We start from the raw sequence: 230117 nt of genomic DNA, 5'->3' as shown, positions 1-230117 counted from the left end.
TGCATGCGGCGGTGAAGCAGGCGATCCAGCTTGGCGCCATTGGCTTTGACGCCGTCAAGCATCTGATCCTGTGCCGGGTGGAACGCCGGCCGCCCAGACTGGACCTGTCCATCTACCCGTATTTGCCGAGGGCGACGGTCGAGACGACATCGGCGAAGGCGTATATGCGTCTCCTGTCGTCGGATGCGGGAGAAGTCGCATGAACACCCAAGCACCCGAGATCCTTCTCACCCATTATCTCAAAACCCTGAAGCTGCCGAGTTTCCAGCGCGAGTACCAGAAGCTGGCCCGGCTGTGCGCCACCGAAGGCGTCGATCATGTCGGATACCTCACCCGGCTTGCCGAGCGGGAGATGATCGAACGGGACCGTCGCAAGGTCGAGCGTCGCATCAAGGCGGCCAGGTTCCCGGTCGTCAAAAGCCTCGACAGTTTCGACTTCGCCGCCATCCCAAAGCTGAACAGGATGCAGGTGCTGGAACTGGCGCGCTGCGAATGGATCGAGCGCAGGGAGAACGTTATCGCTCTCGGCCCCAGCGGCACGGGCAAGACCCATGTGGCGCTCGGCCTCGGCCTGGCCGCCTGCCAGAAGGGCCTGTCCGTTGGGTTCACGACAGCGGCCGCACTGGTCAGCGAGATGATGGAGGCGCGCGACGAGCGGCGTCTCATCCGGTTCCAGAAGCAGATGGCCGCCTACCAGCTGTTGATCATCGATGAACTGGGCTTCGTGCCGCTGTCAAAGACCGGCGCGGAATTGCTGTTCGAGCTGATCTCGCAACGATACGAGCGAGGCGCGACCCTGATCACCAGCAACCTTCCTTTTGACGAATGGACGGAAACCTTGGGGTCCGAGCGCCTGACCGGCGCTTTGCTCGACCGCATCACCCATCACGTCAGCATCCTCGAGATGAACGGCGACAGCTATCGTCTCGCCCAAAGCCGCGCCCGAAAGGCCGGCTGACGCCCTTCGAAAATCGCAACGCGCGCATGAGACCCCCGCTCGGGCCTAAGCCCTCCCGGCGGTCTCATGCGCGCGCCACAAGTGGCCGACTTTTGCGCCGCCGCGTGGCAGGATTTTACTCCGCCGTTGACACGTGGTGATGTTCTTGTTCGTGATCGGACTGGAACTGCGCCCCCTCAAACTATGGGCGATGCGCGGCCAGATCTTCGGGCTTGGATTGACGCATGTCGCGCTTGCAATCGCAAGTCTTGCGCTGACGGGAATGCTGGTTTTCGGCCTGTCCGGCCCGGTGGCTTTCATTGCCGGCGCGGGCTTCGTTCTCTCATCGACCGCGGTCATCATGTCGGTTCTCCAGGACCGGGGCGAGACGACAAGCGCCGAGGGTCAGAAATCCGTCTCCATTCTTCTTTTCGAAGATCTTATGATCGTGCCGCTTTTGGCGAAGGGTTGCGCACTTTAGGTTATGCCGAACTGGATGTGGAGAAGGCAGCAGAAGATGTGCGTCAGCGTGGCAATGAACGGCTGTCCGAGCAGGTACAGGGCAACGCCATGTCCGGCCGCGACTGGTTGCACCTTCAACCTGTTCCGGAGCCCTTCGGCAAAGCATCCAAGGGTGAATAACCGTGAAAGTGAATGCACATGCGAACGGTAAGAGTTGCGATTGCCGGGTTCGGAGGCGTGGGCCGTGCCACGGCGAGCCTTCTCCTGTTGCGACGCGCGCGTTATCGCGAGGTCTATGGTACCGACATCCGGCTGGTCGCGGTCTGCGGGTCACGGGCCGGCCTTTTCGACGATCGTGGCCTCGAAGAATATCAGCTCGGCGCGCTCGAGGACGGCCTCTCCGGCCCCTCCTTCATCCAGGCGAGCGACGCAGATCTTGTCGTCGAAGCCGGACCGAGCGACTTCCGCACCGGCGGCCCTGGGCTTGGCTACATCCGGTCAGCCTTGTCTGCCGGACGTGACGTGATCGTCATATCGAAGGGCGCGCTCGTCCACAGCGGAAAAGAACTTCGTCAACTTGCAAACCGATCGGGCGCCCTCATGAAGCTCAGCGGCGCGGCGGCGGCCGCCCTACCGACAATCGATCTTGTGGATCACAGCCTCAAGGGCTGCACGGTGCTTGAGGTCGAAGGCATCCTTAATGCCACGACCAACTACCTGCTCGATGCCATGATGACGCGTGGGATTGGCTTCGATGCCGCGTTGCGCGAAGCGCAACTCGGCGGCTTTGCCGAAGCCGATCCGCGTAACGACACGGAAGGGTGGGATACCGCATGCAAGCTGCTGATCCTTGCCAATTTCGGCCTCGACGCCGACCTGACGATGGATGACGTGACCGTCGAGGGTATTCAGTCGGTAACCGGCGAGCGCATCGAGGCGTGGCGCAGGCAGGGGCTTGTTCCGAAACTGGTCGGCAGCCTTGCACAGGCTGACGGTACATTCCGCGCATCGGTCGGCATCAAAACCTATCCGCTTGCCGATCCTTTCGCCAACATACGCGGAAAGGACAAGGCGATCCGTATCGTCACCGACGCAATGGGCGAAACGATCGCTATCGGATCCGGCAAGGAGCCGCTCGCGACGGCAGCCGCTGCGTTGAAGGATCTCGAGCACATTCTGACGGTGCGGGCCGCATCACACCTGTCGGAGTAGAGGGTTTCACAATGACAAAACTCGGCTTGCAGGCCATTCGCCATGTCGGGTTCGAGGATCTCGGCAGCTTCGAACCTCTCTTGTGCAAAGCCGTGTGACATCGAGTATGTCGATGTCGCAGAGCACGATCTGGCGCGGCTCGATCCGCTGGGTGCCGACCGTTTCGTGGTTCTGGGTGGCCCGATCGGCGTCAACGATCATGCCACCTATCGTGTCGCCACACAGGAGATCGAATTGCTCGAAACGCGGCTGGCCGCCGACCGGCCGGAATCCAGGGCGAAAAATAGACTTCGCGGAATGCCCAAGACTGTTCATACAGACAGTCCTGGGCAGTTCTCTGCAGAGAGCCCGCGTCTTTAGCAGTTCGCGCGGGGAATTTGGAACCATAGATCGTCGGAGACGCCGCAGTGATGTCTCCTCCTGCCCCACGATCGTCTTGCGTTCGTGGACCCCAAGGGTCGGATCGATGCGCGATTGCCAGGACAATGCATCAATCTGGTTGGCCGAAGCTTTGTCCACTGAGGACCGACACCCCCCGTTGAATGACGTTGCATCGTGCTTTCTTAACCTGCTTCTGGTTGCTGCCTATGCAAGCGCTCCGCCATCGACGTTTAAGATCGTTCCCGTAATGTGGCGGGCGGCAGGGCTCGCCAGGAACGCGACCATAGCCGCGACATCCTCAGGTTGACCAAAACGGCCAAGCGGTATCAGGCTGCGCTGAAAGTCGGAAAATTCTCCCGTTTCAGGATTGCTCTCGGTGTTTGTCGAACCCGGCTGAACGAGATTGACGGTTACGTCTCGGGATCCAAGTTCTCGCGCCAAGCCGCGTGTATAGGCCTGCAGCGCGGCCTTTGTCATGTAATAGACCGTGCTGCCCTCACCAACGCTGCGGTCGGCCCCTGCCGAACCGATGGTTATGATCCGGCCGCCTGCTTTCAGATGCGGAATAGCGGCCTTTGCCGCAAGCACCGGCGCACGCACGTTAACCGCGAACAGCGCATCGAAGTCTTCAACGTTGAAATCCGCGATGGCGTTATAGCGCGCGATAGCGGCATTGTTAACCAGAATGTCGATACCATCCAGCGCGCGGACAGCATCGTCGACGGATCGTTGTATCGCTTCCGGATCTGCGCTGTCAGCCTGGATCGAGACAGCTCTGCGCCCCTTTGCCTCTACCAACCCGACGAGATGTTGCGCGCTATCGGCCGACCGTCCATAGGTCATCGCGACATTCGCACCCTTGTCCGCCAGCGCAAGCACGATCGCCGCCCCGATGCCACGAGACCCGCCTGTGATCAGCGCGTTCTTCCCAGCAAGTTCCAGCATGATTTGCATCCTTTCGTCGTGATGCCGCCCCGGCCTGCAGTCTGGTGTGATCCACTCGATGAAGGTGATCAGGGCATTTCATTCTTGGACTTTGAGATAGGTGAACACGCGCGCGGCTGCATTCCCGATTTTCCCAAAGCCTTGCCTGATCCTGTCAAATCACTAGATGTGCTGGACGATGACCGATTTTGTAAACCAAATCTCGCGCCTTCTGACCGCAGTTGCTCCCTTCACGGCGCACAGCAACGGTGCCATCGGCACGCCGACCCCCGTGCCGCGCTTGACGGTCTGGGCCAGCACGACCGACACGTCACCGACATCTGCCGTGTTCGAGCCCATGTTCTATGCGGTTTTACAGGGCATCAAGGTCCTGACGATGGGTGCCAATCGCTTCGAGCTATTGCCCGGCGCATGCGCGGCATCATCCTTCGGCCTGCCCTATGCTCATCAGCTGACAGGTGCCAGACCCGAACTGCCTTATATCGGGATAAGCCTTCATCTCGATACTGACATGATGACGCGCGTCATGCTCGATATGCCCAAACGGGAGGGCCGATGGGCATGCGCGGTAGCGGCAGGCGAGCTCAGTGGGCCGGTTGGGGATGCGTTCAGCCGCCTTGTTGGCTTGGCGGGTACGGCTGACGACATCGATGTGCTCGCTCCGCATTACGAGTTCGAGCTCTATTACCGTCTGCTGCAGAGCTCGATGGGCGATACCCTGCGGCAGGTCAGCCAGCGGAACGAAAGGTTTCAACAACTTAAGACGGCGGCCGATTGGCTCGCCAACAATCACTCGGAGGCGATCATCATTCCGGAGCTCGCGGCATCGGCGGGCATGAGCGTCACTTCGTTTCACAGGCACTTCAAGGATGTCACAGGATTTAGTCCTCTCGCCTTTCAACGTCATATCCGTCTGTTGGAAGCGCGAAAGCTTCTCGCTGCCGGCAATACCAATGTATCGAGCGTCGCGTATGAAGTAGGCTACGCAAGCCCCTCGCAGTTCAGCCGGGAGTATAAGGCCATGTTCGGCACGCCACCCGCGTCCGATCTCAACCGGTGAGCCGCGTTCGGTATTCGCCGTGACGACGTGCCATATTCCGGCGCGCAGTTGACCTGCCACTGTCGTCTCATCTGGCTGCAATGAGAGCATAGGCGGATTCCGATATCCCCATTGGCGGCGTGTGAGCAACGTGCGTGAGCGGCGTTACGCCTGCCGTCCGCATTGAGCAGCATTCGTGCCGGCTGGGGAGGCAATCAGGGGATAGGCGCGTGGAGCGGCCATCCAAACGACGAGTGCATCCGGAGGTGTTCCGCCGTGTTCTTGCCTGATCCAATCACCAAACGCTCGTCCGCGCCTGGACATAGTCGCGCGCGTTGGTGTACCGGCCCGAGCAGAGGCGTATCAGGGCACATCAAAGGTCGCTGACGCGGAAGGCTCTCATTGGGGAACCAGGGCTGGGATGGCCCGGCTGCCTACTTCAAGTGGTGCAACAGGCGTACCGGTCTGCCGGACGAGATGCGTCACGTATTCAGCCACCAGAAGGCCTGCGATCACTCGGCAACACGCAACCATCACCTCGCCCCCATCCGGTTACTTCTCGACGACGGATCCAAGGCTGCTCGCCGGACCCTTCAACGCCGTACAAGCCGAGAACCAAGCATTCAAGTCATCGCCGAGGGCAGTTCTCAACCAAGCCAGAGTCATGCGCTTCGTCGCCTCGAGCGCATCTGGCGCCTCGACCTCGGTCTCCTTCGCGTCGAGCCCGGCAATGCCACCAAGGCCGTGGCCTACGCCGTGAAGCGTAAGAAGCGCATGCGTACCGACCGCGTCATGGTAGGCATCGGCGTGCCAATCCGGGCCACGGAGCGTAAAACGCGGCTTGTCGTCTGCCCCGCAAACGACCAGGCTCGGCGTCGTCAGATGTGAGAAGTCGAGGTCAAAGAATGGAAAGCGCGCGGCGTTCTCTTCTGTCAGATCCTTACCACCCCGTCCGGGAGCGGTGAAAAGGATCCCAGCCTTTATGCGTGGATCGCTAAAAGTCTCTCCGTGGAGTTGCGCGCCCAGGAGCAGACTCACCGTGTGGCCACCGAGAGAATGTCCTGCCGCCGCGATGCGGTCATGGTCAAGCCGGCCAGAGACGGCCGGCGCACGCTCTTCGATCTCTGAGAGCCGGTCGATGACGGTCCGTATCTCAGCGACGCGCTCGCGCCAGAAGAACGGCGCTCCTTCGGCGTCTTCAGGAAGGCCGCCGACGCGGGAGCTTGCGTGAGTGGGCTGAATGACAGCAAAGCCGCGCTCCGCCCAGAACTGCGCCATATGCGCGTAGCCATCCTTCGACGGAACGTAGAATGACGGTCCGTATCCGTGCGACAGAATGACGATGGGGAGGCGATCGCCTTCTGCCGGTGCAGTCAAACGCAGTTCCAGAGGCGGCCGTCCGTCGATGTCGAGGCGGATCGGCGAGTAGGCTATCGTGAGGACTCCGTCGGGCGTTGGGATACGGCGCGAGACATCGATAAGATTGTTCGTCGTCATTTGTAGGTCTCCATGTGCATCGCCAAGATGGACGAACACATGAGGATTATCTATATCTATACGTCCTTATCTGTTTAGCGAAAGTCCAGAAGTGTCTGATCCGCTCGCCGAGATCGTCTCGCTGCTTAAGCCCGCGCCATCGATCGCCAAGCTGGTTACGGCCGGCGGGGCATGGTGGGTCGAGCGTCGCGAGCTTGGTCATCCGTTCTATTGTGCAATTGTGGAAGGACGCTGCCTGCTGACCATCGCCGGCAGATCGCCGATCATTCTTCAGTCCGGGGATTTCGTTCTCGTGCCGCAAATCCACGCATTCACGATGAGCAGCTTTGAACCGCCTCCGTCAGGCACGTCACCGCAACGGCTGGAGACCAACCCCGGGGTCTTCCGCCTTGGCAATCCAGACGCACCGGTCGACGTCACGGCCATGGTGGGTCACTGTTCCTTCCTGGCGAACGACAAGCAGTTGCTGAGCTCGCTGCTGCCGGACATCGTTCATACCCGAGGCGAGCGGCGGCTCACGGATCTCGTAAGGATGATTCACGCCGAGATGGTCGGGGGACTTGCAGCGCGGGACATGATCCTGAGTCGGTTGCTCGAAGTTCTCTTCATCGACGCTCTGCGGAGTGCAGGAGCGGCAGAGACATCTCCCGGCCTGTTGCGTGGGCTTTCTGACATGCGCCTGGCTCCAGCGCTGCGACGTATCCATCAGGACCCGAGTGGAGGCTTGTCCGTCGAGGAATTGGCAGAGACCTCCGCAATGTCGAGATCGGCATTCTTCGAACGCTTCCGGAGGCAGGTGGGCGTCCCTCCGATGGAATACGTTACGGGCTGGCGCATGGCTCTTGCAAAAGACCTGTTGGTCCGGCGAGAGGCGCCGCTGGCCGAGATCGCAAGACGGATCGGCTATGCCTCCGCCAGCGCATTCAGCGTCGCATTCACGCGGCGTGTAGGTGTCACGCCAGGCGCTTTCGCCCAAACAGCCTGACCCCGGCAGCCCTGTCTCGCCGCTTTTTTTGTGCTGGTTCCGACCTGCGATGTCCGTTTCAAAGGCGCCAAAAGGAAGACGCCTGTCAGACCTCGCCTGTTGGCAGCAATTGGGCTCTTTGGAAAAGACCGTTATACAAGAGGTGCGGCTGAGCAAGCCCGCTTGATGTCATAGGAGACGCGGTTTCAGAGTCGTAAAGATGGACGGTGGCTCAATAAGCCCAAACGAGCAGATGTATCGGATGCCGGTCTTTCCGTAACGGCTGAAGCCAACATGCATTTTTGGCAAGAAACACATTATGGCTCTGCGCGCGACAGCGGCCACCTCTACGCATCACACCGCGTCCGCCACAGCGGGCATGCCATTCCGTCATCAGGTTGCGATCCCAGGCCCCGAACTTCGTGGAATCCAATGCGCAGGCAGCTCCGGCGTCACCCCAGACCGCTGCATTGCGAATTGCAAGCGTGGCATTGGCAAGTGGATGCGTAAGGGTCGCTGTGCCGAAGAACACCGGCACGAACGCCTGACCTGCCCGGGTCTGATCTCCGTGCGATGCAGGCAGCTAGAAATGGTTGGAAGACGTGGACGGGCATGTGTGACCTTCAGTGCACCTGTTTTTACTGGAATTCCGGGGCGCTAGGCTCTAGGTTGACCTGAGCGTGTGCTGCGTGCGCTCCGGGACATCCCGAAATCGACGGAGACTTCGATCAACCTTCCAAACAGGGAGCGCGAACCCATGTCTCTATTGTTGACGGGCCGCATACAATCCACTCTTCGACACTTTCTCCATAATGAAGCCGCTGGCGGCATCATTCTGATGGCGTGTCAACGGCGGAGTAAAATCCTGCCACGCGGCGGCGCAAAAGTCGGCCACTTGTGGCGCGCGCATGAGACCGCCGGGAGGGCTTAGGCCCGAGCGGGGGTCTCATGCGCGCGTTGCGATTTTCGAAGGGCGTCAGCCGGCCTTTCGGGCGCGGCTTTGGGCGAGACGATAGCTGTCGCCGTTCATCTCGAGGATGCTGACGTGATGGGTGATGCGGTCGAGCAAAGCGCCGGTCAGGCGCTCGGACCCCAAGGTTTCCGTCCATTCGTCAAAAGGAAGGTTGCTGGTGATCAGGGTCGCGCCTCGCTCGTATCGTTGCGAGATCAGCTCGAACAGCAATTCCGCGCCGGTCTTTGACAGCGGCACGAAGCCCAGTTCATCGATGATCAACAGCTGGTAGGCGGCCATCTGCTTCTGGAACCGGATGAGACGCCGCTCGTCGCGCGCCTCCATCATCTCGCTGACCAGTGCGGCCGCTGTCGTGAACCCAACGGACAGGCCCTTCTGGCAGGCGGCCAGGCCGAGGCCGAGCGCCACATGGGTCTTGCCCGTGCCGCTGGGGCCGAGAGCGATAACGTTCTCCCTGCGCTCGATCCATTCGCAGCGCGCCAGTTCCAGCACCTGCATCCTGTTCAGCTTTGGGATGGCGGCGAAGTCGAAACTGTCGAGGCTTTTGACGACCGGGAACCTGGCCGCCTTGATGCGACGCTCGACCTTGCGACGGTCCCGTTCGATCATCTCCCGCTCGGCAAGCCGGGTGAGGTATCCGACATGATCGACGCCTTCGGTGGCGCACAGCCGGGCCAGCTTCTGGTACTCGCGCTGGAAACTCGGCAGCTTCAGGGTTTTGAGATAATGGGTGAGAAGGATCTCGGGTGCTTGGGTGTTCATGCGACTTCTCCCGCATCCGACGACAGGAGACGCATATACGCCTTCGCCGATGTCGTCTCGACCGTCGCCCTCGGCAAATACGGGTAGATGGACAGGTCCAGTCTGGGCGGCCGGCGTTCCACCCGGCACAGGATCAGATGCTTGACGGCGTCAAAGCCAATGGCGCCAAGCTGGATCGCCTGCTTCACCGCCGCATGCAGATCGGCGAGTTCGAAGCTCTCCAGCAGGCGGAGGACCTGCACGTACTCACGCCGGCCGTGTTTGGCCATGCGGCCTTCCATCAACCGGCGCAGCGTAGCGAACTCTTGCGGCAAGTCCCAGCCCTGGAGGGGCGCTGCCTGATCCAGCGAATTGATCTTCTGCTCGATCAGCGGCAGGTAATGGACAGGATCGAAGACGACGTCTTCCCGTTCCCAGCACCGAGGATGGCGGGCGATGATCTCGCCACGGCCACCAATGACCACTTCGTTGACATAGCCGCGCACCCACACATCCTGATGGCCATAGGCGACCGGGACGGAATAGTCGTTGGTCTTGTAGCGCACCAGCGACTGCGCCGTCACCTTGGCACTTGCCTGGTCGCAGGCATCAAATGGCGAGGCTGGCAAGGCGCGCATGGCAGCCAGATCGCGCCGCAAGCGCTCGCCGATCGTCTCGCTCTCGCCGCGCAGCCTGTCGCGCTGGCGCTTCCGGCACTGCTCCTCCAGAAAGGTGTTGAACGCCTCCCATGTCGCAAACTGCGGGATCGGTACCATGAAGTTGCGCCGGGCATAGCCGACGAGACCCTCGACGTTCCCCTTGTCGTTGCCCTTGCCGGGACGGCCATAGCGATCCCGGATAAGGTAGTGGGACAGGAAGCCGCTGAACAACGTCGCGCGCTTGCGGGTGCCGTCAGGCAAAATCTTCGCCACCAGGCAACGGTCGTTGTCGTAGACGATCGATTGCGGCACGGCGCCGAAGAAAGCGAACGCATGGACATGGCCATCGACCCAGGCCTCGGCCACTGCCGCCGGATAGGCCCGCACGTAGCAGCCGTCGCTGTGCGGAAGGTCGAGCACGAAGAAATGCGCCTTCTGCTCGACACCGCCGATGACCACCATCGCCTCACCGAAATCGGCCTGCGCATGGCCGGGCGGATGCGACAGCGGCACGAACACTTCCTGGCGGCGCTGATCCCGCTCGCGCATGTAATCCTTGATGATCGTATAGCCGCCAGTGAACCCGCATTCGTCTCGAAGCCGGTCAAACACCCGCTTGGCCGTATGGCGCTGCTTGCGCGGCACTTGTCTGTCTTCGTCCAGCCAGTGATCGATCGTCGAGACAAACGCATCCAGCTTGGGCCGCCGGATCGGTGATTGTCGCTGATAGCCAGGTGGCGTCGAATAGGACAGCATCTTGGAAACGCTGTCGCGCGATATGTTGAAATGCTTTGCAGCCTGACGCCGGCTCATGCCTTCCGAGCAAGCCAGTCGAACCTTCAGATATAATTCCACGGTATAGATCCCCAGGCCCTCCTGCGCTCATTGCAGAAGAGAAATAGGTGGCCGACTTTTACGCCGCCCGAAGCGGGACAATCCCGCCGCTACCGTGGTCTAATTTTGCACCGCCGCTCTCAATCCGGCCTCGTCTGCGGCTGCACGTCAAATTCCCGACCTGCTGCACGAGATAGAAGGTGCCGACGATATTCGTATCACCGACCCTGCGCGGCTCATCCGACGCAATGAAACTACGGCGAAGCCTTTCCCGTTTCACTCGCCATGCTGTAGCTTCTTACGGTTTGAGAACGACTTTGACGCAACCGTCCTTCTTTTCGAGGAAGGTCTTGTAGAGGTCCGGTCCGTCTTCGAGGCTTCCAGTATGGGTGATGATGAAGGATGGGTCGATCTCGCCGTTCTGGATACGCTCCATCAATATGGGGAGGTAATGCTGAACAGGCGTCTGGGCCATCTTGAAGGTTAAACCGCGATTGATCGCCGACCCCATGGGTATCTTGTCGAGGAACCCGCCATAGACGCCGACGATCGACACAGTGCCGAAATTGCGGCAGCAATGGATCGCTTGCCGCAGGACGTGCGGACGATCCGTACCCATGAAGGTCGCGACTTTGATGCGGTCGATACGAGCATCCCAGCTCGCGGATGGATCAGATTCGGTTCCAACGGCGTCAATGCAGGCGTCAGCCCCACGACCGTTGGTCAGGTCCATGATCCTGTCGTAGATGTCCTTGTCCATGTAATCGAGCGTAATCGCCCCCGACCTTTCGGCAAGCGCCAGTCGTTCCGGGACGGTGTCGATTGCAATGACCCGCTCCGCACCCAGAATGAATGCGGACTTGATGGCCATTTGGCCGACGGGTCCGCAGCCCCAGATGGCGATCGTGTCGCCCGGCTGGATGTTACAGAAATCGGCGGCCATATAACCGGTCGGGAAAATATCGGAGAGAAAAAGCACCTGCTCATCGGTCAGGCCGTCCGGTACCTTGATGGGTCCGACATCGGCATAGGGCACGCGCAGATATTCGGCTTGGCCGCCGCTGAACCCGCCCAGTAGATGAGTATAACCGAACAGGCCAGCGGGCGAATTGCCCCACATCTTGGTGACTTTTTCCGGTTTTGGATTCGAGCGTTCGCAGCCCGAGAAAAAACCTCGCTTACAGAAAAAGCATTCGCCGCAGGCGATCGTAAAGGGAACGACCACCCGGTCGCCGACCTTGAGCTTCTTGTTGTCCTTGCCGACCTCGACGACCTCGCCCATGGTTTCGTGACCCATGATGTCTCCACTGTGCATGTCGGGCATGACGCCGTTGTAGAGATGAAGGTCCGATCCGCAGATCGCGCAGGCCGTGACCTTGATAATGGCATCGCGGCCGTCCTCGATCTGGGGGTCCGGAACGCTTTCGCAGCGGATGTCATGCTTGCCGTGCCAGGTCAGTGCTTTCATCTATTTGCTCCAAGGTCGTGTGGTCTCTTCGCGCGAACGTCTGGCTGCAAACGACAGGTCCTAACAGTTGTTCCTTGGCGAGGTCGCGTGTACAGAAGCGCACGAAAGATCATAATGTCCGCAAAAGGCCTACCCTGCGAGAATTGCGCGAGGAACTTTGAGGAGCAGGAGGTCGTTTCTTTTGCTTCGTTTAAGCAACAAGCAAGAGGAGATGTTCCATGCCCAAAGGCGACAAATCCGCATATACCGACAAGCAAAAGCGCAAGGCCGAGCATATCGAGGAAGGCTATGAGAACCGTGGTGTTTCCGAGAACGAAGCAGAACGCCGTGCCTGGGCCACCGTCAACAAGGAGAGCGGCGGCGGCAAGAAGTCAGGCTCAGGCCGCGACCATGCCGAAAACCACGCCTCTTCCGAAAAGGGCGGACACAAGGGCGCCGCAGCTGCTGCGTCGCGTACCAAGGAAGAGCGCTCGGCCTCGGCTAAGAAGGCCGCCGCCACGCGCAAGCGCAACGAGCAGCATGCGCATCATTGATAGGACACGCCGCTGAGGCAGTAGTGCCATTTCTTCTATAGGGACACAACGCTCACCTCGAAGAAGAAACCCAAACAAAAATAGTTGCAGCATGTGACCGAGAACGGCGATGCGATGGATCCAGAAGTCGGCGTTTTCAAGAAACGCAGCGCTAGGAAGATCACGGACCCCTTAAAAGTCTCGGCCGAACGTAGCGAACGCCGCAAGGCAGTCTTTTCCAGTCCGCCGGCAGGACGCTATGCGTTGATGTGCATCAAGTCAGCGGAAAATGGCAGGCGACGGAGCGTTCATTCGATATGGCTGTCAGCGGTGGGCGAACATCTCGGCAGACGGTTTGCGCATGAGGGCAGCGGGTTGAAAACTTGCAGCCTGCAGGTGGGTCAAGCGGACTCGGGATTTCGCCGGTGAGCAGAATCCGCCCTCGCCGGCTTCGGTTATGCGGCTGTGGAATCGCAGATAGCAAGGCCTGCGTATAGGGATGATTAGGCCGTGCATAGAGTGCATCGGTCTCGCCCGTTTCGACGATGGAACCAAGATACATAACGGCCACGCGGGTAGACACTTGGCGCACAACGGCCAGATCGTGAGCGATAAAGACGTAGGTCAAGTCCAGCTTTTCCCTCAGGTCGCTGAACAGATTGACGATCTGCGCCTGCACCGAGACATCGAGCGCCGATACCGGCTCGTCGGCCACGATCAGCGTCGGTTCGACGGCCAGCGCACGCGCGATACCGATGCGCTGGCGCTGGCCGCCTGAGAACTCATGTGGGTAGCGATCGAGATATTCCCGGCGCAGGCCCACGAGATCCATGAGTTCGCCGAGCCGCGCCTCGATGCCCGAACCCTCGCGGATGCGATGGACTTTCAGCACTTCGGCAAGCACGTCGCGTACCCGGCGGCGCGGATTGAGCGAAGCCGAGGGATCCTGGAAAATCATCTGAACCTTGCGGCGCACCGGCTTCAGCGCCCGCGTATCCGCCTTGGTGATATCAGAACCCTCGAAGCTCAGCGTACCCCCGTCGATGTCGTAGAGCCGGGTGAGACAGCGGCCGAGCGTCGATTTTCCGCTGCCGGATTCGCCCACAAGACCGAGCGTTTCCGCCGGAAAGACGTCGAGGCTGATCCCGTCGACGGCATGGAGCGTGCGCCCCGAACCGGGCTTGAGCGTTCGCCCGACCTTGAAGGTCTTGACGAGCGACCGTGCCGACATCAGCGGAATGCGGGGTGAGAGCGACGGCTGGAGAGTTTCCTGCTCGGGAGCTCCCGTGGCGAGGTTCGAAGGGACGGACGGGATCATGCGAACTCCTCGGGAGACAGGACGGTGCGGCGGAGCATGCTTCTCTCCGGCTCCTCCAGAACGCAAAGAGCGGCCTGCGTCTCGATCTTGCGCAGCGGCGGCCGCTCCAGACAGGCCGGCCGGGCAAAGGCGCAGCGCGGTGCGAAACCGCAGCCCTCGCCGATTCTGTCGGGCGTCGGCGGCATGCCGGGAATGGACTTCAGCCGGGCGAGACGCGGACCTGTCAAAGGCGGGATCGAGCCCATCAGGCCCCAGCTATAGGGGTGGAGCGGGCTTGCGAACATCGCCTCCGTCTCGCCACGCTCGACGATGCGCCCGGCATACATGACGGCGACGCGGTCGGCGACTTCGGAGACCACGCCCATGTCATGCGTGATGAGGATGATGGCGGAGCCAAAATCCTTGCGCAGGCGCAGCAGGAGATCGAGCACCTGCGCCTGCACCGTGACGTCGAGCGCCGTGGTCGGCTCGTCAGCCACCAGGAGTGCCGGATTGCAGGAAAGCGCCATGGCGATGACCGCGCGCTGGCGCATGCCGCCCGAAAGCTGGTGGGGATAGCGGTCCACGGCTTCCTGCGGGTTGGAGAGACCGACCTCGCCGAGAAGCTCCACTGCCCGCTTCTTCGCGGCCCGTGCGGAGAGGGCCTCGTGAGCGCGGATCTGCTCGGCGATCTGCCAGCCGATCGTATAGACGGGGTTAAGCGCCGTCATCGGGTCCTGCGAGATCAGGCCGATCTCCCTGCCGCGGATGCGGCGCAGTTCGCCGGGGTTGAGATCGAGAATGCCGCGCCCGCGAAAAGACACCATGCCATTGACGTGGGTGGTCTTGCGGTCGTGGAGGCCGAGCAGCGAGAGCAGCGTCACCGACTTGCCGGAGCCGGATTCGCCGACGATCGAGAGGATCTCACCCTCACGCACCGAAAAGGAGACGTCGCGGACGGCCTTCACCATGCCGCGGTCGGTGGCAAAGGAAACGGTCAGGCCGTTGACGTCGAGAAGGATGGGTTTTTCCGCTGCGGTCATGGCTTCAGCTCTCCCGGACGCGCGGATCGATGAGGACGTAGACGACATCGACCAGCGCATTGGCGACCACCACGAAGAACGAGGCATACATGACGGTGCCGAGCACCATGGGCAGGTCGAGATTGAGGAGCGCCTGGTAGGTCAGCCGTCCCACGCCGTTCAGCCCGAACACGACCTCCGTCAGCAGCGCCGAGCCGCCGACGAGCACGCCGAAATCGAGACCGAACATGGTAACGAAAGGGATCAGCGAGGTGCGCAGCGCATGGCGGATCATGACCCGCGAAGGGCTCAGGCCCTTGGCGCGCGCGGTGCGGATGAAGTCCTCCTGGTAGGCCTCCACCAAATTGGCACGCAATACCCGGCCGTAGATGCCGATATAGAGGGCGGCGAGCGTGAACCACGGAATGATCAGCGTCTTGAACCAGCCCCACGGGTCGGTCAGCAGCGGCTTGTAGCCAAGTGAGGGAACCCAGGAGAAGAAAACCGTGTCGTGGAAGCGGCTCTGGCTAATGAGGTTCATGACCTCGCCCAGCCAGTAGACCGGCATGGAAACGCCGATCAGCGCCAGCACCATAAGTCCGCGGTCGAGCAGCGTATCACGCGACAGAGCCGCGATGACGCCGACGAAGATGCCGCCAATGACCCAGAGCACGGCGGCACCGGCAACCAGCGACAGAGTGACAGGCGCCGCCTGCGCGACGGCCGGCACGATGCGCATGCCCCGGTTGACGAAGGAGGTCAGGTCCTGCGTAACGAAAAGGCGGTTCATCATAATGACGTACTGGACAGGCAGCGGCCGGTCGAAGCCGAAGTCCTTGCGGATCGCCTCCACCGTTTCGGGAGAAGCGTTGCGCCCGGCCAAGCGGGCCGCGGGATCGGAGCCCGGTGTTGCGAAGAAGATGAGGAAGACGAGCGCGGAGATGCCGATCATGACGAAGAGCATCTGTCCGAGGCGCTGGAGAACGGCAAGGATCATCGGCGTTCCCTCAGACCAGCTTCGTGCGCGGATCGAGCGCATCGCGGATGCTGTCACCGAGCACGTTCAGCGACAGGACGGTGAGTGCGATGGCGATGCCGGGCGCCAGCGCCACGGCGGGACGGGTGTAGAGCAGCGTCTGGCCATCCTGGATGATCGTACCCCAGCTTGCATCCGGCGCCTGTACCCCGATCGACAGGAAGGAAAGGGAGGATTCCGTGATGATGTTCAACGCCATCATCAGCGGCACGAAGACGATCAGCATGGTGGACACGTTGGGCAGGATATCGTTGACGAGGATGCGCCAGGCGGGGATGCCGAGGCCCTTTGCCGCCAGCACGAACTCGCTCCTCTTCAGCGCCATGACGCGTCCGCGCACGGGGCGCGCGACATAGGGGACGTAGATGATGCCGATGATGACGATAGGCAGCAGGAGGCTGTCCCCGGTAATCTCGATCGGCCCGATGACGATGCCGTGCGACAGAAGAACGATGGAGAGCGATATGGCGAGGAGATAGACCGGGAAGGCCCAGAGGATATCGAGGATGCGCGAGAGGATCTGGTCGGTGATGCCGCCGAAGAAGCCGGCGGTGATGCCGATGACGGCCGCCAGCGTGAGACAGATGAGCGTCGCGGATGTCGCGATCAGCAGCGAATTCCGCCCGCCGTAGAGAAGCCGCGCGGCAACGTCGCGTCCCTGCGTATCCGCGCCGAGGAAATACTGCGCGCCGTATGTCGGACCGATGGGGGTAACGCCGAGGCCCAAGCCTTCCGTGGACGCCTGCATGACCTTAACCCGCTTGCCATCGACGGTGATGCGCGCCGAAAGGTTCGAGCGGAACGGGTCCGTCGCGGCGACATAGCCAGCATAGAGCGGCGCCGACAGACTGGAGACCACGATGAGGACGAGCACGATGGCTGCAAGGACCGTCGGCTTGTCGCGCCGCATCAGCAGCCAGGCCCGGCGCCACGGGCTTGCACCCACCCGCTTGCCCGCAGTTTCGTCCGGCATATCGGGGATGAAGGCGTCGGGGGAGGCTATATCGGACGGGATGCTCATGGCACCTCCTGCAAGCGTCTGGCGATCGGGAACCACGAAATCTTGACGGGACCGTCCAGCGGCGTGGAGCCCTTCAGGCCACACACCGCTGGCCTTTTCTACTTCACCCAGGACTGGGCGATGTTCCAGCGGTTCTGCTTGTTGAACACGTAGTTCCCGAGACGGGCGGAGGTGAAATTCACGCTCTTCGGCGTGAAGAGCGGGGCCAGCGGAGCCTGCTCCATGAAACCCTTATCGACATCCGCCCAGAGGACGTTGGCAGCGTCCTGGTCGGTCAGCGCCGTGGTCATCGCCTGCTTCATCTTCGCGTCCAGCTCCTTGTTGCAGTAGCCGGCAATATTGATGGATGCGTCGGAGCCCTTGTTGAACGAGCTGCAGGACAGGAGCACGTTCAGGAAGTTGGAGGCAGCGGGATAATCCTGATACCACTGGCTGACGCTGATCTGGACGTTGTTGTTGGTGTTCTGGATGTAGGTGAACTGGATGTTGGGCGAGATCGCCTTCATCGACGCGTCGTAGCCGAGTTCGGTGAGGACGCTGGCGATGTAGGTGCCGACGCCCCGCGCGACCGCATTGTCCTCGGCAATGACCGTGACCTTCTGCCCTTTGGTGCCGCTCTCGTCTACAAGCGCCTGCGCCTTATCCATGTCCGGCTCTGACCAGGTTTCGCCGGGCGCCTTGGTATAGAGGCAGCTATCGACGTGGCCGGGGAAGTCCGGCGGCAGGATCTGGCAGACCGGCTGGGCGAGCACGTCGCCGCCGAAGAGGCCGACGAGCGCATCGCGATCCAGCGCGTAGTTGACCGCCTGGCGGACCTTCACATTGTCGAAGGGGGCAAGGTTGGTGTTCATCGGCGCATACCAGAAGGCAGCCAGCGGATCGATATGCACCTGGTTTGCATATTTCGCGCCGATTTCCGGCAGGCGGTCGGAGGGCGGCGTGTCGAACATCCAGTCGATCTGCCCGTTGATGATGGCGTTGATCGCCGCTTCCTCGGTCAGGCCGAACTTGTAGACGACCTCGTCGGCATAACCGTCCGGCTGTGCGTCCACGCTCCATTCCTTGAAGGAAGGGTTGCGCTTCAGGACCATTTCGGCGTTCGGGTCGTAGCTGGCGATCATGTAGGCGCCGGTGCCGGGAATGGGCGTGGTACCGGCGTCGGCCAGCGGCGCGTCGGCCGGCAGGATGGAGGCATGGGGAACGGCGAGCTTCGAGAAGATTTCCGCGTCCGGTGCAACGAGGTTGATCGTCACCGTTCCAGCCGTGTCGTCACCCGTCACACCGCCTTCCAGCGTGCAGCTTTCTGGCGTCGCGATACAGGCATCGGCCCCGACGATGCCGTTGTAGAAGCTGCCCGTCGTCGGCCCCTTGATCTTGAAGATGCGCTGGAACGAGGCGACGACGTCGGCCGGGGTGACCTCCTTGCCGTTCGAGAACGTGATGCCCTTGCGGATCCTGAAGACATAGGTCTTGCCGTCATTGGTCGGCTCCGGCAGGGCCTCGGCGATCGATGGCACGATATCGAAGCCATCGGTGCCGGCCGCCTGCTTGAACTTCACGAGGCCATCATAGGTCATCTGGAAGATCTGCCAGAACTGGGCCGTGTAGTTGATCATCGGATCCACTGTGCCGGCGGCCGAGACGGCGGCGAGCGTGAGGGTACCGCCGCGATGCTCGGTCATGAGGGCCGCGCGATCCTGCGCCTGCGCGGCACCGCCGAGCGCCGTCTGGGCGAAAAGGCAGGTCGCGAGCAGGGTGCCCGTATGTCGTGTGAGACGGTGTCGTGTCAGCTGTTTCAGGCGAATGGTCATGTTCGTCGTTCCCCTTGTTGTTATGGCTGGGCGTTGTCATGCGTCTTTAGGCTTGTGACTGGACCGTCTGGGTGCCGTTTCCGCGAGGAAGGCTCCCACCACGGCCATGCAGTCTTCCCGTTCCTCCACATGCGGCATGTGGCTCGACTGCTCGAAGATGGTCCAGCGGACGTCCGGGATCTCATCGGCATAGGGCTGGACGCAGGCTTCCGTCGCCTCGTCGAAGCGGCCGGATATCAGCAGCGTCGGCACGGAAATGGTCCCGAGACGGCCGACGATCGACCAGTCCTTCATGGTGCCGATGACGTGGAACTCGTTGGGACCGTTCATGGTGTGGTAGACGGTCGGGTCCGCAGCGATCGCATCGAAGGTGCGCTGGACCTCCAGCGGCATGGGCACGACGCGGCAGACATGACGCTGGTTGAAGACGTCGGTCGCCGCGGCGTAATCCGCGCTGTCCGTGGTTTCCGCCTGCTCGTGCTCAAGGAGGATTTCCTGCACGTCCTCCGGCAGCTCCCGGCGCAGCCGGTTGGCCTCCGAGATCCACGTGTGCATGGAGGCCGGCGAATTGGCGATGATCAGGGCCTTGAGGCCTTCCGGCCGGTCGACGGCAAATTCCGCACCCAGCATGCCGCCCCAGGACTGCCCGAGGAGGCAATAAGCCTGGCGAATGCCGAGATGGTCGATGAGGTTGTGGAGTTCCGCCTTGAAGAACGGAACTGTCCAGAAGTCCCCGCCCTTGTCCGGGAGATGCGTCGATTGTCCGTTGCCCACCTGATCGTAATGAATGACGGCGCGGCCGGTGGCGGCGATGTCCTTGAAGCTGTCGACATAGTCATGCGTGCAGCCCGGGCCGCCATGCGCGACGATCAGAGGCGGCTTGGGGGACGACAGGTCGCCGGTGACCCGATACCAGGTCTGGTATTCGCCATAGGGTGCAAAACCTTCGATGATCTCCATCGTATCCCTCTCCTCATCCATGTTCACGCACCGCTACGGGTGCGTTTGTCATTGCGGCAGATGGCCTCGGCCGCATCTTCGATGGTCATGCCCCAGTCCATTGCGACGGAGCGCAGGCGCTTCCATGCCGCGGCCTCGCCGCCGCCTTCGTTCTGGAGCAGGTGCAGGATGGCACGCACGACGATCGGGCGCTGGCGCAGCCGGTCTTCCAGCACGCGAATATTGTCGGCCTGCGCGCGAACCTGCTCGTAGGCGTGGGATGCGATCAGGAGCGCGCTGTAGGCGCCGGTCGAGCCGATGGGTTTGAGGAGATGCGCGTTCGAGCCTTGATCCAGCGCCCATTCGATCCTTCCCGGCGCTTCCGAACCGATCAGCGCGATCATCGGCATCGGCGCAAACCCCCGCGGCCATGGGAATTGACCGTCATGTCCCATGTCGGCATCGAAGAAGATCACATCGGCTTGCACCAGGCTTTCGTCCAGATGCGGCCAGCAGAGCGTCACGTGGATTTGCAGGAGTTCAAGTTGCCGTCGCAGCGCATCGACAGACGGATGATCGCGATGGAGGATGACAGCGCGCCATTGCGCGAGAGGTGGTCTGTTCCGGCGCGTCATTTGACCACCGTTAATGGTACCGGATGGGCGGCGTTCACCCTCTTCATCAAGGAGCGAACGAGATAGGGATCGGCCGTGATGACCTCGTTGGCACTCTGGAGCAGGGTAAAGCCACCGTCTTCGTCTGATAGACCCAGATGCGGCCGGAATGCCGCGTGATGAGTGCGGGGATCAATCCCGATCGGCCCCACAGGCGTGTCGAACAGCCTGGATGTCGCGATGCTTCGTACGGCCTCTGGTGCATCCGAGCCGGCATCGGCAATTGACCGAGCAAGGATCGACATCGCCATATACGCCGACATGAAGGGTGTCGAGACAATCCGGCCGGCACCCTGACGCGCGGCCATACGCGTCTTGAAGACTCGATTCTCAGGCGTTTCCAGCCGATCGAAATAGATCGACGTCGTCACGTGGCCGCATCTCGCCTCGGGGCTCAGACCATCGAGATCGCTCTCCGACAGATTGCAGGCAACAATCGGCGGCGCATCAGGCTGGCTTTTGCGAAAGGCGCCGTAAGCCTCGATAAAGGCCGTTGCCGACTGGCCGACCAGATTGCTGAGAATGAAGTCTGGCTTCTTCTGCTGGATTTCCGTGACGAGATGATCGACCTCTGTGGAGCCGAGCGGTACGTAGCGATCCGCAACAACCTGACCTCCTGAAGCCTCGGTGATTTCCCGGGCGATGCGACTGATCTCCCAACCCCAAATGTAGTTCGAGCCGACAATAAATGGCCGGCGACCGTGGCGCGGCAGGACATAATCGAACAAAGGCAGCAGGTGCTGGTTCGGACAGGGGCCGAGATAGACGACGCTGTCGCTTGCCTCATAGCCTTCATAGGGAAAGGCGTACCACAGAAGTGCTCCGTTACGCTCCACGACCGGCAGCAGATCCTTGCGGCTCCAAGAGGTGAGAGTGCCGATGACGTGTCGACAGCGGTAATTGCGGATCGCGGACTGGCCCAGACTGGCATAGGCCTCCGCCCGACCGCAAGGATCGTCGATCTTCGCGGCAATTGAAAAGCCATAGGCGGGATCTGAATTGATCTCTGCGACCGCCGCCATTGCTCCGCTCACCGCTTCGCGGCCGACAGCCGCATAAGGGCCTGTGGTCGAATAAAGGATGGAGACCGGCACGATATTCAGAGACATTTGCAGGAAGCTCCTTTCTTGATCCAAGCGTGTACTGTTTACGTCCCACCATCCGCATCAAGGCCGCTGAAAACAAAAAAGCCCCGAACCGCGTTGAGCGGTGTTCGGGGCCTGATTGCCAGCGGCGTAAAACGCCATTTGTTGATGTGACGCTAAGGCAAGCATCGATTTTAGTCAAATATATTTTCTGCTCGTTTTTTACACAGCCTCTCCTATCGCTTTGTGGCATTCCGACAGGATCATCGCGGCCGCCGTTGGCAGCACCATCGCAAAGAAGCCGACCGAGAGCGAGATGCGCCCGGCGTTGAAGAGGCGGGCTGCGATATCCCGGCCGGCAGGCAGCCATTTGAGCTTCAGCGCGAAGACATAGATTGCAACAAGCCCGAACGTCTTCGGCTGTGAACGGCTTGCCGTCGTGCCATTTGCCATCATAACGAAGTGTCACCTTCCAGGTCAGGCCGTCGGCGGAAATGCCGCCACTTTCGACGGATGGCACTTCGGCGGCGAGAGCGGCAACGAACTTGCCTTCGGCATCGGTTGACGATTGGATTGCGTCCGGTGACGATGTCGGCCATCAGCTTGCCGGCGGCGGGGTCGGTCCCGAATGGACCCGGCGGGGGCAGCGGAGCTGTCATTCCCAAGGTTCATCCGTAAAAGCATCGGTTCACATTCCATGGTCCATATTGCATCATGACCCGACTCCAGCATTTCGAGTGAAACGGCCACATGACATATTCTGAGAGCGATATCCTGCGCGCGGTCGGCGCAAACGCTTTCTCGGCAGGGAAAGCCTATCAGCGCCAGCGACGCGTCATTGCATTTCAGTGGGACGGCGATGACGGCATTGCCGCGCAGGTGCAGGGATCGGACCGCAGACCGTATCGTTTGAGCATTTTCATCGGGGCAAACGAGAGAAGCGGGTCGGTTATCGAGGGGGATTGCTCCTGCCCCGTCGCCTTCAACTGCAAACATGTTGCAGCAAGCCTTCTGCATGGATTGGCAATGGCGACGAAGACGGCTTCATCGACGGGGGTGATGCCGCCCATGCCGCCTACGGCATCGGGAATGTCCGCGGCCGCGCGCACCGCGGTTGCACCGGACGCACCGCGCCCGTCGCAGCCGGCCCCATCGCAATTGTCGCCGGCCGTTGCCGACTGGCTCGACCGCCTGCGCCAGGTCGATGCTCGGAACCAGGGTGGCAACGCCGACCTTCCGCAACGATTGATCTATGTCCTGTCGCCGGAGCGGGGCCGCACGGGCATGCCGCGCCTGCGACTGGAGATCCGGTCCGGACGGACCCTGAAAGACGGAACGATGTCGCCGACCTCGACCAGTTACAACCTGCAGAACTGGCAGAATCGTTCCGAGGCGAAATTCCTGCGCAATGCCGACCGGAAAATCCTGGCGGAGATGATATCGATTCCACGTTCGGCGGTGCTTGGCCATGACTTCGCGCTGACGACAGAGCGTGGCGCGGAGATTCTCGATCAGATCCTTGCCACCGGCCGCGCCCGCTGGATGACGCTCGACGGCATCGACCTTTCGGCGGGTGCGGCAGTCCTCGGCCACGTTCGCTGGGAACCGGGACAGGGCGGATCGTTGCGCGCCGCCATGCAGTTCGACGATCCGTCGCTGACGGAAGCATGCGTTTGCCTCAACGCCACGCCGCCCGTCTACATCGATACCAGAGCCGGTGTCGTCGGCCGCATCGAGACCGCGCTTGCACCCACGGTCGCTTACGAGATGCTGGATGGTCCGGATATTCCGGCAGCCCAGCTTCCCCTCGTTGCCGCGCACCTGCGCGCATCCGGCGAGAGACTGGCGACGGCAGCACCGCCGCAGCTGGCGCAAGCCGAGATCGTCACGGGGCCGTTCCAGCCCGTCCTGCAACTGATGACGGTCCAGATGCCCATCCCCCATCGCCCGGGCTTCTACACATATGGGCAGACCGAAGCCGTCGGCATCGCCCGTCTCGCCTTTCGGTACGGCACGTGGGAGGTGGCGGCCAGTCGCGCGGAGGCCATCGTCCTGCAAATGAACGGCCTGACGCCTGTCGAGGTCCATCGAAACGCACGGACAGAAAAAGCGGCGATGAACCAGTTGCGCCTGGCCGGTTTCCTGCCGGCGCCAAGGGTTCGCGGTGGCGTGCCCGCCGCCAGCCAGAAGGATTTTTTGCCGGATGAGGGCGACACTGGCTGGTATGACGCACTGTACCAGGAGATCCCGGCCCTGGAGCGACAGGGCTGGCGGATCGAGATTGCGCCGGATTTTCCCTATCAGTTGCTGCGGAGCGATGGGACTTTCGAGGCACGCCTTGGCCAGGGCTCGGGCCTCGACTGGTTCGAACTCGACCTCGGCGTGATGGTCGCAGGCCAGCGGCTGGATCTGATCGGCCCGCTGGTCCGGCTGCTGACGAAGATCGAGCCGCAGACGCTTGAATTGCTCGAAGACGACGAGCCGCTCTTTATACCGCTACCGGACGGACAGGTGCTGGCGGTGCCGGTCGGCAGCCTTTTGCCGCTGATCCGAACACTGTTCGATCTCTTCAATCTGGCGGGCGGCGTGGGTGCGAACGGGCAGCTGCGGCTGTCGTCGCTCGATGCGGCAAGCCTCGCCGAGCTGGAGGAGGTCGCCGGCGCCGGCGTGCTCTGGCAGGGCGGCGACGGGGTGCGCGCCCTGGGCCGAAAACTGCGCGATCACCATGGGATACCCGATGTCGCGCTGCCAGCCGGGTTCGGCGCGACATTGCGTCCCTACCAGGCCCAGGGTCTCGCATGGCTGGCCTTTCTGAAGGATGCCGGGCTCGGGGGCATCCTCGCCGACGATATGGGGCTCGGCAAAACCGTCCAGGCGCTCGGGCTGATCGCCATCGAAAAGGCGGCCGGGCGGCTGTCCGGCCCGGTTCTGGTCATCGCCCCCACCAGCCTTATGACCAACTGGGCGATGGAGGCTGCGAAGTTCGTGCCGGATCTGTCCCTTCTCGTTCTGCATGGGGCAGACCGCAAGCAGCATTTCGACAGCATGGACACGGTCGATCTGGTGCTCACGACCTATCCGCTGCTGGCACGCGACCAGGCGGTTCTGGCCGGCCGCGACTGGAGCATGATCTTCCTCGACGAGGCGCAGGTGATCAAGAACGCCAATGCGGCGACGACGAAACTGGTCCACGCGCTCAAATCGCCGCATCGCTTCTGCCTGACGGGAACCCCGCTGGAAAACCACCTCGGCGAAGTATGGTCGCTGTTTCACTTTATCGCGCCGGGATTTCTCGGCGATCTGAAGAGTTTCACCCGCACCTGGCGGACGCCGATCGAAAAGAAGGGCGATACGGCGCGGGCACGGCTGCTCGCGGGGCGGATCAAGCCGTTCCTGCTCCGTCGCACCAAGGAAGAGGTCGCAAGCGATCTGCCGCCGAAAACCGTGATCACCGAAAAGGTGGCGTTTACGAGCGGTCAGCGCGCGATCTACGAGTCGATCCGTATGGCGATGCATGCGAAGGTTCAGGCCGCCATCGCCGAGAAAGGCCTTGCCCGCAGCCATATCGTCATTCTGGATGCTCTCTTGAAGCTGCGTCAGGCCTGTTGCGATCCGCGTCTGCTGAATCTCGCCCGGACGAAAGGATCGTCATCGGCGCAGGCAGGATCGGCCAAGCTAGAGCGATTGATGGAGTTGCTCGCCGGTCTGGTGGACGAGGGCCGCAAAGTCATCGTGTTCTCCCAGTTCACATCCATGCTCGACCTGATCCGACGGCAGCTGGACGATGCCGGCATCGCCTATGCCCTGCTCACCGGCGATACGGTCGACCGAGGAACGCAGGTCGCGTCTTTCCAGGAGGCAAAGGTGCCGGTCTTCCTCATCAGCCTCAAGGCCGGCGGCGTCGGGCTGAACCTGACGGCGGCCGACACCGTGATCCTTTATGATCCCTGGTGGAACCCGGCGGTGGAAGAACAGGCCATCGACCGCGCACACCGGATCGGCCAGGACAAGCCGGTTTTCGTCTACCGGCTGGTTGCCGTCGATACGATCGAGGAAAAGATGGACGTGCTCAAGGAGAAAAAGCGCGCGCTGGCCGCCAGCCTGTTCGACCATGACGGCCAGCCGACCCTCGCCATGACAGAGGAGGATTTCGACATGCTGCTCACGTAGCGGATGACGGCCGTCATGGTCTCTCACCTGGGTCAATGCCTGGGTAAGGCAATGTTGCGGGACAACGCTTCAACCAATCCTGCGAAGAGCGTCCATGAGCCACCTTCAAAAGGTACAAGTTGATTGTACGCATCATAGAGCCAAGATATCGTGCGCACCGATCGTGATGATGGAGCCCTCGGTGCCGCAGACCAGCTACAAGATTAGCGAAGCTCGCAAGAATTTTGCCGAGGTGCTTGAACGTGCCAGCCGAGGCGAGGCGATTGTCATCATGCGCGGTAGCCAAGTTTATGCACGCATCGGACCTCCTGACGGCGGAAAGCGCCCGTTCGGCCTACTGCGTCAGCGTGGGCTGCCGGATACTTTGTTCGATGATATCGATCTCGAACAGGCCGCGATCGATGCGGGCGAATGGAGTGACGATGTCGGCATCTTCCAGGGCAAGCCCGAAGAGAACAGCCACACGCGATGAAGATTCTGCTCGACAGCCACGCGGTCTACTGGTGGACGATCGGTAGTGACCGCCTTTCCCGTACGGCGCGTTCGATCATCGAGGACAAGACAAACATGGTTCTCGTGAGTGCCGTCACCTTCTACGAACTCGACAACAAGATGCGGTTGAAAAAGCTCAGTCTGAAACCGCAGGAACTGCGCGCTGCCGTTATGGCAAGCGGATTGCAAACACTCGCCATCACCGATCTGCATGCCGAACTTGCGGCCAGCTTCGATTGGGATCACCGGGACCCTTGGGACCGGCTGCTCGCGGCTCAGACACGCCTGGAACATTGCGGTTTCATTTCCATGAACGTTGCCTTCGACGCGGTTCTGTCTGAGCGTATCTGGTAGGAACAAAGCGGACCGAGCCGGTCGTCCAAGTGGCAGACTCTTCCCCCGATGCTGCGACCGCCCACTCTCACCCGCATAAGCAGCCTCCCTCCCACGTGGCACGAAAAATGCCTCTCGATGGCATGTCCCTCCAATGAAAGCGACAGGCCATGACGACACAGGCAAGTGGATCGCTCGATGTCCGGCTGATGCGGACTTTGCTGCTGCTCCTGACGGAATGCAGCGTTTCCAGGACGGCCGAGCTTCTGGGGCAGGCGCAACCGACCGTCAGCCTGACATTGCGCAAACTGCGCGAGCTTCTCGATGACCCTCTTCTCGTACGCTCGGGCAGCACGCTGGTGCCGACGGAGCGCGGACTTGCGATGCGGGACAGCATCCGGGATATACTGGGGACGATCGATGCACAGCTCGCGCCGCACCCCACCTTCGATCCCGCAACGTCGAAGCGGACCTTCCGTATCGTTGCTGCCAACTGCCTCGGCACCGTCTTTTTGCCGCCGCTCGTGGGACGCATCGCCCGGGTCGCCCCTTCGGTCAATATCGATGTCTGCCCGCTGCCGAGCTATGAGGATTTCCTTGCACAGCTGGCCGACGGCACCATCGATGCCGTGATCGGGAACTGGCCTCATCCGCCTGAACACTTGAGAATGTCGACGCTTCTGACGACCGATATCGTCTGCGTCGTGCGGTCGAGTCACCGTTTCGCCGGTCGGCGCGACCGCATCGGGATGGAGGAATTTCTTCGGGAAAACCATCTTTCGCCGACCTCCGACAAGCGCGCGCATCTCAGCCCCATCGACGGGCGGCTGATCGAGCTCGGCCTGAAGCGGCGGATCGGCGTGACCGTACCAGAATACGCCATCGCGCCTTATGTCGTCGCCCAGTCCGACCTCGTGTTCACCACGGGCCGGCATTTCGCCGAGCAGATCGCCCAGGCTTTCCCCTTTGCGGTGCTGGATGCGCCGACAGAGCTCGGGCAGATGACGTTCTATATGCTCTGGCACGATTGCAAGCATCATTCGCCGGACCATGCCTGGCTGCGCCAGATGATCAAGTCGGTGGCAGCCGACGTCCGCGCGCTGGATCGCGTGGCAACGGAGACATGCCTCGTCCCTCTCTGATACCCTCTTCGCAAAGCCGCAATAGTGTCTATTGCGATCTCGTTATAGGCGTTCGTGCTCAAAAAACGCACACTTGCCGCAGTGCAAAAGAAACCGGCAAGAGGTGAGACGATGCGGCAGGGACTGACACGACGGGACATACTGGCGGGCTTGGCTGCGGGAACGGCTGCCAGCATTCTGGGTTCGACGAGTGCTGCGCGCGCCGCCGTTTCCGAACTCGTCTGGGCGACGTGGGAATCCAACGGTCATCCGGAATATGTCGCCGCTTTCGAGAAGGAGACCGGCGCCCGGATCAAGCTCTCCTTCCTCTCCAGCGAGGATGCGCAGTTCGCGGCCCTGAAGACCGGCTCGGCCTCCGACTGGGACATGATCAACCCCTCGCTCAACGGTAGCTGGCGCTATATCAAGGCCGGCCTCCTCAAGGAGATCGATCTTTCCAAGCTTCCCAATGCCGCCCGCATGTACGATGTCTTCAAGACGACGCCGAAGGTGCTGGACGACAGCGGCAAGCTCTTCGCCGTCCCCTATCTCTGGGGTCTCAATCCGCTCGTCTATCGCACCGACAAGTTCGACAAGGAGCCGGACTATACGACGCTGTTCGATCCGAAATATTCCGGGCAACTCGCCATGCGCGATTATGCGCTGGAATCCATCGCGATCGCCGGGCTCGTGGCCGGCGTGCCGCGCGACAAGGTGTTCGTGATGGATGCGAAGGAACTGGCGGAAGCCAAGAAGCTTCTCGTCGCGCAGAAGCCGCTGCTGCGGACCTACTGGCAGACGATCGGCGACCTCACCAACCTCTTTGCCACAGGCGAGGTGTCCTGCGCCTTCTCCTGGCGCGTCCCTTATGACGAATTGAAGGGAAAGCTTCCCATGGGGATGGCCAAGCCGAAGGCCGGCATCATGGGCTGGTGCGACTGCTTCGGCATGCCCGCCTCGCTTTCGCCCGAGAAGACCGAGCTTGCCCTGAAGTTCGCCGACTATCTGCTCGGCGCGCAATATGCGACCGAGATCGCCCGGATCGGCAATTACGCGACGACCTCCTCGATCATCCGCGACGATCTGACGAAGGAGCAGCAGGCCGCGATCTTCGTGGATGACATGGAGGTGATGAAGTCCTTCATGTGGCCGGTCGCGCCCGACAATTACTCCGACTGGCTGAAGATCTGGAACGAGGTCAAGGCAAGCTGACCATGCCGGAGCATACGTCCGTCAAGCCCGAAGCGGGCCTGATCCTGTCGGCCCGCGGCCTCGTAAAATCCTACGGCAAGGGCCACGCCGTCGACGGGGTCGATCTCGATATACCCGAGCGGGCCTTCACCACGCTGCTTGGGCCATCGGGCTGCGGCAAGACGACGATCCTGCGGATGATCGCCGGCTTCGAGACCCCGGATGCGGGATCGCTCGTCCTCGACGGGCGCCCTCTCAAGGGTGTGCCGCCGGAGCGCCGGCCCGTCAATACCGTTTTCCAGAGCTATGCCCTGTTCCCGCATCTGACGGTGTTTCAGAACGTCGCGTTCTCGCTCACCTTGCGGCGGGGGTCGGGCGATCCGTCCGCTCGTGTGAAACGCGCGCTCGATGCCGTTCACATGGGGGATTTCGGCGCGCGATACCCTCACCAGCTGTCCGGCGGGCAGCAGCAGCGCGTGGCCGTGGCCCGCGCCATCATCGCGGAACCGCACATGCTCCTCCTCGACGAACCCCTGTCGGCCCTCGACCGGAAGATGCGCGGCCACCTCCAGATCGAGCTGAAGGACCTGCAACGCCGGCTCGGCATCGCCTTCGTCTATGTCACGCACGATCAGGACGAGGCTTTCGCCCTGTCCGATATCGTCGTGGTCATGAACAAGGGCCGCATCGTTCAGGAGGCCGATCCGCTGACGCTCTATGCACAGCCGGCCAGCGCATTCGTCGCCGATTTCATCGGCTCGGCAAGCCTCGTCCCTGGAAAGATCGTGGCAACGAGCCGGCGCGATATGCTGGCGAATGCAACACTCGATACGCCGCTCGGCCTCGTGCAAGCGCCGGCGATCGAGGGGCTGCAGATCGGGGCGGACGCCACGCTCGTCATCCGGCCGGAACACCTGCAGGTCTCCGCCGCACCCTCGGCCCTGCGAGCCCGCGTGCAGCATGTCGTCTTCCGCGGCGACCGGTTCCTGATCGAAGCGGAAAGCCATGGCTGCCTGCTGCGCTTCATGAGCGACACGGCCCTTGATCCCGGCACCGACATCGGGCTCGAACACGACAGAGCCCGCGCCTTCATCACCAGCGCGGAGGGATGAGCATGCCGTTTTCCCGCGCCCATCTCGCTTTTCCCGTGGCGCTCGCCCTCGGGCTCGGCTGCGTCCTGCCGCTCGGTCTGCTTCTCGTCTTCAGCGTTTTCACGGTGGACATGGACGCCTTCGAGATGGTGCCCGACCTTTCCGGCCACAGCTGGGGCCAGATCCTGTCCAATCCGGTCTTCGCCTTTCTGATCGGCAAGGCCGTCCTGTCCGGCCTCGTTACCTCAGGCCTCGCGGCACTTGTCGGCTACCCGCTGGCGCTGGCCATGGCCCGCCTGCCGGTCGTCTGGAAGGGCATCGCCAACATCGTCCTTCTCACGCCGCTCTACACCGGCGAGATCGTGCGCATCTATGCCTGGCGGATCGTGCTCGGTTCGGAAGGTCTCGTCAACGCGGTTCTCAAGGGTCTCGGCCTGATCGATGCGCCGCTGAAGTTCCTGCTGTTCTCGCCCTTCACCACGCATCTCGTGCTGCTCTACAACAACCTGCCCTTCATGGTTCTGGCGATCTGGATCTCGGTGGAGCTGGTCGATAACAGATTGATCGAGGCGGCACGCGATCTTGGCGCCCGTCCGGTCGAGGCCTTTACCAAGGTGATCCTGCCGCTGACGACGCCGGGGCTTGCCGTCGGGCTCTTCGCCGTCTTTGCGCTTGCCGCCGGCGACATGCTGACGCCGAGCCTGCTGGGCGGCACCTCCGGCGCGACCCCCATGGCAATGATCGACAACCTCTTCGGCACCGCCTTCGACTGGCCGCTCGCCTCGGCTCTCGCGCTCGGCCTTCTTATCGTGCTTTTTGGCTGCGCCACGCTGATGGCGGGGCTGCTCCTGCGCATGCGGGGTGCGCGGGCCGTCTTTGCGGGGCGCCTGCCATGAGCCGGACCGTCTCCCTCGTGCTGGCGCTCGGCGTCGGCTTCTTCTACCTGCCGATCGTCGTGCTCGCGATCTTCTCGTTCAATGCCTCCAGCCTTATGGCCTTCCCGTTGAGCGGGTTCACGCTTGCCTGGTACGCGGACCTCTTCGGCAACCGGGCCTTTCTCGAAGGATTCCTGACCAGCTTCCTGATCGCGCAGCCCGTCGGCATTCTCGGCGCGCTCATCGGGCTGATGGCAGCGCTTGCCCTGACGGCACCGGGACTGCGGCTTCGCGCGGTTCTCGTCGTCCTCGTCATTCTTCCCTTTCTGGTGCCGAAGACGGTGCTCTCCATCGCGCAGGCGATGCTGATGAACTGGGTGGGGCTCGGGCGGGGCGCAACGGCGCTGATTGCGGCGCAGACGCTGGTCGCCGTTCCCTTTGCCACCACGATCATCGCCGCCGTGCTGATCCGCCTCGATCCGCGGCTGGAGGAAGCGGCGCGCGATCTCGGCGCAACACCATGGCAGAGCTTTCGTCGCGTGCTCCTGCCGCAGTTGAGCGGCGCGCTCGGGGCCGCCTACTCCATAAGCGTCATCCTCTCGCTCGCCGACCTCACGATCTCGATGTTTCTGGCGGGCCGGACGCAGCCACTGTCTCTGGTGGTCGCGTCGGAATTCCGGCGGGAGCTCAAGCCCGACCTCAACGCCATGCAGGTCTCCGTCCTCGTGTTGACAGCCGTCATCGTCGCCCTGACCGAATTGAACCGCCGCCGCCTTCGCCGCCGTGCCTCTCCCATGCGAGACCCCGAATGATCATCTCCCCCATCACCGCCACGCCAGCCACCCTTGATGACCTGGAACAGGCCGCGCGCGCGGATCTTGCCGCCCTCGGATATCCGGCGCCCGGCTGGCTCGCACCCCTCGACGGTCATGCGTCCGGCGCCGTTGCCGATGTCATCATCGTCGGCGGCGGCCAGTCGGGGGTGACCCTGGCAGCCGGACTGAAGTGGGAGGGCCTTGCCGACGTGCGCGTCCTCGACAGCGCACCCGCCGGTCTGGAAGGGCCATGGCTGACCTTTGCCCGGATGGAGGAACTGCGCACGCCGAAAACGCAGGTGGGCAACGAATTCAACGTGCCCAATCTCTCGGTGCGCCGCTGGTTCGAAACGCGGTACGGCGTGGCCGCCTGGGCGGATCTGCCGCGCATTCCGCGCACCGACTGGAAGGCCTATCTCGACTGGTATGCCGGCGTCTTCGATATTACGATCACCAGCGAAACGCAGGTCCTCGACGTCGCGGCGGATGGCGACCTGATCGTGGTGACCAGCCTCTGCCGGGGGACGGTCAACCGGACGCTGGCACGCGCCGTCGTGCTGGCGACCGGGTTCGACGGCGCCGGCGCCTGGCGGGTTCCGGCCTTCGTCTCCGACAGTCTGGACAAGGGCCGCTACGATCACACCAACGGGCCGGTGGATTTCGCCCGCCTGAAAGGCAAGCGCGTCGGCGTGCTCGGCCATGGCGCCTCCGCCTTCGACAATGCCATCAAGGCGCTTTCGGCCGGTGCTGCTTCCGTCGATCTGTGTTTTCGCCGTCCGCGGCTGCCGCGCACCAATCCGCACCGCGCCATCGAGACGCCGGGGATGATGACGCATTATCCCGACCTCTCCGACACGACCCGCTGGCAGATCGCCCGGTTCTTCCGCAAGAACGACCAGCCGCCACCGGTGCGCAGCTTCGAGACCGCGATGGCCCTGCCCGGCTTCCGCCTTCGTCCGGCAACGCCCTGGCTCGACGTTCGGGAAACGGAAGAGGCCATCCGCGTGACCACGCCCTATGGCGTGCTCATATTCGATCACCTGCTGCTGGCGACCGGCATGGCCGTCGATCTGCCGGCCCGGCCTGAACTGAAGAGCCTGTCTGACCGCATCGCGCTCTGGGGCGAACGCTACACGCCGCCGGACGACGAGGCGGACGAGCGCCTGGCACGCCTGCCCTATCTCGATGCCTTCTACGGCTTCCTGCCGAAGCACGAGGATGACGCCTGGGTCGGTCGCGTCTTTGCCTTCAACAGCGCGAGCTTCGTCAGCCAGGGGCCGCACTCCACCTCGATCAGTGGTCATCGCCACGCCGTTCCCCGGCTGGTGCGCGGCGTGCTGCGTCGCCTGCTTCTCGATCAGGAACAGGCGATCCTGCCGGCGCTCGAGCGTTATGCCTCGGTCGATCTCCCGGTGGCAGACGACTTCGAGGCGCGTCTGGCGGCCCTTGAAACGGAGGCGGTGCGATGACCCGTTCGTTTCTCTGGCAGGACCTGACGACAGCGGAATTCGCCGAGCGTGATTTTGCAAATACCGTGGCGATCCTGCCGATCGCGGCGATCGAGCAGCATGGGCCGCATCTTCCCGTCCATGTCGATGCCGCCATCAATGCGGCGATCCTCGACCGCTTCGCAGCCATTCTAAATGACGACGCCGACGTGCTGATCCTCCCGGCCATGACCGTCGGCAAATCGGACGAGCACATCGCCTTTCCCGGAACGCTCGCCATTTCCGGCGAAACGCTGCGTCGTGTCTGGCTGGATCTGGCGGAAAGCGTGCACCGCGCCGGGGTTCGCCGGATCCTTTTCTTCAATTCCCATGGTGGCCAGATCGCGCTGATGGATATCGCCTGCCGGGACATCCGCCGTGACCTCGGCATGCTGGCGGTCGGATGCTCCTGGTTCCGGATCACCGCCATCGACGACCTGTTCTCAACGGCCGAAATCGCCCACGGCATCCATGGCGGCGATATCGAGACCAGCATGATGCTGGCGATCGCGCCCGGGCGGGTCGCGATGGACCTTGCCGAAGACTTCGTGCCGCTGACGGTGGAGATCGAGCGCTCTGGCAGCCCGCTGACGGCCGAGGGCGCGGTCGGCTTCGGCTGGCAGGCGCAGGACCTGCATGCCGCCGGCGTCTGCGGCAATGCGGCCAATGCCACGGCGGCAAAGGGCGAGACCGTGCTGCGCCGCGCGGCAGAGGCCCTCGTCGGGCTCGTCTCCGCCACCGCGGCGTTCGACCTCGCGCGCCTGACGCCCGACACACGTTTTTCGCAAAAGGTGTGAGCGATGCTGCCGATCTTCACCGACACGCCCACCGAGGCACCGATACCGGAGACAGAACGATGACCCTTCAGGAAACCGCCGGGGACGAGATCGCCGCCCTGATGGCGGAGATGCCGCATTGGGGCTCGGAGTTCGACCGCACCTTCGCCAACCACGCACCCATGGTGCTGGTTGCGCTTGCCCGCATCGGCGGAAAGCCGCATGCACTGCGCACGTTCTTCTCCTACTATCGCGACACGAAGAAGCTCCTGCCCTTTCCGCAGGCCCGATCGCATCTCACCGTCGAAACATGGGCATCCCTTCTCGGCGAGCGGCAGAGCGAGCCGGAGCTGCGTTTGTTCTTCGTGGGTGAAGTCTCGCGTCTCGGGCTCGATGGCGCCTTGCGGCACTATCTCCCGCAGCTTGCCCCCGGCATTGCGGCAAGCGCTTTCCACGCGCTGATGCGCACGGCGTATGGCGTCCTGGAACAGGACCCCGATGCCGTCGCCGTCGCGCTCGGCTACTGGGCCGCCACATATCTGCCGCTTCCCGCAGCGACCGGGGAGAGACCCCGGACCGCCGACCCGGCGGAGGTGTTGGCGCTCACGGCGGAAATTGCACCGCTGCACGGTCTGCCGCTGCACGATCTCCTCTGGCAGAACATGCGCGATGCTGCCGCCGTGCCCGCCTTCCAGCCGGTGGTCGACTGGCTGGAGATCGGGCCGGACACGATGCGGCGCATGGCAGGCACGGCGCTCGCACTTTTTGCCGGAACCCAGCATTTTGCGGCGCTGCACGCCCTCACCGGACTGCACTGGATCCGCCTCGTTTCCGCACATTGCGATGCCGCGACGACGGACACGATGCTGCGGGTCTTCTGGCAGGGCATAGCCGCGCTCATGGGTGAACTGGGCTTCCCCGTTTTGCCGGATGCGACGGCACTCGACCGCTGGCGCCACCTGCCCGCGCCCGATTGGGCCGACATCCACGCCGCTGCCGCCGAGAGTTATGACGAACACGATATCAGCCTTGCCTTTTCCGCTTTCGAAGAGATGGCTGCCTATGGCGATCCGCTCTACAGGGTGGTGGCCGCCCGTCGTCTCGGGATGATCGGAGACTATCGATGACCTTGCCCGCGCGATCGCCCGTTTCCGACTGCATCATCGAGGCCGGCACCGTGCTGACCGGGCTCGATGCGGATGGCGGTATGCAGATGCGACATGATGTCGGCATTCGCGTCGATCGCGGCGTGATTGCCCAGATCGGGCCGCTGGAGGCCGTCGGCTACGGCCAGGATCACCTGCCGCGCTACGGCTCCCGCGACATGATCGCCATGCCGGGGCTCGTCAACGCTCACCACCATTTCGGCGTGACGCCGCTGATGCAGGGCATTCCGTTCGCGCCGCTCGAACTCTGGCTGCCGCAATTCCGTGCCATGCGGGCTGTCGATACCCGGCTCGATACGCTCTACTCGGCGATCGAGATGCTGGAAAGCGGCACGACGACCGTGCAGCACATCAACAGCGGCCTTTCCGGCACGCCGGACAGCTGGACGGCAACGGCCGACGCCACGCTGTCCGCCTATGGCGAGATCGGCATGCGGGCCGGTTTCTGCTTCATGATCCGCGACCGCAATATCCTCGGCTATGACGACGATGCCGAAGTATTGGCCGGGCTTCCCGCAGATGTCCGCGACTGGATCGCCCCGAAGCTCGCTGCTGCTGCCATCCCCATTTCCGAGCTCATGGATTTCTACAAAGACCTGCGCGACCGCTGGCTGCCCGCCAACGGCGACCATGTCCGCATCAACCTTGCACCCGCCAACCTGCACTGGTGCAGCGATCCGTGCCTGCAAACCATCGTGGAGACGGCGCGCACGACCGGCGGCAGCGTGCACATGCACCTGCTGGAGACCGAACGGCAGCGGGACTTTGCGCATAAGCGCTATGGCCACAGTGCCGTCGAGCACCTCAAGGCGATCGAATGCCTCGGGCCAGAACTGACGCTGGGCCATGGCAACTGGATGAGCCGGGGAGATCTCGACCTGATCGCGGACTGTGGCTGCACCCTGTGCCATAACGCCTCGTCGGGCCTGCGGCTCGGCAGCGGCATCGCTCCTGTCAACGAGATGCGCCGCCGCGGCATTCCCGTTTCGCTCGGCATCGACCAGTCGAACATCGCGGATGATCGCGACATGACGCTGGAAATGAAGCTGGTCTGGGCGCTGCACCGCGAGACCGGTCTCTTCAACGAACGACCGGATGCAGCCGCCGTCCTCCAGATGGCGACCGAGCACGGCGCCCGGTCCGTCGGCTTCGGCGGCTTCACCGGTCGGCTCGTCCCCGGGCAGCAGGCCGATATCCTGCTGATGGACCGCCGAAAAATCGCCCGGCCTGCCGTACATCCCCGAACGCCGATCGTCGAAGCGCTCCTCCACCGCGGCGGCCGCCATGCCATCCACCAGGTCTTCGTCGGCGGCCGCCTTGTTGTCGATGGCGGCAAGGTCGTCACGATCGATCGCGACGCCGTCCTCACCGAGATCGCCGCCATCCTCGAACGCCAGGATACTCCGGCGGAAGCCACCGCCCGCGCCGCCGTGGAGACGATGATGCCTCATCTGGAAGCCCGGCTGCGGGCCTCCGGCCTTGGCGAGGGACAAAAATCCTATCGCTATAATGCGATGGCGGATGGGACATGATGTGCTTGAGAAATCCGAGGAGACCTCCTTACTGAAACCCGGCGCGGTTCGACAATCCGTTCCGAGATACCGCGTTCTACGACATGTCCTGTTCCGACGGGTACACCAGGACAATCTGACGCCGGACCTCATCCAGCGTCTCCATGATGGCAATGGTTTCTTCGGGTTTCATCACCTGGGAGGTTGAACCGGACCGGACAAGCCGTTCCATCTCGAATGCCTGGAACTGCATTCCACGCCCGCTGACCGTTTCCGTGAACGCTTCCAGAATGGCGCCTTCATGGTCGATGACGCGAAAAGAGGTCGGCGAATACCAGACGGATGCTATCTCGATGCGGGCCTTCGAGCCGTAGATGACGGCGGTGTTAGGCCCGGCGCAGTCCAGAGCGGACGTTGTCATGGAGATCGCGGCGTTAGCATGTTGCATGACCGTCGATACCTCCGCATCGACGCCCGTGTCTTTGAACCGCGCCGTCGCCTTGACCTCCGTTGGATGACCCAGAATGTCGAATGCAAAAGAGATCGGGTAGATACCGAGGTCGAGCAGAGCACCACCTCCGAGGTCCAGCGCGTTCAGGCGATGGTGCGGATCGGTCGGCAGCGACTGCTTGTGCTCGGCCGTCACGGCGCGAAGAGTTCCCAGCGTCCCGGCATCGATGACCTCATGAACCCGTCGCATGTGCGGCAGAAACCGCGTCCACATCGCCTCCAGGACGACAAGGTTTTTCGATGCGGCGCGCTCAACGATCTGCCGGGCTTCCGGGGCATTCAACGTGAACGGCTTCTCGATCAGAATGTGCTTACCGGCATCGAGTGCCAGCAGGGCTGCAGCGACGTGCTGGGGATGGGGCGTCGCGACATAGATGATATCGACGTCAGGGTCGGCAACCAGATCTTCATAACTCCCGTGAGCATTGGATATACCGAAACGTTGAGCGAAAGCGGCCGCCTTTTCCGGGCTCCGCGAACCCACTGCGGCAACAGTAAGCCCTGCATCGATCAAGTCCTGCGTGAACAGTTCAGCAATCCATCCCGTCGCCAGAATGCCCCATCCCAGTGCTTTTTCCACATTATCCTCCATGACAGCGTCCATTCCGACCTTTGGAGCACAAGTGGACGCTCTTCGCCATGGTCGGAAAGACGCTATTTTTATTGCTCGCTTCTGAACACGTGATGCTCGTTCCGTCTGGTTCGAAACGGCTGTATCCGCCGTCAGCCCTTCACCGCACCCGCCATCATCGAGCCTGAGATTTGGCGGTACATGACGAGGCCGAGGAGAACGGGTGGCAAGGCACCGAGAACCATGACGGCGGAGGCTGTTCCCCATTGGACGCCGCCACCGCTGGCGGCGAAGAAGAACGAGGCGCCGACGGTTGCGGGGACGGCGCGGCTGGTGGTCAGCATCAACCCGAAGAGAAACTCGTTCCAGGCCGTGATGAAGCCGAAAATGAAGGTCGTCACCAGCGCCGGACGGACGACGGGACGAATGATCCGCGTCATGATCTGCCAGGAACTCGCGCCGTCCATCCTTGCCGCCTCGTCAAGCTCCAGCGGAACGTCGGAAATGGCATCGACGAGGATCACGAGGGCCAGCGGTATGTTGACGATGGTGAGGATCAGCCCGAGGCCGAGCTGGGTGTCGAGCAGCCCGAGCCACTGATACATCATGTAGAGCGGGATCGCGAAGATGATCAGCGGCACGGCGCGCAGGTTGATGACGATCGGCAGGAGCGTCCGCCGTCCGACATCGCTCTTGGCAATGGCATAGGCGGCGGGAAACGCGAGTAGGATCGCAAAGCCCGTTCCGATCAGCGCGGCGACGGTGCTGTTCCACAGATAGGCGTAGATATTGAACCGGTCCGTCTGCGTGAGGATCCGCAGATAGTTCTCGATCGTCGGCTGGCCGATCCAGAGACCGGGATTGACGGACAGTTCGCGCGCGCCTTTGAACGACGTGACGAGTGTGACGATGATGGGGAAGTTCATCGCGAGAACGGCGATGACAAAGACGATCCAGCGCAATGTTTTCATCATGGTCTAGCTCCTGCGCCGCCGGCCGGCCAGCCAGTTCAGCATGGAGAGGACGGCGAGAGAGGCCAGAAACAGCACCACGGATGCAGCCACGGCCTTGCCGATCGCCCCTTGCTTGAAGAAGGCCTGGTAGATGTAGATCGAAAGCGACATCGTGGAGCCGCCGGCGCCGCTGCCGGTCAGGGCATAGACATTGTCGAACACGCGAAAGCCATCGATGAACCGGATGAAGAAGGCGATGACGAGCGTCGGCAACATCAGCGGCAGTTCAATGAGCCAGAGCACCTTCCAGCCCGACGCGCCGTCGAGGGCGGCGGCCTCGCGAATATCGTTGGGTACGGCGACATAGGCCATGTAGAACAGCAGGAAGGCGAACGGCGTCCATTGCAGGATTTCCACGACACTCAACGTCCAGAAGGCGTTGTTGATGTCGAGAAAGGCCGGACTGTCGCCGAACCATTCGAAGAGATAGTAGGGCACCGGCCCCGCGAACTCGTGCAGCACCAGCCGGTACATCAGGCCGACCATCGCCGGCGCCACCATCAATGGCAACATCAATGGCGCCATCAGCACGGGACGCTTCGTCAGAAGCGGCGCAAGGAACACCGCCAGGAAGAGGCCGAGCAGGCATTCGACAATGGCCGTCAGCAGGCCGAAGCGGAGAGAGAAGGATGTTGCGCGCCAGAAATCCTTGTCTGCAAGCACGGCGAGATAGTTGCCAAAGCCGCTGATCGTCGGCGCGCGCAGCGTCTCGAACGTCACGGTCGAGACGGAATAGACCAGGTTGATGATGGCGGGAAAGCCAAGGAACAGCAGGAGAAAGCCGACCAGCGGCGTCAGAAAGCCAAGTCCCTCGGAGCGTCGTACAATGATCATGTCGATCCATGGACGGTCCGGGCGCCGCGATGAATGCGCCGCCCGGGGGGATGCCGTCACTTCTTGAGGAGGGTCTGCATTCCGGACTTGGTGTTTGCCAAGGCCTCGTCGAGGCTTTGCTGACCGGCCCAGTAGCCGGTGAATTCCTTTGCCTGAAGCTCGTAGATCGAAAGCGTGTTCGCCGACGTTGCGCCGTTCATGACGTAGCCGTATTGGCTGGCGAACGCGCCCAGTTTGACGAGGTCGGGACGTGCCTCTGCAACCTTGGCGACCACTTCCGGCACGAGGGCGGGAGAACCGCCGCTGCGGGCATAGGCGAGCGCCGCCTCCTCCGTCGCCAGCCATTTCAGGAACCGGGTGGCACCCTCCTTGTTCTTGGCATTCTTGTTCAGGCCGAGACCGAGCCCGTGAATATGGTCGGCGCGGCCGTTCGGGCCTGCGGGCGGCGCGACGATGCCGGTAACCCCGGCCACGGCCGGAGAGGTTTCCGGGTTCGTCAGATCGGCCGCGGCAGCGTTCCATTGCAGCGCGGTTGCCGCCTGCCCCGAACTGAAGGCGGCGTTGGTTTCCGGATATTCGTAGCTGAGCGAGTCCTTCGGCGATGCGCCGGCGTCGTAGAGCGTCTTGTAGAGTTCGAGCCCGGTCCGGTAGGGATCGCTGTCAACCGTCACGTTCCCGTCCTTGTCCGTCCAGTCGCCGCCATAGGCGCGCGGGAGGGATTGGAACACCATCATGTTGAACAGCAGGTTCTTCATCTGAAGCACCGTGCCGTAGCGCACCGGGCTTTCGGAATTGACCTGCTTGGAGAAATAGAGAGAGGTCGCCGCCCAGTCGTCCCAGGTCCAGCTGTCCGGGTCTTTCGGTTGCAGCGCCTTGCCGAGAAATTGCTGCGAAATCTCGGCGTATTTCTTCTTGCCCGCCTCGTCCTGCATCAGGGCGTCCATCAGGTCCTTGCGGTAGTACATGAAGTGCAGCGAAAGATCGGTCGGCACGCCATATTGCTTGCCCTCGAACTGCATCGTCTTCAGCACAGCATCGCCGAACGTCTTCGCGGCCTCGCTGCCGAGATCGATCGGCTCCATGTAAGGCGCATAGCGCCCAATCGAGTAGGTGGCGACGAGGTTGATGTCGAAAGCTGTCGAGCCCGCTGCCATGTCGGCCTGCAGCTTGTCGTAGAAACCCTCGCGGTTGAAGAACAGCAGCTCCACCTTGTCGGCATCGGCAAGGCCGGACGTGCCGTTATAGGTTTCGACAGCAGCACGCAGGGCTGTTTCCTCCGATCCGCCCGGCCAGCCGAGCACCGTCACCGTTGCGTTCGAGGTGGCGGGCAGCGCGACGCTCGCGAGAAGCATGGCGAGCGCCGATAGGCATGTCCTGTTCGATGTCATCTACGTTCCCTTTGTTATCGTTGATGGAAGTTACTGTCAGGTCTGCCTCTGAGGCATCTCCGCGGCAAGGCTTGCGACGCCGACGACGCCCGCCCGGCTGCCGAGCAGCGCCGGCACCAACCGGGGCGTCACACGCGCATCCATCCCGTCGAAGGCACGGCGCATGCGCTCGATATAGCCATCGGCAAGCCCGATGCCGCCGCCGATCACGATCACGCCGGGGTCCAGCATCATCTGGATATCGCGGCAGAGCGTCGCGGCGCGGAATGCGGATTGCGCGACGATCTCCTTCGCCCAGGATGCCCCCTCGCCTGCCCAGGTGAAAATCTCTGCCGCCGTTGCCGCATGGCCGAGCTTGGCGGCCTCTGCGGCCATCCAACGGCCCGAGGTCAGGTCTTCCAGCGGCGATTTGCCGGCAGACGGGCCACGGATGAGCCCGAAATGGCCGGCGAGCCCTTGAAGCGGCCGGCCGTTGATCACAATGCCGCCGCCAATGCCGGTCGAGATCGTGAGAAAGACCAGGTTGCCGTGCCCGTCGCGCGACGCCGAAGCCCCGGCGCCGAACCTGTACTCGCCCCAAGCCGCCGCCTGCGCATCGTTGACGGCAAGGACCGGCACGGTGAACAGGGCCGCCGCCCCCCTAAGCAGCGGATATCGATATGGAATATTCAGCGTTGCCGCATTCAAGGCTGACCAGCATCCATCCTCTATGAAGCCGGTGACCGCGATACCGACGCGCGTGTAGCGCCCCGCCCAGGATCGTGTGGCCTCCGCGATGCCCGCCAGCCATGCATCGGGGCCGTCCTCTCTTCGGGTGGGAACCGTGATGTCCTCGACCACCTCGCCTCCGACGACCAGAGCCGCCATGGTTTTCGTGCCGCCGATGTCGATGGCAAGCACCGCATTCTCCTGATCGGTCCTGCTCCCGTAAGCCGACGTGACCGCATCACGGAACCAGGCCGTGACATGCTCCGTCCGGGTGATGGCGGAACCGACGACGACGGCATAGGCCCCCGCCCGTGCCGCCGCGGCCGCCTGTTCGGTCGTGCGGATGCGCCCCTCAGCAATCACGAAGGGGGTCAGCCTGCGCATGGCCGCAATCAGGTCGAGATCGGGATCGACCGGCTCAGGACCGCCGACATAGCCCGACAGTGTGGTGCCGACGAAATCGGCGCCGGCGGCCAGCGCCTGTCTTGCATCCTCGAGGCTCGAACAATCCGCCATCGTCAGCTTGCCGCGCGCCTTGACGGCCTGCACGAGCGCCTTCACGGAGGCCGGACGGGGACGGTCGGTGGCGTCGAAAGCGACGATGTCGGCACCTGCCGCCATCAGCGCCTCCGCATCTGAGACAAAGGGCGTGATGCGGACGGCGCTGTCGTCGAGGTCGCGCTTGACGATCCCGATAATCGGAACGGTGACCGCCGCCCGAACGGCCGCGACATAGGCCACGGACTCGATCCGCAAGGCCCGGGCGCCGGCATCGATGGCAGCCTTCGCAAAGCCGACCACAAAGTCGGCCGTGTCCGTCGGGCCATCGGGCACCGGCTGGCAGGAGACGATGAGGCTGTTCTTCAGGTCTTCGGCGAACACACGCGACACTCCGGTTCGGCATCACGATAATCGGAAAAGACCAGATGGCAACCAGCTATAAACTGGTATCATCTCTGCAGTTCGAACACGAAGTCGTAGACCTCGCCCTTGTAGCGGGTCTCGCAAAACTCGACGATCTGACCGTCGGTCAGGAAGCACCTGCGCTCCGTCATCAACAACGGTGCGCCCACCTCGCAGTGAAGGTGCACGGCATCCTGCGCGGATGCACCGCGCGAGCGCATGCGTTGAACGGCACGTTGCGGCAGGAAGCCGCGGGCTTCCAGCGTCTCGTACAGCGACGCGCCCACCATGTCGCCCGAGGGAATGAACCGGATGGGAACCGTCGAGGTCTCCACCGCAATGGCGACGTCGTCAGCCGTCCTGATGCGCTTCATGCGCAGGATCTGGCTGTTGCCCGCAACGCCAAGGGCCATCATCTCGGCGGGTGACGGGCGGCCTATCTCCTTGGAAAGCCATATGCATCCGGGTATCAATCCCCGCGCGACGATATCCTCCGAAAAGCTGGTCAAAGTGGAAAGAGATTTCTCGACGCGCGATCCGATCTCTGTCCGGAAGCCGTGACGGCGATTGAGCAACCGTTCCTCCTCCAGAAGCGCGAGCGCCTTGCGGACCGTGACGCGGGAAAGCGACAGAGCGTCCGCGAGCGTTCGCTCTCCCGGCAGGACAGCGCCGGCCCTGACCGTATTCGAGCGGATGACGGTCTCGATCGCCGTCTTCAGCCGTTTGTAGAGCGGCTGTCCCTGAGGCGCAGCCTTCAGCTCCCTTCCGATCAATGCGAGCAGATCCTCCCCCATCCTGTTCCCTCACCTGTGGACGTTGCCGATACCGGGCCTCGAAAAAATTTCTCGGATCTATACTGGTATTAGAATGACGCGACAATACCCACACGGTCATCGCCTCGGCGCGCAGACCAGACCGTGACCCGAGGAGTATTTGCGCCAAGTCCAAAGGCTGCGAGACACGGTCAAGCAAATTGGCACGACGAGGAAATTGGACGGAATGGGAACAGTTTCTGCTTGGAATTCGGTATGAGTCATCCCCCGGATCGGCAGGTTCGAGCAGAGGCTTCAGCGCTGCCATTGCGGCATGACGTGCCTGCTCCGCGCCGAGCACGGACACGCGACCATATAGCACTCGCTAAAAGAAAGTTCTTTCCAGGTTTTGCTCAGATTCCGGTTGTAAATTCATTCATATTTTATGAGTTTCGTCCATCCTTGCTTACATCTTTCACGTTGCCGAGGATCTCGTGGCTCATTCCGTCGTAAAACGTCCGCTTTGGATCAAAATCACTGCCTACGGTTTCGCAGCCGTGCTCTTTTCCGCTGTTGCGATCGGCGGCAGCGCATCGTACCGGCAATCGGCCTCGACAGCGGATACGCTGGCACACGAGGCGAGTGCGGACCGTGCTCTCGTCGAGATGGATATGGCAGCGCAGCGGAAGACGGCTTCGGCGATCGCTCTTGCCCTTGCCGGCGAGCCGGAGATGGCGGGGCTGATTGCGTCCAACGCGCGGGAAGCGATTATCGCGCGCTACGCCGGTGCCATGTCTTCCATCGTCAAGGAGGGCGGAATTACGCTCCTCACGGTGACCAATGCAAACGGTGAAGCCGTTGCCCGCATTCACACGCCGGACAAATTCGGCGACGACATGAAGGGACGCCGCAAGACCATCGTCCAGGCGCTGCAGTCCGGCAATCTGGTTGCAGGTATCGAACCCGGACGGACAGCCGTCAGCATGTTCGCATCGGCTCCGATCAAGAAGGCCGGCGTCGTCGTCGGTGTCGTCGATGCGGGCACGAGCCTGACGAACGACTATTTCTCGTCCGTCGCTCAGCGTATCGGTGGTGAGATCGCCGTCTACGTCCAAGCCGATGGCAAGCTGGTCAAGCAGGCATCGACCTTCGAAGGCGACCTGTTGCCGGAGGCAAGCCTCACGTCCGTACTGGCCGGAGAGACGATGCAAGCCAACGTCACCATCGCCGACCGGCACTATATCGTCGAGGCCCGACCGCTGACCAATTTCTCAGGCGCGACAATCGGCGTTCTCCAGATCGCATCGGACGTCACCACGGTGGTGGATGAGGCCTCGGAAGCCTTATGGATGACGATCATCGGCACGGTGGTCGTTTCAATCCTGTCGCTGCTCGGCTTCCTGATCTTTGCCCGCTCGCTTGCCTCGGTCATTGGCGGGATCACGACGACCATGACCCGTCTTGCCAAGGGTGACCTGGACGCCGCCATCGACGGCGGAGAGCGGCCCGACGAGGTTGGCGCCATGGCGCGCGCCGTGCAGGTGTTCAAGGACAACGCCATCAAGACACGGGACCTCGAAGAACAGGCAGACCGCCAGCGCAGCCAGTCTGAGGACGAGCGACGCCGCGCCACCGAGACGGAGAGCGCCCGTGCCGCAGCCATGACCCAGGCGACGAGGGGACTTGCCGACGGCCTCAAGCACCTGGCCGAGGGAGACCTGAGCTTTCATATTTCCGAAACCTTCCACCATGACTTCGAGAGCCTGCGAACCGACTTCAACCAGGCCGTCGAACAGCTCCGCACGACCCTTTCCTCCGTGTCGGAAGCAACCGCGTCCATCGACAGCGGATCACGCGAAATCAGCCAGAGCGCCGACGACCTTTCGCGCCGGACCGAACAACAGGCAGCGTCCCTGGAGGAAACGGCCGCGGCGCTCGATGAAATCACGGTCAATGTCTCGAACTCCTCGAAGCGCGCCGAGGAAGCGCGTGCGGTTGCCGTCCAGGCCAATGAAAGCGCACGACGCTCCGGTACGGTGGTGGGTGATGCCGTCGATGCCATGAGCAAGATCGAACAGTCCTCCAGCCAGATCTCGAACATTATCGGCGTTATCGACGAAATCGCGTTCCAGACCAATCTTCTGGCCTTGAATGCCGGCGTCGAGGCAGCACGCGCCGGCGAAGCCGGTCGCGGGTTCGCCGTCGTGGCGCAGGAAGTGCGCGAACTGGCACAGCGCTCCGCAAAGGCCGCAAAGGAGATCAAGGATCTCATCCGGAACTCCTCCGGCGAGGTCCAGAGCGGGGTACACCTCGTCCAGCAGACCGGAGATGCGTTGCGGACGATCGAGGCCTACATCGTCACGATCAACCAGCACATGGATTCCATCGCGACCTCTTCGCGGGAGCAATCCGTGGGCCTTGCGGAGGTCAACACCGCCGTCAATCAGATGGATCAGGTCACCCAGCAGAACGCCGCCATGGTCGAGGAAGCCAATGCCGCCGGTGCGACGCTGGCGATGGAGGCTGCAAGGCTCAAGGAGCTGGTCGGACGTTTCCAGTTCGCTTCGGCGAGCGGGGCGTCGATGCGGCCGCGACAGGCACCCGTTGAAAGAGGCCCCTCCTCTCCTCCGGCATCTCAACCGCGCGCGATGATCAAGAAAATCAGCAAGGCCTTTTCAGGACGGTCCTCGGCAGCCGTGGCGCTGCAATCCTCCACAGACAGCTGGGAAGAGTTCTGAAATCCGTGGACGTCGCCAATCGTTGCCGGCGTCTATGCGCGCTCCAGTGAACGCGCATAGACCGCTCTAGATGGCGACGAGGTGCCCCTCGGAAACGACGCGGAATTCCCGCTGCACCGGCACGTAATCTGCCGGGCGGATCTGGCTCCTCAGTTCCTCGGCAGCGGCCATCGGCGTCTCACGCCGGCGGTCGGGATCCGGGACCGGCACGGCGGACATCAGTTTCTTCGTATAGGGATGCTGGGGATTGCCGAAGACGGCGCTCCGCGGCCCGATCTCCACGATTTCTCCCAGATACATGACGGCGACGCGGTGGCTGACGCGCTCGACGACGGCCATGTCATGGCTGATGAACAGGAAGGCAAGGTTGAGGCTCTGCTGCAGGTCGAGCATCAGGTTGATGACCTGCGCCTTGATCGAGACATCGAGTGCCGAAACGCTCTCATCCGCCACGATGATTCTGGGAGAAAGGGCGAGCGCACGCGCGATCGAGATCCGCTGGCGCTGACCGCCCGAGAACGCGTGCGGATAACGCGACGCCATGTCCGGCGCAAGGCCGACCTTCTCGAGAAGATCGGCGACCATGGCTTTCGCCTCCTGCGAACCGCCCATGCGGTGCTCGAGATACGGTTCGGCAATCGCGGCTCCCACCGTCATGCGTGGATTGAGCGAGGCGAACGGATCTTGAAAGATCATCTGCACGGACTTGCGCATCTCGCGCAGCTCACGCTTCGGAAGGGTCAGAACCTCGCGGCCTTCGACCAGAACCGAACCGCTGCTTGGCTCGATCAGGCGCAGAATGGCACGTCCTGTCGTAGACTTTCCGCATCCGGATTCGCCGACCAGCGACAGGGTTTCACCGGCGCGCAGGTCGAAGGAAACATTTTCGACCGCATGTACACGCCCGCTCACCTTGCCGAGAAGACCGGTATGGATGTCGAAGCGCTTGGTGAGATTGCGGACCTGAAGTATCGGCTCGCCGGAGGCAATGACGGTATCGGCGACGTCGACCGGGACGTCGGACAGTCCGGTCGCCGGATCGACCATTGGAAAACGCAAGGGCCGGCGATAGGCCTGCATGGCACCGAGCACGGGCACGGCGGACAGAAGCGCGCGGGTGTAGGGATGCTGGCCTCGGTGAAAGATGTCGGTCGTGCGTCCCGTTTCCACCTGCTCGCCGCGATACATGACGACGGTCCGGTCGGCAATCTCGGCGACCACGCCCATGTCATGCGTGATGAACAGGACGGACGTGCCCTCCTCGTCCTGCAACATCCGGATGAGATCGAGGATCTGACCCTGGATCGTCACGTCGAGCGCCGTCGTCGGCTCATCGGCGATCAGCAGCTTCGGCTTGGTCGCGAGCGCCATTGCGATCATCACGCGCTGCCGCATGCCGCCGGAGAAGCGGTGCGGATATTCGTCGAAGCGCGAGGCTGCCGAGGGAATACGAACCTTTTCAAGGATGCGCACGGTTTCGGCGCGCGCGTCCGCCTTGCTCATCGCCGTGTGGCAAAGGATCGCCTCCGAGATCTGGTCGCCGATCGTGAACAGCGGATTGAGGCTGGTCATCGGCTCCTGGAAAATCACCGCGACATCGTTGCCGCGCACCTTGCGCATCTCCGGCTCGGGCAAGGACAGGAGATCGCGGCCCCCCAGCATGACCCGCCCCTCGATGCGGCTCGTCTCGGGCTGTAGAAGCCGCATGATCGACAGCGACGTGACGCTCTTGCCGGACCCGGACTCGCCGACGATCGCCACGGTCTCAGCAGGCGCGATGGTGAAGGAGATATCGCGGACGACAGGTTTCCACGCGCCTTCGACGCGGAACGACGTTCGCAGCGCCTCGACGGAGAGCACCGGTTGCGCCTCTGCCGGCGTGGTCTGACGGGTGTGGGCCTGTTGCGTCGTCATGATCATTCCCATCGTTTCTGTCTTCCACGTGTCGCGCTGATGCTCTAGTCCGGCCAACGCAGCATCCCGTCGAAGCGGTGACGGCTGAGGTCTTCGATCGGGGTTGCAATCATCGCGTTGGAGGCATGCGCCTTGTCGAGTTCCTCGGCGAGACGGGTGGCAACGATATGCTCCTGACCCGGATGCAGATTGCACGGATCGAGGTAGAAATAGCGGTGCTCGACCTCGTGATCCCGCACGATGATCGGCTGGTCGCCCGATCGCAGCGCTGCTGCAAGATCCCAGGCCGTAATATGTGCCTCCTGTGGATCGATGATCACACGCATGCGGTCGAGCGGGTTGTCCGTCGGATCGGGTTCGATCAGCGCGGTGACACCTGGCCGACCGTCGAGCGTTTCCTTCCAGAGCGCGAGAGCACCTGTTTCCCGAGCCCGGATACCCGCGTGATCACGCGTCTCCCATGCCTCCAGCGCCGCCATCGCGCCGTAGATGCTCTCCTTACCGACCTTCATGCCGCGCCCGATGCCCATGTTTTGCAGGAAGGCGTTGCGGACCAGATCCTTTCGACCGGCAACGATACCGGAGGTGGGTCCGCCAAGAAATTTGTGGCCCGAGTAGAGCGCGATATCGGCCCCTTGCGCGAGGAAGAGTTTCAGATCGTATTCGGATGCCGCATCCACGATCACCGGCACGCCCCTCGCATGGGCGATCTCGACGAATTCCTTCAGGTTCAGAAGACCATAATCGACGACATGATGCGACACCACGTAGACGGCCGCTGCGGTCCTTTCGGTGATGGCATTTTCCATGTGATAGCGATGCGTCGATGTTGCCTGGCCGATCATGACGACCTTGCCACCTGCGATGCGGATGGCCTGATCGACCGGAGCGCCGTAGCTGACGACATGCCCCATCTGCAGAAGCACCTCGTTTTTCTCGGTGTTTGTTTCCGGCAGCCGCTCGATCGCAAGGAGATCAGGCCCCGTAATGGTTCCGGCGACGGCAAGGCTCACGCCGGCGGAGCACGACGCCGTAATGAAGCCCGCCTCCCCGCCGGTCATGCGGGCGATCACGGCGCTCGCCTGACGTTGCAGCGCGTTGATCTCCACGAAATGCGGCAGGATCGCCGCCATGGCGGCAATGGCTTCCGGCACGACGATCGACGCGCCAAGGCTCGTCATCGTTCCCGACACGTTGATCACAGGGCGAAGGCCGAGGGTCGTTAGAATATCAGCGGACATGGTCGTTCTCCAGGCTGCGCGACGTCGTGACGGCGCGGGCATCTCTTGCTCTTTCAGAGTCTATGCCATAATACTGCAATAGACAGGACGGATGAGCGGGACGATTGTTGTGAACAGGCAAGCCTCGGAACCGGTTTCCGAAACCACGGAAAAAAGCGTGCGCCGCTCGCGCGTCAGCGGGATCGACCGGGCTCTTCAGGTCATCGATCATCTCTACGAGACGGGCGCCCCGGCCGGCGCCTACGCCATTGCCAAGGCTGTCGGCGCGCCACTTTCCACGGTTTATGTCATCATCGACGACCTTGTGGAAAAGAACATTCTTGCTCGGAATGGCGACGGGACGTTGTGGCTGGGATCCAGACTCTACCACTACGGTCTTGCCTATGCCCGTTCGCTGGATTTCATGAGCGTCGCCACGCAGGAAATGCACGACCTCTGCCGGGACGCGGGCGAGACGGTGCAGGTCTGCGGTCGCGATGCAGAGCACATGCTGGTGCTCGCCATGGCTGACGGGCCGAGCCATTTCCAGGTCGCGTCGCGGGTCGGCACCCGTGTGCCGCTCAACTGGACGGCCTCCGGCCGGCTGCTCGTCGGGCATATGCCGGAAGCCGAGCGCGTCGAACTCTTCCGTCGTGGCGCCCGCATGTCGCCGACCGGCCGAGCCGCGGTCGATGCCGAGACCCTGTCGGACGCTGCGCGAACGGCGTTCGAGGAGAGGCTCTCCATCCAGGCCGGCGAATCCGACTATGCGGTCGCGTGCATTGCGTCGCCCATCGTCGATCGCAACGGCAATTGCGTCGCGACCATCTCCATCGTCCTTCCCGAACAGAAGGCTTTTGCCGACAAGGCCGGCTATGCCGACCGTGTGAAGGCGTCGGCGGCGCGGATCGAGGCGCTGATGGGCTGGCGGCAGCACGGAACGTCTCCTCACGGCATCAATCCGTAAGCGCCACAATGGCTTCGATTTCCACCGTGATGTTGCCGGGAAGCGAGCCGAAGCCGACGGCCGACCGGGCATGCCGACCGGCCTCTCCGAAGACAGCGTTGATGAGGTCCGAGCAGCCGTTGATAACCTTCGGGTGATCCCGGAACTCCGGTGCGGCGTTGACCATTCCGAGCAGCTTCACCACCTGCTTCACGCGAGACAGGTCGCCAAGCGCCTCGTGCATCACGGCAATAAGGTTGATGCCGACCAGACGCGCATCGTCATAGGCCGCCTCGGTGCTGATCTCCGCGCCGACCTTGCCGGTGCGCATGCGCCCGTCCGCCTCGCGGGTCCCCTGCCCCGAGAGATAGAGCATGTTTCCCTCGATCACATGGGTCAGAAAATTGGCGATGGGCGGCGGTGCGGGCGGAAGCTCGATGCCGAGGTCGGCCAGCCGCTGATAGGGCGTGGTCGTCTTCGGATCGGCGAAGGTGGAAAGATGTGTCACGAGAACTCCTGTGTCATGCAGTTTGTCGGCCTCAGCGATACGCGTAACCGTGGCTGTGGCGCACGAGCCTGCGGGCTCTCGGAATGTATCGGCTGGCCGCGATCGCCTCGGCACCGATGACAGCGAAACGCGGCTCGAACAGGCGGGTGAGGCGCGAGACGTCGCCATTGCTATCGGTTGCCTCGAGGTCGGCATCGACGAGGTCGAAGATGGTGAAATCCGCCCGCGCACCGACGGCAAGCCTGTCCTCCATCGAGAGCTTGATGACGTCGGCGGGTGCATGCGTGACGGCATTCACCACTTTGTCGAACGGCATGCCGACGGAGAGCAGCTTCGACATGGTGGTCGCGAGATCCCAGACGGGGAAATTGAGCGAATGGCCGTGAAGGTCGGTCGAGATCGAATACGGCAGCAACCCGCGCGCGATCGCCGCTTCCGCCACCTTGAAGGAGAAGGACGCCCCACCATGGCCGATGTCGAGCCGCACGCCTTCGGAAGCGCAGCGCTCGGCGAGATCGAACAGGTCTTCGTCCTCCATGATGCTCGAGCCGGCCTTGCCGTTGAAACAGTGCGTGACCACGTCGCCCGGGCCGAGGATTTCGAGCACCTCGTCGTAGAGAGCCGGCGGTTCGCCGACATGCACCATCATCGGGATCTTCAGGATCTTGGCGATCTTCTTCCCGAGCTTGACCGGGGTTACGCCCCACGACCCGGTGATGACGTGGCTTGCGCGCACCTTGATGCCGACGATGTGCTCGCTGTTTTCGGCATAGCACGCGATGATCCGGTCGAGGTCGATATCCCTGATATCGCGAAGTTCGGCAACACGATTGCAGGCAACGAGCCCGATCGAACCGAGATTAAGGAACGCCTTGATGCGCTCCTTCGACGGCTCGATAATATACTCCCGGAAGCCATGAAAGTTCGCTTCACCGGCCGATCCTGCATCCACCAGCGTGGTCACGCCGCGCTCGGCGCCGCACTCGGACGGACGGAGCGAGATGTCGGTGCCCCCGTGCCAGATATGAACGTGAAGATCGATCCAGCCGGGGGACATCCACGCACCTTTTCCATCGACGCGCTCCGTGCCGTCCGGCACCGCGAGTCCCTGGCCGATGGCTGCGATGCGTCCGTCCTCGCCGATGAGAATGTCGGTCGCTGCGTCGGCTCCCGGGCTGCCGGCATGGCCGGATTCGGGCTGGCCGAAGGCCATTGGCCTGACATTGGAAAGGAGGAGCGGCTTCTGGTTTTCGCCGGTCATGTCACACGTCCTTCTGAAGTCTGGGGTCGAGCATGTCCCGCAACCCATCGCCGACCATTTGCAGCGACAGGACGGAGAGAATAATGGCAAAGCCGGGGAAGTAGGTCATCCAGCCGGCCTGCCCGATATACTGGCGTCCGGCGGAGATCATCGTGCCCCAGGTCGCGACATCGGGGCTGACGCCGAGGCCGAGGAACGACAGGCCGGCTTCGGCGAGCATGGCGCTGGCGAAGAGGAACGTTCCCTGTACGAGGATGGGCGACAGGAGATTGCGCAGCACGTGCCGCGTCATGATGTGGAAGGTGGAGATGCCGAGTGCTTGCGCCGCCTCGACATAGGGCAGTTCGCGAATGACGAGCGTCGAGGCGCGGACGATGCGGGCGAGCCGCGGCGCGTAGACGATCGACAATGCCACGATCACGGTCGTCAGCGAGGGGCCGAGGGCTGCGACCAGCGCGATGGCCAGCAGGATGTCCGGAAAGGCCATCATCGCATCGATCAGCCGGGCGATGGGCGTGTCCAGCCGCTGGAAGAAGCCGGCGAGCAGCCCGAGCGTGACGCCGATCACGGCCGAGAGCACCACGACGGCGGCACCGACGAGCAGGGAAAGCCGCGCGGCGTAGATCGTGCGGGAGAAGACGTCGCGACCGAACTCGTCCGTGCCGAACCAGAAGATCTCGCCCGGCGGCTTCAGCCGGTTGACGATCGACAGCTTCGAGGGCGAATAGGGTGCGATCCACGGGGCGAGCACCGCGAGCAGCACGAAGAGAACGAGGATGCCGAGCCCGACGGCAACCGTCTTGCGCCGCAGGAAGCGACGGAAGAACCTTGCGGCATCGCTGGCAGGCGGCTTGGTTGTGATGGAGATATCTGTCATCAGTAGCGCACCCTCGGATCGATCAGCAGATAGAGCATGTCGATCGCAAAATTGATGAGGACGTAGAGTGCCGCGATCACCAGCAGCGCGCCCTGGATAACCGGGTAGTCCCGCCGCAGCACGGCGGAGACGACGAGGCTTCCGACGCCGGGCAGGCCGAACACGGTTTCGGTAACGACCGCGCCCGAGATGAGGACTGCGGCGGTCAAACCGATAACCGTGAGGATCGGGATCAACGCGTTCTTCAACGCATGCTTCAGCACAACCTTCCGCTCGATCAGGCCCTTTGCGCGTGCCGTGCGGATATAGTCGTCACCGAGCACGTCGAGCATCGAGGCGCGCGTGAAGCGCAGGATCAGCGCCGAGGAGACGAGCCCGAGCGCAAAGGACGGCAGAGTCAGGTGATACATGCGGTCGAGAAAGGTCGAGCCCGGCCCGCCATAGCCGGAAACGGGAAACATGTTCAGATTGACGGCGAAGACCTGCATCAGGATGAGGCCGAGCCAGAAGCTCGGAATACTAGCCGCCAGCATCGCGACGGTCGTTGCCGCCTGATCGACGAGGGACCCTCGCCGATAGGCGGCATAGATGCCGATCGGCAGCGCGATGACGCAGGCGATCGCCAGTGAAAACAGCGTCAGGAAGAATGTGGGCTCGGCGCGGTCGAGGAGGGCCGACGTCACGGGCATGTTGAGGAAGATCGACTGGCCGAGGTCCCCTTTGATCATCTGCCCGAGATAGAAAACATATTGCACGAGAAGCGACTGGTCGAGACCGAGCCGCGTGCGCAGATCGGCAATATCCTGTGCCGAGGCATCGGGTCCGAGCATCACCGCGGCCGGGTCTCCCGGCGTGACGCGAACGATGACGAACACAATGGTCACGACCAGGAACATGACGACGATCATGCCGGCCAGCCGCTGGAGGATGTAGCGGATCATGTCTTTGGCTCTCCGGTCCCACGAGGGACACAAAGGTGACGAACGCTGGATGAGAGAACGCCGCCCCGCGGCGGCGTCCGGGATGCCGGTTCCGGATTACTTTCTGATCGATGCGTTCCAGAAATACGGCCACGGAGCCGGCACGACGCCTTCGACCTTCTTGCTTTTGGCTGCGAGAGCGTTGAAGTCACCGATCTTCATGTAGGGAATTTCCGCGTACATGGCCTTTTGCACATCGGCCCACAAAGCAAGCCTCTTCGTCTCGTCGGCCTCTGCGGAAAACGCCTCGACCGTCTGCTTGCGCAGCGGCGTGTCCCACCAGCCGGGCGAGCTCGGCGACAGGGATCCGATCAGCGCGGGCTCGGGAAGAAAAGGGCTGTGCGTGATATAGATGTCCCAGAGGCCCTTGTCGGCCCGCCGCTGGGTGAGCGTCGCCCAGTCCACGACCTGCAGATCGACGGTAAACCCCGCAAGCTTCAGATACTCGGCGGCGACCTGCGCCATCTTGTAGTGGAACTCGTACTGGCGGCTCGTCAGGATGCGGATCGGCTTGCCGTCATAACCGGCGGCCTTGGCAGCTTCTGCCGATCCTTCGGGGTCGGCAAGATTGTAATGGCCCTCGACGCCGGCATCCGTGTTCCAGACGAAGCTTTTCGGATAGATATCGCCGTCGAGCGCGTAGAAATCGGTGCTGCCGAAGGCGGCGGCCAGCATGTCTTCCATGCTCAGAGCCTGGCGGATGGCCTTGCGGATGGCGACGTCCTTGGCAACACCCTCCGCCGTATTGAATACGAAGACCGGATAGCCGAACGGCTTCAAGACAAGCGGTTCCGATGCCGTGGATCCCTTCAGCCTGTCGAAGGATTCGACGGGAAGGCTGTCGATATAGTCGTACTGGCCGGAGATCGCCGCCTCGACGCGCGTGTTTGCATCGGGAACCGGCACGAAGCGGATTTCATCCAGATACTGGTGACGCGCGCCGCCGTAGCCGTCGGCCTCGCCGGACCGCGGCGTATAGCCATCGAATCGGGCGAGCTGGATGTACTGGTCAGCCTTGCGCTCCTTCAGCATATAGGGGCCAGTTCCGACGAAGTCCTTCATGGGCTCGGCCTGTTTCTCGCTCGGCAGGACGATTGCGGCGGAATTGTTGAAAGCAAGCAGGGAGACGAGCGGCGCGTAAGGTTGCTTCAACGTGATCGTTACCGTCAGCGGATCGGTGGCTGTGATCTTGTCGAGGAATGCGGCTGCCTGCTTGCCGCGCGAGGCAACCTTGACCCAGCGCTCGAGCGAAGCGACGACGTCGTCCGACGCCATGTCCGAGCCATCGTGGAACGTGATGCCGCTGCGCAGCCGGATCGTATAGGTTTTGCCATCCGCGCTGATCTCGGGCAGGCTCTCGGCCAGAAGCGGCGTCGGCTTCCAGGCCTTGTCGAATGTGTAGAGGGTCTCGAACATATGCTGGGAAACGATACCCACGAGATCGGCCGTGGAGGCCATGGGGTCGAGTGTCGGCGGTTCGCCGATCGTCGCAACATTGATGACGCCGCCCCTTTCCTGGGCCGCAACAAAGGATGGAAGTGCGACGAGCGCGCTTGCAAGGAAGAACGCAGTTTTCAGGCGCATCATGAAGTCCTCCAATTTTGTTCCATTATTATATTATTACGACTTTTATAACAGAATAGCGGAGAAGAAGGTGCTGTCAATGGGCTAGAGCTTGCCGTGCGGTCGTGACCGAACCGGCTCACATCCCTGCCCGCCGCATGCTTGACGCCCGGCGTTTCCATGGGTCACATAGCGACGGAATATGCAGCCCGAACTGTACGAGATCTTTTTGAGGCAGGGACATCGAAACGACAGGCGGCAGCGGATGACGATCCTCGAAGATCTGGACGCTCCATCTTTCCTGGATCCGTCGTCATGCCGACGGTTCGGGCTCTCCCAAGCGCTTTCAGCAGGACGAGGTCTGACATGAGTGGCACTCTCCTCAAAAACTGTGCGGCCGTCATCGCCGACGAAGGCATAGGCCCGGTCGTGCGCCGCAATGTCGATCTCTTGACCGACGGGCCGTCCATTCGTGCCATCGGCGAACATCTCGAGGCAGAGGCTTTGCCTGAGGGCACGAGCGTGATGGATGCCACCGGCTGGTTCGTCTATCCCGGCCTTGTCAACACGCATCACCATTTCTTCCAGTGCTTCGTGCGCAACCGCGCAGATCTCGACTGGACGAAGCTTTCGGTGATCGAATGGCTCGACCGCATCTATCCGGTCTTCTCGCAGCTGAATGAAGCCTGCTTCTACCATTCCTCTGTCACCGCCATGGCCGAACTGATCAAGCATGGCTGCACAACGGCCTTCGACCACCAGTATAATTTTCCCCGCCATGCCGGAAAGCGGCTGATCGACCGCCAGTTCGAGGCCGCAGATCTCCTCGGCATGCGGTTTCACGCCGGTCGCGGCGGCAACACCCTGCCGAAATCGGAGGGATCGACGATCCCCGACGAAATGCTGGAAACGACGGACGAATTCATTGCCGACTGCGCCCGCCTGATCGACACCTATCACGATGCCGGGCCGTTCAGCATGCGCCAGGTCGTCGTCGCGCCCTGCCAGCCCGTCAACGCCTACCGCGAAACCTTCGTGGAATCGGTGGCGCTGGCGCGCGACCGCGGCGTCATGCTACACACGCATGTCGGCGAAGGCGAGAGCCCTGTGATGCGGGCGCGCCACGGCCTGCGCACCGTCGATTATCTGGAATCCATCGGCTTTTCCGGGCCAGATACGTTCTACGCCCATTGCTGGGAACTGACCCATGATGAACTGCGGACGATGGCGGCAAGCGGCACCGGCGTCTCCCACTGCCCGGAACCCGTCTATCTCGTCGGCGCAGAGGTCACCGATATCCCCGCCATGGCGGCCTTCGGCCTGCGCGTCGGGCTCGGCTGCGATGGTGCGGCCTCCAACGACAATTCCAACCTGATGCACAGCCTGCACTCGGCCTACATGCTGCAGTGCCTCGCATCCTCCACGCGCGCACACCCCGTGCCGCCGCCGGTCGATTTCCTGCGCTACGGCACGAGCGGCGGTGCGAGCCTGCTCGGGCGCAGCGATATCGGCCGCCTTGCGCCCGGAATGGCCGCAGACCTCTTCGCCATCGACACCCGCCGTATGGATTATGTCGGCACGCGGCACGATCCGCTGAGCCTCATTCCCCGCGTCGGCATCGGCATGGCGACGGATATGACCATGATCAACGGCCGGGTCGTTTGGGCAAACGGCGCATTTCCGGGCCTCGACGAGGCAAAGCTTGCAGCGGATGCCGAGGCAGCCCTCGCAACGATCAATGTCTGAAGCTCGACGGCGTTGCCTCGCTCGGCGAACCGTCCGAACGTTGGGGCGCGCGGGGAGATCAGCCGGTTACGTCGAATTCGGGATCGACGGGGATGCCGAGCGCCGTGACGAGGCGGTTGGTTTCCGACGCCATGCCGATCACGGCAAGGAGATCGCCATATTGGGCGTCCGTCAGCCCCTTTGCGCGCGCCGCCGCCGTATGGGAATGGATGCAATAGCTGCAACCGCTGGCGACCGAGACGGCGATATAGATAAGCTCCTTCGTCAGCGGATCGAGCGCCGACGGTGCGACCATAACCTCTTTCAGACTGCTCCATGTCCGCTCCAGCGTTGCCGGATCGTTGGCCAGGCCGCGCCAGAAATTGTTGATGAAATCCGAGCCCCGCACGGCGCGGATATCCGCAAACACCGCCTGCACCCGCGGCGCCGCCTCGGCCTCGGTATCCGTCCAGAGTCTTACCGTCGCCATACCAACCTCCTGATGTGACCGTCGGGAAACACCGCCGCCGACCGCCTCGATTGAAATTGCATAAAAAAAGGGCCGCAGGGTGACCCACGGCCTCAAGTCATGAAGGTTAAACCTCCAGAGGGGAACGGCTGGCTGCGATTGATCCGGGAGGGGGATGAGAGCGCAACCGACCATGGTCAGAATGACCTGTTATACCAGCGGCTTCAAAGACGGGAGACACTGTCCGAACGGGAGGATGTGATATTTCCATCTAACCCTTGGCCTTTCGACAATATTTCGTTCCAGTTTGGACACTCAGTTCCCTTGCGCTCGGAAGCGCCGGAGATGCTCGACCACGAAATCATGGTCTTCGATATCGGGAAGGCCGCTGATCGTCGCCGTTCCGATAAGATTGCCGTCCGTCTGAAAGATCGGGACGGCACCGCCGAAGGCCGCGAAGAGGTCCGGCGACAGACCGTAGCGGTGGTGGAAGTCGTAGCCCTCCTCCTGCGCGAGAAGCCGCATGTAGAGCGAACTGTGGTGGAACCGCTCGACCACGCGTCGCTTGCGCTCCACCCAGTGCCGGTTGTCCTCCGCAGCGTTCGCAAGGCGCGTAAAGAACACCGGTTCGCGCGCGATCGTGATCTCGATCGCCACGGCCAGGCAGCCGGCCATGGCCGATTGCCGCATCAGGCTGCCGAGCGTCCAGGCATCCTCGGTCGTGAACCGGGTGACGACCCCCTCGCGCTCGGCCAAGAGGAGGTCTGCGCATGTCCTGTTATCCGGCTGCGGCATGTAAGGCATCCTTGAAGGGTTGAGATTGCGCGGCGTCCCAGGAGACTGTCGTTGCGAGCCTACATCAGCAGAAATGCCCTGAAGTCGTTGACATTCGTGCCGGTCGGGCCTGTCTCGAACAGGTCGCCGGCAAGCGCAAAGGCAGACCATGCGTCGTGTCGCGCGAGGTGGGCGCGGGGCTCCCCGCCCGCTGCCCGGATGCGGGACGCGGTTTCGCCGTCGCAGAAGGCACCGGCATTGTCTTCGGAACCATCGATCCCGTCGGTATCGGCCGCAAGGGCGGTGATGCCGGTGGCCCCGTCGAGATCGATGGCGGCGGCCAGCAGCAGTTCCGTGTTTCGCCCGCCCTTACCAATACCATGGGGGCCGATACCCTGGGGGCCGATACCATCGGGATCAGCCCCTCCCGGGCCGATCGTCACCGTGGTTTCCCCGCCCGAGAGAAGAACCATCGGGCCTTGCCTCTCTCGGTGGCGCCCCTGAAATTCCATCGCCAGCGCCGCATGCATGCGCCCGATATCGCGTGCTTCTCCCTCGATCCTGTCGGAGAGGATCAACGGCGTCACGCCGGTCTCGCCGCTCAGACGCGCGGCCGCCTGCAGCGAGACACGGGCGGAGGCGATGACATGCGCGATGTGGCCGGCAAAGGCCGGATCGTCGGGGCGCGGGGTCTCCCCTGTCGCGATATGGTCGAGAATGTTTGAGGGAATGTTCATCCGGTAGTCGCGGATCGCCCGCAGTGCATCCTCGCGGCCGGCGGCATCGGGAATGGTCGGGCCGGAGGCGACGAAGGCCGGGTTGTCCCCGGGAACGTCGGAGACGACGAGGCTGACGACGCGGGCCGGATGGGCAAGTGCTGCCAGCCGCCCGCCCTTGATCATCGAGACGTGCTTGCGCACCACGTTCATCGCGGAAATCGGTGCGCCGGAGGCCAGCAGCGCCTCGTTCAGGGCCACCTCGTCGGCAAGGGCAAAGCCCGGCGGCGGCGATGGCAGGAGGGCAGACCCGCCGCCCGAGATCAGCGCGATGACGAGATCGTCCGTCGTCAGCCCGCGCACCGCCTCCATCAGCGCGCGTCCGCCGACGATCCCCGCCTGGTCGGGAACCGGATGGGCGGATTGCAGCACCGTTATGCGTGCGCAGGAGGCGACCGGGCCGTGGCGCGCGACGACCACGCCCTCCAGCGGGCCATCCCACAGGCTTTCGAGCGCCAGCGCCATCTGGCTTGCCGCCTTGCCAGCGCCGATGACGACCGTGCGGCCTTTCGGTCGCGCCGGCAGGTGGGCGCGGATCGCCTCCAGCGGATCGGCCGCGCGAACGGCGGCGTGAAAGAGCGACGCAAGGAGTGCGCGCGGGGTCTCGATGGGCATCAGGGTCTGACCTTCCTGGGCGTGGCGACACCTTTTTGTGGCAAAGCCGACGGTAGAATGCAAAGCCGCATCATCGGCTCAGCGAACATGCGTGCGCGCACGGGGGCGCTGATCGTTGCGCTCGTCGGCAAAGATCGTCGCCGGCAGGAGATCGAGGCCGCGAATGATGTCGGCGCCCTTCTCTCCGACCATGATGGTCGGGGCATTGGTGTTGCAGGAGGGCACGCGCGGCATGACGGACGAGTCGCAGACGCGCAGTCCCTGCAAGCCGCGCACGCGCAGGTCGAGCCCGACGACGGCATCCGCCCCCGTCCCCATCCGGCAGGTGCCGACGGGGTGGTGATCGGTCTTTGCATTGGCACAGCCATAGTCGAAGAGCTCGGCCTCCGTGCGCACCTTCGGTCCGGGCAGGCGCTCGGCCAGGATATAGGGTTTCAATGCCGCCTGCTCGAAGATCTCGCGGGCGATCCGCAAGCCTTCCAGCGACATCTTCCGGTCATGCGGGTCCGACCAGTAGTTGGGGTCGATCAGGGGCGCTGCGGCCGGATCGGACGCAGAAAGCCGCACCGTGCCGCGCGATCGCGGATGCAGATAGGCGGAATTCAGCGTAACCCCGGCATTTTTCAGCTTTTCCACGCCCGCCTCGATGCCCGAGCCGAGGCCCAGATGGAACTGGATATCCGGCGAGCGCGCCTCCGGGTCCGCATACCAGAAGCCGCCGGTTTCAAAGAGCGACGAGGCGACGGGACCCGTGCGGAACAGCACATATTCGAGGCCTGCCCAGAGCGTGCGGTGCAGTTTCGCGACGCCGTCATAGGTGTGGTCACCGGTGCATTCGGCGATGACGAAGAGGTCCAGATGGTCCTGAAGATTGCCGCCGACGCCGGGCAGGTCGTGCGCGACGGGAACGCCGACAGACGTGAGATGATCGGCCGGGCCGATGCCCGATTGCAGCAGGAGCTTCGGCGAGCCGATGGCGCCCGACGTCACGAGCACCTCGCGCTCGCAGCGCACGATCTCGCTTCCGTGGCTGGTGGCGATCTCGACGCCGACAGCCGTTGTACCCTCCAGCACGATGCGCGACACGCGGGCGCCCAAGCGGATCGTCAGGTTTTTCCGGTCCTTGATCGGCGAGAGATAGGCGAGAGACGCAGACGAGCGGCGGCGGTTGCGCTGCGTCAGCTGGTAGAAGCCGACGCCAGCCTGCTGGCGACCGTTGAAATCCGGATTGTAGGGAATGCCCAACTCCTGGCCCGCCCGGATATAGGCGTCGCAGATCGGCAGCGCCGATACCGGCATGGACACGCCGAGCGGCCCGCCATAGGCGTGATAGTCGTCGGCAAAGCGCTGGTTGTCCTCGGCCCGCTTGAAATACGGCAGCACCGAGCGGTAGTCCCAGCCCTCGCAACCGTCTTCGCTTGCCCAGAGATCGTAGTCGGCGGCATTGCCCCTTGTGTAAAGCTGCGCGTTGATGGAGGAGCCGCCGCCGATGACCTTGGCCTGGGTATAGCGCAGGACGCGGCCGTTCATGTGCTTCTGCGGCACGGTCTCCCAGCCCCAGCTGGCCACGCCCTTCGTCATCTTGGCAAAGCCGGCCGGCATGTGAAAGAGCGGGTTCCAGTCACCGCCGCCGGCTTCCAGCAGGAGCACGGTGACATCCGGGTCCTCGCTCAGCCTATTGGCGAGAACGCAGCCGGCGGGGCCTGCCCCGGTGATGATATAATCGAAGCTCATGATATCCATTCCTGTCACAGACGCGGGATCGACAGGCCGCCATCGGCATCGATCACGGTTCCCGTTGCAAAGGCGAAGCTGCCCGAGGCGAGCGCCGCACAGATGGCGCCGATATCGCCGGCTTCTCCCCAGCGCCGCATGGGCACCAGTCCTCCGGCGATCAGGGCATCGTATTTCGGGGTGACGCCGGCCGTCATATCGGTCCGCACGATGCCGGGCCGCACCTCGAAGACGGCGATCCCGTCTGCCGCAAGCCGCAGCGCGAGCCCCTGCGAGAAGGCCGCGAGCCCCGCCTTGCTGATGCAATAGTCGAGGCGCTCGGGCGAACTCGCCTCCGCAGAGACCGAGGTGATGTTGATGATCGACCGGGAATGGTCGGGCGCGGTCGCCAGCATCGCCTTCACCACGGCCTGCGTGAAGAACACCGTGCCCTTGAGGTTCGTCGCCATGATCAGATCGTAATGGTCGGGGGAGAGACCCAGGAAATCGCCGCGCACGACGGAGGCCATGCCCGCATTGTTGACGAGGCAGTCGATGCGGCCGAACCGGGCCATGACGTCGTCGACCGTCGTTGCATGCCCGGCGATGTCGCAGATATCGGCTTTGAGATAGATCGCTTCGGCCTCACCGGTGGCGCCAAGCGCGGCCAACGCGTCTTCGGCCGTTTCCGGGCCGCCGATGCCCGTCACGACGATGTCGTAGCCGGCGGCGGCCAGATGCGAGGCGATGCCGAAGCCGATCCCCCGTCGCCCGCCCGTCACCACCGCCACCGGTCTTTGCCGCGGCTCGCTCATTGTTGCAGCTCCTTCGAGACGATATGATCCGCCACGCGCAGGGCCTGGGCCGCAACCGTCAGTGCCGGATTGACGGCGGCCGAGGTCGGCAGGCAGCTCGCATCGACGACGAACAGATTGTCGTGGTCATAGGCGCGGCAGAAGGGATCGAGCGGCGACGTCGCGGGATCGTTGCCGATGCGCACCGTGCCGCACTGGTGGGAGGGGGTGCGCTTGTCGAACGGCCGCGACAGCACAAGCGGAAAGCCGATCGACCGGAGAACGGCCTTCAGTTTGGCCACCAGCGCCAGATGCGCGGCCCAGTTCGTGCGGTGCCATTTGAGGACGATCCGCTCGCCATCGACCATGACCCGGCTTTCGGGATGGGGAATATCCTCGCTCATGGCGTAGAAATCGATCGCATGCGCCGATATCCGGTCGAGCAGCCTCTCGGGGATGCGCGGCAGGCTGCTTTTCAGGATCGCGCCGGACACCCGGCCGAGAAGCTGGACATTGCCGAGCGGCGGCCCACCCTCGCCGTCCGACAGGTAGAAATCGTTGAAGGCGAAGGTCTTCTGATAGACCGACGTGTTCCGGTAGCGCGGCGACACCGCGAGCACGGCCGACGAGTTGTGGTTCATGAAGTTGCGGCCGACCTGATCGGAGCTGTTGGCAAGCCCCTTGGGAAACCGCGCATTGGCCGAACGCAGCAACAGGACCGCTGACTGGACCGCACCGGCGGCGAGCACCACGAGCCTCGGCGAGACGCTGCGGGTCTCCCCGGCCGCGGTGTAGACCACGCGCTCGATACGGCGGCCGGAGGCGTCCGTTTCGAGAAGCCGGACGATCGCGCCCGTCTGCAGCGTGACATTGGGATGGCCGAGAGCCAGGGCGAGGGCCGCACTTTCGGCATCCATCTTGCCGTCGTCGGCATTCGGATGCGCGTCCCAGGGGGTGCGCCCCTTGGCGAGCCACCGATCGATATCGACGCCGAGCGGCAGGGAGAACGGGTGGAGCCCCTTCTGCTTCAGGCGGGCACGGACGTCGGCAATCGGCGGTTCGTCCGGCACCGGGGGAAAGGTGTAGGGCGTGGAATGTTCCGGCTCGGTCGGGTCCTCCCCCAGCGCGCCGCGCACCTGATACATCCGCTCGGCCGCCCCGTACCAGGGCTCGAGCTCGGCGTAGGGAAACGGCCAGGCGGGGGAGACGCCCTCCTGATGCTGCATCTCGTCGAAGTCCTCGCGCCGGTAGCGCGACAGTACCGCCCCGTAGAATTTCGAGTTACCGCCGACATTGTAGTAATTGCCGGGGTTGAAACGCTTGTGTTCCTTCAGATCCTGCCACTCGTACCAGGTCTCCTTAGGGCGGAAATGTCCCCGCTGGAAGATCGCGCGCTGGTCGCGGTTCACCGGCGTGTCGGCGATGTGTTCGCCGGCTTCGAGGATCAGGATCTCGCTGCCCGAGGCGGCAAGCCCGGCGGCCAGCGTCGCCCCGCCGATGCCGGAGCCGATGATGACGATATCAGGGGTTCTGCTCATCTCGCTCCCCGTTCACGCGATGCGCTGCTGGCTTTGCGGATCGAAATAGACGGCCTTGTCGAGGTTGAAGGCGAGCCTTGCGGTCTGGCCGGCCTGGATTCTCGCGTCAGCCCGCAGGCGCGCCACCACTTCCTTGCCGCCAAGCCTCGTGACGGCGAAGGTATCGGCGCCGGCCGGCTCAACGACCTCGATCAGGCAGTCGCCTTCCGCGACGGTGCGCGCATTGCGGTCGGCGCCGTCGATGTCGGTCAGCGCCTCGGGCCGGATGCCGAAAACGATCTGGCGGCCGAGATGGGCCTCCAGCTGCTCCTGCCCTGCCGCCACCGGCAGTTTTACCAGCGCGCCGTTCGGACGGGCGAGCGAGACGGAAAGGCCGGCCGCATCCTTCTCCACGGTTGCCGAGAGCAGGTTCATGGCGGGCGAGCCCATGAAGTCGGCGACGAACATATTGGCCGGATTGTTGTAGATCTCGGCCGGCGAGCCGAACTGCTGCAACACGCCGTCCTTCAGCACCGCGATCTTGGTGGCCAGCGTCATCGCCTCGATCTGATCGTGGGTGACGTAGACGATGGTGGTTCTCAGGCGCTGGTGCAGCCGCTTGATCTCGGTGCGCATATCGACGCGCAGCTTGGCGTCGAGGTTGGACAATGGCTCGTCGAACAGGAAGACCTGCGGATTGCGCACGAGGGCGCGGCCCATGGCGACACGCTGGCGCTGGCCACCGGAGAGCTGGCTCGGCTTGCGGTCGAGCAGATGGCCGATCTGGAGGATATCTGAAACCTCCTTGATCGCCTTCTCGCGCGCTGCCTTTGGCACCTTGCGGATCTCCATGCCAAAGGCAATGTTGCCGGCCACCGTCATGTTCGGGTAGAGCGCGTAGCTCTGGAACACCATAGCGATATCGCGCTGCGACGGCGGCAGGCCCGCAACCGAGCGTCCCTTGATGGCGATCTCGCCGGAGGTGATCGGCTCCAGTCCGGCAATCGTGTTCAGCAGCGTGGACTTGCCGCAGCCGGACGGGCCGACGAGCACGAGAAAGCCGCCCTCCTCGATGTCGATATTGATGTCTTTCAGGATTTCCAGCGCGCCGTAGGACTTGCGCAGATGCGAGATTTTGAGAAACGACATGATGATCAGCCTTTCACGGCGCCGGACATCAGGCCACGCACGAAGTAGCGGCCCGAAACGATGTAGACGATGAGGGTGGGCAGGGCGGCGAGGATCGCGCCGGCAAAATGGACGTTGTATTCCTTCACGCCCGTGGACGACTGCACCAGGTTGTTGAGCGCGACCGTCATCGGCGTCGAACTGGCGCCGGCAAACGAGGCGCCGAACAGGAAGTCGTTCCAGATGTTAGTGAATTGCCAGATGACGGAGACGACGATGATTGGCCCGGACGACGGCAGCAGGATGCGGCGGAAGATCTGGAAGAAGGTCGCGCCATCGATCTGCGCCGCGCGCACGAGTTCGGTCGGGAAGGCCTCGTAGTAGTTGCGGAAGTAGAGCGTGGTGAAGCCGAGGCCGTAGACGACATGCACCAGCACGAGCCCGGGAATGGAGCCGGCAAGGCCGAGCAGGCCGAGAATGCGGGCCGTGGGGATGAGGACGATCTGGAACGGGATGAAGCAGGACAGGAGCAGCATGCCGAAGACGATGTTCGATCCGCGGAAATGCCATTTGGTCAGCACATAGCCGTTGAGCGCGCCGACCACGGTGGAGATGGCGACGGCGGGGATGACCATGAGCATAGAGTTGATGAAGAAGGGCTTGAGGCCGGTCGGCTGGATGCCGATCTGCGCGGTCGACCAGGCCGACAGCCAGGGCTCGATGGTCCAGACCTGCGGCAGGTTGACCATGCCGCCCTGCCGGATTTCCTCCAGCGGCTTCAACGAGTTCACCACCATGATGTAAAGCGGCATGAGGTAGAACATCGCAAAGAAAATCAGTGCGGTGTAGATCAGCGCCCGTGTGAGGAGGGTGTGCGATATCGCGTTCTGCGGATTGACGGCGCCGCTCATCAGCGTTTTCCTCCACGGATTTCGGAATAGAGATAGGGAACGATGATCGAGAAGATCATGACCAGCATGATGATGGCGGAGGACGCGCCGATGCCCATCTGGTTGCGGGTGAAGGTGTAGGAATACATGAAGGTGGCCGGCAGTTCGGTCGCCTGCCCCGGCCCCCCGCCGGTCAGCGCGACGATCAGGTCGTAGGCCTTGATGGCGAGATGGGCGAGCACGACGAAGGCCGACAGAAAGACCGGGCGCATGAGGGGAATGATGATCCGGCGATAGATCGTCACCGTGCCCGCGCCGTCGATCTGCGCGGCCTTGATCATCTCGTTGTCGACACCGCGCAGGCCGGCAAGGAACATCGCCATGATGAAGCCCGAGGACTGCCAGACGGCGGCCAGCACGACGCAGTAGATCGCCATCTTGCTGTCCTTGATCCAGGTGAAGGCGAAGGTCTCCCAGCCCCAGAGATGCATAGTGTTCTCGATGCCGATGCCGGGATCGAGGATCCACTTCCAGGCGGTGCCCGTAACGATGAAGGAGAGCGCCATGGGGTAGAGGTAGATCGGCCGCAGGAAACCTTCGCCGCGGATCTTCTGGTCGAGCATGATCGCCAGGAACAGGCCGAGCGCAGAGCAGATGAGGATGTAGAGCGAGGCGAAGATCGCCAGATTGGTAATCGCCCGCCACCAGTGCGGCAAAGCCCAGAGCTTGCTGTAGTTCGACAGGCCCACGATGTTGGTGGACGGCAGCATCTTGCTGTCGGTGATCGACAGGAACCCGGTATAGGCGATGAAGCCATAGACGAAAATGACGATGACCAGGAAACTCGGCGCGAGCACGATTTTCGGCAACTGGTCCTGTAGGAAGCTGCGGCTCTGCATGGCTTCGTTCCCCTCCCCCTTGCCCGGAATGCGGATGCACGGCCTCAGGCACCGGCCATCATGGCCGGCCTTTCGGAGCACCCGGTATCCCCGGCAGTTTTGACGTATCGGATGGTGTGATGGCTGGAGCTGCGGGCGCGAAGACCCGCAGCTCCCGGCCCTTACTTTGCGGCTTCGACCGCGCTCACCAGCTCGGCGACCGCGTCGTCGGCGGTCAGGTCGCCGTTGAACTGGCGGGTCACGACGTCGTAGATCGCGTTCTTCACGGCTGCCGGATTGGCGTGGCCATGGGCCATGGAGCCGATGAGCTTGCCGCTCTTGTCGGCTTCGGCCGCATCTCTGATGGCCTTCTTGCCGCAATCGTCGAAGGCGGCGTCCGACACATCGGTGCGCACGGGTGCCGAGCCCTTGACCACGTTGAAGGCCGACTGGAATTCAGGGCTTTCGATGGCCGAGGCCATTTCCATCTGCGCCGGCACCTTGCTGTCGGCCACCTTGAACATCGCGAACTGGTCAGTGTTGAAGGTGACGGCACCCTGCGTGCCGGGGAAGCGCATGCAGACATAATCCTTGCCCGGCGTCTTGCCGGCCTTGGAGAATTCGCCCTTTGCCCAGTCGCCCATGAACTGCACGCCGGCCTTGCCGTCGATGACCATGGCGGAGGCGAGGTTCCAGTCGCGGCCCGAGAAGTTCGGATCGACATAGGAGCGCAGCGTCGTCATGCGGTTGAAGGCTTCCTTCATCTTGTCGCCGCCGAGCGCCTTCGGGTCGAGATCGATAAAGGCGGACGTGTAGAAATCGACGCCGAGCGACAGCACGACCGCGTCAAACACCGTCGCGTCCTGCCAGGGCTGTCCGCCGGCCGCGACCGGGATGATGCCCTGCGCCTTGAAGTTGTCGAGGAGGGCGATCAGCTCTTCCCAGCTCTGCGGCTCCTTGCCGCCGGCCTTGTCGAGCGCCGCCTTGTTGATCCACATCCAGTTGGTCGAATGCAGGTTCACGGGCGCTGCGATCCAGTGGCCGTCATATTTCGAGAACTTCTGGAGCGCCTTGGGGATGACCTTGTCCCAGTTTTCCTTTGCGGCGACCGCATCGAGATTGCCGAGCGCGCCTTCCTTGGCCCAGTCGAGAATGTCGAAGCCGAGCATCTGCACGGCGGTCGGCGCGTTGCCGGCGGTCACACGGGCGCGCAGCACCGTCATGGCCTCCGTGCCGCCGCCGCCGGCAACCGGCATGTCCGTCCAGGAGATGTTCTTGGCTTCGAGGTCCTTCTTGAGGACTTCGAGCGCCGAGGCCTCGCCGCCGGATGTCCACCAGTGAAGCACCTCGACGTTTTCGGCAGCCTGCACGGCGCCGGTCATCAAAGCGAGACCCAATGCAGTCGATGTCAGAAACTTGCGCACGATGTTTTCCTCCCATGAGCACAGTGAAGAGCGAAACCCATTTCCGCTCCCGTGCCGCCGCCCTCCTCGAGCGTCGGCGTCAGCCGGCTTGTTCAACCGCATCCCGTCTTCCCGACCGCGTGTTGCGCGCCCGGGCGGGATGCTTCAGGCCAGCTTTTCCGTCTGCGGCATCCACCAGTTCGTGCGGCCGCCGATATGCATGTTGAGCGTCTTGGTCTCGGTGTAATCCTCCACCGCATGGCGGCCGAGTTCGCGGCCGAGGCCCGATTGCTTGTAGCCGCCGAAGGGCAGTTCGGAGGCGCCGTCCATGAAGGTGTTCATCCACACGGTTCCCGCCCGCACACGACGGCCGATCGTCAGGCAGGTGTCGAAATCCTTGCTCCACACACCGGCAGACAGACCGTAATCGACCGCGTTGGCGATCTCGATGGCCTGCGCCGCCGTCTCGAAGGTGAGCACGGAGAGAACCGGGCCGAACACTTCCTCGCGCGCGACCGGCATGTCAGGCGTCACATTGGCAAGGATCGTCGGCGCCATGAACTGCCCGCGCCCGAGATCGAGCGCCTTGCCGCCATGGGCCACGTCCGCGCCGCCGTCTGCTGCCCCTGAAATATAGGCGGCGATCTTGTCCAGATGCTGCGGCGTGATGATCGCGCCGACCTGCGTCTCTGGATCGAGCGGATCGCCGACCCGCACCTCTTCCGACAGCGCGGCCACGCGCTTGACCACCTCGTCGGCGATGCTCTTGTGCAGGATCAGCCGGGAGCCGGCATTGCAGCATTCGCCGGCGTTGAAATAGGCGCCGAACACGGCGGCATCGATGAAGCCATCGAGATCGGCATCGGGAAAGACGATCTGCGGGTTCTTGCCGCCCAGCTCCAGCGACACTTTCTTCAGCGTCTGCGCGGCATTCGCCATGGTCAGCTTGCCGACACCGGTGGAGCCGGTGAACGAGACCATGTCGACATCGCGATGCGACGTCATGACCGACCCAACCTCGGCGCCCGTGCCCGTGACGATGTTGACGACGCCCTTGGGAACGCCTGCTTCCTCGAGGATCTCGCCGAGCACGACGGTCGATCCGGACGAGAGTTCCGACGGCTTGACGACCGTGGTGCAGCCGGCGGCGAGCGCGAAGGGCAGCTTCTGCCCGACGATCAGGAAGGGGAAGTTCCAGGGCGTGATGATCGAGACGACGCCGATCGCCTCGCGCAGGACCACGCCCAGCGTGCCGTCGCCCAGCGTATTGTAGCTCTCGCCGTGAAGATCGCGGGCAAGGGCCGCGGCATAGCGCCAGATATCGACCGAGCCGGCGATTTCGCCGCGCACCTGGGAAATGGGCTTGCCGGCTTCCACCGCGTCCAGAAAAGCGAGTTCCTCGGCACGCGCGGCGATAAGATCGGCGGCCTTCAGCAGGATGCCGGAGCGCTCCGACGCCGTCATCCGCGGCCAGGGTCCGGTGTCGAAGGCCTTGCGGGCTGCCGCGATGGCGCGCTCGGCATCGGCGCGCGTTCCCGCCTGGAACCGGCTGACCACCACGCCGTGGCCGGGCGCGACCCGCTCGATCGGGTCGGCGGTGCCCTCGCTCCACCGGCCGTCGATCAGCATCTTGAAGTCGCGCGGCGCGGTCTCGGCCAGCGCCTTCGGGTTTACCAGAACCGTCATTACCATTCTCCCTTGAACTGTGCGGCGCGCTTCTCCTTGAAAGCGGAAACGCCCTCCTTCAGGTCGCCCGTCTTGGCGGCGAGGATCGACCCCAGCGCTTCCACGGCCGTCCCGTTGTCCTCCCCGTTGGCGCTCGCGATCATCAGTTTGACGATCTCCAGCGCCGCCGGCCCGCGCGCGGCGATGCCTGTCGCCATGTCTTTCGCTGCGGTAAGCGCCTGTCCGGTCGCGGTAACCCGATCCACCAGCCCGAGCGACAGGGCCTGCTCCGCCGTGAAGATCTCGCCGCCGAGCGCCATCCGGCGCACGGGCTGGGCGCCGAAGCGCCTGACCAGCCGCTGCGTGCCCGACCAGCCCGGCACCATGCCGAGCCCCGTTTCCGGCAGGCCGATGCGGATGTGTTCCTCGGCGATGCGGATGTCGGCGGTGCCGGCAAGCTCGAGACCGCCGCCGAGCGCGTGTCCGTTCAGCGCCGCAATCAGCGGCATGCGCAGGGTTGCCAGCCGCTCGAACACGCGGTGCCCGTAGCGCACCCAGGCATGACCGAATTCCTCCGGCCGCATGCCGCCCCAGGCGGTGATGTCGCCGCCGGCCGAAAAGCCCGGCCCCTCGCCCGTGAGGATGGCGACGCGGATGCCGGCCTCCGCCTCCACCGTATCGGCCGCCGACATCAGCGCCTTCAGCATGTCGAGATCGAGCGCATTGCGCTTTTCCGGGCGGGACACCGTGAGGACGGCAATCGGCCCCTCGATCCCGATGCGAACCTCTCCCCTAGACATGCGCACCCTCCAGAACGCGCGGCGCCTTGGCTGGCAGCGACAGGCCGATGCGCGCCTCGCCAAACAGCGCGGCATCCATCAGCTTCAGATCCGGCGAGACGATCAGCGGAAACTCGGACTGGTCGAGCACCTGCGTCTGGAGATCGACGCCGGGTGCGATTTCGGTCAGCACCAGCCCCTGCGGCGTCAGCTTGAGCACGCAACGCTCGGTGACATAGGTGATGTCCTGCCCCTGCGCGATGGCGCGGCTGCCGGAGAAGGTCACGTGCTCGACCGCCTCGACCAGCTTCTTAAGCTTGCCTTCCTTCTCGATCACCAGCTTGCCGTCGCCGATCGACAGTTTGGCGCCGGCATTGAACATGCCGGAGAACACGATCTTGCGGGCGCGCGCCGTGATATCGACGAAGCCGCCGGCACCGGCCGTCACATGCGGACGGAACGAAAGGCGGGAAACGTTGACCGAGCCATCGCGGCCGATTTCGAGGAAGGACAGCAACGAGGCATCGAAGCCGCCGCCCTGAAAATAGGTGAACTGGTAGGGCGACGGCATGTAGGCATCCGCATTGGACGCGCAGCCGAAGGCAAAGTCGAGCAGCGGCACACCGCCGACGGCCCCCTGCTCGATGACCCAGGTGACCGCGCCGTGCAGACCTTCCTCCAGCAGGATGCGCGGCACGTTGGCCGAGATGCCGAAGCCGAGATTGACGCAGCTGCCACCGTGCAACTCCTGCGCCACCCGTCGCGCGATGACCTTCTGGATGTTGAATTCGGGCACGGAGAAACTGTCGAGCGGCCGGAAGATCTCGCCTGAAATGGCCGGATCGTAATCCGTCAGCGTCGTCTGTTTCTGGTCGGGATCGACGATGACATAATCGACCAGCATGCCGGGAACACGCACGTCGTGCGGCTTCAACGCGCCCTGCTTCGTGATGCGCTTGACCTGCGCGATGACGATGCCGCCATTGTTGCGCGCCGCCAGCGCCTGGTCGAGCCCGCCGAGCGTCGCGCCCTCGTGCTCATAGGTCAGGTTGCCATGCTCGTCGGCCGTCGTTGCGCGGATGATCGCCACCTGCGGCACGATGGCCGGGAAATAGAGCCAGTCCTCGTTCTCGAACGAGACCCGCTTGACGACCGGCGTGTCTGCCGCCAGCGCATTCATGGCGCAGCCCTGCCGCTCAGGGTCCACGAAGGTTTCGAGCCCGATCTTGGTGATGACGCCCGGACGCTTGGCGGCGGCCTCGCGGTGCATGTCGAAGAGGATGCCCGAGGGAATGTTGTAGGCCGGGATCTCGTTGCCCGTGATCATCTGCCAGATCCGCGGCGGCTCGGCCGTCGAGGGGCCGGAGGGATAGGAGCCGGCAAGGATCCGCTTGAGGAGGCCTTTGCGCGCGATATGATCCACGCCCTTGATGCCGCTCATGTCGCCGGCGGCGATCGGGTGCAGGGTGGTGATCTCGCGCGGATGCCCCGTCGCCTCGAAGCGCTCGCCGATCGCCTTCAGCATCAGGTCCGGGCAGCCGAGCCCGCTCGAGGACGAGACGGTAACGACGGCGCCGTCGGGGATCAGGGCGGCCGCTTCGGCCGGTGTGATGTGCTTGCCCATGCTGTGTCTCAGAGCCCCGTTTCGACCGTGACGGCGCGGCCGGACCGGGCGGCTTCGACGACCGCAAGCCCTGTCGCCAGCGACCAGATGCCGTCTTCGGCGGTTGCCGACGGAGATCCCGTGCCGGCGATGGCCGCATGGAAGGCCGCAAGGCCGGTTTCATAGAGATTGCGCCCGTCGAGCGGCAATGACTGCTCGCCCTCGCCGGTGCGCAGGATCACCGTGCCGACAGGCCGCTGCGTCATCACATTGCGGGCGATGAGCGAGCCTTCGGTTCCGTGAACCTCGAAACCGGTCTCGGCATATTTCGTGGTGAAACCGTCGTGAAACTGGGCGATCAGCCCGTCCTCGAACCGCATGACCCCCATCACGGCATCTTCGAGACCCGCCTTGCCCAGACCGCCGGATTGCGAGAAGGCCGTGACCTCCACCGGGTTCTGTCCGAGCACGAAGCGCAGCGTATCCGTGTCGTGCACGGTGATATCCAGAATGACGCCGCCACCGGCTGCGGGATTGTCGAGCCGCCAGCCCTGCAGATGCGGCGGCAGGTAGACCGCGTGGAACACCCGCGCCGAGAGCGGCTTGCCGATCCGCCCGGCGGCGACCGCATCCCGCATGGCGACATGGCTGGCCGCGTTGCGCAGATGATGGTTCGTCGCCAGCACCACGCCGGCCGACCGCGCCGCCTCCCGCATGCGGTGGGCATCCTCCAGCGTCATCGCCAGCGGCTTTTCGCAGAGAATATGCTTGCCGGCCTTCGCGGCGGCAATCGCCTGATCGCGGTGCAGCTCGTTGGTGGTCGAGATATAGACCGCATCGATATCGGGATCCGCGAGCAGGGCATCGAGATCCGAGACGGCCTTGCCGATCCCGTTTTCCGACGCATAGGTCGCGGCGCGCTCCGGGCTGGAACTCATCACGGAGACGACCTCCCCGCCCGTCGCGCGGATCGCGCCGATCACCCATTCCCGTGCGATCGTGCTTGCGCCGATCAATCCCCAACGGTTCGTCATGCAGTTCGCCTCCCCGGCTTCATTCTGTTCACGCCGCAGCTTTCCCGCACGACCAGCCGTACGGGCGTGACCACGGCCTCCGCCTCCGCCTCCGCCTTGCCCGCATTGATCTGCTTGAGCAGCAGCTGGGCGGCACGCCGGCCGAGGCCCTGCGGATCCACCGCGATGGTGGTGAGCGCCGGCACGGACGTGCCCGCCTCGATCACGTCGTCGAAGCCGACGATGGCGAAATCGACGCCCGGCTCCAGCCGCCGCGCCCGCAATCCGTCGTAGACGCCGAAGGCCACGGCGTCGTTGAAGCAGACCCCGCCCGTCGGCCGCTCATGAGCATCTATCGCCCGCCCTACGGCCTTCGCCCCTTCCGCCCGCGAGGGCGCGCAGGCAAAGACGAGGCTTTCGTCATAGCCAAGCCCCGCCGCCGCGAGCCCGTCGCGATAGCCGGCCAGCCGCTCCTGAAAGATCGCCGTATCCTCAAAACCGCCGAAGAAGGCGATGCGCGTGTGGCCGAGCTTTGCCAGATGCTCGACGGCTGCAAAAAGCCCGGCATGATTGTCCGACATCAGCGAGGACACCTTGGCCCCCGGCACGGAGCGCACCACCGCGACGACCGGCATGCCGGCCGAAACCAGCGCCTTGAAATCGACCGCCCGCGAGCCGCGTGCCGGTGAGACCACGAGGCCGGAAATGCCGTGCTCGCGCATGGAGGCGATGACCTCCGTCTGCCGGTCGAGGCTCTCGCTGGTATTGGCGAGGAACTGCACGAAGCCCGCATCCTGCACGACGAGATCGATACCGACCGCAAGCTCGGCAAAGAAGCTGTTGGTCAGGTCGTTGACCACGACGCCGATGATCTTCGACTTGGCGCTGGACTGGCGGAGGTTGGCCGCGCCGCGATTATAGACATAGCCGAGGTCCCGCATGACGGCATTGACCTTGGTTCGCGTGCCCTCGTTGACGAGCGGCGAGCCTTGCAGCACGAGCGAGACCGTCGATTTCGACACCCCCGCCGCCTTCGCAATATCGATGACCGTAACCCGTCCGTTCGCCATGAACTCTCATGCGCCTCCATCTTGCTTCCCTCAATATTTGGATCGTTCCAAAATATCAAGCACCATTTCCGGGGTGTTTGCGGATTTTTTGCAGCGCCTGTTTCGACCAAATATGTAGTTCGTTCCCTGTGCAATGCAGCATCCACAGCGCATCGCGTCCGTAAGTGGCGGCAAGGCCGATGATCATCCGTCAGAAAAATGAGACTTGCAATTTGGATCGATCCAAATTATCCGATTGACATTCCGAGGAGGTATCATGACCCAGGTTCTCAATCTGCCGACATCCGCAGGCACGGTCGAGGCGTATCGTCTTGTGGGCACGCCGATCGCCCGCCCGGCAACGACGCCCGTCTTCAACCGCATCGCATATGCCGCCGCGCATATCGTTTCCGCGCCGGAGCGGGACACCGATCCATGGAACCGCCCGGCGATCGACTGGGACACGACGCTCGCCTTCCGGCATCATCTCTGGAGCCTCGGCTTCAGTATCGCCGAGGCGATGGACACGTCGCAGCGCGGAATGGGTCTCGACTGGGCCGGTGCTCAGGAGCTGATTGCCCGTTCGCTTGCCGAAGCGCGGACGGTCGACGGTGCCGACCTTGCCTGCGGCGCCGGCACGGATCATCTCGATCCGAACGATGCCCGTACGCTGGACGACGTGATCGCGGCTTACGAGACGCAGATCGAGCATATCGAGAAGCATGGCGGCCGCGCGATCCTGATGGCGAGCCGGGCGCTTGCCCGCATCGCCCGCTCCGCGGACGATTACGCCACGGTTTATGGCCGCATTCTCTCGCAGACGAAGGACAAGGTGGTGCTGCACTGGCTGGGCGACATGTTCGACCCGCAGCTGCGCGGCTACTGGGGAAGCACCGACTTCGCGCCGGCGCTCGATTGCGCGCTGCGGATCATCACGGAGAATGCCGGCAAGGTCGAGGGTATCAAGATCTCGCTGCTCGAACACGAGAAGGAAATCGCGCTCCGCGACCGGCTGCCGGAAACCGTGCTCTGTTTCACGGGCGACGATTTCAACTATGCCGGCCTGATCGAGGGCGACGGGCGGCGTCACAGCCATGCGCTGCTCGGCATCTTCGACGCCGTTGCGCCGGCCGCTTCCAAGGCGCTGGCAGCGCTTGCCGCAGGCGACACGGCAACCTTCCGCGCGGTGATCGATCCGACGGTTCCGCTCTCGCGCAAGATCTTCGAGGCGCCGACCCAATATTACAAGGCCGGCGTGGTCTTCCTCGCCTGGCTCAATGGGCACCAGTCGCATTTCACCCTACCGGCCGGCATGCAGTCGGCGCGCGGCATCAACCACTATGCCGATATCTTCCGCCTTGCCGATCAGGCCGATATTCTCGACCGGCCGGATCTGGCAGCCGAGCGCATGCGCCACCTCGCCGGCGTCTACGGCATCGTCTGAAAGCTCTTTGGTTATATGGCCGCGCATCTCGCCTGACGCGCGGCTCCTTTCAGGAGCCTCAGCTCCAGGCGTGGAGCGGTGGCTTCTCACCGTTCAGGACATACTTGTCGAGAATGGCGTATTTCCAGCGCACCGGATCGTGCAGCGTGTGGGTTCGGGCATTGCGCCAGTGCCGGTCGAGACCGGCGGCACGGCTTTGGCGGCATTCTGCGTCTTGATGTTGGAAATCGTCATGTCGATATCTCCTTTGACATCTGTTAGCCGGCAAATTCCGGTTTTGGGAAGGGGCGACTTGGGGATGCAAGGTTTGGGGCGGTCATGGTCACATCCTTTCCACACGCTTCCGCCCAAACGCGCCGAAGGGCCGCAAGCGGGGCGAGAGAGAAGGCCCGGCACCAACGCGAGGTTCTGGAAATTGCCGGTGACACCCGGCCTTCCGAGTTGCTGCGGGAAAACCTGGCCGCAACGCTGCCCCATGGCGGCGACCGTCAGCCGGCCGCCGCTCTCACGGCGTCATTCCGCTGCGATGGCGCTTGCCGCCTCCGCATCCTCGATCGCCCGCACCAGCGGGATGACGTGCCTGCCGAAATATTCGACCTCTTCCTGGAAATGGAGGAAGCCGAGGAGGATGAGATCGGCACCGGCACGCTTCAGGTCCACCACGCGCTGCGCCACCTGCTCCGGCGTGCCGATCAGGTTCGAGCGGAAGCCGTCATTGTACTGCACGAGGTCATCGAAGGAGGATTTCGCCCAGTTCCCCTCGCCTTCCGGCGAGGCCTTGCCGGCATTCTTCACCTCGTGGCCGAAGGCGTTGACGGCCTCCGGATTGGCCTTCTCGACGATCTCGGCGAGCACCGCCCGCGCTTCTTCCTCGGTATTGCGCACGATGGCGAAGGCGTTGACCCCGACGCGCACGCTGTGGCCGTTCTCCTTCGCCTTGCCCTTGAGGTCGGCCACCTGCTTGCCGATCTCTTCGGGCGTGTTGCCATTGGTGAAGTACCAGTCCGACACGCGGGCGGCCATGTCGCGGGCGGCGCGCGACGAGCCGCCCTGAAAAATCTCCGGCTGCGGATCGATCGGCTTCGGCTTCAGCGAATAGTCGTTGAAGCGGTAGAAATCGCCGTGGAAGGTAAAATTGTCTTCTGTCCAGATACCGCGCAGCGCCCGGATGAACTCCTCGGAGCGCCGGTAGCGCTCGTCATGATCGAGCCAGTGCTCGCCGATGGCGTGGAACTCGCCGCGAAACCAGCCGCTGACGACGTTGACCGCGACGCGGCCATTGGTCAGATGGTTGATCGTGGAGATCTGCTTGGCCGCAAGCGTCGGGTTCCACGGCCCCGGCAGGATGGCCGCGATGACCTTCAGCGTCGTCGTGGATTCCAGCAGCGCATGGCTGAAGGAGACCGATTCATGCTGGAACTCAGCACCGTAGCCAGCGGTGAAGCGGATCTGGCTCAGCGCATATTCGAAGCCGCTGGCCTCTGCGATCTTCGCCAGCGTCTTGTTATAGTCGATCGACCAACTCGTGCGCTGCTCGATATCGGAAATGACGAGGCCGCCCGAGACATTGGGCACCCAGTAGGCGAATTTGACCGGCTTGCGGCTGGTGTAGGACATGGTGTTCTCCTCGTTTGCTCCAATACTCTATGGATTTACTATTCTACGGGTAACAATCGCTTTCTAATGTTCCGGTCGATTGTGGAATATTGATCTCGCGTCGGAGAGCCGAAAGGGGATGATGAAACCCGCCCACTGGAAACGGCGATGCGTGGTGATGGCCGAGCCCATATCCGCCGGACCTCACGGGACGAGACGCTTTGGAAAGAAAAGCGCATATCGTGGTGCCTGGCCGTGGCCCTTTCCCCGCTCATCCCAAGGCCTTCAACATGGGGCCAATTGAGAAGCGTCCCTGTGCGGCCTTGGCGGTGAGGTTGCGCAGATAGCCGCCGGGCGAGCGGATGATGGTACTGCGTTGCAGGATCGCAGCGATGACGATGGCGGCGGCGATGTCGCCCATGGCGGTACGGGCTGCGGCCATGGCGCTGGGACTGATGCGCAGCATGGTGCGGACGACCTCGGCCGCACCGATCACGTCCTGCCAGCGGGAAACACCGCCGCGGGCGTAGTCGGCGATATCGGGGCAAAGGGCAAGAAAATCCTTCAGCGCAAGGCCTGTCGATGTCCGCTCCGGCGTATTTGGTTCTCCGGCTTCGCCGTCCACTTTCAGTCTTTGGCCGTTTTTATCAAAAGAAAGTTCTGATTCTGAATTCTGAATATGGTGCTCAGAATGACGCTCACTGGCGCTCATTTCCTCCTCGGTGAGAGCGTTAAGGTAACCGGTCTCCACCTCCGCACGCAGCCGCAGGAGCGCATTGCAGCGGGCCGACAGATGCTCTTCCGTGCCGTTGCGCTGGACGCGGCCGGAGAGGTCACGCAGGCGTTCGACGAACCCGTGCCAGGGATCGGCACCCCGTTCGGTCCGACCTTCTGCAATGGCGGCAGCGATGGTCTTGGCGATGTCGCGAAGGTGCAGGGTGATTTCGGCGCGCAGGCGGGAGATGCGGCGGGCAGTGTCGCGGGACGTGGCAGCGGTTGCGAGGATGTCTTCGGCCCGCAGCGCCAGCGGCGCGAGATCGAAGCCGAAAGCGGTCTCGACGTCGCCGTGATCGTCGCGACGGCAGTAACGCTTGCCGTTGGCGCTATCGCGCCGCAGGATCAGCCCGGCCTCCACGAGGCTTGCAAGATGTCGCCTGAGCGTTGCGGGTGACATGCCGCGTGCACGAAGCGACAATTCGGCATTGGAGGGGAAGACGATGATCGGTGCGCGGCCGTCGAGATGACGGTCCTGATGAAAGCTCGCCAGCGCCTCGAGCACGGCGATTGCCCTGTCGGAGAGGTTCCAGACGGTGCGGGCTTCGCTGAGCGCACGGATGATCTGGTATTTCTCGGCCTGGCCGGTCGCATTGCCGCCCTCGCCGTTCCTCAAACGCGCCTGTCGCTTCTCCAAGTCGGCCCGAAGCGCGAAATTGCGCGCAGTCAACCGTGCGCCGCCGAAAGGCGTCGTTGCAAATTTCTCCATTTCTCCATCTCCGTTGGGAGGCAAGCCTCCCCCGGCACGGCACACGTCTTCCTTCGCTGACACCCTTGTTTTCAGGCATTCAGGCACAGATGTCCTCGATATCAGAAGGCTTCACCAGGCAACCGAAAACGTTCGGTCATGGCTTCGCCATTCAGCATTTCTGCCGCTGACTCTTGACTTTGATGGCTGGAAGTGATTCTCTCGAACTGCTTAGATTGAAGAGGGCTTCCATGACGGTGACGTTTTGGGGGCCTTTTTTCTTGCTCTCTTGGTCGTCCTTTTCTGGTTCATGTCGTTTGAGGCCGCCCCGGTGTTCGAGGCGGCAAGGTCGTTGCGCGTTGGGTTCAGCTTTCGCCGCCCGCCTCGCGCTCGAAGGTTTCATGCGCCTCGGCCAGAAGAGCTGCTGCGGCATCGATGAAGGCCGGCGGCGTGCCCTCGGCAAATTCGATCCGCGTTGCGCCGTTCTCCACCTTCAGTCGAGCAAAGACCCGGCCACGGGCATCCGTCAGCGATCTCACGTCTCCGCTGTCAGTGTCCCCTGCCCTGCGCTTCGTCTTCATCGGCTTGCCCAACGCGTCGAGATGGGAAAACAGGATCTGGAAACGCCTGTCGCTATCGGCCGCCTTGAACTTTGCGGAATGGACGACGTCGATGGCCTGCTCCTGCCGGGCTTCCTTCGACAGGATCTCGCCAAGCTTCATCCAGCGCTCCCGCCCGACCTTCGGCGCCGGGCCGATATGTCGGATGAACCGGTCCGGCACGCCCTCGGCCACCTGCATCAGCCGCGAAAGCTCGCTTTTCTGCACGGCCAGCGCATCGCCGATCGTCTTGCGGTCGAAACCGCGTTCCGTGAGGTTGCGGGCAAAGAGTGCGCGCTCGATGAAGGAGAGGTTGCGGCGCTCGGCATTTTCCTTGCCCTGTGCCAGAACCAGTTCGTCGTCGGTCAGCGCGCGAATGATTGCCTTGACCGGACGGCCGAGGCGGGCGGCAGCGCGGATGCGGCGGTGGCCATAGGCCGTCTGGTAGACGCCCTGCTTCTCCGGGTGCGGGCGCAGAAGCACTGGCACCTGCTGGCCCGCCTCGCGCACGCTTTCCACCAGTGCCTCGAAATCCTCGTCCGTCGGTCCGTCAATCACGAGTCGATCTTCGACGAAGGAGGCCTCGATCCGTGCGGGGTCGATGCCGACGACGTGCTCGCCTTCCGACAGGGCTTGCCGCAGCGCGCGCGCTTCTTCCGCTTCGCGGGTGATCGCGTTCAGCGAGAGGCCCATGACCTTGACCGCGCCGGATGCGCTGCGCGTGTGGGGTGCGGGCGGCACACCATCCCCCGGCGTTCCCGGGTTGGTAGGACCCGGGCTGGCATGCATCGACCCTTCGGCCGATTTCCGTTCGGGCGCCGGATCTTCGCTCGTATCAAGCTTTTGCGTTTCAGCCGCACGTACGACGTCGGCCGGGCTCAGCCCGCCCCCAAACAGCGCCTTCAGTTCGCTCTTGCGGTTCCCCGCCATCATCCGATCCTTTCCGCGTTCCCGGCCCGAAAGCCGCTCGCTCAACTCGTCTGCAACAGCGAAGAGCCCTGCGGCCGCTCGCCCATTCCCGTCCTCGACCCCGTCAACGGTTCCACACCGCATGCACCAGCGTTTCGATCTCGCTGTTGACGGCATTCATCGATTCCACCGCGCGGTCGTAGGTCGCGCGGGTAAAATTCTCTCGGCCGACCTCGTAGAGCGTCTGCTTGGTCAGCCCCGCATCCGACACGGCGGTCGATTTCACCATGGGCGCCGTCAGTACGCGCTCGCCGAAGAGCGAGCGCATGAAGCCGACGATCTGCGCCTGCGGCCCGTCATTCGGCTCGAAGCGGGTGACGAGGTAGCGCAGGAAATCGAAATTCAGCGTGCCCCCGGCATCCCGCACGACGGACAGCAGATCGGCCGTCATAAACAGGAACTGGTTCATCGAGGCGATGTCCAGCATCTGCGGATGCACGGTGACGATGACGGAGGTCGAGGCGCAGAGCGCCGACAGCGTGAGATAGCCAAGCTGCGGCGGGCAATCGATCACGACCACGTCGTAATCGGCCTCCACCGTGTCCAGCACCGCCTGGATACGGGCGAAGAACAGGGGGCCACCGGTCGCCCCCTCCTTTCCGGACTGCCGGTCTGCCAGCGCCTGCGGCGTCACATGCTCGAATTCCTGCAGCTCGATATTGCCGGGCACGAGATCGAGGCCGGGAAAATACGTCTGGCGGATGACGTCGGACAAGGGCCGCTGCTCGGCATCGTAGCGGATGGCGCCATAGAGCGTGTCGTTGCCGGTCAGGTCCAGCTCCGGCTGATAGCCGAAAAGCGCCGACAGCGATGCCTGCGGATCGAGATCGATGGCGAGCACCCGGTGGCCGGTCAGCGCCAGATATTGTGCCAGATGCACGGCGGATGTCGTCTTGCCGGAGCCGCCCTTGAAATTGGTGACGGAGATGACCTGCATCCGCTCGCCGGCCTCGGCATCCCGCCGCGGTAGGTAGCCGCGCGCTTTGGCGGCATGGCCCTTGGCCAGCGCCTGTTCCGAAAGGTAGAGCCGCAGCGCGTTGATATCGGCCAGCGAATAGAAGCGGCGTCCGCCGGCGCCGGTTTCCGGCTGCGGCCCCTCCCCCGCCAGCGACAGCTGGCGCAGATAGCCGTCGGACACGCCGATCAGCTTGGCCGCCTCGCCGGAGGAGAACGCCCGCAGCGTCTTCGTCGCGGTCGGCGGAAACAGCCGCTCGCGCATCGCCTTCAGCTGTTCCGACAGCGCGCTTGCATCCGCCGCGATCGTCAGATCCGCCGATGGTGTCGGCGCCGCGTTTTTCGGGCCGGTGCGTGTCGTGTGGGCCGTTGGGGCCATGTCGTTTCTTTCCTCACTGTCTGGCCAGCGTGCCGGCGGCTTGCGGACGGGCTGCGTCCGGGGGATGTTCGATGTCTGCCATGTTCCCGCCCGCGCGGCGGCGATTCTCTGGCGTCAGTGTATACGTCGCGCTATCACATATACAGAGGTGGCAGCGTGTTACGCCGGGGGCGCATATATCTGCCTCTGACCGTTAGAGGTTGAGGTCGATTGCTGAGTCGCGTCAAGCTATATTTGAAATGTGAAATCTGAATCATTCTTCCTGTCCACAGTGCCTCCTCGCGACTATTCGTCGTGGCGGCGCGCTCAGAATAAGCGGACGGCCAATGGCGGGGAGAAACGAAGGCGGGCGACATTGAAACGGAAGAGCGATTCCGACCTTTTATCCCCGCTCTGCCGCGTCGGCAGAGCGAGTTGACAGCTGTCAACTTTTGAATGGGGGTGAGTCGCGTATTGGCCGAAGTTGACAGCTGTCAACTCGCGCGGCCGCGCGCCGCAACCCGCACTGCCCCACCGCATAACCCCGCGCCCTCTTTTGCCAGTGAAGCGCCATCATCGCCGCCCGGTCGTCCGCGAAGACCTCGGTACGAGACCGCCCCGCAGATCCAATCCGGCAGCAGCGACAAACGAGCACGATTTCGCAGAAGAGCGAGGGCTCCAGCGAGGGCGCGTAGAACCGCGCCATGCCGCGCGACGGGCCGCAGCGTTCCAGATGCAACCGATAGGACGGAGTTTTCATACGCGCAGAGTCTCGCTCTCGGGAGACGGCGTCCAACGAGACTTGTCAATCGATCCGGGGTGGTCGATTCACAGGCATGATAGGACGGTCTCCGTCTATCCTCCGCGCTGCAAAAGGCGCGGCTAAAAGCCGGCTTGACCGCGGCCATGGCTCCATGCAACCTTCCGCATATTCACCAGGGGGGTCCCGGCAAGGGGCTGAGATACTGCTATTGCGCGCAGTGACCCGTTGAACCTGATCCAGTTCATACTGGCGGAGGGACGGTGCGATGCTTGCAGGCTCTTGGGTGGATCTCCGCCAGATAGCCGGCATGCGTCTTCTCATCATTCCAACACTGGGACTGGGTCTCCAACCTCGGAGAGCCTTGCCATGACTGTTGCCACTTCACAATTTGTGCCGAGCGTCACCACCGGCCCACTGCCGGCCTCGACCAAGGTGTTCAAGCCCGGGCTGCTTCACCCCAGCATCCGCGTTCCGATGCGCGAGATCGCGCTCCACCCGACGGCCGGCGAACACCCGGTCACCGTCTATGATTCCTCCGGCTCCTATACTGATCCGGCCCATATCGTCTCCATCGATCGCGGCCTGCCGCGCATCCGGGACGCTTGGCTCAGCGCGCGTGCCGACACCACGGCCTATGAGGGGAGGGCGGTGATCGCGGCCGACAATGGCTTCGTTGCGGGCAACCGCCTGACGCCGGAATTTCCCGTCCGCGCCGCGCCGCTGAAGGCTGCGGGATCCCGCGCCGTGACGCAACTCGCCTATGCCCGCGCGGGCATCATCACCGCGGAAATGGAATTCGTGGCCATCCGCGAGAACCTCGGGCGGCAGAGGCAGCGCCAAGCCCTCGCGCGGGACGGGGAGAGCTTTGGCGCCGAGGTGCCGGATTTCGTCACACCGGAATTCGTCCGCCGCGAGGTGGCGGAGGGCCGAGCGATCATTCCCGCCAATATCAACCACCCCGAGCTTGAGCCGATGATCATCGGCCGGAACTTTCTCGTGAAGATCAATGCGAATATCGGCAATTCCGCCGTCACCTCGTCCATGGCGGAAGAGGTGGACAAAATGGTCTGGGCCATCCGTTGGGGCGCGGATACGGTGATGGACCTCTCGACCGGTCGCAACATTCACAATATCCGCGACTGGATCATCCGCAACGCGCCGGTGCCGATCGGCACCGTTCCGCTCTATCAGGCGCTGGAAAAGGTGAACGGCATTGCCGAGGCTCTCACATGGGAGATCTATCGCGACACGTTGATCGAACAGGCGGAGCAGGGGGTGGACTATTTCACCATCCATGCCGGCGTGCGGCTCTCCTATATCCCGCTGACCGTGAACCGGGTGACCGGCATCGTCTCGCGCGGCGGCTCCATCATGGCGAAGTGGTGCCTGCATCACCACCGGGAGAACTTTCTCTACGAGCATTTCGAGGAGATCTGCGAGATCGCCCGCGCTTATGACGTCTCCTTCTCGCTCGGCGACGGCCTGCGCCCGGGCTCCATCGCCGACGCCAACGACGCGGCGCAGTTTGCCGAGTTGGAGGCGCTGGGCGAACTGACCAAGATCGCTTGGGGCCGCGATTGCCAGGTGATGATCGAAGGCCCCGGCCATGTGCCGATGCATAAGATCAAAGCCAATATGGACAAGCAACTCGCCGTCTGCGGCGAGGCGCCGTTCTACACACTCGGGCCGCTGACGACCGATATCGCGCCCGGCTACGACCATATCACCTCCGGTATCGGCGCGGCGATGATCGGTTGGTTCGGCACGGCCATGCTCTGCTACGTCACGCCCAAGGAGCATCTGGGCCTGCCCGACCGCAACGACGTAAAGACCGGCGTCATCACCTACAAGATCGCCGCCCACGCCGCAGACCTTGCCAAGGGCCATCCGGCGGCCCGTCTGCGCGACGATGCGCTGTCACGTGCGCGCTTCGAGTTCCGCTGGGAAGACCAGTTCAACCTCTCACTCGATCCCGACACCGCGCGCGCCTTCCACGATGAGACCCTGCCGAAGGACGCCCACAAGGTCGCCCATTTCTGCTCGATGTGTGGCCCGAAATTCTGTTCCATGCGCATCTCCCACGACATCCGTGCGGAAGCCCAGAAGGAAGGGCTGGAGGCCATGGCTGCGAAGTACAGGAATGGCGGCGATCTCTATATGCCCGTGGGAGAAGGCGCGGGGAGGGAAGGTGAGGCGTGAAACGGTGCCGGTCGATGGCCTTCCAATGAACGAAAGCGACCGCGTCTGCCTCTAAGGGGGGTGAATGAGGATCCCCCACGCGATCTGTCATCTCCGTTCCCGACCCCGTGTCAAAACTCTTGCAGCCTTGCCTTTTGCACGCTGCGAGAGTTCAATGCCGAAACGGTCCTAACCTTGCGAAAGGCTATCGTGGGAACCCTTGTCACCGCCGTCTTCCTGCTCATCCTCCTGTTTGGCTGCCTGCGGTCTCCCGGCCAGGCGACCATCCTTGCAGGTTTTCTGATCTTTGCTGCGGGTCTCGTGCCGCTGGCGCTGATCACCGACATCCACCCCTATTTCCTCCTCGCCGTCCTGCAGGCCCTCACCGCCACCCCTGCCGTTCCCATCGGCATCGCGCTGATGGCGCTTGGCCGGCTGGTCGTTCACGCCGAACGACGGGAGGCTGCGCGGCAGCGCGATCGTCCTTGAACATCGATCGCTGACATCCGGCTTCGGCACTCAGAGGGAAGGAGGCCGCAGCATGTCTCTATTGCAGCGCCGACTATCCCCAGACGAACGACAGGCCGCGACAGACTTGCCTCACCCTAAATATCGGGTAGGCAGCGCTTCACCACGTTGAGCCCGCTCCCCGATCGGCAGCACGCGCCGCCACACGGCCACCCTCATGGCCGCAAGCCCGGTTCAGCGGCAACCTCACCGCGCGACCCGACGCCCTCCCGCCTCAACCGCCAGAAATGTCACCCGCTCCCGGCAATGCCGGCGTGCAGGAAAGTTGGGAAGCGTTCTGAGGAATAACGGCATGAACCCGCAGCGGAAAAAGGCTGCGGGTCTTCGCGTATTCGGGGGAGGGGATTGCCTATCGTCCAGAGAATGCCTCCGTCAGATGAGCGTATGGTCCGCCTCCCCGTGCCAGGCTGAAAACACTTTCGTCTAAATGAGGAGACACAACTGCATTCTTCGCAAGGGCCGCGGCGGTGCGTTCGAGAAGAGCCACCTTCACGCGGGCAGCGATCAAGGATATCGGAGGAGCGCGAAGCAGCGCTCTTGGCTATCGTGCCGAACGCAACTCCGGAGGAGAACAATGGACGTCAACCTGAAACAGGCCAAGTGGCTGAACGAACCTGCCGTGTGGAAGGCGATCGAAACCGGTGTCACCTTGACGACGGACATGAATACCGATTTTTGGCGCGAGACGCATTACGGCTTCACGCGCGATAGCGGCCATTTCCTGGGCGTCCCCGTCGACGATGATTTTACGGTGCGTGTCCGCATACAGGGGGAGTTCCGGTCCCTTTACGATCAGGCCGGCCTGATGGTCCGCATCGACGAAAGCCGATGGGTGAAGACGGGCGTGGAGTTTACGGACGGTGAGCGTTTTCTCAGCGCCGTTGTCACCGATGGAAAATCGGACTGGTCGGTGTCCCAGCCGTTCGACCAGCTCGAAGACTTCCACATCCGCGTCACCCTGAAGGGTGGCGCTATCCGTATTCAGGCCTCGTCTGACGGCAAACGGTGGCCACTGCTCCGTCTGGCTCCATTTCCGCGGGCGCAGCGTTATCTCGTCGGGGTTACCGCCTGTACGCCGGAGCGCAGCGGCCTGAATGTCCAATTCTCGGATTTCTCCATCAGCGGTGCGATTACAACGGATCTTCATGATCTCTCGGGTTAATGCCTCATCGCATGATGGTCGCTTTTGTGATTGCCTCGGTCCTCACATTGAACGGTATGGCAAGGCCTGCATTCGCGAATGTTTGGTGCCGCCGCCCGACTATTACAGTGAGGTGCGGCACAACGGCCGTTTGGTGCGACCGTGTACGCCGTCACCTGTGCCGTTCACGGGAGCACTGGACTTGCCGAGCAAGTGTGAAGGCTCTGGCATCCCATCGTCAACGATCGCTCCCTCGGTATTCATGCCGCTTCGACATCCGTCTGTTTGAAACGTTCTCCGATAAAGAGAAGGGCGTCATCCGCACGCTTCGCCAATGCGTAGGAAAAACAGTCCGCGAAATTCAATCCTGCGGGATGGCGGCCCTTGCCGTAGGTAAGCCAAGCTTGCGTTGCCAGATCGACCAACTCGACATCGACCGGAATGATCTCGGCACGTATCTTGGCGAGCCACAGGTCGAGTTCGGCCAGGGCATGCTCGCCGCGCCGGCTGACCATGACCATACGGGCTTCGAGCACGCATGTGGCCGGGATCAGCCGGATGGGATCGGCAACAAGAGCTCGCTCCAGTCGTTCCGCGGGCGGCTCGTTTCGCAGGATTGCGACGATGGCCGATGTATCCAGGACCATCAGGTGGGGATCCCGTGTTTGTCGAACCCGACGAGGTCTTCGTCGCTGCGCGTTTCCAATTCCGGGAGCCGTGCGACCCTCAATCTGATAGCGCGTAAGTCATCGAGCATACGGTCCTTCTGGACCTCGCCATGCCCAAGACGGTGAAGGCGCTCGGTCAACGCCTGGTGGATCGCCGCTGTTTTGCTGATACCCTGCCGACGAGCGAGTTCATCGACCAGCGCGACCGTTGCCGGGTTTTTGATATTCAGCGACACGAGAGCCTCCGGAATTCTACCTTTTTGAAAATTTCTACCGTTCATTTGAGAATGTGTCAAATACGTCCGATAATGCTTCTGGAAGGGCGCTTCCGAGTGCGGCGAGTGGGCGTTCAAGTCTCTGAAGAGACGAAGGCAGACTATTTGCCCGGCTAATGACTTGGGGATGCGATCGACCAAACTGCCCAGATAGACGTTGAGAACGAGATCATCCATGAGAGTGACCGGCCGCGCGAGCGACCTGGAGACTTTCGCACATTCCAGCGTCGGCTCGCCGATTTCCAGTTCAGAGAGAAACCGACATCCTACCCTTGCGAAAACTGCAGACGCCTGCCACGTCCGCTTCGGCGTTCGCGTATGCGACGGACCACGATCCCATTGCCGGTTCCTTACGGGAGCAATGATGAGCGAATGGTGGGTATATTCGTATGCATACCGAACGTGAGGGAGCCGACTGCCGATCTGGAAGCAGATACATCTCGTCTCGACGAAGAAGCTTATGGTGAACCCTCGGCCCACGGGGAACCGCTGTCTGTGATGTTGGTTCGTATCAGACGGAGGAGACGATGAAAGACAGTCACTGGATCCACTTGTGCATCGATATGCAGCGCATGTTCGCAGAAGACACGCCCTGGCATGTCCCATGGATGCGAGACGTCTCGCCTCAGGTCCAGGAAATTGCGAGACGTCATCCGCAGCGCACGGTGTTCACGCGGTTCGTGCCGCCCCGGCGGGCAGAGGATATGCCCGGCATGTGGCGAAGCTACTACGAGAAATGGGACACCATGACCGTGGACAAGCTAGGGCCGGACATGATCGACCTCGTTCCGTCGCTCACGGCCTTGGTCCCGCCTGCCCGGGTCTTTGACAAGATGACCTATTCCCCATGGACCACCGGCCAGCTTCACCACGTCCTGGCGGGGGAGGGCGTAGAGACACTCGCGATATCAGGCGGGGAGACGGACGTCTGTGTTCTAGCCGCAGCTCTAGGAGCTATAGACCTCGGCTATCGCGTCATCCTGCTGAAGGACGCCGTTTGCAGCGGCGCCGATGATACCCATGACGCCTCGCTCGAATTGTTAGGGGATCGGTTCTCCGTGCAGTTGGAAATTGTGTTGACGGAGGACTTTCTCGCCAGGATATGAACAAACATCGGCATCATCTGGCTAGACGGCGGCACCGGTATGGAGCTCGACGGATCTCCATGGATGACCGGAAAGGGTCGGCTGTGTGTGGGCACCCGCCAGCAGGGTTCCAGCCTGCGGCCGTCACCGTGCAATGATCTGCTCGAGCTCGCTGCGATACTTGGTGGGATCGTTTCCTCGCACTCTGCCACTTGTCTTTGTTTGCGAACGCGACATATCGCAGAACGTCGCACTTAGGACAGGAGTGATACGGCGATTTCAGGACGGATCAGAACCCCGACCCGGATTTTCGGTCGTCCTGTGCCGACGATCGCTTTCGCGACCTTGGCCCTCTCGGGTTGTTCTGGCCCGCAGTCTGCACTCGATCCGGCCGGGGTAGAAGCGAGCGCCGTGCACCACCTCTTTATCGTCATGGTCATCGGCGGCGCCATCATCTGGGCACTGACCATCGGTGTTCTCGCCTATGCCGGCCGTACCCGCCCAAAACCCATATCCGTGCGTGGAGCGAGCCGACTGATCGTATCGGGTGGGGTCGCCTTTCCGGTGGTCGTGCTGTTCCTTCTGTTGTCCTATGCCGTCTGGCTGATGCCGCAAGTGCGACCCTGGCTCCCGGGCGCCATGGACGGGACGGCGGAGATCGAGGTGACCGGCGAGCAGTTCTGGTGGCGCATCCTCTATCTCGATCAGACCGGTAAACCTGCCTTCGAGACTGCCAACGAACTGCACTTGCCTGTCGGGCGCCGGACGACCTTTCGCCTGAAGGCTGCCGATGTCATCCACTCCTTCTGGATTCCCGCGCTCGGCGGCAAGATGGATATGATTCCCGGCCGCGATAACACCTTGTCGCTTGAGCCGACGAAAACCGGCATTTATCGCGGCCCTTGCGCGGAATTCTGTGGAACGTCGCATGCGCTGATGGCCTTTTCCGTCGTGGTGATGGAGGAGGCGGACTACTTGGCTTGGCGGGCGGCAAGGGCGCAGGCACCGGTCGCTCCGCAAAAGACGTCCGGGCACGAGTTGTTCTTCCGGCATGGTTGCGCGGCCTGCCACGCTGTTGCCGGTACGCCGGCCATTGGGCGCATTGGTCCGGATCTGACGGCCCTCGGCGAACGCCAGACGCTGGCCGCTGGCACGCTCTCGAACACGCCGGACGCCATGGTCCGTTTTATCCGCGACCCCGCCTCCATCAAGCCCGGCGTGAAGATGCCAGCCTTTGGCATGCTGCCGGACGGTGATATCGAGGCGATCTCCGCCTGGCTCGGAGGGCTGAAATGAGCGCGACCGATCTGCCGACCTTTACCGACGAGGAGCGCGCGGGCCAGGAGGAGCGGCTGCGGAAGGTCTGGACGACACCGTCAGGCTGGCGTTACTGGACATCGGTCAACAATACGGAAATTGGCCTCTGGTACGGGGCCGCCGCCTTCATCTTCATGCTGTTTGCGGGCCTGCTCGGCCTGATGGTGCGCGTGCAACTCGCGGTTCCCGACAACAGCTTCATCTCCGCGGATCTCTTCAACCAAGCCTTCACCCTGCACGGAACGATCATGATGTTCCTGTTCGCGGTGCCGATCTTCGAGGCCATTGCGGTCTATCTTCTGCCGTCCATGCTGGGCACGCGGGAGCTTCCCTTTCCGCGCCTGTCGGCTTTCGGCTTCTGGAGCTTTGCCATCGGTGGCGTGTTCGTCTGCGGGTCGATCTTCTTCAATGCCGCGCCCAATACGGGCTGGTTCATGTATCCGCCGCTCGCCACCGACAAGGAATATTCCGGCATCGGCGCGGATATCTGGCTGCTCGGCCTCTCCTTCATCGAAGTCGCCTCCATCGCGGCTGCGGTCGAACTCATCGTCGGCATCATGAAATGCCGCGCGCCCGGCATGCGCATCAACATGATGCCGCTCTTTGCCTGGTACCTGCTCATCGTCGCCGGCATGATCCTCTTCGCCTTCCCGCCGCTGATTGCAGGTGATATCCTGTTCGAGATGGAGCGGATGTTCGACTGGCCGTTCTTCGATGCGGCACGCGGCGGCGATCCGCTCCTCTGGCAGCACCTGTTCTGGATCTTCGGCCATCCGGAAGTCTATATCATCTTCCTGCCGGCCATCGCGATCATGGCCATGGTGGTGCCGACCTTTTCGCAACGCCCCATCGTCGGCTATTCCTGGATCGTGCTTGCCGCCGTCGGCACCGGGTTCCTGAGTTTTGGGCTCTGGGTGCATCATATGTTTGCGACCGGCCTGCCGCAGATGTCGCTCGCCTTTTTCTCGGCGGCATCGGAAGCCGTGGCGATCCCGACCGGTGTGCAGATCTTCGTGTTCATCGCCACCATGCTGGCCGGCCGGGTGATCTTTTCCGTGCCGATGCTGTTCGGCGCCGGCGGGCTCGCCATCTTCGTGATCGGCGGCCTTACCGGCGTCATGGTCGCGCTCGTGCCCTTCGACTGGCAGGCGCACGACACCTATTTCATCGTCGCCCACCTGCATTACGTGCTGATCGGCGGCATGCTCTTTCCGGTCGTTGCCGGCATCTATTACTACTATCCGCTGCTCGACGGAAAAAAGTTGTCCGACCGTTTCGGCAAGGTCGCTTTCTGGCTGATGTTCGTCGGCTTCAACGTGGCCTTCTTCCCCATGCATTTTTCCGGCCTGCGCGGCATGCCACGCCGCGTCTTCACCTATCCGGCCGATATCGGCTGGGACTGGTTCAACATGATCTCCACCATCGGCGCCTTCGTCTTTGCATTCGGCGTCGGTGTGGTGGTGATCGACGTCGTGCGTCCGAAAGGGAAACAGCCGCGCTGCGAACAGAATCCGTGGAACGCCGGTACGCTGGAATTCATCTCGGAGCCGGAGGAAAGCTGGGGCGTGCGATCGGTGCCGATCATCACCAGCCGCTATCCCGCCTGGGACCAGCCGGACCTGATCGCCAATATCAAGGCCGGCCGCTACTATCTGCCGGATAGCCCGATGGGGGAACGCGAGACGCTGGTCACCACCGTCCTCGACGCGCGGCCCGTCCAGTGCCTGCGCGTCGGCGGCACCTCGATCGTCACGATGGTCGCGGCCGCCGCACTCGGCGGCGCGTTCATCGCGCTCACCTTCCACTGGTGGTGGATCACGATTGCCTGCGCCATTGTTACGCTCTGCGCCATCCTCTACTGGCTCTGGACCGGCACGGCGAAAATTCCCGAGACGCAGGATTACGATGTCGGCCTCGGGCTGAAACTGCCGGTCTATGCGTCCGGCCCGGCTTCGGTCGGGTGGTGGGCGATGTTCATCACCATGGTCGGCGACGGCACGGCCTATGCCAGCCTCATCTTCGGCTATTTCTTCTACTGGACCATCCACGAGGATTTCACCGGCGGACATGCCGGACCCGGCGCGTTCTGGCCGATAACGGCGCTGTCGCTCTTCGTTGCAGCCTGGCTTCTCATGCTGGCCGCACGCTCGCTCAACAAGGCGAACCGCATCCGCGCGACGCAGGGCGTGCTCATCTTCTCCACAGTTCTCACCATCGCCGGCTGCGGCGCGGGCCTTGCCGGTCCTTACCTGTATTCGATGGACCCCACGCTGTTCGTCTATCCCGCCATCGTCTGGGTCGTCGCCATCTGGACCGTCGTCCATGGCGCGGTCGCGGTGATCATGCAGCTGTACTGCCTGGCGCGCAGCATGTCGGGCCGTATGACGGCACGCTACGACATGGATCTCGTCAATGTCGTGCTCTACTGGCACTTCATGGTCATAACCGCCGTCACGTCCTTTGCCGTGATCGGCCTGTTTCCGCTGCTGAGGTGACCCGATGAAATGGCTGCGCGAGATCGAGACCTTCTGGACGCTGTTCACGGCGCCGATCGTCTGGGCACTGCATTTCCTGATGTGTTATGTCGCCTTCGCGGTCTTTTGCGCCACGCAGGGTGCGCTTGCTCTTTCTTTCGATACCGTGCGGCTGGCGCTCGGTGGCGTGACAGTCGTCGCGCTAGGCGTCATCGTGCTGTCCGCCTGGCTGGCTTGGCGGCAATGGAGCTTTGGCACCGACGGTCCGCCGCATGATGCGCCGACCGACGAGGATCGCCGGAAGTTCCAGGGCTTTGCCACCCTCCTGCTTGCGGGTCTCTCCTTCGTCGCCGTTCTCTACGTCTCGGTCCCGCTCCTCTTCATCGGAGCCTGCCAGTCATGAGCCGAGTGGGGACACGGAAAAATGCATCGCTGGCAGCAGGGATCGGTGTGCTTATCGCTATTCTCGCGGCCATCGCGCTGAGTTGGGGCGAGCGGTCCTTCACGGCCCATATGGTTGTCCACATGGCCATCGTTGCCATTGCGGCGCCACTCGTAGCCACAGTGCTTTCGGGAAGCCGAGCCGATCTCACGCGGCACCTGCCGTGGCTCGGACCGCTGCTCGCCTCGCTGATCGAACTCGTTATCGTCTGGATCTGGCATGTGCCGGCCATGCGCGGCGCGGTGGAAGCCGCACCCTTTCTCGGTCTTTTCGAGCAGGCGACCTTTCTCGCCGGTGGCCTTCTTCTCTGGCTCACCTGTCTCGGCGGCGCGGCAGATGGAAGGACGGGCCGGCGGCTTGCCGGTGCGATCGGGCTTTTGTTCACCTCCATGCACATGACCCTGCTCGGCGTTCTGCTTGCGCTCAGCCCCCGCCCGCTCTACGGGGACGGCGACGTGACCTGCTTTGGCATTCCCTTGACCGGCGGAACCGACCAGCAACTGGGTGGCGTGGTCATGCTGGCTATCGGTGCGGCGTCCTATCTCATCGGTGGCGTGGCGCTCCTTTCCGGTATCCTGCGGGACGACGGGCCTTTGAAGGCGGAGAACGCGCAATGCTGATCCGCTGGCGTCATCTCCTGGCGGCCCTGGTCGCCTTGCCTGTTCTCGGCCTGATGGTTGCGTGGCTGGGGATCATTCCGGTCGGCGCGAGCGGCGGGCACTGGGCGACGACCGACTGGTTTTTGCACTGGGTCATGCGCAATTCGGTACGAACGGCGGCTCTCGATACCACCACCCCGCCTCTTAGCGATGCCGCCATGCTGCCGCTCGCTGCCGGCCATTTCGAGACTGGGTGCGCGCTCTGCCACGGCTCACCCGTGCAGAAGAGGTCGGGAGCCGCCCTTGCCATGCTGCCGCCGCCGCCGGATCTGAAGGAGGTTGTGCCGACCTGGACCGACGCTCAGCTGTTCGAGATCGTCCAGCATGGCGTGCGTTTTACCGGAATGCCCTATTGGCCAGCGCGCGACCGGGAGGACGAGGTCTGGGCGATGGTCGCCTTCCTTCGGCAATTGCCGGAAATGGACGGCCAGACCTATCTGCAATTGTCGGGCCTCGCCACTCCGGTCGAGATCGGCACCCTCCAGCCACCCGCCCTTGCCTGCGACAGCTGCCACGCGGAAACGCGGCTCGACGGGCACAGCCTGATCCCCATCCTTGCCGGTCAGTCCGAGGCCTATTTGCTGGAGAGTCTGCGCGCCTACGCCGCTGGAGCGCGGCCGAGCGGCGTGATGCAGGTGGCCATCAGCGGGCTGGAGCCCGACAGTTTTCCCGATCTCGCCCGCCGTTACGCCGCTCAGGCGCGCCGAATGTCACCACCTGCGCAAAGCAAACCCGAACGCCTCGATCATGGCCGCCGCCTTGCCGAAGCGGGCGATGCTGGCCGCCGTATCCCCGCCTGTCTCACCTGTCACGACAAGGGCGACGGAAACCCTGCCTTTCCCGTGCTGTCCGGACAGAGCGCGCCTTATCTTGAAAGCCAGCTGCGCCTGTTCGCCGCTGGAACCCGCGGCGGGGGTGCCTATGCACACCTGATGATTCCGGCTGCCGAGAATCTTGAGGAGCGCGACATCGAAGCACTCGCTGCTTATTTCTCCAGCCGCTAGTTCTTTTCCTTCCAGCCCGAAAATCGGACGATCAGTGGCATCGGATCAATGACCTTCCGCCTGGGCGCGCGTGCAGCCGCTTCGACCCAGGCTCTTGTCCCGCTGTGGATTTACATTGCACAACCTGACGGTTTAAGCAGGATCGTGCGTGGACCCGCGATATCCCTGGGTCGGGCAGGATCCTGGCAGGCTATATTGGACTATCTCCTTCTCAAATATCTGCATGTCCTCGGTGCGATCGTTCTTCTGGGGACGGGAACGGGCATCGCCTTCTTCATGCTGATGGCCCACCGCTCCGGGGATGCCGGATTTGTGGCGAAGACGGCGGGAGTGGTGGTCGTGGCGGATATGGTCTTTACCGCCAGCGCGGTGGTCGTTCAGCCGATCACCGGCTATCTCCTGGCGGATCTGATGGACGTTCCCCTTTGGGAAGGCTGGCTCGGGGTGGCACTCCTGCTCTACGGGGTGGCCGGCGCCTTCTGGTTGCCTGTTGTCTGGATACAGACGCGCATGCGTGACCTCGCTCTGGAGTCCGCCCGTGCTGGAACAGCGCTTTCCCCGGCTTATCACCGTTTCTACCGCATCTGGTTTCTGTTCGGCTTTCCGGGCTTCGGCTCCGTGATGGCCATCCTCTGGCTCATGATTGCAAAGCCCGGACTATGACCCAGCTACCCCGCGCCCCCATTGTCGCCGTTCTCGGCGCCTCCGGTCTGATCGGTGAGGCGATCTGCGGATACCTTCTGGCGCAAGGCCATCAGGTCGTTCCCGTCGCCCGGCGCTTCACGCCCGTGCAGAATGCCGCCTGGGACGGTCTGGCCGTTCAAATGCCTCTCGTCGATGCGGAGAGACCGGCTTTACAGGCGGCGATCTCAAAACTGCAGGCCGACGTCATCGTCAATTGTATCGGTGCGCTTCAGGATGCGCCGGGTTCGCCGGCCGCGCGGGCCAACCGGGATTTCGTTGCCACGCTCGTCGACATCCTGCGGGACGAGACCGGCGAAGGCAACAGAGATGGGCCGCCGGGCCGGGATCCCCGGCTTCTCGTTCATGTCTCGATCCCCGGAGAAGGGGGGGACGATCTGACGGATTTCAGCCGGGAAAAGCGGGCGGCGGAAGCGACCATCGCTGGGTCCGGCCTGCCCTTTATCATCCTGCACCCGGGCTTTGTTCACGCAGAGGCAGCCTACGGCGGTAGCGCCCTGATGCGCGCCCTGGCGGTTCTCCCGTTCGATCTGCCGGAGGCCCTCGCATCCCGCCCCTTCGCCGTGACGGATGCTCGCGATATCGGCCGCACGGTGGAGGTCGTGCTGGCGGAGTGGACAAGAGGCCGGCGCGCGTGGCAGTCCCACTGGGACATCATGGAAACGGAGACTTCGACGGTCGGTAGCGTGCTCGCGGGGCTGGCGCGCCGCCTTGCCGGGCCGAAACGACGGATCCGAGTGCCGAGCTGGATGCTCACGACTGCAAGCCGGGCTGGCGACCTGGTCTCCTGGCTCGGGTGGCGTCCTCCCGTCCGCTCGACAGCGCTTGTGGAGATGGCACGCGGCGTCACCGGCGATCCTGCAACATGGCGCCGGGAAACGGGCCTCGAGCCGCTCTCGGGGCCTCGCACGCTCGCGATGACGGCAGCGACCGTGCAGGAGCGCTGGTTTGCCCGCCTTTACATGCTCAAGGCGATGATCGTCGGCGTTCTCGTGGTATTCTGGGTCGTCTCTGGCGGCATCGCCCTGACGGTCGCTTTCGATGCGGCGACGCGTATTCTCACAGATCACGGCTTCGCCGAACCCTTGGCAAAGGCGATCACGATCGTCACCAGCTTGATGGACATCTCGATCGGTCTTGCGATCCTCCATCGCCGAACATGTCGTCTTGGCCTCCTCGCAGGGATCGGGCTCTCCCTCTTTTACATGATCTCTGCTGCCCTCATCACCCCCGATATGTGGATCGAACCGCTTGGTGCCCTCGTCAAGACAGGCCCGTCGATCATCCTGATGATGGTCGGGCTGGCTGTACTTGAGGAGCGGTAGCAAATCTTGCGGCAGGCAAAGCGATTCATATGTCGGAAGGCACTTCTCAGCGGTCATCGACATCGACTATACATCTGACATGATACCGACACCTGATTTAGCGACGCTTCCCACCGGTCCCATCATTCTGTTTGATGCCGAATGCGTCTTGTGCTCGGCGAACGCCCAGTTCGTTCTTGAACGAGACCGCAAGGCCGTGTTCCGGTTGGCTTCCATGCAGAGCGAGATCGGGAAATCCTTGTATCGCAGGCACGGAATGGATCCGGCGGATCCCGCAAGCCTGCTCGTTGTGGATGGAGACCGGATGCGGCGGGACAGCGATGCGGTCCTCAGCATTTACGAGACGCTCGGCTTTCCCTGGTCCGTCGTCCGGGTGTTCCGGATCGTCCCTGCCGCCCTGCGCGATCCCGTCTACCGCTTCGTTGCGCGTCATCGCTACCGCGTCTTCGGCCGGCGCGATACGTGCTGGATAGCCCCGAAACACTACAGGGACCGGATTCTCTGAAGCCAGCCGTCTGACGTTACCAAAGACAGGCAAACAGGTCGCCTTGCCTTATCAATTTCTCTGGCTTGCCTTCCTCCACGATGTGGCCCTGATCGAGAACAACGATCCGTCCATCATTGCGACGGAGGAGAGGCAATGTGTGATGGAAATGACCGTCTTTCCAGCCATGACCCGTTTAAGCTTTTCCTGATCCCGGCCTCCGATTCATTGTCGAAACGAAGGAAGAAGGACCGCATGATGAGCTCGCCAACATCGGCAGAGCCGATCACCAGCGCCCGCAAGTGGGCGGCATCGAAGCGCGATGGCTTATTGCCTGCCGCTCCAGCGCGGGCGCCGGCGAGCGTTGGACGCCCTGAAATTTGATCGACCTCGCCCGAGAGCTGACCCACCTCATGGGCGGTGATCGGCGCCTCGTGCGACAGGCCTTCTTGGCGAAAGACGTCCATGGAGCCTTCGAGCTTAAGCCACGCCGGAGCGGCGTGGTCACCCATTTTGTAGACGACGTCACCGGGTTTGAAACGCTTCGGCTCGCCGCTGGCAAAGCGTTTGGCCGTCTCCATCTGATGGCTGCTAAGCACATTCATACAAGTGCCCCAAGACGCAGTTCAATCGTAACGCGGGATCGGCCCTCGCTGCGGCGTCTGGTTCGGCAGGTCCACCATGATTTCGTCCACGTAACACCAGCCCCGGCCTTCCGGTGGGTCATAACCCTCGATGATGGGGTGCCGGGTCGCATGGAAATGGGCTGTAGTGTGACGGCCGGGAGACTGATCGCAACAGCCGACATGACCGCATTCGCGGCAGAGCCTCAGATGCAGCCAGACCTGTCCGGTCTTCAGGCATTCCTCGCAACCGAGCGTGCGCGGCTCGACGGTTTCGATCGTGGACGTGTGGATGCATTGGTAGGATATCTTTCCGTTCCCTCGAGCTGTTCGTCATCTTCGATGTTTCAGGGTTTCAGCGCGTCTTCGAGACAGCGGACGAGCTGGTCGGAATCGACCGGCTTGCCGAGAAAGGCGTAAGCGCCGCCATCCATGGCCGCTGCCCGCGTCCGCTCGTCGCGGTATGAGGTCATGAAGATCATCGGCGGCTTGTCGGCCGGGGTCGCGTTGAGAGCCGCCTGCAGCTCAATGCCGCTTAAGCCGGGCATGGCGACATCCACGAGCATGCAATCGATAGCAGCGCGATCCGTATCGGCCAGAAAGGCCTCCGCGGACGGGAACAGCCGGCTGCGATAGCCGCAGGACAGGACGAGATCGTCAAGGGCTTCGCGGATCGACGGATCGTCGTCGACGATGGCTATGACCGGTGTGGTGGACACTGTGCTGACGCCTTGCGTGAGTTTCTTAACGGCTCTTATGCGCTCTCGGAGGCGCCCGTTGAACCATACAAGGGTCTAGGTTTCCGCCTTTTGCTACAGTCCCAGCAACTCGGCCTTGCGCACCAGTTCGGCGACCGAGCGCGCTTCCATTTTCCGCATGACATTGCCCCGGTGCAGCTTGACGGTGATTTCGCTGATCCCGAGATTGAAGGCGATCTGCTTGTTCATGAGGCCTTTTACGACGGCGGCCATGACCTCGTGTTCGCGGCGGGTGAGGGTCTTTGCCAGATCGGCAACGGCGCCGTTGGCGGCGGATTGCTCTCGCTGCTCGCGATCCCTCTGAAGCGCCAGCGAGACCGCATCGAGAATATCCTGATCGCGGAACGGCTTGGCGAGGAAGTCGACGGCGCCTGCCTTCATGGCGCGCACCGTCATCGGTATGTCGCCATGCCCGGTCATGAAAATGATCGGCATGCGGTTACCCAGCTTCTCCAGATGCGCCTGCAGGTCGAGCCCGTTGGCGCCGGGAAGTCTCACATCGAGAAGAATGCAGCCAGGCCGTTCCAGATCGGCCGTGTCGAGCAGTTGCCGGGCGCTCTCGAAGGCCTTGGCGCCCGTGCGCACAGACAGGAAGAGATCGACCAGCGCCTCGCGGATCGACGGATCGTCATCGACGATGTAGACGACGGGCATGTCAGCGTCGGGTGCCGGTTTTCTCGCATCAATCATGATGTGCCTCGATGGGTATGGTCATCTCGAACAGGGCGCCCCCATCCGGGTAGTTGCTGGCGGTCAAGGTTCCGCCGCGCACCTCCAGCATGCTTCGGCAGATCGCAAGCCCGATGCCGAGACCGGTCTCCTTGGTGGTGCAGAAGGGTTTGAACAGGTTCTTGAAGACCTCCGGGCTGAGGCCGGGGCCGTTGTCGCGCACCCTGACGACCGCGCCGGCAGCGTCCGTAGCGTCGATCGTCACCCATATCCGCCGCTCCGCTTCCGGGGTCGCCGCCATCGCGTGCAGCGAATTGGTGATGAGGTTGATCAGGACCTGTTGCAACTCGATGCGAGCCGCGCGAACCACGGGCGTGGCCGCCTTCGCATCCACGTCGAGGATGGTCCTGGCCCTTGCGATCTCGTTGTCCAGCAGGGTCCGCGTCTCCAGAACGAGATCGGGCAGCAACACTCGCTCGAAGGCGGGGGTGCGGTTGCCGAGCATCGACCGGGTGCTCTGGATGATGTCGCTCGCGCGCTGGCTGTCGCGAACGATGCGCTCGGCGGACCGGAACACCGCAGCCAGATCCGGGGGATCGCGGTCGAGCCACCGCAGGAGTGTCTGCGCATTGACGATGACGGCGCCGAGCGGCTGGTTGAGCTCATGGGCAAGCGATGCCGACAAGGCGCCGATGGTGGCGGCGCGGGAGGCGAGCGCCAGCTCCGCCTGCGCGTCGAACAGCGCCTTCTGCGCCTTCTCGCGCTCGGTAATATCGAACATGCCCACGACCACCCGGTTGAAATCGGCCGCATCCCGGGGAAAGCCGACGGTGAGCAGGACCAGCTTGCTCGTGCCATCGGCGGTGATGATTGCGCCTCTGCCTTCGAAATGCCGCCTCTCCTCGAAGATCGCGACCAGAAGATCGAGGAACGTCGTATCGTCCTGGGCAATATAGCGGCGGATCGCCCGTAGGTCGCCGGCCCGCACTTTGGGATCGACATTGCCGAGAAGTTCGAGGGCCGCGGCATTAGCGGCAATCGTGGGCACGCAGGCGATGCAGGTTTCGATGAAGGCCGGATGCTCCCTTGCATAGGCACGGAGGTCACGGACCCCATCCTCCCGCAACCGCATCAGCATCTCTCGAACTTTGGAATAATCGCGCTCCCAGAGGGCTACCCGACCCTGCTCGAACAGGGTGCGATAGCGCTCCTCGCTGCTGCGCAGATCGGCGTTCGACCGCAGCAGATGAAGGCGCGCCCGCTGGTTTCGGATGACGAGGGCGCAGGTGATCGCAAGGGCCAGGAGCGCCACGGTCAGTCGCAGGGTCGCCGCGAGATCCGCCTGGAGACCATGGGCCGTCAGATAGGAAAAGATCGCAAGGCCGCCGCAGATCGCCGACAGGAACAGCGTCCCCTTCTCCGTCAGCGTTTCCGCCGACAGAAGCACGGTGATGACATAGAGCGTGGCGAGCGCGCTGTGGATATCGGTAAACGTATCGAGATAGAAAACCGTGGCTGCGAGGAGGGCGGCGAGCGAGAGGATGCCGCCCTCATGGCGAGCGGACATGCGCCGTTTCGGGTTCACAAGGCCGTGCGTCTGCAATGCTTCTTCCATGCTGGTGTCGAAAACGGCATCAAGCCATCCCGATGCCGAAAAGGCAAACATCATGGCGTCCATTGACCGAAGGCGGACGCTTAAACACCAGAAATGGGGTGGCACGCCGGGGACGCTGAAGGGCGAGCGGGCGGCGGGCGAGCTATCGCGAATGTAAGCCGTGTGAAACTATACGATGGTGTGGGTTCGACTAGCCAAGCATTGGATATGGCGCGCCGCCCGCCTGATCTAGAAACGTCTCCAGCAACCCGCTGAACCCTTGAATGGAGACCATCATGGACCGCATCATCGCCGAGACGCATCGCAAGGCCCCGCTCGCAACGCCGACCGGGCTTGGCACCAATGCGACGGCCGACATTTCCGGCGCCCTCACGGCCCTTCTCGCCGATGTCTTCGCGCTCTACCTCAAGATCAAGAACTTCCATTGGCACATGAGCGGCCCGCACTTTCGCGACTACCACCTGATGCTCGACGAGCAAGGCGAGCAGATTCTTGCGATCACGGACGATATCGCCGAACGGGTCCGCAAGATCGGTGGCACGACCATCCGCTCCGTCGGCCACATCTCCCGCGTCCAGCGCCTTCTCGACAATGACGCGGATTTCGTCACACCGGCCGATATGCTGGCCGAACTTCGCGAGGACAACATTACGCTGGTGTCGCTGCTGAAGGCGACGCACGCGCTGTGCGACGAACATGGCGACATCGCCACCGCCAGCCTGATCGAGAACTGGGTCGACGAGGCGGAACGCCGCGCCTGGTTCCTGTTCGAAAGCACCCGTGGCGCCGCGTAAGCCGCCAATGTCCGGGAACCCGCTTTCGCACCCCTTCGCCGTGTCGCGCCGGCAAGTCCTCGTCGTCGGCTCCACCCTCTCTCTCCCCTTTGCCCTGCCGGCATTCGGCCGGAGCGCATCCCGCAAACCCGCTTCCCCTCAACCGAAAGGACTTGAACCCATGACCCATCATTTCATCACCACCAAGGACGGCGTCGAGATTTTCACTAAGGACTGGGGTCCGAATGACGCGCAGCCGATCGTCTTCCACCACGGCTGGCCGCTGTCGTCCGACGACTGGGATGCGCAGATGCTGTTCTTCGTCAACAAGGGCTACCGTGTCGTTGCCCATGACCGCCGGGGCCATGGCCGGTCGAGCCAGGTCAGCGACGGTCATGATATGGACCACTACGCCGCCGACGCGTCGGCCGTGGCCGAACATCTCGACCTGCGCAACGCCGTCCATATCGGCCATTCCACCGGCGGCGGCGAGGTTGCCCGCTATGTCGCGCGCTACGGCCAGCCGCAGGGCCGCGTTGCCAAGGCCGTTCTCGTCAGCGCCGTTCCGCCGCTGATGCTGAAGACCGAAACCAATCCGGAGGGAACCGCGATAGAGGTCTTTGACGGCTTCCGGCAGGCCTTAGCCGCCAATCGCGCCCAGTTCTTCCTCGATGTCGCCGCCGGCCCCTTCTACGGCTTCAACCGGCCGGATGCCAAGGTGTCGCAAGGCGTCATCGACAACTGGTGGCGTCAGGGCATGATGGGCAGCGCCAAGGCGCACTACGACGGCATCGAGGCTTTCTCCGAGACCGACCAGACGGAGGACCTGAAGGCGATCACCGTCCCGACGCTCGTGACCCAGGGCGACGACGACCAGATCGTCCCCTACAAGGCCGCCGTCGAGATGCAGGCCAAGCTGATCAAGGGCAGCGTCCTCAAGCTCTACAAGGGCTTTCCGCATGGCATGCTCACCACGCATGCCGATGTGATCAACCCGGATCTTCTGGCGTTCATCAAGGGCTGATCGCCGTTCGCGAGATTTAAATCCGGCAACCAATACCAGTTGCCGGATTGTCCGGTTTTTCCGTCAGCCGGTAGCGACTTTACGACGAGACGACGCTGCATCCATCCCGTCATTCCGACTCATGTGACGTAAAAGAAGCCATGCATCAGCGCGGCTTCCACCTATCACAGCGTGTGCATAAGCACCTTCCGGTTGCTTGTGGTTTCTGCCGGATGGTCGCAAACCACCGCTGAAGCGTGCCGCAACAGCCGGCATACGACGTCACCTGTTCCGATACCGGAAAATGAAGGTTTACCCATGCCTCTCCAACTCTCTCTCGCGCGCGATCGAATCTCCGTGCTCCTGCTCGAAGGCATCAGCCAGAGTGCCGTGGATTATTTCAAGGCGTGTGGATACACCAACCTTGTGCATCTGCCCAAAGCACTCGATGACAAGGATCTTAAAGCCCATATCGCCGATGCGCATATCATCGGCATCCGGTCTCGGACGCAACTGACGGAAGAGATCTTCGAGTCCGCCAGAAAGCTCATGGCCGTCGGTTGTTTCTCCGTCGGTACCAATCAGGTCGATCTGGACGCGGCGCGTCACCGCGGCATTCCGGTCTTCAACGCGCCTTATTCGAACACACGCTCGGTGGCCGAACTTGTGATCGGCGAGATCATCATGCTGACGCGGCAGATCTTTCCGCGTTCGGCATCTGCGCATCAGGGCGGATGGGAGAAATCCGCTGTCGGCAGCCACGAGGTTCGCGGAAAAACCCTCGGCATCGTCGGCTATGGCAATATCGGCTCGCAGCTGAGTGCGCTCGCGGAAAGCATGGGGATGGTGGTCCGCTATTTCGATCTCTCCGACAGGCTGCGCCGCGGCAATTCCGAATCGATGGCGTCGCTCGGCGAGCTCCTCGACATATCCGATTACGTGACGATGCACGTCCCGGAAACAGCCTCGACGCACAATATGATCACCGAAGCCGAGCTGCGCCGCATGAAGAAGGGCGCCATCTTCATCAACAACTCCCGCGGCACAGTGGTCGATCTGGATGCCCTCGCGAACGTCCTGAAGGACGGCCATCTGGCAGGCGCCGCTGTCGATGTGTTTCCCAAAGAGCCGGCTTCCAACAACGAGCGTTTCGAAAGCCCGCTGCAGGGCCTGGACAATGTGATTCTGACACCGCATGTCGGCGGCTCGACCGAAGAGGCACAAGAGCGTATCGGCGGGGAAGTCGCCAGAAAGCTGGTCGAGTATTCCGACATCGGCTCGACGATGGGCGCCGTCAACTTTCCGCAGGTGCAGTTGCCCGAGCGCCCGAACGGGACGCGCTTCATCCATGTCCACGAAAACCGCCCCGGCATGCTCAACCGGTTGAACGAGATCTTCTCCTCGCGCGGGGTGAACATCATCGCCGAGTTCCTGCAGACCCACGGCGATACGGGTTACGTGGTCATCGAAGTCGAGAGCGTGAATGAGGCAGCAGACGACATCCTTCAGGTGCTGCGCGAGATACCCGGAACGATCAGAACGCGGTTGCTCTACTGACGCATCGAGGAATGGCAGATGTTGTGGCGACCAGCAGGCGCTGCACCACGTCAGACGGATACGCGAGAACGTCCATCACGCCGCCTGCCAGACCTGGTTGAGGATCTTCGCCGCCAGCGCCGCCTTATCTTGCGGCAGGAAGCGGCCACAGTGCCTGGCGACCATGTCTGGGGTGAGGCAATGTGCTTTCACATACGGCACCGCAGTTGGTCGAAGTCAATCGGCCTGAGGCCGGAGCAGCCTGCTAATGCGATGATGTTATCAAAGCGTGTACCAGGCAATGTGAATATAGCTTGGGAACTGTCTGACCTGTTTGGACACAACCGATCTTGTCCTGCATCTTGCACAACTCCACGGAACTGAAGGTCTTCACGCGTTCGCACCGTTCGGAACCCGAGCGACAGGTGTGCGTTCCCGAACACAAGCATCCATCAACCAGGAAATCAGGTGACGTTATGACCCGTGTGATCGTGATCGGAGCAACGGGGCATGTCGGGACCTACCTCGTCCCCGCCCTCGTAGAAGCGGGCCATGAGGTGGTTGCCATCAGTCGTGGCGTGGCTGAGCCCTACCAGGCGAACGCGGCATGGCGTCAGGTCGAACGTCTGCAAATGGATCGGGAGGCGCTGGAGCACGCCGGCACTTTTGGCAAGGACATCCGGTCTCTGAAGCCCGACATCGTCATCGACATGATTTGCTTCACCAAACCCAGCGCTGAAATGCTGGTTGAAGCTCTGTCCGGTCACGTCGGTCATTTCCTTCACACAGGCACGATCTGGACCCACGGCACGTCCGTTGCTGTTCCCACCGTTGAGGACGCACCAAAATATCCGTTCGGCGACTATGGGGTGCAGAAGGCAGAGATTGAAGCTTACCTCTTGAGGAAGGCGCATGTGGACGGGTTTCCAGCGACCATTCTTCATCCCGGGCACATCGTCGGTCCTGGCTGGACCCCGCTCAATCCGCAGGGCAACTTCAATCCGCAGGTGTTTTCGATGCTGGCGCGCGGTGAGACGCTTGTCCTGCCGAACTTCGGCCTGGAGACCGTCCATCATGTCCATGCAGAAGATATCGCCCGCTTGTTCATGGCGGCCATTTCCTCCCATGCAACGGCACTCGGTGAGAGCTTCCACGCCGTTTCCGACAAGGCGCTGACGCTGCGCGGATATGCCGAGAGCATGTCGCGCTGGTTCGGTCATGAACCGAACCTGGAATTCCTTCCCTATGACCAATGGGCGGCTGGCCAGAGCGCTGACGACGCGAAAGCCACATGGGAGCATATTGCGCGCAGCCCGAACTGCTCGATGGAAAAGGCGCTGCGCCTCCTTGGCTTCGTCCCCCGGCACACATCGCTGCAAGCCGTACAGGAAGCGGTCGCGTGGCATATTGCAAATTCCAAAGGAGAAGGCTCACGCGCCGAGTAAGGTATCGGCCGAGTAAGGTATCGGGTGGTTTGATCGAGCGAACTTCATTTCGGTTCACGTACACTGCTTCTGGACCTCGAGGATCAATGAAATATTTTTGTCGGCCGAGATGCGCCAAATGCGGATTGCAGAGACCAGATACTCCAACGTGACGATCCATAATTATCTTCTAACGCCGCCATGGAAGCTTCGAGATCGCCGGGGCCATGCCGTAGCGCACGACAAGGATCCGTTCGTCTATGATCTCGATTGCGACGAGGATGAGCGGCTCGGAGAATGGCGGGCTATCTGGCTTGCACCCCAATCCCATCGCGGGATCAGAACATCTCGAAATATTCCCCCTGCTCCCAATCCGTGACATAGGACTGGAACCGGCCGATCTCGCTTCTCTTCGTCGATATGAAATGGTTCACCACGTCGTCTCCGAGCTTTGCACGGAAGAAGCTTGAGCTGTCGAGAGCCTCGACGGCCTCGTTGAGGTTCTTCGGCAGCGCCGGCTTGTCCGTCTGGGCATAGGGGTCGGACAGGGCGGGACCCGGATCGAGCTTGCGATCGATCCCGTCGAGGCCGGCATAGATCTGCGATGCCATGTAGAGATAGGGATTGGCGGCGGGTTCGCCGGAGCGGTTTTCCAGATGCGTCGCCGGATCGCCGATCCCGCCGACCAGACGCAGCATCGCGGCCTTGTTGTCATCCGACCAGATGGCGCGCTGGGGCGCCAGCGCGTTGCCGTTCAGGCGCTTGTAGCCGTTGATCGTCGGATTGGAAAACGCCGTTGCGGCCGGCGCATGTTCGAGCAATCCGGCGATGAAGCCGAGGCCGACCTCCGAAATACTGTCGGTTGCGGAGGAGAAGGCATTGATGCCGGACTGGCTGTGGCTCAGCGACTGATGGAGATGCCAGCCGGAGGAATAGACGTTCGGGAGGCCCGGCTTGGTCATGAAGCTCGCCAGCAATCCCATGCGGCGCGCGACCTGCTTGACGGTGGACCGCAGGAGGATCATGGCATCCGCCGCCTCGACATTGTTCAGCGGGTCGAGCGTGATTTCGACCTGTCCCGGACCCCATTCGCACTCTGCCGTACGCAGGGGGAGACCGACGTCCAGCAAGGCACGCCGCAGCGGCTTCAGAACGAATTCCATCTCGTCGCTGACGAATTCCGACATGTACTGGTAGCCATGGCGGATCGGGGAGACCGATGCGGGTACGGGAGGATGGCTACAGTTCTCAAGGCTGAGCTTGGGATCGTCGACCTTGAAGATGTGGCACTCCACCTCGACGCCGCCCACGAAGCCGTAGCCCCGCGCGGCCAGATCCGCACAGGCGCGCTGCATGCTGCCGCGCGGATCGAAGGGACAGCGGTCGCCGCTCTTCAGGTAGATATCGGACAGGATCCAGCCGGTCTTGTGCGCCCATGGCAGGACGCGAAAGGTCGATAGATCGGGAACCGCCAGCATGTCGCCCGCGCCGCCCATATCCTTGCGGCCGAAGCCGCCGTCCTCGGAGAACACGTTCTGAAAAATGAAGTTGGCGCTGTCCATCGCAAACAGGGCCGTGCCGAACGGCATGCCGTTGCGCGCGACCGAACGGAAATGCCCGGCTTCGACCGGCCGAATCCGCAGCTGGCCGTGGACATCGACAAAGGCGATGCGGATCACCTCCAGGTCGAGTTCGGCGATCCGGGCGACCAGAGCGCCAAGCGCTTCCTCGCGCTCCGGCGTCGCCAGTCCGATGCGTTCGACAAATCCGCTGCGCCCCACGGAATCCGTCTGCTTTCCGATCATTGCCTGTGGACGGGTAAGCTCGTTCATCTTCCTGTTCCCCTTCGTTGTTCTAGAGCGTGAAACTGTTGTTGTCCTGCGCGAGATCGGCGTCGTAGAGGCTGATGCGCTTGAGAACGATGCGCCAGGACGGTCCTTCCTTGCGCACGATGTAGCCGTTCCAGCCGGCCCTGGTTGACGGATGTCCCGCGAAATTGGTCTGGATGAGAAAGGTGCAGAGCACGTGCAGCGTGTTTTCGGTCGCGCCGGACCAATCGGCGCCCCGGAAAACCTCGATGTTGGAATAGAGATGGGCGGAGCGCGTCGGCGGGCTCTGCGAATAGGCCTTGCCGGTACCCAGCCGCTCCACACGCTCCTCCAGCCGGCGGCGGTCGTTGAACTCCCAACTCACCGCGGTCCACGGTGTCGAGATCGCGGTGTCCGCCGGTATCCAGTAGGCACAGTCCGGGGTGAACAGGCCGAGCCATTCCGGCAGTCTCTCCGCGTCGAGCAGCCGCGCTTCGGCATGGAGCAGGCGCGTCACGGCGGCAGTGTCGGCCGGGTCGGCGAGGCGCTCCGCCGGGATTTCGGCCAGCGCGCGCCAATCCTCGACGATCGCCTGCACCGCCTGATAATAGCTCAAGCCGAAATAGCCTTCTATATCCGTGCGGAGCGTTCTGGGTGTCGCAATCGTCTGGGGCATGGCCGATCTCCGGAAATCCATCAGGCTGTGAAAAGCGGGCTTTCGCCCATGATGCGGCGCCACGCGTCGAAGTAGGTCCGCTGGTGGAGATCCGACGAAACGGGTTCGCGCCAGTGTCCGTCGGTGTCGGTGTAGCCAGCCCCGGTCGTCATGTGCCGGCGCATGTCGATCCATTCGAGTTCGGGAACCAGGGTCATGCCCTGCTGGCAGGATTCGAACTGGGCGGCGTCGTCCACCTCCCCGAAGGACGGAAAGTCCTCCTGCATGCGCATGCGCGCAAGGTTGATGTCCGCGTCAGCGCCCTCCAGCGTCGTGGAGTACCATTTGACCAGCGTCCGGTTGACGGCTTGCGGTTCCAGAACCTGGATCTGGTTGCCGATGATCAGCAGGTTCGGAAAGATGTTGAGGTTCATGCCGGAGCCCGTGGAGGCGTCGAGCTTCGCGATAGCGGCGTCCTTCCCGTAGCGTTCCGTGATGACGGCCTCGACCTGCTCCCGGCTCGGATGCGGGTGCTGCCGTCCCCAGGCGCTGTCGGCGTGCATGGCCGGGCGCTGGTCCAGCATCGTGTGGCCATTGCCGAGCGCCTTGATGAAGAGGGGCGATGTATCGAAGTCTTGTTGATAATAGGCGAGATCGACATCGCCGTAGCGATCCTGGAACACCCGCAGCATCGATTCATGGGAAAACGGCGTGTGGTAGCCATCCGCCGCATTGTCGTAGACGCACTTCCAGTTGGTGTGGATGTTGAAATTCATCGCACCGGAGCGCACGACGATCGCCTGCCGGTCGCCGCGATCGATCCACGCGTCGAGTTGCTGCCGGGCGCCCGCCAGGTGATCGACCAGAGGGGGTACATCCTGCGCCATGCTGGCAAAGACGAAGCCGCGATAGGACTCCGTGTGCGCGGGCCTCGCCAGATCGAGCTCGCGCATGTCGAGATCCTCCCCGTAACCGGAGCGCAGCGGAACGGAGGTACAGCTTCCATCCGTACCGAAGGACCATGCGTGGTAGCCGCAGGTGAAGCGCTTCGTATTGCCCCGGGGCTTGCGACAGACCAGCGCGCCCCGATGGGTGCAGCGATTGATCAGGACAGCGACGTCGCCCTTTCGGGTCCGGGTCAGGATAACCGGTCGCCGGCCGATCTCACGGGTCACGTAGTCGTTTGGCGCGGGAACCTCGCTCTCGTGGCCGATATAGACCCAGGTCCTTCCAAACAGGGCGCGCATCTCCTGATCGAAGATCCTCGCATCGGTGTAGACGTCGCGATGGACGTAGCCGGACCGAAAATACCGATCAAAGCGGAGCGCCTCGGCTACGCCTGGCGGAGATAAACCTGTGTCCATGGATCGCCTTCCCTTCCTGTTTGCCTAAGGAATGTCCATGACTACCATTTGAGCATCCGGCTGCTCCAGCGGCTGGCGCTCGCAGAAAAGCCAGACGGATTTGCAGGAATGCAAGCCTTGCCGCCTACGGCCTGCCACGCTCCCCGCTATGCTGGGGGAATGGCAAACAGAGGGTCGTCGGAATGATCGAACGCTTTCCCGTCCGCATAGAGCGGATTAACCGCGAAACCGCGGACATCGTCAGCCTTGATCTCGTTTCGCACGATACCGGAGTGAAACTGCCACGCTTCGAGCCCGGCGCCCATATCGATGTCGATCTCGGCCCAAACCTCGTCCGGCCATACTCGCTGTGCGGCAACCCTGACGAGGAGGACGTTTACCGGATCGGCGTCCTGAAAGACCGGGCCTCACGCGGTGGGTCGGAGGCCGTTCACCGGCTGCATCCCGGTGATGTCCTGAAAATTGGCGCGCCTCGGAACCTGTTTCCGCTGGTTCGCGATGCGGACAGGGCCGTCCTGTTGGCCGGCGGCATCGGCATCACGCCCCTGCTGTCGATGGCGCATGCTCTCCACGCGCGGGGCGTGCCGTTCGGCTTGCATTATTTCACGCGGGACCGGCACTCGGCGGCATTTCTGCCGCTGATCGAAGCGGTTCCCTTCGCTGCGAACGTCACCTTCCACTTTTGCGACGAGACGAGTTCGGCGATGTTCGACGCGCGGCGTGACCTGCCGGCGCCTTCCGACGGACTGCATCTGTACACCTGTGGGCCGGAAGGCTTCATGGTGGCGGTAACGGCCTGCGCAAGAGCTCAAGGTTACCGGGACGACACAATTCACCAGGAGCACTTCCATCCTCTGAGCGTCGTCGGGGAGGAACAGGACCGGGAATTCACGGTCGTGGATGCTGCAACGGGACGGGAATATCGCGTTCCCAAGGGGCGCAGCATCGCCAGAGTTCTGGTCGAAGCCGGCCTCGATCTCGAGCTTTCCTGCGAACAGGGCATGTGCGGCACCTGTCTTGTCGATGTGCTGGAGGGCGAGCCCGAACATCACGATATCTATCAGACCGATGCGGAGAAGGCTTCGAACCTGCGCATCGCCGTCTGCTGCTCCAGAAGCCGCTCGACCCGCCTGGTTCTGGATCTCTAGGCATGTCGCGCAAAAATGTGCAGCGGTTTTGCGAGACCGAAGTGCGGCACATCAAGGACCGAAGGCAATTTGCGTTCTTCCTCTTTCATGCAAATTGCTTTCGTTTCTCCCGCAATGACGGCATCGTTCACCCCGGGGAAAAAGAACCATCCACCGGATGATCCGGATCGGCGCCTTCGGCCTCATCGTCATTCCCTGCGGTGTGCGCACCGTTCAGCAAAGGTCGGTAGTCCTTGAACCGTTCCACGAGGTAATCGACCAGCCGGCGCACCTTGGGTGCCTCGGCCGAGTCTTCCCGGATCACGATCCAGACGGGGATCCGGTTGCGGCCTCCGGTGACTGGGTATTCTTCCAGTTGCCGATCGCCGGCGCCGAGGAAGCGCGGAAGCAGCGCAAGGCCCATGCCCTCCCGGCACATCGCATGCAGCATCGGGTAATTGTCCGTGGAGCCGGCAAACACCAGTGGACGCTCCAATGAGAGAAACCACCGGTCCTCTGCAAGGCTGAAATCGTGATCGCGATGGGGAAATGCGGTTTCAGAACCACCAGATCGAGCGGTTTTGCGGTATCCTGCGCCAGAGACGACAGGTAGGGACGCGTGCCATAAACCGCGAAGTCCACATCCGCGACCTTCCGCAATTCATGCCGCCCGCGTTCCGGCCGTGCCATGCGAATGGCGATATCGACCCTGTCGGCGTCGAGATCGACGAAATGGGTTTCGGTCGTGACATCCAGCGAGATCCCCGGATGGGCCGCCGTGAAGCCAGCGAATTCCGGCGTGAGCAGTCGTCCGATGATGTCGATGACGGAGAGGCGGATCGACCCCGCACTCGATGAGCGCACGGCACTGTTGGCAAACCGCCGGGCCGCCGACTCCATCTCCTTGGCGGTTTCGAAAAGCAACTGGTGGTCCCCGCGAACGGTCAATATACCGCCGTCGCTGTCGAACAGCGGGCCGCCGACGATCTTTTCGAGCCTCTGGAGTTTCCGCCGGACGGTGGTCGAATCGAGGCCCAGCTGATGCGCCGCGGCCTCGAACTTCTGCAGCCGCGACAGAGCGAGGAAAACGCGAACCAGATCCCACGACACTATCTCCGGCATCGTGAACCTCTGTCTTGCAGGACTTCTTCGAAATTGCCGATGACAGACATGCGTCGCCTTTCAGGCAGGGCGATCTCCTAACCTAGGTCACCTGCCGCGACACCGTATAGCGGTTCTACTCCGTAATATCTCAAGGTCCCGATGTTCAGATGAAATCTGGTAGAAGAACGTGGATCGGGAAAGCATCATGAATGCACGCGCCCGTGTTGAGAAGAGTAACGTGTCCGGGTTTTCACAATTATGAAGCACAGGGGGCCTTATCGCAGCATTTTGCAGTCACTGCCGGTAGAGAAGACCAGAACCACACAGGCTGGGGAAAGCTTTGGCTTCCTCATCTATAGGGCGGTGCAGACCAAGGCACGCCGCAACGGTTACGTGGTCGGCCCTCTTCATTCCGAAGAGCAAGCTGAAGGGCGCTCGCCGCAAGATCTCGCAGGCTTAAACAAGTCTATCACGTGACCATGCCGGCGATAGACGAGCGCCGCAAACAACGCCACGGTGGAGCAAACTAGGCAAGCCTCGCAGCATGCTGAATTGCGATCGGAGTTCGTGCGCATCCTTTTGACAGTCGTCGTCCTTAAAAGGTGGCGATCGGCTGATCATGATGGATGCGGCGTCCGGCGTCGCAGTCGGTGCGCGGCATAAACTGGCATGTTTCCTGGTCGCCCCGTTGTTCGGGGATCACCTCATGACAATCGGCGATGGGAGGGCGTTTTTGTTGGAGCGCGTAGGTAAGGTCAGGAGCAAAGCCATGATGCTTTACGCCGAGGGACTTTTTGTCCCTGCCGAGACAGCGACTCGGCGTCCGTATTTTTGACGCTCCCGAAAGGCCGCAACCTTGAAACGGTTTCCGCAGAGGGCCTGACTGCACCAGCGGCGGCGGTGTCCCTTTGTTCGATCCTGAAACCAGATTGTGCAGGCCGGGTTTTCACATTGACGAATGTTGCCCCAATCGTCACCAGCGACCATCTCGGCGGCGGCAAGGGCAACGGGCGCCATGATTTGCGCGGCATCGGTCCACATACGACGATGCACCAGCTCCACCTCTCCGGTCGTGCCAGTCACGAGCTGACGTGTCATCCTGTCCGGCAGCAGCCAGCGGTTGATCAGTTGCAGATCTTCGATGCGCAGCGCCGAACGCCCCTCGGATGCCATCCGTCCAACCAGACTGCGAAACGCCTCACGCCAGACAACGGCTTCGCGCGCAATCGCATCCAGCGTCGCGGCATTCCACGTGGCGCGAATGTCTGCAGCGTCGCTTTTGGTGATTGCTCCGAACACTTCAAGCCAGTCCACCAGATCCGTGCCCGAACCTATCCAGTCTAGGACCTCTCCTTGGGGAGTAGCGACGGAATTGAGAAAATCAAGCGCCAGATGATCGCCAAGGGCAATGGCAGGCAGAGCCCGGCGCGCAACGGTGGTCGGAAGGGGGCGGTCGGCATCAGTCATGGCCGATGAGTAACCTAAAAAATTTGATTTGAAAAGTTACAGGGCATATGTAACCTAGGAAATAGTTATGTTAAAGGTTAAATGGAACCTGCTAACGGCATCATCTTCCTCTCGTTCCACAATGGGCCTTGCAGTTCTTGTCGGCAGCGGCTTGCTTGCCGCGACAACACCACGCTTTGCCGGAGCGGCAGATCTGGCCGCTTGCATCTACCAACGTTGCTGAGACTTTGAAATTTTTCGCCTAGCAGTCGCTGGTTGCGTTCTCCACTATGTAGCGGGCGTCGGAAAGTGACAGTCTGGACGGCACGTCCTCCGCCATCGCAAGTGATGGGGTCAGCGACAGCACGATGATGACCGCGCGCAAACAAAGATTGGTTTTCGAATTCATTTCAGTCGTCGTAGTTTGAAGGCCGCGCTCCTTAATACCAGTGGTAACTTTATAAATAAGCTTTAATAGGTTTCATCAAAACGTCATCGGCTGGATTGGCGGAGTGTCGATAACCGCAATTTCAGCCGGTCGGCGGCGAAATCGATAAAGACTCTGATCTTTTTCGGCACTGACCCTCGTTTGGGGTAGATGAGGCTCACCGGCCAGGCAGGCCCTTCAAACTCTTCCATGAAGGTTTCGAGACTGCCGGCCCGAAGTGCATCGTCAACCTGATAAGACAGGACCCGTGTCAGACCGAGACCGGATATCGCAGCATCGACGGCTGCTTCGGCCGTGTTGACGGTCAGCCGTGGATGGATATCGACGTGCTGATCCGCGTCCGCAGAGTGGAAAGTCCAGTTGCTGCCGCTCGTCAGCGTTTCGAAACTCACGCAGAAATGGTTCTCCAACTCATCCGGCCGGCTGGGGCGGCCATGCTGTGAAAGGTAATCGGGGCTGGCGCAAAGGACTTGGCGAAGTGTGCCGATGTTGCGGGCCGCAAGCCCGCTATCCCTGAGCGTGCCAATGCGCACGGCAAGATCGACATGCTCCTCTGCCAGGTCAACGATCCTGTCGGACTGGATCAGGCGGACCCGAATCTCCGGATACAGCTTCAGAAAGTCGGCGATGACAGGAAGCACGTGCAGCCGGCCGAACACAACAGGGGAGGTGATGATCAGGCTGCCTTTCGGCCGGGAAAATTCCCCACCCGCAACCCGTTCCGCTTCGGCGACGTCATCAAGGATGCGACGGCATGCATTGGCATAATCGAAGCCGACTTCAGTCGGCACCAGCCCGCGCCCTGCGCGCTGCAGCAATCGTGTCCCCAGATGAGCCTCGAGATCGGAAATTTTCCGGCTCAGCGTCGCCAGCGGCATGGACCGCGCGCGTGCCACTGCCGAAAGGCTGCCCCTTTCCATCACGTCGAGAAAGAGAGCCATGGCGTCCAGACGGTCCATTTGATGTTTTTAAGAAATGAGAGATCATGTTTCAAAAATACCGGATATTCCCGAAAAGTGGAAGGTGAGATGGTGCGGTCGTCGCTTGAACCTCAGGAAAGGCAAGACAATGACAAACATCGTAACGCCCGCCGATATTGCAAATGCGCCCGAAGCCTCTCGTCCGCTGCTGGAGCAGGTCAAATCCCAGTTCGGGAGCGTTCCCAACCTGTTTCGCGTGGTCTCCAACAGCCCTGCTGCGCTCGAAGGCTATCTTGCCATGTCCGGTGCGCTCGGCAAGGGCAGGCTTGCCGCCCAGACCCGCGAAGGGATTGCGCTTGCCGTGGCGCAAATCAATGGCTGTGGCTACTGCCTTGCGGCGCACACCTACATCGGAAAGAACCTGACAAAGATCGATGACGCCGAAATTGCAGCCAATCGCAGTGGCCGATCCAACGATGCCAAGGTGGATGCCGCTATCCGGTTTGCCGCCAAGGTCGCGGTTGAACGCGGTCATGTCACGCGCGAGGATGTCAGCGCCGTCAAGGCAGCCGGTTACGACGACGCGCAGATCGTCGAGATCGTCCAGCACGTAGCCCTCAATACCTGGACGAACTACATCAACGAAGTCGCCGGCACGGAAATCGATTTTCCCGCCGTATCCTGAAGCACTGAATGGAGGTCGGCCGGATATGGTGGCCGGCTTCCTCTTGAACCGGAGAGTGCTATGTCGCGTCCCCCTTTGCCGCCGTTTGATCAGGAAAGCGCTATCATCAAGGTCCGCAGGGCCGAAGATGCTTGGAACGGGCGTGATCCGGATGTCGTGTGTCTGGCCTACACGCCCGACAGCCGTTGGCGAAACCGCGCAGAATCTATCGAGGGCAGGGAGGACATTCGTGGCTTCCTTGCACGCAAATGGACCCGCGAACTCGATTATCGGCTGATCAAGGAACTGTGGGCCTATCAGGGCAATCGTATCGCAGTGCGGTTCGCTTACGAATGGCATGATCATTCCGGCCAATGGTTCCGGTCTTACGGAAACGAGAACTGGGAGTTTGATGGCGAGGGGCTGATGCGGCTGCGCATCGCCAGCATCAACGATCTGCCCATCCATTACGGTCAACGTGTCTTTCATTGGACGCTTGGTCCAAGGCCGCATGACCATCCGTCCCTCAGCGAACTGGGATTATGAAGGAGATTCGATCCATGCCCGAAGTCAGAAATCCTGTCCCCAGCGACGTCGCCTTCAGCTCTGCCGTAAAGGCTGCCCAGACAGAGAGGCATTCAAGGGCAATTTATGCACGCATGGAGGACAATGGCTCTTGGCCGGTGGACCTGTCACCCGATCTCGTCCGGTTCATCGAAAGCAGGAAAAGCGCATTTCTGGCAACGGCCAGCGCTGATGGACAACCCTATATCCAGCACCGTGGCGGTCCTGCTGGTTTTCTCAAGGTTCTCGATCGGCGTATGGTGGGTTTTGCCGACTACGCGGGCAATCGCCAGTATATCACCATCGGCAATCTGTCGGAAAATCCGAAGGCGCACCTGTTCCTGATTGACTACAATCTCCGTCAGCGCGTCAAGTTGTGGGGCAGAATTCGGGTCGTTGAGGGCGACCAGGATCTGATGACCCGTCTAACGCCGCCTGACTATCGGGCGAGGGTCGAGCGCGCCATGCTTTTTACGGTCGACACATGGGATGTCAATTGTCCGCAGCATATCCCGCATCTTGTGGAACCGGAGCCTTTGCAGGCTTTGATCGCTGAACGTGACCTCAAGATCGCTGCGCTGGAACGTGACATCGAGGACCTCAAGCGCCGGGTGCTACCCGTTCAGGAGTGAGGTCGCCAAACCAAATCTCATGGCTGTGTTCGGACGGCAAGCGGGCGAGACCGATCGTCAATAAACGGCGATGTGATGACGCTGCCCGGTTTCGATGTAACAGATCGCCTCTCCTGGACGAACTGTCCATCGTGGGCCGCTGCGGACCCGCTTGAGGCCAACTGCCCCTTGGACGTGAAAGCCAATTCATCGAGATGAGATGTCGACCATGCGTTTATCCGTTCTTGCCTTGCTGGCGATTGGGCTGGCTTCCCCAGCCATTGCCGAGGTTCCTTGCGGTGTGAAGACCGGCTGTCCGATACCCGGGGGCGCGTATCGCATCGCCTTTCCCGCGGACGGCGATGTGCGAGGCGCCTTCGTCTATTTTCACGGATGGAAGGGATCGGCGGATCTGCAAATGGAGCAACGTCCCCTGGTCGCCATGACACTTGCGCATCACCTCGCCTATGTGGCGGTCGATGGCATCGATGGCGGATGGTCCTTTCCCGGCAGTCCAAGCGCCCGGCGAGATGAAAAGCGATTTATCGGCGGCCTTTTCGATGATCTAAGGCAGCGGGAGCATTTTACGCCGGACCGGATCGTGATTGGCGGGTTCTCAATCGGCGCTTCGATGGCCTGGTACACAGCCTGCCAGCAGGGTGAGAAGGCGGCCGGTATGGTGACGTTCTCCGGCGTCTTCTGGGACCCGTTACCGAAGGCGTCCGATTGCGTTTCCGACGTCCCGCCCATGGTGCATTTTCATGGCAGCGCCGATACCACGTTTCCCTTGGCAGGGCGCGCCATCGGCAAGGCCTTTCATCAAGGTGATGCGTTTAAAAGCCTTGCCATCATGCGCCAGCGGTCGCAGTGCGATGTGACGCATGCCAGGCAGATTGTCGTAGGCGGCGTTGTCTGTGACGACGTTCCCGGTTGCCTTCGCGGTGACAGCATCATGTGTGTTCACAACCGCGGCCACGAGGCCGGTGCGGGCTGGCTCGACGCCGGCCTCACCGTTCTGGGATTCCCGAAATAATTCCTGCCGGGCGGGATGGGTAGATTTCGCCGCCCTGTAACGAACCGTCCCCGTCAGACGTATTGGATCATAGTGGAAAGGGCCACCACGCACTTTCAAAACGTCCCGGCGGCATTGTAGCGCCGGTATCCCACAGGAGCAGAGCGATGCTGAATTCGGTTGTCACGCCCAATAGGGGACATCCTGTCGTCTACCACTTTGCCGCAGGTGCTGCCGTCTGGGGACAGAAGATCACGCCGAGCATTGCACATCTGGTACAGAGCCAACGGCGGATTGCTATCGATTATGCGCGCATTGCGCCGGGGATCGTCTTCCAAGTTGTGTCCGGTCAGGTGATGACGCCCCATGTCATCGATCATTCTACCTTTCGGTTTCATGCCGACGCCGTCACGCTTCGCCATGCGATGAGCAGCCCTGAGGCGACGCCGGATGCCGTTCTTCGATGCGAGGTCGGGAATGCCTGCGCTCTCAGGCTGTGGGGTCGTGTTGCGACGCCGGAACAGGCCCCCCAAGAGGACCATCAGTCCCGCGATGGTTCCGTCATGACGGTTCCGATCATCTTCACCGTGACGTTCTGGGAGGTTTCCCGCTCTTCAGAAGCTCAGATCCGCAACCTGACACGGGAGGCCGCAGAAAAAGACAGCGTGATCCGGGAGCTCACAGGGAAAGTCGCACTTGCCATGTGTTCCCAATAGGTCCGGCTTCCTGGCCTGTCCCGCACGAACTCGTGATCGTGATGGATGTAACCTCTCCCCTTGCCACGGCGAAATAGGCGGGTGGTGATCATCTCATGAAAGGATTGAAAAATGACCGTCTTGTTACGTCAAATACTTCCGCTCGCCTCTGCTCTGACGCTTTCGCTGAGCGCCAACGTTTTCGCGCAAGAGATCTTCGCGACCGGAGGGGTCGCGATCAATGGTTATGATCCGGTCGCCTATTTTACCGATCATAAACCGGTAAAGGGCTCGGAAAAATACACGGCAAGTTATCAAGGTGCGACGTTCCGTTTCGCATCGGCAGCCCATCGAAACATGTCCACCGCCGATCCGGCACATTTCGTGCCGCAGTATGGCGGCTACTGCGCGTTTGGGACGGCTCAGGGACACAAGGCGACAACCGAGCCCCAGGCCTTCACGGTGGTGGGTAACAAGCTTTATCTCAATTACAACGACAGTGTCCTCAAGACCTGGCGACAGGATGTGAGCGGCAATATCGCGAAGGCCAATGCGAACTGGGAGACTGTCAGGGCACAGGCGGCGCCGTGATCCCTGCTGCACATGCAGGCAAACGCCCGTTCGCTGCGCGGATGGGCGTCCCTTCAAGCGACGTTATCGGATAGACCATGATCGCCTTGCACCGCCTTTCGCAGGAATGCTCCTTCCGGATCACGCCCAGCTTCAGGGCCGGCTCCCAGGATCGCCGGAGTGCCCCCGTCTCCGATCCCGATGCGTCGATCGATCCGCTGCCGGATGACGGTCGCACCGGTCGGGTAGCGGCATAGCCATGCGCTTCCTTTTGATCTTATGGGCTCTGATGGCGACGGCTGGCGGTGTGTCGGCTTCCGAAACGCCGTTGGCGTTCAACGACGCCTTCAAGCTGAGCGTCGGACGGGGAAGCATCGGCCAGATCCATCTGCACTGGCAGATGCCGCCCGGTTACTATCTTTATCGGCACATCGTTCCCGCCTGACGGCCCCGCCGTCCACGACGACGGCACACAGCAACGATATCGTCGATCGATTCCTCGTTCGCGGCGGAATACCCCTGTTGCTTGCAGCTTTTTTCGGCTTCGGCATCCTGTTGGCCTTCACCCCTTGCGTGTTTCGGCTCTATCCTATTCTGGCGGCAGCTCTCGCCCGTGAGGGAGAGCGCTGATCATCTTCGGAACGGCGGGTTCACAAGCGCTGCCGCGCGCCGGAGCCTGGATGGATGTGATCAAACAGGGTTTCGGCTTCGTTTTTTTGCCCTCGCGATATGGATGCCGAGCCGCTCATTCCCGGCGGACTGCTTCTCGGACTTTGGGCTTTAGGGGGACTGTCTGCCAGCATTTTCCTGGGCGTCCTCGACGCCGCCAAGGGGCGTTCGACACCCCTGCGCATGGGCCTGCAATCCCTTGGTCTTCTCTTGGCGGTGTATGCCGTCGTCCTCGTCGTCGGTGCGGTGGAACGGTCTCTGCTGGCACAGCCTGTTACCGGCGTCTCGTCTCGATCTTGGCGAGTTCATCGAGAATGTTCTGTCGATCCTGATCGACATGTGGCGGAGCCCGGTCAAAGCGGGCGGGCGTGGCGGACATTTTGAGCGGATTGCCGATCACGCGGATCGCTTTGCCATCGGTGGTTTGCATCGGCACGACCATATCACGCGCCAGCGTCTGCGGGTTGGAGACGACCTGATCGATGGTGGCAACGCGGCCCGCCGGGATCTCGACGGCGAGGAGGCGTCGTTCCCAATTTTCCGCGGTGTCGGCTCGCAGCGCCTCGGTCACCAGCAGATCCAGTGCATCGACATGAACGACGCGGTCGCGATTGCGCCTGAAGCGCGTGTCTTCGGCCAGTGAAGTCGCACCGATTGCCGCGCAGAACCGCGCGAACTGCTGGTCGTTGCCGACCGCGATGGCAATTTCGCCGTCCGCCGTTGCAAAGGTCTGATAGGGCGCAATATTCGGGTGCCGGTTGCCGATACGGCCCGGCACCTTGCCCGATACGAGATGATTTGTGGCGGCATTGATGAGCCAGGCGACTTGCGTGTCGTAAAGGGCAAGGTCGATATATTGGCCTTCACCGGTGCGGTCGCGATGACGAAGGGCCGCAAGGATGCCGACACTCGCATACATGCCGCACATGACATCCGCGATGCCAAGCCCGACCTTGACGGGGCGTCCGCCGGCAGCGTCACTTTCCCCGGTAATGCTCATGATGCCGCCCATGGCCTGGACGAGGAAATCATATCCTGTGCGTTCGGCATAAGGGCCGGTCTGGCCGAAACCGGAGATCGCGCACCAGACGATATCGGGTTTCACGGCCCGGATATCCTCAAAGCCAAGTCCCCGCCGATCCAGATCGCCAGGCTTGTAGTTCTCGACGACCACATCCGAGATCGCCGCCAGCCGCTTGATGAGGGTGACGCCCTCGTCGCTGGCAAGATCGATGGCGATCGATCGTTTGTTGCGGTTGGCCGAAAGGAAATAGGCGCTGAGGTCACTGTCATTGCCATCGGCATCGCTGACGAAGGGCGGTCCCCAGCTTCGCGTATCGTCGCCGACATCCGGGCGCTCGACCTTGATGACATCAGCGCCGAGATCGGCGAGCAATTGCGTCGATGTGGGTCCTGCCAGAATGCGCGAGAGGTCGAGGATGCGCACCCCGTCGAGGCTGGCGGCGCGTCGGATTTCGGTCATCGGGGCCTCATGATTTCCAGGGAGAGCTTTTGAACCAACGGACGAGATAGGCGGTCGCAATCATCGTACAGAACCCAAACAGATTGCCGGCGATCTCTGCCGGGACGGTTCGGCCGGCGTGGTCGAGCGCGATGCCGATGGGGTGGGCGATGACCATGCCGGTAAGGAACACGGCAAGCGATTGTTGCCCCACCACCGTCAGCACGCGCACGATGCGACCGCGCAGACGTTCGCCTTTCCGACCCGCCAGTTGCACCGCGATATAGCAGAGCGCCAGAAAGTGCACGAAGCGCAGCAGCCCGAAATTCGTCTTGTCGGTGAGGGGGGCGAGTTTTGCCGCCGCCATCTGGAAGAAGGGATGAACGTCCTGAAAGCGCACCCAGGCAAACGGCACGGTGAGAACCACCACCGCGATTGCCAGCGCCACCAGCCTGCGATCGTAAGCGGGCGACGGCAGATTGCCGCGCATCAGAAAATAACCGGTGAAAAACAGCAACTGCCAACCGAAAGGATTGAAGAACCACTGACGATCCGACCACGGTTCGGCCGGAAGCCCCGTCAGGCCGAACTGGGTCGCCGACCATAAGCCGATCATGAGGAAAAAGGGCAGGTGCCGATGGGCTTTCGACGCAAGGATCATGACCGGCATCAGTGCGAGAATGACGATATACATCGGCAGAATATCGAAATAGTTCGGCACGTAGGTGAGCGTCAGCAGGCCCGCGAGGAGGTTCCCGGGATCCCTCATGAAGGGTACGAGATTGAGGCTTTCGACATAGGTGACGCCGTCGTAGCGCGTTCCCGCGACCACCATGATGGCCGTGACGACGATAAAAACGACGATATGCGCCCAGAAGATCTGCCAGATGCGCTGGGCAACGCGGGCAAAGAGGATCAGCGCGCCGCTTCGATCGAACGTCGATCCAAAGGCGATCGCCGATGCCATTCCCGACTGGAAAACGAACATCTCCGTCGCGTCGGAAAAACCGAACCGCGCCGGTATCCAGAGCGCCCAGCCGTCATCGGGGATATGCGCCAAGAGAATGATCAGCATGCCGATGCCGCGGAAAAAATCGAGCCGCGGATCGCGGGGACGTTTGATCGTCTGAGCGAGAGGACCGCCTGCCGGGGCCGGATCAGAAGGCGCCATCATAGGCGCTGGCGTCGAACCGGCAGGCGATGAGGGTGAAGGTTGTGCGCCTGCGGGCGGCCTCAAGCGCGTTACGGAGGTCATTACTCGTCTCCACATGAATGCCATAGCCGCCAAAGCCGCGCGCGACCATGGCAAAATCCGTCTCGCCAAGCACGACGCCGGCGCTTTGAAGACCGGCGGACGCCTGTTTCAGGGCAATCAGCGCCAGACTGCGGTCCTGGAAAAGCACGATGACGATCGGCAGGCCGAGATCGCGCAGCGTCGCCAGTTCGCCGATACCCATCTCAAGGCCACCGTCGCCCATTACGGCAAACACCTGACGGGAGGGGTCGGCGACCTTGGCGCCGATCGCCAGGGGCAACGCCGCGTTCATCGTGCAGAGGCCCGATGATTGCAGCAGGGATGTCGGGCGTTGGGCGATCCATTTCTGCGATAACAGGATCCGGTGTGCACCGCTGTCGACCGTGACGACAGCTTCCGGATCGACCGCCGCGTTGAGCGCGTCGATGATCGCATGCGGCCCCCAAGGGGACCTAGTGGCAAAGATGCGCGTCAGTTCGGCCTTCGTTTTGAAGGGCTCACCGCCGGGCCACGTCGTCCGATCGACAAGCCCCGCCGACAGCGCCTGCAAGAACGCGCGTGGCGCCGTCTGGATCACCTGTTCTGCATGGTGCATGGCGTGATCGGCTGTCGCCGTCGTGATCTCCACCAGAATCTGGGGATTGCGCACGAAATCCAGCCAGCCGAGCCGCATCTCGATCGGATCGTAGCCGACCAGAAGGATCAGGTCCGACATCCCCAGGAGATCGAGCAGGAGGCGATCGGCAAGCGGCGACAGGCCTGCTCCGCCCAGCGCCAGCGGATGGTCTTCGGCAATGAGACCCTTTGCCTTGTAGGTCGTGATCACGGGCGCACCGATCGTTTCCGACAGATGCCGAAGAGCCGGGCCGGCATGATCGCGCACGGCCTCGAGACCCGCGAGAATGAGCGGCCGTTGTGCAGCAGCGATCCGTTCAGACAGCATCCGCACGGTTTGATCCGACGTCGCCACCGTTGGCCTCAGGCGGTGGGGTGGCGATACGATCCCGGCACTTGGCGACAATGCGGCCGCACTGGCGGGGGAGAGGTCGAGATGTACAGGCCCCATCGGCTCGCTCAGCGCCAGTGCAACCGCGCGCGCGACGGTGGCAGAGGCGCTTTCCGGCTCGACCTCGAAAGAGGCTTTGACAAGGGGACGAAGCAATTGGGCGTGGTCGATGACCTGGTGGGTGTAACGCGCGCGCGTTGCCCGATCGACAATGCCGGAGATGACAAGCAACGGCACCCGCTCCTGTGCGGCATCGGCAATGCCGTTGACGGCATTGGCCAGTCCGGGGCCGACCGTCGTGACAAGAAGCTGCGGGCTTTGCGTCATCGCGCTCGCGCCGGCCGCCATGATGGCCGCAGCCGTCTCATGACGGGCAAGGTGGAAGGCAATGCCGGCCGCCTGCAGGCCGTCGATCAGGGTCACCACCTCTCCACCCGGCATGCCGAACGCATGCCGGACCCCATGGGCATGAAGGGTGCGGGCCACGATGTCGGCCACTCTCGGCGTGGCGGGGATATCAAGGGTCACGATGCTGTCTCGCAGGGTTTGGCCGCCGAATGTCATCGGTGGAACGGGATCTGGAAATCGCGGGCCTGCCCGCCGGATGATCGGTCGGGCAGGCCTCCTCAACGACCGGTCAGCGTTCGATCTGGCGGATGACAAACGCGACAACCGTGCCGAACAGAATGTGGCCGACCAGGGATGCCCAGGTCAAAGGGACGAAGCCGAGGAAGGCCGGCTGGCCACCGAAGAGATGGGCCATGACGTAGAGCGCGAAGACCCAGAGCCCGACGCCGAACCCCATGCCCGTCAGCAACAAGGGCAGTGTGGGGAACATCAGCCGCTGCAAAGGTCGTGCGACAAAGAGATAGCCGATCGGATAGAAGAGGATGCCGACGATGGCATGGATGGCTTCGGCAGCCAGCAGATTGTTGAAGCCGAACACCGACTGGACGAGGGCTGCCGGCTCCAGTGGGCCGCCGATCCAGAGCGGCGTGACCAGCCGCGCCCAGATCTCCCAGGTGATATCGGCTGCCAGGCCCGACAGGATGATCGAGCGCCCGAGGCTGGGCCGGATTTCCGGAAAGATACGGCTTTTCTGCATTTCCATCATGGACATTGTGGCTTTCCTTCTTGGCGTTGACGCTATGCGGACAGTCGAATGCTGACCGAGTGTTCGATGGATCTGAAAAGGCGGTCCTGCGCTTTCAGGCGTTGCCGGATCTGTCCGATGCGTGTGACACCGGCCCTGTCGCCGCCCGTCCCGACCGCCTTGGCAAGGGCAAGCACGAAGAAATCGCGCTGGGCGTTGCTGCCACCGATCCTGGGAAGATTGGTCACCATCCGCTCGAGCATGCGGCGGTCGGCAGATCGATCGAGACCGGCCAGAATCCTCGCCATCGGGATGCCGATCTCGGCGGCGACGCGAGCCTGATCGTCCGTGCCGAGCGCTTTGGCTTCGATCTGGGCCACGAGTTCGGCTGCGCCCTCCTGTTCGCCGACCGCAATCATGGCCGCGAGATTATGCAGAGCGGCAAAGATCAGGGTCGTGTCGGACCGGCGACGGTAGGCGATGTCCGCGACATCCGACCAGCGATCGCCAACGTGAACGCCGGATTGCTGCATGCGCCATAACAGCGAGATGGCATTGGCCATGTCACGGAAATCGTCGGTTTGCTGCGGGCGGACCTCGTCGTCGTAAATCTGCAGAACGCGGCCATGGTCGCCACGTTCGAGATGCAGAAGCGCCAGATGCCAGGCCATGTGAAACGAAAAATTGTTGCAGCGGGACCACGATTTTCGACCCCTTTCGAGCCAATCGATGCCCTCGAGCGTATCGCCACGCATCTCGAAGACATGCGAAACCGCATGCAGCCCCCAGGAATCATCGGGCTGCAGCGCGACGGCGCGCTGCCCTATGGTCAGAGCCTCGCCGTAGCGTCCATGCTCTTCGAGGGAAAAGGCATGGCAGCCCAAGACAAAACCTGCCGCCGGCGATTCAAATGTCAGTCGATCGACAGCGCGGGTGCTTGCATCGAGCATGCCAGCGGCATCGCCCAGCATAAAACGCAGGGCTTGGGAAATCTTGAAGGGAAGAAAAGGGGTTGGGCTATCCTCGAAGCCGTGATCGAGAAGATCGGCGGCCTGATGAAAGGCGCCGCGAGCGGCAAATTCGAGGGCCTTAACCAGAATACGTTCGTCGCCGGACCCACCGCCCTTGATCGCCAACGCCGCCCGGGCATCGCCAAGTGCGGCCGCGGCCGGAACGTCGAGCTCGGAGCGCGCCAGGATCAGGTTTGCAAAGCCCTTCAGAACATGACCGGCGACGTGGTTCGGATCAGCCTTGAGAGCCGACTGAATGGCAGCCCCCGCGGTGGGGCGATGCGCCGCCAACCCGAAGACCGCAGTCTCGAATGCTCTCTGTGCCTCGTCGCTATTCGTGCTGGTCACCAGACCATAAGCATCGCGTCTCATTCGTTTGCTCCTTCAGGCGGGGACGTCGATAGCGACCGGAGGAGGTGGCTGCACGCGTCTGACAATGCACAATACGGTTGAGAGGAGCGGTTCGTTACAGCCGGTTTTTCATTTTCGAGCGGCGCTCATAAAATTTCCCGACGTTCGGTCACATGCGTGTAAACGGTTCAAAACACTTGAAGCAAAACCACGCGACTTCGAGAATGCGACAGGCTGTGCGATGTACTGTACCGGCCGGATTGCGGAGGGGTGTTGTGGCAGATCGCGTTGGCCGTCGTCAGGAATTCGGGATGACCGAGGCGGACCGCATTTGCGTCAGGCACGATTGAAGGGCGTTGGGAAAAGCCAGCAGTCGGCCTGCCCGCACCAGCGGGAGCAAGTGCTTTCCCTGGAGGTGACAAACGCCGCGCAGGCGCTGTCTGCCGAATGTTGGCAAGGCGATACGGGCAAGGGCCGGCGCGTGCCGGCACGGCTGGACACGTCCGGTCGACCGTCCGTGCATTCAGCGGGATGCCGTTCCTGCTTTTCGCGCCACCCGCCGCCTCTCCATCATGATCGGCCGGTATGCTCGATAGAGGATCATCGCGATCAGCAAACCGATATAGATAAACTGCTCCAGCGACAGAATCTTGGTAGACAGCGCGAAATGCAGGGCACTGGAGGCCGCGACGACAGAGATCAGGCGATGCAGCCAGATCCATTTCTTGCCCAGGCGTCTGATCGCGAAGGTGTTCGATGTCACGGCGAGCATCAGCAGCATCACGAAGCCCGCCATGCCGAACATGATGAACGGCCGCCTCAGCACGTCGTTGATGACGGTCTGCACCTCAAGCGCCTGATCGAGAACGATGTAGACGGTCAGATGCATCAGCGCATAGTAGAAGCAGAGCAAACCGAGGGCTCGGCGATAGCGCAGATAGTTCCAGCCGAAGAGATCCCGAAGTGGCGTGATCGCCAGCGTCAGCAGCAGAAAGCGGACCGCCCAAAGTCCGAGGAACAGCTCGAAGGTCTTGATCGCATCGGCGCCGAGTTGGTCGGTGGCGCCGAGATAGAATGTCCATCCCGCCGGCAGCAGCCCGATGAAATAAAGCCCCCAGACCGAAGCCGGTTGCCAACGTTTCGGCAGAGCGAATGACGAGATCATCAGAAGTTGGCTTTCAGATCCATGCCGCTATACAGGCTGGCGACCTGATCGCCATAGCCGTTGAAAGGCAGGGTAGGGTGGCGGCTGGCACTGAAGAATCCACCTTCGCCAATGCGCCGTTCAGTGGCCTGGCTCCAGCGCGGATGATCGACTGCAGGATTGACGTTTGCATAGAAGCCGTACTCTTGGCTGTTGGCCGCCTGCCAGGTGTTGACAGGCTGTTTGTCGGTGAGCGTGATGCGCACGATCGACTTGATGCCCTTGAACCCGTATTTCCACGGAACGACGAGGCGGATCGGTGCGCCATTCTGAGGGAGCAGCGTCTCGCCGTACAGCCCGACCGCGAGCAGGGTCAGCGGGTTGCGGGCTTCGTCAAGGCGCAGCCCTTCGACATAAGGCCAGTTCAGGGATTGAAAGGCGCCCGCTTGACCAGGCATCTCCGAAGGCCGCACGATGGTCTCGAAGGCAACGAACTTGGCGCTGCCAAGCGGCTCCACCTTGTCGAGCAGCGCCGCCAGCGGAAAGCCGTCCCAGGGAATGACCATCGACCAGGCTTCGACGCAGCGCATCCGATAGATGCGCTCTTCCGGCGGGAACGCCTTGATCAGCGCCTCGATGTCGAATGTTTGCGGTTTGCCGACCATGCCATCGACCGTGATCGTCCACGGGCTTGGCTTGAAGTCGCCGGAAAGCGCGGAAGGGTCACTCTTATCGAGGCCGAACTCGTAAAAATTGTTGTAGGTCGTCACGTCCTTGATCGGCGTCAGTTTCTCCTTGACGGTATAATCCGTCTTCGTAGCGTTCAGCGTACCGGCGAATGCGCCCCTGCCGCTCGCAACCGTGATCCCGGCGCCGGCCAGGGCCGTTCCGAGGAATTCTCGACGCTTGAGATAGACCGGGCGCGGTGTAATTTCGGAAGAGGAAATGTGCGGCGGGCGATAGATCGACATCGAAACGTCCTTGCTGGAAATGGCTCTGTTTCCAGTCTTACGTAGGAGACACCGCCGGTGTTACAGGGTCCCTCGATAAAATTTGTCCCGAATGGGAACAGGAGCGTCCTTCCGGTCCTGGCCGCGACATCCCTGCAGCTTGCGGAGGGAAAGCCCCCGTCATCACGAAGACGTTACCCGGGGACCCGTAACGAACGTCAGGACATTGGCGAATCTGTTTCGCGCTCAACGAGAGCGTCAAAGCAATATGGAGATCGCAATGTCTGTGAAAACTGCAATCAATTCGGTGGTGCTCGCGGGCGCTATAACCACCGCTCTCGCTTCGATGGTCAGCGCTGGACCGCTCACGAAGGCCGAAGCCAAAGCGGCTGTTGCCGCGCATAAGGAAAAGTGCTTCGGCATTGCCCTCAAAGGGCAGAATGATTGTGCCGCCGGTGCCGGTACTTCCTGCCAGGGCACTTCGACCGTCGACTTTCAGGGCAACGCGTGGAAGTTCGTCCAAGGCGGCACTTGCACCTCGATTGTTCTGCCGAACGGCCATCATGGCTCTCTGAAGGCCATTTAATCTCGCATGCGACAGCAATGACCAGTTGGAGGCGGAGAGAAGTTATGACCAAAGATATGATGCCAACAACAGCGGTTGCGGCACAAACTCTCCGCTTTCCGATCCATCCGATTGCGGGGCTGGCAGGAACAAGCTTCAAGCATGGACATCTGCCGGCAATCGCCGCCGACGGGCCGCAACGCGGCTTCTTCGAAGTGCATGCCGAAAACTACATGGGTGCCGGTGGACCGCCACACCGGATTCTGGAGCAGATCCGCCGCGACAACCCCGTGTCGCTGCATGGCGTTTGCATGTCGATCGGCAGCCCTCAGCCTCTCGACAAGGTGCATCTGCAACGTTTTCGCGCGCTTGTGGAGCGCTATGAACCGGCCTTGGTTTCCGAGCATCTCGCCTGGTCGACGCATCAGACGACGTTCTTCAATGACTTGCTGTCACTTCCCTACACGGGGGATAGCCTGACGCGCGTCTGCGACCACATCGATGAAGTTCAGGCGACCATCGGTCGCCCGATCCTTCTTGAAAATCCGTCAACCTATGTGACATTCAGCCAGTCGATGATGAGCGAGACCGACTTTATCCGGTCGATTGCCAAGCGTACCGGTTGTGGCCTTCTGCTCGATGTCAACAATGTCTTCGTCTCCGCGACCAATCACGGCTTTTCGGCGCTGGATTATCTGGCCGACTTTCCGCTTGCCGCTGTCGGAGAAATCCACCTGGCCGGCCATGCCGAACAATCCGACGACGAGGGCGACCTGCTCCTGATCGACAGCCATGATGGGCCGGTGGCTGACGCGGTCTGGAAACTCTATGAGATTGTGATTGCCCGTTGCGGCCCCATACCGACGCTTGTCGAATGGGACAGCAAGACACCGGACTGGCCGATATTAAGGGCGGAAGCCATCGCAGCGCAGGCCATTCTCGACCACTACGCCACGATCATCGGACGGAATCAAAGCCATGCCGCAGCTTGATTTTATTGGCGGACCCGCGCGGCCCCTTGCCTATAGCGCTGAATTTTCATCGGCCCTGATCGACCCCGATGCCAGAACGCCTGAGGGCGTCGTAGGACCGAAGGGCAAGGGCGCGGTCAAGCGCTACAATATTTACCGCAACAACGTCACCGTCAGCCTGATTGACGCGCTTATCGGGATTTACCCCGCCGTCCAGCGTCTCACCGGAGCTGACTTCTTTCGCGCCATGGCCCGCTTTCACCTTCGCGCCACGCCGCCGACATCGCCATTGCTCTTCGAATATGGCCGCGACTTTCCTGATTTCATCGCGCAATATGAATATGCCCAATCGGTGCCCTGGCTTGCCGATGTCGCAAGGATCGAGCGCGCATGGCTGGATGCCTACCATGCTGCGGATGTCGAGCCGCTTGCAGCCGATGCGCTTTCCTGTGTGCCGCCGGAGCGGCTCGGTGAGCTTGTGTTCATCGCCCATCCGGCGACGCGGATCATTCGCTCGGCCTATCCGGCACTGACGATCTTTGCCGCCAACCGCAGCGACGGTCCCGCCGGGCCGATCGAGACCGCCGAGGCGGAGGATGCGCTGATCACCCGGCCCGCGATGGACGTTGTCGTGCGCCACCTTCCGCTTGGTGGCGGAGAATTTCTTTTATCCTTGATTTCGGGCGAGCCCTTGGGCATCGCCGCAGCCAGGGCTGTTGACGCTTCTTCGTCCTTTGACATCGGCGCCAGCGTCGCGGGCATGATCGAAGCCGGCGCGTTTTCTGCCATCACTCTTGGAGACGCATGATGATATCGACCACCACCCAGCAGCCTTCCATCAAGGCCAGGCTGCAGCCGATCGCGACACGTGTGGAGATGGCACAGAGCCTTATTCGCGCCATCGCCCAGCCGACATTCGTCCAGGCCGTCATGCGCGTCGCGCTGGCCGTGCCCTTCTGGAAGTCCGGGGTGCTGAAATGGGATGGCTTCCTGCAGCTGAATGACACAGCCATCATCCTCTTCACCGACGAATTCAGGCTGCATCTTCCGGGCGGCCCCTATCCTTATCCGGCGCCGGAAACGATGGCGTTTCTATCAGGCGTCGCCGAGATAACGTTCCCGATCCTGCTGGTCCTCGGCCTTGGCACCCGCTTTGCCGCCACCGGCCTGCTGTTCATGACGCTGATCGTCGAATTGACCGTGCCCGATGGATGGCCGATACACATCACCTGGGCTGCGATGGCCCTGTCGTTGATGGCATGGGGGCCGGGCAAACTGTCCATCGACCATCTCCTGAGGCGGCTTTATCCAGCATGACTCGCGATCAGACTGCGGTGCAGCCCAAATCGACCTCGGATACCGACGGCAACTGGGAGCCAGACATATGATCGAGAGGCGTGCAGCGCGTGGCAGGCTCAGTCAACTCGGCTGCTAACGATTACCGGCATCCTGGCAATAAGCCGATCGCCATTCCTATCACAAAGCGGAAACCGTCATGATCAACTTCTATTATCATCCGACCCCGAACCCGGCAAAGGTTGCTCTTTTTCTCGAAGAGGCGGGCCTCGCCTATGAGACGTTCCCCATCGACACCAGCAAGGGTGAGCAGCATCTGCCCGCATTCCGGGCCGTCAATCCGAACGGCAAGGTTCCAGCGATCGTCGACACCGAAGGGGCGGGCGGCAACGCGGTGCGTGTTTTCGATTCGACCGCAATCCTGCTTTATCTTGCCGAGAAGACGGGACGCTTCCTTGGTCCGGCGGAGGCGCGCCCGGAGCTTTTGTCATGGCTTCTCTTTCTTGCGTCCGGTTTGGGGCCGTTCTCTGGGCAGGCCGTGCATTTTCAGTTCGCAGCGCCAGACGGCCTCGATTATGCCGTCAATCGCTATCGGCGGGAGGCGGAACGCCACTACCAGGTCCTCAACGATCATCTGGCCGGACGTCATTTCATCCTCGGTGAACAGTATACGATCGCCGACATGTCGGCATGGGGATGGCTTGATCGTGCATCGCGCGTTCTGAAAGGTTCGGGCGATCCTTTGTCGGCCTATCCTCATCTGAAACGACTGTTCGAGACCGTGGATGCACGGCCGGCGGTTGCTCGCGCTCGCGATGTCGGAAAGGAACATCCGTTCAAACGGATCACAGACGAAGAGACGAAAAAGGCGCTCTTTCCGTCCAATTATCCTTCAGCCCATTGATGGCCAACGAGATATCCGGAGCTCACATGACAGATTCTCCCGTTTACGTTCCCTCCAAAGTCTGGGCCTGGACCAAGCCGAGTGGTGGAGCGTTCGCGAATATCAACTGGCCGATCGCCGGGCCGACCCATGACAAGGCGCTGCCCGTCGGCCGCCATCCCCTTCAGCTCTATTCGCTGGGCACGCCGAATGGTGTGAAAGTCACCATCATGCTCGAGGAATTGCTGGCGCTTGGCCATGCCGGGGCAGAATATGATGCGTGGCTGATCAGGATCGGGGATGGCGATCAGTTCGGAAGCGGTTTCGTGGACGTGAATCCCAACTCGAAGATCCCGGCCCTGCTGGACCGTAGCGGCAGCACTCCGATCCGCGTCTTCGAATCCGGGTCGATCCTGACCTATCTTGCCGAGAAGTTTGGCGCCTTCCTCCCTGACGAACAGCCGGCGCGTGCGGAATGCCTCTCCTGGCTGTTCTGGCAGATGGGCAGTGCCCCTTATCTCGGCGGCGGCTTCGGTCATTTTTATGCCTATGCGCCGACGAAGATCGAGTATGCGATCGACCGCTTCGCCATGGAGGTGAAGCGCGAACTGGACGTGCTCGACCGCCGTCTGGCCGAGAGCGAATATATCGCCGGCCGTGAATACACCATCGCCGACATGGCCATCTGGCCCTGGTACGGCGGTCTCGCGAAAGGCTGGCAATACGACGCCGCCGAATTCCTTCAGGTTCAGGACTACAAGAACGTCCAGCGCTGGGCGGATCAGATCCATATGCGCCCAACTGTCAAGCGCGGCCGCATGGTCAACCGCATATCAGGCGATCCGGCAGAGCAGTTGCATGAGCGCCACGATGCCAGCGACTTCGAGACGAAGACGCAGGACAAGGTCGCGCCTCCGGCATGATGACGAGGCGACCGCGCTTCGTACGGTGTCGATCGACGCACACGGAACGGTGGTAGGGATATGCCGGCATGTATCTTTATGTGAAGGCTGTGCATGTCTTTGCTGTCGTTCTTCTGATCGGCGGTATTTTGCTGCTCGCCATGACGTTGAGGAACACGCATCCCCGGATCGATGAACGCTCCCGCCGGTTCGTCGAAGGCGTCCTGCGGTGGGATACTATCGTGACGACGCCGGCCTTGGCGGTCGTCTGGCTGGCTGGCTTCACCATGGCTTTCGGAGCTGGGTGGGACACCTCGATCTGGCTGCTGCTGAAGACGATACCCGCGGTCTTCCTGACCGGGCTGCACACTGTCGAGGCAGACATGCTTCGCCGCGCGTTACGCGGCGGAGTGGAGTTGCCGGCCTTGGTTCGGCACGCACCGGCCGCCACGCTCATCGCAGTCGCTGCGATTGCGTGGCTGGCCGTCGGTAAGCCTTTTTAAAAACGAGACGGACAGCGGAGGTCTAATCCGTGACTGCAGACAGGATCGGGCCGCCGTTCGGGCGCTGGACGAGAACTGCGGTCTTCAAGCCGTGTTCCGAGGCCGGCAGGGTGAAAGACGCGCGCTGGCCATTCCAAACTCCCAGCCGGTCAAGACGGTGAACCACATGTGTATGCTGCAGCGTCCTGCCGCCGTTTTCTCCCCGCGCCACCGGAACCGCTTCGACGGAAGGATTATAGCGAACCAGCCAGACGTCGGCCGGCGTGTCGATATCGGACGAACCGATCCGCACCTTCTGTCCGATCAGTGCGAGACTTGGCCCTTTCCCAGGTTGGGCATCGTCGAGAAGCGATAGGACGTCGTCGAACCGGTTTCCGACGACGGTCGCGCGTCCATTGACGACCATTTGCGGGGTGTAGGGACCAGCTTGGTTGAGAGCCGGCTCGTAGGCAATCTGGCGTTCGGTGAATTCCGGCTTTCCGTAGGTGTCTCTCCAGCCGAGATAATCCCAATACGTCACTCAAAAACTCAGCACCAGAACATCCGGCCGCTTGCTGATTTTGGTAAGATTGGCATTGGCCGGCGGACAGGACGAGCAGCCCTGACTGGTGAACAGTTCAACGACCGTCGGTGAGCGATCTGCCGCATGAGCAGGCATCGTGATCCCGACGACGACAGACAAGACAAAGGCCGCTTTTTGGATTTCGCTGAGGTAAACCATGGCACGCTCCCGAAAGGATCGTCACGCCCTGGAGGATCCAGAGGGACAGTGCGGATTCGTCGGGACACGCCCGGATGTTACGGGGTCACAGCCTCGTGATCGACCGACGAATATCAATCCGTTCGGTAACAACCGTGGACGCGGGTGCGTATCAGAGGCTCAATGCAAATATTTCCCGGAGTTCCCATGCGCTTGCCTCATCTTGTCGGTCTCGCTATCGCCGCAGCCCTGAACCTTACGGCAGTCTTTCCGGCGCTGGCTGACGAGGTGTCATTCGCGGCCAAGGACGGTGTGCGAATCTACGCCGATCTCCGCAAGCCGGTGGGGCCAGCCAGAGGCACAATCCTCCTGTTTCACATGGCCGCATCGAACAAAGGCGAATATGAACCGCTGGCACCGCTCCTTAACAAGGCGGGTTTCGAAACCCTTGCCGTCGATCTGCGTTCCGGCAGCGACCTCTGGGGCTCGGTGAACGAAACGGCTGCGAACGTCCGGTCAGGCGTTACCTACGCCGACACCCTACCTGATCTTGAGGCTTCCCTCAGTTTCGCCAGGGCTCGTGCCAGCGCTCCCATTGCCTTATGGGGATCGAGCTATTCTTCTGCGCTGGTGTTTGTCGTTGCGGCAAACCATCCGGAGGTAAAGGCTCTCCTGGCCTTTTCGCCGGCCGAGTACATTGCCGGCTATTCGATCCAGAAAGCGGCATCCCGACTGGAGATACCTGTCTATATAACCTCCGCGCCGGACGCCGACGAAATCGCCAGCGCGATGGCCTTGGCGAAAGCTGTGTCGAACGGTCGGGCGCAACGATATGTGCCCCGGCACGGGGTCCACGGCTCCTCCAGCCTTCGACGTGACACGAACCCGTTGGGCGCCGAGGAAAACTGGAGGCGTGTGCTGGCCTTTCTGGATAAGGCCATGCCGCGTTCCTGAGCACAGGTTCAAACAATGATACCGGACAATGCCGGTATCAAGCCATCTCCGCTGCGTGCAGGGCTTCGCCGATGGCGTCCGGGGAAAGCCGCTTGCGATAGTCGATCTCGCTGTGAACCAGCATTATCTTCCGGTGGCCTCCGATCGCGAAGATGGCGGGGATTAGCAGTCCAAGGCTCCGTCGAGAGAAAGAGGCGCGCCGGTCACTCCGGGCAGAGAGACGTCCGGAGCCAGATCTCTGACGTTCGGCACGCCGTTGAACAGAAATATCGCGGTCAGTTCCTCGATTTTGGAGTCCAGAAATGCGGCGATGCCGGCAGGTGCGCTGGCTTTGAAACGGGTTCTGTAATCGAGGAGTTCCTGTTCAATCCTCAAGTGATCGTTCCTTTCAGCGCGTAAGCGGCGTTTTCGCAAGAGATTGCGACACGGCTTCTTGAGTTTTAAATCGGTTGTTATAAAATGCATCGGTAGAGCTACAGGTCGATCCGATCAACGTTTTGCGAGACAGGGTGAATGGCAAGACCGAGAGAATTCGAAGAGGAAGCCGTTCTTGTGCTTGCCGTGGAGCGTTTCTGGCAGCATGGATACGAGACGACATCGATCCGGGATCTTGCCACCGCGATGGGAATAACCACCGCCAGCATTTACAATGCTTTCGGCGACAAGCGCGCTGTTTATCGCAAAGCCCTTGATTTTTACGTCAAGAGGAGTTTTGGCGACCGGGTGGGGCGCTTTGAAACCAAGCCTCCACGGGAGGCGATCAGGGCGTTTTTCGAGGAAATCATCGAGCGCTCGTTGAGCGACACGAAACGCAAGGGATGTATGTTGGTCAACTCCGCGCTGGAGGTGGCCCCGCATGATTCCGAATTTCAGCGGGTGGTCGCCGAGGTTCTGCGGCAGGTGGAGGCCTTTTTCCGACGGTGCGTCGAACGGGGCCAAGTCGATGGCACGGTCAATTCGCGTCACAAGGCGGATGATGTGGCTCGCACGCTTCTGAGCACCTTAGTGGGCATCAGGGTCCTGGCCAGAACGCGGCCGGAGGGGGAATTGCTCCAGGGACTGATCCGTCCGGTCTTTTCTCTTCTTGAACCCGACGTTCGCGAGGCAGCGCATGTCTCCGCCTGATGACTTCGCTCGCCGTTGCAGCTCCAGATGGTCTTTTCACATGACAGCAAATGAGCCGTTCCCGCGCTGTAACGTTCTCCTTGCGAGGCACGAATTAGGCTTTATCGGATGAGACATCCGGCGCGCGAGATCGAATGGGCGTCGTGGATGCGCGCCGCAATAGCGGGCGATAGCAACGCCTATCACAACCTGCTGACAGCATTGACACCGCATGTGCGTGTCATGGCGCGCAGGCGCTGTGAACAGTTCGGAGCGCCGACAAGCGAGGCTGAAGACGTGGTGCAGGAAGTGTTGCTGGCAATCCATCTCAAACGCGGGACGTGGGATCCGTCCAGACCCCTCGGCCCGTGGATTTCGGCTATGGTTCGCAACAAGCTGGTTGATAGCCTTCGCCGCCGCGGCAAGCAGGCGATGGTTCCGCTGGAGGATGTGATCGCAACGCTCGAAACCGACGAGCGCATTTCCGTTTCCGACCGCATCGATATCGAGCATATCCTGGCGAAGCTGAAAGACCCCCAACGGACCATTGTCCAGTCGATCTCCATCGAAGGGTCGAGCGTTCGCGAGACCGCCGATCGTCTGAAGATGACGGAGGGCGCGGTTCGCGTTTCCCTTCACCGAGCCTTGAAGACGCTGGCGTCGTTGTACGGGGAGCGCGCGATATGAAAACCGATGATCTGATCGATCTTCTCGTGCAGGATACGCCGGTCCGTCTTAATCTCGATCACATTCTTGCTCACGCCGCTATCGCCGCGACGTTGATCGCCGGCATTTCCTTCTTTTCCGTGATCGGCCTGCGTGACGATATCGCCACCGCGATCGCGACCGGGCGGTTCCTGTTCAAGTTCGTCATCACCATGTCTCTGGCGGTCACGGCTGGTGTGGTCATGCGTCGGATCGGCAAACCAGGGGCGCCATTGAAATGGGCAGCCATAGCTCTCGTTACGCCAGTTCTTCTGGTGCTTGGTTCGGCGGCGTTCGAACTGATCGTCATGCCGCCGGCGACATGGATGCCGCGGATGATGGGGCATAATTCGGGGTTATGTCTGACGATCATTCCGTTCCTGTCCTTCGGGCCGCTTGCCTGCTTCCTTTACGCGCTTCGTTATGCGGCGCCTGTCCGGCCGGCGCTTGCCGGTGCCGTTGCGGGCGTGGCGTCGGCAGCCATTGCCGCAACATTCTACGCAGCCAATTGTGATGACGACAGCCCGCTCTTTGTCATGTTCTGGTATCCGATTGCGATTTCGATCGTTGCCGCGACCGGCGCCTTGATTGGCGGCAAGACATTGCGGTGGTAAGGGTTTGGTCGGACCTACACAGTGTCGTCGCGCAGATGGCGGCGAATGGCCCTATGTCGTAGGGAACGTCGAGATGCCCCTTGATAGACAAGCCTGAAATTGATGAGGCGCAAGCCAAACCCCATATGAAGTCCACATGACAGGGAATGGATCGCATCATCTTATTAGAAAGAACATCTGCGTGAAGACGGACGAGTTAATCAAGCTGATCGCCGAGGATACGCGTCGGCCGGCCAACCTGTCTCAGGCGCTTGCGCTGGCGATGATCGTCGGTAGTTTGGTGGCAGCGGCTATGTTCTTTCTGACATTGGGATTACGCCCGGATTTCGATCAGGCTATCAAAACCCTGCGCTTCCCGTTCAAGTTCGTCGTAACGCTGTCGCTGTTTCTCTCTGCGGCATTGCTGATCGGGCGGATGGTCCGGCCGGGTCAAAGCCTGACTGCCTGGCGTTGGCTGCTTCTCCTCGGACCAGTCTTGTTGACAAGCGCTGTCATCATCGAACTGGCTGTTGTTCCCGCCGGTCTGTGGACCACGAGATTGATCGGCCAGAACGCGCTGCATTGTCTGATGACCATCCCGGCGCTCGCCTTCTTCCCGACCGTGTTTCTCTTTCTGGCCATGCGGCACGGCGCGCCAGACAACCCCGGTTTGGCTGGTGCTATCGCGGCGCTTGCCTCAGCCGGCATTGCCGCCACTCTTTACGCCTTCAATTGTCCCGACGACAGTCCGCTGTTCATGGTGACCTGGTACTCGATCGCAACGTTGATCGTGGCCACAGCAGGTTATTTTGCCGGCAGGCGCTTTCTAAGCTGGTAGGACTGGCAATTACCCCGTCAGAGCAGGGTTGCGCCCTGACAGCAACAGCCGGGTTGTCTCAACGAAAACTGATGGTGTGGAATGGCCTTTCGCACCCGCATGGGCTATCCGCTTGCCTTCCTTGGACCGATTGCGGGCATGCCGAGAAACGCATCGCAGGCTCCGTGCCAGTCGCGTGCGGCGTACTCTATCCCTCCAGTTGTTTGGGGTATGACGATGGACTGTGGTGGCTTTGTCGTCTTGAACATGACTATTTTACCGTCATCAGTTGGCCGTTTCCATTTTAGGCTCTTACACGCCAATGCCTTCGCCATGCGACGACAATCCACCTCCTCCAAGTAAATTGGCGGGATCGGCCCATGCGGCGATCATCGACGATACGTCGGTTGACCTCAAGATCCGGATAGCTGTTCTACATGAACTGGAAACGCGTCGGACGTTTGCACAGGTTTCGAGATCACTTGATTTGGCGAAGAACTTTATGGTCCGGAATGGCATAGAGGTTCAAGGCATCGCATTTGGTGAGATGGGAACTGCTAGAGTCGAAATTGTAGCTGCTATGCTTGCGAAAGGTCGGCGCCTGCCTGTCCTCCGGCGTCTGTCATAATCTCATCCAACCTTCCACTCTGGCGCGATCTTCGCAAATACTCCACCAGCGCTTTGAGTTTCGGCGCGATGTTGCGGCGGCTGGGGTAGTAGAGAAAGAAGCCCGGGAAGCGCGGGCAGAAGTCCTGAAGAACGGGCACCAGTTCCCCGCTCGCAATTGCCGGCCGGAAACTGTCCTCCATGCCGAAGCTGATGCCGGCGCCTGCGCAGGCGAGCTTGATCATCAACGCCATGTCGGTCGTGGTGACCGTATCCGTCACAGCCACAGAGAAAGCCCGCCCCTCTTCTTCGAACTCCCACCGGTAGGGTGCGACCTTTGTGGCTCGACGCCAGCCGATGCAGCGACGGCTTGCAAGCTCGCTCGGATGGTTTGGCGTCCCGAAGTGTTGAAGATAAGCCGGCGACGCTACGGCCAACTGGCGCTGCTCACCCGAGACCGGCACGGCGATCATGTCCTGGGCGATCACTTCGCCGAGTCGAACCCCTGCATCGTAGCCCTCCGCGACGATGTCCAACTCCTCGTCGGTGACGGTGATGTGCAGCGTGACCTCCGGATTTTCCTCCAGAAACGCAGCGAGCATTGGCCCCGACAGGAAACTCTCTGCGATCGACGAAACCGCGAGCGTCAGTTGCCCTCGCGGTCGGCCGCGAAAGTTGACGACCGCCTCGATAGCTCCGCGCATATTCCGCAGCGCCGGCGCTGCGTCGACGTAGAGCCGTTCACCTGCCTCCGTCAACGACACGCTGCGGGTCGTCCGATGGACGAGTGCGATGCCAAGCGTTTCTTCAAGCCTGCGGATCGTCTGGCTGACGGCAGAGCGGGTGACGCCCATTGCGTCGGCTGCGGCGCGAAAGCTCTTTTTCTCCGCAACGAGAGCGAAAGCTGCAAGTGCATTGAGGTCTGACTGCATTGGTTAGAACTCCTTACCAGCGAGTGAACAAGTCGGTGAGTTATCACGACAGTGCTTCAGGACTATTCTCCTGGCTACCGCATCAAGCGGATTCAAGAGGAGAAAGTTATGGATAAGATCGTTCTGATCACTGGCGCCTCCAGCGGCATCGGGGTCGGCATCGCCCACGAACTGGCAAAGGCCGGCGCGACCGTCGTTCTCGGCGCCCGCCGGACCGATCGTTTGGAGGCCGTCGCCGGAGAGATCCGCGCGGCCGGCGGAACGGTCATGACCCGCAGGGTCGACGTGACCGATCGTGCCGACGTCGCGGCCTTCGCAGAGGCAGCTCGACAGGAATTCGGGCGGATCGACGTGATCGTCAACAATGCCGGCGTCATGCCGCTGTCGCCGATGGCCTCGCTGAAGGTCGACGAGTGGGACACCATGATCGACGTCAACATCAAGGGGATGCTCTACGGCGTTGCCGCTGTCCTGCAGGAGATGACCGAACGCGGTTCCGGCCAGATCATCAACATCGCCTCCGTGGGTGCTCTGACGGTGTCGCCAACCGCGGCTGTCTATTGCGCCACGAAATATGCTGTCCGGGCGATCTCCGATGGTCTGCGCCAGGAAAATGACAAGCTGCGCGTCACCTGCATCCATCCGGGTGTCGTTGAAAGCGAGTTGGCCAACACGATCACGGACCCAACAGCGATCGAAGGCATGAAGGCATACCGCGCGATTGCACTGACAGCCGATGCAATCGGCCGCGCCGTCCGCTTCGCGATCGAGCAGCCCGAGGATGTCGACGTCAACGAGATCGTCATTCGTCCGACCAGAGCGGCATTCTGACCGGCCACGACGTAACACGGCCGCAAAAGGAGAACATCATGTTCCAGCAGTTCGGATCCAACCTGGCAACGGCCGCCGCCGTCTCGCTTCTCGGGCTCTTTCCGGAAGCCGCACTCGCCCGGACGGCAGAAGAAAGGCGGGAGCGCGGGTCTGCGGTCATCCGTAGCCTGAACAACGGCATGACGCAGCCAACGCTTGAAGGCATGCGGCGGGAGTTCCCCTTCCTTGCCGAAGCGACTGAGGCCTATGCCCTGGGAGACGTCTGGTCGCGCACGGGCCTCGACAACCGGACACGCCAACTCGCTGCGGTCGCAGCCTTCGCCGCCATCGGCGAGACCGCTTTCATGAGGATTCATGCCGGCTATGCGCTGAACATCGGCGTGTCGGAGGAAGAGCTCAAGGAGGTCATCTACATGGTGACCGTACCGGCGGGGTTCCCCAAGGCGATTGCGGCCTCTCAAGCCTTGTCGGATCTGTTCCGCGAGCGGCTCGACGTCAAGAGCGATGAGCCCGCCGCTGAGCGTCCAGCACCGACACTACCGGAGGTGAAGCAGCCATGAGCAATCTCCTCCGTATCATCGTCACCGCCCTTTCGATCAGCGCGGTGGGCCACAATGTAAAGGCAGAGGACACCATGCCCACGCAATTCAACAACGCGCAGAGCCCTGACACCATCACCAACGCCCCGCCGCAGAGCCATCCTTATATCGGCATGTGGGTCACCGGCGACGGCCGCATTCGTCAGGAACTGCTTCCCACCGGCCGCTACGACGAAGCTCGCGGCACCCGCCGCAGCGCTTACCAGGGCCGTTACCGCGTAACCGGCACACACATCGACTACTGGGACGACACCGGCTTCACCGCCGATGGGGCCTTCATCGACAGCGACACGCTGCACCACGGCGGAATGATCTTCTACAGGGAGAAGAGTTGACGCTTGGAAGGCGCCCCAGTCTATTTCTTGCTCAATGCAGAAGAGTCGAGGTGACCGCATGCAACGCAACGAAAAGTCACGACGTCATAAACTGTCTGGCCTCTGAGGCTCAGTCCAGTAAAGAGGCTTTGTTGGCATTGCCCGCAACCCATGTCTCTGGCCTGCACCACCACATGCAACCATTTCCCACGTCAGTTCATACGTTTTTCTCTCACGAGATTGTACATCACGAGCGCCGCGACCATCAGAACGGAGGCGATGAAGATGGCGCCGGACATGGCGTAGATCACGGGGGAGGCGCCGGAGTTCATCTTGCTGAACAGGACGACGGGAAGGGTATTCTGACGTCCGGCGAGATAGAAGGCGCGCGTGAATTCGTTCAGCGACAGCAGGAACGAAAAGATGAAGGCACTGACCAGGCCCGGGCGGATAAGCGGCAGCGTGATATCGGCGAACTGCCGCCACCGGCCGGCCCCGAGATCGGCTGCCGCCAGCAGAACGTTCTGCCGCACGGCCGCAAAGCTCGTGAGAATGACGATGAAGGCGAACGGCATCGCCCAGAGCAGGTGACCCGAAATGACCGTGATCATCGAAGCCTTCACGCCGATCCGGGTGAAGACGGCGGAGAGCGCCAGCCCCTGGACCACGCCGGGCACGAACATGGGCAAAAGGACCGCGAGAAACCACGTGGTTCGCCCGAGCCGCAGCTCGATATAGCCGAGGGCGGCCAGAAGCGACAGAAACGTTGCGAGAACAGCCGTAGCGAACGCGATCAGGAACGATTGCTGGAGCGCGCCGATCAGGGCCTTCTCCCGTGGAAGCGCCATATACCAGTCCAGGCTGAGGGCCGACAGGCTCGGCAGGCCCGGCTGCAGCGCTGGATTGAACGAGATCGCGAGCAGATAGAGCGGTGGCGCGTAGATCACCAGCAGGCCGAGAGCGGCGATGACCCAGAGGACGATGCGGTTGCCGAGACCTTCGTGGACGGTCATCGTTCCTCCTCTCCGAACAGCGAGGCCAGTCCGAAGGCGGCATTGCCGATGAGCACGAGCGCAAAAATGACGGCGAGGACGACCGTGGAGATCGAAAAGGCGAGGGGGTAGTTGGCGACCCGCATGACGTCGTTGATCATCACCGAGACGATGGAGGCACCGGCACCGCCCAGCATCTGCACCTCCGTGGACGAGCCGGCCACCATGACGAAGACGAACAGGAAGCCGGCGAAAATGCCGGACATGGTCAGCGGCACGAGAATCGTGAGGACAGTGCGCCAGAAACCGGCGCCGAGATCCTGCGCGGCGGCCATCAGGTCCGGAGAGACGCGCCTCAAGGCGAGCAAGAGCGGAAAGACCGCGAAGGGAAGATAGGAGGCGACCAGTCCGACCACGACGGCAAAGTTGCTGAAGAGCAGCCAGTCCAGCGGTGCTTGCGTCAGGCCGAGCTGCTGGAGCGTCGTATTGACGATGCCGGTTCGCCCGAGGACCAGCCGCCAGGAAAAGGCGCGTATGAGGTAGGAGGTAAAGAAGGGGATCGTGATCAAAGCGAGGAGGAAGGTCTGCAGGCGCGGTCCGCTGAGGAAATGAACGGCATAGGCGATGGGAAAGGCCAGAACCACGCACAAGGCAGCTGTTCCCGCAGCCTTGAGCAGGGTCGAGACGATCACCGTCCAGCGACCCGCGTCGAGGATCGCGCCGTACCCGGCAAGGCTCAGATCCGGCTTGATCCAGTAGGTGGCGGGATCCCAGGTCCAGAAACTCCAGACGAGCACAAGCACCAGCGGCACGACGCCGAGCATGAGGATGGCGAGGAGCGGCGATGCGATGAGGGCGAGGGGGCGACGGTTCATGGGCAGGATCCGGTTGGCGGTGCCGGCGGCAAGGATTGCCGCCGGCCTTTTCTGGAGATCGCAGAGCTTCCGTCACGCGATCAGGCATTCCGCAGCTTCTGCCACCATTCCTCATAAAGCTGGAAATTGTCCGGCCGCGCGTTCTGCCAGAAGACCTTGCCCGCAAACTTCGCCTTGACGTGCTCGGCGAGCTTCTCGACCTCTTCGGGTGCATATTCCGTCGGGTGGGCCTTGGCGTAGTCGAGGTTCTTGTCGGTCGGCACGATGTAGCCGCGCGCCTTGCCCAGTTCGCAACCGTAGAAGCCGCCCAGAAGCCCATCGACGAACCGATGCGCCGCCTCGGCGGTTCCACGGTCTTCGGCGCCTTTCAGCAACACCGTATTGTTGCCCCAGCCCTCATAGCCTTCGACGGGTGCGGCATATTCCACCTGAAGGCCACGCTTGCGGCCTTCGTAGACGATCGGTTCCCAACCCGTCATGGCATCGACTTCCTCGTCCGCGACGAGCTGCACGCCCTGCTCCCAACCGTTCCAGAAGGTGCGGAACTGTCCGTCGGTCTTGTGTTTGATCAGGAATTCCATCACGAGGCCGAGTTCGGATTCCGACAGGTTTCCCGGGTCCTTGATCGGCTGGTTCTCGCTTTCCTTCAGATACATGGCGGTGAAGATGGCACTGTTGATCCAGGCATCCTCCATGGCCACGCGGCCTTTCAGCTTCGGGTCGAAGATGGCGCCGTAGCTGTCGATCTTGCCGAGCTTGTCGGGCCGATAGATGATCGAGTCCGCGTTGATGACGGTGGGTATGCCGTACTGCTTGCCGTCCTGCTTGAGATAGGCGATGTCCTTGGCCCAGGACCAGACGCTTTCGTAGTTCGGGATCTTCGAGAGATCCCACGGAACGATGGCACCCTGACGGGCGAGCTCTTTTTCCGCGCCCCCCTGGAAGCCGCCGACGTCGAACAGATCGTTGGCATTCCCCGCGGCAAGGCGGGCGATGACGGGGCCAAGGTCGTTGCCGTTGTCGGTAAACTCGGGTGCGATGCCGGCCTGAGTCGCGAATTCCGGCCACTTGTCGGCGATATCGAGCGTTGCGGTTGCCCAGAAGGCGACCGTTCCCGCCTCTTGTGCAAGGGCGCGCCCGCCAAGGCCGAGGCCGCCGGCTGCCAGAGCCGTGCCCCCAATCCCCATGAGTTTCAGGATCTGGCGCCGGCCGATATTGCTGGCGAATGCGGAAGGCACTGGACGTCTCGTCATGGTCGTTCCCCTTTTTGTTGACCTCCGTCGCGTCACGCGGCCGGCGGCATTCCCGAACCTGATAGAAGCATCGCTGCATCCGGAAGAAGCGAAAGCGGTACCTGCGTGCCCGGCTTCACCGTCGCCGTAGGACTGTCGCTGGAGACGACGGCGACGAGGTTCTGACCGTCGGCGAAGGTAAGGCGCACATCCGTCTGCAGCCCGCGAAACGTGATATCCACGACCGTCAGAACGAGATCCGCGGTGTCGATAGTCTCCGAAATCCGCAACCTGTCCGGTCGAACGGCGACGAGGCTGTCGGCGCCTAGGGTCGTCACCGGCGCGCGGAGCCGCAGAGACTGGCCGCCAACGATGGCGTGAGGACCGTTATCCCGCATCTCGATCCGCTCCGGCTTGAGCAGGGTATCGATGCCGACGAAGCGGGCGACGAAGCTGTTTGCGGGATGCTCGAAGAACTGCGCCGGCACTCCCAGCTGCTCGATCCGGCCCTTGTGCATGATCGCCATGCGATCCGACAGGCTCAATGCCTCATCCTGATTGTGCGTGACGAGGATGAAGGTCGCGCCGGTTCGCCGGTGAAGCCGGCCGAACTCGTCGCGCATCTGCTGGCGCAGGCGCTCATCAAGCCCGGTCAACGGTTCGTCGAGCAGAAGAATTCCCGGTTCCATGACCAGAGCGCGGGCAAGTGCGACCCGCTGGCGCTGTCCGCCGGACATCATGCCGATCATGCGGGAGCCGAAGCCGGGGAGTTCGACCAGATCCAGCGCATCCTCGACCTTCGCCTTGAGAGAGGCCCCGGAAAGACCGCGCAGTTTCAAACCGTAGCCGACGTTTTCCGCAACGGTCATGTGCGGGAACAGCGCGAGACTCTGAAAAACGGTGTTCACGGGCCGCTTGTTGGCGGGAACGTCGATCACGTCACGGCCATCGAACAGGACGCAACCTGCGCTCGGACGATCGAACCCGCCGATGAGCTTCAGGAGCGTGCTCTTTCCGCAGCCGGAGGAGCCGAGAAGCGTGAAGAACTCGCCGGCCTTGATCGAGAGATCGATGCCATCCAGCGCCTTGATGGGGCCGTAGGCGCGGCTCACCGACTGTATGTCGATTGCGATCGCCATCTAGCGGCCTCCCCGTCCGGCTTCGCGAATGACCATGATGCCGTTTGTGGTCAGGGTCAGCACCTGATCGGGTTGAACGAGGCTGGTGGTCGTCGCTTCCTCGACCAACAGCGGACCGGGGATATCCTGCTCGATGGGCAACGCCAGGCGATCATAGACGGGGCAGGGCAGCCATCCGCTATCCCGGCCGAAATAGACTCGTCGTTCGCCTTTCAGCGCCGCCCTGAGCGATCGCCCGGCCGCGCTCTGCACAGGCAGCGTGATGACCGGGCCTTCGAGGACGGCTTCGAGGTGTATCGTTGTGATCTCCACCGGCGCTGTCGTCAAACGGAAGGCATAGGCACGCTCATGCGCCGCGTGCAGCCGTTCGGAAAAGCTTTCCACAGTATCCTCGACGGAGAAGCCCACGAACACGCCGTGTTCCTGACCACGATAGCGCGCCTCAACCTGATAGAGGAAGCGGATCGGGGCGTCTTCGTCCTTGGCGAAGTAGGTCGTCGCTTCCCTTTCTAGGCCGGAAAAGCGCTTAGCGAGGGCTGCGAGAGCCTCGTGCGACAATGGCGCGAACCAGGTCGACCGGAAATCTGCCCGCGGCTCGGCGGCTAGCATGCCCCAGGCAGAGAAGATGCCGGAATGCGGCGGGATGATCGTTGCCTTGACCGCGAGGTCTCGGCCGAGACGGCTGGCCAGCGCCGGTCCAGCACCGCCGCTGATGATGAAGACGGAATCGCGCGGATCATGGCCCCGCTGCACCGTCACCAGCTTCAAAGCATTGATCATGCTGGCATGCGCAATCTCGATGATGGCCAGTGCGGCATCCTCCACCGACATGGCGAGGGGACCGGCGACGGATGCGATCGCCTCGGACGCCCTGGAGACATCGAGGCGCATCGTCCCGCCGGCAAAGCTCTCCGGATCGAAAATGCCAATGGCGACGAGGGCATCAGTCAGCGTCGGCCGGGTTCCCCCGCGACCGTAACAGGCCGGCCCCGGGGTCGAACCTGCGCTCTCCGGCCCCACGCGCAGGCGGCCCTGCGTGTCGATACGGGCAATGGAACCGCCGCCCGATCCGATCTCCACGATATCGACCACCGGTACCTGGACCGGATGTCCGGGGGCGATGCGGGTATGTTCAAGCTTGTAATCGACGTTCAGCGTCGGCCGTCCCTCATGGATCAGCGAGCATTTGGCCGTTGTGCCGCCGACATCGAGGTGGAGCACTTCGCTCTCGCCCAGGAGGCGCCCGATGCAGGCCGCCCCGGCGACGCCGCCGGCAGGTCCGGATTCCACCAGCGTCAATGGGCGTGCGGTCGCCTGGTCGAAGGTGGAGATGCCGCCGTTCGACTGCATGGCGTAATAAGGACAGGTGAGATCGCGCGCCATCAGGGCGCGCTCCAGCCGCTCGAAATAGCGCTGAATGATTGGTTGGACATAGGCGTTCAGCACGACGGTATTCGACCGCTCATATTCGCGCCATTGTCGAGAGACGGCATGGCTTGCACAGACGGTCGCCTCCGGGAGCGCTGCGGCCAGCAGGCGGGCGCACATCTCCTCGTGCAGGGGATTGGCGTAGCTGTGGAGAAAAAGGATGGCGACAGCCTCGATCCGCTCGGCCTTGCAGGCTGCTATGATCGACGCCAGATCGGCCTCCTCGAACGGAAGAACCACATTTCCCCTGGCGTCCATCCGTTCACGGACCTCGAAACGCAGGTGGCGCGGGACGAAAGGTTCGGGGCTCTTGAACTGAAGGTTATAAAGGTCCGGACGGTTGCCGCGCCCGATCTCCAGCACGTCCCGAAACCCCGCCGTCGTGACCAGTGCGGTTCGCACGCCCTTGCGCTCGGTGATCGCGTTGATCACGGTGGTGCCGCCATGGGCAAAGAACGTCACGTCGCGGGTGGCGAGGCCATCGGTTCTCTCACAGGCGGAGATCGCGTCGAGGACGCCCTTGGATTGATCCTCCGTCGTCGTCAGGCTCTTTGCGGTAAAAACCCGGCCGTTGCGCTCGTCGTAGCCGACGAGATCGGTGAACGTACCGCCGACATCCGTTGCCAGTCTGATCATGATGCCGCTTCCTCAAAGCCATATATCTCAAGCGCCACATCTGGCGACACTCGTCCGTCACGCAGATCCTGCGCGATCCTTGGCCGTTCGCGCTCCTTCGGATCTCCCCAGCCGCCACCGCCACCGGTGACGATCCGCACGATATCGTTCCGGGCGAGATCGAGATGTGCGACACGGCCATGAACATCAAGGCTTCCGGCGTGCCGTTCGATCTCGAGCCGGTTTGCCGTTCCCTCCGCCCCGCCGTCAACGCCCCAGGGGAGGGTTTTCGTTCGGCCGAAGCTGGCATAGGCAGATGCTTCCGTCGAAAGCACCTCGTACTCCCTGATGATGCCGAAACCACCGCGTCGGCGCCCGGCGCCGCTGCCGCCTTCGACGTTCAACGCGTAGCGGCGAACCCGCAGGGGAAAGCGGGCTTCGATGACCTCGACGGAATAGTTGTAGGTGTCGCCATCCGTCAGCGCGATCAGCGCGCCGGCTCCGTCCTCGTCCGGCGTTGCGCCCCAGCCGCCGTGCTGCGGCTCGATGTGGATGAAGGGCGTACCGTTTTCGTCCCGGCCGGAAATGTAGACCACGCAGAGGCTGGAATAGGACCCGGCCGAGAACCGTCCGGGCTGAAGCGGCGCCAGAGCCTTCCAGAGCAGTTCCGACGCGTGGACCGAACCCTCGTAATACCAGCCGGTCGGCGAGGGCATTTCCGCCGTGAACACCGTTCCCGGCGGGCAGATGACGTCGAGGGGGCGGAACCACCCTTCGTTGGATGGGGCCTGGGGATCGACGAGGGCCTTGACGATGGTCTTGACGGCGGATTGCAGCGCGCCGCGTGCGCAGTTGATCGGCCCGGCAACGGCGGGCGGGCAGCCCGTAAAGTCCGCGACGATCCGATCCGCCGCAATGGTGATCGTAACCCTGACCTCGATCGGTGCGTCGGTGACGCCATCGCCGTCGATCACGTCCGTTGCCGTATACACGCCGTCCGGCAAGGCGAGGATCGCTGCGCGCGCGCTGGCTTCGCTGGTGACGAGAAGATGCGCGAATGCCGCCTCGACCACCTCTGCCCCGTACCTGGCCGCAAGCTCCGTCATCCGACGACCGGCGACGCGAACGGTGGCGATCTGCGCGTTGAGATCACCGAGGGCCATCTCCGGCATCCGGACATTGGCGGCGATGATGTGCAGGATCTCGTCGCTGAACGCATCGGCCCGCATCACCTTCACGCCAGGAAGCCGCAGGCCCTCCTGAAAAACAGAGGTGGCGTTTGGCGCAAGACTGCCGGGCACAGAGCCTCCGACATCGAGGTAATGGGCGACGTTGATCGCGTATGCCAGTATCGCGCCATCGACGAAGAGCGGCTTGACGATTGCGAAGTCGCATGCATGCGTTCCCCCGGCATACGGGTCGTTCGTCAGAAGCACGTCGCCATCGGCAAGTTGTCCGCCAAATCGCGCGATCAATGCCTTGACCTGCACCCCGAACGTGCCCGTGAAGAGCGTGATGCCGTTCATCTGCGCCACGAGCTCGCCATCCCGGGTCAGGAGGCCGCAGGCAAAATCGAGCACTTCGTAGATGACGGGGCTCATGCTGGTGCGGGCCATCACGATGCCCATCTCATCTACGGTGGCAACGAGCTTGCCCTCGATGATTTCCTGCGTCACCGGATCGACGGCGTTCTGTCCGGACGGCATGTGGACCCCCTTGGTTCGTGAAGCACAGCCTAGGAGGGGATGGGAACGCGGCATAGCCAGCCAGACGGGTGGGATGCGGGCAGCAATACCCGCCCGAACGGGTGGTCAAAGGTCAGGACATCAGGGAAGCAGGCCGGCTGTGCGTGCTGCCGCCACCGCGCCCGTGCGGGTCGTCACGCCAAACTTTGCAAAGATATTCCGAAGATGGAACTTGACCGTGTTGTCGCTGAGGGACAGTCGCCGGCCAATATCCTTGTTCCCCAGGCCGGCGCTCAGAAGCTGCATCACGGCCTGTTCGCGTTCCGTCAGGCCGCCGGTCTTCGTGACGACCGGAGACGGCGATCCCGCCGCCTGCAACAGACGCTGCAGGACGACGCCCGGCACCGGTGCCGCGCGGGCGAGCGCAAGGATGTCAGTAACAAAGGCAGGCCCTTCCGACAGGAGCATGGCGCGATAGTCCATGACGGGCAGGCCGAGCACGAGATCCGAAAGTCGGCTGGCGGCGGTCGTGCTGTCGCCGGCGGCCATCGCCAGCCGGATACCGAGAAGACGCAGTTCGATCTGGCGCAGAACATGCGGCTTGCGGGCCTGGCTCGTTTCCAGCCGCAAGAGCAGATCGCGCGCCACGTCGAGGCGCCCTTGCGCTAGATGCATCCGCACCCACAGAAGGGCCGGCACCGTTCCCCGCAGCCGCAGCGACAGGTCGTTCGGCTGGTCCGCCCGCGCCGCCTTCTCGCCGAACCCGCTTGCCTCGGCATAACGCGCGGCTTCCGCGAGATCGCCCGACGCGATCAGCAGCGCGACACGCTCTCCATCGATCATCCGGACCAGCCGGTCGAAGCCACGCCGTCTTGCCGTTGACCGCGCCCGGTCCATGGCCGCGTGCGCACCGATTGTGTCGCCCGAAAGGATGAGAACGCGCTGCTGCGCCAGCAGGCCGGCGGCCAACGGATCGAGCCACGTGTCATGCCGTTCGACATGCGGTAGCGCCCAGGCAAGTGCCCGTCCGGCCTCCACGATGTCCCCCCGCATCGACAGGACCTCGCATTTCAGCACATGGCCGACGGCATCGAAATCGCTGCCACGACCGATATGGGCCGCGACCTCGGCAATCAGGCGGTCATAGGCTTCCTGCGCCGAGGTCATGTCGCCGCTGAAGAACGATGCCTGGCCGATATGGGTATAGAGGTGCAACGCTCCGAAATCCGCACCGCCATCCCGGAACGCCTGCATGGCGAGATTGCCGTAATGCAAAGCGCGATCGAGATCGGTGCGGATCAGGAAATTATAGGAGAGCATGTTAAGCGAGAGCGCGCGATGCACGAGCTCTCGGCCGGAGTGACCGCCAAGTTCGCGCTCCAGTTCTCCAAGATCCGCGCTGCTGACCCAGCGGTCGGTGTAGAGCGACACGAGAACCCGCACGACCCGAAGCGCACTCGCCAGCCTTTCGTCCATGGTGTCTGCTCCACGGGACGCGATCTCAAGGTAATAATCCGCCGCATCGAGCTGCGCCGTCTTGGCGCTGACGACGGCAAGGCCGAGCGTGGTGAGAGGGTAGGCCGAGAGATCGATCTTTGCCGCCTCGTCCGAGAGCTTGCGGAACAGGGCAGCACCGCCTCGGTTCGTCGTGTACACCCGCCGCCAGCCTCCGGCCGCCTCGATGATCTCGGCCGCAAGCTCCGGCGCGCCGGCGGCAAAGGCATGCTCGACCGCCGCCTCGAGATCGCCTTCCCCGGCAAACCAGCGCGCGGCACGGGCAAGGATCGCGCCGCTGTCGATGCCGAGACGAACGGCCTCATCCTTCAGGAACCCTGTGAGAACGGGATGCAGGCGCAGCCATTGTCCCTCGTCATCGAGCACCGCAATGGGCAGAGCCTGTTCGCGCAAGGAGGCGAAGGCTCCGACGACCGTTTGGTCGCAAAGCGCGGACACAAGCCCGCGGCTGATGGCCGGCAGGGACGACGTTTCGACAAGCAGCCTCTGCAGGGGAGCCGAGAGGCCCGAGAAGACCTGCTCCGACAGATATTGTCCCATGTCGCCGCTGCGATCTTTGAACGCGGAGAGAATGGCCGGACTGTCGGCGCCGGACTCCTCCAGCAGAATCCGCATCATCTGCAACGCGACCGCCCAGCCCTCGGCACGTTCGTTCAGGCTTTTCAGCTGCGGGCCGCTCAGCGCGGCGCCATCGCCGCCAAAGAAGGCCTGCACCTCGTCGTCGGAAAATCCGAGATCGGCAAGCCCGATCTGCTTGACCTCCCCGGCAAGGCGAAGGGCGGATGTCGGAAATCGTGGCGCGCTGCGGGAGACGAGCACGAACCGGATATGTCCGAGATCGTCATGCGACAGCAGCCGTGCGACGAGCGCCTCCGTGCCATCGGTCTGGGAAGCATGATAATCGTCCAGAAACAGCGTCGCCTCCGGTTGAACGCGTTGCAGACGTGTGACGAGCACGGACAGGAGCGTGGCGACGGACACGGAGCCGGCATCGACCGGCTTTGCCGGATGGTCGAGGGTCTGGCCCAAGGCCTCGATCATCGCCAGCAAATACCGGCTCTGGTCACTGTCATCCGGCCCGAGCGATACCCACGCGGCCGTGAGGCCCTGCGATAGAAGTCCGTGATACCATTGCGCGGCGAGCGATGTCTTGCCGTAGCCGGCCGGTGCGACAAGGATCGTCAGCCGCCGTTGCCGGGGCAGCGACAGGAGATCGAGAAGCCGGGGGCGTGCGACTTTGCCCGCAATCGACGGCGGTCGAAAGCGGGCTTGCCGGCGAAGCGACGATGTGGGCAGCACGGCTTTCGGCATTTTTCCCAGGCATAAAGGACGGCTCGCAACAGGGGCGAATAGAGCGATCTTATGGCCTCGGAGCCTGTTTGGAAACCCGGACGGCTTCAGCCTCCGGTGCTCTCATCAGCCGTACATTCGTGGGCTCAAGCCGAAGCGCTGCCTAAAGCTTGAAGAGACGTGGGCTTGGCTGAAAAAGCCGCATTGGTGGCCTATTTTGCCGAGATCGACGGGCAGCCTTGCGGCGGGGCCTGATGGAAAGGCGGCTGGTTTCGACGCCATTATCGGATCATCCACATGTCGATCTTCCCCGACCCTGAGAACGGTGGGTCAACGCAAAAGTCCGTCGCGGCCGAACGCTTCCCAATCGTCCAGTTTTGCAGCCGCCTCATCCGGACCCGCTGGTGGTGACGCCACCACACTCCGACCCTTCCTCAACGAACGGGTGAGCTTGGCTTTGTAAGCCGCCCGCCGACGGTTCTCGGCGGCAGCGGCCAGGTCATCTTCTCGCCACGCATCGACCCTGCCGCTATTGAGGAGGTCTTCGACGATCCGGGGATCGAAAACATGAAAGGTGATCTTCTTGGCGCGGCCTGCCAGTCGGACTGTTCTTGTTCCGGCACTCGGAAGCCGCCCGTCCGCGAGCCAGCGATGTCTCTCGCCTGGCTTGATCGTCAGGATGTCCTGGATCTCGCGCGGGATCACCGGGAGGCGTTCGATATCTTTCATCGCTGCAGAGACAATGCTGGCGGCGGCGCTGAATTCGGCCTTCGCCCTGGCGGGCATCGCAAGAACAAGCTCCCCCGACTCCAGAACAAGCAGCTTCTTCGTTGATGCCGGCAGTCGCGCGCGCATTTCCAGGAGAATGCCTTTCGCGCGCACCGATGAGCCGAGCGTCGCCGCTGACGGCAACGTCCAGATCCGCAAGAGTTCGACGTCATCTTTCTCGCGCTTCGACATGGCGGTGAGATGGGCCTCAGATCCGGCCAAGTCAACGCAGGGAGCGTTTTACCCTCTTGCTCCCTGTCACGGGCGTCTATCTTGCGGACAGCCTTGGCTGTATACGGGGCTTCTGACGGAAAATTTATCTCGGGCAAAGATAGCTTCGCGATCCCGCATCCCCATCTTCAGGGCAGTTCGACGTCCTTTCTGCCACCCATCAGCGATCGGGACAGCCAGCCACAGAGGAGAATGTCATGAGCACTGCGCTCGGGCCATACGTGCAGATGGTCAAACTCGCCCAGCAGATGGCGTTGATGTGCCAGGCGGACAGGAACCTCGATCTGGGTCTGCTGGTGTCGCATTACGTCGAAGAGGTCGAGGTGAACGTGCGGTCGGATGCGTTCGATCATCTGGGCTTTATCGACAGGATACGGGGCGAGCTGTCGAGCGAAGCAGGACGGGCGGGAGATGGCAGGCGTGGAGAATATCTACGGGCTGTCGTCGCGGCGCTTCACGCATGCGCTGGGTCTTTGCCGAGTGCTCCGGACGCAAAAACCTTCGGCGCAGAAAAAACGATGTGACATCTAGCCGATGGTCACATGCGTTTCCATTGCCGCTGTCCGCGCCATTGCATCGGCCAGTTCATTGCCTGGAATGTCATCGTGTCCGCGACACCATGCAATGCGAATGTGGGGATTGGCGGTGAGCTGATGGTCAAGCTCCTTCCATAACGCGGCGTCCTGTATGACACGCTTTCGCTTCTTGGGATTTGCCTCGATACGACGCCAACCGTTGTTTCTCCAGATAGCCCTGGAGATCTGACACCCTTTCACCGTCTGGCGCGAGTCCGTCCAGATGGTAGCGGAAGTGCTGGCACGTTCGGTCGCGATCCACGCCGTTGCTTTCAAAACCGCCATAAGCTCGAAGCTGTTGTTCGACATCCCGGTCGCAAACCCGTGCGCCCGATGGATCTCCTGTCCGTTCTGGAAAACCACGAACGCCCACCCACCTGTCGAAGACGTCTGGCGGAAGGAACCGTCTGCGTAAACGTTTACCAAGTCTGTCTCCAACACATCCTCGATTTTCCTAATGTGTGAACCCTTTGCCGATGCCGACTTTCGGGACATCAACAGCACAGTATCATCGCCCAGCCGGACGGAATGATCTGCTTTCTTGATCTGGAACGCATGTTCGGGAAGGGGGAGACGATGCAGATGGCCGCGGCGTAAAACCTTTGATCTGGCGAACGCCCACGAAGGCTTTCGCGAGATTGAGACTGTGCCTTTGCGCTCCGTTGCAGAAAAGGAGCACGCCTTACGGAATGGGAGTCAGAGACACGCCCGTTTCCGCATCGAACAGATGCATCTGGTTCATGTTGATGGAAAGAACGATGTCCTCTCCCGCCTTGGCGCCGGCTTCCGGGTCGATGCTGGCGCAGAGGGTGGTTGTTCCCACGTCGAAATAGATCATGGTCGAGGGTCCGAGCGGTTCCACGAGGTCGATCCGGGCGGTCAACGGCGCGTAGCCTGGGCGCTGCTGTGCGGCGCTCACAGCTTCCGGGCGGATGCCGAAGGTGACCGGGCGGCCTATGCTGGACGCGTAAAGGGCGGCGCGTTCCAACGGCACAGGCAAATCCGTGCCGTCTTCGAGGCGAACGACGCGTTGCCCCGCGACGTCGAGAAGTTGAGCCTCTAGAAAGTTCATGGCGGGCGAGCCGATAAAGCCGGCGACGAAGCGCGTGGCCGGGTGATGGTAGAGACGCTGCGGCGGGCCGCATTGCTCGATCAATCCGCCATTCATGACGACGACGCGATCCGCCATGGTCATCGCCTCGATCTGATCATGCGTGACATAGACCGTGGTGGTCGGCAAGACTTGATGTAAGCGCTTGATTTCGGTTCGCATCTGCACGCGCAACTTGGCGTCGAGGTTCGACAGCGGCTCGTCGAGCAGAAACACCTTGGGATTGCGCACGATCGCCCGGCCCATGGCGACACGCTGTCGCTGCCCGCCGGAGAGTTGGCCGGGTCGGCGGTCCAGAAGCTCTTCGATGTGAAGCGTGCGCGCGGCCGTCTGGATGCGGCTCTCGATCTCGCTTTTCGGCAGGCGCTGCTGTTCGAGGCAGAAGGCGATGTTCTCGCGCACGGACATGTGCGGGTAGAGCGCATAGTTCTGGAACACCATGGCGATGTCGCGTTTGCCCGGGCCTAAGCGGTTGACCACCTGATCGCCGATGACGATATCGCCGCCGGTGATGTGTTCGAGACCGGCGATCATCCGGAGCGTCGTCGATTTGCCGCAGCCGGACGGGCCGACGAAGACGACGAACTCCTTGTCCTCGATTTCCAGATCGATGCCGCGTACGGCTTCGTAGATGCCATAGGATTTGACGACGTTTCGCAGTTCGAGCCGAGCCATTTTTGTCTCCTACTTCTCGTTCAGCCAGACGAGCATGGCGCCCGGGTCGCGGTTTGCCCAGAGATGGTAGGGGATCGCCTTGAACGCGCGGGGTTTGAGTGCCGGCGGGACCGTGCGGTAGAGCCCGTCCCAATCGCTCGCCTCAGCCTCCAGTGCCTCGCCCGTCAGCACGGTGGCGCCGCCCAGCAGGTCCGGATCATAGGCGACGTCGAGCTTGGCATCGGCGGGCAGCCGCAACCGTTGCGGCTCGGTGCCGATATCGGTTTCCTCGACGCAATAGACCACGGGACCGCGCTTCAGCGCCACCCGGCCGGCATCCTCGCCCACCGCGGGATGGGCGTAGAGCCGGTCTATCGGCATGTCGAGGGACAGCCGTACCTCGTCGCCATCGGCCCAGGCGCGCTGGATCGCGACATAGCCTTTTGTGACGGATGCCCTCACATCGACGGCCTCGCCATTGACCGTCAACCGTGCCGCCCGGCACCAGCCGGGGATGCGCAGATGCAGCGTGAAGGATGAGGGCGTATCGAGCCCGAGCGCGAGCCGGATATCGCCGTCCCAGGGATAGCGCGTTTCCTGCGTGAGCCGGACGATGGTCTGCCCAAGCGCGACCTTCGCCGTGTTGGCGCCATAGAGATGTACCGCCAGATCCGCATCCGTCGCGGAATAGACGTACTGACCGAGTGAGGTGATGAGGCGGGCGATGTTGGTCGGGCAGCAGGGGCAGTAATGCCATTTCCAGCGGCGGTTCTGGCCATGGCTCTCCAGCACGTTCTCGTAGAAATAATGCTCGCCGTCGCGCGAGATACCGGAGAGCGCGCCGTTGAAGAGCACGGTTTCCAGCTTGTCGGTATATTTTGCATCCAGATCGAGCTGCGCCATGCGGTGGCTCCAGAACCCGAGCGCAACGGCAGCACAGGTTTCGGCGTAGGCCGTCGCGTTGGGCAGATCGTATTCCCGCGTGAAACCTTCGTTGGACGCCGACGGACCGAGCCCGCCCGTGACGTAGAGCTGGCGGCCGGTGAGGTTGTCGAACAGCCGCTCGCAGGCTGCCTTCAGGGTCGGATCGTCATTTTCATGCGCGAGATCGACCATGGCGGAGAAGAGATACATGGCGCGCACCGCATGGCCGACCACCTGTGTCTGCTCGCGCACTGGCATGTGTGCCTGGCTGTAGGCATAGGTCTGGTAGACATAATCCTCCGGGTTCTCGCCGCGACGGCGGGCTTCCTCATCGTAATAGGAGGGCATCCGGCCGCGCTCGTCGACGAAGTAGGTCGCAAGGGCCAGATGCCGCGGATCGCGCGTCACGCGGTAGAGCTTGACCAGCGCCAGTTCGATTTCCTCATGGGCATCATAGCCGCGCAGCTTGCCCGGCTCCGGGCCGAACGTGTCGATGATGTGGTCGACGGCGCGGATCATCACGTCGAGGAAGCGCCGTTTTCCCGTCGCTTCGAAATAGGCGACGGCGCCCTCGAGCAGATGCCCCATCGAATACATCTCGTGGAGATCGCGCAGGTTCGTCCAGCGTTTCTCCGGCTCGCGGCGGATGAACCAGCTGTTGAGGTAGCCGTCGGTCATCTGCCCCCGTTCGAGCTTCTCGACGATCGCGTCTATCTTCGCCTCGATCTCGGCATTCGGATGTGCTTTCAGCGTGTAGCTTGCGGCCTCGATCCATTTGCCGAAATCGCTGTCGAAGAAATGCTGCATCGACAGCCCGCTCGGCTGGATACGGCGCACCAGCGGCGACGGTGGCTTGTCGAAGTCGAGGACCTCGAGAAACCCTTCCTCCTCTAGCCGCATATGCTGGGTGGGGATGGTCACGTTGCGCACGGTGTCCGACCAGCTTTCCCAGAACCCGCCGGTGAAATCCACGGAGGCATGATCGACGGGGACGAAGCGGTGGGGCGCGGTCAACGGCTGGACGCGCGGGGAGGCGGGCGTGGACGACATGGGAGAAGCCTTCTGGGAATGCACGATGCTCATTTCACGGCGCCGGCGGTGAGACCGCGCACGTAATAGCGTTGCAGGAGGAGGAACAGGATGATGCAGGGGACCATGGTGACGGTGACGCCGGCCTGCAGCGCACCCCAGTCGATGATGCCGTAGATGCCGGAGGAGACGTTGACCAGCATGATCGGCAGCGTGAACTTGTTCTGGTCCGACAGGAAGATCAGCGCGGCGAGGAACTCGTTCCAGGCATTGAGGAAGGCGAACATGGCGATCGTCGCGACGCCGGGCAGGGCGATCGGTAGCATAATCCGCCTGAGAATCGTCCACTGCGAAGCCCCGTCGATCCGCGCCGCCTCGATCAACGCGCGCGGCACCGCATCGAAGGCATTGCGCATCATAAAGATCGAGAAGGGAAGCTGGAAGGTCACGTAGATCAGCACGAGGCCGAACAGATTGTTCTGAAGCTTCAGCACTTTCAGGATCAGGAAGAGCGGTGTGAGGATCGACTGGAACGGGATCATCATCGTCGCCATCACCACGATGAAAAGCGCGGACTGACCGGGAAAGCGGAACTTCGAGAAGCCATAGCCGGCGGGAACGGCGACGAGCACCGTCAGAACCACGGTTCCGAGCGCAATCATGACCGAGTTGCCGGCATAGACGGTCCAGCCGGCACCGACCGTATCCAGCCGCCGGTAGTTTTCTAGGGAGAATGCCTTGGAGAAAAGCGCGACGGGATGGGCCAGGGCTTCGGCCGCAGGCTTGAAGGAGTTGGCGAACGACCAGACGATCGGCAGCAGAAAGAACAGCGCGAAGACGACCGAGACGAGGATGAAGGCTGCAAAGCCGAGCCGTTCGCCTGCCGGCATCGGCGCGGATGTGGGAAGGGTGCGGCTCATCAGCTTTCCTCCGGCCGCTGGCGCAGGAAAGCGAGCTGGATCGAGGAGATCGCGACGAGGACGACGAGGAGCACGAAGGACATGGCCGAGCCATAGCCGAGGCGATAGGAGGAGAAGGAGGCGAGGTAGATCGAGAACACGGCGGAGATGGTGCTGTTCGACGGGCCGCCCTGCGTGATGATGAAGAACTGGTCGAACGCGAGCATCGACGACGTCACATTGAGCACCAGCGCCAAAAGAAGCGAATTGCGCATCAGCGGCAGCGTGATCCGCCGGAAGCGGCTGAAGATGCCGGCGCCATCGATCTTGGCCGCTTCGGTCACGTCGGCGGGAATGGCCTGAAGACCGGTAAGAAGGATGACCATGGTGAAGCCTGCCGTCTTCCAGACCACCATGAGGATGATGACGCCGAGCGCCGGCCAGAAGCTTTCGAGCGGCCGCGGCGCGCTGTCCACGAGGCCAAGGCCGCGCAGTAGATGGGCAAAGACGCCATTGTCGGGATTGAGCAGCCACATCCACAGCGTGGAGGCTGCACCGAAGCCGATGACGACGGGCATGAAATAGACCGTGCGGAAAAAGCCGGCAAGCCGGAGCGGCCGGTCCACCAGCAGCGCCAGCGGCAAGGCGACGGCCATGATGGCGGCGGTGACGAGCACGGTATAGAGCAGCGTGAACCCAAGGGAATGCCAGAGCTGCATGTCTCCCAGCAGTTCCGCATAGTTGCCAAGCCCGATGAACTTGCGGCGTCCGAGCAGCGGCCAGTTGTGCAGGCTCATCCAGAGCGCCATGACCAGAGGCACGACGAAGAGGCCGAGGATGAAGACAAGGCTCGGCGCCATGAAGGCAAGGCCAAGCCAGCCCTTCGGTTCGGGGTCGTTGCTCGCCGTCACCGTCTGCGTCGGTCTTTGGGCCGTCGAAGCCAAGATTTCGCTCCTTGGTTGATGATGGGACGGGGTTGATGATGGGACGTGCGGGGTGCGGGACGTTTAGCGTTTCGGTCGCAACTGCCCCTCATCCGCCTGCCGGCACCTTCTCCCCGCTCGCGGGGAGAAGGGACTCGGAGCAACCTTGGGGCACGTTCCCTCTCGCCGCATGCGGGGAGAGGGCTAGGGTGAGGGGCGGACAAGACCTCAGGCCTTGGAAAAGGCTCTGCGGCAGGTCACATCCGACGGCTGAACCCTTAAGGGTTGGTTCGCTCAAGAACCTTGGTGAACGCATCCTGCGCGGTCTTGATGGATCCATCGACGTCTTCCCCGAAGATCGCGCCCTGGATCAGGTTGACGAAGGGTCCGGTACGGCTGACGAAGAGTTCGTCCGAGGAGAAGGTGTAGGGCGTGCGTGCCTTCGACAGGATGTCGTAGGACACCAGATTGCGCTTGTCGAAGTTCGCATAGGCATCGCCTGCGAGATCGGTGCGCGAGGGCATGCCGGATTCCTTTGTGATGTAGACCTGCTGCTCCGGTGTCATGTAGAAATCGACGAAGTCGAGCAGGACCTTCTTCTTGTCCTCATCGATGCCCTTCATGACGGCCAGCGTATCGCCACCGGCAAAGCTGGAGGCTCCGCCCTTGGGGCCGGGGATCGGCGCGACGGCGAACTTGACGTCCGGATACTTGCTCGTCAGCAGGTTGACGATATAGGAGCCGGTCATGAGAACGCCGACCTTGCCGGAGGCAAAGGCTTCGACCGCATTGTTGCCGTTGCCGGAGCGGGAAGTGGGATGGATCGCACCCGCCTTCCACATGTCGCGATAGGCGGCGATCGTCTCGCGCAGCGCCGGCGTATCGACGGTGGCCGTGCGGCCGTCCTCGCTGAGGATGTCGGCGCCCGCTGCCCAGAGATGCGGCAGGAAGTCGTAGATCAGCCAGCTGCCGGAATTGGCGACGAAGTAGAAGCCGTAGGTCTCGTTGCCGAGCGCCGCGATCTTCTTGGCGTCGGCGGCAATCTCTTCCAGCGACGCCGGCGCCTTGTTCGGATCGAGACCGGCCTTTTCGAAGAGGTCGGTGTTATAAGCGATGATCGAGGCATCGGGGAGGGCCGGTACGCCGTAAATCTTGTCCTCGTAGGTCGCAAGGCGGATATGCGACGGGCTCATGGCGCTTGCATAAGGGCGGCTCTTGACGAACTCGGTAATGTCTTCCAAGCCATCGGCTGCGGCAAAGGTCGGCAGATAGATGAGATCGAGCACGGCGCCATCGGGTGCCGCACCGCCGGCGATGGCCGCGCCCAGCTTCGGCACCATCTGCTCGGCCGTAATCTGCGTCACGACGATCTTGTCGGAATGGGAGGCGTTGTAGTGATCTGCGAGGCCCTGGAGGACGGCGCCGGACGAGGTGCGAACCCACAGGGTGACATCGGTTGCATTCGCCAGCGTGGTGCTGGCAACAAGCGAAAGCGCGGCGAGCGCCAGTGTGATCTTCAGCATGGAGCGTTCCCTTTTTCGTTGTCGCCAAATCTCCCCTGGACATGCCGGGACATTGACGTGACACAGACGGTAATCGAGAATATTTGTATTGTCGACAGCGTGAACACAGCGAATGCCAAATGAAATGCTAAAACCTTTTATCACTTGAGATATTTCTTGATGAAACCTTTTATCAAGCCAACTTCAGGGTGCTGATGATGACCACTTGGCATGGGCGAAGAGCGACGATCCGCGATGTGGCGCTCGCTGCGGGCGTCAGCATTTCCACCGCTTCAAACGCACTGAATGGACAGGGCCGGACAAATGCCGAGACCCGTGACCGGGTAAAGCGCATCGCTGAAAAGATCGGCTTCCGGCCGAATGCACTCGCGCGCGGGTTGCTCAGTCGACGCAGCCATTCGATCGGCATGATCACCAACGACACCTATGGACGGTTGACCTTGCCGATGACGGCGGGCGTTTCGGAAGCGCTCGTCGATCATGGCGTGTCGGTCTTTCTCTGCGCCACCAACAACGATCCCAGGCTTGCCCGCCTTCATCTGGAAGCGCTGCTGGACAAGCAGGTGGACGGGATCATCTTCACGGCCACCCGGGTCGATCTTGCGCCGCAGGTCGATCTCTCCCGCCTGCCCATACCGGTGGTCTATGCCTTTGCGGAAGGGCCGGACACCAGTGTGTCATTCGTTCCCGATGATCAGCAGGGCGCCCGCCTGGCGGTCGAGCACCTCCTGTCGCTCGGGCATCGCCGGATCCTGCACATCACGGGACCGGAGGACTTCGCCGCTGTTCGCCGCCGTGCCGAAGCCTATCGCGCCTGTGTGGGGGGCGAAGGCGAGGTTATGTTTGGACCCTGGGGTGAAGATTGGGGGCACGAAGCCGTTCACAGGATACTGACGCGCCCGGAGCCGCGCCCGGATGCGATCTTCTGCGGAAGCGACGAGACCGCCCGTGGCGTGATCGACGCTTTGCGGGACCACGGACTTGCCGTGCCCGGCGACATGGCGGTCGTCGGCTTCGACAACTGGCATGTCGTCGCTGCCCAGACCCGCCCGGCCCTGACGACGATCGACATGGGCCTGAAGGAACTGGGCAGACGGGCGGGTTTGGCAATGCTGGACCTCACCCAGGGCAAGCCTGTGGAGTCGGGGATCAACTACATCGCGTGCGAACTTGTCGTGCGAGCATCCTGCGGCACCGACCTGGCTTGTCAGAGTTTGATGTCGTCGCAAGGCCCTCAAGGGCAAAATCGCTGAGGCCGAGAATGCGTTGGTGCCCTCTGCGGATCACGGTGGGCGCGCATCACCCACGAGCGCGCCATCCGTTCACGCCTGTTCATAAGAGTTTAACGATGACTCCAGATTACGCGCTTGAAAGGATTCTTCACCTAAATCGCATTCATTTTCATAATGTGGCGCCGCAGGGTGCGGGTTGAGATGTCGTATTGCCTGGCGATGGAGTCGATGTCTTCGCCGGCATTCATCGCTCTCAGGGCCTGTTGCACGTCGGTCGTGCTCATGGATGGCTGTCGTCCGAGATGCGTGCCTTTCATGCGGGCTGCCTCCATTCCCGCCTTCGTTCTTTCGCTGATCAGCGTTCGCTCGAACTCCGCCAGCGCGCCCATAATGTGAAAGATGAGCCGCCCCCCGGAGGATTTGGTATCGATGTTTTCGGTCAGCGAGAGAAAGGCGATGTTCTGCTTTCCCAGCTGGTCGATGAAGTCGATAAGTTTGGGAAGAGATCGCCCCAGTCTATCCAGGCGCCAGACGACGAACATCTTGCCAGGGTGCAGGCTCGAAATAGCGTTAGCAAGTCCAGGCCGCTCGAATACCTTGCCCGAGACGCCCTTGTCGAAGAATATCTTACTGCAGCCAGCTTTTTGAAGAGCATTGATCTGGAGATCAAGATTTTGATCGTCCGTTGAAACGCGCGCATAACCGATCACATGCAGTTCCCCTAAACATGCGTAAACGCTGGTCGCGGAATCTTAAATTTCACTCCCCTTATTTAGTTTTTTATTGATATGTATTACAATTTTCTATAAGTCGAAAGCTACAGTCTGGTTTTCCAGGCTGTCAATACCCTTGAATTCTCTGGTGGAGCCTCTCGAAGCTAGACTATAGGGACTTCCCTCGCTGGATGACCCATTGCGGGACGCACCCGCAATGGGTCATCGCAGGCTGGCGATGATCCCCCCGACTGACGCGCTTTCCCGTTACATCGGACAGAGATCCGGTCCGCAATGTGCCTGCAGGGAGGCCGTACCGAAGTCTCTGCCCCTGGCAATCATGCGCCGCAGGGAGCGGAGCGAGACATTGTTTCTCATCGCCGCGTCACGAAGACTTTCTCCGCGTTCGTTGATCGCCTTGACGATGGCGGTCAGCTCGTCATCGGTCAGGGATGGAGGGCGGCCAAGCCGTTGACCGTTGTTGCGCGCGGCCGCCATGCCGGCCCGCGTCCGTTCACTGATAATCGTCCGTTCGAACTCGGAAAGAGCGGCGATCATGTGAAACATCAGCTTACCGCCCGAGGAACTCGTATCGATGTTCTCGGTCAGCGAGTGGAAATGAACCCCTCTCTGGCGGAACTCGTCCATGACCTGCACCAGCTTGACCAGCGACCGGCCGAGACGGTCCAGCCGCCAGACAACAAGGGTGTCGCCTCTTTCGAGCCTGCTCAAAGCCTGCTCCAATCCTGGCCTATCGAAGGATCCACCGGAAAACCCGTGATCCGTGAAGATCATGTCGCACTCCGACTTGTTCAGAACCTGTGTTTGAAGATCGAGTTTCTGATCCTCTGTTGAAACCCGTGCATAACCAATTCTCATGACTGCGTGTTTTCTCCGATGTGGTCTTTTTCTCCCCTTCACCCGCCAGGCGATTTTTTTTGCATGCCTGGCGAAGGATTGCCGACTTAAAGTTGACAATAAAGGGTCCCTTCTGTCCGCACGCTTTTCGGCCCGTTTCCATGACCGAAACATTGGATAATCGCCGTTTTCATCACAGAAACGCCTTGTTATGAGGGGATACCAGAACGGACCCCTTTATGCAGCGAAGCTGTGCGATCTCCGATCTGATCAGGGTTGACGCCCGCGCCGTAAAGACGGCCGGCGCATGCACAGACACCCCCGCTTCACTGGCCCTCCCGGATGCGCTTTCCCGCGTTTCCCAGCGCGGAAGGACGCAGTCCGTCACGGAGGTCGCCCGATGACACAGCCCATAGTGCTGATGACCACCGACAGGCTTCCATTGGCGGACAAGGGCACCAGAACGTTTCACTATGTCATTCAGAACATTGACGATATCTCTTCGGTTTACGGCCATGGCCTCGCAGGACGCGTTCTGGTAGAAGTGGCCGCCCGTGCGGATCTCGCGTTTGCGAACCGGTCATGGCCGGCCGTGATCGAAGCCTGGGGCGTGACCTTTGTCTGCTATGATTTCGACGACGGCGTGGATGACTGGACCATGCTCGAATCCAGTCTCGTCGTTATCTGCGGCGACGCCATCGTCGTGGGCGGACACGCCGTTTTCGTCTCGCTCACCCTGCTGGAAATGTCGAATATCGCCCGTCTCGCCACATCGCGACAAAGAGGACGGATGGTCAATGCGTTCGAGTTTCGCGGCGATATGTGCGTGGCGGCCTCGATCCATCGTGCGCTGGCGCGTTCGGGCATCTATTTTTCGGAAGGTCGCGTCACGGCAAGCGACGGCGGCGCCGATCTCTACAGGCCGCTTCTGCCGCACGTGGTCTATGGAGACGGCCGCGAGATCGCTGACCGGGAGGTCAGCGCCCGCGACTTCCTCCCGGCGCTCGACCGTGTCGGCCTGACGCGCGTGTTCGACCGGATGGTCGTTCTCGCGGCGATCGATCGCCTGCGCCATCACCCCGATGAAACGCTCGGCTGCAGCATTTCCGCTCTCTCGGCCATCGATGACGTCTGGTGGCATTCGACGCTGATCATCCTCTCTGCGCAACCGGCCATCGCTGTCCGCCTTATTGTCGAAATCGAGCGCCTGCATCTCCTGGCCCATCCTGAGCCCGTCGCGCTGTTCGCCGCCGCGCTCCGCGCGCGCGGGTGCAGGGTGGCTATCGGCGATTTCGACGGCACCGCGCCGGCGTTGGCGCTCGCACGCGACGGCGTCATCGACCTCATCAAGATTGATGCCGGACGCGGAGCCAACGGCCAGCCTGCGACGAGGCGTGCCGACATCAACGCACTGATACGGCAGGCGAGCCATCTCCAGGCGGCGGTGGTGGCTGCGAATGTCGAGAACGAGACGGATTTTGCCGAGGTGCTGGCAGCGGGAGCACGTTGGGTCCATGGGTCCTTCATCGGCTGACCCACGGCAGATCCTGTCGTTTGTTTGGCACCTCCGGTGCCGACGTGAACATGAACCGGTTTGGAGTTTGGGGAAATGGTCCAGTACGTGGATATCTTGGAACGTGTACGAAGCGAGCAGGTCATCGCCCCGGTTCAGTTCGATCGCCGGATCTTCCGCGAGCCCTATCCCGAGACCCCGCTCAGCGACTATGAGCAGGTCGCCGCGGAATTCGATGAGAGCTTCTACCAGAGCCAGGTTCTCGAACCGATCGGCCCCGAGATCGATCTTATTGAACACTTCCTGTCGACGGGGTGGAAAGAGGGCTACGATCCGTCACCTGCCTTTTCCGTCAAAGCCTATCTTAAGGCGAACCCCGACGTTCGCGAGGCCGGGCACAACCCGTTCGTCCATTACCTGCGATGGGGACGGGACGAGGGACGAGCGGCACCGCTTATGCCGGACATCGGCGAACCGCCGGCCGAAACAGAGCATGCCCCGGCCGGGACGATCGCGGGGGTTGCGCCCAGCGACTATGAGTGCGTGGCCGAGGAATTCGATCCCGCCTTCTACCTGACCTACTTCCTGAAGCCGCCGGGGCCGGAGATCGACCTGATCGAGCATTTTCTGTCGAAAGGCTGGATCGACGGTTACGACCCGAGCCCCGCATTTTCCGTCTCCGCCTATCTCGAGGCCAACCCGGATGTGCGGAGCAAGGGGGTGAACCCCTTCGTCCATTATCTGCAGCGCGGACGGCTGGAAGGGCGACGTTTTGCGCCGACCGCCGCGAGCCGAGACAGCGACATCGCCAATATCGAACTCAGCGATTACGAATGGGTCGCACCGGAATTCGACAGTCAGTTCTACCTGCGGCATTTTCCCGAGCCGCCGGGAAGCGAGATCGACCTCATCGAGCACTTCCTGTCCAAGGGCCATCTCGCCGGGTTCGATCCGTCGCCGACCTTCTCCGTTTCGGCCTATCTCGACGCCAATGCGGACGTACGCTCGTCCGGCTTCAACCCTTTCGTTCACTATATCCGATGGGGACGACGCGAGGGCAGAGACCTCGCAAGACCGGTCAGAACCGGGGAACAGGACCACCGAACCTTTGATCTCAGCGATTATGAGCTCGTCGCTCTTGAGTTCGATAATGCCTTCTATCTCGGCCATTTCCCCGATCATCCGGGAGAGGATATCGACCTCATCGAGCACTTCCTGTCAAAAGGCTGGTCCGACGGCTGGGATCCGTCCGCGTCCTTTTCGCTGAGTGCCTATCTGGAGGCCAATCCCGACGTCAGCGATAGCGACTGGAATCCCTTCGTCCATTACCTCAGATGGGGGCGGGCGGAAGGGCGCAGCTTCTCGGAAGTTTCCCATGCCGGCGAGCGCGAGGACGAGCGGGTGCGCGCCGCCTTCGACGAGGATTACTATCTCGCATCATCGCCGGATCTGCAGGGCTCGGGGCTCGATCTCTTCGAGCATTATATGAACCATGGCTGGCGCGAGCTTCGCGATCCGAGCCCGACGTTCAATACGCGCTACTACCTGGAGAAGAACGAGGACATCAAGAACGGCGGTGGCAATCCGTTCAAGCACTTCATCCTGCATGGCATCAGCGAGGGCCGTCGTGCGATCCGCTACGAGACGCATCTGGCGCTGAAGGAATACGCGCCTCTCGTGACCGCCATCGTTCCCAATTTCAACCATGCACGGTTCCTCCAGAAGCGCCTCGACTGCATCCTGAACCAGACCTATGAAAACCTGGAGGTGATCATCCTCGACGATTGCTCCACGGATGACAGCCGGACGGTCATTGCGGACTATGCCGCGCGTTATCCGCAGATACGCACGATCCTGAACACCGCGAATTCGGGCGGCGTTTTCAAGCAGTGGCGCAAGGGGATCGAGAGTGCAGCAGGCGAGGTCATCTGGATCTGCGAGAGCGACGACTTCTGCGAGCTGGACTTCCTCGAGCACTGCGTGCGACCGCTGGTGGACGAAAGCGTCATGGTCGCCTTCGGGCGCATCCAGTTCTCCGACGCCGTGGGCAATATGAGCCCCGGCCTCGACGACTACCGCGAACGTGCCGCGGCGGGTATCTGGAGCCAACCCTTCAAGCGTCCGGCCCACCAGTTCTTCCGCGGCGGCTTCGGCAAGTCCAATCTCATTCCGAACGTCGGCGGCTGCGTCTTCCGCAACCAGAACATCCCGGAAGAGGTGTGGGACGAACTCGTCTCCTACAAGATCTGCGGCGACTGGTATCTCTACTCGATCCTGGCGGGCGGCGGTCAGATGGCCTATGCGCCCGAGGCCGTGGCGTATTTCCGCCAGCACGGCAAGAATACCTCGGTCAAAGGCTTCATTCAGCCGAAATATTATGCAGAGCACCAGAAGATCATGGTGTCGCTACGCGAACGCTGGGGCACGCCGGATGATATCGCCCTGGAGTTCTACTTCAACGTCTACCGTCAGTTCGTCTATTCCGGAGCCGAGAAGCACATCGGCGCGCTGACGATGCACTATCATAACGAAAAGGTGCTGAGGACCAAACGCTCGACCAAGCACATTCTCGTCGCAACGCTCGGCTTCCATCTCGGTGGCGGCGAAATCTTCCCCATCCATCTCGCCAATACGCTGGTGGAAATGGGATATCTCGTCTCCTTCCTCATCACCGACGGGTGGAAGCAGAACGCGAACGTTCGCAACCTGCTCGACCGGCGCGTCGCCGTCTACGACGCACACTGGGTTACCGAAGTCGGCATCGATCATTTCATCGAAACGGCCGGCATCGATCTGGTGCATTCCCATGTCGCATCGGTCGAGTATTTCTTCTTCGGCGCCCGGAACCGCTGCAACAACAAGGTGCGCTACATCGTGACGCTGCACGGCTCGTACGAGGTCACGCCGATGGGCGAGGACATGCTGTTTCGGCTCATTCGGGGCGTGGACCACTGGACCTATCTGAGCGCGAAGAATCTGGCCCATCTCGACGGTGTTCCGCTCGATCCGAACCGGGTGACCTTTATTCCGAACGGCATGCCCTCCGACGACCGGCCGTTCCCGATCTCGCGGGCAGAGCTTGGTGTGCCCGAAGGGGGCGTGCTGTTCACGCTCGCCTCCCGCGCCATCAAGGAGAAGGGCTGGCGCGTCGCCATCGAGGCGAAGCGTATCGCGCAGCGGCATTCCGAGGTGCCGTTGCACCTGATGCTGTGCGGCTCAGGGCCGGAACTTGCGGTGCTGCAGGAAGAGTTCTCGGAAGAAGAAGGCGTTCATTTCGTCGGTTATCAGGAGTGCATCAACGGCGCCTACGCCATCTCCGACGTCGCTATCCTGCCATCCCGGTTCGAGGGCGAGTCATTCCCGCTCACCCTCATCCAGGCGATGCACATGGGCGCGCCCATCATCGCTACGGATATCGGCGAGATCCGCAAGATGCTGACGGCCGGAGAGAAGACGGCGGGCATCCTGGTGCCGAATACCGCGGCGGACGACATATTCACCACCGATTTTTCCAACGCAATGATCGAAATGACCCGGAAAGACGTGCGCGACCGCTTCTCCAATGCCTCGCTGTCCGTCGGATCGTCTTACACGATCGAGGCGGTCGCGAAGAAATACACGGAAATCTACAAGAAATACCTGAAGTAGACCGACCCGTGACGTCACCCACACGTCCGGCTCGGTGCGACGATCGTCCATCGCGTTGCCGCTACGGCTCCAGATAAAGCAAAGGAATGTCTCTTGTTCAAATCTCCTCTCGTCCTTGGAATCAACGTTCGCGGCGTCCTCAACAATGGCTTCACGGTCGAAAAGTGCCTGAGCGTCGCTGGCAACAATACCGGCAACCTCATTTTCTCGGAATCGCTCTTCCGGGTGATCCGCAACGGCGTCATCTCCTCCTACCACTTCACGCCGGAGGTCGCCAAAGGCCGGGACGCGGTGGTGGTCGCTGCGGCCAACTGGCTGAACCCGCATAGCGATTTCGGCGTGCTGGCCGAGCGTCTGGAGGCCTTGAAACTCCCGGTCATCCTTGTCGGGCTCGGCGCGCAGCCGAGCAAAGGCCGGGAGCATCCGACCCTGAAGCCGGGTACGGAGCGTCTCGTCCGGCTGGCGGCCGACAGCTCGAAGATGATTTCCGTGCGGGGTCCGTTCTCGGCCGAGGTTCTCAACGGCTTCGGCGTGAAGAACGTCGAGGTAACCGGATGCCCGTCGCTTCTTCTTGCCAGCTATGCACGCGGCCCGCTTTCCAAGGTGTCGAAGAATCCGCAGCGGGTGGCGTTCCACTCTACACGGCACCTCATGCACGATACGAGCCCTTTGCAGGACTATTTTTACAAGGAAGCCTACCGCCAGCGCTACGATATCGTCCTGCAGTCCGAGCTTGCCGATTTCTACTATGCGCTGGGCCGCACCGTGAACAAGGAGATCATGGCAAAGGTCGATCCCATCGTCTGCAAGTCTTACGGCGACAGCGATGCGGAGGCGGTCGGGCGGTATCTCCGGCTGCACGGCAAGGTGTTCTACGACCTCGAGAAGTGGACCGACTACGCCCAGACGCAGGACCTGTTCGTCGGAACGCGCATCCACGGAACCGTTGCGGCCCTGCTGGCGGGAACGCCCGGCATCCTGATGACGCACGACGCAAGAACGGTCGAGCTCGCCCAGACGCTGAACATTCCGTTCGTGCCCGCCGAGACCGTCGACATGACGCGAAGCCTCGACCTGCCGGCGCTTATCGAACAGGCCGATTTCAGCCGCTTCGAGGCGCGGTACGGCGCCTATCTCAGGACCTTCACGGCGTTCTTCAAGAGCAACGGTCTGGAGATGCGCGAGGAGCAGGACATCATGGCCGCCTGAGGCTGCTTTGCATCGCATCGTCCGGCGCGCGGCGCAGTCGCTTCGCCCGGGCGGGCTCGCGGCTTTTAGAGCGGGATCGCTGCCACATGGGTTTCACAGCTATGAGAACGGAGACATGCCGGCAGGACAAAGTGTCTGTGCGGCGCATCGTGCTCGGCTTTACGGCCGCGCTCTGCCTGCTCATCCCGGTCTATGCCTCGGCCTTGCAGGACACGAGCCTCCAGGGTCCCGCAGCCGAGAACGAGGCAGAGTTCGCCGAGATCCGGGTCCGCCTTTCCGAAGGCCGGTCGGTGTTTCTGGAGAACCGGGGCCGCCCCTACAGGATCAACGGGACACTGACATTCGCCCGCAATGCCAGCCTTCGCGGTGCGGTCGGAACGGTTCTGATCGCCGAGGGCGATGGTGCCGCGTTCGACGTGCCGCCCAGTGCGACGCATGTCGCGATCGAGAACATAACCTTTCGCCAGAACGGGCGGAGCCGGACCCTCGGCACCGTTCGTGCCGGTAATTTTCGCCTCACAGGCGGCGGTGCGGTTGATGCGGGAACCTTGGTCTTCTCCAATGCCCGCAACGGGCGCGTCGAACGCGCGCGCTTCGAGAACGGGGTGGCCGCCAACGCGATCGCCATCACCAACGGTTCCTCCGGGATTGCCATCGAAGGCAACGAATTCGAACGCAATGCCGGCTTCGGCATCCAAATCGACAACGGTGCGAACGGCAATGACATCTCCAACAACTCGACGCGGGCAAACGGCATCGAGCTCGTCGGCATTCGCTACAACGCCTTCGGCAACGTGATCGCCTACAACAGAGCCGAAGGTACGGGTGATAATGGAATCTCCGTGACCGGCGACCGCAATGTCGTGCTCGGCAACCGCGTCTCCGGCAACGCGCTGAACGGCATTGCGATCTATGGCGACGAAAACACGGTTATGGGTAATGTCGCCATCGGCAACGGGCAGAATCTCAACCCGAGATCTCCGCTGCACAACCCGCAGGACACGAGCGTCTATGCCGGCATCCTCGCCAACGGCGCATTCGGGGGCGGTGGCCGAAACAACGTGATCGTCGGCAACATCATCGCGGACGACCAGGGGCGACCGACACAGTTGCGATGCGTCATGGTCGGGCAGGGCTATGGTCGATGGAAGGCCGCGACGGATTACACTGCGAGACGCTTCATCTATGCGGATGGCGAAATCTATCAGACGGAGAACGCCGGTACCTCCGGTACGCTCGCGCCCTCGGGCAGGGGCGTCGTCACGGACGGCCGGATCGCCTGGAGGCATATCCGGACGCTCGCCGGAAACGGACGACCGTCGGGCAACATGATCGCGAACAACCAGACGGCAGGCTGCGACCATCCGCCCGCGCACGCGGAGACCTCCGGACAGCCATAGCCGCCGCGCCTGCAGGGTTGCGCGAGGCGGCATCCTGATGGGACTCTTTCACATTCAACTTTTCAACGGGGGACGAGGACATGACATTTTCCCTTGCGAACGCCATGGAATGGTTGGGGGGATTGTCGGGCATGCACGGGGCGAGGCGATGACACGGCCACGCCGCCGCATCGTCGTTACAGGACGACACGGACAGGTCGTCAGCGCGCTCCTCGATCGCGCCGCCGTCCATGCCGATCTCGACATCATTCCCCTTGGGCGGCCGGAGCTGGACCTGGCGGATAGCGGGTCGATCGGCCCGTCCTTGTCGGCAGCAAGGCCGGAGATCATCGTTTCTGCGGCAGCCTATACCTCCATCGAACAGGCCGAAGCCGACGAAGGGCTCGCAACCCTTGTCAACCAGACGTCTGCCGGGGTTCTCGGGCATGTGGCCGCCGCACTCGGCGTCCCGATCATCCACCTCTCGACCGCCTGCGTCTTCGACGGCACGAGGTCGGGAGCCTATGCGGAGACAGACCCCGTGGGGCCTCTCAGCGTCTACGGCCGATCCAAGCTCGGCGGCGAGCGGGCTATCGCATATGCGACCGCTGATCATGTAATCCTGCGCACCGCCTGGGTGTTCAGCCCCTTCGGCTCGAACTTCCTGAAGACGATGCTGCGGATTGCCGAGGGGCGCGACTGCGTCAATGTCATCGCCGACGAGTTCGGCACGCCCACATCCGCCTTCGACATCGCCGACGCCATCGTGTCGGTCGCGCGGAACCTTCTGGCGAGCGACGAGCCGGGCCTGCGCGGCACGTTCCACATGAGCGGTAGCGGGCAAACGAGCTGGGCCGGCTTCGCCGAGGAGATCTTCCGCGCGTCCAGGGCGCGGGGAGGTCCGTTCGCCGCCGTCAACCCCATTCCCTCGCACACCTATTCGAGCGCCGTCGAGCGACCGGCGAATGCGGAGCTCGACTGTCGCAAGCTGAAGGCCATGCACGGCGTCGCCATGTCGGGCTGGCGACCCGCGACGGAACGGGTGATCGAACGACTTTTCGACACGATGAAAGAGGCAACGCCGATGAAGGAGAGGCAATCATGAAGGGTATTATTCTGGCAGGCGGCAGCGGTACGCGCCTGCATCCGATGACGCTGGTCACATCCAAGCAGCTGATGCCGATCTACGACAAGCCGATGATCTACTATCCGCTGTCGACGTTGATGCTGGCCGGCATCAAGGACATCCTGATCATCTCGACCCCGGTGGACCTGCCGAACTTTCGGCGCCTTCTCGGTGACGGCAGCAAGTGGGGACTGAAGCTCACCTATGCCGAGCAGCCGTCTCCGGGCGGCCTCGCGCAGGCCTATCTTATCGGCGCCGACTTCATCGGCTCCAGCCCCTCCTGCCTGATTCTGGGCGACAACATCTTCTACGGTCACGGCATCACGGACCTCTTCGCACGCGCGAGGAAACGCAGGACAGGGGCGACCGTGTTCGCCTATTACGTCAACGATCCCGAACGCTACGGGGTGGTGGATTTCGATGCCGGCATGAAGGCCGTTTCGATAGAGGAGAAGCCTCTCGTTCCCCGGTCGAACTGGGCCGTGACGGGCCTCTACTTCTACGACAGCAGCGTCGTGGAGATCGCCGCGAACCTCGAACCCTCGCCGCGCGGGGAACTGGAGATCACCGACGTCAATCGCGTCTATCTGGAACGCGGCCAGCTGAATGTGGAACTGATGGGGCGCGGCTATGCATGGCTCGACACCGGGACCCCGGACAGCCAGCTCGACGCTGGAGAATTCGTCGCCATTCTCGAGCGCCGGCAGGGCTTCAAGATCTCCTGCCCGGAAGAAATCGCCTTCCAGAAGGGCTTCATTTCGAGCGAACAGCTTCTTCAGCTGGCACGCGAACTCGGCAAAGGCGCATACGGGCAATATCTGTTGAAACAGGCCCTGCAACCTTCCAATGTCGTGCCGTTTCCGATTGCGAATTAGCCGGTCATACCCACCGTCGGGGATAGTGGTCTTCTCGGCGTTTCCCAGTGCGCATGACGACCATTCGCGGCATTCGCGGCATTCGCGGATGGCGCTCCTAAGCTCGAAGGGAGGCGGACCAAGCTGACCCGCTGAGCGCCATCCTCGAGGGTCATGGCATGGTCTTTGGGCCTGTCGTCGATCGGCTCTCCGACATGCCGACGATCTCCGCAAGCCTGTAGCCGACGCCGGTTTCGGTGAGAATGTATCGGGGCTGATCGGGGCTTTCTTCTATCTTCTGCCGGAGCTGGCGGACGTACACCCGTAGGTACTGCACATCGTTCATCTCGCCCCAAACCTTCTCGAGGATGAAACGATGTGTCAGAACGCGGCCAGAGTGCTGCACCAGCAGCCGCAGAATATCGTACTCCTTGGGCGTCATCTTCACTTCGTTTCCGCGAACCTTCACGATGCGTTTCACGAGATCGACCGACAGGTCGCCCGCTTCGAAGACAGGGGCCTCGCCCTGGCTCTGGAAACGATGGCGCAGGGCCACGCGAATGCGCGCGACGAGTTCGTTCATTCCGAACGGTTTGGTGACATAGTCGTCGGCACCCAGTTCGAGTGCCTGAACGATGCCGGTTTCGTCCGTGCGGCTCGACAGGATGATGACGGGAAACGGGACGTTCTCCGAGCGCCATCGGGCCAAGAGTTCATGCCCGCTCATGTCGGGAAGACCGAGATCGAGCAGGACGAGATCGGGACCATCCGCTTGCGCCATCTCGATCGCGGAGCGGGCATTCGGCGCTCCGCTGATCGCAAATCCCTGAGACGACAGACCGACATCGAGCAGCTTGCGGATCGGCGGCTCGTCGTCCACGACGAGGATCTTGACGGTGGCATGGGTCATGCTGTCGTTCCCTTCGATGCAGGCGCTTTCGGCAGTGAGATCTGGAACAGGGCACCCGCGTCGTCCAGTCTGTTCTCGGCCGTGATGCTGCCGCCCATCGCCTCGATGAACCCCCGGCAGATCGACAGGCCGAGGCCTGTGCCGGCTGTGACATGGTCAGTCTTGCTGACACGGTAGAAGCTGTCGAAAATCCGCTCCAGATCGCCCGGCGGTACGCCCGGCCCCTCGTCGGTGACGCGAAGGCGCACGAGGCCGGCGTCGCCATCCGCCTCTATCCGTATCGTCGTGCCGTCCGGCGCGTATCTGGCGGCGTTGTCGATCAGGTTGAAGAGAACCTGTTCCAGCAGAACCGGGTCGACCTTGACCATGGGAAGATCGTCGGGGATCGCCGTCTCCACACGGTGGTCCGCCGTGATCTTTGTTGCGCGCGCAAGAGCCGAGCCGACGATGTCGCCGACGAAGTGCGGCGCGGTATTCAGTGTCAGCGCGCCGGACCCGATGCGGGTCATGTCGAGCAGGTTCGCGATGAAACGGTTTAGCCGCTCCGACTCCTCGATCACCGTCGTCAACAGGTCGTCCTTGGCGTCTTCCGACAGACCGGCACCGAAGTCCTTGATCGTCCCGGCCGATCCGAGAATGGCGGCCAGCGGCGTCTTCAGATCATGCGAAATGGAGGTCAGAAGCGCCGTTCTCAAACGGTCTGTTTCGGCGGCGAGCCGTGCCCTGTCGATGTCCGCCACGAGCTGGATACGCTCGATGGCGAGCGCTGCCTGGTCGGCAAGCGCATCGAACAGACGCTGCTGATCGGAATTGAGGAGCGGCCCCTGTCTGTCGTTGTCGAGGCCGACCACGCCGATGGCACCGCGGCCCGTCCTAAGGGGCAGATAAAGCCTTTTGGCGCCGGGGAGCGTATCGGCCGCGCGGCCTGCTGGCCGATCGTGCTCCCAGGCCCATCGCGCGGCCGCGATGTCGGCATCCACGAGCGTATCGTCAGGCGGATAACCGGCTCTGACGGCGATCGTGCCGTCCTCGGGCAGCAGGATGACGACGCGGACCTTCAGCATCGAGGCGATCTGGAAGGCCGTCGCCCAGAGGACGTCGTCGAGCGTGCCGGTACCGGCGAGTTTCCGCGAGAACAGGTAAAGGTCCTCCGTGGTGCGCGCGCGCTGTCGCGCCGCCGTCGCCTGCCTTTGAACGGCGGCTGCCAGATTGCTCGCCACGAGCGCGGTCCCGAGAAAGAAGAGCAAAGCGACGACGCTTTCGGGATCGCGGATCGTCAGCGTATAGCGTGGTTCGAGAAAGAAGAAGTTGAAGGCGGTCGCACCCAGGAAAGACGCGAAGAGGCCGGGGCCGAGCCCGCCCCTGACGGCGGAGGCAAGAACGCCCATCAGGAACACAAGCGCCAGATTCTGCACGTTGAGCGTCTGGTCGAGCAGGATGCCGATCACCACGGCCATGGAGACGAAGGCCAGACTGAACAGGTAGTCTTTCGGCTTTATCCTGTTTGCAGCCTTCGCCGTGCGCACGCCTCTCGGTGCAACCTCTTCGCCGCTGCCCGACATGACGTGCACGCTGATGGCGCCCGCGTTGCGGATCAGATCGTGGGTGATCGATCCCTCGAACCATTCCCGCCAGCGCGGCCTGTCGGACGTGCCGACGATGAGGTGGTTGACGTTGTTGGCGCCGGCATAGGCGATGAGCTCGCGGGAGACGTTCGAAGCGGGAAGCGTCACGGTTTCCGCCCCCAGTTGCTCGGCCAGCCGCATGCAGGCCGCCAGACGGTCCTTGTCCGCGTCGGCCAGATAGGCCGAGCGGGCGGTTTCCATGTGGATGACCGTCCAGGGCGCCCGCAGCCTGTCAGCCTGCCGCCGGGCATAGCGAACCAGCGTTGCCCCGTTGCGTCCGTGATCGAGGCAGACGAGAATGCGTTCGCCCGCGGCCCAGGGGCCGGAGATCGCATGGGCCTGCATGTGGTTGAGAAGCTGGTCGTCCACCCGCTGCGCCGTGCGTCTGAGGGCGAGCTCGCGCAGGGCGGTCAGGTTTCCCGGCGAGAAGTAGTTCTCGATGGCGCGCCGCGCGGTTTTGGGAACGTAAACCTTGCCGTCCTGCATCCGCTTGATGAGATCCTGCGGCGTGATGTCGATGATCTCGATGTCATCGGCGCGATCGATGATGCTGTCGGGGACGGTCTCGCGCACCCGGATACGGGTGATCTGCGCGACGATGTCGTTGAGGCTCTCGACGTGCTGGATGTTGAGCGTGGTATAGACGTCGATGCCATTCGCCAGCAACTCCAGCACGTCGAGATATCGCTTCGGATGGCGGCTTCCGGGAGCGTTGGTGTGCGCCAGCTCGTCAACCAGCGCGAGGGCCGGACGCCGTTCGAGGATGGCATCGATGTCCATCTCGTCCAGCACCTGTCCTTTGTAGTCGATGGACGTCCGCGCGACGGTCTCCAGCCCGTGGACCAGCGCTTCCGTCTCCTTGCGCCCATGCGTTTCCACGACGCCGATGACGACATCGGTCCCGTCGGCGTGTCGGGCGCGGGCCGATATCAGCATCTCGTAGGTCTTGCCGACGCCGGGTGCCGCGCCAAGGAAGATCTTCAGCTTGCCGCGGTCTTCCCGCTCGGCCCGAGCAAGGAGCGCCTCCGGGGACGGTCGCCGTTCCTGTCTGCCGTGCTTGTCGTTGGCCATCGTCCGCTCCGTGGTTTCCCGGCAGCCCCCGGTCAGGGGCTGCGGGCTGTCTCTCAGTCTCAGGGCGCTGCGGCGTTGTCCAGCGCAAGGTTCATCTCCAGCACGTTCACCAGCCTGTCCGGCGTGAGCACGCCGCCCGGTGAGAACGCGCTGCGATCGATGAGCTGGTTGACTCTGTCGAGCGACACGTTGCGCGCCCGCGCGATACGCTCGGCCTGATAGCGGGCGGCGCGCTCGGTGATATGAGGGTCGAGACCCGCACCCGAAGCGGCGGCCAGTTCTGCAGGGAGGAGGTTCTCAGGCGTCGCTCCATAGGCGGCGGCTGTTTCCTTCGCGCGGTCTGTCAGGTCTGTGCTTGTCGGCGACTTGTTCGAGCCACCGGCGCCAGCCGCATTGTAACTCACGGCAGACGGACGCGGCCAGAAATACTGCGGCCGGGTGAAGGCCTGCGCAACCTGCCGGCTGCCGATGACCTTGCCGTCGGGCGCCGTGATCAGCGAGCCGTCGGCGAGGTCGGGAGCGGCCGCCTGACCGACGGCCCAGACGACGCCGGTATAGCCTCCGACGCAGATGACCATCGTCGCAACGGCGATGCGGAGACTGGAGAGAAGGGTTTCCATGATGACGGTTCTCACTTCATGAACATGACGTGTTCGGCGATCGGGCCGAGTGTGGCGGCGGGGAAGAACGTCAGCGCGCCGACGATAACGACGGTGACGGTCAGCATGCCGGCGAAGGTGCCGTTTTCGACCGACAGCGTTCCGCTGGACTCGGTTGCGCGACGCTTGGTGGAGAGCGAACCGACGATGGCGAGCGGCAGGATGATCGGGATGAAGCGCGCAAGCAGCATGACGATACCGGTGGCGATGTTCCAGGCGGCCGTGTTGTCGCCCAGCCCCTCGAAGCCGGAGCCGTTATTGGCGGCGGCCGAGGAGAACTCGTAGAGGATTTCGCTGAAGCCGTGCGGGCCGATATTGTTGAGCGTCGCCGCACCCCATGGCGTCACCGCAAAGATCGCCGTGCCCACGAGAATGAAGAAGCCGTGGCTGAGAAGGCCCATCATGGCGAACTTCACTTCCTTCGCCTCGATGCGCCAGCCAAGAAATTCCGGCGTGCGGCCAATCATCATGCCCGCGATGAAGACGGCGACGACGATGTAGAGAAACATGTTGATCATGCCGACGCCGACGCCGCCGAAATCCTCGTTCAGCCACATGCCGATCATCGGCATCAGGCCTGTCAGCGGGTTGAGGCTGTCATGCATGGCATCGACGGAGCCGTTGCTGGTGGAGGTGGTGACGACCGACCAGACAGGCCCCGCCGCTGCACCGAACCGCAACTCCTTGCCTTCGAGATTGCCGACGTCCTGCGTGATCGGCAGAGATGCGAAGGCGCGGGTCGGCGCGGCTTCAAAGCCGATCGCTCCGGTGACGCGGGCTCCCATGAGGACGAGCATCACCGTGAAGAGCACGGCGGCATGTTTCATCCGCCCGATGATGCGGCCGAACATCCAGACGCAGCCCATGGGAATGATGATGATCGAGATGGTCTGCAGAACATTCGACCAGAAGGTCGGGTTCTCAAGCGGATGCGTGCTGTTCGGCCCGAAGAAGCCGCCGCCATTGGTGCCGAGCTGCTTGATCGCGACGAAAGCGGCGACAGGCCCGCGCGCGATCGTCTGCTGCACGCCCTCCAGCGTGGTCGCGACCGCCGAGCCCTGGAACGTCATGGGCACGCCCGTGAAGAGGAGCAAGATGGCAACGACCAGAGCGAGCGGCAGGAGCACGAGAAACATCGCGCTCTGGACATCGACGAAAAAATTGCCGAGCTTGCGTCCGGCAAGCCCGCGGGCCAGCGCTGCGAGCGCTGCAAGGCCGACGGCTGCTGAGACGAACTGAAGCCACATCAGCGCCGCCAGCTGCGACAGGTAGCTCATCGCGACTTCGCCCGAATAGTGCTGAAGGTTGGTATTGGCGACGAAGGAACTTGTCGTGTTGAAGATCAGCGTGCCCTCAAGCGCGCCTTTGCCGTCGGGGTTGAGCGGCAGGTATTGCTGAAGTGCCAGAAGCGCGAAGCAGGCGACGAACATGACGACGTTGAAGCCGAGCAGGGAGAAGACGTAGCGCTTCCAGTCCTGCGTCTGCCGCGTTGCCGATCCGCCGATCGCCTGGAATGTCGAGGTGAAGAGGTTTGGTTTCCCCTGGCCGGCACCCGGGTCCATCGCCCAGGTGATGTAGCGGCCGAGCGGCCACGAGAGCAGCGCGGTGCCCCCGATGATCATGATTACGAAGAGGATTGCTTGTATCATCGTGATGTCTCCAGCATCAGGCCCGTGATCATGTCAGCGATCAGGCTTTGTCGAGGGCGGATGCCAAGGCGAAGAGAAGTCCGAAAAGGATCATGCCGAGGATGAAGGTGAGGATGGTCATGGTCTGCTCCGGTCATGCGAGGTTGAGGGCCGACACGATCATGTCGATGAGCTTGATGCCGACGAACGGCACAACGAGGCCGCCGAGGCCGTAGATCAGCAGGTTCCGGCGCAGCAGCGGCCCGGCACCGATCGCTTTGTAGGCGACGCCTTTCAGTGCCAGCGGGATCAGCGCGATGATGATCAGGGCATTGAAGATGATCGCCGACAGGATCGCGCTCTGCGGGGTGGCAAGGCCCATGACGTTCAGGGCATCCAGCTGGGGGTAGAGCGCGACGAACATCGCCGGGATGATCGCGAAATACTTGGCCACGTCGTTTGCGATCGAGAAGGTGGTCAGCGATCCCCGCGTCATGAGCAATTGCTTGCCGATTTCCACGATCTCGATAAGCTTGGTCGGGTCGCTGTCGAGATCCACCATGTTGCCCGCTTCGCGCGCGGCGACCGTGCCGGTGTTCATGGCGACGCCGACATCCGCCTGCGCCAGCGCCGGCGCATCATTGGTTCCGTCGCCGCACATGGCGACCAGCTTGCCCTTCGCCTGCTCGTCGCGGATCAGCTGCAGCTTGTTCTCCGGCGTTGCCTGCGCCAGGAAGTCGTCGACGCCGGCTTCCGCAGCGATGGCCGCGGCCGTCATCGGGTTGTCGCCGGTGATCATGACGGTGCGGATGCCCATGCGGCGAAGCTCCGCGAACCGCTCGCGGATGCCGCCTTTCACGATGTCTTTCAGGTGGATGATGCCAAGCAGTTTCCCGTCGCGCGCGACGGCAAGCGGCGTACCGCCCGCTTTCGAGATGGAATCCGCGATTGCCTGACCTTCCCGCGCAACGGCGTCCATTGACGCGCTGCCACCGGACACGGCATGCCGTTGCAGATATGCGAGCACGGAATCCACCGCGCCCTTGCGGATCGAGGTCCCTTCAAGGTCGACGCCGGACATCCGGCTCTGCGCGGTGAAGGGGACGAACGTCGCGTTGAGGTCCTTCATGTCGCGCGCGCGAATCCCGTATTTTTCCTTCGCCAGCACGACGACGGACCGGCCCTCGGGCGTTTCGTCGGCCAGCGACGCGAGCTGCGACGCATCGGCGAGATCCTGTTGCGTCACGCCTTTGACGGGGTGGAACTCGGTTGCCTGACGGTTGCCGAGCGTGATCGTTCCCGTCTTGTCGAGCAGCAGCGTATCGATGTCGCCGGCCGCCTCCACCGCACGGCCGGACATGGCCAGCACGTTGAAGCGCACCAGACGGTCCATGCCCGCAATGCCGATGGCGGAGAGAAGCGCGCCGATGGTGGTGGGGATGAGCGTGACGAACAGCGCCACCAGCACGACGATGGGAATGGAGCCGCCGGCATAGCTGGCAAACGCCGGAATGGTCGCCGTCGCCATCACGAAGATGAGCGTCATCGCGGCCAGCAGGATGTTGAGGGCGATCTCGTTCGGCGTCTTCTGGCGTTCCGCGCCCTCGACCAGCGCGATCATGCGGTCGATGAAGGTGGAGCCGGCAGCGGCGGTGATGCGCACCTTGATCCAGTCGGACAGAACCTGCGTGCCGCCCGTGACGGCCGAACGGTCGCCACCGGACTCGCGGATGACGGGGGCGGATTCGCCGGTGATCGCCGCTTCATTGACGGAGGCGATGCCCTCGACGATTTCACCATCGGACGGGATGATGTCGCCTGCCTCCACCAGCACGATGTCGTTGACCTTGAGCGACGCGCCGGGGACATCCTTCCACGCGCGGCTGTCGGCAGAGACCAGCAGTTTTGCCTGGGTTTCGGAACGCGTGCGGCGCAGAGATTCGGCTTGGGCCTTGCCGCGACCCTCGGCCACGGCCTCTGCAAAATTGGCAAAAAGGACGGTGAACCAGAGCCACAGAATGATCTGGAACGAGAAGCCCAGCCCTTCGGCGCCTGTCGCAAGGTCTTTGAAAAAGAGGACGGTGGTCAGCAGGGAAACGACGGCAACCACGAACATGACCGGGTTCTTGGCCAAGGTTCGCGGGTCGAGTTTCCGAAACGCGCCGCCAATGGCCGGCACGAGGATGCGGGCATCGAGAATGCTCGCGGATGTGGGTTTGCTCATGAGAGACCCCGAGTGATGGTTGAGTGGGAAGGTCGGATCAATGGGACGTGGAAAAGAGGGAGGCCGCTTCCGCCAGCGCGACGACGGCGCCCAAAGGAGAACCATGCCGAAGACGACGTTCGATCCGCGGCAAGACGCGCGAGGGTCGATACGTGGAAAAACCGCATCGTTTAAAAAGCGAAGCAGGGGCTCCACGGGGCTCTAGAAGCGCTCCGGTCGCCAGAGCGCGTAGGCAAGGTAGGCCGTGACGAAGACGGTCACGCCGCCGCTGAGGATATAGTCGAATGTCATGTCGCACCGGTTTTTCGTGTCGCAACCTTGCACGGCGGGATCGCCGAGGCCGACCTGACTTTGCGACCGATCTGCGTATGAATTCGAGATGGAAGACATGCAGAAGATATAAGGATTCTATGTGAACTCTCGTCCGGGAGGAGGCGCGGACAGATATGCAGACGCTCGCTGGCCGGTACGGAGCCATCACAACGGTCCCTCATGTCGCAATGACGAAACGTGGAATTGTGTTGCCATGACCGCTTGAACGGAGCCTGTCGGCTGGCATTCCTTTTCTAACGGGAAATCCTTGCATTCCAGCTTCGCTTACCCAAATACCTGTTGCGGACCGGGCCCCTCTGATCAAGGCGATCGCCTTTATGATGTCGGACCGCATCGAGCGTGCTCGGTGCGATCTTATGGCCCATTCGTAAGCTCCCCAGCCGTGTTCGATGTCTTGAACCTGACGCAAGATGCGTCACTTTGGAGAGTGTTTTTATGTGTAACGTCTCACGCCGTCTTTTCCTGACAGGGACCGCTGCCTCCGCCGCCGTGGCCCTGCCGACTGCACTTCAAGCTCAGGAGGTTGGCACGGCCGCCGTGCCCTTGGCGCCAGCACCCGCCAAGGATGGAAAGTCAACGTTGACACCGGATGAAGCACTGGAGCTTCTGAAGGCGGGCAACGAGGCGTTCCTGCGAAACGAACTGGTGTACCCGAACCGGACCGAGACGCGTCGGCTGGAACTCGCCAAGGGGCAGGCGCCCTTCTGCGCCTATGTTTCCTGCTCCGACAGCCGCGTTCCTCCCGAACTGCTGTTCGGACGAGGCTTGGGAGAGCTGTTCATCATCCGTAATGCCGGCAATACGGTCGATACCGTCGCTATGGGATCGATCGAGTATGCCGTTGCCGAACTCGGCGTGCCTCTCGTCGTCGTCATGGGACACGAGAGCTGCGGTGCCGTGAAAGCGGCAATGGCCGTTGTGGAAAGCAATGCTCGCTTTCCCGGGCAGATCGACAACATGATCGAGCCCATCATTCCGGCCGTTCTTGAAGCCCGCGGGCAGACGGGCGACCCGACGGAGAATGCGGTGCGTCAGAATGTTCGCCGTGTCGTGCGCACCTTGCGGGAGGAAAGCGACCCGCTGCTGCTGACACCCTTGTCCGATGGCCGCGTCAAGGTCGTCGGTGCATACTATCGGCTCGACACCGGCGTCGTTGAATTCTTCGACCAGGCATGAGGTGAGCAAAGAGCACCGATCGGGTTGACGTCAACAAAACCGAAGACCTCAACGGGTCGGTCTCCCCTCATTCGCCCAGCGCGGCCATGAAGCTGGTGTCATCTCCGCTTGGCGGCGGAGAGACCCGTTGCCAATCTGCTTGCGGACAGCGCTCGCATGCATGGCTTCGCCCGGCAGGCCTTTCCGGCAAAAGTGGGACGGGAGCGATACGCTGGTCATGCTGTCGTCATCTCCCGGTGGCATGGCAGTGTCATGAACGGGAGCGACGTCGTTGCCACGCTTGACCTTAGAGGCCGTCACCAAGCGTTTCGGGCGCCATCGGGCGCTCGATGATGTTTCATTCTCCATTCCCGACAGGGCGTTTCTGGCCCTTCTCGGCCCCTCTGGCTGTGGCAAGACGACGCTGCTGCGGTTAATCGCCGGACTGGAACTGCCAGATCAGGGTGAGATCCTCTTCGACGATGAGGTGATGGCAGGTGATCGCGTCTTCGTGCCTCCGGAGAAAAGGGGCATCGGCATGGTGTTCCAGTCGTATGCGCTCTGGCCGACCATGACCGTTCGCGGCAACGTCGAATTCGGTTTGAAAGTTGCGGGTCTCGGTGCCCGGGAGCGACGGGAGCGGATCGATGACGTCCTGGAGGTCGTCGGGCTGCAAGGCTTGAACGACAGGCGCCCGCATGAGCTTTCAGGAGGCCAGCGGCAACGTGTGGCATTGGCGCGGTCTCTCGCGACGCGCCCAAAGCTTATCCTTCTCGATGAGCCGCTTGCCAATCTCGATGCGCATCTGCGGGATGCGATGCTGGCCGAGTTTCGCCGGATCCACAGCCTGACCGATGCAACCTTCGTTTTGGTCACGCATGATCAGGACGAGGCTATGGCGGTGGCGACACATGTCGCCGTATTGGATCAGGGATGCCTGCAACAGCTCGGGACGCCGGAGGATCTCTACCGCCGTCCTGCCTCGCCGATGGTTGCCCGTTTCATCGGCCGCGGAAAAACGCTTCCCGTGCGTGTGGTGAGCGCGCAGGGAGCGCGGAACCGGGTCATGCTCGGCAGCGAGATGCTCGACCTGCCGGGTTGTGCGCCGGTTGGCGAGGGGTGGCTCTGCTTTCACGCCTCAGACCTTCATCGCGTGTCCGACGGTGGACACCTGAAGACGGAGCTCGTCGGGCAGGTCTTCCAGAATGGTGCCTGGCTCAGCCATTGCCTGCCAAGCGAGATCGACGGCAATGTCGTCAGTTTGCCGCTGGCCGAACAGTTCGCGCCGGGCACGCGCATCAATCTGACGATTTCGGGCGGCTGGGTTGTCGAACGCGGCCCCAGCTCGCCTTGCACCTTGCCTTCCGATCTGGCGAGCGTCACGTGAAGATCATGAAACTGTAGCTTCACTGTCATCCCGCAGCGCTACGCGGAGAGGTCGGCTGCTGTCATTGCAGTCACTCCCACGTCCAAGCGGGCCGCGTCCGCCCCGTGCGCTTTCAAGCGAGGTTCCCATGTTCATCCGCACGCTTCTCGCCACCACGATCCTTGCAGGCCTGGCTTTCCACGCGCAAGCCGAAGAGACCATCACCGTCTACACCTCGCAGCCGCAGGATCAGATGACGGATGTCATCAAGGCTTTCAACAGCGAGCACCCCGATATCAAAGTCGAACTCTTCCGGTCGGGAACGACGGAGATCATGGCGAAGCTTCAGGCGGAATATGCTGCCGGCAAGAGCCCTGCCGACGTGATCCTGATCGCCGATACGGTTGCCATGACGCAGCTGAAGACAGACGACCGCCTGCTGGCCATGCCGGACGCGCCGGTGGCGGATATCGATCCTGCTTTCATCGATGCCGACAAGACCTATTTCGGCACCAAGGTCATTACCACTGGCATTGTCTACAACACGAACCTCGTGAAGACGGCTCCCAAGAGCTGGAACGAGTTGCTTGCCTCCGACGTGGCAAAGAGCTTGATCATGCCGAGCCCGCTTTATTCTGGCGCTGCGGTCATCCATGTGGGCACGATGACGCAACAGCCGCAATTTGGCTGGGCCTATTATGAGAAGCTGGCCGAGGCGGGCGCGGTGGCTGGACAAGGCAACGGCACGGTGATCGAAGCGGTTGCCCGTGGCGAAAAGGCTTATGGCATCATCATCGAATACATGGCCCTCAACGCGAAGAAGAAGGGATCACCTGTCGATTTCGTTTTCCCGTCCGAAGGTGTAAGCTCCATCACGCAGCCGGTCGCCGTGCTGAAGGCATCGGATACCGTGGAGGCCGCCAAGATCTTCGTCGCCTGGCAGCTCTCCAAGACGGCCCAGGAGCAGGCCAGCGCGCAAGGCTATTTCCCGGTTCTGCCGGGCATCGCCCAGCCGAAGGGTTATCCAGCCCTCGATACGTTGAAGATCCTGCCGGCCGATAGCGCCGCCATGCTCAAGGCCGACGCCGAAAACAAGGAGAGGTTTGCCGAACTCTTCGGCGGCTGATCGGCTCGATGGTTCGCCCGACGTCAACAGGAGGCGAGCGCATGCTCGTCTCCCTTCTTCTTGTCTATGTCGCGCTGACGACGCTCTGGCCACTCGCGCGGCTCTTTGCCTATGCCTTGCAGCCTGGAGAAGATGGCACGCAGCTCGGGTTGATGCTGTCCACGCTCACCAGCCGCTCCACGGTGCGCGCCCTGTCCGGCACCCTGCAGACATCGGCCTTATCCGTCCTCATCTCGACCCTGCTCGGTGTTATCATCGCTTTTGCCGTCAGCCTGTTGAAGCTCCGGACGCGACCGGCTTTGACCTTCCTCATTCTGATGCCGCTGATCGTGCCATCCCAGACCATGGCGCTTGCCTGGATCGAACTCCTGGGAGCGCAATCGCCGATCCTGAAGCCGCTTGGACTTGCGCCGCCACCGGGCGCCACCAATCCTCTGTACTCGACAGGCGGCATCGCCTTCGTGATGGGCATTGAGCACATGCCCCTCGTCTTTATCGCGGTGCGTGCGGCCCTCAGGGCGTTGCCGGCGGACTTGGTCGAGGCGGCCCGCATCCTCGGCATTCCCCCAAGTCGGATCGGTCGCGGCATCGTGCTGCCGATCGTCATGCCGCCGGTCTTGGCCGGCAGTTTGATCGCCTTTACTGCTGCGATCGGCAATTTTGGCGTACCGGCGCTGCTTGGCATTCCCGGTCGTATTCCCGTGCTGACGACGCAAATCTACCAGCGTCTGAACGGCTTCGGTCCGGCTGCCTCCGGCCAGGTGGCAACGCTGGCCCTTCTCCTGGCCCTTATGGCCGCGTTCGCAATCGTCTCGCGCAATCTCGTCACGAAACGCTTTGCCGTGCCGCTTCCGGCAGGAGCCCCTTTCGTCCCGCGTCGGACCGCGCCCGCCGTCGAGGTCCTGCTCTGGCTGGTCGTGATCGCGCTGGCGCTGGTGCCGCTCGCAGCCCTCGCAATGACGGCCCTTCTTCCGGCCGTCGGCGTCCCCTTCGGCGCCGATACCGTCAGTCTCGATCAATTTCGTGCTGTGTTCGACAACGACGCCGTGCGGCGCGCCTTTTCCAATTCGCTCCTGCTGGCCTGTGTGACCGCTCTCCTCTGCGGGCTCGTCTCCATTCCTTTCGCATTTCTCTGCATCCGGCGCTCAAATCCCGTCCTGAAGGTTCTCGACACGGCGATCGAGGTCCCTTGGGTTGTCCCCGGCACGGTCGTGGCACTGGGTATGATCCTCGCATTCCTGAAACCCCTGCCGTTCATCGGTGTCTCGATCTACGGAACGATGACCATCCTCGTTATCGCTTATCTCGCGCGCTTCCTGCCGCTGGTGCTCAGACCGATAGCCGCAGCTGCGCAGTCGACCGATCCCGCGCTCGACGAGGCTGCGCGCGTGGCGGGCGCGGGCCTTGCCCGTCGTATCCTGTCGATCTTCTTTCCCGGCGTTCTGCCGGCAGCCGTGGCGGGTGCAATCGTCATTGTTATGACGGCGCTCAATGAGTTGACGGTCTCGTCCCTCCTGTGGTCCTCCGGTAACGAAACGATCGGCGTGATGATCTTCGCTTTGCAGTATGAAGGCAATTCGACAGCCGCTGCCGCGGTCGCACTTTTGTCCACGTTCCTGGTGACGGCTCTGGCCGTCATTGTCACAGCCACCGGCGGATGGCTGCCGAAAGGAACGCTTCCATGGGGAGAATAGAAGAGGGGGGCGGATCGGTTGCATCCTCGGTCTCCCGGCCTTCGCTTTGCTGGTGTGGTTATGCCCGTCAATTCCGGATATGTGCTTCGAGCTTTACCAAACCGAAATAGCCATGGCCCATAGTGTCAGCCATATCTAACGCAAACTCATGTGGCTCATTGTGAAAAATCTGAGCGTGTCGCGAAAGCTCTTCGTCTGTTTCAGCAGTATCGTCCTCGTCGTATCGCTTTTCTGCGGACTGGCCTTCTGGTCACTGACCGAAATCAGGAGGGCAACGGCGGAGAACCACGAGACACAGAGCGTGCTGAAGCTCGCGTCCGACATCCTTGCGACGCTCGTCGAGCAGCAGAATGCGATGCGCGGATACGTGGCGAGCACGAATGGGGACTTCCTCGATCGGGTCAAAAAATACGGGGACGCCGTCGGTCCTCTTCTTCAGGAGCTGCAAGACCGAGCTTCCATTGGCGGCTATGCGGATATCGTCAGGTCGCTGCCGGAGGCCGTGGCGACGTTCAACCGCGAGATCGAGAGCGCGCTTTCCTTGGCGAAGGACACCTCGACCCTGCAGAGCATGCGTGAAGGCATTGCCAAGACCGCTCGATTGACCAGGATCCGCGAGGTCCTGAAGGGTCTGACAGATCAGGAGCAGGCCGCATCCCTGGCCCGCAATGAGGCGCTCAGCGCTTCATTTGCCGTCGGCATGCTGACGCTTCTTGTCGGAGGCCTCCTGACCGTCCTCATCTCGTTTATCGTCGGCATGGTTCTGGCGCGTGGCCTCGGCCGTCCGATCGTCGAGATGACGGACATCATGCGGCAACTCGCCGGCGGCAAGATCGACCTGACGGTGCCGGCACAGGATCGCCGCGATGAGATCGGCGCGATGGCAAAGGCCGTCGATGTTTTCAGGGCGAATGCGGCTGCGAATGCACGTCTTGAGGACGAGGCCGAAGCGCAGCGTACCGAGAGCGAGCGGAACCGGCTCCGGCTCGCCGACGAGGAGAAGCGGCGGGCTGCCGAGATGCGCTTCGCCACGGCCGGGCTTGCTCGTGCACTCGATCGATTGGCGCAGGGCGACCTGACGACATCTCTCGATGAACCTTTCGCACCGGAGTTCGAGACGATCCGGACGGACTTCAACAAAGCGGTCGCGCAGCTTGGTCAAACACTGACCGCCGTCTCCCAGGCAACAGCCGCCATGGACAATGGTACCCGCGAGATCAGCGACAGCACGAACGACCTCTCGAGACGAACGGAGCAGCAGGCCGCCTCGCTGGAGGAAACGGCAGCAGCCCTCGATCAGATCACCGTCAACGTTGCCAATGCTTCCAAGCGCAGCGAAGAGGCGAGAAGTGCGGCTGCAAGCGCGACAGTCAGCGCAGAGCAGTCCGGCCAAGTCGTTGCCAGCACCGTGCACGCCATGGAGCGGATCGAGAAATCCTCTTCGGAAATCTCGAACATTATCGGCGTGATCGATGAGATCGCGTTCCAGACCAACCTTCTGGCGCTGAATGCCGGCGTTGAAGCCGCGCGCGCTGGCGAGGCCGGCAAGGGATTTGCCGTTGTTGCCCAGGAAGTTCGCGAACTGGCACAGCGATCGGCAAAGGCCGCCAAGGAGATCAAGGATCTCATCAGGGCATCCACGGTCGATGTTGCCAACGGCGTCAAACTCGTCAGCGAGACGGGCACGGCGCTGAGAACGATCGAGGGTTATATCGTCAGTGTGAACCAGCATATGAACGCCATCGCGACGTCGGCGCGAGAACAGGCTGCCGGTCTGGCGGAAGTGAACACGGCGGTGAACCAGATGGATCAGGTGACGCAGCAGAACGCGGCCATGGTGGAGGAAAGCAGTGCTGCCGGTGCGGCGCTGGCGTCGGAGAGCGCCAAGCTTCGCCAGCTGATCGCGCGATTTGAGTTGCGGACTGGAGCACCGATGTCCGTGGTGTCCGGCCGGGTCGCATCGACACCTGTTCCAACCCTGAAGGCGGCACCTGTGCGCCGAAGCATGTCGGCCGCATCTCACGCAAACGCAGCGTTGAAGGACAGTTGGGAAGAGTTCTAAACCCGGACGCCAAGTCGGTTTACACGGTGCGCCGATCGGCGTTGCAGCGTCATGCGGGTTTCATGTCCGAGCGATAGACATTGCTGTTTATCGGCCTGCGACAGGAGATCTGCACAATGCAGAGATATTTCTTCAACATCCGCGAAAACGGCGTTCTCAAACAGGATGACGAGGGCGTTCTCTGCGTCGATGCCGATCAGACCTGTCATGGCGCAAGCGCGGCCATGCGCGATTTTGCCCGCGATACCGCCGTTGTCGTTGGCGATTGGCCTGTTTCCTTGGACGTTACCGACGAGCAAGGCACCGTGATCGCCACCATCTCGACAGACGATTGCCGCGAGACGCCGGTCGATGGCAAACATCTCTCGTTCTGCCAATGAGGTAAATCTTACCCGTCCGACCGGCTGAATGCGTGCGCTTTCGCGCGCTCCGCACGGCAATCGGCCCGTCGCCAGATCCGCGGCAGAGCCAGCGGAACGGCGCCTGTAGCTCAGGTGTCATGATTGAAGGGTAAGCTTGAAATGACCCCTTCACTCGGACATCGAGATCAATCCTGATGGCGACACGACGAATTTCTGCCGTTGCACTGCTGTGCATGCCTTCATTCCTTATCCAGCTTATGGCGTTTTCGCCGATGGCAGCGGCATCGCCGCTCACGACAGGCGCGGTTTGCACAGGCGCATCGTCATCCTGCAACCGCTGCATTTCCAACGTGGCGGACGCCGTCAACACCTTGCGGGATCATGGCGACCCCATGGGGTTCAGCGTTGTCGGCGACCCCGTCGGCAATGCGGCGTCCTACCACCACTGGCAGGGGCTGCAGCGTTTGTCGGGCAACGGCGAGAATTACCTTGTCATCTCCAGATCCGACAACGGCCGGGGAACGGTACCCTTTTCGCTCGTGCGCATGGCGCAGCCGCGCAGCGTTGCCGAGCGCTGGCGGTCGAACCGGCTTTCCACCAGCCCGTATCCGGCGACCGCGCCCGTGAATGCCCAGATGGTCGGCGACCAGCCGATGCCGGCCTACCTCTCCAATTATGCGCATTCGGGCGGGCTGCAGTCCAGCGGCAATATCCTTGCCGTCGCGCTCGACGGATCGCTGAGCGGCGGCATGGGACAGGTGCTGTTCTACGACATGTCCGACCTTGCCAACATCACGCTTCTCCCGCCGCGTATCACGACGATGACGGGAGAAGCGGGCTCCGTGTCGCTGACGCAGCTCGGGGACGGAACCTTCCTTGCAGCCACAGCCCGCAACGCAGCCAATACGCTCGAATTCTACCGGTCGACCGCGAGCGACCTCGGCCAGTCGGGAACGACATTTTCAAGCGTCGGCACCTGGAACGAAAGCGCCTTGCAGACGACCATCGGCGATAGCGAATTCGGCGATTACCAGTCCCTGCACTTCATCACGCAGTGCGACGGCAGTCTTTTCCTCGCAGGCACCCACATGAACACCTCCGTCGTCATCGGCATCGGAGAGGACTGGCTCGACCTCTTCCGCGTCACCGATATGAACGGCCAGATCGTGCTGACGAAGGTTGCCAAGAAGCATCTTTATTGCGGCTATCCGTCGCCGAACTACGGAACGGGAGCCAATACGCAATGCAACATGGATGCCGCGGGCGGCGTGTTCGTCGATGCCACGGGCCAGCTCCTCGTCTACGCCTCCGAACACGACAATAGCGGGCCTGGCAACAGCGTGAAGATGATGGAGTTCCGCTCGATCTTCCCGGTGCCGCAGCAGAAATGCCTGACCGATATCCAGTACGCCTGGGCCGAACTCTATGACGACTCCGACTTCAGCGATCGCGGGCTGATGATCGATTATGCCGACTACACGCTCCGACGGTACGACAACCTCAAGAACGTCGAGGGCTTCGGCGACAAGACGTCGGCCGTGCGTTGGTGCATTCCCGCGGGCTGGCGCGTCAGGCTCTACGACGACGATGGCTTTCGCGACCGTTACAAGGAGTTCACCGGCACCGGAGAGCAGAACCTGAACGCGGCCGGGTTCAACGACAAGACGTCCTCCGTGCGTTTCGTCTATGTCGGCAACTGATGCAGGGGGAGGCTGGTGCCCGCTTCGCATCGGGCTCCGCGCATCTCGGCCCTAAAGCGTCATCAAAGTGTTGCGGAACGACCCTATCGTGCACAGCTGTGCAGAGGATCACGTCAGTGTCGGAAATATTTCTCCAGATCGATAATATCAGCGTCAGCTACGGAGCGAACCGTATCCTCGATGGTATCGATCTGCATATCGCCAAGGGGGAATTTGTCGCTCTCCTCGGCTCGTCCGGTTGCGGCAAGACCACGCTGCTGCGCACGATCGCAGGCTTCGCTCAGCCTGCTGCCGGCGCCATTCGCGTGGGGTCGCGCGATGTCACGACGCTCCCACCGGACAGGCGCGGCATGGCGCTGGTCTTCCAGTCCTACGCGCTCTGGCCGCATATGACGGTTGCCCAGAATATCGGCTATGGTTTGAAGCTGCGCCGCCGCTCTGCCGCAGACATCGCCGGCACCGTCACCGAGATGGAACGGCTGCTTGGGCTGACGGGCCTGTCTGCGCGCAAGCCTGCCGAGCTATCCGGCGGGCAGCGCCAGCGCGTGGCGCTCGGTCGGGCGCTCGCGATCAACCCCGAGATCCTGCTTCTCGACGAGCCGATGTCGAACCTCGATGCGCGGATCCGCCTTCAGGTTCGCCACGAGATCCGCGCCTTGCAGCAGAAGCTGGGCATCACGACGGTCCATGTCACGCACGACCGGGAAGAAGCGATGGTCATGGCGGACCGCATCGTTATTCTGAACGCCGGGCGCATTGCGCAGCAGGGTCGGCCGGAAGCCGTCTACAATCGCCCGCAGACGGCCTTCGTTGCGGCCTTCATGGGCGCAGAGAACCAGTTGATCCTTCCGGGCGGTATGGATGGCGAGACCATCGTCATACCCGCCGGTGCGTCGAATGCAGCCTGCCGCGTGCCGAGACATGAACGCATGCTGTCCACAGGACATCTCGAGGTGCGGTTCCGGGCGGAGGCCGCCATTCTTAAGGAGCGCTCTCTGGCCGGTGTTCCCAATGGCGAAGGCCTCGTGCTTGCCGGCGATATTGTCGACGTCAGCTATCCCGGCGGCCTCTGGCGCCACACCGTCCGTGTCGGGAGAGAGATGATCCAGGTCGATGCACCGCGTGCCTGCGCCCCCGGCGCCGTCGTTCAGGTTACCATCGCACCCGACAACCTCTTCCTTTTCGACGCGCCGGCCGGAACCATCCCGGCCGCGCTCCCTCATCCCGCAACGGCCGCGAACGAGGCTCGCCTGCTGGAAGCATCGCCGAATTAACCGACCCTTCACCGGAGCATTTCCATGAAAACGATCCTCAAGGCCGCCCTGCTTGTCAGCCTGGCAGCACCATCGGCCTCGGCCGCAGAACTCACCGTCATGACGGCCGGCGACCAGAATATGGTCGACTACGTCAACGAATATCTCGGGCCGCTGTTCGAAGAGCAGAACCCCGGCAACACGGTGCGCGTCGTCGGCACCGGCCCGGGCGACGCGGGCTCGCAGAAGATCGTCGAGCGTTTCGAGGCGCAGTCCAAGGCCGGCACCGCCACATGGGATGCCGATGTCGCGGTGGTGCATGAGAAGTTCACCGGTCCGATGGTCAAGGCCGGCTATCTCGAATCCTACCGCTCCAAGATCGACACCGGCGCGCTCGTCACGCGGGCGAATGCCGACATGGCGCTCGGCAGCGATGTCAGCGGCTATGTCATGCCCATGTACAACAGCCAGGCAGCGCTCGCCTACAATCCGGCCCTCGTCGAAAACCCGCCGAAGAGCTATCCGGAGATCGTCTCCTGGGCCAAGGAACATCCCAAGATGTTCGGCTACAACGGCATCAAGGGCGGCGCCTCCGGCGTCAGCTTCGTCATGGGCTGGATCTATGCCTTCGGCGAGGGCGATGCGAAGAACCTCATGACCGGCCCGTTCGAGGAGAGCGAGACGCAGAAGTGGGGCCAGGCGCTGGCCAGCCTCAAGGACTTCACCAAGAACGCGACACTGACGCCCGGCAATGCCGGCACGCTGGACCTGCTCAGCCGGGGCGAAATCGCCATGGGTCCTGTCTGGGTCGACATGTTTTATTCCTGGCAGGCCAATGGCCAGCTGCCGCCGGACTTCAAGCTCGTGCTGCCGGCGCCCGGCATGCCTGGCCAGCCGATGCATTACGTGATTCCGGCAAAGAGCGCGAACGTGACGCTTGCCGAGAAGTTTGTGCAGCTCGCGACAAGCCCCAAGGTTCAGGCTGACGGCATCGTCACGCGCTTCAACTGGTATCCCGGCATCGACGCGAAATACGTTCAGGCCGAACTCGACAAGAAGACCTGGGACAAGCTCTTCACCGATATCTCGCCCGAGGACATCGCCACCAAGGGCAAGCCGTTCCCGATCGCGCCCTACAACAATGCGATCCTGGAAGCCTACGAGAAGCAGGTCAGCAACTGATCCTGCGTCGTCTTTAAACACATTCGACACGGGAGCCGGCCAGAGCCAGCTCCTTATCCCTTGATGTCCCTATTTCCGATGCCGTGGTTACCATGTCCCACCGACCTTTGAGCCTGCTTCTCGTCGCGCCGGCGCTCGCCGTCATCCTGCTGCTCTTCGTCGTGCCGCTGGTGGCCTCGGTGGTCGGTGCTTTCGAGGTTGGTGACGGTTTCGGGTTCGGCAATTTCGTCAAAGCCACCGAGCTCTATACGCAGGACGCCATCTTCACGGTGGTGATCGTCAGCCTGTCGACCGTCCTGATCGGACTCTTCTCCATCGCGATTGCAGGATATCTCACCCTTGGGGAAAACCCACGGACGGTAGCGATCCTTCGCTGGCTTTATCGCTGGCCGATGTTCATTCCGTTCATCGTCACCGGTCAGGTCCTGCGCACGTTTCTCGCCAAGAACGGCCTGTTCAACAACGTCCTCATCAGCCTTGGCATTCTCACACCGCTTCAGGCCGAAAGCTTCCTCGATTGGCGCGGCATCGTCATCGCTTTCGTCTGGAAACAGACGCCGTTCGTCACGTTGCTGCTCGCCGGCGCCATGGCTTCGCTCGATCGCTCGACCATCGAGGCCGCGCGCAATCTCGGCGCGTCACGGCTGCGGATCCTGTTCGAGATCGTCGTGCCGCAGGTGGCGACCACCTTGCTGGTCGGACTGATCCTGTCTTTCGTCACGATGATGTCGGTGCTCTCGGTGCCCCTGATGATCAACGCGCAATCCCCCACCATGCTGACGACGGATATTGCGTTCCGCATCAATGCCTATGGCGACTACGGGGTCGCGAACGCGCTCGGGCTCGTTTCGCTGCTCATCACATCGGTCGTCGCCTGGATCTATCTTCGTCACGGCGTGAGGAAAACTCTGTGAGCACCAGCAACGACGCTATGCCGGCACCACGCTCCTCTATCAAGCGCCTGCCGATGATCGATCTCTGGTGGCTGCCGCGCGCGCTCGTGCTGGGTCTGCTCGCCTTCGTAATCTTCGGTCCTTTGACCAACCTCGTCCTGTGGACCGTCGCGGAACGCTGGTATTTCCCGAATGCTCTGCCGATGAGCTACGGCTTCAGTTTCTGGGCTCGGGTATTCTCGCCCCGCGGCAATGCCATGGAAGCGCTTGGCAACAGCGTGCTCGTCGCCATGCTGACGGTGATCCTGGCCCTGGCGCTGGCCATTCCGGCAGGCTTTGCGCTCGCCCGCCTCAAGCTGCCGTTCCGGGGTCTCATCCTGCTTGCGTTCCTTCTGCCGCAGGCCTTTCCCAACCTGCCGGTCTACGTCAACATCGCCCGCGTCTTCTACCAGCTCGGCCTCAACGGAACCATTCTCGGCGTCGTTCTCGTCCACATGACGCACGGGCTTGTCTTTGCTGTGTGGATCGCAACGGCTGCGTTTTCTGCTGTCGACATCGAGCTGGAACAGGCTGCCCGTTCGGTCGGCGCGTCCGCCATCCACACGTTCCGCGACATCACCCTGCCGCTCGCCATGCCGGGGCTGATGGCCAGCGCGATCTTCGTCTTTCTCGAATCGCTCGACGAATTCACTGGCAGCTATTTCGTCGGCGCACCGGATATCAACATGTTGCCTTTGCTGCTCTACACCGCGAGCGGCGGTGGCAATTACCAGATCGCCTCCATCACGGCGCTCGTTCTGCTCGTACCCTCGATCGGCTTCATGCTGGTGGTCGAGCGCTTCCTGAAGTCCGACGTCCTGTCGAAGGTGGGGCACTGATCCCATGCGCCCGTCCAAGCCGTCGCAGACACAGGACTTCGTCAGTGCCCAGCATGTGGCAAAGCTTGCCGGCGTCTCGCGGTCGGCGGTATCGCGCGCGTTCACACCAGGGGCAAGCATTGCAGAAGAGACGCGGCGCAAGGTAATGGTGGCGGCGGAGACGCTGGGATATCAGGTCAACGACCTCGCTCGCGGCCTGCTCGCCAACAAAAGCCGCCTCGTCGGACTGGTAGCGACCAAGCCGGAACTCGGCTTCCGCACCCATCTTGCCGCCGCGCTGACCAAGGCGCTGATCGCGCGCGGCAGCATCCCCCTGATGATCAACACCGGGCAGACCGATGCGGAACTGCTGGCTGCCCAGCGCGCTTTGTTCGGCCATCGGGCGGAGGCGACGATCATTCTCTCGGGCTCCCCGCCCGCCTCCTTCGTCGATCTCGCGCGCCGTAACGGTCAGCCGCTGGTGGTCATCGGCCGTTCCGAGCCCGATGCGGATCATGTCGAGATCGACAACGGATCGGCCGGACGGCAGGCGGCGTCGCTCTTCGTCGCTCGCGGGTTCACGCGTCTCGGCCTTGTCGGCTCCCGATCGGCAACGCCCAGCGTCGTCGAACGCGAAAACGCCTTCTGCGCGGAAGCCCGGCGCCTTGGCGCACACGTTCTGGCGGTGCGCGGTGGCGATTCCGATTACGCAGGCGGGCGGGATGCCGGTCGCCAGCTTCTGGATGCGCGGGAAAGACCACAGGGCGTCTTCTGTATCAACGACCTCCTCGCACTCGGCGTCATCGACCACGCTCAGCGCGAAGCCGGGCTTCATGTCCCTCACGACCTTTCCGTCATCGGCTTCGATGATCTGCCGGAAGCCGGGTGGCTCAGCTACGGCCTGACGACCTTCCGGCAGGACCCGACCGAGATGGCCGACACTGCGGTGGCGCTCATCGATCGCCGCCAGACCGAGCCACACCACCCGCCACTCCGCGTCCGAATTGCAGCACCGCTCGTCGTTCGCCACAGTTTCGTTCCGCATACGTCGATTCGCAGCGAGAACGAGCATGACAACGTTCGTTGAAGTTCCCGAGTTTCCCGCTTCGTGCAGCCGCGGGCGACGACCCTGAAAGCGGGCCGGCTTGGGCTCTTTCAGACTGCAGATGGGCTGCGATACGTGGTTGTGAGAACGAATAGGGCAATCTCTACGTGTATTAAGGCGCGTTCTCGATTTAAACCAAAATTATTCAAAATAAATCGTCGCACGATCCTCCGCAGCAACGATGAGCAAATGCAACGTTCACGCTGCCTTAAACAGTTACACCCTATAATTCGGGTGCCCAAAATCAAATGTTCGACGTGAGGTTTCGTTGGGGCTGCATCCGTCGTTCCCAACGAAACGGACGGCGTTTCTGTGGCTGGGAGTGTCGATCTCTCTCGCGACAAACGCGTTCGTGGCGATGGTACGGCCTTCACGAAACAGCATCCTCATGGAGCCTTGATGACGACCCGGAACTCCCTGTTTGCTCTCTTTTTAACAGCGGCCTCGACGCTTCTTCCCTTCTCTGCACGCGCGCTCGACGTGCCGAGAGGCGACGTTATTCTGACCGTTACAGGTCGCCTCGATCATCCCAATGCGGAAGGCAAGGCGCAGTTCGACCTGCCGATGCTGGAGGCCTTGGCAGGACGTTCGGGCGAGATGGAAACGCCTTGGACAGAAGGCAGGCTAACGTTTTCGGGTCCGCTCCTGCGTTCTGTTCTGACGGCTGCAGGGGCGCATGGCACCAAGGTCAAGCTGACGGCCCTGAACGACTATTCTGCCGAGCTCCCGATGGAAGATGCGACGGATCTCGACACGATGCTGGCCACACGAATGAACGGCGCGGTGATGTCGGTTCGGGACAAGGGGCCGCTTTTTCTGATCTATCCGTTCGACGAAAAGCCCGAGCTTATGAACGAAAAATACTTCTCTCGTTCGGTCTGGCAGATCCGTGAGATCGAGGTCACCGAGTGATCGATCTGGATCCGGGCAGCGGCGACATCATGCAGCGGGCGAGCAAGGCGACCGTCGTGCTCCAGGTCTTTGCCGTTCTGCTCCTGGTCGCGCTGGTCATCCTCTTCGTTGATATTTCCCGGAAATACTCCGCTCTGCAGGATGGTATTCGCGAGAATGCCCTGTGGTCCGTCTATCAGCTGGATCGCGAGGCGCGGCGGCTGCACGAAACGCTCCACGTGATGATCGTGGAGAAGGATTTTTCTGCTGTCCGCGTGAAGGCGCTGAGCACCCGCTACGACATTCTCTATTCCCGGATGAGTATCCTCGATAAGGCATCCTTCGATCAGAAATTCAGGGCGAACGCCACGATCGGCGGGCTGCTCACGGAGATCCGGCAGGGAGTTCTCGATCGGGAAGGCGTCTTCAACGCCCTCGCGGCCGGTCGTCCTGTCTCTCCCGCCGTTCTTGAAGACGTCGTTCGCGGCTTCGACCTGCTCACGAAAGACACCGAACAGCTTCTGCTCTATTCCAATACCACCGTCAGCATCGGCCGTGCCGATGCGCGTGATGAAGTGCTCTGGTTGCAGGCAAAGTCGGCAGGCCTCGTGATCCTTCTGGTGTGCTGCATGGTCTTCCTGATCGTCACGCTCCGGCGGCAGCTGAAGACGGTGCGGCTGGCAGGCCTGAGCCTTGAACGCGCAACAAGCCGGCTGAAAGACGCCTATCTCGATGCGGAGGCCGGCAATCGCGCGAAATCACAGTTCATGGCCACCATGGGCCATGAAATCCGCACGCCATTGAATGCCATCCTCGGTACGGCGGAACTCCTGCAGCTTTCACCGCTCCCACCCATGGTCGCCCCCGGCGTGCAAACGATCCGCCGTTCCGGCGAGTCACTCCTCGAACTGATCAACGAGATCCTCGACTTTGCGAAAATCGAGCATGGAACGCTGACCGTCGAGGAGAGGGCCGTCGATGTCGCTGCCGTTGTTGCGGCCGCAGTCGATATCCTTCGCGATCGCGTCACCGAGCACGGCAACCGCTTCGTGTTAGAGATGCCGTCGGCGCTCCCGGCAGCGGTCATTGCCACGGATCCGACCCGCCTGAGGCAAGTTCTTCTCAATCTGCTGAGCAACGCTATCAAGTTCACGAGCGAAGGCGTCGTGACGCTCAGGCTCATTCCCGCCGTTTTGGCCGGACAGCCGGCTTTGCGATTTGAGATCAAGGACACGGGCATCGGTATCGACCAGGCAGGTCTTGAGCGTCTGTTCAGGCCATTTTCGCAGGTGGATGCATCGATCAGCCGCAACTACGGCGGAACAGGTCTTGGCCTGACGATCTGCAAGCAGATCGTGGAAGCGATGAATGGCAGGATCGGTGTCGAAAGCCGGAAAGGCGAAGGCAGCACGTTCTGGTTCGAGATCCCTGCACCCGCTGCGGGACCTGGCCTCATCGATGCCCAGGCTCTCGCACGCGATACGCACGAAAGCCTGCCGGCACTGCGCATTCTCCTCGTCGAGGACAATGCCGTCAACCAGCAGGTGGCTGCGGGTTTCCTCGCACATCTCGGCCAGACGGTCGTCATCGCAAGCAACGGGCTGGAGGCCGTGGAACGGGCAGGCGCGCAGCCGTTTGACCTGATTCTCATGGACATGCAGATGCCGAAGCTCGATGGTATCGAAGCGACGCGCCGTATCCGCGCCTCCGCTGGGCCGTGCAGCCAGACGCCGATCATCGCCATGACGGCCAACGCATCCGATGACGACAGGCTTTCCTGTCAACAGGCCGGCATGACCGGCTTCCAGTCGAAGCCCGTGACGATGCGCCAGTTGCGTTTGGTTATCGCCGCGGTCGACAGGCCCGAGGACATGCAGGCTCCCACGGCGGCGCCAGTGTGTGCGGACGATGCCTTCGAACTGCGGCGGACGGAAATCGTCGATGCTCTCGGGGCTGACGCCTTCGATGAACTGCTGGACAGCTTCTTCGATGACGCCAGCACCCTGCTTGCCGAACTGCATGTGACGCTCGCCACGGAGGGCAGCCGTGACGCAGATCGTCTCCTGCATACGCTGAAGGGCGCTGCGAGCAGCATGGGCCTGCAGAAGGTCGCCGATCACTCTGAGAACCTCCGGCAGGGCACGCTGTCGAAGACGCTTTTGAACGAACTTGAAATGACCGTCGCCGGATACCGGCGCCACATTGCCGCGTAGGAGACGAACGAGCATGCGCATCCTGCTGGTGGACGACAACCGGACCACTCTTTCCATCCTGACGCGCCTCGTCGAGCGTGTTCCCGACTGTGTCGCCATTCCCTTTCTAAAGCCGGATGACGTCCTGGCTTGTGCTGCCGAGCTTGAATTCGATATCGCGGTCATCGACTTTCAGATGCCGGTCTATAGCGGCGTCGAGCTTCTCACCGAGCTTATCCGTTTCGAGCGCCATGCCGAGAAGCTGTTCGTGATCGTGACGGCCGATACCGATGCCGCGACGCGGATGGCGGCCCTCAATGCGGGCGCGATCGACTTCCTGACGAAGCCCGTCAACCCGTTGGAATTTCAGGCCCGCATGCGCAACCTGATGGCATTGGCAGATGCACGCAGGAAGCTTTCGGACAGGGCGGAATGGCTGCGCGCCGAGGTGGAAAGTGCCGTGGCGGAACTGCGCGCGCGCGAGGAGGAGATCATCGACCGGCTGACGATCGCCGCCGCGTACAAGGATCTCGACACCGCCCGCCATACACGGCGTGTCGGCGCGTATTCCGAGGCCATTGCACGCGCTTATGGCCTGTCCTCACGCGCCTGCTCGGACATAAGACTTGCATCCCCCATGCACGACATCGGCAAGGTGGCGATACCGGATGCCGTTCTCCTGAAAACGGGAAAGCTCACTGAAGATGAGTTTGTGATCATGCGAAAGCATACGGTTGTCGGCTGCGACATTCTGAAAGAATCCAAGTCCGGCCTGCTGCAGCTCGCAGCCGAAATCGCCGGCAGCCACCACGAGCGCTGGGACGGGCAGGGGTATCCTTACGGGATTGCGGGAGAGGCCATTCCCCTCTCCGGTCGCATCGTCGCGATTGCCGACAATTTCGACGCGCTGACGACGGCACGCCCCTATAAGGAGGCCTGGACCGTCGAGCGGACTGTTGAGCACATAAGACAGCAGGCCGGCGCGCAGTTCGATCCCCGTTGCGTTGCCGCTTTCGACGCAGCGCTCTCGACGCTCCTGACAATCCGGGACGATGACCTGGCTGCGGCCTTGGCCGAGCTTCAGGTGGCCCCGTCAGTCGGATCAGGTTTCTTTCGGTCCGAAACGCGCCTCAGAGCGTAAGGCCTGACATCAGAGCGTCGAGTGCGCGGATCGATGAAAAGAGCGTTCCGCCCGAACCGTCCCGTGATCGCTGAGCCACGACCGGAACAACTCGATTTGCTCAACGAACAGCGCATCCGTGTTCGGGGTAGAGTACCAGCCGTGCAATGCCGGCCGATGGCAATGACGATTCGTCCAACCGGGATCTCCCGCGCACGGCGCGCGATCGTTCGGCTAAGGCATGCCCGTCATCAGATCGCCGATGCCATCTTTCTCTCGATATACAGCGCGCGAAGTCTCCATGTCAGCGGCCCAGGCTGTCCGTCACCGACAAGCTGACCGTCGATCTGTGTCACCGGGAGTACGAAATTCGTCGCCGATGTGATGAAGGCCTCTGCTGCGGTCTTTGCTTCCTCGACGCTGAAGGGACGCTCCTCGACGGCAACGCCGATGCTTGCTGCAAGATCGAGAACACTGTGGCGCGTGATCCCGTGAAGGATCGCTTGTGACAGAGGACGGGTGACGAGGACACCATCGCTGGTGATGATATGCGCGCTCGCCGAACTGGCTTCGGTCACGAAACCGTCCTCGACCAGCCACGCGTCGTCGGCACCCTGCCGCGCCGCCTCCATCTTGGCCATCGAGGGATAGAGCAGCTGCACCGTCTTGATGTCGCAGCGCGCCCACCGCAGGTCGGGAAGCAGTGCGACCGAAATGCCGGTCCGTGCCTTGGGGTTGTCGAGCACGGCTTTGGCCTGGGTAAACAGCACGAGCGTCGGCACGGGGTCTGTCGGAAAGGCAAAATCGCGATCGGCCGGTCCGCGGCTGATCTGAAGATAGATCAGGCCCTCGCTCAGTGCATTGCGCTGCACGATTTCGCGGTGAACGCCGAGCAGTTCTTGGGGCGAAAGTGGGCAGACCAGCCCGAGTTCGCCCATCGACCGCTGCAGTCGGGCCGAATGGCCTTCATATTCCAGCAGCTTGCCGTTCACGACGCCGGTCACTTCGTAGATGGCGTCCGCAAAGAGGAAGCCGCGATCGAAGATGGAAACGTGTGCGTCGGCTTCGGCAAGCCAGGCGCCGTTGAGATAGACGGTACGGTTCAAAGGGACTTCTCCTCGTGACGACGCTTGGGTGTGTGAAAGGGGGCGATCGCGATGCCCACATTCGTCAATTGCGCGCGAAGGGCACGCGCGGTCGTTGCGGCACCGGGCGTATCGCCGTGGATGCAGACGGTTGCCGGATCGACGGGAAGGCGCTTGCCGCCGATCGTCGGCATCGTCTTGTCGCAGAGCATCGACAGGACCTGATCGACGCTCTCTCGGGGATCGTGAATGACGGCGCCCTCCATCTGGCGCGGCGCGAGCATGCCGTTGTCTGTGTAGCGGCGGTCGGCATAGACCTCGCAGGCGATCTGCAGCCCGGCCGCCTCCGCCGCCTTCATCGTCTCGGAAAAGGGCAGGGTGATGAAAACGAGGCCGGCATCGACGGCCCGGATGGCATCGACGCAGACCTTTGCAAGCGCAGCGTCTTCGGCTGCCATGTTGCCGAGCGACCCGTGCGTCTTGACATGCGTGATCGGCCAGCCGAGCGCTGACGCCATGCCCTGTATGGCGGAAATCTGGTAGATCAGTTGCGCTTCGATATCCTCCGGCCGCTCCCCGGAAATGCGTCGCCGGCCGAAGCCGTAGAGATCCATGAAGGACGGGTGCGCGCCGATAGCGACACCGCGCGCCTTGGCCAAAAGGATCGTATCGCGCATGACGGAGGGGTCGCCCGCATGGAAGCCGCATGCGATGTTGGCCGTCGTCACGATGTCCATCAAGGCGCGATCCTCGCCGATCGTGTAGGCGCCGAAGCTTTCGCCCATGTCGCAGTTCAGGTCGATGGTCGCCACGGAAAATCCCCGCTCGATAGGTCGGTAAAACGAAGCCCGGACGAGGGCTGCGGGGCTTGACATACAGATGGTGTACTGAAATGACAAGACCTTGCCGCACTATGCCGACAGAGGAATAGCCAGACGGCAATGAGCCGTTTCGCCGATCCGTCCTGCGAAGGCCGGGACCACTCTGCGAAGGCCGGCGCGGCATTGTCGAACGAGGGAAGGCCATGGCTGTGATGACAAATGCCCCGGCGCATTTCCCCCGCATCGCCGCCTGTGGAGACAGCGCCCTGGCGGTGGAGTTCTCCGACCGGATAGACGAGGCGACCAGCGCCCGCGTCGTCGCGATGGCTGACCGTTTGGCGACAGGTGCGGTCGCGGGCATAACAGAGGTCGTGCCGACCTACAGGTCGCTTCTCGTGCACTACGACCCTGCTGTCGTTCGGGGTCGCGACCTGACCGTGCAGCTCGTGGACATGCTGGAATGCCGGCCGGACACGGAAAGCACCGCACGCCACATCATCGTCCCCGTGCTCTATGGCGGGGAGACCGGTGCGGATCTCGATGCGCTGGCCGAACTGAAGGAGATGACGCGCCGCGACCTGATCGCGCTGCATGCCTCCGCCCACTATCGTGTCTATATGATCGGTTTTGCGCCCGGTTTCGCCTATCTCGGCGGACTGCCCGAGCGCCTGCACACGCCCCGGCTTGCGGTGCCCCGCCAGAGGATCGAGGCCGGCGCGATCGGCATCGGTGGACAGCAGGCCAGCATCAACTCGGTTCCCGGGCCGAGCGGCTGGCGGTTCATCGCGCGGACGCCGCTGAAACTGTTCGACCCGTCGCGCAAGGAGCCGTTTCTGCTGCGTGCCGGCGATCGCGTTCGGTTCCGCGCGATCAAGGAGACCGAGGCCGCGCATCTCGATGCGGCGGTCGCCAGAGGTGAGCCTGTCGAAGAGTGGGCGGCGACATGAGCGTTCTCCACATCAAGGACGCAGGCCCCATGATGACGGTGCAGGATCTCGGCCGCGCCGGGCTCTCGCGCTTCGGTGTTTCCGGGGCAGGGCCCATGGACCCGCCGTCCCTGCGAATGGCCAACCGCCTCGTCGGAAATGCCGAGAGCGATGCCGGGCTCGAATTCGCGCAGGTCGGGGGAACGTTCGTCGTCGATGCGCCCGTGCGCTTCGCCGTCACGGGTGCGGCCGTCGGCATGACGATCGACGGGAAACCCGTCCACGCCTGGGAAAGCCACCATTTGCTGCCCGGACAGACGCTTCGCATCGGCGCGGTCGTCAACGCCGTCTGGGGCTACCTTGCGATATCCGGCGGCATCGATACGCCGCCTGTCCTCGGCGCGCGGACGACACATCTGCGCACGGGGCTTGGCGGTATCGACGGACGGCGGCTTGCGGCCGACGACCGCTTGCCGCTCGGCACTGCGGGACACGCGCCGCTCCTTGCGCTGCGCCAGCCCCTGTCCCGTCCGCGCGGCCCGTTTCGCATCGTGCCGGGACCGCAGGCCGATCATTTCGATGCCTCGGCCTGGAAGATTTTTCTCGAAGAACCGTTTTGTATCGCGACGCACCGCGACCGGATGGCGCAGATGCTGGACGGGCCTGCGATCTCGGCCTTTGCCGGACATGACATCATCTCCGATGGAACGGTCGCCGGCTCCATTCAGGTGCCGTCCTCCGGCCGGCCGATCGTGCTGATGGCCGAGCGGCAGACCACGGGCGGCTACCCCAAGATCGCCACGGTCGCCTCCGTCGATCTGCCGCGGCTGGCGCAGGCGATGACGGGAAGCATCGTCCGCTTCAGGACGATCACCCGGGACGAGGCCGAGGACCTGCTGCTCGACCAATCGCGCGTGCTGGCCGCAGCCCTTTCCGGCCTTGAGGAAAAGGGCGAAACTCTAGAAACAGCAGAGACAGCGACGACATCCGGGAGATCGAACACATGAGCCAGCCCCTTGCAAAAAAGGCTTATGATACGATCATCGACATGATCCTTTCCGGCGCGCTGATGCCGGGAGATGTGCTGCAGGAAGCCAAGCTCGGCGAAGAGTTCTCCATGTCCCGAACCCCGGTTCGCGAGGCGATCAAACGCATCGAAGCCGAAGGACTGGCGGTTCAGGAGGGGCGTTTTCTCAAGGTCCGCCGGTTGGCGGCGGAGGAGGTCGAGGAGATCTTTTATCTGCGCAGCGTGATCGAGGGCTACTGCGCGCGCATCGCGATCGCGGCCCCGGCCTACGCCCTCGACGATCTCGAACGCCGCATCAAGGTCTTGATCGCGACGGGTCCGGGCGAGAACGGAGAAGCGCTCGAGGTCGACGACGATTTCCACTTCTGGCTGGCCAATGTTTCGGGAAACCGCACGATGATACGCACGATCGGCGATCTGCGGCGGCGCACCTGCATGTTCGACCACAGTCTCGTTCCCGAACGCTTCCTGAAAGGATGCCGGGAGCACCTCGAGATTCTGGATGCCCTGCGGGCAGGCGATGCCGATGCGGCGGGAAGCCTGATGAGCCGCCACGTGCTGAATGCGCGGGACGCCATTCTCGAAAAACTCGACGCCTCCAGCCGGGGATTGCCGCGATGAAATGTCTTCTCGTTCAGCCCATTCATGCGGACGGCATCGCGATGCTCCGTGACGCGGGTATCGACGTCGAACTTTGCCCGGATGCCGACATGGAAGCGGTGGCGAGCCGGATCAAGGGCTGCCATGCCGTCATCACGCGGGATGCCGGTCTTTCGGCACCCGCGATCCTTGCCAGCGACGTGCTGAAGGTCATCGTCGTTCACGGGGCGGGCCATGACGGTGTCGACAAGGCGCAGGCCGCGGCGAAATCCATCCTGGTCTGCAACACGCCCGGCGCCAATGCGCAGTCCGTGTCCGAGCTTGCCCTTGGCCTCGCGCTTTCGGCCGCACGCCTGATCCCGGCTGCGGATCGCGCGGTTCGCGACGGCGCGTCCGGCTTTCGGGAAGCGGGCCTATTTCACGAACTCTCGGGAAAGACCGCGCTGATCGTCGGATGGGGGGCAACGGGGGCGGGCCTCGGGCGGATGCTGCATGCGGCACTCGGCATGCAGGTTCTGGTTCATTCTCCCAGAAGCGTCGATACCGGGCCTTTCGAGCGCGTGGCGACACTTGCAGATGGCCTGGGCCGGGCAGACCTGATTTCGCTTCATACGCCTCTGCGGGACGAAACGCGGGGGCTGATCGGCAGGGCCGCTCTTGCCCTGACGAAGCCCGGCGCAATCCTGATCAACACGGCGCGTGCGGGGCTGATCGACGAAGCAGCGCTTGCCGAAGCGCTCTTGAAGCGACGGATCGCCGCTGCCGGTCTCGACGTCTACACGCCGCAGGCCCCGCAAGGGCCGCTTTCCGCATCGCAGCGGGTCATCTTCACGCCGCACCTCGGCGGCACGACGCCGGAGGCCCTGCAGCGTGTGGCGACCGGTGCCGCCGGCCATGTGCTGACAGCCCTTTCCGGTCAGAGGCCGGCAACGACGATCCATCCTCCGCAGGACGCCATCGATCCCGCCGATCGCGTCGCGGCGGTGGAGACCGTGAAGATGGCGAGCATGGAAGGCGGTGCCCGGCATGGCTGACAAGGAAACACTGACGCAGCAGATCTACCGCGATTTGAAGCAGCGGATTCTGGAGGGTCGGTTCTCGTCCGAGGACATGCTGACGGAGCGCACGCTGGCGCTGGAATCGGGTATTTCCCGTACGCCGCTGCGTGCGGCCATCTCGCGGCTCGAAAAGGAAGATGTGATCTCCCGGCTGCCGAACGGCGCCCTGATGGTCCGCGAGGTCACGGTCGAGCAATTGCTGGAGATTGTCCAGATCCGTCGTCTGCTCGAAGGGGCCGCGGCCGCGAAGGCCGCCACGCGCGCGATCACACCGGCGCTTCTCGCATCGCGCGATGCGATGCGCGCCTATGCCGATGGCGGCGATATCGCGTTCGATCGGTTCTGGCTGGACGACGATGCCTTTCACGATGCGGTCGCCCACGCTGCCGGACTGCCGCTGCTGGCGACGATGCTGACCGAGATGCGCGGCATTGCGCGCCGCTGCACGATCACCCGCACGCACGACCGCTTCGACCAGCAGGCCCGCGAGCATCTCGACATCATCGATGCTATTGCGACGAAGGACGCGACGGCGGCGCGGGCGGCGATGGAGCGCCATTTCGACAGCGTTCGGGCACGCTTTCTCGCCTGGCTGTCTCGGACGTGAGGCGGGGTTGATGGACAACGCGGCATTCCTGAACGATCCCACCATGCGCGGCAGTGAGGCGGCCTTTCCGAGAGACGAATACGCCGACCGTCAGGCCCGCGCGCAGGCAGCACTCCGGGCGAGCGGGCACGCGGCACTGGTCGTCACCGGTCCGGAAACGATCTACTGGCTGACGGGCCGACAGACGGCCGGCTATTTCGCCTTCCAGGCGCTGCTTCTCCCGGCATCCGGGCCGATGACGCTGCTCGTGCGGCAGTTGGAGTTCTTCGGCGCTGTCGCAAATACGTGGTTGAGCGACATCGTCACCTACCAGGACGGCGACGACCCGGCCGGCGCGCTGGTCTCCCTGCTGCGCGCGCGCGGCATGGGCGTGCCCGCGATCGAGCTTTCCGGCTGGTTCCTGCCAGCGCGGCTCGTCGGCGAGATCGCCCGTCGCCTTGGCGTTGCGGAATTGACGGACGGTTCGGACATCCTGCCGCCGCTGCGCATGATCAAGAGCCAGGCCGAACGCGATGCGATCCGCGCTGCTGCCCGTTATGCGGACGCCGGCATGGTTGCCGCCATCGACGCCTGCACCGTCGGGGCCGATGAGAATACGGTCGCCGCCGCCCTGCTCGGCGCCGCGACACGCGCAGGGTCCGAGGCCATGGCCATGGAGCCGCTCGTTTCGTCGGGCGGGCGCAGTGGGCTACCGCACATGACATGGCGCCGTCGTCCTTTAAGCGACGGCGATCCCGTCTTTCTGGAGCTTGCCGGAAGCCACGCCCGCTACCACTCGGCCCTCATGCGCACGGTCTGGCTCGGCAAGCCGCCGGCCGAGGCGCAGCGGATGATGGACTGCGCGCTCTTCGCACTGGACGCGGCGATAATTCAGATCCGGCCGGGTAACCCGTGCGCTGCGCCGCATGACGCCGCGCAGAGGATCATCGACGCCGCCGGCTTCGCCGCCGCCTTCAGGAAGCGTATCGGCTATTCCATGGGCATCGCCTTCGCCCCCGACTGGGGCGAGGGCGGCATTCTCAGCCTGTTTTCCGGCATATCGCGCGTTATCGAGCCCGGCATGGTCTTCCACATCCCGGCGACGCTGCGCAGCTTCGGCCACTGGACCGTCGGAGCATCGGAAACCGTCATCGTGACGGAAGCCGGCGCGGAGCCGCTCTCGACCCTACCTCGAACACTCACCTGTCGCTGACCTCCGTTAGCCCCGCATAAAGGAGACTTACCCGTGCGCTCACTCTTTCATCTCGCCTACCACATTACGGACCTTGACGAGGCTCGTCGCTTCTACGGTGATGTTCTTGGATGTGCAGAGGGCCGATCCACCGACACCTGGGTCGATTTCGATTTCTTCGGTCACCAGATCTCGCTCCACCTCGGCAAGCCGTTCGAGGTTACGCGGACCGGCAAGGTTGGCAACCACATGGTCATGATGCCGCATCTGGGCGTCGTCCTGCCGCTCGATGCCTGGCTGGCATTGGCCGACCGGCTGGAAAAGGCCGGCATCGCCTTCGATATTCCCCCGGTCATCCGCTTTGAAGGCGAGCCGGGCGAGCAGCGCACGATGTTCTTCTTCGATCCGAGCGGCAACCCGATCGAGGTCAAGGGCTTCAAGGATTTCGACAGCGTTTTTGCGCACTGACGCTGCGCGATGACGGCTTCCGCCAAGGCGATGCCGGGAAGGTTGACTTTCCCGGCACATCTCCGATCCGGTGTTTCCGTCAGAACAGGCTTGGAGACGTCGTCAGCACCTCGTTGCCGTCCTGTCCGACGATGACGATGTCCTCGTAGAAGGCGGCGCCCACGCCGTCGAGCGACAGGAAGGCCTCGATGCCGAAGACCATGTCCTGCTCGACGATGTCCTCCGGCAGCGACATGCTGGTCGAAATGCGCGGCAATTCGAAGCCGAGGCCGATGCCGTGGCCATAGAAGGGGAAATTCTTCATGATCGGCGAGATCGACCCTCCGAAGGCTGCGGTAAGCCGATCGCCCTCCGCTGCGATATCGAGCAGCCTTACGCCCGGCCTCAACATGTCGGTCAGCCGGTGGACGAGATCGCCGGCCGCCTCGATCAGGCGGCGCTGGTCGGCATTTGCGCGACCGCGCACGGCGGTGCGACCGGGGTCGAGGTAGTAGCCCTGGAACAGCGGGCCGTGCAGCGTGCCCGTCACGACATCGCCGATATCGGGCACATCGTCGCTATACCCCGTCAGCGGGAAACGCTGGTCGAAGCCGAGTGTGTCACCGTGATTGGTGCCGATCATCTGCACGCGTCCGCCGCGGCGCACGACCTCGCGCGCACATTCGCCGGCGGCTTCCCGCTCCGACATGCCGCCGACAAGGCTTTCCATCAGGATCGTCATGCCGGCCGTCGCCGTCTCCCCGGCGGTCCGGTAGGCATCCAGTTCGCGTCCGCTCTTGATCCGGCGTACCGAGCGGACGAGGTCATCGACCGGAACCCACTCGATATCGGGTGCTGTGGCTTCCAGTTGCCGGTAGTATTTCACGGGGATGAGGTTGGTGCCGACCAGTGCCACCCGGCCGGAGACGCCGCGCTCGACCAAAGCGCGCGCCACGCTTTCGAAAGGGTGATTGCTGGAGCGCACGTCCTCAATGGCGACGAGATCGCGCCGGACCTCCGGTTCGTCGATATGCAGCTGTGGGTCGCTGCCCGTCTGCAGGATGACCCCCGTGAAGGAACGGGCCGTCCAGATCAGCGAGTCCATGCCGCCGCTGATCGAGTACTGGTTGGAGAGGTAGAGCACGTCGCCGCAATTGTCGGTCGTTCCGCCACCCCGGCCGAACACGACGGCGGTGTCAAAGCCCCGGCACTTCATCTCGACCAGGAGGCGGTCCCAGCGCGTGCGATACTCATCGAGTGGGAAGTAGCGGTTCATCCAGTCATCCTCAGGCGCGCTTCGTAATTTCGGTACACCGGCTGTATCCGTTCGTCAATTCTGGCCGTTGCTTCCGATACGAACTGGCCGAGGAAATGGTTCGAACGAGCGGCGCATGCGCATTTTTTGCTCACGCACTGCTTCGTCTTTCATCATACTGCACATTTACCTTCCACTAAATAGTTGATTTTTCAGCTTGAACTCCAGTGGTATACTGGAATAGGCTGAAGGTAAGAGGATGCTGCAAGCGGCGAGCCTCCTTCCGCCCCGCCTTCCGCGGCGAAAAAATCGAAAGCAGCGATATCCATGCGCCATGAACAGATGATCGTGCCAGCCAGCCATGGCGAGGCCTGCCGTGTGAAGGCGGGACAGCATGTTGTCATCGAAAATATCTACGGCAATCAAGTCGTGGATCTCTGGGCGCTCGCAGCAGACGATGCGTTCGAGACCTCGTCGCTCGACCATACACGCTCGGTGAACAGCAATATCTTCTTTACGACCGGCATGACGCTCATGAGTTCCCGTCGTCGCCCGATGCTGACGATGGTGGCCGACAGCGGTGACGTGCGCCACGATACGCTTCTGTGTCCGTGCAGCCGTGAGCTCTACCAGCAACTCGGCTGCGCAGACGGCCACCGCAGTTGCAGCGACAATTTCCACGAGGCTCTGTCGACGCTCGATCGTGCGCTGCCCTTCACGCCGGCCTCGCTCAACCTGTTCATGAACGTCCCCGTTGCCCCGGATGGCATGGTCGATCGCCGTCCGCCGGCAACCGTAGCCGGCGATACCGTCGTGCTGCGGGCCGAGATGGATCTGGTGCTCGTTCTCTCCGCATGCCCGCAGGATGTCACGCCGATCAACGGCGCTTCCCGCACCCCCCGGGACATCGCGGTCACCCTTCACGACACCAACCCCGCCGAGGTGACAGCATGACACCGCCATTGCTGTCGCTGCGCGAGATCCGCAAGAGCTTCGGAGAGAACGAGGTTCTCAAGGGCGTTTCCCTGACGGTGCAGGCGGGTGAGGTGGTCTCCATCATCGGGGCGAGCGGCTCGGGAAAGAGCACCTTCCTGCGGTCGATCAATGCGCTGGAGGTGCCGCAATCCGGCTTCATGGATTTCGAGGACCAGTCCTTCGACTTCCGCACCGAGTCGCGCTTCTTCCCGACCGCCGCCCAGCTGCAATCGCTGCGGACCCGGGTGGGCATGGTGTTCCAGAGCTATCACCTCTGGCCGCACATGACCGTGCTGGAGAACGTCACCCACGCGCCGATCCGCCTCCTCAAGATGCCGCGCAAGCAGGCGGTCGAGGAAGCGGATGCGCTTCTGTCCCGCATCGGCCTTTATGAGAAACGCGGCAGCTACCCGTCGCGGCTGTCGGGCGGACAGCAACAGCGCGTCGCGATTGCGCGAGCGCTTGCCATGAAGCCGAAGCTGATGCTGTTCGACGAGGTCACGTCGGCGCTCGACCCGGAGCTCGTCCATGAAGTCCTCGTGCTCATGGCCTCCCTCGCCTCGGAGGGAATGACGATGCTGCTGGTCACGCACGAGATCGCATTTGCCCGTGACGTCTCGTCCCGCGTGCTGTTTTTCGACCAGGGCGTCATCGCCGAAGCGGGCACGCCCGATATTCTCCGGCACCCCGAGAGCGACCGCCTGAAGCAGTTCCTGCACCGCATCCTCCATGACGACGTCGGCCATGGGTATTCCGCCTTGAACGCGCAGGAAGGACAGTCGTCATGACATTCGTTCTCGAAGAATTGCAGCTCTACGGCCCCGGCTTTCTGAAGGCCGCCTGGACGGTGTTCGCCCTGACGATCCTGACGATCGTCGTCAGCTGGGCCTGCGGGCTTCTGGCCGCTCTCGCGCAGCGGTCGCGGTTGAGATCCGTCCGTGCGGTCGCGGGCTTCTATATCTGGTTCATCCGCGGCACGCCGACGCTCATCCAGATCTTCATCATCTATTTCGGCCTGCCGCAGTTCGGCATCCGGCTGTCGCCGTTCACGGCGGGCGTACTCGCCCTCGGGATCAACAGCGGCGCCTATATCGCCGAAATCGTCCGCGGCGGCCTGACGGCGATCCCGTCCGGGCAGAGCGAGTCGGCGCTCGCGCTCGGCTTCAGCCGGGCCGAGACGATGCGCACGATCATCCTGCCGCAGGTCTTCCGCATCATCCTTCCGGCCGTGACCAACGAAGCGATCTCGACGTTGAAGAACACGTCGCTCCTGTCGACCATCACCGTCGTCGAACTGACGCTCTACGCCCAGACCCTTATCGCCGCGACCTTCCGCCCCTTCGAATTCTACATTGCGGTCGCGGTCATCTATCTCGTCCTGACGACCGTCCTGACGCTTCTCGCATCGTGGCTGGAGCGCCATTATGCCCGGTTGAGCTGAGGGACCGGCACAGGCGTTTTTCCGGCAAGGCACATTCGCCGCGCCGTCGCAGTGCAGACCGAATACATCAAAGAAAACAGGGAACTCGACATGCTTTTCAAAACGCTTTTCGCCGTCACTGCAACCGTCGCAAGCCTCACGCTGGGCTCGCTCGCCCACGCCGCCGACCTCGAACTGCTGGAACCCGGCAAGCTGATGGTCGCCACGGAAGGCACCTATGCGCCCTTCAGCATGCGGGCACCCGACGGCACGCTCGATGGTCTGGAAATCCGGGTCATGTCGGAGGTCGCCAAGCGCCTGAACCTCGAATACACGCCGGTTCTCATCAAGTGGGATTCGCTGCTCGTCGGCCTGCAGGCCGATCAATATGACGTCATCAGTGCCGCGATGGACATCACCGAGGCCCGCCAGAAGCAGGTGACGTTCTCCAACGGCTGGCTGGAATCCGGCGGACGTGTCGTTGTCGCCGAACAGTCCGAACTGAAGACCGCCACTGACCTCAAGGGCAAGACCGTCGGCGCGCTCGTCGCCTCCAGCTGGACGAAGATCGCGGAAGAGAAGGGCGCGACCGTCAAGGGTTACAAGGCGGAGTCGGATGCGATGCAGGACCTCGTCAACGGCAATGTCGATGCGGTCATCACGGACGCGATCGCGGCTGCCTATGCCATCAAGACGGCAAAGATGCCGCTGAAAATGACCGACGACTATGTCAGCCATGTCCAGAAGGGCTTCGCGTTCAAGATGGGCAAGCCGCACCTCGTCGAGGCCGTGAACAAGGCGCTCGCCGACATGGTGTCTGACGGCACCTATGCCAAGCTGACGACCGACCTCGTCGGCTTCGATCCGACCCCGAAGGATCCGATCAAGACGATCAAGTAAAACGTGTGTGGCGGACGTCCGATGACGTCCGCCACATCATCATGCAGGCTTCTCTTCACCTGTGTAGCGGGTCGTCAACTCTTGACCGACCCCGATGTCATGCCGGCGAGGAAATATCGCTGGGCGAAGAGGTAGAGGAGGAGGAGCGGCAGCGAGCCGAGGACGCTCATGGCCATCATCTCGTTCCACTCAAAGGCATGTTGCCCCATGAGAAGCTGGATGCCGATCGGGACGGTGCGCAGGTCCATGGATTTCGTCAGCGTCAGCGCAAAGAGGAACTCGTTCCAGGACAGAAGAAACGTGTAGACCGCCGTGGCCACGATGCCGGGAACCGAGACCGGGACGATCACGCGCCAGAGGGCCGTCCAGCTGGTGCCGCCATCGACCAGCACCGCTTCGTCCAGTTCCTTCGGCAGCGTGTTAAGATAGCCGGTCATCAGCAGGATGGCATAAGGCAGCGTGAAGACGAGGTAGGTGAGGATCAGCGCGAAGTAGGTATCGAAGATGCCGAAGGCGACCACCATTCCGAAATAGGGAATGAGCAACGTGATCGGCGGCACGGTCTGCGTGCTGATGATGAAGATGTTCAGCGTGTTCTTGAATCGAAACGCATAGCGGCTGAAGCCATAGGCGGTGATGATCGCTACGAGCAGTGTCAGCAGGGTGACGACGCCGGCGACGATGTAGCTGTTGATGAAGAAGCGGATCTTCACCGGATCGTCGAAGATCGAGGCATAGGCGACGAGCGTATAGACGTCCGGCAGCAGTTTCGGGGGCAGGGCGAAGATTTCCGTGTTGGATTTCAGCGAGCTGAAGAACATCCAGAGAATGGGGAAACCCGCAAAGACGAGGCCGATCGCCAGGCCGATATAGGTCAGAACTGTCGGAAGAATGGAGCGGCTTGACGAGCGCTTGGAGGAGCGTTGGGCCATGGGATTACCTGCCCTTCTGGTGCTTGATGTAGAAGTAGGTCACGCTCATGGAGATGACGAGGATGATGATCGCGCTCGCCGAGGCCAGCGAGAACTCGTATTGCGAAAAGGCGAGCTTGTAGGTGTAGGTGCTCAGCACCTCGGTCGAATAGATCGGCCCGCCGCCGGTCGTCATCCAGACCAGCGGGAAGACCTGCATCGTCCAGATGAAATCGAGAAGCGCGATCGAGATGATGATCGGCATCAGTTGCGGGATGGTGATGTACCAGAACTTCTGCAGTTCGTTCGCGCCGTCGATGCCGGCCGCCTCATAGAGCTCCTTGGAGATGCCCTGCAGGCCGGCCAGCAGGCTGACCATGTAGAGCGGATATCCGGCCCAGATGTTCGCGAATGTCAGGGCATGAAGGGCGGTCGCGGTGGATGAGAACCATTCGACTTTGAAATCCACGATGTGGAGCGCCATCAGCACGCTGTTCACAACGCCGTTCGGGTCGAGAAGCAACCGCCAGATGATGGCGATGATAACGGCGGTGAACAGCCACGGCAGGATGTAGAGCACGCGCAACAGGCTGCGAACCGCGGGATCGATGCGCTGGGTATTGAGGAGCAGCGCGAAGGCGAGGCCGATGAGGAAGTGGAAGACCACGCTCATGACCGTGAAATAGAGCGTTTGTCCGAAGGCCTGCCAGAAGATCGCGTCCCGGAAGATCGTCAGGTAGTTCTGAAAGCCGACGAAGACCGCGTCCTTCTTCATGATCGCGCCGTCCATCAGCGAATAGCGGAAGACCATGATCATGGGAAACAACATGAGCACCGAGAAGAGCAGGGTTGCCGGCGCAATGTAGAGATAGGGGACCAGCCGCTTTCGCGTCCGATAGGTCAGAAGGCCGCTGCTACGCTTTTTCGCCGGTTGGACGGCCAGACCTTGCATCACACTGCTCATGACGATTGCTTTCCCGGTTTCCTCAAGGGCGGATGAAGCACCCCGGCAAGCGGTTGATCGCCTGCCGGGGCTGGACATCCTGCTCGGCTTTAACCTCTCGTTTTGCCGCATTGTCCGACGCCGAAGCGATTCCGCCTCGGCTGGAAATGCTCTAGAACTTGGTCAGCCACTGCTTCTGCGTGTTGGCGGCAGCGTCCTTTGCCGTTTCCGAGCCGTCGAACATCTTCTGCACCTCGATGCCCATCTGGCGCATAAGCTCCTCGGCCACGGGAAGGCCGACGAACTCGTTGGCGAGATGGCCGCTCTGGAAGATCGCGAAGGCTTCTTCGAACAGCGGGTCGGACTTCGAGAAGTCGGGCTTTGCGTTTACGTTGCCCGGAAACGCATTGGCGATGGAGACGAGGCGGCCGTTGACGTCGGGGCTCATCAGGTATTCCACAAGCTTCCAGGCCTCTTCCTTGTGCTTGCTGCCTTCGCTGATGCCGATGCCCCATGAGGCATAGGGCAGTCCGCGCTTGCCGGTATAGCCATCGACAGCGGGCAGGGCCGAGATGCCGAAATTGAGCTTCGGATTGCGTTCGCGGATAAGGTTGATGTGCGCCAGCGAGTCGACCATCATGCCGACGCGGCCGTTGACGAATTCCTCGACCTTGTCCTGCTCCTTCTTGGCGAAGATGCCGGGAGAGATGACGCCCGCGTCGTGCAGGGACTTGATGTATTCGAGCGTGCCGACGACGGATTCGTTTTCGAGATCCGGCTTACCGTCTTTCAGCATCGAGCCGCCGGACGCCCATGTCCAGGACATCACGTCGTTCTGGATACCGCCGGGGTTCTGCAGTGACAGCGGCAGCACCCAGCCATACTGGTTCTTGGCCGCATCTGTCATCTTCTTCGCCGCATCGGCAAATTCCGTGCGGGTGCCCGGGATTTTGTCGATGCCGGCGGCCTTGGCAAGGTCGAGATTGACGAACACCGGATAGACGAAGGAGGCGAGCGGGAACATGACGCTGTTGCCGTCGACCTTGACGATGTCGGCGATCTGGCCGGCATCGTACTTCGCATTGGCCATCAGCGGGTCCATCGACGCGATGGCACCCTGCTTGGCAAGGCCGTTGACCCAGGCGCCATCAAGACCGACGACATCGCTGAGCGTTCCTGACGCAGCACCGACGACGATCTGGTCGCGGGTGGTGGCATAGGGGCCGCTGACGAGCGTGACCTTGATGCCCGGATTGGCCTTCTCGAAATCGTCCATGATGCCGCGGAGCGCGCCCGCAGGCATCTCCGGCTCCCACCACTGGATGAACTCGATGGTGGTATCGGCGAACGCAGCCGTCGAGCACAATGCCCAGACTGCTGCGGTAGCAAGAAGCTTCGTCGCTTTCATGATCCCCTCCCAGGAATACGGTTTGTTCGATCCTCCCAGATCGATATGGCAGTAGGGTCCCGAACGCCAACACCTGTCAACGTCCATTTTCGGCATGAAACGTGTTTCGCGTTCCGTCGTCTTCGCTGTACCAGTCAAATCCTTGATATATATGCATTTATAGAATGCATATGTCGGAACATTTTATTTGTTATAAATGACTTTAGGATCGTTTTTTCTTTACGTCCGTAAAGAAATGAAAGCGGACCTCGCCGGATGCTTTTTGGCCTTGATCGTGCATCCCTGTATCGCCGTTGTCAGCATGCCGATCGGCGGCTTTCCCCGCATCCACGGCACCCCGCCAGCGCTCCCGGCTCAGAGCGCCAGATGGCTCTCCGGGTCGAAGAAATGCAGCTTGGCGACATCGATCGCCACGTCGATCCGCTCGCCGGCACGGGCGTGGCTCGTGGCTTCGAACTTGGCCACGGCGTTCGCTGCACTGCTCAGCTCCTCGACGGCATCGGGGTCGCCGGAATCGACGCGGACGGCATCGATGTTGAGATGGACGATCCACTCCGATCCAAGTTCCTCGATGGATTTGACCGTTGCCGGGATCGTCGGATGCATCGCACCGGACGCGAGCCTGCTGTCGTGCAGATCTTCTGGCCGAATCCCGAACAGCACCGTCCGCCCCTCGAACGCCGCCAAGCCCGGGAACTGTGCGAGAGCTTCCGTCGACAACGGCAGAGAGAAGGTCGGCAGGACGATATGACCATTTTCGAGGCGGCCCTGGAAGAGGTTCATCGACGGCGAGCCGATGAAGCCGGCGACAAAGGCGTTGACCGGCTTGCTGTAGAGGATCTTCGGCGTATCCACCTGCTGCAGCACGCCGCCTTTGAGCACGGCGACACGGTCGCCCATCGTCAGCGCCTCCGTCTGGTCATGCGTCACGTAGATCGTCGTCACGGCCAGCTGGCGCTGCAGGTTGACGATCTCGGCACGCATCTGCACGCGCAGCTTGGCGTCAAGGTTGGAAAGCGGCTCGTCCATCAGGAAGGCCGCCGGCTCCCGCACCATGGCCCGCCCCATCGCCACACGCTGCCGCTGCCCGCCGGAAAGCTCCGCCGGCTTGCTGCCGAGCACCTTGGTTAATTGCAAGGTCTTTGCGATCTCGTTGACGCGTTTCGTTCGTTCGTCCTTGCTTTTGCCCGCGAGCTTCATCGAGAAGGCGATGTTGTCGAACACCGTCATGTGCGGGTAGAGCGCGTAAGACTGGAACACCATGGCAATGTTGCGATCCTTGGGAGAGAGATCGACGACGTTTTCGCCGCCGATGCTCAGCGTGCCGCTGCTGATCTCCTCCAGCCCCGCGATCATGCGAAGAGCCGTCGATTTGCCGCAGCCCGAAGGCCCGACGAGGATCAGAAACTCGCCATCGCGGATCGTCAGGCTGAGATCCTTGATCGCATGGAATTCCGTTCCAAAGGTCTTGCAGATTTTGTCCAGAACCACATCGGCCACAGTGTTTTCCTCCCTGTTTCCTCAGCCATCGGAACCTTGCGATGGCTCTATGCGACAGCGCCGATAGAAGGCCTGTCCGCACCCCGTTCGTCAACGGCCTATCGCCGTCAGGAGCATCCAAGATTGTCGGACGCTCGTGATGTCAGTATCCTAGGCTTTTGAGAAGAAACATTTTTCTCAGCATTTCCTGGGCACTTCGAATGAAAAATTATTTTTTTACGCGTGCTATTTTATTGGTGGGTTCGCTGCCTGCGCGTCAGGACATCGCCCGCGGTTGCGGCGCGCCCACTGCCTGCATCAGTGCGGTGCAGGCGGGGTGATCGGGAAGGGCCATTCGACCACCCTTTCCAGTGACGGAGATGGCGGCAGCAGCAGCGGCATATCGGACGCAGTCGATCGGCGGCTGCCCCCGGGCCAGGGCCAGGGCGTAGGCGCCGTGAAAGCAGTCGCCCGCGCCCGTCGTATCCACAGCACGAACCGCGTAGGCCGGCACGTGCCAGTTTCCGGCATCGCCCGCCTGCCTCACGAAGGCGCCGCGATCGCCGTCGGTCAGGACGACAGCTGCCCGGTCGTCGGTCCACAGATGTCGAAGGATGGCAGCAGGCGCGGTCTCGCCCGTCTGCGCCTCGGCATAGGCCAGCGGCAGGACGAGATGATCGGCGAGAGCGATCAGGCGGTTCGTCGCCGTGCCGATCGACCATTCGATGTCGGCAACCACCGACAATCCGAGGGCACGCGCCCGCGCAACGGTCCGCTCGGAATGCGTTGCATACCCATCGACGAGCAGAACACGAGCCTCCGACAGCGTCTCGTCGCTCAGATCGTCGCAGGTCCCGTGAGGCACATCGTCGTCATAGGCGATGAAACGATCGCCATCCGGCCCGACGGTGATGACGGAGCGGATGGCACGGGCATCGGGCCGGCGCGGGGCGCGGGAAACGTCCACGCCCTGCCGCTCCAGTTCGCTTGCACTCGGATCCTCGTCCGGCGTGCTGCCGAGCCAGCCGATGAAGCCTGCCTGGCCGCCCAGTTTCGCAACCGCCACGAGGGCGGTGGCGACGTTGCCGCCGAAGTCTCGCGTGCGCCCCACGACCTTGCCTTTCCCCGTCTTCAGCGGGCGATCGACATAGACGATGTCGTCGATGGCGACGGCACCGAAGCCGAGAACGTCGAGGCGGTGCGGTGCCATGGCGTCAGGCGCCTGCTGCCGTCAGGGCCGCTTCGGGCGCCATGCCGTCGTGAATGACGAACTTGAAGGCGCGGGCAGCCTTCGTCGTATCGCCGTGACCCCAGAGGTTGCGGCCGACGACGGCACCGCGGGCACCGGCGCGCAGCGCGTCGCTGGTCTGCGTCAGTGCGCCCAGGAGCGTATCGGTCTTCGGTCCGCCCGCAATGACGATCGGCACCGGGCAGGTGGCGACGGTTTCCTTGAAGCTGTCGAAGTCGCCGGTGTAGCCGACCTTGATGACATCGACGCCGGTCTCGAAGCCGATGCGGACGGCATAGGCGATTTCATCCGGCGTGAAGACGATCTTGCCGCCATTGGCGTAATCGCGGGGATAGACGTGTGCGACGACGGGCATTTCAAAGCGTGCGGCGGCGTTGACGGTGTCGGTCAGCCAGCGGATGTAGTGGCCTTCGGTATCGCCGCGTACGGGAATGGCGACGGCCAGTGCATCGGCGCCGTAGCGAACCGCATCTTCCGGCGTGGCGATGAGCTGCCGGATGCGGTCGTCCGGCGTGAAGCAGCCGGCCTGGATGACCAGCGCCGCCTTGCCGGCATAGGCCGACCAGAGGTGCCGGGCGGCACCCGGCTGGATGCTGATATAGTCAGGGCCTCCCGCCATGACCCGCTCCAGCGCGCCGGGCAGGTCCGCAAGCCCGCCTTCGCGCACATTGCCATAGCCGACGAAATGATCGACGGCGCCGCCGAACAGGTTTCCCGATGCATGCGAAAACAGGCGCGACAGCCGTACTTTCGTTCCAAGGCCCATGATGATCTCCTCCGTTGATGTCTTTCTGCGTATTGCTGCAGCTAACTCGAAAGAAAAGAAACATTCAATATTTCGATTTCTTTCGTTTATCATTTAGTTTATCGATGACTGATTATTTCTTCCGCGATATTGCACTGCACATGCTCGTTTCCGTATCATATCGCGAATGTCTGTTTCGTTTTTCGAAAGTCGCCCTCGTTCCTCCTCATCGGATCCGTCATGCTTGCAGAACAAAGACGACATCAGATCATGCTCGAACTCCAGCGCGTGGGTCAGGCAAAGACCCGCGAACTTGCGGAGCGCTTCGGCGTATCCGAAGTCACCATTCGCTCGGACCTCGAAAATCTCGATGCGAAGAAACAGCTCATCAAGACCCATGGCGGCGCGATCGCCTTGCCGGTGGACGCGCCGGCGGCCGCTTTCGAGGAGCGGATGAACCGCAATTTCGAAGCCAAGCGGCGCATTGCGCAGATGGCGGCGCGGCTGATCCTCGACAACCAGTCCATCGTGTTCGACAGCGGCTCGACGCTGCTGCAACTGGCGATGCAGATGCCGCCCGTTCATAACGTCGTCGTCGCCACCACCGCCATGAACATTGCCCAGCATCTGATGTATCGCCCCGGACTGGACGTTCACATGATCGGCGGACGGGTGTTTCCCAATACGGTCAGCACCATTGTCTCCGATGCGGACAAGGCCGTGGGCGGCCTTGTGGCGCATCAGGCGTTCGTCAGCGCGCATGCCATCGATCACGCCTTCGACGTGGTCGATGTCTCTGAAGATATCGCCCGCACGAAACGCAACCTTGTGCGCATGGCGCGGCGCGTCATCCTGGTCGCGGACTCCACGAAGTGGGACATCGGCGCGTCGTCCAAGGCGTTCCCGCTGTCGCGGGTCGACATGATCATCACCGATACGGGCATGCCCTATTCGATCCGGAGCCGTCTCGACAAGCTGGACGTCGAGGTCCGCTACGTCTGATCGCCGCCGCGCGTTAGGACGCCCTGTGCCGGAAAGACCAGCCCCGCCGCACCCACCAGCCCGGCATTCGTTCCGAGCTCCGCCCGCACGATGACGACGTCGCGATAGGCCGTCATGGCACGCGTCGCGACGACGCTGCGGATGCCGCCGATCAGGAGATCGAAGGCATTCGAAAGGCCGCCCCCGATGACGACGATATCCGGGGAGAAGATGTGCAGCAGGTTGGTCAGTCCGATGCCGAGCCATTCCGCCTCCTTCGCGATCAAGGAGAGGGCGACGGGATCGCCGACCCTTGCCGCCTCCACCACCGCCCGCGCGCCCGGCCGCCCGATGTCGATCTGCGCTGCGGCGATCTTCTCTCCGCCCGGCCGGAGAGCGGCCTCTGCACCGCGGTGGCCGAGCGCCGTTCCCGATGCCAGCGCCTCGAAACAACCCACATTGCCGCAAAGGCAGGTCGGGCCGGAACCGGAAAGCGTCATGTGGCCGATCTCGACGGCAAGGCCGCGGCTGCCATGGAATATGCGTCCATGGGAGACGACGCCGCCTCCGATGCCGGTGGAAACGGTGACGAACAGCACGGTCTCGAAGCCGCGGCCGGCACCATGGCGCCACTCGCCAAGCGCCGCCACATTCGCGTCGTTGTCCAGGAAGACCGGAAGGCTCAGCCGCGCGGACAAGCGCTCCACCACGGGAACATCGTGCCAGCCGGCAAGCGTCGGGGGCGCGATCATGACGCCTGCCACTGGATCCAGCGGACCGGGCGCGCCGAGCCCGACGCCCGCGATCTCGTCGGCCGCTTGCGCCGTCAGCTTTTCGGCAAGCGACACCATCTGGTCGAGCACCGCATCGACGCCGTCGCGAGAACGGGTCGGCACCGTCAGGGACTGCCGCACTTCGCCCGCCCGGCTGACGATGGCCGCGCGCAAATCCGTACCGCCGAGATCGAAGGCGAGTGCGACGGCGGTCATGCCGCCCTGCCGCCGAGCCCGTGCAGCCAGTTGATCCGGGCAGCGAGATCGGACGCGCCGAAGGCGAGCGAACCCAGCACGACGGTTTCCGCGCCCGCTGCGCGCAGATCCGGCACCGTCGTCTCCCTTATGCCGCCGTCGGCCGCAAGAATGATATCGGGGTGCCCCGCTGCCTCGATGAGGCGTCGCGCTTCGCCAAGCCGGCTGCAGGCCTCGGGCGCAAGCGATTGTCCCTTGACGCCGATCCGCGTGCCGAGCAGCGTGACCATGCCCACATGCGGCAGGAACGGCAGGATCGCCTCGACCGGGGTCTCGAGACGCAGGACCACCCCGCCGACGACACCGGACGCGCGCGCCGTCGCCAGTGCCCGGAGGCCCGCTTCGCCGTTTTCGGCGTGGACGCTGAGAAGGCTGGCACCGGCCTCGATGAACTGCGCTGCCTGCGCCTCCACGCTGTCTGCCTCCACCATCAGATGCACATGGATCGGAACTTTCGTGTGCTGCGCGATCTGGGCCACGAGATCGGGGAAGAACAGGTATCCCGGCGCAAAGCGCCCATCCGCGACATCGACGTGGTGAAGGTCGGCCACCGCCTCGATCCGGCTCAGGTCGCGCTCGAGGTTGACCAGATCGGCCGACCAGAGCGAGAATTCGGCCAGCAGCCGGTCGCGGGGCAGAGAGGAGATGGCGTGGGCGTGATTGTCGATCATGGCGTTCTCCGAGCGTGCAGGGCGAGAAAGTCCGCAATCGCGGCTTTGACCTCATGGTGGTGGCGATGGCGGTCCAGCGCCTTCGGCACGACGCTGACGAGCCGGGCGCCGGGGATCGTGGCCGCCAGCGTTTCGGCGCAGGCCCGCGGGTGAACCGCATCGTGGTCGTTGACGATGATCAGCGTGGGAAGCCGCAGGGCCTCGACCTCGTGCCGCGTGACGCCGGGGGAACCCGCAGCGATATCGGCCAGGACCTCGGCAAACAGGGCAGCCTGCGGCTTATCGGCATAGCCGAGCAGCGAGGCGAGATTGTCGGGCGCTTCCAGTGCAAGGCGGCGTCCGGTTTCGCCTGAGGAAAATTCGGCGCGGGCGGCATCGGGCGGGAGACGCTTTAGCAAGGCCGCCATTTCCGCGATCGGCGCCATGTTTGCGGGCGCGCTCGTAAAACTCCAGGCAGGCCGCGCCAGGATGAGGCCCGTCACGCGCGCGGGATGGTGGCAGGCCAGATAGAGGGATATCGCGGCGCCCATCGAGATACCGCCGGCGATGAAGCGGTCATGACCGTCCATGGCCATCAGCGCGTCTCGGGCGAAGAGGGGAATGCTGAACGGCCGATCCGGACCGAGCGTCGTCTCCTTGTGTCCGCGGCAGTTGATGGTCACCCGAAGCGCATCCGCGGTCTCCGGCCAATTGGCCGCAGCCTGCGCGTCGTCTCCGCCCAATCCATGCTGGAAGAGGACCGTCTGCATCATGCCGGCACCGCAATGAGAGGCGCGAGGAACCGCGCCACATGGGGTGCCTCTTCTGGCCCCAGTCCGTGCGTCACCACGGTGTCGTCGAAGCCGGAGGCGCGCAGGCGCGCGATGAAATCGGCGAAATCCACGACGCCGTGTCCGGGTGCTGCAAACCGGCCATCGGCATGGCGGTCCTTGGCATGCGCCATGGCCGTGAAACCGGCCGCGATATCCACGGCGCGCGCGACGATCTCGCGGGCCTCGTTCGCATCGGCTTTCTCGAACAGGTTTGCGGGATCGAGTACGATCCTCAACCGGTCCGATTGCATCTCCGCGATCAGCCGGCGGGCATCTTCGGCTGAGGTGACGACATTGGCCTGTTCCGGCTCGATGCCGAGCATGATCCCCGCCGCGTCCGCACGGGCAAGGGCCGCAGCGATCTCCTTTGCCATGTCGGCCCAGGCTTCCGGCGTGGCATTGTCGGGGTGCTGCGCCCACTGGTCGCTCGGATGGCGGGAGCCGGTGCAGAGCGTGACGAGCGGGATGCGGAGCGCGCCCGCGATGTCGATGACGCACCCAAGCGCCTGCCGTCCGCGTGCGCGAACGTCGGGATCCGGGTGGGCCATGTTGTAGGTACCGGAAAGGGCGGCGAGACCGACGCCGGAGGCCAAGCGTGCCGCATCGATCCGCGCAACCAGCGCGGCCATGTCCTCGATCTCGTCCGGCAGCGACGGCAGCCCGGCACAGGCGAGGTTGAACTGTACGGTCTCGTAGCCGGCCGCCCGCGCCGCCTGCAACACGGGGGCGGGATCAGTACCGGCAAAGGTCTTTGCAAAGATGCCGAGCTGCATCAGACCGCTCCCGTGACGGCGCTGAGCTCGACGCGCTCGCCGCTCTCCACCGAGCGGGCGATGGCCACCATGGCGCGGATGGAGGCAAGGCCATCGTGGACATCGGCGCCGCGCATCGGCGCGCCGTTGAGGACCGTATCGGCAAGCCCTTCCAGCTGCCTGCGGAAGAAATGGCCGTCGGCCCCGAGCGGGCGCCGCGACGTCGCATCCTTCTCATGGAAGATATCGACTTCGGAGGACCGGAAGTACCAGGGGTTGAAGGTTTTCGCGACGACCGAGCCGTTCTCGCCGTAGAGCTGGAAGCCCTCGTGCCAGTCCATCCGCACCGCCACCGTCAGGTCGAGATGACCGAGCGCGCCATTGGCGAATTCGGTTTCGACGAACCAGCAATAGGCGCCGAAGCGCGTCGTGAGACGCGCGCGGACGGCGACGATATCGCCGCAGAAGAAACGGGCAGTGTCGACCAGATGCGACCCGTGCGCGAGCATGAAATATTGCCGGAGATCGGCCTTGGGATTGCCACCCGGCCGGCGCGCCAGCTTGCTGGAAACCGGCAGCGGCTGAATGGCGTCCGTGTTGGTGTAGCGATGCGTGCTGTCGCAGTACCAGGCCTTCAGCGCCAGGATCTCGCCCATGTCGTCTCGCACGAAATCCCGTGCCGCCTCCAGCGCCGGATCGAACCGCTTCATATGGCCGACCTGCAGGATCTTGCCCGAGGCATCGACGGCACGGGCCAGCGCCTCACCCTCTTCGATGGATACGCCGATCGGCTTTTCGCAGAGCACATGCTTGCCGGCCTCAAGCGCCTTGATCGACATCGGCACGTGATAGGCATCCGACGTCGCGACGATCACGGCCTCCAGATCGGGGTCGGCCAGCATCGCGTCGTAATCGGCAAACGACCGCTGTGGCTCGTAAGTCGCCGCCATGCGTGCCAGAAGGTCCGGCGCCGCATCGCAAATGGCGTAGAGATCGGCATTCCCAGCCTTCACGCAGGATTCCATATGCGCGAACTGCGCGATGGGTCCGCATCCGAGCACGCCGACCCGGAGCCGTCTCTCCCGTTTGCGGATCACGATTGCGCTCCTTTGCGCGTATCGGGAAAGCCCATATGCGCCAGCGTCTCGCGGTTGACGCGCACGGCGCTTGCCGGGTCTTTGCCGGCCTCTTCGCTTTCCTCCTCGACGACGATCCAGCCGTTGAAGTGCGGCGCCTGACCGGCGATGTCGATGACCTCGGCAATGTCGCAGACCCCGGCGCCCAGCATCGCCCAGTCGCCGTTGGCATCCACATCCTTCAGGTGGACGTAGCGGATGCGATCCTGGAATGCGGTGAGCGTCTCGGCCATGACCTGGCCGCCGCGCAGGATATGCCCCGTGTCCGGCACCCAGCCGACCTGCGGGTCGAGGCGCGAGAAGATCTCGTCGTAATCGCTGCGGGTGTAGAGCAGCGTCCGGTGATGGGAGGAGGGGTGGACGGCGACCGTGACGCCGGCCGCGCGCCCGATATCGCTCGCGCTGTTGTAGATCTCGGATGCGACTCCAAACCCGTCTTCCCGCGGCGCATCCGACACCGAGGTGGCCGAGCCGAGGGACACCAGCGCACCGGGAAAGCCGGCCACGAAATCCACCCAGCGCTTGACGGCATCCAGATCGTCTTCGATCCGGTCCGGCATGGTGAAGCCGCTGTCGGCGCCGAAGGCGAAGGACACGAGCGTGAGGCCGGCATCATCCAGCGCGCGCCGGAAGTCGGCGGGGCGCTCCGCATAATCGCCGATCATGGTGTTGGTGATCTCGATGCCGGTGTAACCGCCTCCGGCGATCGCCCTGATCAGATCGTCCGGGCCACCTTTCCAGCCAACTCCGAGCATCTCCCACGTGTAGGTCTGGCAGCCGAACGCCCGTTCCGTTTTCGTCATCTGTCGGTTCCTGTCATGGTTTCCGGGTCCATCGTTTGCGGGCGCATGCTTTTCGGGCCAGCCGCGCGAGCGCCTCTGCCTGTTTTTCCCGGCAGAGAACGCGCTGGTCTCTTCAGGCGAGAATGCGGCCCCGGCCGACTTGCGGGCGATGGGGCAGGCGCCAGCGGCAGGCCTCGAAAGCCTGTAATTGGCCGGAGTTCGCTGCGATTTTGATGAATATCACCGTTGCCTCCCAGCTTGGTTGGTTGTACGTAAGATAAATTCTTATCGCACGTCAACATATTTTGTCTGCGTGTTTGTGACAACGCGGCGCAACGATCAGGTTCAGGACATGACGGACACTCTTCGCCAACCACTTCGGATCGGCATCGTGGGATGCGGCAACATCTCGATGGCCTACCTGCGCAACGCGCCGCTGTTCCGCGGCGTTGACGTCGTCGCCTGCGCTGACGTCAACCCGCAGGCAGCGGAGCAGCGCGCCGCGCAGTTTGGCTTGCGCGCCAGCAGCGTCGATGCCCTGATGGCGGCAGCCGATGTGGACCTCGTGCTCAACCTCACGATTCCCGCAGCGCATTTCGACATTTCGATGCAGGCGCTGGAAGCGCAGAAACATGTCTTCACGGAAAAGCCGCTGGCCGTGACGGCGGAACTCGGTCGCCGGCTGGTGAGCGAAGCTGCTGCGCGCGGACTTCTGATCGGCTCGGCGCCCGATACGTTTCTCGGTGCGGCCGGACGGTATGCGCGGCGACTGATGGAATCCGGCGCGATCGGCAAACCGGTGACCGGCACCGCCTTCATGATGGGGCGCGGCATGGAGCATTGGCATCCTGATCCCGGTTTCTACTACCAGCCGGGTGCCGGCCCCGTGATGGACATGGGTCCCTATTACCTGACGATGCTGGTCAACCTCATGGGTCCCGTCCGGCGGGTGCAGGCCGTGGCCACCAGCGGCCAGAAGGACCGGCTGATCACCGCCGACGGCCCGAAGAAGGGAACGCGCTTTTCCGTGGGAACACCCACGAGCGTCCTGTCGCTCCTGGAATTTGAGCGCGGTGCCACGATCACATTCGGCGCGTCATGGGATGTCTTCCGCCATTCCAACCACCCGATCGAACTGCATGGCACCGAAGGCTCGCTGCGCCTGCCGGACCCGGACACGTTCGGCGGCACGGTGGCGCTCTCCGAGCGGGGTGACGACTGGAAGATGATGGATACGGCGACGCTTCCCTATGGCGCCGTCAACTGGCCGGTCGATGCGCCGGACAGGGCGAACTACCGCATGCTGGGCCTTGCCGATCTCGCCCGGGCGATCGAGGAAAAGCGCCCGCCGCGTGCGTCCGGTGACCTTGCGCTGCATGTGCTGGAGATCATGGAAGGTATTCTGCGGGCAGGCGAGACCGGGGTCGCCCAGGTCATCGAAGGCGGGGTGGACCAGCCGTCCGAACTGCGGGAAGACGAAGCCCGGAGCCTGCTCGCATGACCGGGCTCGATATCTCTGCCAAGTGCCTCCTCGATATGGCCGCCAGCGACAATGCGCCACCTATCGAGACGCTATCGCCGGCGGAGGCCCGCAGCGGCTTTCTCGAAGGATTCGCCCCGCTGCAGAAGCCGCTCGAAGACGTAGCGGCGACGGAGGAACGCTTTCTTGGGCCATTGCGTCTCCGCATTTGGCGCGGGCAGGGCGCGCCAGTCGAACGCGCGCCGGCCCTTCTCTACCTTCACGGCGGCGGATGGGTTATCGGGGCGCCGGAGAGCCATGAGGATATCTGCCGCATCCTTGCCAATCTGGCAGGTGCCGTCGTTGTCTCGCCCGATTACCGGCTCGCGCCCGATGATCCGTTTCCCGCGGCGATCGACGACTGTGCCGCGGTCCTCGCCGACATGGCGGCACACGGCGAGCGCTACGGCATCGACCCCGCCCGCATCGCGGTCGGCGGCGACAGTGCCGGCGGAAACCTTGCGGCTGTTCTGGCGCTGATGGCGCGGGACGGCACGGCGCCGCGACTGACGGCGCAGATCCTGATCTATCCCGTGACGGATCAGGCCCAAGACTCCGACAGCTATCGCCGCTATGCGCAGGATTTCGGCCTCACCGCCGCCGGCATGGCCTGGTTTCGCGCGCACTATCTGCCGGAAGATGCCGACAGGACGGACTGGCGCCTGTCTCCGCTGCTGGCGTCATCGTTGCACGGCGTTGCCCCGGCGTTCGTCGCTCTTGCCGGTCATGATGTGCTCTACGACGAGGGTGCGGCCTATGCCAAGCGCTTGCAGAGGGAGGCAACGGTGATCGTCAGAACCTGGCCGGGTCAGATTCACGGCTTCGTCTCCATGGGCGGCATCATTCCGCAGGCGCGAGAGGCTCTGGAGGCCGCCGCCGTGGCATGGGCTGCGTTCGATGCAGGAAACAGCCAGGCACGACGATAAAAATCAGGCGGACTCCCGCATGACCAGCGTTGCCTCGAGGATGACCTTGTCGTCCTGCATCGGGCGCCCCTCGTCAAGATCGTCGATCCGGCGCAGAAGGATCTCGACGCTCGTCGCGGCGATGGCGCCTGCGTTTTGCGCCATGGTCGTCAAAGGCGGGCATGTGTAGCGGCTGAGCGGATGGTCGTCATGGCCGGCGATCCGCACGTCGCAGCCCTCTCCCCGCCCGATCTTCAGCCCGGCCGCAAAGGCCGCGGCCATCGCCCCGAAGGCGAAGCGATCGTTGGCGCAGAAGAGCGTACGACCGGGAAGGCCGTCCCGCTTCAGGATCGTCTGCATCTGCTCGAAGCCCAGCCGCTCGAATTCCCAGGATGCCGGCGTCTCGCAGTCGATCACCAGCGGTTCATGTCCTTCCTTCAGCATCGTCGCCCGATAGCTTTCCTGCCGCTCGCCGGAGTTTTCGTTGACCTGCGGAATTTCCAGAAAGACCGGCGGCTCGCCCGAGCGGCAGAGATACTGCACCATGGCCGCAACACTCTGGGCATTGTCGTTGCCGACATAGGGCAGGTCGAAGCTTGCGGGACTGTCGAAACAGACGACGGGGATCGTGTCCGTCAGTCTCTGGAGCGTCGATGCCCGGGACCCGGCACCCAGCGGCGCGACGATGGCGCCGGCGACCTTCAGTGCCAGGAGCGTCCGGATCGCTTCCTCTTCCAGGTCGGGCCGTGTGTGGCACGAAATCTGAATGGGCCAGAATCCGCGGGCGCGGAGTTCCAGTTCAATGAGTGTGACGACCTGCACGTAGAAAGGATCGGAGATGGTGGGAACGAGCACGCCGATGTTGCGCGTGCGTTTGCGGTTGAGATGCCGGGCAAAGAGATTGGGCTCGAAGTTCGACTTCTTCAACGCAGCCTCGATGCGTTTGCGCGTAACCTCCTTGACGTTCGACGGATCGTGGAAATACTTCGACAGCGTCGGGCGCGAAACGCCGCAAGCACCGGCGAATTCGTCCATCGACTTGTAGCTTTTCTTTGCCACGGATGCTTCCTGCTCGTCGTCGCCTCGGCGGGTCTTTCCACCTCTTCCAAATTCACAACGGACAAAAATTTTACAAGCGAAAAGAAAAATATTCCGCAAGGAAAACGTCAGGAGACGGACGCGTTCGGGATGATCCGGTTGCTATGAGCAGCAGCCTGCTTCAACGCATCACGATCGCCGACGAATCCCGACGCATATCAACGATCCGATGGGAGTCGTCGGGATCGCAGATAGCTCCGTCACTCGGCTGACGATGATGAGATCAAACAGGTTCCAACATTCTGGCGTGATTGTCCGCTTGTCGTCCGGAAGGGACCTTTGTTCTTAAGGTACAGAGCGTAGAATACCGCTATAGCAACACTTTGGGGAAGGACAATGTCCGACACGGCACTGATCGTCATCGACGCTCCAGGGTCCTTCCGGCATCGCGACTATTGGGACGACGAGATGGTGCCAGCCTCTATCGGGCGGCAGCAGGCGCTGATCGATGGGGCGGAGGCTGCGGGGATCCCCGTTGTCCAGATCTTTCATGTCGAAGACAGCGGCCTCTTTTCCGAGGCCTTCGGGTTTGTAACGGCTCTGGCGCCTCTCCGCATTGCGCCCGATGCTGTTTTCAGGACGCCGTCACAGTGCGCTGATGGGAACTGGGCTTGATCGTACGGGCTAGTCTCGATGGCATCGCCAATGCGATCTCACCATCGATTGTCCGGACCGCGTTCTCCAAAGAGATCTGGAGCGATGATGCGCGGGAAAAGGCCTTGTTGGCGAAAATCCCGGCTGGACGCATCGCAACGGTCGATGACATCGTTGGCGCTGCCATTCTGCTCGCCTCACCGGGCGGCGCCTATATTCCGGCCAGACCGTGTTGATCGATGGCGGGCGCTCGGTCTGGTAAGAGCGGTCTCTCGTTCGGGTTGGCCCCTGGCACATGGGGCCAATCCGGTCCCGCGATCCTGTCTGGCAATGCAGACCCTTTACGGCCTTGCGACCTGTTCAAACTCCACGAGCGTTCCGCAAAAATCCTTGGGATGCGCAAACAAGACGGGAAGGCCATGCGCGCCGATCTTCGGCTCACCGGAGCCGAGGATACGAACCCCGATGTCTTGCATTTTCTGGCCCGTGCCCTCGATGTCGCTCACCTCGAAGCAAAGGTGGTGAATCCCGCCCGACGGGTTCTTTGCGAGGAAAGACGCTATCGGCGAATTCTCACCGAGGGGATACAGAAGCTCGATCTTCGTATTCGGCAATGCGATGAAGACGACGGTGACACCGTGTTCGGGCAGATCCTGTGGCTTGGATACCTGCGCCCCCAGAGCCTCGTAGAGCGATATGGCTGCAGTCAGGTCCGGGACCGCGATTGCGATGTGATTGATGGGTCCTAACATGCTGCCTCACTGGTTGCGCAATTTGCCCTGCATCAGATCGATCACGGCGCGGGCGGCCTCAAGAACGTTCGTACCCGGCCCGAAGACGGCGGAGACGCCGTTGTCGATCAGGAATTCGTAATCCTGGCGTGGGATGACACCGCCGACGACGACGATGACGTTATCGGCACCGCGCGCCTTCAGGGCCGCGACCAGCTGCGGCGCCAGCGTCTTGTGGCCGGCGGCCAGGGACGACATGCCGACCACATGAACCCTGTTCTTCACCGCCATCTCGGCGGCCTCGTCCGGCGTCTGGAACAGCGGACCGACCAGCACCTCGAAGCCGATGTCGCCGAAGGCCGAGGCGATGATCTTGGCGCCACGGTCATGGCCGTCCTGGCCAAGCTTTGCGACCATGATCTTCGGCTTGACCGAAAGCGCGGCGGCGAATGCGCCGAGCCGGCCGACCAGCGTGGTATATTCCGGGTCGTTCTCGTAAGCCGCGCCGTAGACATCGGCGACGACTTCGGAAACGGCGGTGTGATCGCCGAAGACCATGCGCATGGCATCGGAAATCTCGCCCACCGTGGCGCGTGCCCGAGCCGCATCGACGGCGGCCGCCAGTAGATTGCCGTGTCCCTGGCGTGCAATTCCGGTGAGTGTCGCCAGCGTCGCTTCGACCGCAGCC

209 protein-coding genes, 9 pseudogenes and 1 riboswitch (2 of these 219 cut by a window edge) are annotated in these 230117 nt (G+C 62.4%); of the genes and pseudogenes, 103 read left to right on the top strand and 115 right to left on the bottom strand.

What is annotated here, in order from left to right; genetic code table 11:
* The 5 genes and pseudogenes from istA (GA0004734_RS21485) to GA0004734_RS21465 all read left to right on the top strand — a co-directional run.
* Positions 1-203, top strand: partial view of an IS21 family transposase gene (gene istA, locus GA0004734_RS21485; RefSeq protein WP_139056207.1) — the 3' portion only. It extends 1294 nt beyond the left edge of the window; the window shows 203 of its 1497 coding nt (coding positions 1295-1497); the start codon falls outside the window, past its left edge; it ends in the stop codon at positions 201-203.
* On the top strand, positions 200-958 hold the full coding sequence (gene istB, locus GA0004734_RS21480) for an IS21-like element helper ATPase IstB (protein WP_092930036.1): 759 nt from the start codon (positions 200-202) through the stop codon (positions 956-958). Before istA (GA0004734_RS21485) ends, istB (GA0004734_RS21480) begins: the two co-directional genes overlap by 4 nt.
* 133 nt (positions 959-1091) lie before the next feature.
* Positions 1092-1400: pseudogene (locus GA0004734_RS21475) on the top strand (cation:proton antiporter); the annotation flags it as partial.
* Positions 1401-1597: 197 nt separating this feature from the next.
* Entirely contained in the window at positions 1598-2611 is a 1014-nt protein-coding gene (locus tag GA0004734_RS21470; protein ID WP_092938286.1) for a homoserine dehydrogenase, read from the top strand.
* Positions 2612-2653: 42 nt separating this feature from the next.
* Complete coding sequence (locus tag GA0004734_RS21465) at positions 2654-2971, top strand: hypothetical protein (protein WP_175386610.1); 318 nt, start codon at positions 2654-2656, stop codon at positions 2969-2971.
* A 225-nt stretch (positions 2972-3196) separates the two neighbouring features.
* On the opposite strand, the gene GA0004734_RS21460 is transcribed toward GA0004734_RS21465, so the two are convergent.
* Positions 3197-3937 (bottom strand): SDR family NAD(P)-dependent oxidoreductase, encoded by a 741-nt coding sequence (locus GA0004734_RS21460; protein ID WP_092938284.1) that lies wholly within the window; start codon positions 3935-3937, stop codon positions 3197-3199.
* A 178-nt stretch (positions 3938-4115) separates the two neighbouring features.
* Here GA0004734_RS21460 and GA0004734_RS21455 point away from each other — a divergent pair, with 178 nt between their 5' ends.
* Positions 4116-4997, top strand: coding sequence for an AraC family transcriptional regulator (locus GA0004734_RS21455; protein ID WP_092938282.1), 882 nt, complete (start codon positions 4116-4118; stop codon positions 4995-4997).
* A gap of 531 nt (positions 4998-5528) precedes the next feature.
* Here GA0004734_RS21455 and GA0004734_RS21450 read toward each other — a convergent pair.
* Positions 5529-6473, bottom strand: a complete 945-nt coding sequence (locus tag GA0004734_RS21450; protein ID WP_092937762.1) for an alpha/beta hydrolase family protein — start codon at positions 6471-6473, stop codon at positions 5529-5531.
* Between the two features lie 91 nt (positions 6474-6564).
* On the opposite strand from GA0004734_RS21450, the gene GA0004734_RS21445 reads away from it, so the two are divergent.
* Positions 6565-7458, top strand: a complete 894-nt coding sequence (locus GA0004734_RS21445; protein ID WP_092937760.1) for an AraC family transcriptional regulator — start codon at positions 6565-6567, stop codon at positions 7456-7458.
* 331 nt (positions 7459-7789) lie between these two features.
* Here GA0004734_RS21445 and GA0004734_RS21435 read toward each other — a convergent pair.
* From GA0004734_RS21435 to GA0004734_RS21415, 4 genes and pseudogenes are all read right to left on the bottom strand, one after another.
* Positions 7790-7915: pseudogene (locus GA0004734_RS21435) on the bottom strand (Tn3 family transposase); the annotation flags it as partial.
* Positions 7916-8413: 498 nt separating this feature from the next.
* Complete coding sequence (gene istB, locus GA0004734_RS21430; protein WP_092930036.1) at positions 8414-9172, bottom strand: IS21-like element helper ATPase IstB; 759 nt, start codon at positions 9170-9172, stop codon at positions 8414-8416.
* Positions 9169-10665 carry an IS21 family transposase gene (gene istA / locus GA0004734_RS21425; RefSeq protein ID WP_139056207.1) on the bottom strand — a complete coding sequence of 499 codons (1497 nt, stop codon included), beginning with the start codon at positions 10663-10665 and terminating at the stop codon, positions 9169-9171. The genes istB (GA0004734_RS21430) and istA (GA0004734_RS21425) overlap by 4 nt, the downstream gene beginning before the upstream one ends.
* 277 nt (positions 10666-10942) lie before the next feature.
* Entirely contained in the window at positions 10943-12112 is a 1170-nt protein-coding gene (locus GA0004734_RS21415; protein ID WP_092937758.1) for a zinc-dependent alcohol dehydrogenase, read from the bottom strand.
* A gap of 218 nt (positions 12113-12330) precedes the next feature.
* Here GA0004734_RS21415 and GA0004734_RS21410 point away from each other — a divergent pair, with 218 nt between their 5' ends.
* Complete coding sequence (locus tag GA0004734_RS21410; RefSeq protein ID WP_092937756.1) at positions 12331-12645, top strand: plasmid stabilization protein; 315 nt, start codon at positions 12331-12333, stop codon at positions 12643-12645.
* 253 nt (positions 12646-12898) lie between these two features.
* Here the strand turns inward: GA0004734_RS21410 and GA0004734_RS21400 are convergent, their stop codons facing one another.
* The 10 genes and pseudogenes from GA0004734_RS21400 to GA0004734_RS21355 form a co-directional block, all read right to left on the bottom strand.
* A complete protein-coding gene (locus tag GA0004734_RS21400; RefSeq protein ID WP_210173773.1) occupies positions 12899-13855 on the bottom strand; it encodes an ABC transporter ATP-binding protein in 957 nt (318 codons plus the stop codon).
* Positions 13856-13938: 83 nt separating this feature from the next.
* The gene (locus GA0004734_RS21395) at positions 13939-14964 is read right to left on the bottom strand and encodes an ABC transporter ATP-binding protein (RefSeq protein WP_092937752.1); all 1026 of its coding nucleotides are present in this window, start codon (positions 14962-14964) and stop codon (positions 13939-13941) included.
* 4 nt (positions 14965-14968) lie between these two features.
* On the bottom strand, positions 14969-15940 hold the full coding sequence (locus GA0004734_RS21390) for an ABC transporter permease (protein ID WP_092937750.1): 972 nt from the start codon (positions 15938-15940) through the stop codon (positions 14969-14971).
* 10 nt (positions 15941-15950) lie between these two features.
* Positions 15951-17000 carry an ABC transporter permease gene (locus tag GA0004734_RS21385; protein ID WP_245292571.1) on the bottom strand — a complete coding sequence of 350 codons (1050 nt, stop codon included), beginning with the start codon at positions 16998-17000 and terminating at the stop codon, positions 15951-15953.
* Positions 17001-17098: 98 nt separating this feature from the next.
* Positions 17099-18811: an ABC transporter substrate-binding protein gene (locus GA0004734_RS21380; protein ID WP_092937748.1), complete on the bottom strand. Its 1713-nt coding sequence runs from the start codon at positions 18809-18811 to the stop codon at positions 17099-17101.
* A 36-nt stretch (positions 18812-18847) separates the two neighbouring features.
* A complete protein-coding gene (locus GA0004734_RS21375) occupies positions 18848-19771 on the bottom strand; it encodes a proline iminopeptidase-family hydrolase (RefSeq protein WP_092937746.1) in 924 nt (307 codons plus the stop codon).
* 23 nt (positions 19772-19794) lie between these two features.
* The gene (locus tag GA0004734_RS21370; RefSeq protein ID WP_092937744.1) at positions 19795-20385 is read right to left on the bottom strand and encodes an ANTAR domain-containing response regulator; all 591 of its coding nucleotides are present in this window, start codon (positions 20383-20385) and stop codon (positions 19795-19797) included.
* Positions 20382-21533, bottom strand: coding sequence for a transporter substrate-binding protein (locus tag GA0004734_RS21365; RefSeq protein ID WP_092937742.1), 1152 nt, complete (start codon positions 21531-21533; stop codon positions 20382-20384). The genes GA0004734_RS21370 and GA0004734_RS21365 overlap by 4 nt, the downstream gene beginning before the upstream one ends.
* Positions 21534-21785: 252 nt before the next feature.
* Positions 21786-21872, bottom strand: a pseudogene (locus GA0004734_RS26315) (peptide ABC transporter permease); the annotation flags it as partial.
* 43 nt (positions 21873-21915) lie between these two features.
* Positions 21916-22068, bottom strand: a pseudogene (locus tag GA0004734_RS21355) (ABC transporter substrate-binding protein); the annotation flags it as partial.
* Positions 22069-22259: 191 nt separating this feature from the next.
* Here GA0004734_RS21355 and GA0004734_RS21350 point away from each other — a divergent pair.
* From GA0004734_RS21350 to GA0004734_RS21295, 12 genes are all read left to right on the top strand, one after another.
* Complete coding sequence (locus GA0004734_RS21350; protein WP_092937738.1) at positions 22260-25679, top strand: DEAD/DEAH box helicase; 3420 nt, start codon at positions 22260-22262, stop codon at positions 25677-25679.
* A 181-nt stretch (positions 25680-25860) separates the two neighbouring features.
* Positions 25861-26151: a type II toxin-antitoxin system Phd/YefM family antitoxin gene (locus GA0004734_RS21345; RefSeq protein WP_092938278.1), complete on the top strand. Its 291-nt coding sequence runs from the start codon at positions 25861-25863 to the stop codon at positions 26149-26151.
* On the top strand, positions 26148-26525 hold the full coding sequence (locus tag GA0004734_RS21340) for a type II toxin-antitoxin system VapC family toxin (RefSeq protein ID WP_092937736.1): 378 nt from the start codon (positions 26148-26150) through the stop codon (positions 26523-26525). The genes GA0004734_RS21345 and GA0004734_RS21340 overlap by 4 nt, the downstream gene beginning before the upstream one ends.
* A 149-nt stretch (positions 26526-26674) precedes the next feature.
* Positions 26675-27646 carry a LysR family transcriptional regulator gene (locus GA0004734_RS21335; protein ID WP_092937734.1) on the top strand — a complete coding sequence of 324 codons (972 nt, stop codon included), beginning with the start codon at positions 26675-26677 and terminating at the stop codon, positions 27644-27646.
* 111 nt (positions 27647-27757) lie between these two features.
* Complete coding sequence (locus GA0004734_RS21330) at positions 27758-28837, top strand: ABC transporter substrate-binding protein (RefSeq protein ID WP_245292570.1); 1080 nt, start codon at positions 27758-27760, stop codon at positions 28835-28837.
* A gap of 2 nt (positions 28838-28839) precedes the next feature.
* On the top strand, positions 28840-29928 hold the full coding sequence (locus GA0004734_RS21325; RefSeq protein ID WP_092937732.1) for an ABC transporter ATP-binding protein: 1089 nt from the start codon (positions 28840-28842) through the stop codon (positions 29926-29928).
* 2 nt (positions 29929-29930) lie between these two features.
* Entirely contained in the window at positions 29931-30803 is an 873-nt protein-coding gene (locus GA0004734_RS21320; RefSeq protein ID WP_245292569.1) for an ABC transporter permease, read from the top strand.
* Positions 30800-31594, top strand: coding sequence for an ABC transporter permease (locus GA0004734_RS21315; RefSeq protein WP_092937728.1), 795 nt, complete (start codon positions 30800-30802; stop codon positions 31592-31594). The genes GA0004734_RS21320 and GA0004734_RS21315 overlap by 4 nt, the downstream gene beginning before the upstream one ends.
* Positions 31591-33066: an NAD(P)-binding domain-containing protein gene (locus tag GA0004734_RS21310; RefSeq protein ID WP_092937726.1), complete on the top strand. Its 1476-nt coding sequence runs from the start codon at positions 31591-31593 to the stop codon at positions 33064-33066. The genes GA0004734_RS21315 and GA0004734_RS21310 overlap by 4 nt, the downstream gene beginning before the upstream one ends.
* Positions 33063-33881, top strand: a complete 819-nt coding sequence (locus GA0004734_RS21305; RefSeq protein WP_092937724.1) for a creatininase family protein — start codon at positions 33063-33065, stop codon at positions 33879-33881. The genes GA0004734_RS21310 and GA0004734_RS21305 overlap by 4 nt, the downstream gene beginning before the upstream one ends.
* A gap of 59 nt (positions 33882-33940) precedes the next feature.
* Complete coding sequence (locus GA0004734_RS21300) at positions 33941-34987, top strand: questin oxidase family protein (protein ID WP_092937722.1); 1047 nt, start codon at positions 33941-33943, stop codon at positions 34985-34987.
* Positions 34984-36558, top strand: a complete 1575-nt coding sequence (locus tag GA0004734_RS21295) for an amidohydrolase family protein (protein ID WP_092937720.1) — start codon at positions 34984-34986, stop codon at positions 36556-36558. The genes GA0004734_RS21300 and GA0004734_RS21295 overlap by 4 nt, the downstream gene beginning before the upstream one ends.
* Before the next feature lie 76 nt (positions 36559-36634).
* On the opposite strand, the gene GA0004734_RS21290 is transcribed toward GA0004734_RS21295, so the two are convergent.
* The 6 genes from GA0004734_RS21290 to GA0004734_RS21265 form a co-directional block, all read right to left on the bottom strand.
* Positions 36635-37639 (bottom strand): Gfo/Idh/MocA family protein, encoded by a 1005-nt coding sequence (locus GA0004734_RS21290; RefSeq protein WP_092937718.1) that lies wholly within the window; start codon positions 37637-37639, stop codon positions 36635-36637.
* 131 nt (positions 37640-37770) lie between these two features.
* Positions 37771-38592 (bottom strand): carbohydrate ABC transporter permease, encoded by an 822-nt coding sequence (locus GA0004734_RS21285; RefSeq protein ID WP_092937716.1) that lies wholly within the window; start codon positions 38590-38592, stop codon positions 37771-37773.
* A gap of 3 nt (positions 38593-38595) precedes the next feature.
* Positions 38596-39465: a carbohydrate ABC transporter permease gene (locus GA0004734_RS21280; RefSeq protein WP_092937713.1), complete on the bottom strand. Its 870-nt coding sequence runs from the start codon at positions 39463-39465 to the stop codon at positions 38596-38598.
* Positions 39466-39521: 56 nt separating this feature from the next.
* Positions 39522-40853 (bottom strand): extracellular solute-binding protein, encoded by a 1332-nt coding sequence (locus tag GA0004734_RS21275; RefSeq protein WP_092937711.1) that lies wholly within the window; start codon positions 40851-40853, stop codon positions 39522-39524.
* A 36-nt stretch (positions 40854-40889) separates the two neighbouring features.
* A complete protein-coding gene (locus GA0004734_RS21270) occupies positions 40890-42443 on the bottom strand; it encodes a putative N-acetylmannosamine-6-phosphate 2-epimerase (RefSeq protein ID WP_092937709.1) in 1554 nt (517 codons plus the stop codon).
* Between the two features lie 68 nt (positions 42444-42511).
* Entirely contained in the window at positions 42512-43258 is a 747-nt protein-coding gene (locus GA0004734_RS21265) for a GntR family transcriptional regulator (protein WP_092937707.1), read from the bottom strand.
* A 452-nt stretch (positions 43259-43710) separates the two neighbouring features.
* Here GA0004734_RS21265 and GA0004734_RS21260 point away from each other — a divergent pair, with 452 nt between their 5' ends.
* Positions 43711-45954 (top strand): methyl-accepting chemotaxis protein, encoded by a 2244-nt coding sequence (locus GA0004734_RS21260; protein ID WP_245292568.1) that lies wholly within the window; start codon positions 43711-43713, stop codon positions 45952-45954.
* 66 nt (positions 45955-46020) lie between these two features.
* Here GA0004734_RS21260 and GA0004734_RS21255 read toward each other — a convergent pair whose 3' ends face one another.
* Both GA0004734_RS21255 and GA0004734_RS21250 read right to left on the bottom strand, forming a co-directional pair.
* The gene (locus tag GA0004734_RS21255) at positions 46021-47868 is read right to left on the bottom strand and encodes an ABC transporter ATP-binding protein (protein ID WP_092938272.1); all 1848 of its coding nucleotides are present in this window, start codon (positions 47866-47868) and stop codon (positions 46021-46023) included.
* 44 nt (positions 47869-47912) lie between these two features.
* A complete protein-coding gene (locus GA0004734_RS21250; protein WP_092937705.1) occupies positions 47913-49109 on the bottom strand; it encodes an aminotransferase class V-fold PLP-dependent enzyme in 1197 nt (398 codons plus the stop codon).
* A 109-nt stretch (positions 49110-49218) separates the two neighbouring features.
* Here GA0004734_RS21250 and GA0004734_RS21245 point away from each other — a divergent pair, with 109 nt between their 5' ends.
* The gene (locus GA0004734_RS21245) at positions 49219-50055 is read left to right on the top strand and encodes an IclR family transcriptional regulator (protein WP_245292567.1); all 837 of its coding nucleotides are present in this window, start codon (positions 49219-49221) and stop codon (positions 50053-50055) included.
* Here the strand turns inward: GA0004734_RS21245 and GA0004734_RS21240 are convergent.
* The 5 genes from GA0004734_RS21240 to GA0004734_RS21220 all read right to left on the bottom strand — a co-directional run bounded on the left by GA0004734_RS21240 (position 50045) and on the right by GA0004734_RS21220 (position 55244).
* Complete coding sequence (locus GA0004734_RS21240) at positions 50045-50542, bottom strand: RidA family protein (protein WP_092937701.1); 498 nt, start codon at positions 50540-50542, stop codon at positions 50045-50047. The genes GA0004734_RS21245 and GA0004734_RS21240 overlap by 11 nt on opposite strands.
* A gap of 31 nt (positions 50543-50573) precedes the next feature.
* Positions 50574-51803: an amidohydrolase/deacetylase family metallohydrolase gene (locus GA0004734_RS21235; protein WP_092937699.1), complete on the bottom strand. Its 1230-nt coding sequence runs from the start codon at positions 51801-51803 to the stop codon at positions 50574-50576.
* A 1-nt stretch (position 51804) separates the two neighbouring features.
* Complete coding sequence (locus GA0004734_RS21230; RefSeq protein ID WP_092937697.1) at positions 51805-52680, bottom strand: ABC transporter permease; 876 nt, start codon at positions 52678-52680, stop codon at positions 51805-51807.
* Positions 52680-53621 carry an ABC transporter permease gene (locus GA0004734_RS21225; protein WP_175386607.1) on the bottom strand — a complete coding sequence of 314 codons (942 nt, stop codon included), beginning with the start codon at positions 53619-53621 and terminating at the stop codon, positions 52680-52682. Before GA0004734_RS21225 ends, GA0004734_RS21230 begins: the two co-directional genes overlap by 1 nt.
* Before the next feature lie 96 nt (positions 53622-53717).
* Positions 53718-55244 carry an ABC transporter substrate-binding protein gene (locus GA0004734_RS21220; protein WP_092938268.1) on the bottom strand — a complete coding sequence of 509 codons (1527 nt, stop codon included), beginning with the start codon at positions 55242-55244 and terminating at the stop codon, positions 53718-53720.
* A gap of 345 nt (positions 55245-55589) precedes the next feature.
* Between GA0004734_RS21220 and GA0004734_RS21215 the strand changes: the two genes are divergently transcribed.
* Positions 55590-56969, top strand: coding sequence for an amidohydrolase (locus tag GA0004734_RS21215; RefSeq protein ID WP_092937695.1), 1380 nt, complete (start codon positions 55590-55592; stop codon positions 56967-56969).
* A gap of 58 nt (positions 56970-57027) precedes the next feature.
* On the opposite strand, the gene GA0004734_RS21210 is transcribed toward GA0004734_RS21215, so the two are convergent.
* The 15 genes from GA0004734_RS21210 to GA0004734_RS21140 all read right to left on the bottom strand — a co-directional run bounded on the left by GA0004734_RS21210 (position 57028) and on the right by GA0004734_RS21140 (position 74035).
* Positions 57028-57438 carry a carboxymuconolactone decarboxylase family protein gene (locus GA0004734_RS21210; protein ID WP_092937693.1) on the bottom strand — a complete coding sequence of 137 codons (411 nt, stop codon included), beginning with the start codon at positions 57436-57438 and terminating at the stop codon, positions 57028-57030.
* Positions 57439-57732: 294 nt separating this feature from the next.
* Entirely contained in the window at positions 57733-58212 is a 480-nt protein-coding gene (locus GA0004734_RS21205) for a heme-degrading domain-containing protein (protein ID WP_175386605.1), read from the bottom strand.
* 59 nt (positions 58213-58271) lie between these two features.
* Entirely contained in the window at positions 58272-59582 is a 1311-nt protein-coding gene (locus GA0004734_RS21200) for a glycerate kinase type-2 family protein (RefSeq protein ID WP_092937691.1), read from the bottom strand.
* Positions 59583-59660: 78 nt separating this feature from the next.
* Positions 59661-61316 carry a GMC family oxidoreductase gene (locus GA0004734_RS21195; protein ID WP_092938264.1) on the bottom strand — a complete coding sequence of 552 codons (1656 nt, stop codon included), beginning with the start codon at positions 61314-61316 and terminating at the stop codon, positions 59661-59663.
* A 14-nt stretch (positions 61317-61330) separates the two neighbouring features.
* Positions 61331-62110 carry a 3-ketoacyl-ACP reductase gene (locus tag GA0004734_RS21190; RefSeq protein WP_092937689.1) on the bottom strand — a complete coding sequence of 260 codons (780 nt, stop codon included), beginning with the start codon at positions 62108-62110 and terminating at the stop codon, positions 61331-61333.
* Positions 62107-63627, bottom strand: a complete 1521-nt coding sequence (locus GA0004734_RS21185) for a GMC oxidoreductase (RefSeq protein ID WP_092937687.1) — start codon at positions 63625-63627, stop codon at positions 62107-62109. The genes GA0004734_RS21190 and GA0004734_RS21185 overlap by 4 nt, the downstream gene beginning before the upstream one ends.
* Before the next feature lie 12 nt (positions 63628-63639).
* Positions 63640-64755, bottom strand: a complete 1116-nt coding sequence (locus tag GA0004734_RS21180; protein WP_092937685.1) for an ABC transporter ATP-binding protein — start codon at positions 64753-64755, stop codon at positions 63640-63642.
* Between the two features lie 5 nt (positions 64756-64760).
* Entirely contained in the window at positions 64761-65645 is an 885-nt protein-coding gene (locus GA0004734_RS21175) for a carbohydrate ABC transporter permease (RefSeq protein WP_092937683.1), read from the bottom strand.
* Positions 65645-66523 (bottom strand): carbohydrate ABC transporter permease, encoded by an 879-nt coding sequence (locus GA0004734_RS21170; protein ID WP_092937681.1) that lies wholly within the window; start codon positions 66521-66523, stop codon positions 65645-65647. Before GA0004734_RS21170 ends, GA0004734_RS21175 begins: the two co-directional genes overlap by 1 nt.
* 161 nt (positions 66524-66684) lie before the next feature.
* Positions 66685-67884 (bottom strand): ABC transporter substrate-binding protein, encoded by a 1200-nt coding sequence (locus GA0004734_RS21165; RefSeq protein ID WP_175386651.1) that lies wholly within the window; start codon positions 67882-67884, stop codon positions 66685-66687.
* Between the two features lie 186 nt (positions 67885-68070).
* Positions 68071-69591: an aldehyde dehydrogenase family protein gene (locus tag GA0004734_RS21160; RefSeq protein WP_092937677.1), complete on the bottom strand. Its 1521-nt coding sequence runs from the start codon at positions 69589-69591 to the stop codon at positions 68071-68073.
* Positions 69591-70370, bottom strand: coding sequence for an enoyl-CoA hydratase/isomerase family protein (locus tag GA0004734_RS21155; protein ID WP_092937675.1), 780 nt, complete (start codon positions 70368-70370; stop codon positions 69591-69593). The genes GA0004734_RS21160 and GA0004734_RS21155 overlap by 1 nt, the downstream gene beginning before the upstream one ends.
* Positions 70363-71973, bottom strand: coding sequence for an acyl CoA:acetate/3-ketoacid CoA transferase (locus GA0004734_RS21150; protein ID WP_092937673.1), 1611 nt, complete (start codon positions 71971-71973; stop codon positions 70363-70365). The genes GA0004734_RS21155 and GA0004734_RS21150 overlap by 8 nt, the downstream gene beginning before the upstream one ends.
* Positions 71974-71981: 8 nt before the next feature.
* Positions 71982-72986: a Gfo/Idh/MocA family protein gene (locus tag GA0004734_RS21145; protein ID WP_092937671.1), complete on the bottom strand. Its 1005-nt coding sequence runs from the start codon at positions 72984-72986 to the stop codon at positions 71982-71984.
* Positions 72983-74035 carry a LacI family DNA-binding transcriptional regulator gene (locus GA0004734_RS21140; protein ID WP_092937669.1) on the bottom strand — a complete coding sequence of 351 codons (1053 nt, stop codon included), beginning with the start codon at positions 74033-74035 and terminating at the stop codon, positions 72983-72985. The genes GA0004734_RS21145 and GA0004734_RS21140 overlap by 4 nt, the downstream gene beginning before the upstream one ends.
* Before the next feature lie 256 nt (positions 74036-74291).
* Between GA0004734_RS21140 and GA0004734_RS21135 the strand changes: the two genes are divergently transcribed.
* Positions 74292-75458 (top strand): dihydrodipicolinate synthase family protein, encoded by a 1167-nt coding sequence (locus GA0004734_RS21135; protein ID WP_092937667.1) that lies wholly within the window; start codon positions 74292-74294, stop codon positions 75456-75458.
* A 58-nt stretch (positions 75459-75516) separates the two neighbouring features.
* Here the strand turns inward: GA0004734_RS21135 and GA0004734_RS26140 are convergent.
* The 6 genes and pseudogenes from GA0004734_RS26140 to GA0004734_RS21105 all read right to left on the bottom strand — a co-directional run.
* Positions 75517-75639: pseudogene (locus GA0004734_RS26140) on the bottom strand (acyl-CoA dehydrogenase); the annotation flags it as partial.
* A 332-nt stretch (positions 75640-75971) separates the two neighbouring features.
* The gene (gene sfnG, locus GA0004734_RS21125) at positions 75972-77075 is read right to left on the bottom strand and encodes a dimethylsulfone monooxygenase SfnG (protein WP_092937663.1); all 1104 of its coding nucleotides are present in this window, start codon (positions 77073-77075) and stop codon (positions 75972-75974) included.
* 250 nt (positions 77076-77325) lie between these two features.
* Entirely contained in the window at positions 77326-78537 is a 1212-nt protein-coding gene (gene repC, locus GA0004734_RS21120; RefSeq protein ID WP_092937661.1) for a plasmid replication protein RepC, read from the bottom strand.
* Between the two features lie 344 nt (positions 78538-78881).
* Positions 78882-80048: a plasmid partitioning protein RepB gene (gene repB / locus GA0004734_RS21115; RefSeq protein ID WP_092937659.1), complete on the bottom strand. Its 1167-nt coding sequence runs from the start codon at positions 80046-80048 to the stop codon at positions 78882-78884.
* A 100-nt stretch (positions 80049-80148) separates the two neighbouring features.
* The gene (repA, locus tag GA0004734_RS21110; RefSeq protein WP_092937657.1) at positions 80149-81417 is read right to left on the bottom strand and encodes a plasmid partitioning protein RepA; all 1269 of its coding nucleotides are present in this window, start codon (positions 81415-81417) and stop codon (positions 80149-80151) included.
* Positions 81418-81841: 424 nt separating this feature from the next.
* A complete protein-coding gene (locus GA0004734_RS21105) occupies positions 81842-82156 on the bottom strand; it encodes a WGR domain-containing protein (RefSeq protein WP_092937655.1) in 315 nt (104 codons plus the stop codon).
* A gap of 167 nt (positions 82157-82323) precedes the next feature.
* Positions 82324-82435, top strand: a riboswitch (TPP riboswitch).
* A 90-nt stretch (positions 82436-82525) separates the two neighbouring features.
* Here GA0004734_RS21105 and thiC point away from each other — a divergent pair.
* The 3 genes from thiC (at position 82526) to GA0004734_RS21090 (ending at position 86027) form a co-directional block, all read left to right on the top strand.
* Positions 82526-84358: a phosphomethylpyrimidine synthase ThiC gene (gene thiC, locus GA0004734_RS21100; protein WP_092937653.1), complete on the top strand. Its 1833-nt coding sequence runs from the start codon at positions 82526-82528 to the stop codon at positions 84356-84358.
* Between the two features lie 189 nt (positions 84359-84547).
* Positions 84548-84826 (top strand): hypothetical protein, encoded by a 279-nt coding sequence (locus tag GA0004734_RS21095; RefSeq protein ID WP_139056317.1) that lies wholly within the window; start codon positions 84548-84550, stop codon positions 84824-84826.
* Between the two features lie 613 nt (positions 84827-85439).
* Positions 85440-86027, top strand: coding sequence for a DUF1349 domain-containing protein (locus GA0004734_RS21090; protein ID WP_092937649.1), 588 nt, complete (start codon positions 85440-85442; stop codon positions 86025-86027).
* Between the two features lie 239 nt (positions 86028-86266).
* Here GA0004734_RS21090 and GA0004734_RS21085 read toward each other — a convergent pair whose 3' ends face one another.
* The gene (locus tag GA0004734_RS21085; protein WP_092937647.1) at positions 86267-86653 is read right to left on the bottom strand and encodes a type II toxin-antitoxin system VapC family toxin; all 387 of its coding nucleotides are present in this window, start codon (positions 86651-86653) and stop codon (positions 86267-86269) included.
* Complete coding sequence (locus tag GA0004734_RS26505) at positions 86653-87126, bottom strand: type II toxin-antitoxin system VapB family antitoxin (protein WP_245292566.1); 474 nt, start codon at positions 87124-87126, stop codon at positions 86653-86655. Before GA0004734_RS26505 ends, GA0004734_RS21085 begins: the two co-directional genes overlap by 1 nt.
* A 350-nt stretch (positions 87127-87476) precedes the next feature.
* On the opposite strand from GA0004734_RS26505, the gene GA0004734_RS21075 reads away from it, so the two are divergent.
* The 9 genes from GA0004734_RS21075 to GA0004734_RS21035 all read left to right on the top strand — a co-directional run bounded on the left by GA0004734_RS21075 (position 87477) and on the right by GA0004734_RS21035 (position 96462).
* The gene (locus GA0004734_RS21075; RefSeq protein WP_092937645.1) at positions 87477-88055 is read left to right on the top strand and encodes a cysteine hydrolase family protein; all 579 of its coding nucleotides are present in this window, start codon (positions 87477-87479) and stop codon (positions 88053-88055) included.
* A gap of 390 nt (positions 88056-88445) precedes the next feature.
* Positions 88446-89330, top strand: a complete 885-nt coding sequence (coxB, locus tag GA0004734_RS21070; RefSeq protein ID WP_280949521.1) for a cytochrome c oxidase subunit II — start codon at positions 88446-88448, stop codon at positions 89328-89330.
* Complete coding sequence (gene ctaD, locus GA0004734_RS21065; RefSeq protein WP_092937643.1) at positions 89327-91846, top strand: cytochrome c oxidase subunit I; 2520 nt, start codon at positions 89327-89329, stop codon at positions 91844-91846. The genes coxB and ctaD overlap by 4 nt, the downstream gene beginning before the upstream one ends.
* A 4-nt stretch (positions 91847-91850) precedes the next feature.
* Positions 91851-92228: a hypothetical protein gene (locus GA0004734_RS21060; protein ID WP_092937641.1), complete on the top strand. Its 378-nt coding sequence runs from the start codon at positions 91851-91853 to the stop codon at positions 92226-92228.
* Positions 92225-92887, top strand: a complete 663-nt coding sequence (locus GA0004734_RS21055; RefSeq protein WP_092937639.1) for a cytochrome c oxidase assembly protein — start codon at positions 92225-92227, stop codon at positions 92885-92887. Before GA0004734_RS21060 ends, GA0004734_RS21055 begins: the two co-directional genes overlap by 4 nt.
* Entirely contained in the window at positions 92881-93930 is a 1050-nt protein-coding gene (locus GA0004734_RS21050) for a c-type cytochrome (protein ID WP_092937637.1), read from the top strand. Before GA0004734_RS21055 ends, GA0004734_RS21050 begins: the two co-directional genes overlap by 7 nt.
* A 192-nt stretch (positions 93931-94122) precedes the next feature.
* Positions 94123-94593 (top strand): DUF2269 family protein, encoded by a 471-nt coding sequence (locus GA0004734_RS21045; protein ID WP_092938259.1) that lies wholly within the window; start codon positions 94123-94125, stop codon positions 94591-94593.
* On the top strand, positions 94590-95957 hold the full coding sequence (locus tag GA0004734_RS21040) for an SDR family oxidoreductase (RefSeq protein WP_092937635.1): 1368 nt from the start codon (positions 94590-94592) through the stop codon (positions 95955-95957). Before GA0004734_RS21045 ends, GA0004734_RS21040 begins: the two co-directional genes overlap by 4 nt.
* Positions 95958-96036: 79 nt before the next feature.
* Positions 96037-96462: a thiol-disulfide oxidoreductase DCC family protein gene (locus tag GA0004734_RS21035; RefSeq protein ID WP_092937633.1), complete on the top strand. Its 426-nt coding sequence runs from the start codon at positions 96037-96039 to the stop codon at positions 96460-96462.
* Positions 96463-96478: 16 nt separating this feature from the next.
* Here GA0004734_RS21035 and GA0004734_RS26500 read toward each other — a convergent pair.
* The 5 genes and pseudogenes from GA0004734_RS26500 to GA0004734_RS21005 form a co-directional block, all read right to left on the bottom strand.
* A pseudogene (locus GA0004734_RS26500) lies at positions 96479-96674 on the bottom strand (ABC transporter ATP-binding protein); the annotation flags it as partial.
* A 393-nt stretch (positions 96675-97067) separates the two neighbouring features.
* Entirely contained in the window at positions 97068-97373 is a 306-nt protein-coding gene (locus GA0004734_RS21020) for a UBP-type zinc finger domain-containing protein (RefSeq protein WP_092938257.1), read from the bottom strand.
* 38 nt (positions 97374-97411) lie between these two features.
* Positions 97412-97783, bottom strand: a complete 372-nt coding sequence (locus GA0004734_RS21015) for a response regulator transcription factor (RefSeq protein ID WP_092937631.1) — start codon at positions 97781-97783, stop codon at positions 97412-97414.
* Positions 97784-97876: 93 nt separating this feature from the next.
* The gene (locus GA0004734_RS21010) at positions 97877-98512 is read right to left on the bottom strand and encodes a response regulator transcription factor (protein WP_092937629.1); all 636 of its coding nucleotides are present in this window, start codon (positions 98510-98512) and stop codon (positions 97877-97879) included.
* The gene (locus GA0004734_RS21005; protein ID WP_245292604.1) at positions 98505-100106 is read right to left on the bottom strand and encodes a sensor histidine kinase; all 1602 of its coding nucleotides are present in this window, start codon (positions 100104-100106) and stop codon (positions 98505-98507) included. The genes GA0004734_RS21010 and GA0004734_RS21005 overlap by 8 nt, the downstream gene beginning before the upstream one ends.
* 275 nt (positions 100107-100381) lie before the next feature.
* On the opposite strand from GA0004734_RS21005, the gene GA0004734_RS21000 reads away from it, so the two are divergent.
* The 4 genes from GA0004734_RS21000 to GA0004734_RS20985 all read left to right on the top strand — a co-directional run bounded on the left by GA0004734_RS21000 (position 100382) and on the right by GA0004734_RS20985 (position 104863).
* On the top strand, positions 100382-100900 hold the full coding sequence (locus GA0004734_RS21000; RefSeq protein ID WP_092938253.1) for a Dps family protein: 519 nt from the start codon (positions 100382-100384) through the stop codon (positions 100898-100900).
* 7 nt (positions 100901-100907) lie between these two features.
* Complete coding sequence (locus GA0004734_RS20995) at positions 100908-101903, top strand: alpha/beta fold hydrolase (protein WP_092937627.1); 996 nt, start codon at positions 100908-100910, stop codon at positions 101901-101903.
* A gap of 297 nt (positions 101904-102200) precedes the next feature.
* Positions 102201-103439 (top strand): phosphoglycerate dehydrogenase, encoded by a 1239-nt coding sequence (gene serA, locus GA0004734_RS20990; protein ID WP_092937625.1) that lies wholly within the window; start codon positions 102201-102203, stop codon positions 103437-103439.
* A gap of 455 nt (positions 103440-103894) precedes the next feature.
* Positions 103895-104863 carry an NAD-dependent epimerase/dehydratase family protein gene (locus GA0004734_RS20985; protein WP_092937623.1) on the top strand — a complete coding sequence of 323 codons (969 nt, stop codon included), beginning with the start codon at positions 103895-103897 and terminating at the stop codon, positions 104861-104863.
* 317 nt (positions 104864-105180) lie between these two features.
* Here GA0004734_RS20985 and GA0004734_RS20980 read toward each other — a convergent pair whose 3' ends face one another.
* The 3 genes from GA0004734_RS20980 to GA0004734_RS20970 are packed head-to-tail and all read right to left on the bottom strand — an operon-like array spanning position 105181 to position 108669.
* Positions 105181-106674 (bottom strand): glutamine synthetase family protein, encoded by a 1494-nt coding sequence (locus tag GA0004734_RS20980; RefSeq protein WP_245292565.1) that lies wholly within the window; start codon positions 106672-106674, stop codon positions 105181-105183.
* A gap of 22 nt (positions 106675-106696) precedes the next feature.
* Positions 106697-107326: an aromatic-ring-hydroxylating dioxygenase subunit beta gene (locus GA0004734_RS20975; protein ID WP_175386598.1), complete on the bottom strand. Its 630-nt coding sequence runs from the start codon at positions 107324-107326 to the stop codon at positions 106697-106699.
* Between the two features lie 20 nt (positions 107327-107346).
* Positions 107347-108669: an aromatic ring-hydroxylating oxygenase subunit alpha gene (locus tag GA0004734_RS20970; protein ID WP_092937617.1), complete on the bottom strand. Its 1323-nt coding sequence runs from the start codon at positions 108667-108669 to the stop codon at positions 107347-107349.
* A 182-nt stretch (positions 108670-108851) separates the two neighbouring features.
* On the opposite strand from GA0004734_RS20970, the gene GA0004734_RS20965 reads away from it, so the two are divergent.
* Positions 108852-109817, top strand: coding sequence for a PDR/VanB family oxidoreductase (locus GA0004734_RS20965; RefSeq protein ID WP_092937615.1), 966 nt, complete (start codon positions 108852-108854; stop codon positions 109815-109817).
* Positions 109818-109944: 127 nt separating this feature from the next.
* Here GA0004734_RS20965 and GA0004734_RS26730 read toward each other — a convergent pair whose 3' ends face one another.
* The 5 genes and pseudogenes from GA0004734_RS26730 to GA0004734_RS20945 all read right to left on the bottom strand — a co-directional run bounded on the left by GA0004734_RS26730 (position 109945) and on the right by GA0004734_RS20945 (position 113753).
* Positions 109945-110277, bottom strand: coding sequence for a LysR substrate-binding domain-containing protein (locus GA0004734_RS26730; protein WP_280949520.1), 333 nt, complete (start codon positions 110275-110277; stop codon positions 109945-109947).
* Positions 110278-110357: 80 nt separating this feature from the next.
* A pseudogene (locus tag GA0004734_RS26725) lies at positions 110358-110918 on the bottom strand (LysR family transcriptional regulator); the annotation flags it as partial.
* A 759-nt stretch (positions 110919-111677) separates the two neighbouring features.
* Positions 111678-112367 carry a CGNR zinc finger domain-containing protein gene (locus GA0004734_RS20950; RefSeq protein WP_092937611.1) on the bottom strand — a complete coding sequence of 230 codons (690 nt, stop codon included), beginning with the start codon at positions 112365-112367 and terminating at the stop codon, positions 111678-111680.
* A 241-nt stretch (positions 112368-112608) separates the two neighbouring features.
* Positions 112609-112755, bottom strand: a complete 147-nt coding sequence (locus GA0004734_RS26130) for a hypothetical protein (protein ID WP_175386595.1) — start codon at positions 112753-112755, stop codon at positions 112609-112611.
* 83 nt (positions 112756-112838) lie between these two features.
* Positions 112839-113753, bottom strand: coding sequence for a LysR family transcriptional regulator (locus GA0004734_RS20945; RefSeq protein WP_092937609.1), 915 nt, complete (start codon positions 113751-113753; stop codon positions 112839-112841).
* Between the two features lie 109 nt (positions 113754-113862).
* On the opposite strand from GA0004734_RS20945, the gene GA0004734_RS20940 reads away from it, so the two are divergent.
* From GA0004734_RS20940 to GA0004734_RS20910, 8 genes are all read left to right on the top strand, one after another.
* Positions 113863-114399 (top strand): carboxymuconolactone decarboxylase family protein, encoded by a 537-nt coding sequence (locus GA0004734_RS20940; protein ID WP_092937607.1) that lies wholly within the window; start codon positions 113863-113865, stop codon positions 114397-114399.
* Between the two features lie 60 nt (positions 114400-114459).
* Positions 114460-114924 (top strand): nuclear transport factor 2 family protein, encoded by a 465-nt coding sequence (locus GA0004734_RS20935; RefSeq protein WP_092937605.1) that lies wholly within the window; start codon positions 114460-114462, stop codon positions 114922-114924.
* Positions 114925-114938: 14 nt separating this feature from the next.
* The gene (locus GA0004734_RS20930) at positions 114939-115574 is read left to right on the top strand and encodes a pyridoxamine 5'-phosphate oxidase family protein (protein ID WP_092937603.1); all 636 of its coding nucleotides are present in this window, start codon (positions 114939-114941) and stop codon (positions 115572-115574) included.
* A 199-nt stretch (positions 115575-115773) separates the two neighbouring features.
* The gene (locus GA0004734_RS20925) at positions 115774-116586 is read left to right on the top strand and encodes an alpha/beta hydrolase family esterase (RefSeq protein WP_245292564.1); all 813 of its coding nucleotides are present in this window, start codon (positions 115774-115776) and stop codon (positions 116584-116586) included.
* A gap of 146 nt (positions 116587-116732) precedes the next feature.
* Complete coding sequence (locus tag GA0004734_RS20920; protein ID WP_092937601.1) at positions 116733-117281, top strand: hypothetical protein; 549 nt, start codon at positions 116733-116735, stop codon at positions 117279-117281.
* Positions 117282-117392: 111 nt separating this feature from the next.
* Positions 117393-117851, top strand: a complete 459-nt coding sequence (locus GA0004734_RS20915; protein WP_092937599.1) for a YHS domain-containing (seleno)protein — start codon at positions 117393-117395, stop codon at positions 117849-117851.
* Between the two features lie 77 nt (positions 117852-117928).
* The gene (locus tag GA0004734_RS26125; RefSeq protein WP_175386594.1) at positions 117929-118087 is read left to right on the top strand and encodes a hypothetical protein; all 159 of its coding nucleotides are present in this window, start codon (positions 117929-117931) and stop codon (positions 118085-118087) included.
* 32 nt (positions 118088-118119) lie between these two features.
* Positions 118120-118275, top strand: a complete 156-nt coding sequence (locus tag GA0004734_RS20910; RefSeq protein ID WP_175386592.1) for a protein-disulfide reductase DsbD domain-containing protein — start codon at positions 118120-118122, stop codon at positions 118273-118275.
* A 498-nt stretch (positions 118276-118773) separates the two neighbouring features.
* On the opposite strand, the gene GA0004734_RS20905 is transcribed toward GA0004734_RS20910, so the two are convergent.
* The 7 genes from GA0004734_RS20905 to msrP form a co-directional block, all read right to left on the bottom strand.
* Complete coding sequence (locus GA0004734_RS20905) at positions 118774-119982, bottom strand: CaiB/BaiF CoA transferase family protein (RefSeq protein WP_092937595.1); 1209 nt, start codon at positions 119980-119982, stop codon at positions 118774-118776.
* Between the two features lie 7 nt (positions 119983-119989).
* Positions 119990-121132, bottom strand: a complete 1143-nt coding sequence (locus GA0004734_RS20900; protein WP_280949526.1) for an OpgC family protein — start codon at positions 121130-121132, stop codon at positions 119990-119992.
* A complete protein-coding gene (locus GA0004734_RS20895) occupies positions 121119-122750 on the bottom strand; it encodes a thiamine pyrophosphate-binding protein (protein WP_245292562.1) in 1632 nt (543 codons plus the stop codon). Before GA0004734_RS20895 ends, GA0004734_RS20900 begins: the two co-directional genes overlap by 14 nt.
* Positions 122751-122859: 109 nt before the next feature.
* Positions 122860-123342: a hypothetical protein gene (locus GA0004734_RS20890; RefSeq protein ID WP_092937589.1), complete on the bottom strand. Its 483-nt coding sequence runs from the start codon at positions 123340-123342 to the stop codon at positions 122860-122862.
* Between the two features lie 26 nt (positions 123343-123368).
* Positions 123369-124697: a tetratricopeptide repeat protein gene (locus GA0004734_RS20885; RefSeq protein WP_092937587.1), complete on the bottom strand. Its 1329-nt coding sequence runs from the start codon at positions 124695-124697 to the stop codon at positions 123369-123371.
* A 502-nt stretch (positions 124698-125199) separates the two neighbouring features.
* Positions 125200-125841, bottom strand: coding sequence for a protein-methionine-sulfoxide reductase heme-binding subunit MsrQ (gene msrQ / locus GA0004734_RS20880; protein WP_092937585.1), 642 nt, complete (start codon positions 125839-125841; stop codon positions 125200-125202).
* The gene (gene msrP / locus GA0004734_RS20875; protein WP_092937583.1) at positions 125841-126791 is read right to left on the bottom strand and encodes a protein-methionine-sulfoxide reductase catalytic subunit MsrP; all 951 of its coding nucleotides are present in this window, start codon (positions 126789-126791) and stop codon (positions 125841-125843) included. The genes msrQ and msrP overlap by 1 nt, the downstream gene beginning before the upstream one ends.
* Before the next feature lie 259 nt (positions 126792-127050).
* Here msrP and GA0004734_RS20870 point away from each other — a divergent pair, with 259 nt between their 5' ends.
* From GA0004734_RS20870 to GA0004734_RS20840, 7 genes are all read left to right on the top strand, one after another.
* Positions 127051-127356, top strand: coding sequence for a BufA1 family periplasmic bufferin-type metallophore (locus GA0004734_RS20870; RefSeq protein WP_092938249.1), 306 nt, complete (start codon positions 127051-127053; stop codon positions 127354-127356).
* A gap of 44 nt (positions 127357-127400) precedes the next feature.
* The gene (locus tag GA0004734_RS20865; RefSeq protein ID WP_092937581.1) at positions 127401-128327 is read left to right on the top strand and encodes an MNIO family bufferin maturase; all 927 of its coding nucleotides are present in this window, start codon (positions 127401-127403) and stop codon (positions 128325-128327) included.
* Positions 128314-129114 (top strand): HvfC/BufC N-terminal domain-containing protein, encoded by an 801-nt coding sequence (locus GA0004734_RS20860; RefSeq protein ID WP_092937579.1) that lies wholly within the window; start codon positions 128314-128316, stop codon positions 129112-129114. Before GA0004734_RS20865 ends, GA0004734_RS20860 begins: the two co-directional genes overlap by 14 nt.
* A complete protein-coding gene (locus tag GA0004734_RS20855) occupies positions 129114-129623 on the top strand; it encodes a DoxX family protein (RefSeq protein WP_092937577.1) in 510 nt (169 codons plus the stop codon). Before GA0004734_RS20860 ends, GA0004734_RS20855 begins: the two co-directional genes overlap by 1 nt.
* Positions 129624-129801: 178 nt before the next feature.
* Positions 129802-130506, top strand: a complete 705-nt coding sequence (locus GA0004734_RS20850; RefSeq protein WP_092937575.1) for a glutathione S-transferase family protein — start codon at positions 129802-129804, stop codon at positions 130504-130506.
* Positions 130507-130532: 26 nt separating this feature from the next.
* Positions 130533-131408, top strand: a complete 876-nt coding sequence (gene yghU, locus GA0004734_RS20845) for a glutathione-dependent disulfide-bond oxidoreductase (RefSeq protein ID WP_092937573.1) — start codon at positions 130533-130535, stop codon at positions 131406-131408.
* A gap of 68 nt (positions 131409-131476) precedes the next feature.
* The gene (locus GA0004734_RS20840; protein WP_092937571.1) at positions 131477-131890 is read left to right on the top strand and encodes a CopD family protein; all 414 of its coding nucleotides are present in this window, start codon (positions 131477-131479) and stop codon (positions 131888-131890) included.
* Positions 131891-131912: 22 nt separating this feature from the next.
* Here GA0004734_RS20840 and GA0004734_RS20835 read toward each other — a convergent pair.
* Positions 131913-132548, bottom strand: a pseudogene (locus GA0004734_RS20835) (DUF1223 domain-containing protein).
* Positions 132549-132797: 249 nt separating this feature from the next.
* On the opposite strand from GA0004734_RS20835, the gene GA0004734_RS20830 reads away from it, so the two are divergent.
* Positions 132798-133544, top strand: a complete 747-nt coding sequence (locus GA0004734_RS20830) for an alpha/beta hydrolase (RefSeq protein ID WP_092937569.1) — start codon at positions 132798-132800, stop codon at positions 133542-133544.
* 162 nt (positions 133545-133706) lie between these two features.
* Here GA0004734_RS20830 and GA0004734_RS20825 read toward each other — a convergent pair whose 3' ends face one another.
* Complete coding sequence (locus GA0004734_RS20825; RefSeq protein ID WP_092937567.1) at positions 133707-133919, bottom strand: hypothetical protein; 213 nt, start codon at positions 133917-133919, stop codon at positions 133707-133709.
* Positions 133920-134057: 138 nt separating this feature from the next.
* Between GA0004734_RS20825 and GA0004734_RS20820 the strand changes: the two genes are divergently transcribed.
* The 4 genes from GA0004734_RS20820 (at position 134058) to GA0004734_RS20805 (ending at position 136784) form a co-directional block, all read left to right on the top strand.
* Positions 134058-134669 (top strand): TetR/AcrR family transcriptional regulator, encoded by a 612-nt coding sequence (locus tag GA0004734_RS20820; RefSeq protein ID WP_092937565.1) that lies wholly within the window; start codon positions 134058-134060, stop codon positions 134667-134669.
* 108 nt (positions 134670-134777) lie between these two features.
* Positions 134778-135335, top strand: a complete 558-nt coding sequence (locus GA0004734_RS20815) for a sigma-70 family RNA polymerase sigma factor (RefSeq protein ID WP_092937563.1) — start codon at positions 134778-134780, stop codon at positions 135333-135335.
* The gene (locus GA0004734_RS20810) at positions 135332-135967 is read left to right on the top strand and encodes an NrsF family protein (protein ID WP_092937561.1); all 636 of its coding nucleotides are present in this window, start codon (positions 135332-135334) and stop codon (positions 135965-135967) included. The genes GA0004734_RS20815 and GA0004734_RS20810 overlap by 4 nt, the downstream gene beginning before the upstream one ends.
* 181 nt (positions 135968-136148) lie before the next feature.
* Positions 136149-136784: an NrsF family protein gene (locus GA0004734_RS20805; protein WP_092938247.1), complete on the top strand. Its 636-nt coding sequence runs from the start codon at positions 136149-136151 to the stop codon at positions 136782-136784.
* A gap of 557 nt (positions 136785-137341) precedes the next feature.
* Here GA0004734_RS20805 and GA0004734_RS20800 read toward each other — a convergent pair.
* Positions 137342-138301 (bottom strand): LysR family transcriptional regulator, encoded by a 960-nt coding sequence (locus tag GA0004734_RS20800; protein WP_092937559.1) that lies wholly within the window; start codon positions 138299-138301, stop codon positions 137342-137344.
* Positions 138302-138409: 108 nt separating this feature from the next.
* Here GA0004734_RS20800 and GA0004734_RS20795 point away from each other — a divergent pair, with 108 nt between their 5' ends.
* The 3 genes from GA0004734_RS20795 to GA0004734_RS20785 all read left to right on the top strand — a co-directional run bounded on the left by GA0004734_RS20795 (position 138410) and on the right by GA0004734_RS20785 (position 140066).
* The gene (locus GA0004734_RS20795) at positions 138410-139132 is read left to right on the top strand and encodes an SDR family oxidoreductase (RefSeq protein WP_092937558.1); all 723 of its coding nucleotides are present in this window, start codon (positions 138410-138412) and stop codon (positions 139130-139132) included.
* 38 nt (positions 139133-139170) lie between these two features.
* Entirely contained in the window at positions 139171-139692 is a 522-nt protein-coding gene (locus GA0004734_RS20790; protein WP_092937556.1) for a carboxymuconolactone decarboxylase family protein, read from the top strand.
* A 74-nt stretch (positions 139693-139766) separates the two neighbouring features.
* A complete protein-coding gene (locus GA0004734_RS20785) occupies positions 139767-140066 on the top strand; it encodes an Atu4866 domain-containing protein (protein WP_092938245.1) in 300 nt (99 codons plus the stop codon).
* Positions 140067-140257: 191 nt separating this feature from the next.
* On the opposite strand, the gene GA0004734_RS20780 is transcribed toward GA0004734_RS20785, so the two are convergent.
* From GA0004734_RS20780 to GA0004734_RS20740, 8 genes are all read right to left on the bottom strand, one after another.
* Positions 140258-141058, bottom strand: a complete 801-nt coding sequence (locus tag GA0004734_RS20780) for an ABC transporter permease (protein ID WP_092937554.1) — start codon at positions 141056-141058, stop codon at positions 140258-140260.
* Positions 141055-141912: an ABC transporter permease gene (locus tag GA0004734_RS20775; RefSeq protein WP_175386590.1), complete on the bottom strand. Its 858-nt coding sequence runs from the start codon at positions 141910-141912 to the stop codon at positions 141055-141057. The genes GA0004734_RS20780 and GA0004734_RS20775 overlap by 4 nt, the downstream gene beginning before the upstream one ends.
* 80 nt (positions 141913-141992) lie before the next feature.
* On the bottom strand, positions 141993-143165 hold the full coding sequence (locus tag GA0004734_RS20770; protein WP_092937550.1) for an ABC transporter substrate-binding protein: 1173 nt from the start codon (positions 143163-143165) through the stop codon (positions 141993-141995).
* 32 nt (positions 143166-143197) lie between these two features.
* Positions 143198-144283, bottom strand: a complete 1086-nt coding sequence (locus GA0004734_RS20765) for an ABC transporter ATP-binding protein (RefSeq protein WP_092937548.1) — start codon at positions 144281-144283, stop codon at positions 143198-143200.
* Complete coding sequence (locus tag GA0004734_RS20760) at positions 144284-146347, bottom strand: hydantoinase/oxoprolinase family protein (RefSeq protein WP_092937546.1); 2064 nt, start codon at positions 146345-146347, stop codon at positions 144284-144286.
* Positions 146344-148032, bottom strand: a complete 1689-nt coding sequence (locus GA0004734_RS20755; protein WP_092937544.1) for a hydantoinase B/oxoprolinase family protein — start codon at positions 148030-148032, stop codon at positions 146344-146346. The genes GA0004734_RS20760 and GA0004734_RS20755 overlap by 4 nt, the downstream gene beginning before the upstream one ends.
* 120 nt (positions 148033-148152) lie before the next feature.
* The gene (locus tag GA0004734_RS20750) at positions 148153-150837 is read right to left on the bottom strand and encodes a LuxR C-terminal-related transcriptional regulator (RefSeq protein ID WP_092937542.1); all 2685 of its coding nucleotides are present in this window, start codon (positions 150835-150837) and stop codon (positions 148153-148155) included.
* Positions 150838-151146: 309 nt separating this feature from the next.
* Positions 151147-151776, bottom strand: coding sequence for a hypothetical protein (locus GA0004734_RS20740; protein WP_092937540.1), 630 nt, complete (start codon positions 151774-151776; stop codon positions 151147-151149).
* Positions 151777-152012: 236 nt separating this feature from the next.
* Between GA0004734_RS20740 and GA0004734_RS20735 the strand changes: the two genes are divergently transcribed.
* Positions 152013-152339, top strand: a complete 327-nt coding sequence (locus GA0004734_RS20735; RefSeq protein ID WP_175386588.1) for a hypothetical protein — start codon at positions 152013-152015, stop codon at positions 152337-152339.
* 3 nt (positions 152340-152342) lie between these two features.
* On the opposite strand, the gene GA0004734_RS20730 is transcribed toward GA0004734_RS20735, so the two are convergent.
* From GA0004734_RS20730 to GA0004734_RS20705, 6 genes are all read right to left on the bottom strand, one after another.
* Positions 152343-152816, bottom strand: a complete 474-nt coding sequence (locus tag GA0004734_RS20730) for a ribonuclease H family protein (RefSeq protein ID WP_175386586.1) — start codon at positions 152814-152816, stop codon at positions 152343-152345.
* 256 nt (positions 152817-153072) lie between these two features.
* The gene (gene ugpC / locus GA0004734_RS20725; protein WP_092937536.1) at positions 153073-154176 is read right to left on the bottom strand and encodes an ABC transporter ATP-binding protein; all 1104 of its coding nucleotides are present in this window, start codon (positions 154174-154176) and stop codon (positions 153073-153075) included.
* Between the two features lie 9 nt (positions 154177-154185).
* Positions 154186-156129 (bottom strand): glycoside hydrolase family 127 protein, encoded by a 1944-nt coding sequence (locus tag GA0004734_RS20720; RefSeq protein WP_092937534.1) that lies wholly within the window; start codon positions 156127-156129, stop codon positions 154186-154188.
* Positions 156130-156158: 29 nt separating this feature from the next.
* The gene (locus tag GA0004734_RS20715; RefSeq protein WP_092938243.1) at positions 156159-156998 is read right to left on the bottom strand and encodes a carbohydrate ABC transporter permease; all 840 of its coding nucleotides are present in this window, start codon (positions 156996-156998) and stop codon (positions 156159-156161) included.
* Positions 156999-157027: 29 nt separating this feature from the next.
* Positions 157028-157951: a carbohydrate ABC transporter permease gene (locus GA0004734_RS20710; protein ID WP_092937532.1), complete on the bottom strand. Its 924-nt coding sequence runs from the start codon at positions 157949-157951 to the stop codon at positions 157028-157030.
* 257 nt (positions 157952-158208) lie between these two features.
* Positions 158209-159453, bottom strand: coding sequence for an ABC transporter substrate-binding protein (locus GA0004734_RS20705; RefSeq protein ID WP_092937530.1), 1245 nt, complete (start codon positions 159451-159453; stop codon positions 158209-158211).
* A 194-nt stretch (positions 159454-159647) separates the two neighbouring features.
* Here GA0004734_RS20705 and GA0004734_RS20700 point away from each other — a divergent pair, with 194 nt between their 5' ends.
* Positions 159648-160706 carry a LacI family DNA-binding transcriptional regulator gene (locus GA0004734_RS20700; protein WP_092937528.1) on the top strand — a complete coding sequence of 353 codons (1059 nt, stop codon included), beginning with the start codon at positions 159648-159650 and terminating at the stop codon, positions 160704-160706.
* Positions 160707-160837: 131 nt separating this feature from the next.
* Here the strand turns inward: GA0004734_RS20700 and GA0004734_RS20695 are convergent, their stop codons facing one another.
* Together GA0004734_RS20695 and GA0004734_RS20690 are read right to left on the bottom strand one after the other, a co-directional pair.
* On the bottom strand, positions 160838-161395 hold the full coding sequence (locus GA0004734_RS20695) for a recombinase family protein (protein WP_348626103.1): 558 nt from the start codon (positions 161393-161395) through the stop codon (positions 160838-160840).
* Positions 161396-161665: 270 nt separating this feature from the next.
* On the bottom strand, positions 161666-162430 hold the full coding sequence (locus GA0004734_RS20690) for a recombinase family protein (RefSeq protein ID WP_348626102.1): 765 nt from the start codon (positions 162428-162430) through the stop codon (positions 161666-161668).
* Between the two features lie 226 nt (positions 162431-162656).
* On the opposite strand from GA0004734_RS20690, the gene GA0004734_RS20685 reads away from it, so the two are divergent.
* The 6 genes from GA0004734_RS20685 (at position 162657) to rfbA (ending at position 172006) form a co-directional block, all read left to right on the top strand.
* Complete coding sequence (locus GA0004734_RS20685) at positions 162657-163790, top strand: EAL domain-containing protein (protein ID WP_175386582.1); 1134 nt, start codon at positions 162657-162659, stop codon at positions 163788-163790.
* A gap of 96 nt (positions 163791-163886) precedes the next feature.
* Positions 163887-167417, top strand: a complete 3531-nt coding sequence (locus GA0004734_RS20680) for a glycosyltransferase (RefSeq protein ID WP_175386580.1) — start codon at positions 163887-163889, stop codon at positions 167415-167417.
* 93 nt (positions 167418-167510) lie between these two features.
* Positions 167511-168626: a polysaccharide pyruvyl transferase family protein gene (locus GA0004734_RS20675; protein ID WP_175386578.1), complete on the top strand. Its 1116-nt coding sequence runs from the start codon at positions 167511-167513 to the stop codon at positions 168624-168626.
* A gap of 131 nt (positions 168627-168757) precedes the next feature.
* The gene (locus GA0004734_RS20670; protein WP_175386576.1) at positions 168758-170026 is read left to right on the top strand and encodes a NosD domain-containing protein; all 1269 of its coding nucleotides are present in this window, start codon (positions 168758-168760) and stop codon (positions 170024-170026) included.
* A 148-nt stretch (positions 170027-170174) separates the two neighbouring features.
* Positions 170175-171110, top strand: coding sequence for a dTDP-4-dehydrorhamnose reductase (rfbD, locus tag GA0004734_RS20665; RefSeq protein WP_092938241.1), 936 nt, complete (start codon positions 170175-170177; stop codon positions 171108-171110).
* On the top strand, positions 171107-172006 hold the full coding sequence (gene rfbA / locus GA0004734_RS20660; protein ID WP_092937514.1) for a glucose-1-phosphate thymidylyltransferase RfbA: 900 nt from the start codon (positions 171107-171109) through the stop codon (positions 172004-172006). The genes rfbD and rfbA overlap by 4 nt, the downstream gene beginning before the upstream one ends.
* A 151-nt stretch (positions 172007-172157) precedes the next feature.
* Here rfbA and GA0004734_RS20655 read toward each other — a convergent pair whose 3' ends face one another.
* The 6 genes from GA0004734_RS20655 to GA0004734_RS20630 all read right to left on the bottom strand — a co-directional run bounded on the left by GA0004734_RS20655 (position 172158) and on the right by GA0004734_RS20630 (position 180393).
* Positions 172158-172895: a response regulator transcription factor gene (locus tag GA0004734_RS20655; protein ID WP_092937513.1), complete on the bottom strand. Its 738-nt coding sequence runs from the start codon at positions 172893-172895 to the stop codon at positions 172158-172160.
* On the bottom strand, positions 172892-175591 hold the full coding sequence (locus tag GA0004734_RS20650; protein ID WP_092937511.1) for a sensor histidine kinase: 2700 nt from the start codon (positions 175589-175591) through the stop codon (positions 172892-172894). The genes GA0004734_RS20655 and GA0004734_RS20650 overlap by 4 nt, the downstream gene beginning before the upstream one ends.
* Positions 175592-175650: 59 nt before the next feature.
* Complete coding sequence (locus GA0004734_RS20645) at positions 175651-176211, bottom strand: potassium-transporting ATPase subunit C (protein ID WP_092937509.1); 561 nt, start codon at positions 176209-176211, stop codon at positions 175651-175653.
* Positions 176212-176222: 11 nt separating this feature from the next.
* Complete coding sequence (gene kdpA, locus GA0004734_RS20640; protein ID WP_175386574.1) at positions 176223-177899, bottom strand: potassium-transporting ATPase subunit KdpA; 1677 nt, start codon at positions 177897-177899, stop codon at positions 176223-176225.
* Between the two features lie 133 nt (positions 177900-178032).
* A complete protein-coding gene (gene kdpB, locus GA0004734_RS20635; protein WP_092937507.1) occupies positions 178033-180102 on the bottom strand; it encodes a potassium-transporting ATPase subunit KdpB in 2070 nt (689 codons plus the stop codon).
* Between the two features lie 201 nt (positions 180103-180303).
* Positions 180304-180393, bottom strand: a complete 90-nt coding sequence (locus GA0004734_RS20630; RefSeq protein ID WP_092938237.1) for a potassium-transporting ATPase subunit F — start codon at positions 180391-180393, stop codon at positions 180304-180306.
* A gap of 621 nt (positions 180394-181014) precedes the next feature.
* Here GA0004734_RS20630 and GA0004734_RS20625 point away from each other — a divergent pair.
* The 15 genes from GA0004734_RS20625 to GA0004734_RS20555 all read left to right on the top strand — a co-directional run bounded on the left by GA0004734_RS20625 (position 181015) and on the right by GA0004734_RS20555 (position 199414).
* Positions 181015-181611, top strand: coding sequence for a carbonic anhydrase (locus GA0004734_RS20625; RefSeq protein WP_348626101.1), 597 nt, complete (start codon positions 181015-181017; stop codon positions 181609-181611).
* Positions 181612-181882: 271 nt separating this feature from the next.
* The gene (locus tag GA0004734_RS20620) at positions 181883-182977 is read left to right on the top strand and encodes an ABC transporter ATP-binding protein (protein ID WP_092937503.1); all 1095 of its coding nucleotides are present in this window, start codon (positions 181883-181885) and stop codon (positions 182975-182977) included.
* A gap of 127 nt (positions 182978-183104) precedes the next feature.
* Positions 183105-184082, top strand: coding sequence for an ABC transporter substrate-binding protein (locus tag GA0004734_RS20615; protein ID WP_092937501.1), 978 nt, complete (start codon positions 183105-183107; stop codon positions 184080-184082).
* A 41-nt stretch (positions 184083-184123) separates the two neighbouring features.
* Positions 184124-185776: an ABC transporter permease gene (locus GA0004734_RS20610; protein WP_175386573.1), complete on the top strand. Its 1653-nt coding sequence runs from the start codon at positions 184124-184126 to the stop codon at positions 185774-185776.
* 148 nt (positions 185777-185924) lie between these two features.
* A complete protein-coding gene (locus GA0004734_RS20605; protein ID WP_092937497.1) occupies positions 185925-187838 on the top strand; it encodes a methyl-accepting chemotaxis protein in 1914 nt (637 codons plus the stop codon).
* A 116-nt stretch (positions 187839-187954) separates the two neighbouring features.
* On the top strand, positions 187955-188218 hold the full coding sequence (locus GA0004734_RS20600; RefSeq protein ID WP_092937495.1) for a DUF6894 family protein: 264 nt from the start codon (positions 187955-187957) through the stop codon (positions 188216-188218).
* Between the two features lie 332 nt (positions 188219-188550).
* Positions 188551-189900: a hypothetical protein gene (locus tag GA0004734_RS20595; RefSeq protein ID WP_139056312.1), complete on the top strand. Its 1350-nt coding sequence runs from the start codon at positions 188551-188553 to the stop codon at positions 189898-189900.
* 116 nt (positions 189901-190016) lie between these two features.
* Positions 190017-191174: an ABC transporter ATP-binding protein gene (locus GA0004734_RS20590; protein WP_245292561.1), complete on the top strand. Its 1158-nt coding sequence runs from the start codon at positions 190017-190019 to the stop codon at positions 191172-191174.
* Positions 191175-191198: 24 nt separating this feature from the next.
* Positions 191199-192335, top strand: coding sequence for an ABC transporter substrate-binding protein (locus GA0004734_RS20585; protein ID WP_092937489.1), 1137 nt, complete (start codon positions 191199-191201; stop codon positions 192333-192335).
* 92 nt (positions 192336-192427) lie between these two features.
* Positions 192428-193249: an ABC transporter permease gene (locus tag GA0004734_RS20580; protein WP_092937487.1), complete on the top strand. Its 822-nt coding sequence runs from the start codon at positions 192428-192430 to the stop codon at positions 193247-193249.
* Between the two features lie 53 nt (positions 193250-193302).
* Positions 193303-194106: an ABC transporter permease gene (locus tag GA0004734_RS20575; protein ID WP_092938235.1), complete on the top strand. Its 804-nt coding sequence runs from the start codon at positions 193303-193305 to the stop codon at positions 194104-194106.
* Positions 194107-194110: 4 nt separating this feature from the next.
* On the top strand, positions 194111-195172 hold the full coding sequence (locus tag GA0004734_RS20570; RefSeq protein ID WP_092937485.1) for a LacI family DNA-binding transcriptional regulator: 1062 nt from the start codon (positions 194111-194113) through the stop codon (positions 195170-195172).
* Positions 195173-195589: 417 nt separating this feature from the next.
* A complete protein-coding gene (locus GA0004734_RS20565; protein ID WP_092937483.1) occupies positions 195590-196102 on the top strand; it encodes a molybdopterin-dependent oxidoreductase in 513 nt (170 codons plus the stop codon).
* Positions 196099-198294 carry an ATP-binding protein gene (locus GA0004734_RS20560; protein ID WP_092937481.1) on the top strand — a complete coding sequence of 732 codons (2196 nt, stop codon included), beginning with the start codon at positions 196099-196101 and terminating at the stop codon, positions 198292-198294. Before GA0004734_RS20565 ends, GA0004734_RS20560 begins: the two co-directional genes overlap by 4 nt.
* A gap of 13 nt (positions 198295-198307) precedes the next feature.
* Positions 198308-199414: an HD domain-containing phosphohydrolase gene (locus tag GA0004734_RS20555; protein ID WP_092937479.1), complete on the top strand. Its 1107-nt coding sequence runs from the start codon at positions 198308-198310 to the stop codon at positions 199412-199414.
* A gap of 230 nt (positions 199415-199644) precedes the next feature.
* Here GA0004734_RS20555 and GA0004734_RS20550 read toward each other — a convergent pair whose 3' ends face one another.
* Both GA0004734_RS20550 and GA0004734_RS20545 read right to left on the bottom strand, forming a co-directional pair.
* Positions 199645-200499 carry a D-amino-acid transaminase gene (locus GA0004734_RS20550; RefSeq protein WP_092937477.1) on the bottom strand — a complete coding sequence of 285 codons (855 nt, stop codon included), beginning with the start codon at positions 200497-200499 and terminating at the stop codon, positions 199645-199647.
* Complete coding sequence (locus tag GA0004734_RS20545) at positions 200496-201290, bottom strand: LamB/YcsF family protein (RefSeq protein ID WP_092937475.1); 795 nt, start codon at positions 201288-201290, stop codon at positions 200496-200498. The genes GA0004734_RS20550 and GA0004734_RS20545 overlap by 4 nt, the downstream gene beginning before the upstream one ends.
* Before the next feature lie 212 nt (positions 201291-201502).
* Between GA0004734_RS20545 and pxpB the strand changes: the two genes are divergently transcribed.
* The 7 genes from pxpB to GA0004734_RS20510 are packed head-to-tail and all read left to right on the top strand — an operon-like array spanning position 201503 to position 207156.
* Positions 201503-202246 (top strand): 5-oxoprolinase subunit PxpB, encoded by a 744-nt coding sequence (pxpB, locus tag GA0004734_RS20540; protein ID WP_092937473.1) that lies wholly within the window; start codon positions 201503-201505, stop codon positions 202244-202246.
* Complete coding sequence (locus tag GA0004734_RS20535) at positions 202243-203232, top strand: 5-oxoprolinase subunit C family protein (protein WP_092938233.1); 990 nt, start codon at positions 202243-202245, stop codon at positions 203230-203232. Before pxpB ends, GA0004734_RS20535 begins: the two co-directional genes overlap by 4 nt.
* Entirely contained in the window at positions 203229-203873 is a 645-nt protein-coding gene (locus tag GA0004734_RS20530) for a GntR family transcriptional regulator (protein ID WP_092937471.1), read from the top strand. The genes GA0004734_RS20535 and GA0004734_RS20530 overlap by 4 nt, the downstream gene beginning before the upstream one ends.
* Positions 203870-204886 carry an NAD(P)-dependent oxidoreductase gene (locus GA0004734_RS20525; RefSeq protein ID WP_092937469.1) on the top strand — a complete coding sequence of 339 codons (1017 nt, stop codon included), beginning with the start codon at positions 203870-203872 and terminating at the stop codon, positions 204884-204886. Before GA0004734_RS20530 ends, GA0004734_RS20525 begins: the two co-directional genes overlap by 4 nt.
* Positions 204879-205517, top strand: a complete 639-nt coding sequence (locus GA0004734_RS20520; RefSeq protein ID WP_092937467.1) for a GntR family transcriptional regulator — start codon at positions 204879-204881, stop codon at positions 205515-205517. The genes GA0004734_RS20525 and GA0004734_RS20520 overlap by 8 nt, the downstream gene beginning before the upstream one ends.
* A 10-nt stretch (positions 205518-205527) precedes the next feature.
* Positions 205528-206709, top strand: coding sequence for a M24 family metallopeptidase (locus GA0004734_RS20515; RefSeq protein WP_092937465.1), 1182 nt, complete (start codon positions 205528-205530; stop codon positions 206707-206709).
* Between the two features lie 33 nt (positions 206710-206742).
* The gene (locus GA0004734_RS20510; RefSeq protein ID WP_092937463.1) at positions 206743-207156 is read left to right on the top strand and encodes a VOC family protein; all 414 of its coding nucleotides are present in this window, start codon (positions 206743-206745) and stop codon (positions 207154-207156) included.
* A gap of 79 nt (positions 207157-207235) precedes the next feature.
* On the opposite strand, the gene GA0004734_RS20505 is transcribed toward GA0004734_RS20510, so the two are convergent.
* The gene (locus tag GA0004734_RS20505) at positions 207236-208411 is read right to left on the bottom strand and encodes a M24 family metallopeptidase (protein WP_092937461.1); all 1176 of its coding nucleotides are present in this window, start codon (positions 208409-208411) and stop codon (positions 207236-207238) included.
* Positions 208412-208717: 306 nt separating this feature from the next.
* Here GA0004734_RS20505 and GA0004734_RS20500 point away from each other — a divergent pair, with 306 nt between their 5' ends.
* The 4 genes from GA0004734_RS20500 to GA0004734_RS20485 all read left to right on the top strand — a co-directional run bounded on the left by GA0004734_RS20500 (position 208718) and on the right by GA0004734_RS20485 (position 211685).
* Positions 208718-209344, top strand: coding sequence for a DUF1989 domain-containing protein (locus tag GA0004734_RS20500; protein WP_092937459.1), 627 nt, complete (start codon positions 208718-208720; stop codon positions 209342-209344).
* Complete coding sequence (locus GA0004734_RS20495; protein WP_092937457.1) at positions 209341-210153, top strand: amino acid ABC transporter ATP-binding protein; 813 nt, start codon at positions 209341-209343, stop codon at positions 210151-210153. The genes GA0004734_RS20500 and GA0004734_RS20495 overlap by 4 nt, the downstream gene beginning before the upstream one ends.
* Entirely contained in the window at positions 210150-210806 is a 657-nt protein-coding gene (locus GA0004734_RS20490; protein WP_092937455.1) for an amino acid ABC transporter permease, read from the top strand. The genes GA0004734_RS20495 and GA0004734_RS20490 overlap by 4 nt, the downstream gene beginning before the upstream one ends.
* A 90-nt stretch (positions 210807-210896) precedes the next feature.
* Positions 210897-211685 carry a transporter substrate-binding domain-containing protein gene (locus GA0004734_RS20485; protein ID WP_092938232.1) on the top strand — a complete coding sequence of 263 codons (789 nt, stop codon included), beginning with the start codon at positions 210897-210899 and terminating at the stop codon, positions 211683-211685.
* Between the two features lie 74 nt (positions 211686-211759).
* On the opposite strand, the gene GA0004734_RS20480 is transcribed toward GA0004734_RS20485, so the two are convergent.
* The 6 genes from GA0004734_RS20480 to GA0004734_RS20455 form a co-directional block, all read right to left on the bottom strand.
* Positions 211760-212617, bottom strand: coding sequence for a carbohydrate ABC transporter permease (locus tag GA0004734_RS20480; RefSeq protein ID WP_092937453.1), 858 nt, complete (start codon positions 212615-212617; stop codon positions 211760-211762).
* Between the two features lie 4 nt (positions 212618-212621).
* Positions 212622-213548, bottom strand: a complete 927-nt coding sequence (locus GA0004734_RS20475) for a carbohydrate ABC transporter permease (RefSeq protein WP_245292603.1) — start codon at positions 213546-213548, stop codon at positions 212622-212624.
* A gap of 163 nt (positions 213549-213711) precedes the next feature.
* Positions 213712-214947, bottom strand: coding sequence for an ABC transporter substrate-binding protein (locus GA0004734_RS20470; protein ID WP_092937449.1), 1236 nt, complete (start codon positions 214945-214947; stop codon positions 213712-213714).
* Between the two features lie 354 nt (positions 214948-215301).
* Positions 215302-216447 (bottom strand): ABC transporter ATP-binding protein, encoded by a 1146-nt coding sequence (locus tag GA0004734_RS20465; RefSeq protein ID WP_092937447.1) that lies wholly within the window; start codon positions 216445-216447, stop codon positions 215302-215304.
* A gap of 256 nt (positions 216448-216703) precedes the next feature.
* A complete protein-coding gene (locus GA0004734_RS20460) occupies positions 216704-217636 on the bottom strand; it encodes a PfkB family carbohydrate kinase (protein WP_092937445.1) in 933 nt (310 codons plus the stop codon).
* Between the two features lie 4 nt (positions 217637-217640).
* On the bottom strand, positions 217641-218441 hold the full coding sequence (locus tag GA0004734_RS20455) for a class I fructose-bisphosphate aldolase (RefSeq protein WP_092937443.1): 801 nt from the start codon (positions 218439-218441) through the stop codon (positions 217641-217643).
* 219 nt (positions 218442-218660) lie between these two features.
* On the opposite strand from GA0004734_RS20455, the gene GA0004734_RS20450 reads away from it, so the two are divergent.
* On the top strand, positions 218661-219422 hold the full coding sequence (locus tag GA0004734_RS20450; protein WP_092937441.1) for a DeoR/GlpR family DNA-binding transcription regulator: 762 nt from the start codon (positions 218661-218663) through the stop codon (positions 219420-219422).
* On the opposite strand, the gene GA0004734_RS20445 is transcribed toward GA0004734_RS20450, so the two are convergent.
* From GA0004734_RS20445 to GA0004734_RS20420, 6 genes are read right to left on the bottom strand one after another with little or no spacing between them, the layout of a single operon-like run.
* The gene (locus tag GA0004734_RS20445; protein ID WP_092937439.1) at positions 219413-220390 is read right to left on the bottom strand and encodes an ROK family protein; all 978 of its coding nucleotides are present in this window, start codon (positions 220388-220390) and stop codon (positions 219413-219415) included. The genes GA0004734_RS20450 and GA0004734_RS20445 overlap by 10 nt on opposite strands.
* Positions 220387-221100: a ribulose-phosphate 3-epimerase gene (locus tag GA0004734_RS20440; RefSeq protein WP_092937437.1), complete on the bottom strand. Its 714-nt coding sequence runs from the start codon at positions 221098-221100 to the stop codon at positions 220387-220389. The genes GA0004734_RS20445 and GA0004734_RS20440 overlap by 4 nt, the downstream gene beginning before the upstream one ends.
* A complete protein-coding gene (locus tag GA0004734_RS20435; RefSeq protein WP_092937435.1) occupies positions 221097-221852 on the bottom strand; it encodes an alpha/beta fold hydrolase in 756 nt (251 codons plus the stop codon). The genes GA0004734_RS20440 and GA0004734_RS20435 overlap by 4 nt, the downstream gene beginning before the upstream one ends.
* Entirely contained in the window at positions 221849-222685 is an 837-nt protein-coding gene (locus GA0004734_RS20430; protein WP_092937433.1) for a sugar phosphate isomerase/epimerase family protein, read from the bottom strand. Before GA0004734_RS20430 ends, GA0004734_RS20435 begins: the two co-directional genes overlap by 4 nt.
* A complete protein-coding gene (locus GA0004734_RS20425) occupies positions 222685-223761 on the bottom strand; it encodes a Gfo/Idh/MocA family protein (RefSeq protein ID WP_092937431.1) in 1077 nt (358 codons plus the stop codon). Before GA0004734_RS20425 ends, GA0004734_RS20430 begins: the two co-directional genes overlap by 1 nt.
* A complete protein-coding gene (locus tag GA0004734_RS20420; RefSeq protein WP_092937429.1) occupies positions 223758-224603 on the bottom strand; it encodes a sugar phosphate isomerase/epimerase family protein in 846 nt (281 codons plus the stop codon). The genes GA0004734_RS20425 and GA0004734_RS20420 overlap by 4 nt, the downstream gene beginning before the upstream one ends.
* Before the next feature lie 331 nt (positions 224604-224934).
* On the opposite strand from GA0004734_RS20420, the gene GA0004734_RS20415 reads away from it, so the two are divergent.
* On the top strand, positions 224935-226083 hold the full coding sequence (locus GA0004734_RS20415; RefSeq protein ID WP_092938230.1) for a Gfo/Idh/MocA family protein: 1149 nt from the start codon (positions 224935-224937) through the stop codon (positions 226081-226083).
* Positions 226080-227027 carry an alpha/beta hydrolase gene (locus GA0004734_RS20410; RefSeq protein ID WP_092937427.1) on the top strand — a complete coding sequence of 316 codons (948 nt, stop codon included), beginning with the start codon at positions 226080-226082 and terminating at the stop codon, positions 227025-227027. The genes GA0004734_RS20415 and GA0004734_RS20410 overlap by 4 nt, the downstream gene beginning before the upstream one ends.
* Positions 227028-227030: 3 nt before the next feature.
* On the opposite strand, the gene GA0004734_RS20405 is transcribed toward GA0004734_RS20410, so the two are convergent.
* Positions 227031-228065 (bottom strand): LacI family DNA-binding transcriptional regulator, encoded by a 1035-nt coding sequence (locus GA0004734_RS20405; protein ID WP_092937425.1) that lies wholly within the window; start codon positions 228063-228065, stop codon positions 227031-227033.
* A 375-nt stretch (positions 228066-228440) separates the two neighbouring features.
* On the opposite strand from GA0004734_RS20405, the pseudogene GA0004734_RS20400 reads away from it, so the two are divergent.
* Together GA0004734_RS20400 and GA0004734_RS20395 are read left to right on the top strand one after the other, a co-directional pair.
* A pseudogene (locus GA0004734_RS20400) lies at positions 228441-228720 on the top strand (cysteine hydrolase); the annotation flags it as partial.
* Positions 228716-228934, top strand: coding sequence for an SDR family oxidoreductase (locus tag GA0004734_RS20395; RefSeq protein WP_175386569.1), 219 nt, complete (start codon positions 228716-228718; stop codon positions 228932-228934). The pseudogene GA0004734_RS20400 and the gene GA0004734_RS20395, both read left to right, overlap by 5 nt.
* 105 nt (positions 228935-229039) lie before the next feature.
* On the opposite strand, the gene mce is transcribed toward GA0004734_RS20395, so the two are convergent.
* Both mce and scpA read right to left on the bottom strand, forming a co-directional pair.
* Entirely contained in the window at positions 229040-229450 is a 411-nt protein-coding gene (gene mce / locus GA0004734_RS20390; protein ID WP_092937421.1) for a methylmalonyl-CoA epimerase, read from the bottom strand.
* A 6-nt stretch (positions 229451-229456) separates the two neighbouring features.
* A protein-coding gene (scpA, locus tag GA0004734_RS20385; RefSeq protein WP_092937419.1) for a methylmalonyl-CoA mutase crosses the window boundary here: on the bottom strand, positions 229457-230117 show its final stretch. Its footprint extends 1481 nt past the window's final position; only the last 661 of its 2142 coding nucleotides appear in the window; its start codon lies off the right edge, out of view; it ends in the stop codon at positions 229457-229459.

This window comes from Rhizobium sp. 9140 (assembly GCF_900067135.1).
Taxonomy (GTDB): Bacteria; Pseudomonadota; Alphaproteobacteria; order Rhizobiales; family Rhizobiaceae; genus Ferranicluibacter.
This window is presented reverse-complemented; position numbering and strand designations above follow the sequence as displayed.

Excerpts from the sequence above, each read along its gene's own strand:
- GA0004734_RS20650 (WP_092937511.1), bottom strand. The coding sequence starts at position 175,591 with ATGGCCAACGACAAGCACGGCAGACAGGAACGGCGACCGTCCCCGGAG.
- GA0004734_RS20485 (WP_092938232.1), top strand. The coding sequence starts at position 210,897 with ATGCTTTTCAAAACGCTTTTCGCCGTCACTGCAACCGTCGCAAGCCTC.
- GA0004734_RS20950 (WP_092937611.1), bottom strand. The coding sequence starts at position 112,367 with ATGACTGATGCCGACCGCCCCCTTCCGACCACCGTTGCGCGCCGGGCT.
- GA0004734_RS20810 (WP_092937561.1), top strand. The coding sequence starts at position 135,332 with ATGAAAACCGATGATCTGATCGATCTTCTCGTGCAGGATACGCCGGTC.
- GA0004734_RS20490 (WP_092937455.1), top strand. The coding sequence starts at position 210,150 with ATGACATTCGTTCTCGAAGAATTGCAGCTCTACGGCCCCGGCTTTCTG.
- repC (WP_092937661.1), bottom strand. The coding sequence starts at position 78,537 with ATGGAGAAATTTGCAACGACGCCTTTCGGCGGCGCACGGTTGACTGCG.
- GA0004734_RS20840 (WP_092937571.1), top strand. The coding sequence starts at position 131,477 with ATGTATCTTTATGTGAAGGCTGTGCATGTCTTTGCTGTCGTTCTTCTG.
- GA0004734_RS20795 (WP_092937558.1), top strand. The coding sequence starts at position 138,410 with ATGGATAAGATCGTTCTGATCACTGGCGCCTCCAGCGGCATCGGGGTC.
- GA0004734_RS20460 (WP_092937445.1), bottom strand. The coding sequence starts at position 217,636 with ATGGCACCGCACCGCCTCGACGTTCTCGGCTTCGGTGCCGTCGCCATC.
- msrQ (WP_092937585.1), bottom strand. The coding sequence starts at position 125,841 with ATGATCTCGTCATTCGCTCTGCCGAAACGTTGGCAACCGGCTTCGGTC.
- GA0004734_RS21390 (WP_092937750.1), bottom strand. The coding sequence starts at position 15,940 with ATGATCCTTGCCGTTCTCCAGCGCCTCGGACAGATGCTCTTCGTCATG.
- GA0004734_RS20605 (WP_092937497.1), top strand. The coding sequence starts at position 185,925 with ATGTGGCTCATTGTGAAAAATCTGAGCGTGTCGCGAAAGCTCTTCGTC.
- GA0004734_RS20850 (WP_092937575.1), top strand. The coding sequence starts at position 129,802 with ATGATCAACTTCTATTATCATCCGACCCCGAACCCGGCAAAGGTTGCT.
- GA0004734_RS20770 (WP_092937550.1), bottom strand. The coding sequence starts at position 143,165 with ATGACGAGACGTCCAGTGCCTTCCGCATTCGCCAGCAATATCGGCCGG.
- GA0004734_RS21040 (WP_092937635.1), top strand. The coding sequence starts at position 94,590 with ATGACCCAGCTACCCCGCGCCCCCATTGTCGCCGTTCTCGGCGCCTCC.
- GA0004734_RS20755 (WP_092937544.1), bottom strand. The coding sequence starts at position 148,032 with ATGCCGTCCGGACAGAACGCCGTCGATCCGGTGACGCAGGAAATCATC.
- GA0004734_RS21365 (WP_092937742.1), bottom strand. The coding sequence starts at position 21,533 with ATGTCTCTGAATATCGTGCCGGTCTCCATCCTTTATTCGACCACAGGC.
- GA0004734_RS21200 (WP_092937691.1), bottom strand. The coding sequence starts at position 59,582 with ATGCCCATCGAGACCCCGCGCGCACTCCTTGCGTCGCTCTTTCACGCC.
- GA0004734_RS20920 (WP_092937601.1), top strand. The coding sequence starts at position 116,733 with ATGCTGAATTCGGTTGTCACGCCCAATAGGGGACATCCTGTCGTCTAC.
- GA0004734_RS21235 (WP_092937699.1), bottom strand. The coding sequence starts at position 51,803 with ATGACCGGCGAAAACCAGAAGCCGCTCCTCCTTTCCAATGTCAGGCCA.
- GA0004734_RS20585 (WP_092937489.1), top strand. The coding sequence starts at position 191,199 with ATGAAAACGATCCTCAAGGCCGCCCTGCTTGTCAGCCTGGCAGCACCA.
- GA0004734_RS20630 (WP_092938237.1), bottom strand. The coding sequence starts at position 180,393 with ATGACATTCGACTATATCCTCAGCGGCGGCGTGACCGTCTTCGTCACG.
- GA0004734_RS20965 (WP_092937615.1), top strand. The coding sequence starts at position 108,852 with ATGATCGAACGCTTTCCCGTCCGCATAGAGCGGATTAACCGCGAAACC.
- GA0004734_RS21230 (WP_092937697.1), bottom strand. The coding sequence starts at position 52,680 with ATGACAGATATCTCCATCACAACCAAGCCGCCTGCCAGCGATGCCGCA.
- GA0004734_RS21375 (WP_092937746.1), bottom strand. The coding sequence starts at position 19,771 with ATGGAGATCATCGAAGGTTTTGCACCCTATGGCGAATACCAGACCTGG.
- GA0004734_RS20430 (WP_092937433.1), bottom strand. The coding sequence starts at position 222,685 with ATGCAGCTCGGCATCTTTGCAAAGACCTTTGCCGGTACTGATCCCGCC.
- GA0004734_RS20760 (WP_092937546.1), bottom strand. The coding sequence starts at position 146,347 with ATGATCAGACTGGCAACGGATGTCGGCGGTACGTTCACCGATCTCGTC.
- GA0004734_RS21155 (WP_092937675.1), bottom strand. The coding sequence starts at position 70,370 with ATGTCTAGGGGAGAGGTTCGCATCGGGATCGAGGGGCCGATTGCCGTC.
- GA0004734_RS21325 (WP_092937732.1), top strand. The coding sequence starts at position 28,840 with ATGCCGGAGCATACGTCCGTCAAGCCCGAAGCGGGCCTGATCCTGTCG.
- thiC (WP_092937653.1), top strand. The coding sequence starts at position 82,526 with ATGACTGTTGCCACTTCACAATTTGTGCCGAGCGTCACCACCGGCCCA.
- GA0004734_RS20555 (WP_092937479.1), top strand. The coding sequence starts at position 198,308 with ATGCGCATCCTGCTGGTGGACGACAACCGGACCACTCTTTCCATCCTG.
- GA0004734_RS21255 (WP_092938272.1), bottom strand. The coding sequence starts at position 47,868 with ATGACGACGCAACAGGCCCACACCCGTCAGACCACGCCGGCAGAGGCG.
- GA0004734_RS21135 (WP_092937667.1), top strand. The coding sequence starts at position 74,292 with ATGACCCAGGTTCTCAATCTGCCGACATCCGCAGGCACGGTCGAGGCG.
- GA0004734_RS21470 (WP_092938286.1), top strand. The coding sequence starts at position 1,598 with ATGCGAACGGTAAGAGTTGCGATTGCCGGGTTCGGAGGCGTGGGCCGT.
- GA0004734_RS20815 (WP_092937563.1), top strand. The coding sequence starts at position 134,778 with ATGAGACATCCGGCGCGCGAGATCGAATGGGCGTCGTGGATGCGCGCC.
- GA0004734_RS21170 (WP_092937681.1), bottom strand. The coding sequence starts at position 66,523 with ATGCAGAGCCGCAGCTTCCTACAGGACCAGTTGCCGAAAATCGTGCTC.
- GA0004734_RS20575 (WP_092938235.1), top strand. The coding sequence starts at position 193,303 with ATGATCGATCTCTGGTGGCTGCCGCGCGCGCTCGTGCTGGGTCTGCTC.
- GA0004734_RS21250 (WP_092937705.1), bottom strand. The coding sequence starts at position 49,109 with ATGTCCGCTGATATTCTAACGACCCTCGGCCTTCGCCCTGTGATCAAC.
- GA0004734_RS21000 (WP_092938253.1), top strand. The coding sequence starts at position 100,382 with ATGGACCGCATCATCGCCGAGACGCATCGCAAGGCCCCGCTCGCAACG.
- GA0004734_RS21150 (WP_092937673.1), bottom strand. The coding sequence starts at position 71,973 with ATGGGCAAGCACATCACACCGGCCGAAGCGGCCGCCCTGATCCCCGAC.
- GA0004734_RS20525 (WP_092937469.1), top strand. The coding sequence starts at position 203,870 with ATGAAATGTCTTCTCGTTCAGCCCATTCATGCGGACGGCATCGCGATG.
- GA0004734_RS20765 (WP_092937548.1), bottom strand. The coding sequence starts at position 144,283 with ATGGCGATCGCAATCGACATACAGTCGGTGAGCCGCGCCTACGGCCCC.
- pxpB (WP_092937473.1), top strand. The coding sequence starts at position 201,503 with ATGGCTGTGATGACAAATGCCCCGGCGCATTTCCCCCGCATCGCCGCC.
- GA0004734_RS21140 (WP_092937669.1), bottom strand. The coding sequence starts at position 74,035 with ATGGCGAACGGACGGGTTACGGTCATCGATATTGCGAAGGCGGCGGGG.
- GA0004734_RS20985 (WP_092937623.1), top strand. The coding sequence starts at position 103,895 with ATGACCCGTGTGATCGTGATCGGAGCAACGGGGCATGTCGGGACCTAC.
- istB (WP_092930036.1), bottom strand. The coding sequence starts at position 9,172 with ATGAACACCCAAGCACCCGAGATCCTTCTCACCCATTATCTCAAAACC.
- GA0004734_RS20570 (WP_092937485.1), top strand. The coding sequence starts at position 194,111 with ATGCGCCCGTCCAAGCCGTCGCAGACACAGGACTTCGTCAGTGCCCAG.
- GA0004734_RS20690 (WP_348626102.1), bottom strand. The coding sequence starts at position 162,430 with ATGTTTCGGTCATGGAAACGGGCCGAAAAGCGTGCGGACAGAAGGGAC.
- GA0004734_RS20475 (WP_245292603.1), bottom strand. The coding sequence starts at position 213,548 with ATGCAAGGTCTGGCCGTCCAACCGGCGAAAAAGCGTAGCAGCGGCCTT.
- GA0004734_RS21280 (WP_092937713.1), bottom strand. The coding sequence starts at position 39,465 with ATGATCATTGTACGACGCTCCGAGGGACTTGGCTTTCTGACGCCGCTG.
- GA0004734_RS21290 (WP_092937718.1), bottom strand. The coding sequence starts at position 37,639 with ATGGAGGATAATGTGGAAAAAGCACTGGGATGGGGCATTCTGGCGACG.
- GA0004734_RS21340 (WP_092937736.1), top strand. The coding sequence starts at position 26,148 with ATGAAGATTCTGCTCGACAGCCACGCGGTCTACTGGTGGACGATCGGT.
- GA0004734_RS21090 (WP_092937649.1), top strand. The coding sequence starts at position 85,440 with ATGGACGTCAACCTGAAACAGGCCAAGTGGCTGAACGAACCTGCCGTG.
- GA0004734_RS20565 (WP_092937483.1), top strand. The coding sequence starts at position 195,590 with ATGACGACCCGGAACTCCCTGTTTGCTCTCTTTTTAACAGCGGCCTCG.
- GA0004734_RS20580 (WP_092937487.1), top strand. The coding sequence starts at position 192,428 with ATGTCCCACCGACCTTTGAGCCTGCTTCTCGTCGCGCCGGCGCTCGCC.
- GA0004734_RS21225 (WP_175386607.1), bottom strand. The coding sequence starts at position 53,621 with ATGATCCGCTACATCCTCCAGCGGCTGGCCGGCATGATCGTCGTCATG.
- sfnG (WP_092937663.1), bottom strand. The coding sequence starts at position 77,075 with ATGTCCTACACCAGCCGCAAGCCGGTCAAATTCGCCTACTGGGTGCCC.
- kdpB (WP_092937507.1), bottom strand. The coding sequence starts at position 180,102 with ATGAGCAAACCCACATCCGCGAGCATTCTCGATGCCCGCATCCTCGTG.
- GA0004734_RS21060 (WP_092937641.1), top strand. The coding sequence starts at position 91,851 with ATGAAATGGCTGCGCGAGATCGAGACCTTCTGGACGCTGTTCACGGCG.
- GA0004734_RS20715 (WP_092938243.1), bottom strand. The coding sequence starts at position 156,998 with ATGCCGGCAGGCGAACGGCTCGGCTTTGCAGCCTTCATCCTCGTCTCG.
- GA0004734_RS20860 (WP_092937579.1), top strand. The coding sequence starts at position 128,314 with ATGCCGCAGCTTGATTTTATTGGCGGACCCGCGCGGCCCCTTGCCTAT.
- yghU (WP_092937573.1), top strand. The coding sequence starts at position 130,533 with ATGACAGATTCTCCCGTTTACGTTCCCTCCAAAGTCTGGGCCTGGACC.
- GA0004734_RS20735 (WP_175386588.1), top strand. The coding sequence starts at position 152,013 with ATGAGCACTGCGCTCGGGCCATACGTGCAGATGGTCAAACTCGCCCAG.
- GA0004734_RS20455 (WP_092937443.1), bottom strand. The coding sequence starts at position 218,441 with ATGGGCCTTGGAACGAAAGTACGGCTGTCGCGCCTGTTTTCGCATGCA.
- GA0004734_RS21330 (WP_245292570.1), top strand. The coding sequence starts at position 27,758 with ATGCGGCAGGGACTGACACGACGGGACATACTGGCGGGCTTGGCTGCG.
- rfbD (WP_092938241.1), top strand. The coding sequence starts at position 170,175 with ATGACACGGCCACGCCGCCGCATCGTCGTTACAGGACGACACGGACAG.
- GA0004734_RS21450 (WP_092937762.1), bottom strand. The coding sequence starts at position 6,473 with ATGACGACGAACAATCTTATCGATGTCTCGCGCCGTATCCCAACGCCC.
- GA0004734_RS21165 (WP_175386651.1), bottom strand. The coding sequence starts at position 67,884 with ATGACCGGCGCCGTGCAGGCTGCCGAAAACGTCGAGGTGCTTCACTGG.
- GA0004734_RS20720 (WP_092937534.1), bottom strand. The coding sequence starts at position 156,129 with ATGTCGTCCACGCCCGCCTCCCCGCGCGTCCAGCCGTTGACCGCGCCC.
- GA0004734_RS20495 (WP_092937457.1), top strand. The coding sequence starts at position 209,341 with ATGACACCGCCATTGCTGTCGCTGCGCGAGATCCGCAAGAGCTTCGGA.
- GA0004734_RS20520 (WP_092937467.1), top strand. The coding sequence starts at position 204,879 with ATGGCTGACAAGGAAACACTGACGCAGCAGATCTACCGCGATTTGAAG.
- GA0004734_RS20915 (WP_092937599.1), top strand. The coding sequence starts at position 117,393 with ATGACCGTCTTGTTACGTCAAATACTTCCGCTCGCCTCTGCTCTGACG.
- kdpA (WP_175386574.1), bottom strand. The coding sequence starts at position 177,899 with ATGATACAAGCAATCCTCTTCGTAATCATGATCATCGGGGGCACCGCG.
- GA0004734_RS21295 (WP_092937720.1), top strand. The coding sequence starts at position 34,984 with ATGACCTTGCCCGCGCGATCGCCCGTTTCCGACTGCATCATCGAGGCC.
- GA0004734_RS20820 (WP_092937565.1), top strand. The coding sequence starts at position 134,058 with ATGGCAAGACCGAGAGAATTCGAAGAGGAAGCCGTTCTTGTGCTTGCC.
- GA0004734_RS21465 (WP_175386610.1), top strand. The coding sequence starts at position 2,654 with ATGTCGGGTTCGAGGATCTCGGCAGCTTCGAACCTCTCTTGTGCAAAG.
- GA0004734_RS20505 (WP_092937461.1), bottom strand. The coding sequence starts at position 208,411 with ATGAACCGCTACTTCCCACTCGATGAGTATCGCACGCGCTGGGACCGC.
- GA0004734_RS20975 (WP_175386598.1), bottom strand. The coding sequence starts at position 107,326 with ATGCCCCAGACGATTGCGACACCCAGAACGCTCCGCACGGATATAGAA.
- GA0004734_RS21410 (WP_092937756.1), top strand. The coding sequence starts at position 12,331 with ATGCCCAAAGGCGACAAATCCGCATATACCGACAAGCAAAAGCGCAAG.
- GA0004734_RS20930 (WP_092937603.1), top strand. The coding sequence starts at position 114,939 with ATGCCCGAAGTCAGAAATCCTGTCCCCAGCGACGTCGCCTTCAGCTCT.
- GA0004734_RS20655 (WP_092937513.1), bottom strand. The coding sequence starts at position 172,895 with ATGACCCATGCCACCGTCAAGATCCTCGTCGTGGACGACGAGCCGCCG.
- GA0004734_RS21415 (WP_092937758.1), bottom strand. The coding sequence starts at position 12,112 with ATGAAAGCACTGACCTGGCACGGCAAGCATGACATCCGCTGCGAAAGC.
- GA0004734_RS21265 (WP_092937707.1), bottom strand. The coding sequence starts at position 43,258 with ATGGGGGAGGATCTGCTCGCATTGATCGGAAGGGAGCTGAAGGCTGCG.
- GA0004734_RS21210 (WP_092937693.1), bottom strand. The coding sequence starts at position 57,438 with ATGGCGACGGTAAGACTCTGGACGGATACCGAGGCCGAGGCGGCGCCG.
- serA (WP_092937625.1), top strand. The coding sequence starts at position 102,201 with ATGCCTCTCCAACTCTCTCTCGCGCGCGATCGAATCTCCGTGCTCCTG.
- GA0004734_RS20785 (WP_092938245.1), top strand. The coding sequence starts at position 139,767 with ATGCCCACGCAATTCAACAACGCGCAGAGCCCTGACACCATCACCAAC.
- GA0004734_RS21220 (WP_092938268.1), bottom strand. The coding sequence starts at position 55,244 with ATGCGCCTGAAAACTGCGTTCTTCCTTGCAAGCGCGCTCGTCGCACTT.
- GA0004734_RS20420 (WP_092937429.1), bottom strand. The coding sequence starts at position 224,603 with ATGACGAAAACGGAACGGGCGTTCGGCTGCCAGACCTACACGTGGGAG.
- mce (WP_092937421.1), bottom strand. The coding sequence starts at position 229,450 with ATGTTAGGACCCATCAATCACATCGCAATCGCGGTCCCGGACCTGACT.
- GA0004734_RS20700 (WP_092937528.1), top strand. The coding sequence starts at position 159,648 with ATGATGACCACTTGGCATGGGCGAAGAGCGACGATCCGCGATGTGGCG.
- istB (WP_092930036.1), top strand. The coding sequence starts at position 200 with ATGAACACCCAAGCACCCGAGATCCTTCTCACCCATTATCTCAAAACC.
- GA0004734_RS20910 (WP_175386592.1), top strand. The coding sequence starts at position 118,120 with ATGGCGACGGCTGGCGGTGTGTCGGCTTCCGAAACGCCGTTGGCGTTC.
- GA0004734_RS21285 (WP_092937716.1), bottom strand. The coding sequence starts at position 38,592 with ATGATGAAAACATTGCGCTGGATCGTCTTTGTCATCGCCGTTCTCGCG.
- GA0004734_RS20685 (WP_175386582.1), top strand. The coding sequence starts at position 162,657 with ATGACACAGCCCATAGTGCTGATGACCACCGACAGGCTTCCATTGGCG.
- GA0004734_RS20790 (WP_092937556.1), top strand. The coding sequence starts at position 139,171 with ATGTTCCAGCAGTTCGGATCCAACCTGGCAACGGCCGCCGCCGTCTCG.
- GA0004734_RS20800 (WP_092937559.1), bottom strand. The coding sequence starts at position 138,301 with ATGCAGTCAGACCTCAATGCACTTGCAGCTTTCGCTCTCGTTGCGGAG.
- GA0004734_RS20925 (WP_245292564.1), top strand. The coding sequence starts at position 115,774 with ATGTCGACCATGCGTTTATCCGTTCTTGCCTTGCTGGCGATTGGGCTG.
- GA0004734_RS20995 (WP_092937627.1), top strand. The coding sequence starts at position 100,908 with ATGTCCGGGAACCCGCTTTCGCACCCCTTCGCCGTGTCGCGCCGGCAA.
- GA0004734_RS20645 (WP_092937509.1), bottom strand. The coding sequence starts at position 176,211 with ATGGAAACCCTTCTCTCCAGTCTCCGCATCGCCGTTGCGACGATGGTC.
- rfbA (WP_092937514.1), top strand. The coding sequence starts at position 171,107 with ATGAAGGGTATTATTCTGGCAGGCGGCAGCGGTACGCGCCTGCATCCG.
- repB (WP_092937659.1), bottom strand. The coding sequence starts at position 80,048 with ATGATGGCGGGGAACCGCAAGAGCGAACTGAAGGCGCTGTTTGGGGGC.
- GA0004734_RS21180 (WP_092937685.1), bottom strand. The coding sequence starts at position 64,755 with ATGTCGTTTCTCAAAATCTCGCATCTGCGCAAGTCCTACGGCGCGCTG.
- GA0004734_RS20865 (WP_092937581.1), top strand. The coding sequence starts at position 127,401 with ATGACCAAAGATATGATGCCAACAACAGCGGTTGCGGCACAAACTCTC.
- GA0004734_RS21310 (WP_092937726.1), top strand. The coding sequence starts at position 31,591 with ATGATCATCTCCCCCATCACCGCCACGCCAGCCACCCTTGATGACCTG.
- GA0004734_RS21175 (WP_092937683.1), bottom strand. The coding sequence starts at position 65,645 with ATGAGCGGCGCCGTCAATCCGCAGAACGCGATATCGCACACCCTCCTC.
- GA0004734_RS20780 (WP_092937554.1), bottom strand. The coding sequence starts at position 141,058 with ATGACCGTCCACGAAGGTCTCGGCAACCGCATCGTCCTCTGGGTCATC.
- GA0004734_RS21400 (WP_210173773.1), bottom strand. The coding sequence starts at position 13,855 with ATGTCGGCACGGTCGCTCGTCAAGACCTTCAAGGTCGGGCGAACGCTC.
- GA0004734_RS20515 (WP_092937465.1), top strand. The coding sequence starts at position 205,528 with ATGGACAACGCGGCATTCCTGAACGATCCCACCATGCGCGGCAGTGAG.
- GA0004734_RS20940 (WP_092937607.1), top strand. The coding sequence starts at position 113,863 with ATGACAAACATCGTAACGCCCGCCGATATTGCAAATGCGCCCGAAGCC.
- GA0004734_RS21335 (WP_092937734.1), top strand. The coding sequence starts at position 26,675 with ATGACGACACAGGCAAGTGGATCGCTCGATGTCCGGCTGATGCGGACT.
- GA0004734_RS21300 (WP_092937722.1), top strand. The coding sequence starts at position 33,941 with ATGACCCTTCAGGAAACCGCCGGGGACGAGATCGCCGCCCTGATGGCG.
- GA0004734_RS21275 (WP_092937711.1), bottom strand. The coding sequence starts at position 40,853 with ATGACATCGAACAGGACATGCCTATCGGCGCTCGCCATGCTTCTCGCG.
- GA0004734_RS26505 (WP_245292566.1), bottom strand. The coding sequence starts at position 87,126 with ATGGATGATCTCGTTCTCAACGTCTATCTGGGCAGTTTGGTCGATCGC.
- ctaD (WP_092937643.1), top strand. The coding sequence starts at position 89,327 with ATGAGCGCGACCGATCTGCCGACCTTTACCGACGAGGAGCGCGCGGGC.
- GA0004734_RS21010 (WP_092937629.1), bottom strand. The coding sequence starts at position 98,512 with ATGATTGATGCGAGAAAACCGGCACCCGACGCTGACATGCCCGTCGTC.
- GA0004734_RS21185 (WP_092937687.1), bottom strand. The coding sequence starts at position 63,627 with ATGAGCAGAACCCCTGATATCGTCATCATCGGCTCCGGCATCGGCGGG.
- GA0004734_RS21050 (WP_092937637.1), top strand. The coding sequence starts at position 92,881 with ATGCTGATCCGCTGGCGTCATCTCCTGGCGGCCCTGGTCGCCTTGCCT.
- GA0004734_RS26130 (WP_175386595.1), bottom strand. The coding sequence starts at position 112,755 with ATGAATTCGAAAACCAATCTTTGTTTGCGCGCGGTCATCATCGTGCTG.
- repA (WP_092937657.1), bottom strand. The coding sequence starts at position 81,417 with ATGGCCCCAACGGCCCACACGACACGCACCGGCCCGAAAAACGCGGCG.
- GA0004734_RS20480 (WP_092937453.1), bottom strand. The coding sequence starts at position 212,617 with ATGGCCCAACGCTCCTCCAAGCGCTCGTCAAGCCGCTCCATTCTTCCG.
- GA0004734_RS20435 (WP_092937435.1), bottom strand. The coding sequence starts at position 221,852 with ATGATGCAGACGGTCCTCTTCCAGCATGGATTGGGCGGAGACGACGCG.
- GA0004734_RS20900 (WP_280949526.1), bottom strand. The coding sequence starts at position 121,132 with ATGGCGCCTTCTGATCCGGCCCCGGCAGGCGGTCCTCTCGCTCAGACG.
- GA0004734_RS21460 (WP_092938284.1), bottom strand. The coding sequence starts at position 3,937 with ATGCTGGAACTTGCTGGGAAGAACGCGCTGATCACAGGCGGGTCTCGT.
- GA0004734_RS21455 (WP_092938282.1), top strand. The coding sequence starts at position 4,116 with ATGACCGATTTTGTAAACCAAATCTCGCGCCTTCTGACCGCAGTTGCT.
- GA0004734_RS20970 (WP_092937617.1), bottom strand. The coding sequence starts at position 108,669 with ATGGACACAGGTTTATCTCCGCCAGGCGTAGCCGAGGCGCTCCGCTTT.
- GA0004734_RS21305 (WP_092937724.1), top strand. The coding sequence starts at position 33,063 with ATGACCCGTTCGTTTCTCTGGCAGGACCTGACGACAGCGGAATTCGCC.
- GA0004734_RS21145 (WP_092937671.1), bottom strand. The coding sequence starts at position 72,986 with ATGACGAACCGTTGGGGATTGATCGGCGCAAGCACGATCGCACGGGAA.
- GA0004734_RS20445 (WP_092937439.1), bottom strand. The coding sequence starts at position 220,390 with ATGACCGCCGTCGCACTCGCCTTCGATCTCGGCGGTACGGATTTGCGC.
- GA0004734_RS21075 (WP_092937645.1), top strand. The coding sequence starts at position 87,477 with ATGAAAGACAGTCACTGGATCCACTTGTGCATCGATATGCAGCGCATG.
- GA0004734_RS26125 (WP_175386594.1), top strand. The coding sequence starts at position 117,929 with ATGATCGCCTTGCACCGCCTTTCGCAGGAATGCTCCTTCCGGATCACG.
- GA0004734_RS21205 (WP_175386605.1), bottom strand. The coding sequence starts at position 58,212 with ATGCCGCAGCCGGATAACAGGACATGCGCAGACCTCCTCTTGGCCGAG.
- GA0004734_RS21035 (WP_092937633.1), top strand. The coding sequence starts at position 96,037 with ATGATACCGACACCTGATTTAGCGACGCTTCCCACCGGTCCCATCATT.
- ugpC (WP_092937536.1), bottom strand. The coding sequence starts at position 154,176 with ATGGCTCGGCTCGAACTGCGAAACGTCGTCAAATCCTATGGCATCTAC.
- GA0004734_RS21005 (WP_245292604.1), bottom strand. The coding sequence starts at position 100,106 with ATGGAAGAAGCATTGCAGACGCACGGCCTTGTGAACCCGAAACGGCGC.
- GA0004734_RS20870 (WP_092938249.1), top strand. The coding sequence starts at position 127,051 with ATGTCTGTGAAAACTGCAATCAATTCGGTGGTGCTCGCGGGCGCTATA.
- GA0004734_RS21215 (WP_092937695.1), top strand. The coding sequence starts at position 55,590 with ATGAGTGGCACTCTCCTCAAAAACTGTGCGGCCGTCATCGCCGACGAA.
- GA0004734_RS20610 (WP_175386573.1), top strand. The coding sequence starts at position 184,124 with ATGCTCGTCTCCCTTCTTCTTGTCTATGTCGCGCTGACGACGCTCTGG.
- GA0004734_RS20705 (WP_092937530.1), bottom strand. The coding sequence starts at position 159,453 with ATGCTGAAGATCACACTGGCGCTCGCCGCGCTTTCGCTTGTTGCCAGC.
- GA0004734_RS20750 (WP_092937542.1), bottom strand. The coding sequence starts at position 150,837 with ATGCCGAAAGCCGTGCTGCCCACATCGTCGCTTCGCCGGCAAGCCCGC.
- GA0004734_RS20740 (WP_092937540.1), bottom strand. The coding sequence starts at position 151,776 with ATGTCGAAGCGCGAGAAAGATGACGTCGAACTCTTGCGGATCTGGACG.
- GA0004734_RS20890 (WP_092937589.1), bottom strand. The coding sequence starts at position 123,342 with ATGTCCATGATGGAAATGCAGAAAAGCCGTATCTTTCCGGAAATCCGG.
- GA0004734_RS20415 (WP_092938230.1), top strand. The coding sequence starts at position 224,935 with ATGACGGACACTCTTCGCCAACCACTTCGGATCGGCATCGTGGGATGC.
- GA0004734_RS21195 (WP_092938264.1), bottom strand. The coding sequence starts at position 61,316 with ATGAGCTTCGATTATATCATCACCGGGGCAGGCCCCGCCGGCTGCGTT.
- GA0004734_RS20535 (WP_092938233.1), top strand. The coding sequence starts at position 202,243 with ATGAGCGTTCTCCACATCAAGGACGCAGGCCCCATGATGACGGTGCAG.
- GA0004734_RS20450 (WP_092937441.1), top strand. The coding sequence starts at position 218,661 with ATGCTTGCAGAACAAAGACGACATCAGATCATGCTCGAACTCCAGCGC.
- GA0004734_RS20500 (WP_092937459.1), top strand. The coding sequence starts at position 208,718 with ATGCGCCATGAACAGATGATCGTGCCAGCCAGCCATGGCGAGGCCTGC.
- GA0004734_RS20855 (WP_092937577.1), top strand. The coding sequence starts at position 129,114 with ATGATATCGACCACCACCCAGCAGCCTTCCATCAAGGCCAGGCTGCAG.
- GA0004734_RS20470 (WP_092937449.1), bottom strand. The coding sequence starts at position 214,947 with ATGAAAGCGACGAAGCTTCTTGCTACCGCAGCAGTCTGGGCATTGTGC.
- GA0004734_RS20885 (WP_092937587.1), bottom strand. The coding sequence starts at position 124,697 with ATGAGACGCGATGCTTATGGTCTGGTGACCAGCACGAATAGCGACGAG.
- GA0004734_RS20530 (WP_092937471.1), top strand. The coding sequence starts at position 203,229 with ATGAGCCAGCCCCTTGCAAAAAAGGCTTATGATACGATCATCGACATG.
- GA0004734_RS20440 (WP_092937437.1), bottom strand. The coding sequence starts at position 221,100 with ATGATCGACAATCACGCCCACGCCATCTCCTCTCTGCCCCGCGACCGG.
- GA0004734_RS21190 (WP_092937689.1), bottom strand. The coding sequence starts at position 62,110 with ATGAGCGAGCCGCGGCAAAGACCGGTGGCGGTGGTGACGGGCGGGCGA.
- msrP (WP_092937583.1), bottom strand. The coding sequence starts at position 126,791 with ATGTCGATCTATCGCCCGCCGCACATTTCCTCTTCCGAAATTACACCG.
- GA0004734_RS21370 (WP_092937744.1), bottom strand. The coding sequence starts at position 20,385 with ATGACGCGCCGGAACAGACCACCTCTCGCGCAATGGCGCGCTGTCATC.
- GA0004734_RS21350 (WP_092937738.1), top strand. The coding sequence starts at position 22,260 with ATGACATATTCTGAGAGCGATATCCTGCGCGCGGTCGGCGCAAACGCT.
- GA0004734_RS21055 (WP_092937639.1), top strand. The coding sequence starts at position 92,225 with ATGAGCCGAGTGGGGACACGGAAAAATGCATCGCTGGCAGCAGGGATC.
- GA0004734_RS20775 (WP_175386590.1), bottom strand. The coding sequence starts at position 141,912 with ATGAACCGTCGCCCCCTCGCCCTCATCGCATCGCCGCTCCTCGCCATC.
- GA0004734_RS21315 (WP_092937728.1), top strand. The coding sequence starts at position 30,800 with ATGAGCCGGACCGTCTCCCTCGTGCTGGCGCTCGGCGTCGGCTTCTTC.
- GA0004734_RS20935 (WP_092937605.1), top strand. The coding sequence starts at position 114,460 with ATGTCGCGTCCCCCTTTGCCGCCGTTTGATCAGGAAAGCGCTATCATC.
- GA0004734_RS20600 (WP_092937495.1), top strand. The coding sequence starts at position 187,955 with ATGCAGAGATATTTCTTCAACATCCGCGAAAACGGCGTTCTCAAACAG.
- GA0004734_RS21105 (WP_092937655.1), bottom strand. The coding sequence starts at position 82,156 with ATGAAAACTCCGTCCTATCGGTTGCATCTGGAACGCTGCGGCCCGTCG.
- GA0004734_RS20980 (WP_245292565.1), bottom strand. The coding sequence starts at position 106,674 with ATGAACGAGCTTACCCGTCCACAGGCAATGATCGGAAAGCAGACGGAT.
- GA0004734_RS20905 (WP_092937595.1), bottom strand. The coding sequence starts at position 119,982 with ATGACCGAAATCCGACGCGCCGCCAGCCTCGACGGGGTGCGCATCCTC.
- GA0004734_RS20830 (WP_092937569.1), top strand. The coding sequence starts at position 132,798 with ATGCGCTTGCCTCATCTTGTCGGTCTCGCTATCGCCGCAGCCCTGAAC.
- GA0004734_RS21085 (WP_092937647.1), bottom strand. The coding sequence starts at position 86,653 with ATGGTCCTGGATACATCGGCCATCGTCGCAATCCTGCGAAACGAGCCG.
- GA0004734_RS20615 (WP_092937501.1), top strand. The coding sequence starts at position 183,105 with ATGTTCATCCGCACGCTTCTCGCCACCACGATCCTTGCAGGCCTGGCT.
- GA0004734_RS21380 (WP_092937748.1), bottom strand. The coding sequence starts at position 18,811 with ATGACCATTCGCCTGAAACAGCTGACACGACACCGTCTCACACGACAT.
- GA0004734_RS21160 (WP_092937677.1), bottom strand. The coding sequence starts at position 69,591 with ATGACGGTTCTGGTAAACCCGAAGGCGCTGGCCGAGACCGCGCCGCGC.
- GA0004734_RS21320 (WP_245292569.1), top strand. The coding sequence starts at position 29,931 with ATGCCGTTTTCCCGCGCCCATCTCGCTTTTCCCGTGGCGCTCGCCCTC.
- GA0004734_RS21395 (WP_092937752.1), bottom strand. The coding sequence starts at position 14,964 with ATGACCGCAGCGGAAAAACCCATCCTTCTCGACGTCAACGGCCTGACC.
- GA0004734_RS20945 (WP_092937609.1), bottom strand. The coding sequence starts at position 113,753 with ATGGACCGTCTGGACGCCATGGCTCTCTTTCTCGACGTGATGGAAAGG.
- GA0004734_RS20410 (WP_092937427.1), top strand. The coding sequence starts at position 226,080 with ATGACCGGGCTCGATATCTCTGCCAAGTGCCTCCTCGATATGGCCGCC.
- GA0004734_RS21385 (WP_245292571.1), bottom strand. The coding sequence starts at position 17,000 with ATGAGCATCCCGTCCGATATAGCCTCCCCCGACGCCTTCATCCCCGAT.